The sequence below is a fragment of the Rhizobium indigoferae genome, from assembly GCF_034554815.1.
GTDB lineage: Bacteria > Pseudomonadota > Alphaproteobacteria > Rhizobiales > Rhizobiaceae > Rhizobium > Rhizobium leguminosarum.
The window spans coordinates 286,555-517,240 of the sequence record NZ_CP140637.1 but is presented as its reverse complement, the minus strand read 5'-3'; the positions used below and the strand labels follow the sequence as shown (position 1 = coordinate 517,240).

The window sequence follows — 230,686 nt, the reverse complement described above, 5'->3', positions numbered from 1 at the left end:
CAAGGACGTGGCGGTCGATTTCCTCAAGGAAAACGGCCTGCTGCCGAAATGATTGTCATGCCCCGCGGCCGGATATCGATCCGGCCGCGATCTGGCGTGGCGATCCTTTCACGGTGTCTGTTCGAAAATCCGTCCGCTCAGCAGCCGGACAGGAATGTGGAGAAGCGGGAAATGCAGGAAATCTGGATCGATTATCTCAATGCCCTTGATGCCAAGGCGCTGGCGTTGACGAATGACGAGATTCTCGATGCAGTGTCGAAGGCGCTGGATGCGCAGGGCAGGGGCGAAACCGTCATCGAGCCGCGCGTCCATCTTGTGCCAGAGAGCTCCGACAAAGGCCATTTCAACGTGCTTCGCGGCTATGTCAAAGCGCTGAACTATGCCGGCGTCAAAGTTGTCGGTGACTTCGTCGACAACTATAAGGTCGATCTGCCCTCGGAGCTTGCGGTCCTCAACCTGTTCGACCCGAACACCGGCGTGCCGAAGGCCATCATCGACGCAACTGCTATCACCGACATGCGCACCGGGGCCGTCACCGCTCTTGGCGCAAAATATCTCGCCCGCAAGGACAGCAAGATTCTCGGTCATATCGGTGCGCGCGGAACCTCTTACTGGAATGTCCGGCTTCTCGACCATCTCTTCGACTTCGAGGAAATCCGCGTGCATTCGCGCCGGCCGGAAAGTCGCGATGCCTTCGCAAAGCGTCTTGAGGCGGATCTCGGCAAGAAGATCGTTGTCACCGACAATTGGCAGGATTGCCTCAAGGGCGCCGACATCATGGTCGAGGCCAGCCGCCTGCCGGAACCAGCGCCGCTGTTCAAGACCGAATGGGTGAAGAAGGGGGCCTTCGTCGTGCCCTATGGCACGATGAGCGCGCTTGAATTCGATCTCACCGATATCATGGACAAGGTCGTCGTCGACGATTGGGGACAATGCGGCCCCGGCAAACCTTTCGGGGCGCTTCGCCGTCACGTCGACGAGGGCAAGGTGACGGCCGAGAACTTGCATGCCGAAATCGGCCAGATCGTCTGCGGCATGAAGCCCGGTCGCGAAAGTGACGAGGAGACGATCCTGTTTTGGCATCGGGGCCTCAGCACGACCGACGTGGCGCTCGGGGCCGCCATGGTCGACAAGGCAAGAGAGATGAACATCGGCCAGCGGCTGCGGTTCGCATAGTCGCCATGGTGATGTCCAAGCCGATCGCCTGTTCGAGAATGTATAATCTCAGCCCGCGCATTCGCGGCCTGTGGGACGCGCTGTTTGCGCTGGTCAGCTCGCAGTCCGGCATAGAACTCGAGATCATCGCTCATGCAGCACCAGCCCCCCTGTCGGAATTATGGGCGAGGCCGGACATGGGCGCGGTCTTCATGTGCGGCTATCCGTTTTCGCGCATGCGCGTGGCTGTGCGACCGACGATGCTTGCCGCACCCGTCTCGAGCGAGGTATGGTCTTTGGACCAGCCGCTCTATGCCAGCCACATTCTCATCGCCTCCACCGGGCCAGTCAACGCGGTGGCCGATCTCGCTGCGGCACGCTGGGGCTGGACCGTGCGCGATTCTCAATCGGGCTACCACGCGGCGCGCTCCTTCCTTGCCGGACAGTTTGCCGGGAAAATGAAGCAGAGCATGACGGTCGGACCGCTGCTCAACCCTTCAGGCATCGTCGCTGCCCTCAAGGATGGCAGGATCGATGCGGGCGCGATCGACGCTTACGCCTTCCAATTGTTGTCGATGCACGAACCCGACGCGATCGATGGTCTTCGTATTCTGTCGACGACCGAGCCGCTTCCCGCGCCGCTGTTGGTTGCCGCGCAGACATTGCCTGTGGACATCACCACAGCGTTAAAGCAAAGCCTCGTGGCATTGCATGAAACGCCTGAGGGAGCGGCGGTTTTGGAACGGCTCGGCCTCAGGCGATTTTCGGCGGTCACTCCGTCGGCCTACGATATTCTGCCGCAGAGAGCCGACGATGCCGATCGCAGATTGGGGATCCCATGGTAGACAGGCGAACGAGCGCCCCGATGCGGAGGTCTCGGCGATGAAATGGGTCCCTAAACATCTCGACCGGCTATTCGAAGCGCTGTTGGAGCACCTGTATCTCGTTTTTTCATCGGTCGGCATTGCCCTGGTGATCTCGCTGATCGTCGGGATATGGGCGGCAAGGCGACCGCGGAGTTTTGCGGCCATCGTCATCTTCACCGGTATCCTGTTCGCCGTGCCCAGCCTGGCGCTGTTTGCGCTTCTCATTCCCATCATGGGTATCGGGGCGGCACCCGCTATAACAGGTCTTGCCGCCTATTCGCTGATGATCCTGATCCGCAATATCGGCATGGGGTTCCAGTCTATTCCGCGTGACATACTCGAAGCAGCCGATGGCATGGGTTACGGCACGGCGCGGCGGATCTGGGAAGTCGAGCTGCCGCTGGCGATGCCCTATATTGTCGGCGGCATCCGCATTGCCATGGTAACAGTGATCGGCATCGCGACCGTTGCCGCCTATATCAATGCTGGCGGGCTCGGCGTCATCATTTTCGAAGGTATCGACCAGCGGTTTCCTGAAAAGATCATCGCAGGCGGGCTGTTGACGTCATTTCTGGCGCTCTTTGCCGACTACTGTTTTGCATCGTTCGAAAAGCTGCTGCGCCGGCGCAGTGGAGGTAAAGCGGCATGATCGTGATCGATGCATTCAGCTGGATCTTCAACAACTCCGGCACCTTCTTCAACGCTTTCAATCGCCATCTTCTGATGTGCATCCTGTCGCTCGGCATCGCTTTTGTCATTGCCGTGCCGCTCGGATTTGCCGTCGCACGGGCACCTCGCGCTGCCTTTGCAGTGGTCAATATCGCCGGCGCCATGCGCTCCATACCGAGCCTTGCGATCTTGTCGGCGACGATGCCTTTCCTCGGCATCGGATTGTTGCCGTCGGTGGTGGCCCTGATCGTCCTTGCCGTGCCGCCACTGTTGTTGAACACGATCATCGGCATCCGCGAGATCGACGCCTCGGTGATCGACGCGGCCGACGGAATGGGGATGAGCGCCAGACAGATGCTGTGGGAGATAGAACTTCCCCTGGCCGTTCCGTCGATTCTGTCAGGCGTCAGGACGAGTGCCATCCAGGTCATCGGCGGGGCGGCGCTGGCCTCCTTCATCGGCGGCGGCGGGCTTGGCGATTTCATCAATGCCGGCATTGCGATCATGAACATGCCGCGCCTTCTCGTCGGAGCGGTTCCGATAGCCCTGCTCGCGATCTTTGCGGAATTGGCGTTCGGCGCCCTGGAGCGCGTCTTCACTCAACGGCGCTAAGCGGCCGAAAGCGGATATCAGGATGATTCATCTCGACCATGTTACGAAGAACTACGACGGAAGCGGCTCGCATGCGGTCGACAATCTCGATCTTCTGATCGAGACTGGTACGACGGTTGCCCTGATCGGTCCTTCGGGCTGCGGCAAGACCACGACCATGCGCATGATCAATCAGTTGGAGACGCCCACGGCGGGACGGGTGCTGGTCGATGGCAGGGATATCGCCTTGGTCGATCAGAAAGAGCTGCGCCGCAGCATCGGTTATGTCATCCAGCAAGTCGGTCTGTTTCCACATATGTCGATCGCGCGCAATGTCGCGACCGTGCCGCGGCTTCTCGGTTGGGAAAAGGCGCGCAGCGATCGCCGGGTCGACGAGCTGCTGGATCTCGTGGGACTTGATCCGGCCATCATGCGGCAGCGCCTGCCACACGAATTGTCGGGCGGGCAGCGTCAGCGCGTCGGTTTCGCGCGCGCGCTCGCCGCCGACCCTGCCATCATGCTGATGGACGAACCGTTCGGCGCGATTGATCCGATCACCCGCGTCCGGCTTCAGGACGAATTCCGCGATATTCTCAGGAAGGTGAAGAAGACCGTCGTCATCGTCACGCATGACCTCGATGAGGCAATCAAGATGGGCGATCGCATCGCGATCATGCGGGATGGCCGCCTCCTTCAATATGATAGCCCGCAGGAGATCCTTGTGCGTCCCGTCAATGAATTCGTCGAGAGTTTCCTCGGCCCTGACCGAGCCATAAAAAGGCTGAGCTTGATTGCCGTATCGACGATCATGACCACGCCGGAACCGTCCAACGGCGATGCCGAGATCGCCGCTGACGCCACGGTTCACGACGCCTTGGCGCTCATCCTCTCCGGTGAGATGCCGGGCCTGCATGTCCGAGCTGCCGATGGCACGCTTGCGGGATATCTGTCGCGGGACACTTTGTTGCGCGCCAATCGGCTGTAGGGCAATTCCGGTAAAAGTGCGCCGCGGTTTTGCTCGACGCGGAACAAGACCACCGGCCCTTGCCGAAGAGATCACCATGCCAATGCTACCCACGCGTGCTGAAAGGGATTGCCGATCGCCTGTCTCAGGCTGTAGATGAGTTTCGCACAATGGGATTGTGCAAGCGGCCGGAATGACGTCAACTCCGCTCGTTCGTTATCGGTCACTGTCTGAAGCTTTCCCAGCGCACTGCGCTGCCACATGAGGGGACCTACGCCATTGTCTTCGCTTGTTCTTCCTAGTCGCCCGCTCTCGTTGGCGCGCAACGTCATCTCCACCCCGAATGCTTACTTCTGGTCAACGCCCATCATCCTGGCACTGGCTGTCTTTCTATTCGTCTCGGAAGCACCAGGCGTAATCCGCGATTTCCAGATCAGCCAGAACCCTTTGACGCTGGAAAATGGCGACGTGCAAAACGGGCGATGCACGACACGCAAGGCAGTCTTTACCGATTGCGAGGCACGCCTTGTCTACAGCTACGGCGGACGAGACTACGACACCGAAGTCGAGGTCATGTTCGTCGATTTCCATACTGGCGACTACGAAACCGGTCTTGTGATATCAGCCGATCATCCGGAACTTGCGACGATGAGCTTGGGTCTGGACATGCTCTGGAACCGGATCATCACGCTCACCGTGTTCGCGCTACTGTTTGGCGGCATGGGCCTGGGGATGATTTTTCTCGCTATCCGCATCTGGTGGGTCAAGGGCCAATTGCTTCGGCCTGCCATGCTGACCCCCGTTCCGGTCGAGGTCACCGCATTCGACCGCAGACGCGGCGTCCTCTCCATCACCTACAATGACAAGATTGCCAACGACAAAACGGGGCGATCGGCTTACACGCGCATGAAGAATGGAGAAGAGCCTCTGATCGTCGGGGAAGCCAATGGCAAAGCGATCGGACTGGCTGTCAGGCATGGCAATACTGCCCTGCCAGTGCTTCTGGACGATCGTCTGCAGCGCGTGAAGCTTACGGATGATGAGCGCAACGCGGCTCTTGCACCTTTCGCGCACCAGCAAGAAAGCGATCGGAGTGTGCCGGTTTTGATCGAAGACCCCAAGCAGTCGGGGGTATCGATCTGGAGGCGGTTGCAGGTTTTCTTCGGTATGTTGCTTCTGATCGTCGTCGGTGTGGTCGGCTTCTGGCTTTGGTACGTCACGACCTCCACGACACCATTCCAATCGCCTGGCATGGACATCAACAATCTCATGCCAGCGCCGTTAAACGAGTGGGGATGCGAGCAGCTCAAGAAGCGGTTTGGTCAGGATCGCGCGCCGCTTGGTTGCGTCGCCGACGATTACACGAGCTGGAAATAGCAAGACGGTCCGCGCTGTTTGACCGAGCCTTCACGATCGGCGGTAGACCAGGGCGGGCCGTTTTGCGGTGAAAATGCTTTTGGCGTTTCTGCGTCCAAATCAGTCCTGAACACATGTGAGGCCGTTAAAGCGACCGCTCGCACAACGGCCGGTCGCTCTGGCGTCGTCTCCACGAAGCGCTTCGCGGCGCTAAATTCCTTCAGTCCTGGTCTGCGACGACGTAGGCAGGCAGCCGAAGCCGTACCGGTCGCCGAAAACGCAAGCGTCTCGGACCAATTTCGCAGTCAAAGATTAGATAACACCTTTGCTGAAAATGAAGCACCCATAGGGCCCTGGGTCGGAGGTTCTGACGATCGCGAAGGATTTTTTCGCTGCTTCGTAAAATGCGAAACGCTCCAATGCCTCCATCCGAACAGGCCGATCTTCAGCGCGATCGATGACTTTTTGTATCGTCGCGAAAATCGGCATTTGCCCGCTGGCGTCGCCAACAACTTGCATCCTTTTCACCGGCGCATCGATGAACGTGTCCAGTGGGAAGAGCGTCAGAATAGCTTCAGCGACACGCTCCAAGCCGCAGCCGGAAACGTCGATGAGATGGCCATAGGTTGTATGCCGGGCTATGGTCTGGGCAGGGTGGTTGACGTCGCACAAGACCAGTTGGTCCCCGTGCCCCATCAGCATCAAAGCATGCATCAGCTCGGCGTTTAAGACTGGATCGATTCCCCTCAGCATGTTGTGCCTCCCTGTCCAAAGGTCTAATCTTTACAGATTATGCAAATTCCGTAATGTTTGGAAATGGGTTCAGCCTCAAATGCTTCGTTTATATTTTTGGACAAAAGCACTGCACATATCCGATGATGCTTATGGTTAGTCAAGTCGTCGCGAGAACGAAAACGAGAAATATCTGAGAATTCTGCAATGGATTACTTTACAATGGTAATTCAATGTGTGAAGTTATCGGTGCGGATGACGTCCTCCCAAGATAGGGGCGGCGGGTGCAGCTGAGCGATCTACCTGCCGCCGCTTTGCAGGAAGGTCGATCAAACGTCGCGAGGAGTGCGCGACGCCGTTGGAGGAGGATCATATTTGGCATCGATGAATATCGTCAATGTCGGTAAGGCCTATGGAAGCCTGACGGTGATCCATGGCGTTTCCGTCGAAATTCCCGACGGCGAGTTCGTCGTTCTGGTGGGGCCGTCGGGTTGCGGAAAATCGACGCTGCTGCGCATGGTCGCCGGCCTCGAACCGATAACCTTCGGTGACATCCGGATCGACGGCAAGGTGGTCAACGACCTGCCGCCGAAGGACCGCGATATCGCCATGGTATTTCAGAGCTATGCGCTCTATCCGCACAAGACGGTGGCGCAGAATATGGGCTTCGCGCTGAAGATGCGCGGTGAGACCAAGGCCGATATCGAGGGGCGGGTGCGCAAGGCGGCCGAGATCCTTGATCTGGTGCCGTATCTTGCCCGCTATCCCCGCCAGCTTTCTGGAGGCCAGCGTCAGCGCGTGGCGATGGGAAGGGCGATCGTGCGCGATCCCAAGGTATTCCTGTTTGACGAACCGCTCTCTAACCTTGATGCCAAGCTGCGCGTGCAGATGCGCGCCGAGATCAAGGAGTTGCAGCGCCGGCTGGCAACGACGATGATCTACGTGACGCATGATCAGGTGGAGGCCATGACCATGGCCGACCGGATCGTGGTGCTGCGCGACGGACGTGTCGAGCAAATCGGTTCGCCGCTGACGCTTTACGATACGCCTGCCAACACCTTCGTCGCCGGTTTCATCGGTTCGCCGTCGATGAACCTGATCAAGGGCCACATCCGCGCTGCCGCCGAGCCGTTCTTCGAGACGGATGAGGGTATTCGGCTGCCGCTCCACCGCGCGCCTGCGGGCTCGGACGGGCGGCCAGCCTTTTACGGCATTCGGCCCGAGCACTTCACGCTTGGCGGCTCGGTCAGCGCGCATGTGACGGTCGTTGAATCGACCGGATCGGAAACGCAGGTCTTTGCAAAGCTTGGGCAACAGAAGATCATCGGCGTCTTTCGCGACCGCGTCGAGGAGCCCTCGGACCACGTGATCGCGATGACGCCGAACGCAGCCCTCGTCCATCTGTTTGACGGAGAGAGCGGACTGAGGCTTATCTGAGAGTTCTTGCTGCCGCTTCGAGGAGGGAGCGCCGGCAGCCACAACCGTGGCGGTTTATCAACGGGAGGAGACCCATATGAAAGTCAGTGATTTCGAGAGAATGATGGCGATCGGCCTGAGCCGGCGCGCCATCCTGAAGACCAGTGCAAGCCTCGGTGCGGTCGCAGCAGGAAGCGCCATGCTCGGTCCATTCGGAACGGCCTTTGCGCAGGATGGATCCTTGCGCAGCCAGATCTTGCAGGTGCCGGGTGTCGGCAAAGGCTCGCCGACGGATGCCGACTGGCAGAAGGTTGGCGAGATGTGCCTGGAAGCGACGAAGAAGAGCGTCAAGCAGGGCGAGTTCGCCGGCGTCGAGCTGTCCTTCATGGGCCTGAATAACCAGAACCTGCATAACGTTCTGTTCCGCGGCTTCCTCAAGCCTTGGGAAGATTATACCGGCGCCAAGATCACCTGGATCGACCTCGCGCAAGCTGACTACAATCCACGCCTGCAGCAGGCGATCGCAACGGGTACGGTCGATTTCGACCTGCTCGAGATGGGTGCGCCGTTCGAGGGGGATGTCTGCGGCAAGGGGCTGGCGTCGGAGATGCCGGACTGGGTCAAGACCCAGATCGATATGGACGACTATGTCGACTACCTCAAGGCGCCGGTTGGCACCTGGGACGGCAAGACCTACCGCGTCTCGGTCGATGGCGATTGCCACAACTTCAACTACCGTACCGACTACTTCGCCGATGCCGACCTGGCGAAGGCCTGGAAGGACGAAGGCCACGAGGGCGAGTGGGGCGTTCCGAAGACCTGGCAGAAGGTTCAGGAGGTCACCAAATTCCTCAAGGGCAAGACCATCGGCGGCATGGAAGCGGTCGGCTATCTCGACGCACCCAAGGCTTGGGGCGGTTTCGGCTTCTACTTCCTCGGCAGCCGCGCCACGGCCTATGCCAAGCATCCAGATGACAAGGCCTGGTTGTTCGACACCGACACGATGAAGCCGCGCATCAACAACCCGGCATGGGTCCGGGCGATTCAGGACGTCATCGACGCCCTGCCATCGGAAGCGGGCGATCAGCTCAATGCCGATCCGGGCACGACAGCTTTCCAGCAATTTCTGGCCGGCACCGGTTCCATGGTCTCCTGGTGGGGAGACGTGGGTGCAAGCGCGCGCACCAGCGACAGCTCGGTCGTTGGCGACACCATCGGCTTCGACATCCTTCCGGGATCGGACGATGTCTATAATTCGAAGACCGGCCAGTGGGAAAAGCTTGCCAGCGGCCCGAACCACGCGCCAAACATGGCCTATCTGGGCTGGGGCGTCTATGTGATGGCCCGGGTCGACAGCGACGAGAAAAAGAAGAAAGCGGCCTGGAGTGCTGCAGCCCATCTCGGCGGCAAGGATCTGGCACTCTGGACGGCGGCCTATCCGTCCGGCTTCCAGTGCTATCGCAAGAGCCAGTTCGACATCAAGGAATGGGTGTCGGCAGGTTATGACGAAGCCTTTATCTCAGGCTATCTCGCTTCGCAGTCGAATTCCTACAACCATCCGAACGCCGCTATCGAGCCGCGTATTCCGGGCATCTTCCAATATTACAGCGTCGCGGAAGACGAACTGGCCAAGGTTTTCGCCGGACAGGTAACCGCACAGGCCGGCGCCGATGCGATCGCTGCCGCCTGGGAGAAGATCACCGATCAGCTCGGCCGCGACAAGCAGCTTGCGCTCTACAAGGCCTCGCTCGGGGCCTGATATACGACGGACATCTTCGGATGTCTCGTCCATGATCTCAGGCGGCACAAAGTCGTGCCGCCTGAACCGTTGCCCGGTTCCGCACGCCTTTCTGCCTCAAGGGTCTTGCCTATGTCGCATACGATTACCCCAGCCGTCAGCCCTGTGGAGGGCGCGACGGTCCAGCGCGCCGCCGCCAGGCGCGGTCGGCTGCTGCTCTTCGCTGCGACCATCTTGTTGTTCGCCGTCCTCATTCTCCAGATCCTCGATGCGAGCGGGGTCACGGCGCTCGGCCTCGTCAGCTGGCGACCGCTGCTGTTTGCCTATATCGTCTGGGCGGTGGCACTGTGTGCGAGCCAGGTGATGATCCGCGGTGAGGCGGGGCAGCGCGCGGTTTTCGTGCTTCCTGCCGTGCTCTTCACCGTCGCCATGGTGGTTTTCCCGACCGTCTTCGGGCTTTATATCGCTTTCACGGATTGGAACCTGAGCGCGGCGGCCGGCCGACGCTTCAACGGGCTCGACAATCTACGCACTTTGTTCGCGGACCGGTATTTCTGGAACGCGCTGCTGAACATGGTCTATTATGTTCTTTCGGTCCTCGTTCAATATGTCATTGCCTTCGGGCTGGCGCTGCTGCTCAACGCCGAGATCAAGGCGCGCAAATTCTTCCGTGTTGCCTTTCTCCTGCCGCTGATGCTGAGCCCGGTAGCTGTCAGCTGGATGATTGGAAAATCACTCATGGAATACCGGTTCGGCCCGGCGGCGACCCTTGCGCGCCATCTTGGCTGGGACAATCCGGCATTCTTCTCGACGCCGTGGCTCGCGCGAACCTCGATCATGGCCATGGATGCCTGGGTGTCGATCCCGTTCATGATGATCCTGCTGCTCGCCGGCCTTCAGGCGCTTCCTTCCGAAATCAAGGAGGCGGCGAAAGTGGATGGAGCGTCAGGCTGGCAGAGTTTCAAGGAGATCACCTTTCCGCTGATGCTTCCGGTCAGCATGACGGTGATCATCCTGCGCATCATCTTCCAGCTGAAGCTCGCCGATATCGTCATCAACGTCACCGCTGGCGGACCGGGCGGGGCGACGGATACCGTGTCGAGCTTCATCTTCCGCGAATATCGTGACCGTTCCAATGTCGGCTACGGCACCATGCTTGCGGAATTCTATCTCGTCATCATCATCATCTTCGTCGCGCTCATCCTGAAAGGGGCGAGCCGATGGATGCAACGTGAAAATTGAGGCGAAGCCCATGGCGATCATCGCTGAAACATCCGATAGGCCGGGGAGCCTCTGGTCGCGGCGCCCGCAATTCCTGACCAACAGCCTGCTGATCTATGCGGCTCTGGTCTTCTGGGCCTTCATCTCGCTCTTTCCGATCTACTGGACGATCACGACCTCGTTCAAGACAGCGGTCAACGTGACGCAGGGGCATCTGATCCCGTTCGTGGACTTTACGCCGGACTGGAAGGGCTGGCGCTCGCTCGGCCTCTCGCCGGATACGATCTTGGCGCCATCGACTGTGCGCGACGAGTTCATCCGTCGCTTTCTCAACAGCATCGTGGCGTCAGCGGGGGCGTCGTTCCTGGCGGTGCTCATCGGATCGCTGGCGGCCTATGGGCTCAGCCGGTTCTCCTATAAATTCCTTTGGATGGCGAACAAGGACATTTCCTTCTTCTTCCTGTCGCAGTTGATCCTGCCGCCGGTCGTGCTCGCTATGCCGTTCCTGGTTCTCTACAAACACCTGATGCTGCTCGATACGCTGATCGGCCTCATTCTTATCTACACGCTGATGGTGCTGCCGATCGTGATATGGATTATGCGCGACCAGTTCGACACCATCCCGGTCGAGCTGGAACAGGCGGCACTGGTTGACGGCTGCTCGATCTGGGGCGCTTTCCTACGGATCGTCCTGCCGATCGCACTGCCCGGCATGGTGGCAGCTTTCATCCTTTCGGTCATTCTTTGCTGGAACGAATATTTCTTTGCGGCACTGCTGACGAGTTCGAATGCAAAAACGCTGCCGGTGATGGTGGCAAGCCAGACGGGGTCGCAGGGGATTAACTGGTGGTCAATGGCCGCCATCGCCACGGCGGCGATCATGCCGCTGGTGCTCGTCGGCATTTTCCTGGAGCGCTACATTGTGAAGGGCCTGACGGCAGGCGCCGTTAAATAGAGGCACGAGGAGGACATTTCTAATGCTCAAAAATCTTGACCCGGCGCTCAATGCAGACGTGCTGCACGCCTTGCGCTCCATGGGGCATGGGGACACGCTTGTTGTGTCCGATACCAATTTCCCGAGCGACAGTGTGGCCCGCCAGACGGTGATCGGTAGGCCGCTCAGCATGGCCAATCTCTCGGCACCGCAGGCGATCCGTGCGATCCTCTCTGTGCTGCCACTCGACACACCGCTCCAGAATTCCGCCGGCCGCATGGAAGTCATGGGTGCGCCGGGGGAGATGCCGGCGGTGCAAAGCGAGGTGCAGGCGGAGATCGACCGGGCGGAAGGCAAACCTTCGCCCATGTACGGCATCGAGCGCTTCGCCTTCTACGATCTCGCCAAGAAGGCCTATTGTGTAATCTCGACCGGCGAGACGCGGTTCTATGGCTGCTTCCTGTTCACCAAGGGCGTCATCCCACCTGCAGGCGTGTGAGGTGTCAGCCATGAGAACCGGAATTTCCATTCTCGGCATTTTTGTCGCCGACACCGCCTATCTCGCGCCGCGCATGCCGGCCCTGGGCGAAACCATCGCCGGCAGCGGCTTTTCTGTTGGCCCTGGCGGCAAGGGATCCAATCAGGCGGTGGCTGCCGCGCGTGCCGGAGCTGACGTGTCCTTCATTTCGAAGATTGGTCGCGACACATTCGGCGATCTGGCGCTCAAGACCTATGAGCAGGCCGGCGTGACGGCGAAGCTGATCGTCATGGACGACAAGCCGACAGGGGCCGCTTTCATCTATGTCAACGACCGCACCGGCGACAACGCTATCATCGTCTATGCCGGGGCAGCCGGCACGATCGGCATCGAGGATGTCGAGGGAGCGCGCGAGACGATCGAGCAATCCGCAGTGTTCATCACCCAACTGGAACAGCCTGCACCCGCGGCCCATCGGGCGCTTGATATTGCAAGGAAGGCCGGTGTCACCACGATTTTCAACCCCGCACCCGCGGGCGCCTTTCCAGCGGAGATCTACCGGCTCTGCGACTATATCATCCCGAACGAGACAGAAGCCGCGGCCCTGGTCGGCTTTCCGATCGAAACGCTGGACGATGCGAAACGCGCAGCTGACGTGTTTTTGGCGCAGGGAGTGGGTGCGGCGGTCATCACGCTCGGCGCCCGCGGCGTGTTGTTTCACAATGCCGGGCAGTCGGCTCATGTGCCAGCCGTCTCCTGCGGCCCGGTCATCGATACGACCGGCGCCGGCGATGCCTTCGTCGGCGGCTTTGCAGCAGCACTTGCGCGAGGCGCGCCGCCGCTCGATGCTGTCCGCTTCGGCTGCGCCACTGCCGGCATCGCCGTGACGAGACGCGGGACGGCCCCTGCCATGCCCTCGCTTGCCGAGATCGAGGCCGCAATGGCCGGCTGACGCCGACATCCTGCCGTACAGGCGACCCATTTGGGGCCCTTTCGAATTCCATCCAGCCAAGGCTGTCAATACCGGCGGCGGGTTTCCGCACGCCGGTGCTTTGGCGAGGGAGGCAAGGGCGGAAGCAGATATCTCCGATGCGGCCCACAACGAATTGACGCATTGCACAACACTTATAACTTTACAAATCTAAATTATCCTGTGAAGTAGTGTGCATAGCGACTGAAGTGAGCCAAAGCCGTGACCCAATTGAAATTCGCCACCCGCCTTAATTCTTTTGCCTCGAAGCCAACGGCCGAATGGCCGGAGCTTTCCGGCAAGCCGACCGTCCTGCAAATGGCGACGCGCGCTGCCAAGGTCGATGGTCTAACCGATCTCGATCTCAATTATCCTGACCATGTGGCCGACGATCCGGCCGTCCTGGCGCGTCAGATCGGTGATCTCGGCCTAGCCATCAACGGCTTCGCCATGCGCTATTATACCAATCCGGCCTTCAAAATCGGCGCTTTCACCAACCCCGATCCGGCAGTTCGCCGCGAAGCGATCGATCTCACGAAGAAGGGCATCGACTCGGCCCGCGCCGCCGGCAGCAAGCTGATGACGATCTGGCTTGGACAGGATGGTTTCGATTATGCCTTCCAGGCGGACTACCATACGCTTTGGCAACACGAAATAGACGGAATTCGTGAAGTTTGCATGCATGATCCCGACTGCGAGATCAGCATCGAATACAAGCCGAACGAGCCACGCTCCTACAGCCTGATGCCCGACTGCGCGACCACGCTCCTGGCGATCAAGGATGTCGATATGCCCAATCTCGGCGTCACGCTGGACTTTGCCCATGTGCTCTATGCCGACGAGCAGCCGGCATTTGCCGCAGCTCTCATTGCCCGCTACAGCCGCGTTCTGGGTGTTCATCTCAATGACGGCTATGCCAAACGCGACGACGGTCTGATGGTCGGCGCGGTGCATACCCAGCAGACGATCGAGCTGCTACGCCAGATCCGCAAGGACGGTTATGACGGCGCGATCTATTTCGACACGTTCCCCGATATGACCGGTCTCGATCCGGTCCACGAATGCGAGGTGAACATCCAGACCGTCAAGCGGATGCTGACGGTGGTGGATCGCCTCGAGCAGGACAATCGTCTCTCCGGGGCGATTGACCGACAGGATGCAGTCTCTGCGCAGGCGGTTGTCCAGGAACTCATGCTCGGCTGAACTGCCTGACCGTCAACATACCCTGAATTTCTACGACCCTTGAACCCAAGGCATGCCGGAGGCGTGCCGATCGACCCTATCCGGGAGGAACCGATGACGACCTTTTTGAAGACGACCCTTGCTGCCGGCATTGCCGCCAGCCTCCTGTTCGGCGCGGCCGTCGCGCAGGAACTCGCGCCCCTCAATTCCGATACCGAAAAGGACCGTATGGACTGGTCGCAGCTCGAGACAAAGCTTGGCGCGCTGCCCAAGCTGCCCGAAGGCACGAAGGCCGGTGCCGTTTCCAAGACACTGACGAACGAATACTGGCGCTCGCTGGGCGAAGGCTACGCGGCCCTCGGCAAGAAGGTCAACGTTCCCGTCATTTATCAGGCTGCCCAGAGCGAGGGTGACCAGCTCGGCCAGCTGACCATCGCCGAGGGCATGATCACGCAGGGCTATAACGTCTTGCTCGTCTCTCCGCAGACGGACGCCAACCTGCAGCCGGTCATCGAGCAGGCCAAGGCGGCCAATATTCCGGTCGTCAACGTCAACGATGCCGTCATTCCGCAGGCCGAGCATTATGTCGGCAACGTCCAGCGCGACAACGGCGTGCGCGTGGCCAAATGGTTCATCGAGCATCGTCCCGAGGGCGGTAAGGTCGCCATCATTGAAGGTCAAGCCGGCGTCTATGCGGCGGTGCAACGCACCGACGGTTTCAAATCGACAATCAGCGAAGGCGGCAAGTTCGAAGTCGTCGCCAGCGTTCCGGGAAATTGGGATCGTCAGACGTCCTACGATGCTGCGACCAACATCCTTAACCAACATCCCGACCTGGTCGGCTTCTATGCCAACAATGACGGCATGGCGCTCGGCATCGTCGAGGCCGTGAAAGCCGCAGGCCTCCAGGGCAAGGTCGCTGTTTTCGGCACCGACGGCATCTCTGACGCCTACGCTTCGATCAAGGCCGGCGAACTGACCGGCACGGTCGACAGCTTCCCGGTCCTGACCGGCGAAGTGGCGCTCGAGGCCGCGCTGCGCCTGGTTGCCGGCCAGAGGCTGCCACGCGTGTTGGCGACCCCGCAGGCCCTCATCACCGCCGACAATCTCAGCCGCTACCAGGGTGCGGGCGTCGATGTCCGGGCGGTGCTGATGGAAGATGCCAAGGCAGCCAAGTAACGAAGGTCAAAGATGCCGGCCGTCAAGGCCGGCATCCCGATGTGTTGAAGGAGGTGGAGTGATGGTGCCGCGACTGAGATTCGAGACGATCTCCAAGAGCTTCCCCGGGGTGAACGCCCTGGCCGACGTGTCGTTCGATGTTGCTGCCGGCGAGATCCACGGACTTCTAGGCGAAAACGGCGCCGGCAAATCCACACTTCTGCGAATCCTCTCCGGCGTGTTCCGCCCGACCTCCGGAACGGTCTTTGTCGATGGTCAGGCCCTGATCCTCAAAAGGCCGATAGATGCCCGCAGTGTGGGCGTCGCCATGATTCACCAGGAATTGCAGCAGGTGCCGCATTTGAGCGTCGCCCAGAACATGTTTCTCGGTCATCCGCTGACCCGCCTGGGTGGTCTTTTCGTCTCCCGCCGTGAGCAGGAGAGCCGCGCGGCGCAAGCCCTCTCGCTGATCGACAGGACTATTGATCCTTCAGCGCCGATCTCCTCCCTCAAGGTCGCGCAACGCCAGATCGTCGAGATCGGTCGCGCGCTGCTCGACAAGGCGAAGGTCATCGCCATGGACGAGCCGACGTCGAGCCTGACGCCGAGCGAGTTCGACCGTCTGGCAGAGGTGATCGCCAGCCTTTCGGCGAGTGGGGTCTCGATCATCTATGTCTCCCACAAGATGGACGAGGTCTTCCGCATCTGCCAGCGCGCCAGCGTCATGCGCGATGGCAAGCTCGTCGGCATGGTCGATCTCAAGAGTGCCTCGGAAAAGGACGTGATCGCGATGATGGTCGGTCGCGAGCTGATGCAGGAGGAACACAATTCCTTCGTCACCGATACGGTCAAGCTCGAGGCCAAGAACCTGTCATCCGCAACCAAGATCCGCGATGTGTCGTTCACGCTGCACAAGGGTGAAGTGCTTGGCATTGCCGGGCTCGTGGGCTCCGGTCGCACGGAGCTGCTGCGGCTTCTGGCCGGCGCTGACCGCCTGAGCGACGGGTCGATCGCCATCGACGGCAACGCCGTGCGCTTCGCCTCCCCGCGCGATGCGATCGCCGCCGGCATCGGTCTCGTGCCGGAAGAACGCAAGCGGGAAGGGATCATTCCCCTACGTCCAGTCAGTACCAACATGGCGCTCGCTTCGCTTTCCAGCTTTTCGTCGGGCGGCATGATCAACACGGGCAAGCTCCGTGCGGCCGCACAAGATTTGTTGAAGCGCGTCAATCTGCGGCCGTTTCAACTGGATCGCCCCATTCGCCTTTTCAGCGGCGGCAATCAGCAGAAGGCGATCATTGCCCGTTGGCTAGCGGCCAAGTCGCAGATCTTGCTGTTCGACGAGCCCACCCGAGGTATCGATGTCGGCGCCAAGTCCGAGATCTATCATCTGATCGAGGATCTTGCCCGCGAAGGCCATTCGATCATCGTCGTCTCCTCTGAACTGCCGGAGGTTATCCGGCTCTCGGACCGCGTGCTGGTCATGCGGGAAGGTTCGATCGCTGCGGACATTCCACGCGACCAGCTGAGCGAAAGCGCGATCGTCGCGCATGCCATTCCCGGGGCCAACCCCGGCGCCACCGTCGCCCGCACTGCGAGCTCCGCGTGAACCAGACAGGACACCCAATGACCAGTTCTTCGACTGCATCCGTTAAGCCCGCACCGGTCTTTCGCCGCTTCTCGTTTTCGCTCCGCGATGCCGGAACCCTGATCGGGCTCATTATCATCATGGCCGTGTTTGCCGCGCTCGTTCCTGGCTTCGTCTCCGAACGAAACCTCATCAATATCCTCCAGCAGTCGAGCATCAATGCGTGCCTTGCGCTCGGCATGACGCTGGTGATCATCTCGGGCGGCATCGATTTATCCGTTGGTCCGACGGCCGCAATCTCCGCCGTCATCACCGCGACCCTTCTTCTGACCGGCACGCCGATACCGCTGGCGATCTTCACCGGTCTCGGCGTCGGCGTCGTCTGCGGCTTCATCAACGGCGCGCTTGTCGCCTATGTCGGCCTGCAGCCGTTCATCGTCACGCTCGGGACGCTCAGCACTTACCGGGCCATCGCGCTCATTTATACCGGCGGCAATCCTGTTCTCGGCATTCCCACGGGCTTCCGCTCACTCTTCAACGGCAATCTCTTCGGCATTCCGACGCCAGTCATTATCGTCGCTGCCGTTGCGATTGCCGCCTGGATCCTGCTCAAGAAGACACCGATCGGCGAATATCTGATGGCGGTCGGTGGCAATGAAGAGGCAGCCTATGTGGCCGGCGTTCCGATTGCGCGCACCAAGATCACGGCCTATGTCATTTCCGGGGGGCTGGCAGCACTCGCTTCGCTGATCTTGATCGGGCGTCTCGGGGCCGAGCCTATCCTCGGCAACCTATGGGAACTGGACGCGATTGCGGCTGCGGCCATCGGCGGCGCTTCGCTGATGGGTGGCAAGGGAAGCATTCTCGGCACGATCCTCGGCGCCATCATCCTTGGTGCGATGCGTAACGGTTTGACGCTGATGAACGTTCAAGCCTTCTATCAACTGCTCGCCACCGGCCTTATAATCCTCGTCGCCATGATGATCGATCGCGCGACAAGGGGACGGGGATGAACGCTGAAAGCTTCGACATGAAGGCCGTCGGGCCACGCATCCGCATGATGATGCCGCTCTTGACGCCGCTCGAAGCAAAGGTCGTCGATACCGTTTTCGCCATGCGCGATTTCAGTGACGAGACGTCGCTCAAGCAGATCGCGGAGAACGCCGGCGTTTCCGAAGCCATGGTGGTCAAGATCACCAAGAAGCTCGGCTTCTCCGGTTTCCGTGACTTCCGCTCCGCCGTCAGCCAGTATAACCGCCAGCCAACGGCAGAGATGCATCAGGAACTGTCCGTCGAGGATACGTCGCTTGAAATCGTCCAGAAAGTGTTTCGCACCTCGATCCACGCCCTTGAGGAAACGCTTGCCATTCTCGATATGGAAGCATTCGACAGGGCAGCGGATCTGATCCACCAGGCGAGAAACCGCGACTTTTACGGTGTCGGCGGCTCGGCGCAGATCGCACGGGATGTGGCGCACAAGTTTCTTCGCATCGGCGTGCGCGCCAGCGTCTTCGACGATTCCCACATGATGCTGATGTCGGCCTCGTTGCTGGTGGATGGCGATATCGCCATTGGCTTTTCCCATTCGGGCAACACGATCGCTGTGATCGAGGCAATCCAGCTCGCGCGCAGGAACGGCGCGCGCACCATTGCAATCACCAACTACGATTCCTCGGCTCTCGCCCAGTCCGCAGACGTGGTTCTGTGTTCCACCGCACAAGGTTCACCGCTGATGGGGGAAAATGCCGCAGCGCGCATCGCCCAACTCAACATCCTTGATGCCATCTTCGTGGCCGTCGCCCAGCGTGACTATCAGGCAGCCGAACGCAATCTTGAACGCACCATGTCCGCCGTCACGTCCAAACGAAAAGATCGCCTCCCATGACATTTTCGCCTGTTGTCACCGTCTTCGGCAGCCTTCACTACGATATCGCCGTCTTCGGACCGGCCCGGCCCCGAAAGGGCGAGACAGTGACGGGGACATCCTGGCATCCGAAAAGCGGCGGCAAGGGCGGCAATCAGGCGGTTTCGGCTGCCCGTACCGGGGGCGCCACCTTCATGATCGGGGCGGTTGCTGGTGATGACTTCGGGGATTTTCTGATCGCAAATCTCGCTCGCAAAAATGTCGATCATACATTCGTCCGACGTGATGCATCGCAGTCAACCGGCATGAGTGTCGCGATTTTCGATGCCGAAGGCGACTATGGTGCGGTTATCGTGTCGGGAAGCAACCTGACGCTTGGCGACCACGATGTCTCGGCAGCTCGAGATCTGCTCAGCAGAACAACAATTCTCGTCCTGCAAAACGAGATTCCCGATGCCGCCAACGTTGCGGCGGCAAAGGCCGTGAAGCAGGCAGGCGGGCGCGTGCTGATCAATGCAGCCCCGGCACGCATTCTGTCGAACGATCTGCAACACCTGATCGACATCATCGTCGTCAATGCCATCGAAGCCGAAATGCTGGCAGGCGTTCCCGTTGTTGAAACACTTGACGGCGCTCTGGAGGCCGCCAGGAAGCTTGTGAAGATCTTCCCCGAAGTGGTGGTGACCGCCGGGGGATCGGGTGTCGCCTACGCAAATCGCAGCGGAGAAGAGATCGCCGTTGCAGCAGTCAAGGTTGAGGTTGAGAGCACACACGGGGCCGGAGACGAGTTCATCGGCGTCCTTGCTGCGGAAATCGCATCCGGGAAGACGATGAACGCCGCGCTTCAGAAGGCAAATATCGAGGCTGCACGACTGGTTAGTACACCCGAAAAGAATCGCCTGAGATGAAGTCCGGCAGGCACCTTCGTTGATGGCGCAACAATCATCGTTACAGCCTGTCGGGCCCCGCATAGCGCACGGTACGAAATCGCGTCACTCTGGTCTCCGAGCGTAAAACGTGTGCCACCCATCGCCGTCACGGTTCACCCTGTATGCGTCCCATTCAAGAGCCAGGCCCGCCCCCTGGATGCACAGCGCGAAATCGTCCCGGCACCAGTAGGACATATGGTAGGCGCCGCTCGTCTCTCCGTCCCCATCCCGCATCGACACCAGGAAGACGCCTCCCGGGCGTAGCGCAGCGACGATCTTTTCGAGGACTGGGCCGGTCTGGTCACGCGGCACATGTATGAGGACACAGAGAGCGACCACGGCGTCATAGGGGCCGCCGAGGTCGTCGGTGATGACATTGAGGAGCTCGCCCTCCTTGCCGCGCGCCGCCTGCAGTTCCAAAAACCGCCGCGTGGCATCGGTTCGCCTTACCGAAACGCCCTGTGTCTCCAGGAAATCCGCATCCCATCCGGCCCCAGACCCGATCTCAAGGATCTGGCCGCCCTTGCCGGCGGCGGTAGCGACCTGGCGCAGTGGCGCCTCGAGGCTTGGCGAGGGAAACGGATCAACGATGCGACTATATTCATCGGCGCAACCTTCATAAGAATCGATCGTGCGCTGGGTGTTGGCCAAGGTGGCGGAAGAGATGTGCATTTGACCTCCGAATGGTTTGCATCCTGGACGCCGCTCGGGGCGTCTCAAACCATCATCGGCCTAAGGTGGCGCTGGTCTCCTCGGGTCGATAGGTGACGATCAGCATGATCCGAATTTTCTTCAGCCGCGTCGCGAGGAAGCGAAGCAGATCGCATGTCGCCTGGTCGGCCCAGTGAATATCCTCGATGACCACGACGAGCGGCATCTCTCGTGCCAGCTCCTCGAACAACTTTCGCAGCACCTCGAACAGCCGCGCTCTTGCGATGCCAGCATCGAACCTTTGAGAGGTCTCGCCGAATTCGGGAAGAAGCCAGGCCAGCTCGCGCGCACCCTCGGCGCCGACAAGCGACTTGGCCGCAGGCCCGCCGCGAAGCTGAACAAGCTCATGCAGCACTGCCGTTACAGGTGCATAGGGCAACGCAGATTCCCGCTGCTCAATGCACCCGCCTTTCAGAATCAGGGCACGGCCGGACAATCGGTTGGCAAACTCTTCAACCAGCCGGGTTTTGCCCCCGCCTGCTTCTGCCCCGAGAAGAAAGGAACGTTGCCGCCCGCCAGAAACATCTCGGAAAGCGGATTCCATCGAATCGAGTTCTACTGCACGGCCTGAAAACCGAGACCTTCTGAGGGATGTCCACACAAGATGCTCCGATACCTGAATTTCGAGATTAGCAGAGATGAAGACATAGTCATCCCGACGTAACAGAGTGGCGATGTGGAGATCCCAAGCACCGGTGATGTTCAGTCCCCGGAACCCTGACCTGGATCTGACTGGATCACCTTATGCAGCCAAAATGGTTTTTGGGGCCCGCCATACTCAAAATGCCCGATGCGGCACCACCCACCTTAGCCACAGGTTGGGGAATATGCGGACGTCGAGTGACCTTCGCGTGGAAGCCTGCAGATACGAAGACTTTCGCTGCTTCATCCAACCCAATAAAGGATGCCCCCAAGTGACTGAACGTATGATCAAGTTTGATAACGTCGAGATTGCCACTCAGGCTTTCGGCAATCCGGCGCATGAGCCGATCCTGCTCATCATGGGCGCCATGGCTTCAATGTTGTGGTGGCCGGACGACTTCTGCCAAAAACTTGCTGATCACGGGTTTTATGTCATCCGCCACGACAATCGAGACACCGGCCGCTCGACGATCTACCCGCCGGGCGAACCGCCCTATGCAATGGACGACATGGCTGAGGACGCCATCAGGGTACTCGATGGCTACGGCATCGACGGCGCCAATCTGATTGGAATGTCGTTGGGTGGCACGATCGCCCAGATCGCCGCACTCTCAAATCCGAAGCGCGTCAAGACGCTAACGCTGATCTCCACCACGCCGGTGGGCGTTGATACCAGTGCTCTGCCCCATACCACCGACGCCTACATGGAGCACGCATCGACGGGTGAGAACGTCGATTGGACAGACAATGCCCAGGTGATCGAATTCCTCGTCAAGGATACCCAGATGATCGCCGGTTCGGCGCATCCTTACGACGAAGGGCGGGCGCGCGCCTTTGTTGAACGTGACGTCAAACGGGCCAAGAACTTCGTCAGCGCCACCAATCATTTCATGCTCAAGGGCGGCCAGACCTTGAGGGGAAAACTGGGTGAGCTGATCGCGCCCCTCCTTGTCATACACGGAACGGCCGATCCGATTTACCCTGTTGAGCACGGCGAATTGTTGGCACGAACCGTCAAGGGAGCGAAGCTCGTTCGGCTCGAAGGTGGCGGCCACGAAATGCATCCCGAAGATTGGCAAGAAATCATTTCTGCTATCGACGCACATTGCGGTCGGTAGCTTGATGGCGTCAAAAAGCAGGCAGGGCCCCGTGCCGAGCCACGGCTACGCCCTTCCGTACATCCTGCTCGCGCGCAGCAGGCGTTGCGAATAGGGGTGTTCAACCGCACCTTTTCGCAAGGCGCCGACATCGACCTGTTCGACGATCTCGCCCGCTTCCATGATGGCGACTCGGCTGCACATGTGCGAGACGACGGCGAGATCATGGCTGACGAGCAGATAGGTCAGACCGCGATTGGTGCGCAGATCCTGGAGGAGATTGAGGATTTCGGCCTGAACGGACACGTCGAGCGCCGATGTCGGTTCGTCGAGAAGCAGTACATCCGGATCCAGCATCAGCGCACGGGCGATCGCCACGCGCTGCCGCTGGCCTCCAGACAGCTGGTGCGGAAATCTGTAGCTCAGCGCCGGGTCGAGGCCAACCGATCTCAGGACCGCGTTCATGTCGACCGAATTCGTATCCTGCCCCTGGTTGCGCAGCGGTTCTTTCAGCTGCGAGCGGATGGTCTTGCGGGGATGGAGGGATCCGTAGGGATCCTGGAACACCATCTGCACCCGGCGGAAGAAAGGCCGGCTGCGCTGCTGATTTAACGTCTCGCCGTGGAGCTCGATCCGGCCGTCATAGTTGGCGTTGAGGCCGGAAAGCGCCCTCAGGACAGTGGACTTCCCGCAGCCGGACTCGCCGACCAGGCCGAAAGCAGTTCCCTTTTCGATGGCGAAGCTTACGTCTCGGACGACAGGCCGCTGCCCAGGCCCGAAACGGACCGTAAGATTGTCGATTTTAATCACCGCGACGGCTCCAATACGAATTCTTCAAGCCAGGCCGGATCTCGTTTCAGGATCGGCAGCCGGGCAGGCGGATCTTCGATCGTCGGCAAGGATGCCAGCAACCCTTGCGTATAGGGGTGTCGGGCCTTGTCGAGATCGCGCGCCTCGAGCACTTCCACGACCCGCCCTGCATACATGATGAGAACGCGATCGCAGAAATTCCTGATGAGATTGAGATCGTGACTGATGAAGATCAGCCCGAGATTGCGGCGCAAGACGAGCTCGTCGAGCAGGGCGAGAATTTCGAGCCTCACCGTCACATCGAGCGCTGACGTCGGTTCGTCGGCGATCAGCACTTCGGGTTCGGCAATCAGCATCATGGCGATCATCGCCCGCTGGCCCATCCCGCCCGAGATTTCGTGCGGATAAAGGCGGGCCACACGCTCCGGATCGCGGATCTGAACGGCCTCGAGCATATCGAGCGCCTGCTGCCAGGTCTTTGCCCTGCTCGTCCTCGGATGATGGAAGCGGTAGGTCTCGGCAATCTGTTCGCCAATCCGCATGACGGGATTGAGCGAATATTTCGGGTCCTGCAGGATCAGGCCGATCCGCCGGCCCCTGATCGTCATCATCGTTTTTTCGGTCGCCTTGAGCAGATCGACGTCGCGAAAGCGCATCCGCTCGGCATTGACGATCGCGGTCGGTGGCAGCAGCTTCATGATCGCGCGGCCGACAGTCGACTTCCCCGAGCCGGATTCACCGACGATCCCGAGCTTTTCCTGTCCAAGCGAAAAGCTGACGCCGCGCACGGCCCGCACCTGTCCGCCGCCGAAGGCGATTTCGAGGTTCTGGATATCGATCAAGTCCGTCATTCTGAACCTCGGGGATCGAGAACATCGCGAAGCGCATCGCCGACGAGGTTGAAGGCGAGGCTGACGAGCGCGATGGCAATGCCGGGTGCTGCGATGACCCAGGGGCTGTCGAGCATGAATTCACGTCCGCTGGCGGCCATCGAACCCCATTCCGGCCACGGCGGCTGAGCGCCGAGGCCGAGAAAACCGAGGCCGGCGGCAGTGATGATGATGCCGGCCATGTTGAGGGTGACGCGGACGATCACTGAGGGAATGCACATCGGCAGGATGTGGCGCGTGATGATTGCGATCGATGTTGCGCCCTGCAGGCGCACGGCGGCGATGTAGTCCGCCTTGCGCAGGCTGAGCGTCTCGGCCCGCGCCAGGCGCGCGATCGGCGGCCAGGCCGTCAGTGAAATCGCGATGATCGCATTGGTGATGCCCGGACCGAGCGCTGCGGCAAAACCCAGCGCCAGCACGAGGCCGGGGAAGGAGAGAAAAATATCGGTGACGCGCATCAGAATTTCATCGACGATGCCGCCGAAATAACCTGAGACAGTACCGATCAGCAGGCCGAGCGGGGCGACGATGACCGTGACGAGCATGATGATGTAGAGCGTGGTGCGGGCGCCATAGATCACGCGGGAAAAGACGTCGCGGCCGAAATTGTCGGTGCCGAGCCAATGGCTCGCCGATGGCGGGGCAAGCCGTCCAGCCATGTCCTGAACGATCGGATCGTAGCTCGTCAACAGAGGGGCGGCCAGCGCCACGACGATCAGCAGTAGGATGATGGCTAATCCGGCCAGTCCAAGCGGGTGCAGGCTGAATTTCCGCCAGCCCTGATGAATTTGCTGCGCCGATGACTGGAACCAGCCTCGAGGCTCCGGTGCCAGCAGCCAGTTGCGAAGGCCGCCGGTGTTAACGCTGTCTGCGTGCTCAGAGGAGATCGTCATGGCGTCACCGTGTCCTCGGATCAAGAATGCGATAAAGGAAGTCCGACAGTATGTTGATTGTCAGGAAGACGGCGCCGATCGTCAGCACGGACCCCATGACCACGTTCATGTCGTTCATCTGCAGCCCCCGGGTCAGGTACTGGCCGAGCCCCGGCCACCCGAAGACGGTTTCGATCAGCACCGCCCCCTCGAGCAGCCCGCCGAAGGTCAGCGCCATGATCGTCAGGAGCTGTACGCGGATGTTCTTGAATGCATGGCGCCAGACCACCTTGCGGGTGCCAAGCCCCTTGGCCCGGGCGGTGGTGATGTATTCCTGGCTCAGTTGCTCCAGCATGAAGCTCCGCGACATGCGGCTGATATAGGCGACGGAATAATAGCCGAGGATCGCCGCCGGCAGGATGATGTGGCCAAGGGCGTTGTGAAACACGTCCCATTGCTGCTCTATCGCCGCGTCGATCAGAAGAAAGCCGGTCACCGGCGTGACGAGACCCTCGTAGAAGACATCGATCCGGCCCGATGCGCCGACGAGCTTGAGCTTTGCATAGAAGATGAAGAGCGCCATCAACCCAGTCCAGAAGATCGGGATGGAATGGCCGGCAAGGGCGATGATGCGGGCAACGTGATCGATGATCGTTCCGCGCCTGACGGCAGCCGTGATCCCCAGGGGAACACCGATGATCGCCCCGATGATCATGGCGATGACCGCCAATTCGATGGTGGCGGGAAAAATCGTCAGGAGATCGGTGAGGATCGGCTGGCCGGTCGTCGCCGATGTGCCGAGATCGCCTGTCGCAATCTTCCCGACATAGGCGAGGAACTGCATCCAGACAGGTTGCCCGAGCCCCAGCTCATTATAGACGCGATCATAAACCTCCTTGCTCACCTCCGCCCCGGTGATGGCAAGCACCGGGTCGGCAGGCAGCAGGCGCCCCATCGAAAAGGTCAGGAAGAGCAGGCCGAGCAGCGTCGTCACGACCGCGACGGCGCGCCCTGCCAGGCGCCGCAACAGGCTCATTAGAGGGTGCGGGGCGGCATCGGCGAACCCGCCCTCCGTAGAACGACGGCTGCTTTCTCGCTTCGATGTCAGATCGGCGCTCGCCACGGCGTTCTACTCCTTGGTCACGTCATGCCAGCGCGTCGACCATGTCGTGTGCCCATGATAGCCCTTGACGTTGGCGCGCATGACATAAGGGTCGGTTCGCTGGAAGAAGATGACGAGCGGGGAGGCCATGCCGCTGTAAATGCCGTCCATCTTCTTGAAGATATCCGTGCGCTTGCCGGTATCGCGCTCCTTCATCGATTGGTCGACGAGTGTGTTGAGCTCGTCCACCTTCATGCTTGTGCGCCAAAGATAATAGCTGCCGAGACGCGCCTCGTCGCTATTGTCGGGATTGTAGGCATATTGCGTGGCGACCGCGAAAGGATCAGGCAGTCGGGCGCCGGAATTGCCAAGCAGCACTTCGTATTTTCGCTCGCGGAAGGCCGGCGTGAATTCGCCTGGCACGAGATCGAGATCGAGGCCGGCGGCGCGGGCGCTCGCCTGCAGCGCTTCGGCGAAGGGCAGTGTCGGCGCACCTGACGGATTGAGCACCTTCTTCAGCCCATTGGGGTAGCCGGCTTCCGCCAGCAGTTGCTTGGCCTTGGCAGGATCGTAATCGTAACGTGAGGCCGCTTCCTCAGGGGCACCGATCATGCCGCGCGGGATCATCGACTGCCAGGGAAAGCCGGTATAGCGCATGATGTTGCCGGAGATCGCCTTCCAGTCAAAGGCATGCTGGAAGGCCTCGCGAACCTTCGGCTTCTGCAGATCCGGGTCTTTCTGGTTGAGCGCGATATAATAGAAACCGAGGCCCGGAACGCTTTCGATCACCATGTCCTTTTTGGTGGACAGGGCGTCGAGGTCGCCGCTTGCGAGGTATTGGCCGACATCGACGTCTCCGGCTTCGAGCTGCAGTCTGAGGTTGCCGGATTCTGGGATGTGCCGGGCGACGACGCGAGCCATGGCCGGCGCCCCGCCCCAATAGTCCTTCCGTGCGTTGAAGATCGCAACGTCGTTCGGCCGCCATTGCGTCAGCGCGAACGGGCCGCTGCCGGCCGAATTGGCAGAAAGCCATGCACCGCCGAAGTCGCCATTTGCCTCATGCGACAGTGCCGTCTTCTTGTCGATGATGCCGATCGATGAGCCGGCAAGCGAATAGAGCACCAGATCGGTGTTCACAGCCTGCGGCAGCTCGATTTCGAGGGTATGCTCGTCCTTTGCCCGAACAAGCTTTTCGACGTTGTCGGGTGTAAAGCCCCAGAGGGCGACGTCGGTGGAGCCGACCTGGCCCATCTTGATGACGCGCTGAATCGACCAGGCGGCATCGTCGGCGGTTACCTTGTTGCCGCTCTGGAAGACCGCATCATCGCGCAATGTCAGCGTGATAATCTTGCCATCCGCCGAGACGCTCCATTGCGTCGCGAGCATCGGCTTCAACGTTTTGAGGTCGTCCGGCGACAGCTGCACGAGGTTGTCGTAAATGTTCGAAATCAGTTCGGAAACCGTACGGGCATTGTTCTGCGCCGGATCGAGCGTCCTTATGCCCGTGAGATTGGTGCCGATCACCAGCATATTGGGCGGCGACGCCGCGAAGCTGGGCTGCGCCGTCATCATGGCGCCGGTAATTGCGATCGTCGTCAGTACCTGTCTCAACATCTCAAGACCTCCCAATCCTGTTGTTTGTGGAAAATAGTGTCGAACTCAGCCGGCCGCCTTTGCGGAATCCTGCTGGTGTGGATGGATCTGGTTGTTGCCGGCGGCATCCCAGCGCTGAAGCAGCCGATGGAGTTCCTCGCGGTCGTGCCGATCGAGCAGCGGCAATCCCGGCACGCGCACGGGGCCGACATCGAGGCCGGAATAGGTGACGGCCTCCTTGACGACAGTCACGTTCGCACCATTGCGGAATTTGGTCCGCATCCGCTCGAACGGTTCAAGCTGGTTGACGATAGCCCTTGCCGCGCCGAAGTCTCCTCTTTCGAGTGCATCGTGAACGGCAAGCGACAAGTGCGGCGCGACATTGACGAGACCGGATGTGAAGCCGCGCGCGCCCGCAGCGGTAAATGTCGGCGCCCAGCTCTCCGCCAGGCCGCAGACGAACAGCGCGCCGGCCGGATCGGCTGCAGCGATCGCTCTGGACAGCAGCATCAGATCGGTGGTGGCAAATTTGATGCCGGCAATATTGCCGTGGTTTGCGAGACGGGTGATATCTTCGACACTGAAACCCTCGGCCCTGACATAGGCGATGAGCGGCAGGGTGGAAGCATCCGCAAGATTGCAGAAATAGTCGATCTGGGACGAAGGTGCTGCGAAAGGATCGACGGGCTGATGCGACATGACGGCGGATGCGCCGATCGTGGCCGCATCTTTCGCCATGCCGATCGCCTCGCGCAGCGATCGGCCGATTGCCGCCGTCACCGGCGCTTTGCCGTTGACGCCTGAAACCGCCGCCTCATGGACGATCCTGATTTCCTGCGGCGTGAGCGCATAGAATTCGCCGGTATTGCCGGCAGCGACAATGTTGTGAATGCCGGCTACCGCCACTCGCTCATAGACTTTCGCCGTGATCCGAGGTTCGACTTCACCTTTGCCGTCATAGGCGGTGACGGGAACACCCGATACGCCTGTAAGCGCCTTGCGCATGGTTGCGATGCTCATCTTTCTTCCCCGTTATCTTTCCATCTATTCGCTGTCATTTCGAAGGGAGGCTCGCTGTCATCCCGGAGGGTGACCTGCCCCGAAGCGGAAGGGCGGGAGGCCCTCTGCATCCACGTCAAAAGCGATGACCGTCCCCGCCTCGAAACGTCCGGTGCGGTCCGTCGACAGGCTCGTGACAAAGAGGGTGCGCAGATCCGGCCCTCCGAAACACGGCATTGTCGGTGCCGCGACCGGCAGAATGTAGATCTCGACGATTTTGCCTTCGGGCGATATTCGGTTGAGGCGACCGGCGGATACGCCGGCGCTCCAGTAGAACCCATCACGATCGGTTGTCGCGCCGTCGGGCCGACCCTCGTCTTCCGTAAAGCTGCGAAGCCGGCGCCCATCGCCGAGGTCGCCCGTATCAGCATCGAAGTCGAATGCCTGCAGGAAGCATTGCCGGCTGTCGGAGTGATACATCCGCCGGCCGTCCGGCGACCAGGCAAGGCCGTTGGAGCTCGTCAGTCCGGTTGCAACGGTCCGCGTGCGGCCATCGGCGCTTACGCGGTAAAGTGCGGCCTCATCGGTCTGCGGCTTGGCTTCGCTGATCGAGCCGATCCAGAAGTGCCCGTCGGGCCCGACCTTTCCGTCATTGAGGCGGCAGTTGATGTGGCGCCCGACTGGATCGGACACGAGCTCAAAATCTCCGGAGACGGGATCGAAGAGATGGACGCCCGTCTGGAGCGCCACGACGATTTTGTGATCGCGGCAAAGCCCGAGGGCGCCGATTGCGGCGGGCATGTCGAAGCGGTCGATCTTTCCTGAACCCGAGAGCCGGACGAGTGCTGGCGCCTGAATATCGACGAACCACAAAGTGCCGGTCTCCTCGTCCCATACCGGCGATTCACCAACCGTCAGCGGCTGCTGGATCACGGAACGGACGTCCGGGCGGATGACTAGCGGGGCCGTCATTCAACCGTCTCCAGGCTCTTGGCCAGACCCTCGGCGTCGCGCATGCGGATGGTGCCGTCGTGATTGATTTCACAGAACCCGCCACCCTGGAACGCAAGCGCGACCGGCCCTTCGGATCCCTCCTCGATGCGGGCGTGATCGCGCGGCCGATCCTGTGGCTGGTAGCCCAATCGTGCCGCCAGACCGTTGTCCCACCAGATCTCCTCGGCATCAGAAACGCCATAAACCACCGTTGCTGCGATCGACGGGTGCGACAGGCCGATCCTGACCAATTGCGCCAGGTCTCGGGCGCTGATCCAGATCGCAACGGATCGCTCGCTGTTGGGATAGGTGCCCGCATTGCCGATGCGGATGGAAAGAGAGCGAATGCCTGATGTGTCGTAATACAGCCCCGCCACAAGTTCGCCCCAGCATTTGGAAAGTCCATAAGGGCTGTCGGGGCGCATCGGGTCGAGCGGCGACACGAGCTGGCCGCGCGGATAAAAGCCCGTGGCATGGTTGCTCGATGCATAGACGACCCGCTGGACCTTGTTGGTCCGCGCCGCTTCGTAAAGATTGTATGTTCCAAGCACGTTCGCGTGCAGAATGGCGTTCATGTCGATGCCGCTTGCAATGCCGGCGAGATGAACCACACCGTCGACATCCTTCAGTGCAGCCGTCGCCTCGTCGAGCTTTGCAAGATCGGCCTTGACGAAGTTCTCGTTTTCGCCGAGCCCGGCAGGCTCCTGGAGATCGATCAGGCGCAGCTCTTCGACATGCGATCGAAGGAGCGGGCGCAGCAGAGTTCCTACACGTCCGGCAGCACCCGTCATGGCGACCCGTTTCATCATTTCTCCTCCCATTGTGCTCAAACGCCCTGGAACATGCGGGCGCGAGCATTCAGTATGTGTTTTTTCATCGCATCATGCGCTTCGGTTTCCCGGTGCGCGAAGATCGCCTCGACAATCACCGCATGCTCATCCTGGACGCTGCGGATCTGTTCCGGCGTCCGCTTCAAGCTCAAGCTTCGCGTGACGGAATGCCCGATGGCGAAATGCGGCTTGAACCACTCGCGCAGGGTGATGTGGAACTGGTTACCGGTCGCCATGGCAATTGCGTCATGCAGAGCCTGGTCTTCCTCGGCACCAAGCTCTCCGTTGCGCAGGCATTGTTCGATCGAAAGAAGCGCTGCCGTTATCCGCTCCTTGTCGGCCGGCTGCCAGTTCCGTGCGGCAAGCTCCGCCGCCTCGGCTTCGAGACCGGCGCGGAATTCGAAGAACCGCTGGACATCGGCCAAGGACCCGACCGGCACCATTTTCAGCATCGACGAATCCGGCCTCTGCCTGACATAGGAACCGGAACCCTTGCGCGAAACGACCAAGCCGTCGGCTCTCAAGCGTTCAAGCGCTTCGCGCACGACGGGTCTCGATGCGCCGAAATCTGCGGCAAGCTTCGTCTCCGGCGGCAGTCGTTCGTTCACCGGAAAGTTGCCGTCGGCGATCATCCCCACGATCTTCTCGTAGATGATGTCGCTGAAGCGCGTTGCGCCCCTGTTCGAAACGGCATCGACCGTAAATGTCATTCTGGTCCTTTTCTCTCGTCTCTCGACGCCAGGTCGCACCCTGGCTGTCGCCGACCATGATGTTCAGGGCGGCGCACAGCATCTGACAGATCGAACGTTTTTGATCCTGCTGGCCGTATTTCAGCGGCACAACATCGTATTTCGATGCTGCATCGCTACAAAATTTGTAATTATCTGTCAACTCTTGTAATCATTTGCGAACGTGTCTATGGTTCAGGTCGTAGCGCCGAGGAGGGCGCAGCGGCGGGTCGGGAGCCCGCCGCATCGGCCGGGGCAAAGGCTGCGCCGGCACAAAAGGGAGGAATTCGATGGCCAATGAAATACTGTCGCGTGGTGTCACCCGCCGCGCCGTGCTTGGCGGCATGGCTGGTGTCGCGGCGCTGTCTATCGCCGGTCGCGTCTCTGCCGCAGGTGGCGAAGCGCCAGCACTTGCGCAGCTCGCCAAGGATGGAAAGCTGCCGCCGCTCGCCGAGCGCCTGCCGAAAAAGCCGATGGTCGTGACGCCGTTCGAGAAAGTCGGCACCTACGGCGGTTCGCTGCGCCGAGGCCTTCGCGGTTCATCCGACCATAACGGCATCCTGCGCATGGTCGGCAACCAGAGCCTCGTGCGCTGGAACCTCGATTTTACCGCCGTGCAGCCGAACCTTGCCGAACGCTGGGAAGTCAGCGATGACGCAACGCAATTCACGTTCCATCTCATCGAAGGCGTGCGCTGGTCGGACGGTCATCCCTTTACGGCCGATGACGTCGTCTTCGCGATCGAAGATTGCGTCAAGAACACCGAGCTTTACAGCTCGACACCGGCGCAGCTTGCGGTCGCCGGCAAGCCGGTCACCGTCGAGAAGATCGACGATTATACGGTGAAGTTCACCTTTGCGGCCGCCAACGCGCTTTATCTGGAAAACCTTGCCACGCCACTTGGTCAGCATCCGACGCTGTTCCCGAAGCATTACTGCAGCCAGTTCCTGCCGAAATATAATCCGAATATCGAGGCCGATGCGAAGAAGGCCGGCGTCACCAGCTGGACAGAGCTGTTCCGCAGCCGTTGCGGCGACATAGAGATCCCGTCGCGATGGGGCAATGTCGACAAGCCGACACTCGATCCATGGGTGATCAAGGAGCCCTACGCCGGTGGCGCGACGCGCGTCGTCATGACCCGCAACCCTTATTTCTGGCAGGTCGATACCGAGGGCAACCAGCTTCCCTACATCGATGAAATCAACTTCGGCATCTCGCAGGACGTCGAATCGCTGATGCTGAATGTCATCTCGGGAAAGATCGACATCCAGGAACGTCATATCAGCGTTCTGGCCAACAAGCCCACACTGTCCAAGAACATGGAGAAAGGCGATTATCGGCTGCTGACGCTCGTGCCTTCGGCCTCGCAACAGTGCCAGATCTACTTCAACATCACCCACAAAGATCCTGCCATGCGCAAGATGTTTGCGGACAAGGCGTTCCGGCAAGCGCTTTCGATCGGCATCAATCGCCCGGAGCTCATCGACATCGTCTATTTCGGACAGAGCGAGCCCTACCAGGCTGGGCCGCGTCCGACCCATCCCTGGTATAACGAGAAATACGCGCGCCAGTTCACCGAATATGACGCCGACAAGGCAGGCGCGATGCTCGATGAGGCCGGATACAAGAAAGGCGGCGACGGTTTCCGGCTCCGGCCCGACGGCCAGAAGGTATTCTTCTCGATCGACGTCATTCCGACGCTCTATCCCGACCTCGTCGATGCCCTGGAACTGGTCAAGACGCATTGGGCCCAGATCGGTATCGACATGAAGGTCAACACGATCGAGCGGGCGCTCTATTACACCCGCGGCGACGACAATGCCCATGATGCGGCGGTATGGCCAGGCCCCGGCGGTCTCGATCCGATGCTCGATCCGCGCGATTTCTTCGCTTTCCATCCGCAGGGCTCGCGTTATGCCATTCCATGGACGCTTTGGTACACCTCCAATGGTGCACGTGGCGAAGAACCGCCGGAAAGCCAGAAGAAGCGCATGAAGCTCTTCGACGAAGCACGTTCGACGGCTGATCTCGACAAGCGCGGCGCGATCATGAAGCAGATCTTCGACATCGCGGCTGAGGAGTTCGAGACCGTCGGCCTTTGCCTTGCTGTCGGCGGTTTCGGCATCATCCGCAACAATCTGCGCAATGTTCCCGAGAAGGAGCCGGATAGCTGGTCCTGGCCCAATCCCGGCCCTGCAATGCCGCAGCAATTCACCTTCACGAGCTGATTTTCGTCTTAAGCGCCGTGCCCGACGGTACGGCGCTTTCTTTCAGTTCGCCCTCCGAGATGCCTTGCCGGTCCTGACGGCCGACAAGGCCAGGTGGGCGGCGTTCAATGCAAGAGGCGCCTCATGCTGGTCTTTATCGCCAAACGCTTCCTATGGATGATTCCATCGCTGTTTGCCGTCAGCTTCCTCGCTTTCGTGCTGATCCAGCTGCCGCCGGGCGATTACGTCACGACCTATATTGCGACGCTGGCAGCCTCCAACGAGATCGTCGATCAGAACACAGCGGCGCAGTTGCGCGAGCGCTTTGGCCTCGGCGACCCTATGCTCATCCAATATTTCAAATGGATATGGGGCATTCTTACACGCGGCGATTTCGGCATTTCCTTCGAATGGCAGCAGCCGGTCTCTGACCTGATCTGGGAGCGTATGGCGCTGACGCTCGTTCTGGCTCTGTCGACATTGATCGCCACCTGGGCGATCGCACTGCCGATCGGCGTCTATTCCGCGGTGCGCAAATATTCGATCGGCGACTATTTCTTCACTGCCTTCACCTTTTTCGGCCTGGCCGTTCCGTCCTTCCTGCTGGCGCTGGTACTGATGTATGTCGCGGCGGTCGAATTCGGACAGGATGTCGGCGGGCTCTTTTCGCCGGAATATGAGAACGCGTCCTGGAGCTTCGCCAAGATGGTCGACCTCTTCTCGCATCTCTGGCTTCCCGTCATTATCCTTGCCGTCTCCTCGACGGCGAGCCTCATCCGCGTCATGCGCGCGAACATGCTCGATGAGCTGCCGAAGCCTTACGTCACAACGGCACGGGCAAAAGGTCTCTCTGAGTTCCGGCTGCTGATGAAATATCCTCTGATGATCGCGCTCAATCCGTTCATCTCGACGATTGCCTGGCTGCTGCCCAACCTCATTTCCGGCTCGGTCGTCGTCGCCATCGTCCTCAATCTGCCAACGGCAGCACCTTTGCTGCTGCAGGCGCTGATGGCCCAGGACATGTATCTCGCCGGCGCCTTCGTTCTGCTGATCTGCGCGCTGACGCTGATAGGCTCTTTGATCAGCGACATCCTGCTTGCGCTGGTCGATCCCCGCATCCGGTTGGAATAGGAGCCTTATTATGGCCGACATCACCGTCACGAACATTCCGCCGGATCGCGCCGCCGTCGCGTCGCAGTGGCAGCTCATCTGGTGGGCTTTTCGCCGGCATCGGCTGGCCATGGTGGCGCTCGTCGTCACCGTGCTGATGTATATCGTCGCCCTGCTTCCCGGCTTCTTCGCCATCAACGATCCGAACCTGCAAAATGCGCGGGCGACTTTTCACCCGCCGCAGAGATTGCATCTGATCGATACGCAGAACGGGTTCTCCTTCGGCCCGCATTATTATCCGATGAAGCTGACCCGCGATCCTGAGACGCTGGCCGCCATCTTCAAGGAAGACACGACAAAACGTGTCGACGTCCAGTTCTTCGGGCGCGGCTACGAATATTCCGTGTTCGGCTTGTTCAGGACCAACATCCATCTGATCGCTTCACCCGACAAGACGACGCCATTGCTTCTCTTCGGCGCCGACAGGCTTGGGCGCGATGTCTTCAGCCGAACGGTCCAAGGCTCGCAGATCTCGTTGTCGATCGGCCTCGTCGGTGTCTTCTTCTCGCTCATGCTCGGCATCGTGCTCGGCGGTATCTCGGGATATTACGGCGGCCGCATCGATTTCTTCCTGCAGCGGGTGATCGATTTTGTGCTGTCGCTGCCGACGATCCCGATCTGGTTGGCAATGGCCGCGGCGCTGCCACAGGACTGGCCTGCGACGCTGCAATATATGATGATCACGATCATCCTGTCGCTGACCGGTTGGGCACAGCTCGCCCGCGTCGTTCGCGGCCGCTTCCTGTCTTTGCGCACCGAGGAATTCGTCGCCGCCGCCAGGCTCGACGGTGTTCGCGAAAGGCGCATCATCTTTCGCCACATGCTGCCGAGCTTTGCCAGCCATATCATCGCGTCGATCACGCTTGCGGTGCCGGCGATGATCCTTGCCGAAACCTCTCTCTCCTTCCTCGGGCTCGGTCTGCAGCCGCCGACCATCTCCTGGGGCGTGCTTCTGCGCGAGGCCCAGAACATTCGCTCGATCGCCACCGCGCCATGGCTCTTCATGCCGGGCTGTGCCGTCGTGGTCGCCGTGATGGCGCTCAACCTTCTCGGCGACGGCCTGCGCGATGCGGCCGATCCCTACAACAAATGAGGCCGGCATGACCGATATCGTTCCCATTGCCGGCAGGCCGCTGCTCCAGGTGAAAAATCTGACGGTCGAGTTTCCTCTGCGCACCGGCGTCTTTCGCGCCGTTAGCGATCTGTCTTTCTCGATCGAGCCGGGCAAGACGCTCTGTGTCGTCGGCGAAAGCGGATCCGGCAAGTCGGTGACGGCGCGATCGATCCTGCAGATCGTCGATGCGCCCGGCCGCATATCCGGCGGATCGATCATACTGAACGATCAGGACGGCGGCTCGATCGATCTGACCAGCCTCAACCCGCGCGGGCGTCAGATCCGAGCGATCCGCGGCCGCGACATCGCCATGATCTTCCAGGAGCCGATGTCGTCGCTGTCACCGATCCACACGGTCGGCAACCAGATCGTCGAGGCGCTTCGCCTTCACACCAGGATGAGCAAGGCAGAGGCGCGCGCTGAAGCCATATCGCTGCTCAAGCAGGTCGAAATTCCCTCGCCTGATAAAGCGCTGGATCGATATGCCTTTCAATATTCCGGCGGGATGCGTCAGCGCGCGATGATTGCCATGGCGCTCGCCTGCAAACCGCAGCTGCTGATCGCCGACGAGCCGACCACGGCCCTCGACGTGACGACCCAGGCCGAAATTCTAGACCTGATCGCCCGGCTGCAGAAGGCCAAGGGCATGGCCGTTCTGTTCATTACGCATGACATGGGCGTCGTGGCGCAGATCGCCGACGATGTGCTCGTCATGCATAACGGCGTCGCCAAGGAATATGCGCCGGTCGAGCAGATTTTTCATGCGCCGCAAGACGACTATACCCGCATGCTGATCGGCTCGGTGCTGAAGCTGGAAGCAAAGGCCGAAATCCGACAGGCGCGCCCGCCGCTCGATACGACTGCGCCTCCGATCCTCGAACTCCGCAACGTATCGATGGATTTCGGCGAGGTGAAAGCGCTGGACGATGTTTCCATTTCGCTTCTGCCGGGCGAAACGCTGGGCATCGTCGGCGAGAGCGGCTCCGGCAAGACGACGATGGGCCGATCTATTATGCGGCTGATCGATCCGACTGCAGGTGAAATCCTCTATCGCCGCGCCGACGGCGACATCATCGATCTGGCAACGGCAAAAGGTCACACGCTTGCCGCCGCACGGCGGGAATTGCGAATGGTGTTTCAGGATCCTTTCGGCTCCCTCAACCCGCGCATGACCGTCTCCCAGATCATCGGCGAGCCGCTGCTCGTCAATGGCGTCGCAAAGGGGCGGGCGCTGGAGGAGCGCGTTTGCCATCTGATGGAACAGGTTGGCCTCGATCCGAGGGCGCGCGAACGCTACCCGCACGCATTCTCCGGCGGCCAGCGCCAGCGCATCGGCATTGCCCGAGCCATCACCCTCAATCCGCGTGTCATCGTTGCCGATGAGGCAACCTCGGCGCTCGACGTCTCCGTGCGCTCGCAGGTGCTCGATCTGTTGATGCGCCTGCAGGACGAACTCGGTCTCGCCTATATCTTCATCAGCCATGACATCGGCGTTATCCGCTACATGTGCGACCGTGTCGGCGTCATGTACAAAGGCCAGCTCGTCGAAATTGGCGATGCGGAGAAGGTCTGCCGCACGCCCGAGCACGCCTATACGCAGGCGCTCATATCAGCGATCCCGCGCCCCGATCCGCGCGATCGCGATCATTCGCGGCGTTTCCGCTACGTCGCGCCGGACATTCTGAAAAATGGAACTTTTCAGCGATGAAAATTACCGGGATCCGCACTTTTCTCATGCATGTCGGTCAGCCCGACCCCGCGAACTGGGCTTCCGACCAACGTTCTGGCGGTGGCGCCTCCAAGCAGTTTGGCGGCACCAGAAACTGGCTCTTTCTGAAGATCGATACCGACGAGGGCATCACCGGCATCGGTGAATGCTCAGGCTGGCCGCGCGTCGTCGAGACGGCGATCCATGATCTCGCCCCACTCCTCGTGGGCGAAGATCCGGCTCATATCGAACGGCTGTGGCAGAAGATGCATATCGCCATGATGGGCCATGGCATGCTCGGGACGGTCGGCGGCGGTGCGATGACCGGCATCGACATGGCGCTTTGGGACATCAAGGGCAAGGCGCTCGGCGTGCCTGTCTGGATGCTGCTCGGCGGCAAGGTGCGTGACCGGATTCCGATCTATTCGCATGCGAATACGCCCGAGCGAGCGCTTGCCCTCAAAGAGCGCGGCATAAGGGCGATCAAATGCGGCGGTGTCGCCGATCCGGTCCGCAAGGTCGCCGCGTTGCGTGACGCCGTCGGCGACGACATGGACATCGCCATCGATCTGCATGGGCCGCCGTGGCTGACGCCTGCGGATGCCTGCCGGCTGGTTCGGGCGCTCGAACCCTATGAATTGATGTGGGTGGAAGATCCGATCGCGCCGGAGAATTTCGACGGCTACCGGCGCATCCGCGACGCAGCGCATGTGCCGCTTGCGGCCGGCGAACGTTCGGCGACTATCTTCGGCGAGCGCGAGCTCATCGAAAAGGAGCTGGTGGACGTGATCCAGCCGGACACGGGCCGGGCCGGCGGCATCACCCAGATGAAGAAGATCGCTGCCATGGCCGAGGCGCATCATATCCAGATGGCGCCGCATTCGGGCTCGCTCGGGCCGGTGGCGGAATATGCGGCTCTGCATCTGCTTGCGGCGATCCCGAACGCCCTCATCCTCGAGCGCCTCGACGATGACTGGGACGGCCGCCGCCAGACGATCGTGCCGCATCCGCAACAGGTCGGCGGCTTGATCGCCGTTCCTGATGGGCCAGGACTTGGCTGCGATATCGACGAGGCTTTCGTGGCGCGCTTCCCCAGCGAAGGCAATGTCTCGGTGCCGCAAAGTGCCGGCGCCTACAATCCCGGAACCGACAACGAGCATCTCTACGTGCAGACGCGCCTGTCACGCCGCACCTATTTCAATCGCTAGAAGGACAGAAAGATGAAGATCGACCGCATGCGGGTTTTCATGACCCGCGACAAGGACCGTCCCCGCGTGATCGTCGCGCTCGACACCGATGACGGGCTAACAGGCTGGGGCGAATGCTACAATCACGGGCCCGACAAGGCGCTTCCGCCGCTCCTGGATTATCTTTACGAATTTCTGTCCGGCCAGGATCCGACACGCGTCGACTATCTCGTCAATCTGTTGATCCAGCAAAGCCGGTTCCCGCCGGGCGCGCTCGGCCTTGCCGCGATCTCCGCGCTCGATCACTGCCTGTGGGACCTCGCCGCCAAGGCGGCAAACGTTCCGGTCTACAAGCTGCTGGGCGGCGAGGTGCGCGACCGCATCAAGGTCTATGCCGGCGTCTATACCGCACCGGATGCACCGGCGGCCCGCGACGAGTTCGATCGTCTGAAGGAAGGGTGGGGTTTCACCGCCTTCAAGCTCAGCCCCTGGCGTATCGACATGCACTCCAATCGCTGGGGCAATGTCGTCAAAGCCTCGGCGGATTATTTCCGCTCGCTGCGCGAAACGGTCAATGACGAATATGAGATCGCCTTCGACGCCCATGCGAAGATTTTCGAGCCGATCGCCGCAAGGCAACTCGGCAATGCCTTGGCGCCCTACGACCCTCTGTTTTTCGAGGAGCCGCTGCGTCCTGAAAATATCGAGGCTTGGGGCGATCTGAAACAGGGGCTCAACTGCGTGCTGGCGACCGGCGAGTCGCTCTATAACAGAAACGAGTTCCTGCGCCTGTTGCAGGTCAAGGGCGCCGACCTCATCCAGCCCGACATCTGCGTCGTCGGCGGCATCAGCGAAATGCGCCGTATTGCCACCCTCGCCGAAGCCTTCTTCGTCGGCGTGGCGCCGCACAACCCGATGGGTCCGCTGGCGACGGCGGTCAACGTTCATTTTTCGGCGACGGCACAGAATTTCCGTATCCTCGAATACCGGCTGCCAAAGGGACAGGCCTACGTCTATGGCGGCCTCGATATCGAGAAGCGGGAGGGGGAAACCCGTTACGTCGTTGATCCCTATCTGCCGAAGGACGGCTATCTGGAGCTGCGTCCCGACCGGCCGGGCTGGGGCGTCGAAATGGACGAGAAGGCGATGGAAGAGGAAGGCTACATCCATTGGCAGCGGCGCGTGCCGAAGCGGCCCGACGGCTCCTACGCCTTCGCCTGAGGGCATTGCCCCTTTAAAAACAGGAGCTGGCCGCCCGGATGGACGCGGCCAGCTCCCGCAGGGCTCTAGGCATCTTTCGGCAGCACTGAGCGAACCCTTGCGATGAAGACATGGAAGTCCTGCATGAAAGTGCGAAGGAAATCGGCGGTGGTGTCTTTCGTGACCTCGCCGTCATCGGTGATCAAACCCGGCGTGAACTGGATGTAGGCTTCCGGGGCATTCATCTGGGGAGAGTTGCAGAAACTGAGCACGCTGCGCAAATTCTGCTGGGCGACTGCTGTGCCTATCGCGCCCGGCGATGTGCCGATCACCGCTGACGGCTACGTGTGAACGAGTTGGTGCCGTAGGGGCGGCTCGCCCAGTCGATTGCGTTTTTCAGCCCACCGGGTATGGATCGATTGTATTCAGGCGTGACGAACAGCACGGCGTCGACGGCTGCGATTGCCGCCTTGAATGTCTTGCCAGCCGGAGGGTAGTCGGCGTCATAGTCGTAGCTGTAGAGCGGCAGGTCCTTGAAGGATATCTCCGACATTTCAAGTTCCGGCGGGGCGAACCGCACCAACGCCTTGGCGAGCTTGCGGTTGATCGAGCCCTTGGCCAGGCTGCCGATGAGATAACCTACTTTATGCGTGGTCATGGCGTTCTCCAATATCTCGCATGATGATGGCAAGTCACTATTCGCCGAGGAACGTGACCGTCTCGCCGAGCGGGGCGCGGCCTGTACGGGCATAACTGACCGTGGGGTCCTCGTACCCGATCGACATGCCGCAGAAGAGGATGAGCCCGTCCGGGGGTGACAGGACCTCCGCGACCGTCTCGCGAACCTGCGACCACGCCATCTGCGGGCAACTGTGAAGACCTTCGGCGCGGAGCAGCAGCATGACCGTCTGCAGATACATGCCGACGTCGGCCCATTGGGGCAGGCCCAGGTCACTATCGATATAGCAGAACAGGGCGGCGGGCGCGCCGAAACAGTTCCAGTTGGCGATTGCTGCCCGCTGGCGCGCCTCCCAATCTTCTCGCGCAATACCGAGCGCGCTGTAGCGCTCCTTGCCGAAGGCGGACCGGCGCTCCCCATAGGGGGGCTTCAGTGCGGGCGGGTACATCTCGTACTGCCGCTTGTCCCAGGCGTCGCCATGGGCCACGCGCTCGACGGCGGACGTCTTGAGCTCAGCCAGCGGCGCGCCGGTCATCACGTAGGTGTTCCACGGCTGGATGTTCGATCCTGACGGCGACCAAGCTGCGGCGGACAGCACACGCTCAAGCACCTCCCTCTCCACAGGCTTGTCTTTGAACCCGCGCACCGATCGTCGACTTTTGACTGCCTCATATACGTCCATGACCGCCTCCGTCCGCCCGGACGGCCGGGCCAGCGTTGTGGCCCAACATCGCGCCTGGCAGCGCTCGCATCCCATCGCTGACCGCCGTTACGTCAACCTCGCCGATATCAAGCGCATAGCGCAACGGGACCAGCTCGCCGGGTTTCAGTCTGCCGGGGTATGAGGTGTTGTCCATACTCATGGTCGTCTCGTCCTGACTGTTCCGTTCCTGATGTGGTTCATTATCTCCATTCGCAATGGAGGCGTAATCACACCGTGGTCTAGGAGGGGTACATCAAACGTACATCAGGGATCGATGTGTTCGAGGGGCATGTCGGCGAAGCATCGCGGGATTTGGCGCTTACACTCAAGCCGCAGTCATCTCCTCGAAACCGCGTTCTTCGCCATTGCGCTGCTCTTCGCTGCCGCGGCGCCAATCATCAGCTGTAGGATCGACGTTTCGTGATTTTTATTGGGTGCCCAGGGCTCGGACACATTCTACTTCGGTGCGACGGTACGATCCGAAGATGTCAGCGAGCGTATCGAGCATTGCCCTGGCCGCGCCGGATTGAAGTGAATAGTAGATCGTCTGAGCAGCTCTTCGCGTCTGCACGAGTTCCTGTTCTCGAAGAATTGCCAAATGCTGGGACGTCGAAGATTGGCTCAATCCCACCTCGTCGGCCAGGAGGCTCACGGACATTTCTCCCTCGGCCAGCAGATGCAGAATGTGAAGCCGTTTGGCATTCCCCATAGCCGACAAGAAGTTTGCTTCGTTTTCGAAGGCGTTGGTTTCAGGGGAAGGCGCGGTTGACGATTGATTGTTCACGGCGAGATCTCCTTTAGGGAACCAAAGCTGGGCACCAGGTCATATCCCCGAGCTTTAATTTAGGATTACCGCATGAGAGCGAGACCGAAACCCATTGCCGGCGCGGCATCGCTTTTTTTGGCGCAAATCGGATACGACTCGCCTCAAATGGACAGCGGCCGCAGATGATGGTCGAGGCCGGCATCTTCCACCATTGGAAGACACGCGGCTAAAAGCATAAATCAAAGACTTGAAGCGCGCGTCGATGATCCGGATTGACGCGACGCGTTTTAGCGTGCGCCAGCCTGGCGCATCTGCATGGGCAGTGTTTCCCACGCTCGGATCAATTCGCCGATGGAGGCGGCCTCCATCTTGTGCATGACATTGCTGCGATGCAGCTTGACCGTCACCTCGCTGATGCCGAGATCGAAGGCGATCTGCTTGTTGAGGCGTCCGCGCGCCACTTCATGCAGAACCTCGCGCTCGCGCTGCGTCAGCGTCTCCAAGCGCTTGATATTGCGCTCGGCGACCGCGGCTTCCGCTCTTCGTTCGGCATCCATCGCAATGGCCGCTGTGATGGCGTCGAGCAGCGTCTGGTCCCGCACCGGTTTGGTGAGAAAATCCACGGCGCCGGCCTTCATCGCCTGGACGGTCATCGGAATATCGCCATGCCCAGTCAGGAAGATGATCGGTTTGGATATGCCGTTTTCAGCCAGATGGCGCTGCAGGTGGAGGCCGCTTGCTCCCGGCATGCGCACATCGAGGATCAGGCAGCCGGGGCAATCCAGGATATCGGCGTCAAGCAATTCGCGGGTCGAAGCAAAACTGGTCGACTGGAAACCCGCCGACAGGATCAGCTCCGACAGCGCCTCGCGAACAGAGGCGTCGTCATCGACGATAATGACGAGCGGCTGGTTCTCTTCACAACTGCACTGTAACGATAACGGCGCCGATCTCCGCAGCAACGGCTGGTCAACTCTCATGTCACCCTCCATCTGTCGATTTATGCAAAGCGTTGGCAATAGCCGCCAGCAGGGCCTGGGCATCGAAGGGCTTGCGGAAAAATCCGCCCACGCCTTGAGCGCGGCCCTGATCTGCTATCTCGTGGCGGCCCGTGATCAGGAACACCGGCAGCTCCGGCCGTGATTTCCTCACCAGGTCACGAAGTTCGAATCCGTCGATGCCAGGCATTCCGATATCGGTGATGAGCAGGTCGAGGTCCGATAGCCCGTTGACGAGCAGCGAGCCCGCCGACGAGAAGCTGCGAGCTACATAACCCGCGGATTCCAGAAGGTCGCCCATCGATTCAAGCAGCCTTGGATCGTCATCGACAATTGCCACGACGTGTCTTGTCTTGTTCATGTTCAATTCCCTCCCACTCGGCGCGAGTGGGTTATCGGTATTTCCAATCTCTCCGCGATCCGCACGAGATCGGCCAGCGATGCCGCCGCCATTTTCTGCATCACATTTCTTCTGTGGATCTGCAGCGTCACTTCGCTGATCCCCAATTCGGCTGCTGCTTGCTTGTTGAGAAGGCCGCTGACCACGAGAGGCAGCACCTCGCGCTCTCGCGGTGTCAGGTCGAGATAGTGTTGCCTCAGCATGTCGAGTTCGGCGCGTTGCGATCTCTTCTCCCGATCCTCAGCGATCGCCGCGTGAATTGCCGCCATCAGGTCCGCGTCGCTGAAGGGTTTGGTCAGGAAATCCACCGCGCCATGCTTGATCGCACGCACGGAGGAGGGGATGTCGCCGTGTCCTGTGATGAACACGATCGGCGGATGGTCCCTGTCGGCGATCTGTTTCTGCAGATCGAGGCCGTTGATGTCAGGCAGCTCGATATCGAGGATGAGGCAGGCGGGGACATCCGGCTTGTCCGCTCTGACGTAATCGCAGGCGGATTCGAAGGCGATGGCGCGCATGCCATGCGATTCCAGCAGCTCGCCGAGCGCTTCCCGAATGCGTCCATCGTCATCAACGATGAAGACAATATGGTCATCGGCTGTCATGGCGCCGCCTTCGTTTCTATGGGCAAGGTGAAGATCAACGTCGCTCCGCGCGGATTGTTCTTCTCGGCCCACAATCGTCCGCCATGCAGCTCGACAATCGAGCGGCAGATTGCCAGTCCCATGCCCATGCCATTTTCTTTCGTCGTGAAGAACGGCTCGAACATCCTCTCGGGAAACTCGATGCCCGGGCCGTGGTCGCTGATTTCGGTCCGGACGGCATTCCCCATATGCTGCACACGGATCTCGATCACCCTGTCGTCTGCAACGGCGTCCATCGCCTCGATGCCGTTGCGGATGAGATTGATCAGCACCTGCTGGATCTGGACGCGGTCGATTGCGACCAGCGGAAGGTTGCCGTCGATGCCCATGTCGATCCGAACGCGGCGGCGCGCTGCTTCGTCGGCCATGAGGTTGCGCGCTTCGTCGACGACGCCGGAGAGCGTCGTGTGGACCCTGCGGTCTGCGGATTGCTTGAACAATGCGCGGATACGGCTGACGACATCTGCCGCTGAGTTAGCGTCCCGGATGATGCGCTCCACCGTCCTCTGCGCCCGCTCCATATTCGGCGGTTCGGCCATGAGCCAGCGCTGACAGGCATGTGAGTTGGCCACGACGGCCGCGAGCGGCTGGTTCACCTCGTGCGCGATCGAGGCCGAAAGCTCGGCGAGGCTCGCCACCTGGCTCGCCCGTGCAAGGCCTTCTCGCGCCTGACGCAAATCTTCCTCCGCTCGAACCTCACCGTCGATGTCAAGGCAGATGACATTCCACTGGACGATGATGCCGTCGGCATCGCGCATCGGCGCCGCACGCGTCTCAACCCAGCGATATTCACCATCGTGGCGCCGCAGACGATGCCTGCGCGCATAGGGCTCGCCGGTGGACAATGAATGGGCATAGTTCTCTTTGACCCCCGCCACGTCGTCGGGATGAACACCGGCATCGAGTGTGCCGTCCAGCCGGGTTTTCCCCGTTCCGTCCAGCTCTTCGAGATTATATCCGAGGAAGTCGCGGAGCTGAGGGTTGCGGTATACCGGTTCTCCATCAGGCGCCGCGCAATCGATCATTGCCGGCAGCGTTTCGACGATCTGCCAGAGCGAGCGTTCTCTCTCTCGCAGCGCCTCCTCGACGCGCAGCTGGTCGTCGATGTCATGTGTCAGACCGTACCACTGGACGATCCGGCCGCTCTCGTCCCGCAGAGGCTCCGCGCTGCCTTTCATCCAGCGGTAGACGCCGTCGGCGCGCCGCAGGCGATATTGCTTGGAGAAGCGCTCGCCGGTGACGAAGGAATGGTCGAGCGCCTCGGCGAGGCTCTCCGCATCGTCAGGGTGGACGGCGGCTTCCATGATGGCGGAAAGACGGTTCATGCCGGGCTTGTCGGCATCGGCAACGTCCAGTCCCAGAAAATTGATCAGCCGTTTGTTGAAGAAAGTCGGCTCCCCCTGCGAATCCAACCGCCAGAGAAGGCTCGGAACGATGTCGACGAGCTGTGACAGCTCGCGTTCCCGCTCTCGTAGGGCCTGTTGCGCGCGCACCTCGTCGTCAATGTCGAGTGCAGCAGCGTACCATTGTAGAATAATTCCGTTTTCATCCCGCAATGGTTCTGCGCGACCCTCCATCCAGCGATATTCGCCGTCCGCACGGCGCCGACGATACCTTATGGTGTAGGGTTCGCCGGTGGCGAGGGCATGGCTGAGCACCTCTCTCATGCGGGGTGCATCCTCGGGATGGACTGTCGCCCCGATGATGGCCGCTGAGCGGCTGACGTCCGGCTTGTCCCAAGCCGCGACGTCGTCCACCCCGATGGATTCCAGGGTGCGCTTGCTGAAGAAGGTCGGCTCGCCGCTGGGCGCCATGCGGGCAATATGAACGGGGACCATATCGACGAGCAATGACAGCTCCCGCTCACGTTCGCGTAACGCCTCCAGCGCACGCACCTCATCGTCGATGTCGAGAGAAACGCCATACCATTCCGCGACCGTTCCGTTTTCGTCGCGCCGCGGCTCCACCCGGCACTCTGCCCAGCGGTAGACATCATCCTTTTCGCGCCAGCGAAATCGCATCGCGCAGCCGCCGCCGGTTTCGAAGCAGTTCCTGAGCGTACGCTGAACGTCGGGAGCGTCTTCGGGATGAACCAGCTGCTGCAGCAGATCGTCGATGCGCGGCTCGCCGAGAGCGTCGAAATTGGCGATAACGGAGCGGAAATGGTCCTGATATCGCTTGTTGAAATAGAACGACCCGCCGGTAGGCTCCACGCTCCAGATGCGGACAGGCACGGCGTCTATGATCTGCTGAAGCTGTTGTTGGCTCCGACGCACAGCCTCTTCGGCATGAACCTGATCGTCGATGTCGTGACAAAGACCGTACCACTGAACGATGCGCCCCGACTGATCCCGCATTGGTTCGGCACGGCTCGACATCCAGCGATAGAGGCCGTCGGCGCGGCGCAGTCGATACCGCATGGCGAAGCTCTCGCCGGTAACGAGGCTATGGCGAAGGGCATCTCCGAACCCCGCCGCGTCCTCGGGATGAACGGTGGCCTCCAGGACGGCCTCCAGCCGGCTCATGCCGGGCTTGTCGAAATCCGCCACATCGAGGCCGAGAAAATCGACCATCCGTTTGTTGAAGAAGGTCGGCTCACCGTCGGGGGTCAGACGCCAGACGTGGCTCGGAACCATGTCTACGAGCTGCGAGAGTTCCCGCTCGCGGTCGCGCAGTGTCTCCAGGCTTTGGCGTAATGTGAGCACTGCCAATTGGTGCTGCCGGGATATGGCGGCCACGATGAGCGCCGAAAATGCCGAGATCGCCAGAAAAAGCTGCAGCATGACCTGCTTGTGCTTCTGGGATTCGGGATCGCCGGCAAACTGGCTGGTGCCTGTTATCGTGAACAGCGCCGTGATCAGGGCGAGGAGAGCCAAGGATACGGCAGCGCCTTTGAACTCGAAGCGAACCGCGGCCCAAAGAAGAGGCGGCATGATGATGTATGCGAAGGGGAGGTAGCCGCTCAGAGAAAGAGCGGCAACGCCGAGAAAGATCAGTCCCAGGACGCAAGCTTCCACCCATTGCGTGGCTGAGAGCCGGGTCTTGCCACGCCAGCTGTGAAACACGACCAGTGCCAGCGGCGCTACGATCAGGACGCCGGTGGCGTCTCCGATCCACCATAGAGGCCAAGCCGTTACGAAGGATTGCGATTGTATGCCAAACCACGCCAGGGTCGCACTTCCCACGGTCGCGCTGACGATGGGCGCAATCCCAGCCCCCAGTACGACGAATGCGAGAACTTCCTGCAAGGTTTCCAACCGAACCGGCCGCGTCAAGATCCGGTTGACGAGCCATGCCCCGGCAACCGCTTCAAGGGCGTTGCCGATGTAGATCAGGAAAGCCGCAGGCAGGGGGCTGTGGAACCACAGGAAATTGCTGAACAATTCAGCCAGGCAGCCTCCCAGCACCCACCAAGGCCAGCTGTAGCCGGATGCGACGACAAGTGTCGCGATGAAAAGCCCCGCCGCTGGCCAGATGGAAATACCTGTTCCAGGGACAATCGCGAGCGACTGTGCGAATCCGCAGGCCAGCACATAGGCCGCAATAAAAAGCCCCAGGTGCAGGAGTTGGGGGCGGTGCGACCAGACGCTGATCATCAGCTGTTCCTGCAGGACAGACAAAGTCAGGGGATCGTCAGCGTTTCGTACTGTCGTTGTTCTCAATTTCGGGTCTGGCGGGCTCATATTCGAACCGTAACCCCGCCACATTGCAACCGCAACTCATGGAAACCCATGCATTGCGCGGGATGTAGCCGCCGCGCCGGGTCGGAATTTTCCGCGCGACCGAAGACCGGCATGTCGTTCCGTCTTGCCGATTGGTCTTCCTAACCTTCGGGATGGCTCCGCTATATCCCAAGGATAAACCGCTAGACCTCTTACATAGTGGAAGGGGTCTGGCTTTCCGGTCATTGTGTCGCCGTTCGCGCCGCGCAACTCGGCGCTATAATGCATGTCGCCCGAAAGGGTGCCGCGGTTTTGGGAAGACGGCATGCGATGGAGGATGCTGATATGAAAATCACGGTGGTTGGAGCAAGCGGCCTTATCGGAACGCGGCTCAGCGAAAACTTGCGCCGCTCAGGTCACGAGGTAATGGCCGCATCATTGTCGCTGGGTGTCGATACGGTTTCGGGCAAGGGTCTCGAAGCGGCCGTGGCGGGAACAGACGTCATTGTCGATGTGACCAATGCCGCATCATTCGGCGACCGTGCTGCACTGGATTTTTTCAAGGCTTCGACGAAGAATTTGCTCGCGGCCGCGACCGAGGCTGGCGTCAGGCACTATCTTGCACTCTCTGTTGTCGGCACGCCTCGTCTCGTGGAAAGCGATTATTTTCGCGCGAAAATGGTGCAGGAAAATCTCATCAGGGCTTCAGGCCGACCCTATACTATTCTCCGCTCCACACAGTTTTACGAGTTCATCAGCGGATTGATCGATACCGGTGCTGATGGCGATGTGTTTCGATTGCCCCCGGCGTTCATGAGGCCGGTCGCAGCGAGCGACGTCGCCGCATTGCTGGCGGAATTGGCAGTCGGAGCGCCGTTGGACGATATCGCCGAAATCAGCGGCCCGGAACAATTCGGTATCGACGAAATCGCCCGGATCTATCTCACCGCGAATGAGGATGAGCGGCAGGTGGTGACGGATCCATCCGCATCGTATTTCGGTGTTGAATTGACTGAAGACGCGCTGCTTCCTGAGGCAGGTGCGCGGGTGGCGACCGAAAAGCTATCCGACTGGCTCTACCAATCGATGGGGGAGTAGGCTGTGCGGCTTCTCTCCCGCCCGGCAGGGGATTAACGGATCTGCCACTGAACTTTCGCCTGGCTGCAATTAGAGCCCTGGCGCCTTTGAATACGACAAGTGGCCAGGCCCGGCGGAATCGCAAGAGTTTTGTCGAGTTCGAGCCGGATGTGGCAATAGGCCGGCATAGTTGTCGGGCCTGGTCTAAGCAATGAGCGCGACCTCAAAGGCTCATCGCAATCTTCAAATCGAGGTGAACGGGATTCCAAGACTTGCTTTCTAAAAGATTGTGCATTAAATAATCGTACGCGATACAAAAGGAGTTAAGCTATGTTGAAGATGTTTGTCGCCGCCGCCGCAATCACTGCGGGAAGCTTTTTGAATGCCTACGCGGCTGAGAAGCCGACGGTCGTCCTTGTGCATGGCGCATTCGCCGACGCCTCCAGCTGGAATGGCGTAATTACACGTTTGGAAAAGGATGGATATCCGGTGGTGGCGGTTGCTAATCCGCTTCGAAGCGTGACGTCGGATGGCGATTACGTGCGCAAAGTGGTGGCGGGACTGAAGACGGACGTTGTTCTCGTCGGTCACTCCTACGGTGGCTCAGTCATCAATGAGGCAGCAGCAGACAGCGCCAACGTCAAATCGCTCGTCTTCGTCGCGGCCTTCGCGCCTGATGTCGGAGAAACCGCCGTTGCGCTTTCAGGTAAGTTTCCGGGAAGCACGCTCGCACAGACCCTTGGCGAGCCGGTCCCGTTGGATGGTGGAGTAAAGGATCTGTACATCAAGCAGAGCGCGTTTCACGATCAATTCGCTGCAGATGTATCCAAGGCGGAGGGCAAGCTGATGGCCGCAACACAGCGCCCCATCACTGATAAGGCTCTTGGCGAGGCCTCGACTGCGGCGAGCTGGAGGAAGATCCCGTCTTGGTTCGTCTATGGTGACGCGGATAAGAACATACCGCCGGCAGCGCTCGCATGGATGGCGGAGCGGGCGGGCTCGAAAGAGACGGTTGTGGTTAAAGGCGCGTCTCACGTCGTGATGGTCTCTCATCCCGATAAAGTCGCGAAGGTCATTGAAGACGCTGCATCCAGGAAATAGACCGCACTGTGATTCTGCGACCGGATCAACATTGATCCGGTCGTGGTGCGACGATGGTAAGGCATTCCACAGCGCGGGATACGAGGCCGCTGCCTAGGCGCTTAACCTAGCCTATGCTTCGCGCTTTATCCGTGCGGCGGCACCGTCATCGAGTGCGGCGTTCGTCCCGTTGTTGTTAGCGTCTTTCACCTCCGCGGCTGCTATGCATGCAAGCCGTCAGCCAGAAAACAGGTCATCCGTTAATCGGTTGCAAACGAAGACTTGGCAATGTGACCTCCGGTAGCAGGGCCGGTAAATTGACGAACCACATTGCGTTTCTGGACGAACTTCGAGGGGTAGCTGCGCTATCCGTTGTCCTCTTGCATGCGAGCCAGATCTTCGGTTTCAGCCTTGGCTCTTACGCCTATCTCGCCGTGGATTTCTTTTTTTGCCTTAGCGGTTTTGTTCTCGCAAACGGGTATGACCAAAAACTAAGGTCCGGTGGTTTGCGGAGCAGTGCATTTTTCCTGAAGCGCCTGGCGCGCCTCTATCCCATGATCGTGGTCGGTGTTGCCGTAGGCGTTCTTGCGGCGGTATTTGCTTCAGAACCGCATATTTCTCTCCACGACATCCCAATTCTTACCGTGGGTGCATTACTTCTCCTGCCCTTGGGACTACTGGCGGGGCAAGAAGCGTTCTCGATTAACAGCCCACTCTGGTCACTCTGCTTTGAAATGGTCGCCAGCGTCGTTTACGGATCGGCCGCTCGCCGTAAAATTCGTTTATGGGGCGATGTCGCGTTTCTCGCATTCTTCGCGGTCGCGCTTTTCCAAATTGTCGGCATCGAGGGGACAATTGGTCCAGTTGGATTTTCGAACTGGCGAACATTCCTTGAAGGTTTTGTCAGAGTCGGTTTTTCATTTTTTGCCGGTGTTCTGATTTTTCGCTGGAACATCAATCATCGCGTCGGGAGGGTCCCGCCTCAGATTCCGCTTTTTATCCTGATCGTGGTTCTATTCCTTCCCTTTTCCGTCCCCAGGGGGTTATACGATTTTTTCTGTATCACTATTATAATTCCAGTCGTTGTCGCTCTGGCAGCTGCAGTTCCGCCCAACGAGGAGCGGCCACTCGCGGCATACTTCGGATTGTTGTCTTATCCGCTCTACGCTATTCACCAGCCTATTATTCGACTTGGCGCTCAGTTCCAAAGCGCTAGCGATGGTGTCATACCATTGGCAATCACGGTGAGCGGCACGCTCTTAGCTGCTATTGCTGCAGCACATTTTCTATTCACCCACTTCGATAAACCTGTCCGTGCTTACATGGGCAGGAAGTTTTTCGCTAAATTAGTTTAAGCGCGCTTTCCCAAAGATCGTCAGCGGTGAACAACCCAGAGCGTGTCCGACGGATTAGGGCGAGTTCATGCGGCCAATAGTCTGTGTGGCGGACGACCGGCGCGATTTGGCGGTTCCTTTTCCGAGGGAAGGCAAGGCCCACGGCCCCAGCCTGTCGCGGCTCTCATGGGCGGGTGATCCTGTAGATCAGTAAATCAGCCGAATCCACAAGCTTGGTTGCGGTCTTGTCGAGATAGTCGACAACCCCATCATGATGCTCGACGAACAGCAGGTCCTGCTTGTCGGTGGCGTTCTTGGCCACGCCGAACAGGTCCGCGCCCTGCGCGCGCAGTTCCTCGAGCTGCGCGATCGCAGTGGCGTCATCCGCGACGAATTTCGACCATTCCGCATCGCCTCCGCCAGGCGGGAATACCCAGCCGCGCGCCCTGCTGTAGTAGACTGCGACGGGATCGCCGACCTCGGGGGCGATGGCGACGACGAGATCGCCCGGTTGCGCCAACCGCGCCAGTTCCTCGCCAAGCAGCTTGCCATTCATGGCGATCGGCTTCTTCATTGTCCTGACGAGCGGCAAGGTCGACCAGGCAAGCGTGAGAGCCACGATGCAGATCGAGCGAAGCACCACCGCCGGCGTTAGAATGGTTCTCGATGCAAGCGTTGCCAGAAGAAGCGCGCCGCGACCGCAGAACATCGCGACCGGCACATGGAAGATGTGGAGATTCCACACATTGCTGGTGATTTCGCCCGCCGCTGCCAGATAGATGATTAGGGCGGCAGCCAGCCACACATAGGGAATGGCCGAAAGGGTGCGTTGCTTCGGGTCTTCGGCGAGGCTGGCCGGCATCCACAAGCCGACCGCGAGCAGCACCATGAACGGATAGCCGTAGAACCACAAGACCGAGGTGTTCCACACGGATTTGAAGTAGAACCTGTCCCTGACATATGTCCAGAAGCCGTAATCCCAGATATAGCCGCCGCTGCCGGCGACATGAAACGGCGGATAGCTGCGGCCGAGATAAATCGCCCAGCTGAAATAAGCGCCGATGATGGCCAGGCTCAAAAGCCCCGACAGGAAGACCCAGGTCGCCTGCTTTCGCTTCTTCTCCAGAATCCAGCAGACCATCAGATAGAAGATGACGGCACCGGCAGCGATGCCTGGTGGCTTTGACAGCACACCGAGCGAGAAGCTGACCGTGGCGAGCGGCAAGAGCCAGCCGCTGCCGCCGGCCCAGTATTTGGCGAACAGCCAGACGCCAAGGGTCACTAAGGCCAGCATCGCGGGATCGGGAAGAAACGAGCTGTCGATCATGATTGCCGCCGGCATCAGCGCGTAGGCAAGTGCCGCCGCGTGGGCACGCATCTCGTCCCAGCAGAGGGCCGTTAGCCTGTGCAACGAAAACACCGTCACGAGACCGAAGGAGGCCGCAACCATGCGGCCGAACCAGTCGTGCCAACCGAAGAGTTGGTAGAGCAGGGCTGTGAGATAGCTGACGATCTGGAACTCGCGGCCCTGATAGCTTGGCCCGGGCCCGGTCCAACTGAGTTCCGGAAAGAAGATGTTCCAGCTGCGCTGCTGGAAATTGTCGGCCATCATTGCAGTGCTTATCTCGCGCCAGCTGAACCCGTCGACCAGCGGCAAGGTGATCTTGTGGAACCTGAAGACGATTGCAATAAACAGGATCCCCAGCAAGATCGCCGTATTGAGGTAGTTGCCAGCAGCCATGTCCCGGTCGGTCGTCTCCTGCGGGTATTGCTGACCTTCGGCCTGCTTCAATTCCAGGTCGTCTGTCATCTGAAACCCTGTCTTCCGTGACGGCCGAGGCGGTGCGATACGCGCCGGCATAGGATCGTGAGGAAGATTAGGCTGAGCGGGATCTCGCCGCCGACGCGGTCGGCTGCGGAGCTGCTCGTAGGCTTCACCGAGCAGCGGCTCGGACGGCTTGCGGGGCGGCTTTGTCATGATGGCAGTTCATCAGCAAAGCCTTAAAAAGCAATTCACCCAGATTGATTATTGAATTATGAGAACATAATAAGAACATCGGCGGGGCGGCTGCCAATCTGAAAACTCAGATATGGAGTGCGGAAGTGCGCGAGCCGCCGATCAGCGAAGCCGTGGGAGGACGATGAGCGTAAGCAGGTGATCGGCCTATTCAAGGGCGATATGCACGCCGCTATCGGCGCGCTGCTTGAGGACAGCCGATTGGTGATCTAGCGGGGGACGATAATGAGCGAGCATGTTTACATGGCGGCCGAACAGCGTTCAACTCCAGCAGCCTAGATCAATGCTTCGGGGATGCCCCAAGCTTGACAAAAAGACATCCGTTGCCGATCTCGATTTGCGTCAGAAGGTCCGCCCTTACCTCTTCGCCAACGACTGCTTTTATGTGCCGCCACTTTTGGCTTTTCGGATGTGCGGGCACCGGTACGCCTTCTCGTAAGAACAGCGTTACTTCAGGAACTTCATCTGATTTGTAGATGCAAATTCTCAACGGCTCACGTCCCTGTTAGCAGCAAATATTGTGCACTGCAAAACAAGAAATGGCAAACATTCATTTGCCGGGTAAGTCACGTTAGGCCGGTGCAAACCCGTGATGCTGAGGCGCACCCTACTGCCCGATGCTGAGGACGGCGTCCGTCGGACGGTCGAGGAGCGCGACGCCGGAGGTTTGGATTTTTTCATATAAGTCGCCGGGCTTCACCGCATCGAGGCGTTCAAGAAACTTTTATGAAGCTCAGGGTTGAACTAATCGTCGTCTGCTCCGGCCCGACCACCGCGATCGAGTCCGAGGACGCAGCGATTGCAGGCGTCAGCCTTGCCAGGATGCGAAAGATCCTCTGGATCTCTTATTTCAATTCGATGCCCTAGCGTTTCAGGTCGTAGGCCTGGTGCGATGCGCGAAGCTCTGACAAGGTTTTGCCGACGCAACTGCCTCCGCCTTCAGCGCCTATTGCCTTTGCCTTGCCGTCGATCGTGATGGTGCCGGCGATCCGGTCGGATGCAGAATAGGTTGCAGTTCCATCTTTAGACACACGCGACAGATAAAAGGCGTGAAAGGTTTCGTGGTATTTGCACTGGATAACCACGGGGAACTGATCAAACGGATTGTCTTGCGCCACAACTGCCGTCATGGGAAAGGCCAACGATATCAAGCCCGCATAGAGCATTTTGCCCGATGTGCCTGATTTCCGGCGAGATGTATGCGTCATCGTCAAAGTCCTTCTTTCTGAGATCGAACCTGCGAATGCTTTGCCGTTAGATCGTGAGGCTGATCAGCGCATCGCGATCGAGAAGGCGAACGATGCGTTGCAGTTTGCCGTTCAGGCAAAGGATACGTTTTTCGCGGAGCTTCGTGAAACAGCGGGCAACGGTTTCGACTGTCAGTCCAAGATAGTCGGCGATATCGCTGCGGGAAATCATCATGTCAAATTCGCAATCGCCCGGATGACGGTCGGCCATTTCGCAGACAAAGGCCGCGACGCGCTTCAGTGCGCTCTGCTCGGTGATGACGAGTTGTTTGTGTTGCGCCTTGGCAAGATTAGTCAAGGCAATGTGCAGAAGATCGATGGGAGCGACGGCGTCATGATTGGCGCGAAAGGGCGTGACGCAGGTTTCGCAGACGGCTTCGGCAAAATCGGTGCGTATATCGCCCGTTTCAAGCCCGAACCATTCGCCCTTTCCGTAAAACGACAGAATGTATCTCTGTCCGGCGGCCGTCAGTCTGTAGATCCGCACAGCGCCCGCTTCTACGTGGTAGATCGTAAGCGCGTGTTCGCCTTCGCTGTAGATCGTCTCATCGGCCTTGAGCCTAATCGACTGATCCTTGGTTGTAGCGGCTGCGCCCCCATACCGGTGGCCTCGAGCAGTCGTGTAATTTATTGCGTGATTTTGAAGCATCGGCGTCGCCCCTATCCGCATCGGAGCATAAGCAATTGCCGCGCGACCCGATATTCGAGATACCCCTTACGTATTGCTACGGAAGCCCCGGATTACTCTGCGGTGTATAAGACTTTCGCCCTTTGGGGAGAGCGACACGAAAATGTCGTGGGAGGTCTTATGGCATCGGAAGAGGGAGGGGAAAGCGACTTATCTCAAGATCCGGCAAGTGTGCGCGAGCAGCTAGAACGTATACTCGCCAGCCCGCAATTCCATGCTCCCGAGCGCGGGCGTCGCTTTCTACAGTATATTGTTGAAGAGACGCTTGAAGGGCACAGCGAACGGCTCAAGGCCTATATGATCGCGCAGGTCGTTTTCGGACGCGACGCGTCCTTCGATGCCCAGAATGATCCGGTCGTGCGCATAGAGGCCGGCCGTATCCGCCGCGCACTCGAGCGATATTACCTCGTGTGTGGAAGCAACGACCCGATAAGGATCACAATTCCCAAAGGAGGCTACGCAACGCAGTTTTCGAGCGGCGAAAACACGTCGATTGCTAGCCAAGTGGCCGCTTCGCAAGATCACGAAAATCTACAAAGCCAGACTGGGCAGCAGGGGCCGACGACCTATCGCCATCTTCTGCTGCCGATTGGTGTCCCTGCGCTATTCGGGGCAATGGCGATCTTAGCCCTCATTCGTCCACTCGAATCCTACCTATCACCACCGCAAGCGACCCGGACCCCTGTTGCCTCAACGCCGACGAACAGGATCAGGATTACTGTCGACCCCCTCGTCGCCCTCGACGGCACGGTGCAGACAGCTAATTTTGCAAAGGGACTGGGCGATCAGCTGATTGCAAAACTCATGGAGGTGCAAAACCTGGTCGTGCTTACTCCAGGCCGCTCCGGCGCGGTAACGAGCGGACCGCATTTCAACCTGCAAGGAAGTGCGCTTGTCGAAAGCACGATCGTGCATCTGCATATCCGCCTGATCGACGGCGCCGACGGGGTAGTCGTCTGGGCAAATCAATATGATCGCGATCTGAGTGGCCAGACCATTCTCGATGTCGAGGACGACATCGCCGTGCAAATCGCGATGGAGATTTCAAAATTTGGCAAGCTTGGCGACGCAGGGCCCTGACCCGTAACTATCTTGGCGTGTTGACAGGAGGAATGACCATTCCCGCGGCGCGCAGGCCGTTGAGGAACAGCTCCTGGTCTTCCGGTCTTTGCAAACGCAGAGAGACCTCCGCACGGACATTGCCCATCATTTCGGGCGCGTGGGTGTTGAGCCATTCCCGTTCCAGTCTGGCTTCATTCGTCTTTCCGGCGGTCCCGAGAATGGACAGCAGCAAGAGATGGTGCATGGGGTTGCCATCGAGATCGGACCGTCGCGACCACTGCTCCGCCGCTTCGATATCGCCTCTCATGAAGGCGCATAATGCCATGCCGACCTCATAAAAGCCTTTAGGTCCGGCGTTCCTGCTGAGAGCGATCGACAGCAATTCGCAACCTGATTGCCATTTTCCTGACATCGCAAGGCGGGAGCCGTATTCGCCTGCTACTTCGACATCGTCTGGATTTGCGGCATAGGCAGAGGTCCCGGCCGTCAGCGCCTTCCCGATATCCCCTCTGAAGAAGCTCACCAGCATCTGGGCCCGAAGCACGCGCGGATTGCCGGGCGCCAGCGATATTGCCCGTTCCGCCGCAGCAATCGCCAGTTCGAGGGGCTGGGCTGAAGCTGGCGTGCCGAGTTTGTAGCGAAAACGTATCTCGTCAAGATAGACCATGGACAGGAGGGCCCAAGAGGATGCGTTATCGGGAAAGCGCTGGATTGTCTGTTGCAGGCATTCGCGTGTTTTCCGATGGCTTTGTTCAGTCATGGTCTGCCGGTAGCTGTAATAGATCAAGGTGCAGGCATAGGCGTCCGAGCCGCCATTCTCCGCAGGCCTGGCGATCGTTTCCTTATCGGCTTGGAAGATAGCGCCATAGGGCTGTGCAATCGCGCTGGCGATTTTCCCGGCGACATCGGCTTGAATCACAAGCTTGTTTTGAACATCGAGATTAGCATCATAATTGTCGGCCCATATGACGGCACCATCGGATTGACGCACCAACCTCGCAGCGGCGCGCATCCTGCTGCCATCGAGCTGGACATTGCCCTGGAGCGCATAGGCGGCGCCGTCAGCAGCTTCGCCGCGTATCGAGCCAGTAACCACGACGATGTCATCAAACTGAGCGAGTTGGCCGATGACGTCGTCCCTCAGGCCACGCGCGATGTCCGAACCGGCGCCAATGAGGCCGCTCTCGGCAAAAAAATCGACAACCACTTTTGGTTGCGCGGATCCCGGCGGCGGTGCCCGGGTTGAGACATTCCGCGAAACCGAAAGTGCGCCAGCAAGAGCGAGGAGCAGAAGCGCAAGAACGGTGACGAGAGTGGCTCCAAGGCCAAGAGCGACTGGCCTCGCTCTGCGACCTATGTCCGGACGCGGATCGTCTTGATCATCCAGTCCCCCGGCCGGCGATTTTTCCAGCGCTTTCTCAGATACGGGCTCAGATACGGGGTCGAGCGCATCCTGAGCATATTCGAAACGGGGAACATATCCGCCTTTCGGCAGGGTAATGATGACCTCGTCCGCTTGGCCCGCGACAAGGTAGTAGCGCTCGAGGGCTTTTCTTATTCGGCCGGCCTCGATCCGGACGACCGGATCGTTTTGCGGATCGAATGATGCTTCCCGGCCGAAAACCATATTTGCTATCGTAAAGGCCTTCAAAAACCCCGATCGACCCGCAAGTGTCTCGTTGACGACAAATTCCAGGAAATTTCGCCCCCGTTTCGGGGTGTGAAATTCCTCGCTCATGAGGATGCGCTCGACTTGCAGGCAGATTTCGTCTGCTGTCGGCTCAAAACTGCGGAAAGTGTTGACCTTTGCGCTTCCCATGACCCGCCCCCACGACAAGATCGCGCTATTATTTAAGCATCTTCTAACGCATCATATCCTACATGTCTTTGCTTGCAAGGATTGCTTTCCGATCAGCGAAGGTGGGGCATTATGTGGCCGGCGGGCACGCCCCTCTCGATTTCAGATCGCTGTCTGGTCGCGTCAATAGTAATGGCCATCCACATGAGCTCCGTCAGGTTGCGCGCGCCCATTTTTGCCATCACATTGGCACGGTGGACTTCCACCGTCCGCGAACTGATGCCTAGATGATAGGCGATCATCTTGTTCTGCAGGCCGTCAAGCACGCCGATGAGGACTTGGTGTTCGCGGTCCGTGAGTTGACGAAGTCGTGCCGCCACACTTTCGGGATCGGCAATCGCCCTGCCGGGACGTCTTTGTCCCATCGCTCCGTTGATGGCTGCCATCAACGCTTCTTCTTTGAGAGGTTTTTCCAGGAAGTCTGATGCTCCGGCCTTCATCGCCAGAACGGCTGTGGCAACGTCGCCCTGGCCGGTGATAACGATCGTCGGAACGTCCGTGTTGAAATCGTGCAAGCGGTGGAGCAGTTCGATGCCGTCGATATGCGGCATGCGGAGGTCGGTAACAAGGCAGTTCCTCCCGGAAAGGGGCAGAAGTTCGAGAAACGCCTTTGCGCAGCTATGCGCGCGAACGGCAAAACCTGCCGATACCAATAGGAATGTCACCGACCGTCTGAGCGACTCCTCGTCGTCAACGAGATGGATCGTGAGGTCGTTTGCCATCGGTTTAGATCTCCGCCAGCGGAAGCGAGAAACAGAGCATCGAACCGCAATCCATCCCCTTGCGCGCTGTTATGCGGCCTCCATGGGCTTCGACAATGCGCTTGGACAAGGCCAGCCCCATGCCGAGGCCGCGCGGTTTACTGGTCACGAAGGGACGGAACAATGCCTCCTCGATCTCGGCTGCAATACCGCAGCCGTTGTCAGACACTTCGACAACGAGATGAGAAGATGTGTCGGATTTGGTTCGGATCGCAATATGGGGCTGATCGACATCGTCAGTTGCCTCCAGGGCATTGCGAACAAGGTTTGTCAACACCTGCACGATCTGGACACGGTCGACAATGACCGTGTCCCACGCCGCTTCGAGGCGGAGATCCGCATGGAGCCCCTTGCGCTGTGATCCGACGAACGCGAGTGTGGTCGCCTCATGGATCAACTCGTGCATCGCTTCCCGTTTTCTTGCGCCAGCGCCGGGCTTTACCAAGTCTCTTATGTTCTGGACGATCGTTCCTGCCCACAGAGCATCTTGCGTAATGTCCGATAGGGCTTCGCGAAGCTTCTCGCCGCATCGACGGTGATCATTCATGACAAGGCGTCTGCATCCCTGCGAATAAGCAGCGATTGACGAGAGCGGTTGTGAAAGCTCATGGGCAAGGGTCGATGCCATTTCGCCTAGTGCAGTTATTCTTGCGAGGCGTGCAATCTCGCATTGAAGCTCCTGAACCTGCAGCAATGTCTCGCGCTCGGCGCGGAAGTCCTCAAAAATCGCTGCAGTGAAGCCCTCCTTTGCATCCTGCCCCCTGATGATTGTAAGGGCAGTCGGGAATTGAGCGCCGCCTTTGGTGATGGCAAGACCGGCGCGCACTGCGCCTTGGTCTGCCCAGCGTCCTCTTAGTTCAACATCTGGTGTCGAGTGCCAGACGAAGTCGATCTTGTGGCCGACCAATTCGCTTTCGTCATAGCCAAACAGGGCGACTGCCGTTTTGTTGCAGGCCGAAATATGATGGCTGTCGGTGATAAAAAACACCGCATCCGGCATGTGTTCGTAGAGCTTCCGGATCCAGTCCATCCTGGGCGCTTCATCTTCCTCGCGGAGCACGCGTGAAGGTTGGCTGCGCCCTAGTATGAACGAGTCCCCTTCGACCATAGTTGAAACGTCAGGACCGTACTCTGCAACATGCGGCGTTTCCATCTTGATGGACATGATGGTCTCCTGCGCTCATCCGAGAAGTTATGCAGTCGCTGGACCGTTTTGCTCGTCGATAATGATGCAAGATTACCACCTTTGAACGGATGAGCGGTGTAGCATCGCGTAGGCTCTATTGTCGTCTTGCGCCCCCCAGCGAGAAGCTCGCGATATTTCGGGCTTCCTCATCTCCATTGATCCGGCGCAATGCCCGGGCGTGATTGTTCCGCTACTATGGCAGGCAAATGGGCGGCCGCCCGTTCCAACAAGTGGCTGGTTCAAACTGAAAGCCAAAGAAACTGGCGTCTGAAGTCATCGAATGGGTGACACAGACCCGTAATGGCAATCTGACTTTCTATATAGGATGAGCGATTGTCGCACTGACAGGATGTTTTTCCCCACGTGAAATCGCCATTGATCGCCTCATCGCCGAGTTGGGACAGGCAAGCGTAGTCGCGACAAGTGCGAAGCGCTTGAGGAGTAAGCACGTCGGCCGAGTGCTGGCAAGCCGAGAGGATGTTCTATCCAATTGATGCTGGTGCATCGTCGTGGAGGATTCGGTGATGTGGCGGTTGATTGTCGAAGCTCCATTCGAAGAGGATATAGAACTCGCCGTCATCGGCGATCAAGGCGTTGATGCCCTGATTTTTCCATGTCGGCGCCTGCCTGATGGTTGGGCGAATGCCATGACCGGTGAACGACTGGAAGTCCACCCCACCCATTGGCGCATATGGCAGATCCATCGAGGCGAAGTTTCACGCCTCCATTGAATGTGCCCAATCGCAGGATGCTGCAGCGCACCTTGTCTGCGATCAATGACATGACCGGCCAAAATCGTTTGATTGTGTTCAAAGAGCCGGCGGCGCGGCCGCTATACGAAGACCGGGGAGGACCGCATGCGTGGTTTTGGTGTTCATTCCGAGGTTGGAAAGCTGAGAACCGTCATGGTGTGCAGACCGTCTCTGGCACATCAGCGGCTGACGCCTGCAAACTGCCATGATCTGCTTTTTGACGACGTCCTATGGGTCCATGAGGCACAGAAGGATCATTATGATTTTGTCCTGAAAATGCAGGAGAGAGGTGTCGAGGTTCTAGAACTCCACGATATGCTCGGTCAGGCGCTCGCTAACAAGCAGGCGCGAGACTTCATATTGGATCGGCGCATCACCCCGAATGTGCTCGGCTCGCAGATCGCCGAGGCGATGCGGCCATGGCTTGACGAAATGCCGGCCACGCAGCTTGCCGCATTTATGATCGGCGGGATCGCGATTTCCGACCTGCCGGATGTCAAGGCAAAGTCGCTGATGCTCAGCGCCTTGCAGGAAACGGAGTTTGTCATCCCGCCGATTCCCAATACCTTGTTCCAGCGTGACCCGTCCTGCTGGATTTACGGCGGTGTGACCTGCAACCCGATGTTCTGGCCAGCAAGACGCGCCGAGACGCTGATCCAGCGCGCGATCTACAAGTTTCACCCGATCTTTCTCGGGAGCGATTTCCGGATCTGGTGGGGTGATTCAGACGGCCAGTTTGCCAATGCCTCCATGGAGGGTGGCGACGTCATGCCGATTGGGAACGGCACTGTCCTAATCGGCATGGGCGAGCGCACCACCTATCAGGCAGTCGGTCAGGTGGCGCAGGCCCTGTTCAGGGGCAATGCCGTAAAGCGGGTGATCGCCTGTCTGATGCCGAAGAGCCGCGCGGCAATGCATCTCGATACCGTTTTCAGTTTCTGCGATCGCGATGTCGTTACGCTGTTTGCCGAGGTTGTCGATCAGATCCGCTGCTACAGCATGTATCCCAAGGATGACGAGGGCACATTCGAGATCCATCCCGAAAATCGCCCCATGCTCGATGTCGTCAGCGAAGCGCTAGATTTGCCGAAACTGCGCATTGTCGAGACCGGCGGCAATTCCTATCAGGCCGAACGAGAACAATGGGACGACGGCAACAATGTCGTTGCGCTCGAGCCCGGCGTGGTCGTCGCTTACGACCGCAACACGTACACGAATACGCTTCTGCGCAAAGCAGGCGTTGAGGTCATCACCATTCGCGGCTCCGAACTCGGCCGCGGCCGCGGCGGCGGGCACTGCATGACATGCCCGATATGGCGCGACCCCGCATACTAACACATCGCATCCACGAAACAGCCTCGACGGAGCAAGACAATGAGCTTCAATCTGCGCAATCGTTCACTTCTGACCGTGCAGGACTACACCCCGCGGGAATTCCGATACCTTCTCGATCTCGCCCGCGACCTCAAGCGCGCCAAATATGCACGCACTGAGCAAGAGCACCTGAAAGGCAAGGAAATTTGCCTGATCTTCGAGAAAACCTCCACGCGCACCAGATGCGCCTTCGAAGTTGCCTGTTCGGATCAGGGCGCCAACGTGACCTATCTTGATCCGTCCGGTTCGCAGATCGGGCACAAGGAATCCTTCAAGGACACTGCCCGCGTTCTCGGCCGCATGTTTGATGCCATCGAATATCGCGGAGCTGCGCAGCAGGGCGTGGAGACACTCGCCCGTTTTGCAGGCGTGCCGGTCTATAACGGTCTGACGGATGAATACCATCCAACGCAGATGCTGGCCGACGTGATGACCATGCGCGAGCACAGCGACAAGCCGATTGCGGACATCAAGTATGCCTATGTGGGCGACACGCGCTCGAACATGGGGCACTCGCTGCTGATCGTCGGGTGCCTGGTGGGAATGGATGTGCGCATCTGCGGCCCGAAATCGCTCTGGCCGTCCCGGGAGTACATGAAAATCGCCGAGGACCTGAAGGAGAAATCCGGTGCGCGCCTGCTCGTTACCGACGACCCCAAGGAGGCCGTGCAAGGTGTCGATTTCATTCACACGGATGTCTGGGTCTCGATGGGCGAGCCAAAGGACGTCTGGCGCGAACGCATCAAATTGTTGACGCCTTACCAGGTCAACGACGCTTTGATGAAGGCAACGGGCAACTTTCAGACGAAGTTCATGCATTGCCTGCCGGCATACCACGATACCGAGACGACATTGGGCAAGCAGATTGCCGAGGATTACGGCATGAGCAACGGCCTCGAAGTGACCAATGACGTCTTCGAGTCCGAAGCCAATATCGCCTTCGAGCAGGCCGAAAACCGCCTGCACACCATCAAGGCGCTGCTTGTCGCCACTCTGGGAGACTAAAATGCGTGTGGTTATTGCGCTTGGCGGCAATGCTCTTCTCCGGCGTGGAGAGGCCATGACCGCGGATGTTCAGCGGCGGAATGCGCGCATCGCTGCGGAAGCGATCGCGCCGTTGGCGGCCGAACATGAGTTGATCATAACCCACGGCAACGGGCCTCAGGTCGGGCTGCTCGCGCTTCAGGGCGCGGCCTACAAGCCCGACGAGGCCTATCCGCTCGATGTGCTGGGGGCGGAAACCGAGGGCATGATCGGCTACATGCTGGAGCAGGAACTCGGCAATTTGCTGCCGTTCGAGCAGCCACTGGCAACGCTTCTGACGATGGTCGAGGTCGATGCCGACGATCCGGGCTTCAGCAACCCGACCAAGTTCGTCGGCCCGATCTATGAGAAGGCGGATGCCGAGCGCATCCGCACGGAGAAGGGCTGGGTGTTCAAGCAGGATGGTGAAAAGTGGCGGCGTGTCGTCGCATCACCGCTGCCGAAGCGCATCTTTGAGGTCCGTCCGGTGCGGTGGCTGCTGGAGCAGCGGACGATCGTCATTTGTGCCGGCGGCGGTGGTATCCCGACGATGTACGAAAAAGGCAGCGACCGGAAGCTCATCGGCGTCGAAGCCGTGATCGACAAGGATTTGTGCTCAGAACTTCTGGCGCGCGAACTTGATGCCGACCTCCTCATCCTGGCAACAGACGCCCAGGCCGTCTGCACGGACTGGGGCAAGCCGTCTCAGAAGTCCATCCATAAAGCCCGGCCTGACGATCTCAGGCAATTTTCCTTCCCGGCCGGTTCGATGGGCCCGAAGGTCGATGCCGCCTGCCATTTTGCTCAGGCCAGCGGAAAGAGCACGGCAATTGGCGCCCTGGTGGATATAGCTGCCATGGTGCGCGGCGAGCGCGGAACGATCATCAGCAGTGGTTTCACCGGCCTGAGCTGGTACGCTTGAGGGCGGCGCACGTTTCAATGTGAAATTGTCAGGATACGGCCGGGTGTGTTGCAGCACCCGCTGCCGTTTCTTCACTGTCCACCTGCATGGCGGACGTGTTTCTTCTTTGCCAGACGTAAACCGGTATCCCAAGCATGAGCAGGACGAGACCATAGAGGACCGGCTCGGCGCCGGACCCATAGAGCGTGAATATCGCGAAAATGAAGGCGATGAGCTCGATTGCGGTGACGCGCGGCATTCGCCGCTCCTTGGTCACACCGGCAGCTACAAGGCTTCCGGCCAGCGAGCAGAAGGCATAGGGGACGACGGCAGTCATGGTGCTCAGCCCGACCATGAGCCGATAGACCGCAGCAAAACCCTCCGACCCGAAAGCTTGAACGAGCACCAGCATGGTCGCAAATGATGCCGAGACAATCATGCCAACCGCCGGGACGCCCCGGCTCGAGAGCCGTGCGAACAGGGGAGGGAAGAGCCCGTCCCGGGCAGCAGCCATCGGAACCTGGCCCATCAGCAGCGTCCAGCCGTTCAGGGCGCCGATCGATGACAGCAAGACTGCGACCGATATTGCGAGTTCTCCGCCGCGCCCCCACATGATCCCCGCAGCTTCGGAAAACGGCGCGACGGAATGCACGAGCTGTTCGTGGGGCACGACACCAAGGACGACGATGGTGCCCAGCACATAAAGAGCCGCAGCGATGGAAATTCCGAGAACGGTCGAACGGGGAATGGTTCGTCTAGCGTCCCGAACATCGCCAGCGGGAACTGTTGCTGATTCCAGCCCGAGATAAGCAAACATGGTCAGCGGCGCCAAGGCCGCGACCGACTTTAGCAGCGGCTGCCCGCTGGGGTTGAACTCCGCGAAATGGGAGGTGTCGATGAAGAGAAGACCGATGATAGCGACAGCGCCAAAGGGCATGAGCTTTGCATAGGTGGTAACCTGCGCAAACAGGGCCGCCGCATGAACGCCGCGAAGATTGACCAGCACGATCGTCCATATCACCCCAAGCGTCAGCAATGTCGCTGCGAGGCGGTTGGCAAAAGCGGGAACGAGATCGATCATCACGCCGGCGAAGGCGATGGCGATAACGGGAAGCGATGTCCAAATGGAAATCCAGTAGCCCCAGGCAATGAGGAAGCCGGCAAAATCGCCGTAGGCCAGCCGTGTGTAGGCGTAGGGGCCACCGACAGCCGGCACGAGACTGGCAAGCCGCGCGAATGTGAGGCCGAGACAGATCGCGCCGGCTCCCATGACGATCCAGACGACGATAGCGAGATTGCCATAGGGCGCTACTGCGGCCGGCGAGAGATAGAAACCCGAACCCACCATGTTTCCGACCACGATGGCAGTACAGGCGGCCAGTCCGAGGCTCTTGCCATTCGGAGTTGTCATGAAGTCTCCTCCCGCGAAGGCCGGTGCTCATGGCTCCATTGGACCGCCATTGCCCAGCGCGATCTTCCCTCCAAAGACTTGGCGCCGCAATCCGGTTCAATGCGTAGTCGACGAGCGTTGCGCACGTTCCGGATCAGGATCACCCCGGTCGACGATCTGGCGCAGCCCGTCTCCCTTACATACCTCGCTGAAACTGGATTGTCAGTCGGCCACCTTGCCTCATTGTAAGAGGAAGGTGTCCGTAATCACATAACTATTCAGGGTGTTTGTTCGAACACTATTGATCACACTCAATGCGAGGCTCTTGGGCATAAGATATCTTGCGACTGAGGATCATTTTGTTCTTGGGAGTTAGAACGATGAAAATGGCCATGATCATTGGGATTGTCGCATTGACTGCTGCCGGCATCGTTCCGGTTCAAGCCCAGCAGGATCGACGCGAATACCGAAGAATGAACTGGAGTGAGAATTTGCCTGAGGCGGTGCGCACCTATCATAGCAAAAGGTTCACGATTGTAAGCTACAGAATCGCAGATTTTTCAGAGACTGGCGCACACCCTCGAGCAGGGAGTGCGGAGCATGTCGCAGCCATCAGAGCCGCAATTCGGTCGAACAAATGGCTTGTGGCGCAGCTCAAGGCCAAAAAGCTCACGCCAAATGATATTGAGTGGGTGACGCGAGCACGCAATGGCAACATGACTTTCTATGTGGAATAACCGAAATCTGCGCCCGGCCATGCCTCTAAATGTCGAGCCGGGGCAGATCGCCCCGGTTCTCATGATGTTCAGGCAATGATCGCGAGATTGCCGCAGGGCGCGATCGCGGCCTGCCATTCGACGAGGTTGTCAGGAAGCCCCCGGGGCTTCCTCCCCAGTGTCTGTAGCTCCTTCGGACAGTCCTTCCAGGGCGCGAACCTCCATCCAAAGAATAGAAAATCCGGTTCACTCCGTAGTCGGCGATTGTCTCGAATGCCTTCACGATTGGCGCGGACACGCTAGAGTGAGCGCGAGGCGTGTGGGCTGTGCGGGAGGTGGCGATGTGGAACGAACAAGGGTTTCTACGCATTTCGATTGCGGCCACCATCGTGATTGCCGCGCTCGGCATCATCTTCGGCATCCTTTCAGGCTCGTTCTCCATCGCCTTTGATGGGGTCTATTCGCTGGCTGACGCTGCAATGACCGGGCTTGCGCTGTCGGTTTCGAGCCTGATCGTGAAATCGGCGCAGCGCGATGCGCTGTCGCGCAGAGTTCACAACCGCTTCACCATGGGTTTCTGGCACCTTGAGCCGATCGTCCTCATGCTCAACGGCTGCGTGCTGATGACGGTCGCGGTCTACGCGCTGATCAATGCGATTATCAGCATCCTCAATGGCGGACACGAACTCCGTTTCGGCATTGCCATCGCATATTCCGCCACGACGATGCTCATCTGTGTCGTCATGGCCATCATCGGCATCAGGCTGAACCGCAAACTGAAATCCGATTTCATCTCCCTCGATATCAAGGCCTGGATCATGTCGGGCGGTATCTCGTTCGCCCTGCTCATAGCATTTCTGATTGGCTTCGCCGTGCAGCCGACGCCCGTCGCTTGGGTTGCCAACTACATGGATCCCATCGTGCTGGCCCTGGTCTGCCTTGTAATGATCCCGCTGCCGATCGGCACGGTCTGGAAGGCACTGACCGAAGTCCTGTTGATTGCACCTGTCGAGCTCAAGGATCATGTCGATCATGTCGCCTCAGAAACGGTTCGCCGTCTCGGCTTCCTTTCCTACCGCGCCTATGTCGCCCGCGTCGGTCGAGCGACGCAGATAGAGCTCTACTTCATCGTGCCCGAGGGACTTCCTGCGAAGACGGTCGAGGAATGGGATGCGCTTCGCGACGAAATCGGTGCCGCAATCGGGGATGAAAGCGCAAACCGCTGGCTCACCATCGCCTTTACCGCCGATGCGGAATGGGCCGAATAGTTCGTTGTTTTGCTCTGTCCAATGGCATTTTGCTCCCCACGTTGATTGCAATCAACGACGCCTATGCGCCTGGTGTGTACGATCTTTTCACCCAAGATGACGGTGGCTGCGCGGCGGCTGCTGCATTGAACATCGGGTCTGGAGGGGCGCATGGAGTTCCAAAAGGCATTTCCCATTGCCGTCATCGACGAGGATTTTGAGGGCAAGAGTGCTGCAGGGCGCGGGATGCGCGATCTGGCAGCGGCGATCGAAAACGAGGGGTTCCGTGTTGTTTCCGGCGTCTCCTACGAGGATGCGCGTCGCCTGGTACATATTTTCAATACGGAATCTTGCTGGCTGATTTCCGTCGACGGCACTGAGGACAAAGCCTCGCGTTGGAAGGTGCTGGAAGAGGTTCTATGCGACAAGCGCCAGAAGAACGACCGGATGCCGATCTTCCTTTTCGGGGACGACACGACGGCGGAGGATGTTCCGGCCACCGTGTTGCGCCACGCTAACGCTTTCATGCGGCTATTCGAGGATTCGGCAGAGTTCATGGCGCGGGCCATCGTGCAGGCTGCCCGCAACTACCTCGATCGGCTGCCGCCACCGATGTTCAAGGCTCTGATGAAGTATACGCTCGAGGGAGCATATTCCTGGCACACGCCCGGTCATGGCGGAGGAATCGCCTTCCGCAAAAGCCCGGTTGGTCAGCTCTTCTACACGTTCTTCGGTGAAAACACGCTCCGCTCCGATATCTCCGTATCGGTCGGCAGCGTCGGTTCGTTGCTGGATCACGTCGGGCCGATCGCCGAGGGCGAGCGCAACGCGGCGCGCATTTTCGGTACCGACGAAACGCTGTTCGTCGTCGGCGGCACGTCGACCGCGAACAAGATCGTCTGGCACGGCATGGTCGGACGCGGCGATCTCGTGCTTTGCGACCGCAATTGCCACAAGTCCATCCTGCATTCGCTGATCATGACGGGCGCAACGCCGATCTACCTGACGCCGTCCCGCAACGGGCTCGGCATTATCGGCCCGATTTCGAAGGACCAGTTTACGCCGGAGGCTATCGCCCAGAAAATCGCTGCGAGCCGGTACGCCGGCGAAACCAGCGGCAAGGTCCGATTGATGGTCATCACCAATTCGACCTATGACGGGCTCTGCTACAACGTCGATGCCATCAAAGCATCGCTTGGCGATGCGGTCGAGGTGCTGCACTTCGACGAGGCCTGGTACGCCTACGCGAATTTCCATGAGTTCTACGACGGCTTTCACGGAATCTCATCCACCCAGCCTGCGCGCTCGCAGAACGCCATTACCTTTGCGACGCAGTCAACGCACAAGCTGCTGGCGGCTCTTTCGCAGGCATCGATGATCCACATCCAGCATGCAGAGAACAAGCGCCTGGATGTCACGCGCTTCAACGAAGCCTTCATGATGCACACCTCGACCTCGCCGCAGTACGGCATCATTGCCTCCTGCGATGTCGCGGCGGCCATGATGGAGCAGCCGGCCGGGCGCTCCCTGGTACAAGAGACGATCGACGAAGCAATCAGCTTCCGCCGTGCGATGAACGCGGTCAGGAAGCAGATGAACGGAAGCTGGTGGTTCGATGTGTGGGAACCGACCGTCGCAGAGCAGACGCCGAGCGATACTCATGCCGAATGGGTTCTGAAGCCTGGTGATGCCTGGCATGGTTTTGAAGGCCTTGCCGAAAATCATGTGATGGTCGATCCCATCAAGGTCACGATCCTTTCACCGGGATTATCGGCGAACGGCACCATGCAGGAACACGGGATCCCGGCCGGCGTCATCACGAAGTTCCTTTCCTCCCGCCGCATCGAAATCGAGAAGACCGGCCTCTATTCCTTCCTTGTCCTTTTCTCGATGGGGATTACGCGTGGCAAGTGGAGCACGCTTGTCACCGAACTGATCAATTTCAAGGATCTCTACGACGCCAACGCTCCGCTGACGCGGGCATTGCCGGCTCTCGCCGCAGCACATCCCGAGGCCTATGGCGGCATGGGATTGCGAGATCTATGCGAAAGCATCCACGCGATCTACCGCAAGGATGACGTGCCGAAGGCGCAGCGCGAGATGTACACCGTGCTGCCCGACATGGCGCTGCGGCCCGCAGACGCCTACGATCACCTCGTCAAAGGGCGGATCGAGAGCGTCGAGATCGACAACCTCATGAACCGCGTCCTTGCCGTGATGATCGTTCCCTATCCGCCGGGCATTCCATTGATCATGCCAGGTGAACGGATCACGGTATCGACGAAGTCGATCCAGGACTACCTGCTCTATGCCCGTGAATTCGACCGGAAGTTTCCCGGTTTCGAAACCGATATCCACGGCCTACGATTCACAGCCGGCGACAATGGGCGTCGGTACCTCGTCGATTGTGTTGCAGAGGGACGGCCACAATGATCCCGCGTGATGTGAAGTCTCCGACCGTTGCCATCCCGTTTCACAAGATGCTGAAGGTGGTGGCGGTCGTCGATCGCGACGACCCGCAGGTGCAGGAGTTGTTGACGCAGATCGCTTCGGAAAATTTCGAGGTGGAACTGAGGTATGATTATTCCGCCGACGTGTCCGAGGATGCCTCCGTCGGAGCCTATATCGGTTCGGTCGAAGGCGGGCGCCTGGCGGGTGCGCGTTCCTTCCTTCGCTCCGTCCGGGACATTGGATTTCGCACTCCCGTCTGGGCGATGGCCGATACCTTGACCATCGCGGACCTGGACGTTGTGGAAATGGCTGGCGAGGTGGACGGTTTCATCTATCTCGGGCAGCAGACACCGGCCTTCTACGCCAAGCAGATCATCTCCAGCCTGGTCAATTACGGCAAGTCGCTGCTGCCACCGTTCTTCGGAGGCATGATGGCCTATGACGGCGAGGCCAATATCGCCTTCGATTGCCCCGGTCACCAGGGCGGGCAGTTCTATCGGAAGTCGCCCGCGGGGCAGCTCTTCTTCAAGTATTTCGGGGAGGGCATTTTCCGCAATGATCTTTGCAATGCAGATGTGGATCTTGGAGATCTGCTGATCCATGAAGGGCCCGCGGCCGAGGCCCAGAAGCAGGCGGCGCGCATCTTCGGCGCGGATCGCACCTATTTCATCCTGAACGGAACCAGCACCTCCAACAAGGTTGTTGCTAACGCGGTGCTGCGGAGCGGCGATCTCGTGCTCTTCGACCGCAACAATCACAAGTCCCTTCACCAGGGTGCGCTTGTGCAGGCTGGTGCTATTCCCATCTACCTGCCAACGGCCCGCAACTCCTTCGGCATGATAGGCGCGGTCGATTGGGAGGCTTGGGATGAAGGCTGGTTGCGGCAGAAGATTGCGGCGCATCCGCTCGTTGCCGACAAAGGCCGCGCCAATGCCGAGAGACCCTTCCGTCTCGCCTGCATCCAGCTCGCCACCTATGACGGCACCATCTACAATGTGCGCCAGGTGATGGAGAAGATCGGTCATCTCTGCGACTACGTTCTCTGGGACGAAGCCTGGATCGGCTACAATGCCTTTCATCCGCTCTTTGAGGGGCACAGTCCCATGCGCCTCGAGGACCTGCGGCCTGACATGCCGGGATTGTTCTCGACGCAGTCGGTACATAAGCAGGGCGCCGGCTTTTCACAGGCCTCGCAGATCCACAAACGCGACGAACATATCCGCGGCCAACGCAGGTTCGTTGAGCACAAGCGCTTCAATGAATCGCTGCTGATGCATGTGTCAACCTCTCCCTTCTATCCGCTCTTCGCCTCGCTTGACGTCAACGCCAAGGTGCATGAGGGCAAGGCGGGCGAAATGCTCTGGGATCGTTGTATCGAACTCGGGATTGAGGTTCGCAAGAAGCTGCGCGGCTTCGTGAAACATTATGAAACCAGGGGTGGAAGTCCCGAAGAGCAGTGGTTCTTCGATCCCTTCGTGCCGGACAAGATCTCGGTGTCCGGTTCAAAGCATACGAGCGACCTCGCTGAGACACGCTGGGAAGATATCCCCACCGATGTGCTCAAGCGCGAGCAGCAGTGCTGGCGGTTCGACCCGGAGGCAAAATGGCATGGCTACGCCGGCTATGCGTCCGGCTACACTATGGTTGATCCCAACAAGCTCACGCTGCTGACGCCGGGCATCGACCGGGAGACCGGCGAATATCGCGAGTTCGGAATTCCGGCGACCGTGGTCGCCAACTATCTGCGCGAGCAGCGGGTCGTGCCGGAGAAGTGCGATCTCAACAGCCTGCTTTTCCTGCTCACGCCGGCAGAAGATGAGAGCAAGCTGAATACGCTGGTTGCCAAGCTGGTGAAGTTCAAGAACCTCTGGGATCGCGACGCGCCACTGCAGGAGGTTCTGCCGACGGTGTTTGCAGCCAATCGCGAGCGTTATGCGGGCTACACGGTGCGGCAGGTCTGCAGGGAGATGCATTCGTTCTATCGCGATGCCGGCGTTAGGGGCCTGCAGCGCCTGTGCTTTCGTTCAGAGAGTTTTCCGGAACCGGCAATTGCGCCGAAACAGGCCTATGAAGCGCTGGTGGCCAACAATGTCGACTATGTGCCCCTCGTTGAAGCCGCTGGCCGGATCTCGGCGACGCTGGCACTGATCTATCCGCCAGGCATCGGAGTGATCGTGCCGGGAGAGCGGTGGGACGAAAGGGCGCGGCCGATGCGCGATTATTTCCTGGCTTTCGAAGAGTCCTTCAATCGCTTCCCGGGCTTCAACTACGAAGTCCAGGGCGTATTCCAGGAACGGATCGATGGGCGGATCAAGTTCTATACGTACGTCGTGCGCGAGCAGGGGGACGGGAGGATCTCATCATGACCGACAACACAATGCATCTTGCCAGTGAGGCCACGGCCAAGAAAAAGATGAACCTGGTGCAACTCACCTTCATTGTCGCGGTCAATATGATGGGTTCAGGCATCATCATGCTGCCTGCCAACATGGCGCAGGTGGGTGCGATCTCGCTGCTCTCCTGGCTTGTGACCGCCATCGGCTCGATGGCGATAGCCTACGGGTTCGCTCAGGCCGGGATCTTCAACCAGCGGCCGGGGGGCATGTCGGCCTATGCGGAGGACGCCTATGGGAAGGACGGCTTTTTCCTGGTGTTCTTTCTGTATTTTCTGTCGCTTGCCATCGGCAATGTCGCGATCGGCATCTCTGCGGTGGGCTACCTTGCGGGCTTCTTTCCTGTCTTGACCTCGACGCCGATCATGACATGTCTGGCGCTGATCGTTCTTCTCTGGCTGACGACTGCGGCAAATTTCGGCGGGCCTCGCATCACCGGGCGCATCGGCTCAATAACGGTTTGGGGTGTGATCATTCCAGTGGGTTTGCTCTCGATCATCGGGTGGCTGTGGTTCAGTTCAAGCACCTTCGCTGCCGCCTGGAATCCGAAGGGATTGACGCTCGGCCAAGGAATGGGATCGAGTATTTCCCTGACGCTCTGGGCCTTCCTCGGGATGGAGTCGGCGGCGCAGAATTCGGATGCCGTTGAGAACCCGAAGCGCGACGTGCCGCTTGCCTGCATGTTCGGCACACTTGGCGCCGCCGTCATCTACATCCTGTCGACGACGGTCATTCAGGGCATCGTGCCGAACGCAGAACTTGCGGCCTCGACCGGGCCGTTCGCGCTGGCCTATGCCAACATGTTCAACCCGACGATCGGCTCGATCATCATGGCGCTCGCAGTCCTTGCCTGTCTCGGCTCGCTCCTGGGCTGGCAGTTCACGATCGCGCAGACCGCGCGCACAGCCGCTGAGGGGCGAATGTTCCCCGCCGTATTCTCACGTGTGAACGAGATGGGCGCACCGGTAAAGGGGATGATCATTCTCGGCGTCGTGCAGACATGTCTTGCCCTGATGACCATTTCTCCGACGCTCAGCGAGCAGTTTTCCGCTCTGGTCAATCTCGCGGTGGTAACCAATGTGCTGCCCTATATCATCGCACTCTCGGCCCTGTTCGTCATCATGAAGGCGGCGGGCGTGCCGCAGGCGAAGTACAGGCTGAACGCCGCCGTCTGCATCCTCGGTATGCTCTACAGCGTGTTCGCTATCTACGCTTCCGGCAAGGATGCGGTGATGGGTGGAATGCTGGTAACAGGTATCAGCTTCATAATTTATGGCCTGATCGCACCGCGCTTCGCCGTGAACCGTGCGCCGGCCGAGTAGCAAAGGAGGAAAACCATGCCAATCAGCAAAGGTCGGTGGATCGCAACAGGCGCCTCCATATTCGCCATCGTAGTCTCAGCAGTGGGTTTTTCGCCCGCTCATGCACAGACACTGGACCGCGTCCGCGCAAGCAGTTCGTTGAAATTCGGCTATGAGGCCGATGCGAGGCCCTTCTCATTCAAGACGGACAACGGCGCGCCCGACGGTTATGCGGTTGCTCTTTGCAACAAGGTTGCCGACAGCGTGAAAGCCGAACTGAAGCTGTCGCAGCTCGCTGTGGAATGGGTGCCTCTCACCGGCGAGGCGCGGGCGCGTGCGATACAGGATGGCGTGGTGGATCTCGTTTGCGGGGCGGAGCCCGTCACACTCAGCCGCAGACAGGAGGTTTCGTTCTCGATCCCCATTTTTCCGAGCGGCACCGGGGCTGTCGTCAGTACGAGCGCACCCCTGGCTTTGCGCGAGGTGCTGGAATATGGCGAACCGTCGAGCCGGCCTGTCTGGCGAGGCTCGCCGGCGCGCACGATACTTGAGAACAAGACATTCTCATCGATCACAGGGACGACGAGCGAGCACTGGCTGTCGGACAAAATCAAGACCTTTCAGCTCGCCGCGACGACGGCATCAGTTGACAGCTTCCAGCAAGGGATCGAGCGGGTCCTTGACGGTCGTTCAGCTGTCCTTTTCGGAGACATGCCGCTCCTGATGGACGTTGCGGCGCGCAGCGACAATTCTGGCAATCTTGTCGTCCTGAAGCGGCATTTCACCTACGAGCCACTCGGTCTTGAACTGGCGCGCGCAGACGAGGACTTCCGGCTCATCGTCGACCGCGCGCTTAGCCAGGCCTATGCGGCGCAGAATTTCCGCACATTCTTTACGACGTGGTTCGGCCCCCCGGATGAAGCGACTGTCACTTTCTTCCAGCAGACGGCCTTGCCTGAATAGCATCACGCGAACAGGAGCGTCCGTTGAGCCTCCTTTTGAAAGAGATACGCGACAGCCCTATGCTGTGGTTGCTGATCGCCGTGCCGGTGGTGTTCGTTGCTGCGATATTCATCCCCGAGGCCCACACGACACTCTTTGTTCTGTCGGTGCTTGCTATCGTGCCGCTGGCCGGGTTGCTCAGTCACGCTACGGAATCAGTTGCCGCCAAAACGGGTGACGCCGCAGGCGGGCTGCTCAATGCCACCCTGGGAAATCTCACCGAGTTGGTGATCGCGCTGGCTGCCCTGCGCGCTGGCGAATACACGCTGGTGAAATCGTCCATCGCCGGCGCGATCGTCACCAACACGCTGTTCATGCTGGGCGCTTCGTTTTTGCTTGGCGGGCTTAAGTACCACTTCCAGGAGTTCAACCGAGCCAGCGCGCGTCTTCAAGCCGGCCTGCTCTTTCTCGCCACAGTCGGGTTGCTGATGCCTTCGGCTGTTGCTGAAATGGACTCCACCTCCGCAGCCGCCGTCACCCAACAGCTCAGTCTTGGCCTAGCCCTCCTGCTCATCGTCGGATACGGACTTGGGCTGCTGTTCAGCCTCAGGACGCATCGCGAGATTTTCGCCGCCGCAGAACACGCACAGACAGACGAAATGCCGTGGCCGATCGGCCTGGCCCTGGTCACGCTCGCCGGAGTCACCGTCCTCGTGGCGCTGGTAAGCGAGATCTTCGTCGAATCCGTGCAAAAGGCAGCGGAAGCTTTCGGAATGACACCTGCCTTTGTCGGTTTCATTGTCGTCGCACTGGTTGGTGGCGCTGCCGAAATGGCCTCGGCGTTTTCCGGTGCCCGCAAGAACCGGCTTGACCTCAGCGTGGGCATTGCGCTGGGAAGCGCTTCGCAGATCGCTTTGTTCGTAGCGCCCGTCCTGGTCTTGCTCAGTTACGTGATCGGTCCGTCACCGATGGACCTGCAGTTTCCGCCAGGCGTCGTGGTGATGGTGCTGCTTGCGACCATTACGGCGATGTTCGTAACCAATAGCGGACGGTCTGCATGGTTCGTCGGCGTGTTGGTGCTGATGGTTTATTTGATCTTCGCCATAACGCTTTATGTCTTGCCGCCACGAATGCCGTGAAGTGGATTGCCGCTCACGAGAGACAGCGGCAATCGTCCGGAGGCAAATAGACTGTGGTTGGATGCGACTGATGCGGTCTGGTGGATCTCGGGCTTGGGTTCCCCACGCTTCATCGCTCTCTCCTGACGCTGACCGCAGAAAGGTCGAAGTCGTGCCGTCAAAAGTAGGCAATGAGCCGAGCAATAGGCAAATAAGACGTCTGTTCTTCATCGCGCTTGCTAAGCAGCTGCGGGTAATCTGGCCGATTCTATCCGGCATTGTGTCGATTATGATCATCTCCGGCCTTGCAATATGGCGCATAGAGGATTGGCGAATCGACGAAGCTCTCTACTTCACCTTCGTTACAGGGCTTACTATCGGCTATGGCGATTTTACGCCCAAGCACGTGTCGGCGCGGGTGTTGGCAGTGGTGATCGGCTTTGCGGGAATTATACTGACCGGCGTCGTAGCTGCGGTCACTGTGAAGGCCTTGAACGCGACTGATCGCGGCAGCGCGGAGTAGTACATGTCAACGAGACGTCTTCCCCCGTCCGGCGGCGTGCCATCGATATGCTAGGTCACATAAAGCTAGGTTTTCGCGCTGGCATGTCCACGTTCGCCGCAAACGGCTTCCTAACAGCCATTGCATCCCAGCCGAACTCTCATTCCGAAAACACATCAATGCAGATCTCCTATGGTACGATCTGATACTCGAGCGAATTCGTATGATTTGCGGGGGTGCTTAACGCGGAGCTAATCAATGGGCAGAGAGCGTGGACGGAGGAAATTGATGCTTAGACTCCCTGATTTCCGTCGTGTTTTGGCCGACCAGGCCAGTGAGACACTGGACGAGATCTTTGAGGCTTATGATCTTGCCGCCGATGCGCTGGACCGGTTTCGAAGACAGAGCCCCAGGGAGGAAATGCTGATCAAGGAGTACGAGCAACTCTGCCGCGAGATAGAGCAAGAAGTCATCATGTATTGCACCGATCGGTGAGGAGGGGATGCACACTTTAAAACCGGAACGTAGTCCGTCGGCGGATGGAGAGTTTTCGACTTGTGACAAGTCCTGACACGAGTTCGGCGTGTTCTCATGCCTCCCGGCCTGCCGGTCACGCTTTGTTTCAAGCATTTTTCGATTCGCCTGGTGCCTCTGACGGCCAGGCCCAGGCTCTCAGCAATTCATAAAAGACACTGAGGACGATCGGTCCCAAAAACAGCCCCAGCAGACCGTATGACAGGGTGCCCCCTATCACGCCAATCAGTATGACCGGCATCGGCGTCGAGAGACCTCTCGCCATCAGGATCGGCTTCAGGACGTTGTCGACAACCATGATCGGGACAGCGACGATTGTGAAGATGAGCGCGGTCGAAGTCGGCCAGGAGAACCACGCCCAAATGATGGCAGGCACGAGTACCAGCGCAGGCCCGAGCTGCATTACGCAAAGGACAAACACCAGTAACGTCAGGGCCCCGCGGGCCGGAATGCCAAAGAGGGCAAAGCACAATCCGCATAAGAGTGCCTGCAGGAAGGCGACGCCTATCACGCCCCTCGAGACGTTTCGCACGGTCATTCCGGCCAAGCGCGCAAAGCCGACGCCCTTGTCGCCAGCGATCCTGCTTGCCAGTACCTGTATTGCCACAGCCAGTCGCGGCGACATGGTGAGTAGGATACCCGAGAGAATAATCGAGGCGACGAAGCTCAAGACACCGCCACTGAGCGAGGCCAATTTTGCGACGATGACACCCATGACTTCGAGAATTGGCGCTTGAAGCTTGACGATGGTCGATGCCAGATTGGTAGCGAGCTGGTTCCATGCGACATAAATTTGCTCACCGACAATGGGCCATTCGCGAATGGTTGCCGGCGCAGCGGGCAGCGCCAAGTTCTCAGCCCGCAATTTGGCGAGAAGCGGCTGTATCGCATCGGCAAAGTTGACCGCAACGAGCGCAAGGGGCACGATGATCAGGACGAGACAGGCCACGACAATGATAGTCGCGGCAATGACGGGCCTGTTTCCGATCAGTCTCGAAAGCGCCTCGAACATCGGAAAGAGCGCCACCGCAAGGATGGCCGACCAGGCGACGATCAGCGCGAAGGGCGCGATGAGAAGCAGGGTCCAATAGGCAAAGAGCCCGATAATACCCAATCTGACGAGGTCGCTTACCTTTGCCTCTATCGAAATCTGCCCCGTGTCGGCTCTCTGCGCCGTCGTATCTCCGGTTGTTTGTTCCATCGTCGCATCCCGTCCCGCGCCGTTCCGGCCGAGGTGATCTATGACGTCGTGTCGGGCACGACGTGCCGAATACTGCTATCTTCGACAAAATCCGACGGGCGTTTCTGGCGTTTGCCGAGATCAGGTGCCGCAAACTTCACACGCTCATAGGGAATGGATTGCAGGATGTGCGAGATGCAGTTGACCCGCGCATGCTTCTTGTCATCCGATGGCACGATCCACCACGGCGCATGGTTGCTGTCGGTCATTCGCAGCATTTCGTCATAGGCGCGTGTGTAGTCCCACCAGCGTTGATAGGATTCGACATCCATGGGGCTGAGCTTCCATTGTCTCAACGGGTCGTCGATTCTGCGCTTGAAACGGCGATCCTGTTCATCTTCACTGACCGTCAGGAAGTATTTCAACAAAATGATGCCGCTTTCGACGATTGCCGCTTCGAAGCGAGGCGCCAGTTCAAGAAATCGCTGTGCCTTCTTCTCGCTGCAGAAGCCCATGACGCGATCGACGCCTGCACGGTTGTACCAGCTGCGATCGAAGATCACGATTTCCCCAGCCGCCGGCAGATAGCCGATATAGCGCTGCATATAGATCTGGGACTTCTCGCGATCGGTCGGAGCGGGCAGGGCGATCACGCGAAAGACGCGTGGGCTTACCTTTTCCATGATTCGCTTGATCATGCCACCTTTCCCGGCGGCATCTCGCCCCTCGAAGACGATGACCACTCGTGCGCCGGATTTTTTTATCCAAGCCTGCAGATGGGCCAGTTCCACCTGCAGGCGGCTGATTTCCTTGTCATAATCCCATGACTTCTTCTTCTTCTTTTTGTCTTTGCCATTGCGGCCTGCCTCTGCATCGACCTGCTGGGGTTCATATTTCTCGTCCATGGTTCTCCTCCTTCGCGTCTAAAGCTCAGTGCTTGCCGAACCGGCATCGCTCGCTTGGCTATTCTTGCTCGTGAGCGCCGTCAGGGCTTCTTCCCTGCCATTGAAAAGGTTGTGAGCGCCGATCGCCTTGATCACTCCAGCGCGCTCGAGAATGTCGCGGCTTTCTTCGCTGAGGTCGGCGATTGCGAAGATGATATCTCGCTTCGCAAGGATCTCGGCCACAGCGGCGAGCGCGGTCGCGCCAGTGCTATCAATATGTGTGATAGCACTGGCATCCAGCACAAAGCACCTCGTTCCGGCCGCGAGCCCCTTCGCAATCGTCGTCAGCCGCATACGCAGGTAATCGGCATTGTAGAATAGGATGTTGCCCTGGATCGCGAAGACTGCCGCACCCTCGACGGGGCGCGCTTCCGGAAAGCGGGCCAGGTCGAAGAAACCATGCCGTCCCTCGATGCGGCCAAGAAGGCCGTCGCGCGGGAACATCGTCTTGCGCACCAGATAGACAAGGGTTGCGGCAACGGCGACGATTACGCCATTGAGAACGCCGAAGCTGATTGCGCCCCACATTGCGATCAGCGCAAAGACGAATTCCATGCGACTGATGCGCCAGATCTTTTTGAGCTCGTGAACATCGATAAGGCTGATGGCTGCCGTTGCAAGAATTGCCGCGAGCGCAGGGATTGGAAGTATCCGCAAGGCACTATGAAGGAAAACAAGTGCCGCAACCAGCGTGGCAGCCGAAACCAAACCTGAAGCTTGAGAGACGCCGCCGGTCGACAGGTTTATGGCGGTTCTCGAATCCGATACGCTGATCGGAAACGAACCGAAGAGGCCAGGCGCGATATTGGCGGCGCCAAGGCCGATCAGCTCCTGATTTGCATCGACCTCTTCGCCGGTCCGAGATCCGAAGCTGCGCGCGGCTACGATGCCGGCGCCGAAGCTCACGAGAAAGATCGCAGCGGAGCCGAGCACGATCTTGTCGAGTGGCATCTGATGGAGTGCTGGAAAGGAGAGCATCGGCAGCCCGCTCGGAATGTCGCCGACGACGGCGATGCCTCGTCCATGAAAATCAAAGATTGCGGAAAGAACGACCGACAGGACGACGACCAGAACGGGGCCGGGGACCTTGACCGGGAAGGCCCGGACCGCCCATAGCAATGCGAACATGAGCAGGCCGAAAAGGAGCGACGGCCAATGGATCGAAGCGCTCTTGCGGAGAATCTCGAGGAGCGGCGGGATCAATCCCTCCGACTCGATCTTCACTCCGGTAAAACGACCGATCTGGCCGACCAGGATCGAGAGGGACACGCCTGCGAAGAAACCGACAAGGATGGGGCGGGAGAGAAAGCTTGCCAGGACGCCGAGCTTCAGCAGCTTTGCAGCGATGCAAAAGAAACCGACCCCGAGGGCAAGGGTCGAGGCGATGGCGACCCGATCGATACCGGCGGCGGCGGGCTCTGCCGCAATGATCGCCGCCATCGCAGCCGCAAGTACCGTCATTGTGGCGGCGTCGGGGCCGATGACCAACAGCCGGGAAGGACCGAAGATCGCGTAGGCAATCGGACCAACGATGCTGGCGTAGATGCCGGTTTCAGGCGGCAGACCGGCGATCGCCGGATAGGCGATGGCGCTCGGCAAGCCCACGGCCGCGATCGAAAGTCCCGCCGGAATGTCACTGCGGAGCCAGTCTCGATTGAAACCGGCCAGGCCACGCAGGATCGGAAGATTGGCTATCACCGCGGCCTCCTGACATGTTTCTCTGCACCTTGCCGGCATCGCGTTTGCATCGCTGATGCCGAAAGGATCGGTCTCATTTCAGTGTTCCAGGAACACGAAGTTCATCCAGCTGCTCATGCGCAGAAGCACTTTTCTCAGAACTGCCACGTGGTGCCAGTGGTGGGTATAGACCACGACCTCCGCGACGACGACGCCCGGCAGTTGGTAACCTTCAGTGCTTTCGAGCAACTCGATGCGTGCCAGCGTTTGTCCGGGAGCAATGCGTTCGGGCGATTGCGGATCGATCAATGCGCCGCCTGGCCGCAACTGGCCTTGGGCCATCACACGTCGATGACCTCCTGGACCCGTGCTTTCGCGCCTTGGCCATCAGATGAGGGACGTCGTGGATCGCAATCACCGCGTAAAACAAGGTGATCACGACAAAGACCAGCACACCTAAAGCGAAATAGTCGAGAAACACAACGCCTCCCTTTCAGGTTTCTGATCATGATCTGAATTCACACCGTTCCGTCACTGTCGACCATGAAATTCTAGACCCGCTTTGGCGCAAAGACCCGTAGCATCACGTAAGCTACACCGGGGCCCTGGAAGTCGGTCCGTGCGACAAGAACGTCTCTGCGGAAACTAAAGAGGTGGGGTCCGCGAGATGATGCCATCCGAGTTTCCGTGTGCGGAATTTCCCGAGTTTTCGGAAGCCGGCTAACGTAGGATCGCGTATTTTACGTCTCTCGACGATCCGCCTGTTATATAGTCCCTTGCATCTGCTTAGCGTAGTTCGACGGCGGAGGCGGGGATGGTGTCGGGAGAAAGTGGTTCGACATACTTGTCCGCCCTCGAGACGGCAGAAACTTCTTTCCCCGAACAGAAGCGGCTGGTGCAGCGGCTTTTCTATGTCAACGAGCCCTTTCACAGCATGTGTGAGGATCTCGCTGCTGCGGCGCAGGCTCTGGCACATATCGAGCGGCTCCCGGAGGCGGTTCGAGAGGCGCGGCGGCAGGAATATACAGATCTCGTCGACGCCCTGTTGAAAGAAATGGGGGAGGCGATCGCCCAATCGAAAATTGTGGTGCTCAGGCGGTCGCCGCCGACCGGCCCGAAATCTCCGTAAGCGCTTCTGTCATTCAATGATCCTAGGGAGGTACGTGCGTTATGAAAGCAATATCTCGCAAACTGCTTGGTGGATTGTCGGCTCTCGCAATCATTGCGTTCCAGCCGGCCCTCCCGGCGCGAGCCCAGACCCCTGCGCCGGCAACGGCACCCGCACAGACGAGTGCCGACCAACCCGAAACCGCGCTTCTGTCGGATGATGAGCTAGAAGTACTGGTGGCACGGATCGCGCTCTATCCGGACGAGTTGGTCGCGGCAATTTCAGCTGCCTCGCTCTTTCCTCTGCAGATCATCGAGGCGCAGCGGTTCCTGGAGGCGAAGAAGAAAAATTCCGATCTCAAGCCCAAGAGTGATTGGGACGGCAGTGTCGTCTCGCTTCTCAACTATCCAGACATCGTCAAGATGATGAGCGAGGATCTCGACTGGACCCAATCGCTCGCCGATGCGCTCGCCAACCAGCAGAAGGATGTCCTGATTGCCATCCAGCAGCTTCGCGACGAAGCGGTGGCAAAGAACATCATCAAGACGGATGACAAGGTGACGGTTGTTACCGAAAACGACAACATCATCATCCGGCCAACCGATCCGGAAAAGATCTATATCCCGCAATATCCGCCGGAAATGCTCTATGAGCCGGACTATGCGTCAGCGCCGGTCTCCTATTACCCCGATTATTACGACAACTATTATTATCCCGGGGCGACGTTCTTTGCCGGCGCGGTGACCGGCCTTGCCTGGGCAGCCGTCGTCAACTGGGATGACTGGGGTGTATGGGGTGGCCGCTGGGATGGCGATATCGATATCGACTGCAACAATTGCCTGAACGACCGTAACTTCAACGGAAAGCTGAAATGGAACGACGTCGATTGGAGCAATGTCGATCGCAGCAAGCTGAGTATCGGCAAGGACCAGATTTCGAAGCTGGACCGATCGGCGATCAAGTCCGGGCTGCAGGCCGACAATCGCAACCAGTTGCGCAACAGGGCTAACGATATCCAGGCGAGCCAGAGACCTGCGAATCGCGCCAATTCGGCGCGAGCGGAAGATATTCGCAAAAGCACGGCGCAGGGACTGAAGGAGCGGCCGCAGGGAAATAGGCCTACGGCCGCCAATCGCCCGGCTGCATCCCGGCCCGAGGCGCGTCCTCAGAAGGCAGCCAATCGTCCGTCAAAGCCTGCGCAGAAATCCGTCAAGAAGCCCAGCAAGCCGCAGATGGCCGCCAGACCCGACAATCGCGGACGGCAACCAAGCGCGCTTGGCAACGTCCAGTCCGGTCGTCGCGAGGCTGTCTCCTCAAAGCGGGGAGCGCAGAGCATGGGCGCCCATCGCCAGTCAGCGCGTCCCCCCCAGCAGCGGTCGCGCCCAATGCCGAGTCGCGGCGGTGGCGGTCGTGGCGGCGGTGGCGGACGCGGCGGTGGCGGCGGACGGCGGTAAAACCTCTTTCTAGCTCAAGGAGTTACATCATGAGACGTCAATCGATCGCAATTCCGTTTATGCTTGCGACGGTGCTTTGCGCAATGCCGGCGGCACCGGCGCTCTCCCAAGTGCAGACAGATCTCGCCGAATACAAGGCGGCAACGCCGTCGCCGAAATTCGACAATCCATCGCTTGCTCTAGACAAACTGAAATCTGCCCTGAGTTCCGACAGTATCGACGATCTTGCCGCTTTGCTCGGCTTGAAGCCAGACAAGCTGCGCTCGAGCAATGAGGCGATGATCGCCTACGGATTGATCCGCGAAGGCGCCGAGCGTCAAGTGGTCCTGCGGGATTCTGCAGGCATGAAGATCGTTGCGATCGGCGATCGGCTCTGGCCGCTGCCGTTTCCGCTGACCGAAGGCAAGGACGGCAAATGGTCCTTTGACACCCAGCGCGGTTTCGAAGAGATCATCAACCGCCGCATCGGAGAAAATGAACTCGCCACCCTTGATACGATGCACGAATATGTCGCGGCGCAGTATCAATACGCATCCGAGGATCGTGACGGCGATGGCATTTATGAGTTCGCGAAGAAATTGATCAGCAGTCCGGGCAAACTTGATGGCCTGTACTGGGATCCGAACGTCTATCCCGAGGAAAGCCCGGCAAGCGCGCTGGTCGAGACGGCGGCCTTCGGCGCCGCCAAACGCGGGGAAGGTTACTTTGGCTATCGCTATCGCATCCTGACTGCACAGGGAGACCAAGTCCTTGAGGGCAAGAAAAGCTATATCGTCAACGGCTACATGACGGGCGGCTTTGCCCTTATCGCTTGGCCGGTCAAATATCGGGTGACCGGCGTGCAGACATTTGTTGTCAACGGGAGGAGTGCCATCTACCAGCGCGATCTCGGCCCGCAAACCGAAGCGCGGGCCGCGGCGATAAAAGATTTCAATCCGGATGCCGATTGGACCATCGTAGGCGAGTAGGATCCCGCCCAGTGGCCCCCTGCGCTATGGCCGACACACGCGAGGCAGCGGCCATGGCGCGGTTGGAGTACCGGTTGTTGCCCGTTACCTCGCGTCCAAGCCATTGCGGCAGCGTGAAGCGGTCATCCTCGCTCGCCATTTCGATCTCGGCGAGCGTCAATCCTTCGTACGGTTCTGCAAAGACGTCCACCTGCCAATGTCTATCGTCATGAAGAACGCGGTAGCGGGTTTTCTCGAGAATGTGACCGGCGGCGAGCAGAAGATCACGTGCCTCGCCGACGGGAATTTCGTACTCATATTCCTCTTTAGCGAGGCGTGACATGGGGAACTTAATTGTGAGGTATCCACAATGTCCGTCAATCAGGCGAACGCGCACGCAGCTCTGATTACGTTGGGACAGATAAGCCTGCTGTAGGACCTGCCCATTGTCGGCGCAATGACGCCAACTGTCGTCGCGGACCAGAAACTTGCGCTCGATTTCAGTCGCTTTCAATTGTGGTTCCTTCGCTTGGATCGCTCCGTCGGTCACTCGACAGGCGGTTCCCAGGTCAGGAAGAAGCCTACGTCGCCCGGCATGCCGTCGGGGAAGTTGATGATCATCGCCTTGAGCCCGTAGCCCTGTGGCTTGGCAACCTCCTCGAACAGTTCCAGAAGCTCCTTTGCCCTTCCCTGCAGCGTCTTCTGCCATCCGGGAAGATTATTATTGATAGCTCGACCGCTATCGGTGCAGAAAGTCGAGGGGAAGCTGTAGATCAGGGCCTCGTACTTGCCGTCCGCAGCTGCCTTCATCACGAGCCGCTTGATAACGGCGCGTTCCGCTTCACCGATTTGCTTGCGAAAAAAATCCTCCACGAATTCGGCATGTTTCTTTGCCTCCCGCGATTTGATCTTTTCGTTGCGCTCCATTTCGAGAAGCTGAAGCTCCAGAGCACGCTTGCGCAGATCCTCTGCGCTTGTCATCGAATGGGATGTTGGCGTCTCAGGTGATGTCATCGTCGCTTCCTCCATAATGCGCGGAAATGATAAGGCGCGCGGGGAGGCTAGGGCAGTAAAATACACGTCCGCTTCGGTAGTATACTGTATCTTACGCTGGCATGCGGCGCTCGCTGCCCCCTCCCTGAACGTCGGTGGCCGTCAAAGTTAGTTTGTCCCTGTCAGCTTGTTCGGTCGAATGGCGTTGCCGTTCTGACAAGTCGGGACTATGGTCTGCAGCATTATACTGCAGGTTGTTTGCAATCGGAAACTGGCGGGGAACCGATGACAAGTGCAGGTGTTGGTGCAACTAGCAGCGGCTTGGCTTCACACGAAGAAGTGCAGCAGCAACTCGAGCGCGTTCTTTCCAGTCCGGAATTTCGCCTTCCCGAGCGGGCGAGACGATTCCTGGAATTTGTCGTGACTGAAACGCTTGCCGGTCGTCGCGACTATTTAAAGGCCTTTACCATCGCGCAAGCCGTTTTTGGCAGAGATGCGAATTTCGACGCCCAGCAGGATCCGTGCGTACGCATCGAAGCAGGGCGGCTGCGCAGAGAGCTGGAGCACTATTATCTGACTGCCGGCAGCGCCGACCGGGTCATCATCACAATTCCGAGGGGCGGCTACGCTCCGGTCTTCGACGTGAGGCCGGGCGTTGAAACGGTAGCGATGCCGCAATCCGAATGGCCGATATCTTCGGAGGAGGGCTTACAACGGATTGATGCCCCCAGGGATGGAATCAAGCAAATTACGGCAAATCCCCAATTGTCACGATCCCGAAATTGGCTCCTTGCCGGAGGTGTGGTGATAAGTCTTCTCTCGGCCGCCGCGCTGCTTCAGCATGACAGGCCGCTTGACGCGGGAACTGAGTTAGCATCCGGAGTCGGCAGTCGCCCGATCATTGTCGTCGAGCGCTTCGAAAGCAGTTCCGACGGGAGACTTGCGTTGGACATTTCGCAGGGCATCACCGACGACATTATTGAAAAGCTGGTTCCCTTTAACGACATTGTCGTCGTTACCGACTTGCCGCGGTCCAGAGAGGGGCAGATTTCGCCAGAGCCGCTTTATGCCCTTCAGGGAGGCGTGCGATTGGAAAGCAGCATGCTGCGTTCAACCGCGCGGCTTGTACGGCGGACGGATGGGGCCGTTATCTGGGCGAGCAATTACGATGCCGACATGAAAGTGCAGGGCATCTTGAAAACGCAGGCAAGTCTTGCCGAGCAAATTGCAACGGCAGTCGCGCGTCCATTTGGCGCCATGTTCCAGACCGATACCGCCAATATCGCTAATGGCGCGGACGCCTTTTCATGTGTCTTGTCCTATTACAGCTACCGCAGCGACATGACTGCCCGTGCACACGAAAAGGCAAAAACCTGTCTGCAACTGGCAGTTGAGGAAGAATCGGCCGATTCCAACGCCACGGCCTTGTTGTCCCTGACCTATCTTGATGAGTTTCGCTTTCCGTATCAGTTGAATACAAGGCCGACCGTCGCCACGCTTGGCGTCGCAAAGAAATTTGCAGAGCGCGCCGTGCAACTCGACCCAAAGAATGCGCGCGCACTTCAGGCCCTCATGCTTGCCAATTTTTTCGGTGGTGATTTGGCCGGGGCCATGCGCGCCGGCGAGGCGGCCTATGCCAGCAATCCGAACGACACTGAAGTGGCCGGTGAATACGGCTTGCGCTTGTCGATGTCGGGCCAATGGGGCAGAGGATGCGAGCTGATTTCGGCGGTCGTGAGCAAAAATGCTGGCCCCCGCGGGTATTACGAGGTGGGAATGGCGCTTTGCGCCTTCATGCGAGGGGACACACAGGCTGCGGAACTATGGTCCCGCATGTCGGACCTCAATTACAATCCGATGCATCGTCTCGTGCTGGTCGCTATCCTCGGCTCCATGGGAAAGAAGGCCGAGGCGAAGGAGCAACTCGACTGGATCGAGCTCCACTCACCGGCGTTGATCCCGAATATTAAACAGGAGGTCGCCAGTCGGCTGGTGCGGATCGAAGACCAGGAGCGGTTTTTTGTAGGACTGCAGGCAGCCGGCTTGCCGCTGCAATACGACGAGAAGCCTGGGAACTGAGTGTAACGACTGCAACGTCGGTTTTATTGGTGAAAGCAGGGTCGTCGCGTGCAGCATGAAGGTCGAGGTGACGGGTCGCCATGACAATGAGCTGATCCAAATCAGATCGCTATTCTCTTCACGACAAAAGGTTAATCGGCCCATCTATCCTGGGCATCGGAGCCGAACAGGATGATCGTCAAGATCCTGGCGCGCTTATTGAACTCGACCGCGTTCTCGTTGCTTGCAAAGCGGCATCGGGATGGTTTCATGAGAAATCGACAGGCGAAAGTTTCGCACCGCCTACTCTCAGCTTTGCGATCAGACCTCAAGAAACCTTCATGAAAGGTCGGGGTTGAAATGGCCGCACCCGGCTCCAAATCCGTCGGCGGTAGTCGAAACGCAAGGGCAGGGGCGCATGGGCAACGGGCATATCGATCGGATCGGCCGGGTCAAATCAGCCTTGGGTTTCGTTCTCGTGCTTTTCGGCGTCTTCTCCTGCCACCAGGCATTTGCGGCGCCCGCCGATATCGACGGCCTGATTATGACTCTGCCCGACCCTGCCTCCGGTTGGAGGAAGGCGGGCAAGGGCAATCTCTTCATGCTGCAGAAGGATTTTCCGGAGACGGAGGACGACAAGCGCGGCAGCGCTCTGATCCAGATCACCAAGCCGCTCACGGCAGCACGCAGTTCCCTGCAGGCCGGCATGAAGACCTTCGTCGCGACGCTGCCCGACATGGCGAAGGAAGATATCCTGATCAAGCATTACGGGGTCACGGTGAACGGCCACGATATTCGCGTTGAAGAACGCTGCTGCGTCCATCAGAAGAACGTGAGCATCAGCCAGATCGTCGTCGGCATCGCCGGCGACAAGCAGCAGGTCTATCTGCAGCTCGTGCTGCTGAATGTGAACGGTGACAGAAGCAGTGGCGCCGAGGCCGATTTCGCGACCCTCGTGCGTTCGGTGAAGCTTGATTCTTCAGACAAAGATTTCGACCTCGTGGCGACGAGCGCTGACGGCGGGCTGGACGGCGTCTTCACCCATCTCGATACCGGTGTCCGGCCGAATGTCTTTGGCGGCATGGATTTTTATTCGGACAGCACGATCACCATGTTCGACCCGCAGGGGCTGTTCAGCACGGAACTGCCGAAGGGCGGCCGAAGCATCACCGAACATTGCAAGGAGACCCCGACCGATTGCGGCCTCTACAAGCTTACCGGCGGTGGTTTTTTCTCCTCCGCCGGATCGATCGAAATGCGTAGTGTCACCTCTGCCTACGGGACGATCGAGATCGAGACGAAGACATTCTCGAAAAAAGGTGAGGACCTGGTGATTGCCGACGCAGACTATCGCGTCGTGCCGCCCTTTAAGGAGGGCACGACGCTCGACGGCGAATGGGTATCCACCTTCGCCTCGAGCGGCATGACCGCGACCTCATCGGGATCGGTGGCCTCCAGCCATACGCTGACGCTTCATCGAAACGGTACTTTCGAACGCACAGGCTGGTCCGGCGCCTCGATGACGAACGAAATCGGCGGATCGCAATCGGGCGTTACCACGTCAGGCAAACAGCCGAAAGCGAGCGGACGCTACAAGCTTTCCGGCTATCGCCTCGATCTGACCGACGCGAGCGGCAAGACGGAAACCATGAGCATATTCGAGCCAGACAAAGGCTCCGATGGGCTTCTGGTGATCAACGGCAGCAATTACCTGAAGGACGATGGGAAATAACCAGACAGCGCCCAAGCTATTGATAAATTGGATTTATATGGCGACGCATTGACCTCCCCGTCGGATGGAAAGCCACCGTGGGTATCGGTCACTTCGAGCCGTCGGCAATGCGCGAATCACTTGAAATCTGTGTCATGTCGCCATCCGTCTCGATCGGCTGAAACGGGAGGTTTGGTTAAGCATTTGTAAATTGGTAACGAATCGAGGCATATAGTAACTGCGCAGCTGAAGCGCTTTCGTTCAAAATTGCGCAGTTACTTGGGGAAAAGATCATGCAGCCGAGTCTTGCTCTTCAAGACGATCAAGAGCACCTCCCATCGCTTCTGGCAACAGATGCGAAGGAGTTATCCTATCAACTTCAGCAGCATCAGGCAAAAATCTTCCCCCCGCTCTCGCAGAAAACCATCAGAACATTTTCGCCGGCGGAAGCTGCGGCTTTCATCGGCATCGGCGAAGGTTATCTCCGCCAGGTGGCGGCCGACGGCCATGGGCCCGATCCGCTCGCAAACGGACGGCGGCTCTATAGCGCAACGGATATGGATCGCATTCGCCGGGTCCTCGACGAGCGAAACGGAACGCCGAAATATGTGCCGGCGCGCAGGCCGGGTGAGAAGCTCCAGATCATCTCCGTCATGAATTTCAAGGGTGGCTCGGGCAAGACCACCACTGCGGCCCATCTTGCGCAGTTCATGGCGCTGCGAGGCTACCGCGTGCTCGCCGTCGACCTCGATCCGCAGGCCTCCTTGTCCGCCTTGTTCGGTCATCAGCCGGAGTTCGACGTCGGAGAGGGCGAAACGATCTACGGTGCGATCCGATATGATGATCCGCGCCCCATCGCCGACATCGTGCGCGCCACCTACACGCCCAATCTCCATCTCATTCCGGGCAATCTCGAGCTGATGGAATTCGAGCACGAGACGCCGAAGGCGATGGCGTCGGGGACGGCGGAGACGATGTTCTTTGCCCGCATCGGCGAGGTCCTGACGGAGATCGAAAGCCTTTATGACGTCGTCGTCATCGACTGCCCGCCACAGCTGGGTTTCCTCACGATGTCGGCGCTCTGCGCGGCAACCTCGGTCTTGATCACGGTCCACCCGCAGATGCTGGATGTCATGTCGATGTCGCAGTTTCTGACGATGACGAGTGAGCTGATGTCGGTCGTCGAAAAGGCCGGCGGGCGTACCAGCTATGACTGGATGCGCTATCTCGTGACCCGGTTCGAGCCGAACGACGGACCGCAAAGCCAGATGACCGGCTTCATGCGGGCGATCTTCGGCAATCGAATGCTGCACAATGCCATGGTGAAATCGACGGCGGTCGCCGATGCTGGCGTCACCAAGCAGACTCTCTACGAGGTCGAGCGGTCGCAGTTCACACGCGGAACCTACGATCGGGCACTGGAATCCCTCAACCTCGTGAATGGCGAGATCGAAGCGCATATTCGCTCGACCTGGGGAAGGAAATAGATAGATGGCGCGCAAGAACCTCATCGAAATTTCCGCTCCGAACCCGGAAAGGATGGACGCGGTCGCACCACGCGACAATCGTCCGATCGCCGGATTCGTGCCGCAGGAGCGCAGCGCTGCGCCTGTCGGCGGCATTACGAAAACGCTCGGCAACATTACCGAGAAAATGGAGCGGGCGAGTGAACTGGAAAGGCAGCTTGCCACCGGCCAGACCATCATCGAGCTCGATCCCGGCCTGATCGACGCTTCCTTCGTCAGCGACCGATTGGCGATCGATGCGGCCGAACTCGCACAGCTCGTCGAGCAAATCCGTGAGCACGGGCAGCAGGTTCCGATCCTAGTCCGCCCACATCCCGAAACCAGGGGACGCTACCAAGTCGCCTATGGCCATCGTCGCCTGGCTGCTGCCCGAGAAATCGGCATCAGGGTGCGCGCGGTCGTTCGCGATCTTACCGACGGTCAGCTGGTCGTCAGCCAGGGACAGGAAAACAGCGCTCGAACCAATCTCTCCTACATCGAGCGCGCGCTCTTTGCATCGCGGCTCGAGGAACGCAGCTTTGGCCGCGATGTCATTATGGCCGCTCTCGGCGTGGACAAGGCGGCGCTGTCGAGAATGCTGATCGTCATACGACAGGTCCCCCTCAGGCTCGTCAACGCCATAGGTGCAGCACCTGATATCGGCCGCCGGCGATGGTTGGAATTGGGCGAGCGGCTTGAGAAAGCTGACGTCGAGAAGATCATCGCGGAGTTGTCCGCGGACGACGCGCGCAAAATTTCGAGTGACGAGCGGTTTCAGCGGGCACTCGTTCTGGCAACGAAGAAGACGGCTGCGCCGAAGCCGGCGGTGGCCAAAACCCAGGTTACTGGCGTGCCTGTCATGATCAAGAAGACAGTATCCGGTGCGACCTTCGTCTTCGACGGCAAGACGGCACCCGGTTTCGATCAATTCGTCCAGGAACGGCTGAAAGGCCTGTTCCAGGAGTTCAACAAGGACAGAGGAGCGTAGAGCGCAAAAGAAAAAGGCCCCCAACGACGCCGTCGTGGAAGCCCTTCTCAGATCTTAAGCACATCGAGAATCGCATTTCCACGAATCACAGTCAAGCGTCTTAGGCACCAAATTGGTGGATGGTTTTCTTTTGCCTGAACGAAGGTGAAGGCAAATGGAGAGTGGATATGTGACGACGCCCTTTGGGCGGCGGCCGATGTCGCTTGGCATGCTGGCAAGTCAGCAATTGGCCGAGACCATCGAGCCGGGAATGAAGCGCAGCAAGTGGAAGCTGTTCAGGGCGATCTGTGAGGCGCGGCCGGCGCTCGGCGTGACCGATCGAGCGCTGACGGTGCTCGATGCGCTTTTGACCTTCTACCCAGACGACGAGATTTCCGAGGAGAAGGGCCTGATTGTCTTCCCGTCGAATGCGCAGCTGTCGCTGCGTGCTCGCGGCATGACGGCAGCCACCCTCAGGCGGCATCTTGCCGTCCTGGTCGACGCCGGCCTGATCCTGCGCAAGGACAGTCCGAACGGAAAGCGCTATGCGCGCCGCGACAGGGCAGGGGCCATCGGCGAGGCCTTCGGCTTCAGCGTTGCGCCGCTTCTGGCGCGTGCTGTCGAGATCGAAAGCCTGGCCGCCCAGGCGGTTGCCGACCGGGAACTGTTACGGGTGACCAGGGAACGCCTGACGGTGTGCCGGCGCGATGTCTCCAAGCTGATCGCGACGGCTATCGAAGAAGGGGTTTCCGGTGATTGGGAAGGCATTTCGGTGATGTTTCGAACGCTTCTTGGCCGGATTCCGCGCGTGGCGACCGCAGAAGAACTGGCACCGTTGCTTGACGAGATGGGGCTGCTGCGTACCGAGATCGTCAACATGCTGGAAAGATGGATAAAAATGAAAAAACTAGACGCCAATGAGTCTCAAATTGAGCATCACAAACAGAATTCAAATCCCAACTCCAATTATGAAATTGAACCGAGCTTCGAAACGAAGCAGGGCGAAAGGGCAGCAGCCGATGATGAACCGAACGCCGGGCCGCCGGACGAGCGAAGATTGAAACAGCCGAAGCGGTCCGGCGGGATGAGCAACAGGGCGGGAGGCGCGGTCGATCCAGGGGCCGGGCCAAGCCTGAAATCCTTCCCGCTCGGCCTCGTCCTCCAGGCCTGCCCCAGTATTCTCGACTACGGGCCCGGCGGAACCATCGGTAACTGGCGAGACCTGATGTCGGCCGCCGTCGTTGTGCGCTCGATGCTCGGCGTCAGTCCCTCGGCCTATGAGGAAGCCTGCTCCGGTATGGGGCCGGAAAACGCCGCAACCGTGATCGCCTGCATCCTGGAAAGGGGAGGGCACATTAACTCGCCCGGCGGTTACCTCAGGGATCTGACCCGAAGGACCGAAAGGGGCGAGTTTGCGATCGGACCGATGCTGATGGCGCTCGTTCGGGCGAACGGACCGGCAGCAAGGCATGCCAGTTGATCGTAAGGAAGCTACGGCCGCGACAATCGCGTAACGAGGGGCATGTAATCACCTCTTTACAGCTAACATGTTAGTCTGCTACGTCTGACGCGGTAATTGGGAGGAAGCATAGTTGACACAGAAATTCGGGCTCTCGGTCGCGCTTGCGACACCGTTCGACAGCAATGGCGATCTCGCGATCGAGGCCATGATCGAGCAGGCGCGGCGCAGCCTCGCGGCCGGATGCTCGAGCGTTACGCTGTTCGGGACGACGGGTGAAGGCTCTTCCATCGGAACGCAGGAACGTGAACGTGTCCTCGCTTCGATGCTTGATAGCGGGATAGCAGCAAAGCAAATCATCGTCGGCGTGCTGGTCGACGCGGCCGAGGATGCCGCGATGCTGGCAAGTCACGCGCTTTCCAAAGGCGCCCGAAATATCCTTCTTGCTCCCCCTTCCTACTTCAAGAACGTGAGTGATGACGGCGTCTTCCAGTGGTTTTCGGCTGTATTCGCCATCCTCGGCGACAAGGCGCGAGACATTATCGTCTACAACATTCCCTCGCTCACCATGGTTCCGCTGACCGTATCGTTGATCGGTCGGCTGCGGACCGCCTTTCCCAACATCGTTATCGGCGTCAAGGATTCCTCCGGCGACTGGCCTTTCACGGAAGCACTATTGAAGGCGCATGGCGATCTCGTCATCCTGGTGGGGGACGAACGTCACCTGGCGAAGGGCGTGCGGCTTGGCGGCCAGGGTGCGATCTCCGGCATGGCGAATTTCGTGCCACGCGAGGTCAAGCTGATGGCGGAGGAAGGCATAGATGATTCCCGCATCGAGGGTTTCGTGGAGGAACTGCTGAAATTTCCGGTGACTGCGGCCGTGAAAACCATGGTCACTCACGTGACGTCGGATGAAATCTGGCTTGCGGTTCGTCCGCCACTCGTCTCAATATCCGCAGAAGGGCAGGCGCAACTCTTTCGTGCCTTCGATACACTTTTCCGCTCGAAAGCGGCATAGGGCGGACATGTTTCTGGGAGAGGCGATGGAGGGAACCGACGAGCAGCCGACACTGCGGGAAAAGGCGTATGAAAGCTTCACACGCCACCTTCTTGCGCGTGATGTGCGCCCCGGCCAGTTCGTTTCGCAGCGACGCCTCGTCGAGCTGACGGGGCTGACGCTTGGCGCCATCCGCGAACTTATCCCGAGGCTCGAAGCCGAAGGGCTGATCAAGACAGTGCCCCAGCGGGGTTTGCAGATCGCTCATATCGACCTTAACCTCATTCGCGAGGCGTTTCAGCTGCGCGTCTTCCTGGAGAAGGAAGCAGTTGCGCTTTTCACCCGCTCTGCGTCTGACGAGACGATCGCCAAGCTTTTGAAACAGCATCGGGATATTGCCGATGCCATTCGAAACGGCGATGGATCGCACGAATTGGAAGTGCACGCGCAAGCTGTCGATTGGGGCATGCACGACGCCTTTATCGATGCTTTAGGAAATACCATCATCTCGAACGCCTACCGGGTGAACTCGATCAAGATGCGCCTGATCAGTCAGGATCGTTTTCGCATCGATGGTCACGTCGGACCTGTCATGGGCGAGCACCTCAAGGTGCTCGAGGCAATCGAACGACGATCGGCGGAGGACGCCGTCAACAGCCTTGTCGCACACATCAATCATGCAAGAGATCGTGCGCTCAGGATATAATCGGAAATAAACAGCCGGGGGTGAGGAGATCGCCGGCAAAAGGAGGAGGAATCACATGTCATCGTTTTTGAATCCGACGAGACGCGGCTTTCTGGCGGGAACTGCCGCTTTTGGGGCCAGCAGCATGCTCGGCGTGCGGCTGGCATCGGCTGCGGTCGATTGGAAGCGCTTTGCCGGCACGACGCTCGAAGTCAACCTGGTCAAGAGCCCTCGCAGCGAAATACTTCTGAAGTACCTGCCTGAATTCGAGGAGCTCACCGGCATCAAGGTCAATGCCGAGGCGACGCCCGAACAACAGCAGCGCCAGAAGACGACCATCGAGCTGAGCTCCGGCAAGCCGAGCTTCGACGTCGTGCACATGAGCTATCATGTCCAGAAGCGGCAGTTCGAAAAGGGCGGCTGGCTTGCCGATATCAGCGGTTTTCTCAAGGACCCCTCTCTGACCGACCCGTCTCTGGTTGAAAGCGACTTCGCCGAAGCCGGCCTGACTTTTGCCAAAGATCCGGACGGCGTTCTGCGTTCGCTTCCATTCTCGGTCGATTACTGGATCATCTATTGGAACAAGGCGCTGTTCGAGAAGAAGGGGCTTGCCTACCCGATGACGTTCGAAGAACTCGCCAGTGCTGCGGAGGCGCTCACCGATCCTTCCACCAACACCTACGGTTTCGTCGCCCGCGGCCTGAAGAACGCCAATACGCCGGTCTGGACGTCGCTGCTGCTCGGTTATGGTTCGAGCCCGCTCGGCCCTGATGGCAAGCTGCGCACAACATCGCAAGAAGCGATCGATGCGGCCAAGCTTTACCAAAGGCTGATGACCAAGACCGCCCCTCCCGGCGTCTCCGGCTTCAACTGGGCCGAGGCGCAGTCGGCCTTCCTGCAGGGCAAGATCGGGATGTGGCTGGACGGCGTCGGTTTTGCGCCGCCGATCGAGAATCCGGAAAAGTCACGCGTCGTCGGCCAGGTCGGTTACGGCATCATGCCGAAAGGTCCGAAGGCACAGGCCGCGGGCACCTTCGGCGACGGGCTTGGCGTCGTCGCGGCAAGCCAGAAAAAAGAAGCCGGGTACCTCTTCTGCCAATGGGCGATTTCGCATGAAATGGGCGCACGTCTGCTGCAGGCCGGCGCCGGCGTTCCTTTCCGCCAGTCTGTCCTCGAGGATGCGAGAGTCCGTGAAGGCGTCAAGATGCCGGGCGCATGGCTTGATGCCGTCGTCGGTTCCGGCAAGATCTCGCGGCTCGCGCTGCCGGTCATCATTCCGGTTACCGAGTTCCGCGACGTTTATGGTGTCGGTCTTACCAACATGATCGGCGGCGCCGATCCCGAAACCGAACTGAAGGCAGCGACGGCACAGTTCGAACCCGTCCTGGCGAAAAGCGAGGGATAATGGTCTCGACAAGCATCGAAACGGCCCCAGTGGCAAAGACGTCGAAAGGAAGGAGCAAACCGGATCGGTTTGCTCCCAACTACTGGCCCTTCGTCATCCCGGCGCTCATTGTCATAGCCGCGGTCATCGTCTTCCCGTGGGTGTTTACCGTGTGGATGAGCGTCAACAGCTGGACGCTCGGTCAATCCCAGGTCTTTGCGGGGCTGGACAATTACGCGCGCCTCGCCACCGACATGCGCTTTTGGGAGTCGCTGTGGCATACGGTGCTCTATACGACGCTCTCGGTGGTGGTTCCCCTTTTTCTGGGGACGCTCGCGGCGTTGATCTTCGATGCTCAATTTCCACTGCGCGGTCTTATACGCGGCATATTCGTGATGCCGATGATGGCGACACCGGTCGCCATCGCACTCGTCTGGACGATGATGTTCCATCCGCAGCTCGGCGTCCTCAACTATCTCCTCTCCTTCATCGGCATCGGCCCGCAGGAGTGGATCTATAATCAGAGCAGCGTCATCCCGTCGCTGGTGCTGGTCGAGACCTGGCAGTGGACACCGCTTATCATGCTGATCGTGCTCGGCGGTCTGGCGGCGGTTCCGCGCGAGCCCTATGAAAGTGCTGAAATCGACGGAGCCAATGTCTGGCAGAAATTCCGCTATCTGACGCTGCCGATGATCGCGCCGTTCCTGATGATTGCCGTGATTATCCGCAGCATCGATGCGGTGAAGAGTTTCGACATCATCTATGCCATGACCCAAGGCGGCCCCGGCACGGCGTCGGAGACGATCAACATCTATCTCTACAACACCGCTTTCGCCTACTACGACATCGGCTATGGCTCGGCCATGGCGGTTGTCTTCTTCATCCTCATCGTCCTGCTCTCCTTCGTCCTTATGATGCTCCGGCAGCGCGTGAACTGGTCCGACGGGGAGGCACGCTGATGAAGCGCAAGACACTCGATCGCATCGGACTGCTGTTTGTTGCTTTGGTGATGATCTCGCCGGTCGTCCTGTTCTTCCTCTGGATGATCTCGCTGTCGCTGAAATATGAGATCGACAACGGCGCCTATCCGCCGATCTTCATCCCGGAGCGCTTGGCCTGGTCGAACTATCTGAAGGTCTTCGAAGAGAACAACTTCTTCCTCTATCTCTGGAATTCGGTGCTGGTGACGGGTGCGGCCACGCTTCTGGCGCTGTTGATCGGTGTGCCCGCCGGATATGGCATCGCGCGGCTGAAGGCGGAGAAGTCCGCCATGGTCATCATGATCGCGCGCATGACGCCCGGCCTTTCTTTCCTGATCCCGCTCTTCCTGCTGTTCCAGTGGCTGAACCTGCTCGGTACGCTCATGCCACAGATCATTATCCATCTCGTGGTCACCGTACCGATCGTCGTGTGGATCATGATCGGTTATTTCGAGACGACGCCGATGGAGCTGGAAGAGGCTGCAAGCATCGACGGGGCAACACCCTGGCAGGTATTCCGGCTGGTCGCCTTGCCGATCGCAAGGCCGGGCATCGTGGTCGCCTTCATCCTGTCAGTCATCTTCTCGTGGAACAACTTCGTCTTCGGCATCGTGCTCGCCAGTCGCGAGACACGCACGCTTCCGGTCGCGGTCTACAACATGCTCTCGTTCGAGCAGGTCAGTTGGGGTCCGCTGGCGGCGGCGGCCTTGATTGTCACCTTGCCCGTGCTGATATTGACGGTGTTTGCGCAACGGCAGATCGTGGCGGGCCTGACGGCCGGAGCCGTCAAGTGAGTGGGTGAGACAACGGTTTTGACGACTTCTGCCTTCGACCCGCCTCCCGGTCAGGCGCGCCGCGTTTTGTGTGTCGGCGCGGCGGTTATGGACACGTTGTTTCGCGTGCGCTCGTTACCGACCGGTCAGGGCAAAATTCTACCTTACGATATGCTGCAGATTGCCGAGGGCATGGCATCGAGCGCCGCCTTTGCGGTCGCCCGGCTGGGCGGCCATGCCAGCCTCTGGGGTGCGGTCGGCGGTGACGCCATCGGCGAACGCATCATTGCCGACCTCAGCGACAGCGGCATAGACACGAGCGGCATGGTGCGTGTGGCAGGCGCCCGCTCGGCCGTCTCGACGATCCTTGTCGATGATCAGGGCGAGCGCTTGATCGTGCCTTTCTACGATGCCGGCCTGCACGAGACGGTTAAGCCGGTCACAAAACAGGATGTTTCTGTTTTCGATGCGGTGCTGGTCGACGTCCGGTGGCCGAAGCTTGCACTGCGGACGCTGTTGGCAGCGAGAGAAGCGGGCAAGCCGGCCATTCTCGATGGCGACGTTGCAGGCGATGGCGTGATCGAGATGCTGGCACCAGCCGCCAGCCATATCGTGTTCTCGCAGCCAGCCGCCGAACGGCTTGCCGGAACAGCGGAGCTGTTGAAGGTCGTCGGCGTTCTGAAGCGAAAGTTCGAGCATGCCTTCATCAGCGTCACGGCTGGCGAAAATGGCTGCTTCTGGTTCGACGACCGAACCGGCGAAATTGTCCATCTTGCCGCTCCGAAGGTGAGGACGGTCGACACGCTCGCGGCCGGCGATATCTTCCATGGCGCTTTTGCGCTGGCTATGGCGGAAGGCTTGCCGCTCGAAGAGACGATGCGGTTGTCATCCATGGCGGCAGCACTCAAATGCCAAGTATTCGGTGGACGTATCGGTGCGCCCACCAGAGCCGAGGTCCACGATGCCCTGCGGGATTGGGGCGCTGGGCGGTAGTCTTGGCGGGCAGGCAGAGCGGAGAAGTGATCTGCCTGCAGTATGCGTTTTCAAAGCCAGTTTAGCATCAGCGCTCCATCAGCTTTTGACCGAGCCGGCGGTCATGCCTGCCAGGAAGTAGCGCTGAGCAACCAGGTAAAGGACCAGAAGGGGAAGCGAACCGAGCACGCTCATCGCCATCATCTCGTTCCATTCGAAGGCGTGCTGGCCCATCAGAAGCTGGATGCCGATCGGAACGGTTCTAAGATCCATCGATTTCGTCAGCGTCAGCGCGAAGAGGAATTCGTTCCAGGCCAGCAGAAATGTGTAGACCGCCGTGGCGACGATCCCCGGGATCGAGACCGGAACGATGACGCGCCAGAGCGCCGTCCAACTCGAGCCGCCGTCGACAAGGACGGCCTCGTCCAGCTCTTTCGGCAAGGTGTTGAGATAGCCTGTCATCAGCAGGATGGCATAAGGCAGTGTGAAGACCATGTAGGTCAGGATCAGCGCCAGATAGGTATCGAAGATCCTGAAGGCGACCACCATTCCGAAATAGGGGATGAGAAGGGTGATCGGCGGAACGGTCTGGGTGCTGATGATGAAGATGTTCAAGGTGTTCTTGAACCGGAACTGATAGCGGCTGAAGCCGTAGGCGGTCACGATAGCGACGACGAGGGTCAGGCACGTAACGACGCCGGCAACGAAGTAGCTGTTGATGAAGAACCGCACTTTCACTGGATCGTTGAAGATCGTCAGATAGGCGGCCACCGTAAAATCGTGCGGAAAAAGTCGCGGCGGAAGGGCGAAGATTTCGGTATTCGATTTCAGCGAACTGAAAAACATCCACACGATCGGAAAGGCCGAAAAGACCAGGCCGATCGTCAGGCCGAGATAGGTCAGGATGGTCGGGAATACCGAGCTCTTGAAGGAACGCTTTGCCATTGCGATCACCTGCGCTGCTGGTGTTTGATGTAGAAGTAGGTGACGCTCATCGAGATGATGAGGATGATCATCGCGCTCGCCGAAGCCAACGAGAATTCGTACTGGGAGAAGGCGAGCTTGTAGGTGAAGGTGGAGAGCACTTCCGTCGAATAGATCGGCCCGCCGCCCGTCGTCATCCAAACGAGTGGAAAAACCTGCATCGTCCAGATGAAGTCGAGAAGCGCGATGCTGATGATGATCGGCATCAACTGCGGAATGGTGATGTACCAGAATTTTTCGAGTTCGTTGGCGCCGTCGATACCGGCTGCCTCGTAAAGCTCCTTCGAAATGCCCTGGAGGCCGGCGAGCAGGCTGACCATGTAGAGCGGATAACCCGCCCAGATATTTGCGAAGGTCAAAGCGTGGATGGCGGTGCGCGTGGACGAAAACCACTCGACCTTGAAGTTGATGATATGGAGCGCCATAAGCACGCTGTTGACGACGCCGTTCGGGTCGAGCAGCAGGCGCCAGATGATGGCGATGATGACGGCCGTGAACAGCCAGGGCAGGATGAAGAGCACACGCAGGATGCTGCGAATGAGCGGATCGACGCGGTTGGTGTTCAACAGCAGCGCGAAGGCCAGGCCGATGATGAAGTGGAAGACGACGCTCATGATCGTGAAATAAAGCGTCTGCACCACCGACTGCCAGAAGACCGGATTCTCGAAGATGGTCATATAATTCTGGACGCCTGCGAATGCCGAGTCCTTCTTCATGATGGCGCCGTCCATCAATGAATATTTGAAGACCATCACCATCGGGAATAGCATCAGCAGAACAAGCAGGAGGGTCGCCGGCGAAACGTAGAAATACGGCACCAGCTTCCTCAAGGTGCTGTAGCGAAGCCACCCTTTTCTTCGCGCTTTAGCGTGCGCAGCGACCAGAGCTGTAGCCGAATGATTCATGATGTGACTTTCCGTTCTGCCGAGATTTGACGACTGCACCGGCAGCGCCAGGGTGCGCTGCCGGTGATCCGTGAAAGCGACGTGCTTAGAACTTTGCGAGCCACGCCTTCTGGGTATTGGCAGCCGCGTCCTTGGCTGACTGCCCCCCGTCGAACATCTTCTGAACTTCGACGTTCATGTCGCGCATCAGCTCTTCGGCGACCGGAAGGCCGACGAATTCGTTGGCAGGATAACCGCTCTGGAAGATTTTGAAAGCTTCCGCGAAGATCGGGTCCGAGGCCACGAAATCCGGCTTGGCATGGACGTTGCCGGGGAAGGCGTTGGCAATCGAGACCAGACGGCCATTGACGTCAGGGCTCATCAGATACTCGACGAGCTTCCAGGCCTCTTCCTTGTGCTGGCTGCCTTCGCTGATGCCGATGCCCCAGGACGCATAGGGCATGCCGCGCTTGCCGGTGTAGCCGTCAGTGGCCGGCAAGGCTGATATGCCGAAATTGAGCTTCGGATTGCGCTCGCGGATGAGGGTCACATGGGCGAGGGAATCCACCATCATGCCGACGCGGCCGTTGACGAATTCCTCGACCTTGTCCTGTTCCTTCTTGGCGAAAATGCCGGGAGAAATAACGCCTTCCTTGTTGAGGGAAGCGATATAGTCGAGCGTGCCGACGACAGCGTCATTTTCGAGGTCAGGCTTGCCGTCCTTTAGCATCGAGGCGCCGGAGGCCCAGACCCAGGACATCACGTCGTTCTGGATTCCGCTCGGGGACTGCAGCGAGAGCGGCAGAACCCAGCCATACTGGTTCTTCGCGGCGTCGGTCATCTTCTTCGCGGCGTCTGCAAATTCCGTGCGGGTCGTCGGCAGCTTGTCGACGCCGGATGCCTTGGCGATATCGAGGTTCACGAAGACGGGATAGACGAAGGATGCGAGCGGGAACATCACGCTCTTGCCATCGACCTTGACGATATCGGTGATCTGGCTCTTGTCGTACTTGGCCTTCTCCATCAATTCGTCCATCGAGGCGATTGCGCCCTGCTTGGCGAGCCCGTTTACCCAGGCACCATCCAGCCCCACCACGTCGCTCAGCGTTCCCGAGGCGGCGCCGACGACGATCTGGTCACGCGTCGTGGCATAGGGACCGCTGACCAGCGTCACCTTGATGCCGGGATTTTTGGCTTCGAAATCGTTCATAATGACGCGCAAGGCGCCGGACGGCATTTCGGGTTCCCACCATTGAATGAATTCGATGGTGGTGTCGGCAAACGCGGATGTGGCGCAGAGCGCCCATACCGCTACGGCAGCCCGCATGGTCACGCCGAATTTTCTGATATTCATCTGTGCCTCCCAAAGATTGTCAGTTAATCGATCCTCCTCAAGATCGTAGGCAAAGTAGGTTCCCTGAAGCCCCCATCTGTCAATGAAGAACTGTGATCGGGAAAGGATGGGAGGCCGGCATTCACGAAGTCGGTTGAGTTAAATCATTGATAGAAAATAATAAAATTGATTGACATCGTCAGCATTTTTCTGCAGCATTTGTGTTGCTTGTGACGCATTTTTTCTTTACTTTCGTAAACAAATGAAAGTTTACCCAACAAAGTGAAAAGAGTGGCGCCCGGCAGTCTTCACTGTAAATTTTCGAATTTAGGCGCTGAAACAAGCGCCTTTGCAACCACGCGGCGCAGACTGCGCAAGTCGCAGATGAAGGGAATATTTCGATTTTCGAAAGGGAAGGGATGGCCCGCACCAAAAATGACGGATCACACCGGCTAAGGTGTTGATTTTCGACGATTCCGGAAAACGAAGATCACCCTGTACAAATTGCCGAATGCGTGATTTGGCGCGTCAGTGGATCTGCCGTTGAGTGCGAAATCATTCCTGACCAGTTGTCGTCCCGCCAATAAGGAATTGAATGGCCAAGAAAAGCTATAAATCGATGGATGACTTCGCGAGCGCCGCCGGCGTATCGCGTCCGACATTGTCGAAATATTTCGATGATCCCTCGCAGATCAAGGAGGTCACCCGCAAGCGTATTGAGGCGGCTCTCAAGAAGTCGAATTTCGAGCCGAACCTTTTTGCGCGGCATCTCAATCGCAAGCGGACCAGGAATATCGGGATTCTGGTCCCGACCATGTCGGATCCCTTTTATGTGCAGGTGGTGTCGCTGATCGAGCTGGAGTTGCGCGAAAAGGGTTTCTGGCCCGTCCAGATCTCTTCGCACACACGGCCAGAGCTGGAGGCGGAGGCCGTGCGGACCCTGCTTTCGCTAAAGGTTGCAGGTGCGATCGTGGCGCCGCTCGGGGCCGGTTCTCGCCGTTCTGCGCTGGAAAGACTAAGCGACGCAATCCCCGTCGTCTGCTTCGACAACCCTGCCAGCGCTGACCTTCCTTATGTCGGCAACGACAACGCGCAAAGCATGGCAGCCATTGTGCAATATCTCTGCCGATCCGGTGAGCCACCGATATTCCTGGAAATTCCGCATTTGACAGAAAATGCCGGCGAGCGGCAGGCGAGCTACCGCGCGACCATGGCGAGGGAAGGGCATTCCCCGCTCGTCATTGATTGCGACGCACCACCTTCCTGGGAATTCGAGCGTCTCGGATACGAGCAGATGCAGAGAATTCTTGCGAATGGCGGTCTTCCCGGCAAAACGCTGCTATGCGCCAACGACCGCTTCGCTTTCGGCGCGATGGCAGCCGCATTCGCTTCGGGACTGAAAATCGGCCGGAACGACGCTTGTGACGTACGCATCGCCGGGCACGACGATCACCCGCTAAGCCGATATACCTGTCCGTCGCTGACGACCATGGCCCAGAACGCGCCCGAGATCGCGGCGAAATCCGTGGAGCTTTTGCTGGCGCACATCGAGAGTGAGGATGATGGGACGACCCCTGTGACCAACAGGGTGATCCTCGAGGCGACGCTTGTTATGCGCGACTCGGCTTGAGACCGGGCGGGTTCCCGCTTCAACGGGCAAGCGCAGGGTCCATGGCGCGCCATGCCATTGCAATGGCTTCGAGGGCCTCTTGCCCCTCCGGAATGGCCCGTCTCTTCGATACGAAGCCATGGATCTGTCCGGGCCAGGTCCGGCTTGTGGCCTGCGCTTCCAAGCTCAGCCGCTCGGCATAGGCGGCCCCTTCGTCAAATAGTACGTCGTATCCGGCAAGGATCACGAAGGCCGGCGCCACCCCCGCCAGCGACGCTGCTCTGAGCGGCGAGGCGCGCCAATCCGGCCCGCTCGCGGCTTCCGGCAGATAGTGGTCTCGGAACCATTTCATCGCCGCGGCCGTCAGACCGAAACCCTCCGCATAACGCAAGTAGCTGTCGCTTGCCTGCAACTGGTCGGTCACTGGATAGATTAACACCTGTCCGATGACAGCCGGCACCTGTCCGTCCCGCGCCAGGAGGGCGACGACGGCGGCCAGATTGCCGCCGGCGCTATCGCCGGCGACGATAATCCGCAAGGGATCGATGCCGAGGGCATCAGCTTGATCCGTCATCCAGACGAGTGTTGCGGCGCAATCATCGATCGCGGCCGGAAATGGGTGTTCCGGGGCCAGGCGATAGTCGGGTGAAACCACGACGGCGCCTGCCATATTGGCAAGCGTCCGGCAGATATCCTCATGGGTTTCGGGCGCGCCGATCACAAAGCCGCCGCCATGGAGATAAAGCAAGGCCGGTGCCCCCTGGCGTGGCGCGGCCCGGCCGCGCCATATCTTCAACCTGATGGCGCCCACATGGCTTTCCAACATCTCGGCCACGTCCTCGAGTGGCCACTGGATGTCTGCAAAACTGTCCCGATACTGCAGCCGCGCCTGCGCCGGGGTGCAACTTTCCACCGGCGTTTCCGGATCGCCCGGCCACGCAAGGGCGCGTTTGGCGGATTCGTCCAGTTGCGTCATGCCAGCAAGCTCCTTGCTTCGTCTTCCCGCAATTCTTTTGGCTGTGCGACGATACCCGAAATAGTCTGCGCGATACCGGTTTCACCTGCACGCAGGATCGCTTCCATGACTTCGAGCACATGCAGGGCGAGATCGCCCGAAGCGCGTGGCGCACGGCCTCCGATGATTGCGCGCGCGAGATCGGCAAGGCCAAGCATGCGGTAGTTGGCACGATCCGGCGCTGCGATCGGCCAGTTGACGGCACCGAAGAGTTCGCCTGATGTATCCGTTTCCTGCCAGGGAGCGCCACGGCTGGAGAGACCGACGGAGCCGCCGAAATTGTCGGGGTCGGGCAGGCGCAGCGAGCCTTCGGTACCGTGGAGCTCGATGGGGTGGTTGGAGTGGCGGAAGACGTCCCAGGAGCTGCCGAAGGTGACCGTGGCGCCGCAATCGAATTCAAGCAGCGAAAGCACGCTTGTCGGCGTGCCCACCCTGAATGTGGTGCCCCGTTTCGGCCCCTCGGCGGTGATGAGCCGCTCTTCCTGCCCGCTTGTGGCGACGGCCTGCACACGGCGGATCGGCCCCATCAGATTGACCATCATCGTGAGATAGTAGGGTCCCATATCCATGACCGGGCCGGCGCCGGCCTGGTAGTAGAAGCTGGGATCCGGATGCCAGTGCTCCATGCCGCGCCCCATCATGAAGGCTGTTCCGGTCACCAGCTTGCCGATAGCGCCGCCTTCCATCTGCCGCCGGGCATGGCGTCCGGCCGCTCCCAGGAACGTGTCTGGCGCCGAGCCGAGCATGAGGCCCTTGCCGGCGGCGGCATCCACCAGCCGGCGTCCTTCCGCGGCCGTGACGCCGAGCGGCTTCTCCGTGAAGACATGCTTGCCTGCCGACAGCGCCCGCATCGAAACGTCAAAATGCGCAGCCGGGATTGTCAGATTGAGGATCAGGTCGATGTTCTTGTCGTCAATAAGGCTATCGACGTCAGCCGCCCGCAAATCGAATTCCCCCGCGCGGCGCTTGGCGGCGTCCGCGTTGAGGTCTGCACAGGCGATGATTTCGACGTCGCGGAACAGCGGCGCGTTGCGCATATAGGCGAGCGAAATATTGCCGCATCCCACAACGCCTATCCTGAGTTTCATACCATTGGTCTGTGTCATCGAAGAAACCTGATTTTGCCGTTGCGGTGCGAAGCGTTGAGGTGCGTTACATTTTAATCGCAAGGAATAAAATATATTGACGCACGGTAACATTTGACCGTAGGTAATGGCAAGACGCTGGCGTCGCAATCCCCGCTGAAGAGCCCGCCGTCCCGGTCTTCGACCGCCTCTCCAGGCGGAGGGGTTGGCAAGGCCGGCGAAGCCACGAGGATTGCTCGCGCAGGGAAGCCGCCGGCTTCGGTACCGGCTGTCATCAACGAATAGGTCAGGACCGAGATATGAAAAATGCTGAGCTGCAGATCGGCTGCCAAACATTCACCTGGGAGATGCTGGGTACCGGCTGGAGCGGCGGTCCGGACGATCTGGTGCGCGCCATTGCCGATGGCGGATATGCCGGTATCGAAATCACCGACACGATGATCGGTCACTACGCGTCCAAGCCTGCCGACTTTGCCCGCACACTGACGGATGCCGGCTTGGCGCTGGTTTCCTTTGCCTTCGGCTCCGCCAGCGGCTTCACCATGGCGGAAAAGATTGCCTCCGATCTCGACACGGCGCGGCGATGGGTCGATTTCGCGGCGAACTTTCCCGGTGCGATGGTATCGATGGGATCGGCGACGGTCGTCTCGGATGGTCCACTCGATGAGAAATTCGCCATTGCGGCCGAGTGCTATAATCGTGCGAGCGAGATCGGACAGTCGGCTGGCGTCGCCGTTGCGGTCCATCCTTCCTCGCACCACAACACGCTCCTCTTCACCCGCAACGACTATAATCGCCTCTTTGCTCTCTTGGATCCAGGCGTGGGTTGGGTGCCGGATACCGGCCATATCCTGCGTGGCGGCCAGCAGATCGGCGATACGCTGGCGGCCCACCGGGACCGGATCCGCTACGTGCATCTGAAGGATGTTGACGCCGGCGGGACCTGGGCGATGCTGGGGGAAGGCGTCTGCGACGTGCCTGCCGTGATTTCGGCCGTTCGGGATGCGCCGAACTTTATCGGCTGGATCGTGGTCGAGGAAGAATCGGACCATGCCGGAACCGATCCTGCCGCGGCCGTTCGCGCGAACCGCGAGACCCTTCGACGTCTGGGATTTTAGCCCTTCTCGTATTCCATGGCGTCGGCCAAAGCCATCCGTCGACGCCAAAGCCTCTCCTGTCTCTCTTGTAAATTGGAGAGGTGGACTGCAGGTCACGCGTAGCGAACCTCCACGCCCAGCTTGTCCAGCCGGTGGCGAATGCTGTGCGGCATGTTGCTGTCCGTGATGATCAGGTCGACGCGCGATAGCGAGAAGGCTTTGGAGGAGGCGCCGATGTCAAATTTGCTCGAATCCGCCACGAGGACGACACGCCGGGCCATGCGAACCAGGTTGCGCTTGGTTCGCGCAATATCCTCGGAGACATCGACGACGTCGAGGGCCTGATCGATCGCGTGGGCGCTGACAAAGGCCTGGTGGGCGACGAGGCCGCCGACCGCCTTGTCGGAGTCCGACACAATCGTGCTCACGGTGCTGGGAAATACGCGGCCGCCGATCATGTGCACGTCGAGCCCTGGACGGTACATCAGATGCTGCGCGATGTTCATCGCCGTCGTCGCAACCACGACGTTGTTGACCGGGGGCATCTGCATGGCCACTTGCATCAGCGTCGAACCGCTGTCGAAGACGATTGACTGATTGTCGATGATCTGCCGCGCAGCCATCTGGGCGATGCGTCGCTTCGCATCGAAATTGCGCTGCATGCGTTCCTCAAAGGCCGCCGCTGGCGAGTCGGACGGCAGGGCGATTGCCCCGCCATGTGTTTTGATCAGTTGCTTCTTCGCGTCCATGATTTCGAGGTCGGAGCGGATCGTCACTTCCGAGACCTCGAAGAATTCCGCGAGCTGGCGGGTGCGTGCCTGACCGACCCGTTGAAGTTCCAGCATGATCTGCTGCCGCCTCTGCTCTGCAAGCATTTGTGATCCCGACCTGTCGCCTTTTGCGACCATATGACTTTTGAAAAACGAAAGTTCGCCGCCTTATCCTCCGGCTCTTGCTGCAAAAATAGCCGCATGATGACGAAAATGCACGTCAAAAATTCATCATCCATGTAAAAACGAAAGAAATCGAAATATTGAATATTTGTTTGTTTTCGAGTTAGGGTTTCTTCAGCATCGGCGCCAGCAATCGCAAAGCCGGCAATCACGAAGGAAGTATCGCCATGGGTCTCGGAACCAAAGTCCGCCTCGCACGCCTGTTCTCGAACCCATCGGGTCATCTGTTCGGAGGCGCCGTCGATCATTTTGTCGGTTATGGCAATGTGCGTGAGGGCGGGCTTGCCGACCTGCCGGGTGCGCTCAGACGCGTCATGGCGGGGGGACCCGACTACATCAGCATCCAGCCCGGCGCGGCGCGCCACCTCTGGTCGGAATATGCCGGGAAGGCAGCGCTCGTCATTCAGGGTGGTTGCTTCACCGCTGACGACCGCATTCGCCAGCTCATTGCGACCCCGGAAGACGCGGTGCGCTATGGTGCGGACGCTCTGGCTGTCGCCATTCCCGTGCGCGGCGCCACCGAAGGAGAATATATCCGCTGGCTCACCGATACGGTCAACGCCGCCGCCCGCTTCGAGATGCCGGTCGTTGCCCATGTCTATCCCCGTGATTTCTCCGACGGCGGCAAGATCGTGTTCACCCCGGATGAGATTGCCTATGCGGTGCGCATCGGATTCGAGGCCGGAGTCGACGTGATCAAGGTCGGCTATACCGGCGATTTCGAATCCTTCCGCGAGACCGTTGCGACCTGCCCGATTCCGGTCGTGATCGCCGGCGGCCCCAAGACCGAAACGCTGCTCGGAGCGCTCGTCCAGACCTCGGAGGCATTGCGCGCTGGAGCCAAAGGCGCGGTCGTCGGTCGCAACCTTTGGGGCCACGGCGATACGACCATGGCCGCGCGCGCCTTCAAGTTCGTCATTCATAACGGGATGGCGCCGGAGGATGCGCTGGCGGCGGCCGGTGCTTGAGACGTGTCGCGCCCTTTCCAGGTTCTGGGCTTCGGCGCCCTGGCAATCGATGACATCATCTATGTCGATCGGGGGCTGACGGCCGGCAAGGGAAAAGTGATTAAGCGTGCCACGGACCATGGCGGCAACGTGGCGACGGCCCTGGTTGCCGTCGCCCGGCTTGGTGGGCGGGCCGGCTTCATAGGCTGGCTCGGCGATGAGCCAATGGCCGATGTGGCGGGTAGCGAACTCGAGCGTAACGGCGTCGACATATCGCTGGCTCCCCGCCACGCTGATGCCGCGCCGATCCGCTCCGTGATCACGGTCGGTCCCGACGGCGACCGGTTCATCGCTTATGACGACGATGTGCTGCACGGCACGTCGGATGCGCTGCCCGACGATGTTCTGATGCAGGCCCCGGTCCTGCTGATCGATGGCTATGCCACGCACGCGGAAAGTGTCGTGGCGCGCGCACGCGCCCTGGGTCTGGCCGTGATTGCCGACATCGAATGGACGGTCGGTGCCGCGACCGACCGGATCCTGGCTTTTGCCGATCATCTGGTGCTGCCGCTCGCCTTTGCGCAGGAATACACCGGCGAAGGTGATCCCACGATGATCCTGGAGAAGCTCTGGTCCGGGGATCGGTCCGCGGTTGTCCTTACTGATGGCGAACGAGGAACCTATCTCCGCCAGAAGGGCGATACCGTCAGGTGGCATGTGCCGGCCTATCAGGTTCAGGCGGTCGATACGACCGGCGCCGGTGATTGCTTTCACGGTGCCTACGCCCTTGCCCTCGCTAGGGGTAAGCGCCCGCTTGATTGCGCTGCCTATGCCACGGCGGCGGCCGCCATTTCCGTGACCGCACGGGGAGGGCGCCGAGGCCTGCCGGATCACCGGACGTGTCTGGCATGGATGGCGGCGGAGAATGCACCTGCGCCGCTCCCGATGTCGGGATGCCAAAAGTGAGCGCAGGTGTGACCGGTGTCGACACTGGTCGACCGACCGAGCGGTGCGTCGCTGATCTGCAATTGAAGCGCCTTGCGAGATCTATTGACAGTCATGGCGTTGGCCATAAAAGTTACGCGCGATAAAAAATATAATTCCGCAAATGAATATTCGTTTCATATGGAATGATGATATTTTTCAACTAGATACGATTTGTTTCCGATAGATTGTGATGAATTCCCCTCGATTCTTTTGTTGACTTTGACGCTCAGGCCTGAGCTTTCTTGTCAAAAGGATCGGAGACGGCGGGGAGCGCCGTTCAAGATGTGATCCGGACTGGTACGGGAGGACGAGACGTGGCTGTGGTTGTACTCGACAAAATCTGCAAGACCTATGGAAACAGCTACCATGCGATCAAGGATCTGAGCCTGACAATCCATGATGGGGAGTTTCTGATTCTGGTCGGGCCGTCCGGATGCGGAAAATCGACCGCTCTGCGCATGATTGCCGGGCTCGAGGAAATCAGCAGCGGAACATTGAGCATCGGCGGTCAGGACGTCGTGGATCTCGCGCCCAAGGACCGGGACATTGCCATGGTCTTTCAAAGCTATGCGCTTTATCCGCACATGACCGTGTTCGACAACATCGCCTTTTCGATGAAGCTGGCCGGAAAGAACAAGGCCGAACGCACCAAACGCGTGCATGAGATCGCCAAGATCCTGCAGCTGGAATCCTTGCTGGGCAACAAGCCCGCACAGCTTTCCGGCGGCCAGCGCCAGCGTGTTGCGATGGGCCGCGCCATGGTCCGTGAGCCCGCGGCATTCCTCATGGACGAACCGCTCTCGAACCTTGATGCGAAGCTGCGTGTTCAGATGCGGGCGGAGATCGCCAGCCTGCAGAGACAGCTTGGCGTGACGACGATCTACGTGACGCACGACCAGACCGAAGCGCTGACCATGGGCGATCGGGTCGCGGTGCTGAAGGGCGGCGTGCTTCAGCAAGTGGATACGCCCAAGGCTCTGTATCACCGCCCGGTCAATGCGTTTGTCGCCGGCTTCATCGGTTCGCCGTCGATGAACCTTTTCGAAGGGCGTCTGGAGGGCGGGCGGATCCATCTGCCGGGCTTCTCCATTCCGTTGTCCGACGGCGCCTTCGAACGCGCTCCCGGTCTTTCCGCCTTCGAGGGAAAGGCCCTGATCTTTGGGGTCAGGCCCGAGGACCTCTACGACAGCCGGTTGCCGTCGGGTGCCTCCCATCCGACGATCCCGGTTGTCGTGAAGTCGATCGAGGAGCTAGGCTCCGAGTTGATCGTGCATTTGAAGATCGACGCGGTCCGGATCGACTCAGGCGACCCCGATGCTGTCGAGGACTTGAGCGGGGCCGCCAACGCCGTTGCGCGGTTCGAGGCTGTCAGTGCGGTCGAGACAGGCCAATCGATCAATGTGGCGATCGACCCGGCGAAACTGCACTTTTTCCATCCTCAAACGCATATGGCGCTCTGAATTGACGAGGGAGCAGCGGGCGGCGCTGGTGGCGGCCCGGCCAGAAGACGTCGTTGACGTTTGAAAGCATTCCATCCGACGCCGAAACCGGCGTTCACTTCAATATCCGACCCGAAGGGCTTTTCGATGCCAGCAAAACAGGAACGACGTCTCCGCATCGGCGTATTGGGAGCGGGCCAGATTGCCCAGGCCGCGCACTTCGAGAGCTGCACGAAGGCAGCCAATGCCGACCTCTATGCGATTTGCGACGTTGCCGAGGATCTCCGTGAGCGTATGGCAATCACCCACGGGGTGGAAAAAACCTATGACGATTACGATAAGATGCTGGCCGATCCCGACCTCGATGCCGTGGTGATCGCGACCGCCGATGCCTTTCACGTCCCGGCTTCCATTCGCGCCCTTCAGGCAGGTAAACATGTCCTGTGCGAGAAACCCGTCGGTGTCACCGTCGAGGAATGCCTTGAACTGAAAGCTGTAGTCGACAGGGCGGGAAAGGTGTTTCAGGTCGGGCATATGAAGCGTTTCGACGCGGGGCTCCAGGCTGCCAAGTCCTTCATCCGCGATGAAATGGGCGAAATGGTTGCTCTGAAAGCATGGTATTGCGACAGCACGCACCGCTATCCAATGACCGATGCGGTCCAACCCCTGATCGTCACCAGCGCCAATGCGCGGAAGCCCACCGCCAATCCGAAAGCCGACCTGCGGCGCTACTACATGCTTGCCCACGGTTGCCATCTGATCGACACCGCACGTTATTTCGCCGGCGACATCGTTTCCGTCAACGCTCGCCTGTCGGAGCGCGCCGGTATCTGGTGCTGGTTCGTGGACGTGGAATTTGCCTCCGGCACGCTCGGCCATCTCGATCTCACCGTTCAGGTGCGCATGGACTGGCACGAAGGCTTTCAGATCTATGGCAAGAATGGCAGCATTTTGGGCAAGACCTATAACCCGTGGTACTACAAGACCAGCGAGGTGGACATTTTCCGAGAGGCGGACGGCGCGACCCATCGAGTTCTCGGTGCCGACGGCCATTTCTATCGCCGTCAGGTCGAAGGCTTCGCCCGCACCATTCTGGATGGCGCCGTGATGGAAGGCGCCGACATCGATGATGGTCTGGCATCCGTCCGGGCCATGGTCGCCGTCGCGCGTTCGGCCGAAAGCGGCAAGGCGGTTGCGCTGTCCGACGTCACGGGTGGCGTGTGATGAAGCTCGGCATCTTCGCAAAGACCTTCGAGGGAACTGAACCCGCAACCGTTCTCAACTCGGTCGCCGCGGCCGGATTCACCTGCGCCCAATATAATATGGCCTGCTCGGGCCTTGCGCCGATGCCGGAGATCATCACGGAAGCCCAGGCCCGCTCGGTCGCCGAAGCCGCGCGCGAGAGCGGCGTCGAAATCGTTGCCGTTTCCGGCACCTTCAACATGATCCACCCGGATACTGCCGTTCGCGCGGCCGGCCTTCGTAACCTCGCGACGCTGGCCGAGCGCAGCACCGGCATGTCGACCGCCCTGATCACGCTCTGCACCGGCACACGCGATCCCATCGACCAGTGGAAGGCCCACGCCGACAACAATACGCCGGAGGCCTGGCGGGACCTCCTCGAAGCGATGGGAACGGCCATCGAGATCGCCGAACGCTACGATGTCGATCTCGGCATCGAGCCCGAGCTTGCCAATGTCGTCAACTCGGCTGAGAAAGCCCATCGGCTGATCACGGCACTAAAGAGCCCCCGCATCAAGATCGTGCTCGATCCGGCCAATCTCTTCGAGCTCGCGACGCTGGATGAGCAGCGGAGCATCGTGTCTTCCGCCATCGACCTTCTGGCCGATCGGATCGTCATGGCGCATGCGAAAGACCGCAATCGCGACGGTAGTTTCGCGACCGCCGGCAAGGGCGTCCTCGACTACGCGCATTATCTCGGCCGTCTCAAGGCGATCGGCTTCGAGGGCAGTCTCGTCACGCATGGTCTTTCGGCTTCGGAGGCGGCCGGTGTGGCGGCCTTCCTGAAGAATAGCCTCGACGGTCATTCTGCGGGGGCAGGAAGATGAGACGGGCTCGACCGTTCGAAACCAGCGACGGGACCATTCTCAATGTGGATATGGCGGGCGAGGGCGCGTCCGCCATATTCCAGCATGGCTTATGCGGAGACGCGGCGCAGACCGACGAAGTCTTTCCGCTCGAAGCGGGTTTTCGCCGGGTAACGATCGAAGCGCGTGGCCACGGCCACTCCCAAGCCGGCAATCTGGAGCGGTTGTCGATCGCGACCTTCTGCGATGATATCGCCGCCTATATCGAGAAAAACCTTACGCCGCCGATCGTGATCGGCGGCATCTCGATGGGTGCTGCGATCGCCTTACGTCTCGCGGTCAAGCGGCCCGATCTTGTCAAGGCTCTGATCATCGCAAGGCCGGCCTGGCTGACGGCACCCGAGCCGGAGAATATGGCGCCCAATGCCGAAGTCGGGCGGCTTTTGAAAACTCTGCCGCCGGATGAGGCAAAGACCACGTTCCTGGCAGGGCCGGTGGGCGTGCGGCTCGCCGCCGAGGCTCCGGACAATCTGGCGTCACTCGCCGGCTTTTTCTCCCGCACGCCTTTGGATGTGACCGCCGAACTGCTCACCAGGATCTCAAATGACGGTCCTGATGTGACCGACGAGGAGGTCGGCAATATCGCCGTACCGACGCTCATCATCGGCCATGATCGGGACAGCATTCATCCTCTTGGCCACGCATGTGCTCTTGCCGAGCGCATTGCCGGCGCGCGTTTCGTGCAGATCACATCGAAGACTGTGAGCCGTCCGCAATACCTTGCCGACTTCCGGCTTGCCATGGGCCATTTTCTGAAGGAGCTCTGAAACAATGACGACCCCCTCCAAGACCTGGATCGCGGATCTTCCGAAGGATCGCTTGATTGCTGAATTCTCCGTCTGGTCTGCCGATCTTGTGCGTCTCGCCGATGATCTGATGCGTGTCGATACGCACGTCGACATCCTCCATATCGATGTCGCCGATGGTCATTTCGCGCCGGCAATGTTGTTTTTTCCCGATCTCGTCGCCGGGGTGCGCAAAATTTCCGCACGCCCGATCCATGTTCACCTGATGGTCGCCGACAGCATCATCCTGTCGCAGATCGAGCAGTTCGCCGATGCGGGCAGCGACCTGATTAGCCTGCATGTTGAAAACGAAAGCGTCGCAGACCAGGCGCTCGATCTCCTCGATCGCCGCGGCGTCGCCGCCGGCATGGTCCTCAAAGTCGATACTCCCGTCGAGCGGGTCGAAAGATACGTTTCCCGGCTGAGTTTCGTGACGCTGCTCGGCACGGCGATCGGTGTGAAGGGCCAGGGCCTCGACGAAAAGGCCGGCGCTCGGCTTCAGCAGGCCAAGCAGATCATCGCCGGCTGCGGCGCGGCGCATCGGATCGTGCTTGCGGCCGACGGCGGTATTCGCGAGCACACCGTGCCTCTCCTGCGCCAGTCGGGTGCGGAGACGGTCGTTCTCGGTTCCCTGGCTTTCAATGCGCCGTCGCTCGACGAGCGGATGGCATGGGTCCGCGCACTCTAACTGATGGTCTTCACATGCAGCAGGTTGCCATTGGAATCGACCTCGGTGGGACGCAGGTACGCGCTGCCCTTGTCGACGAGCAAGGCCGGATTCTGGCGCGCGCAGCCGAACCGACGGATGCGCTGGCGGGTCCCGACCGCGTGCTCGCCCAGATTTGCGGCCTGGCCGATGGACTGCTTGCAGCATCAAACCCTGCTTCGGTGGTGGGCGTCGGCGTATCCGCTCCGGGCCCACTCGATACGGTTGCCGGTGTCGCGACTGATATCCCGACTCTCTCCGGCTTCGTCGATTTTCCGCTGAAGGCGGAGTTGCAGAAGCGGTTTCCGTTTCCGGTCGACCTTGAGAATGATGCTATTGCCGCTGCCATTGGTGAGTGGCAGTTCGGAGTTGGCAAGGGACTTGATAACCTGGTCTATGTCACCGTGAGCACCGGCATTGGCGGTGGCGTGGTCGCGGACGGTCGCGTGGTGCGCGGTCGCAAGGGCATGGCCGCCCATGTCGGGCACATGTCGGTCGTGCCGAACGGAGAGCCTTGCCCTTGCGGCAATAGGGGCTGTTTCGAGGCCTACGGCTCCGGACCGGCTTTTGCACGACGCGCCCGCATAAGGGCCATGGAATCTAGCGGGACGACGATAGGCAGCGATGGCGGTGCCATCGACAGCCGCAGCATCTTCGCGGCCGCGAGAAATGGCGATCGTCTGGCAAATCAACTGGTTGACGAGGAAGCAGAAATTCTCGGCCGCGGCTTCACCAGCCTGATCCATATCTTCAGTCCCGATATCATTGTGATGGGAGGCGGGCTTTCCCACGAGTTCGATCGGCTGCAACCGGGCATTCAAGCCTACATCACGCAATGGGCCATGCCGGCATTCAAGGATGTCAAGGTGATGCTGGCAGCATTGGATCAGAACTCTGGCCTCGTCGGCGCGGCGGCCCTGGCGTTTCTGACGAGAAAGGGCGCTCGGACGTGATCCAGACCGGCGAAGCGATCGGCTTCGTCAGATGTGCCGATTCAGCTCGTCTTCGCTAATCCCAAAGTGGTCGAGGATGATACCGACGTTTCGGCGATGAGACTTGAAATAGACGTCGAAGAGATCGCCGATCAAGGGAACCGTTCCGCCGGCGGCGTCGATCCCGAGATTGACGGCCATACGGGCGAGCTTATGGGTGGGAACACCGAGGCGTCTTGCCTCATCGATGATGAAAAGACCGATCAGAGATCCGGCAATGTCGCCGACGGCCGGGATAAGGCCGAGAATTGAGTCCGCACCGATCCGCACGCCGATGACAGGCAATCTGACCGCAGTATCCATCATGCGCGCTATGCCGACAGCGCGCCGAATTTTTCCAATTTCCACGGACGTCAGGTGTTTCATGCTGGCGGAAGCTGGCATCAGCGACCTTTTGGCGTGAACGACCGTTCCGCCTCCTCGAGTGAGGGCGCGGGAAGGATGTCATCGCATTGCTGCGAAATAGTCCGACGCAGCGAAAGCCCTGTGCCATCATGATTTTCCATGGCCGTGAAACGCTGCAAACCCGATAAGGTTCGCCGCGAAAGCAAGGATCATCTCGCGTCGGGAACCACGACCAGTTTGCCGACAAAATTCTTCGCCATGAAATCGGTCTGCGCGCGATGGAATTCCGACAGTGGATAGACGCCGCCGATGAGAGGCCGGATCTTCCGACTTTCGATATAGCCGACGATCCGACGGAAGTCGGCGCGGCTTCCCTGGCTCGAGCCGTGCAGTTCCAGCTGCTTCAGATACATGGTCCGCAAATCGAGCTGGACGACCGGGCCGGCGATGGCGCCAGCCGTCGTGTAGCGGCCTTCGGGACGCAGGATCTTCAGGAGGTCGTTGAACAGCGGTCCGCCGACGAGATCGGCGACGACATCGATCGGTTGGCCACGGCTGGCGGAATGGACGGCTTCGACCAGGTCGCCCCTGCCGCGGGTCACCACCGCTTCGGCGCCGATATCGAGCATCGCCGCTTCCTTGCCGGGACCTGCGACCGCGATCGGGATGGCGCCGCGGGCCCGCGCGAGCTGGATAATCGCCGAGCCGACGCCACCCGAGGCGCCGGTCACGAGAACGCGTTCGCCGGCCGACAGCCTTGCCCGTTCCAGCATGCGCTCGCCGGTCAGATAGGCGCAGCAGAAGGTGGCGAGTTCGACGTCGGTCAGATCGGTTGCGACGACATGGGCGTTCTCGGCTGGCAACGCCATGTATTCGGCATAACCGCCGTCGCGGCCATGGCCCATGTAATCAATGTCGGCGAGGCTGTCGTCGTCCCGGTTGTAGATCGAGAAGTCGACCATGACGCGTTCACCGATGCGTGCCGGATTAACGGCGGCGCCGACGGCGACGATATGACCGACTGTATCGGTGCCCTGAATGCGCGGGAATGTCAGCGTGTTGCCTTGCCTGCGCCATGTGGAGACGGCCGACGGATCGTCCTCGGTGCCGTAGGCGCCCTGGCGTACCCAGACGTCGGTATTGTTCATGCCGCAGGCCGTGACACGGATCAGAACCTCGCCATCGGCGGGCGTCGGGACGGGCACGTCCCTGTCATAGATGAGCTTTTCCAGACCGCCATGGCCGGTGAGCAATACGGCCGCCATCTTTTCCGGGATCGTCATGCTGATCTTCTCCCTCAGATGTTCTTGAAGACGGTTTCGATCGCACCCGCCGCGGCCCTGACCACGATGTCGGACTCCTCGCGTGTCAGGCAAAGCGGCGGAGCGAAGCCGAGGATGTCGCCCTGCGGCATGGCGCGGCCGATGACGCCGCGTTCGAGGAGTGCGGATGCGACTTGCGGACCGATCTTGCGGCCGGCATCGAAGAACATGCGGTCGTCCCTGTCCTCGACGAATTCGATGGCCGCCATCAGCCCGTCACCGCGGACTTCGCCGACATTGCGGTGGCCGCCGACCGCTTTTTCCAGTTCCGAACGGAAATAGGCGCCGGTGGTGCCGGCATTCTCGATAATGCCCAGTTCGTCGATCAGTTCGAGATTGGCAATGCCTGCGGCGGCACAGATCGGATGGGCGGAATAGGTCCAGCCGTGACCGATCGCCCCCAACTGATCGGAACCCTGTACCAGGACTTGCCACATCTTGTTCGAAACGATCGTGCCGGAAAGGGGAGCGTAAGCCGAGGTCAGCCCCTTGGCGATGGTGATCAGGTCCGGCTTCATGCCGTAGTGATCCGAGCCGAACATCGTGCCGAGACGGCCGAAGCCGGTGACGACTTCATCGGCGACGAGCAGGATGTCATATTTTTCGAGCACGGCCTGGATCTTCTGCCAGTAGGTTTTCGGCGGCGGCACGATGCCGCCGGTGCCGAGGATGGGTTCGCCGATGAAGGCGGCGATCGTTTCCGGGCCTTCGGCGATGATCATCTCCTCGAGCTTGTCGGCGCAATATTGCGAGAACTGCTCCTCGCTCATCGACCGGTCGGAGCGGCGGAAAAAATAGGGTGCTTCGGTGTGCAACACCGGTGCCCGCGGCAGATCGAAGGCATTATGGAAGAGCACCAGGCCGGTGAGGCTGCCGGTCATGACGCCGGAGCCGTGATAACCACGCCAGCGCGAGATGATCTTCTTCTTTTCCGGACGGCCGAGAATGTTGTTGTAGTACCAGATGAGCTTGATGTTGGTCTCGTTGGCATCCGAGCCCGAGAGACCGAAATAGACGCGGCCCATGCCGGTGGGCGCGCGGTCGATGATCATCTTCGAAAGCGTAATCGAGGCTTCCGTGCCGTGGCCGACATAGGCATGGTAATAGGCGAGGTTCTTTGCCTGTTCGGCGATCGCGTCGGCGATCTTCCGGCGGCCGTAGCCGACATTGACGCAATAGAGGCCGGCAAAGGCGTCGAGGCTTTTGCGTCCTGTCGTGTCGGTGATGTAGACGCCTTCGCCGCCGGCAACAACACGGGTCGGCGTCTCGCCGCGGGCATGCCCGCCCATATGGGTCGATGGGTGGAAGAAGTGATCGCGGTCCCAGGCGGTGAGTTCGTTGCTTTTCTCGAGCATGTCGTAGCCTCTTTCTTGAAATGGGGCGGCTCAGGCGGCCGTATCGATGCAGAGATATTTGAGCTCGGTGAAGGCCTCGAGCCCGTGGCGTGACCCTTCGCGGCCAAGGCCGGACTGCTTCCAGCCGCCGAAGGGAATGGGCCCGCCGGTGATCTTGACGCGGTTGACCGCCACCATGCCGTATTCCAGTGCGCGGCCGAGCCGCATCTGGCGGGCGCCGTTTTCTGTGACGATATAGGCGACGAGGCCGTATTCGGTATCGTTGGCGTGGGCGACGACCTCTTCTTCCGTGTCGAAGGTGGTAACCGCCGCCACCGGCCCGAAAGTCTCCTCGCGCATGATCAGCGCATTCGCCGGCACATCGGTCAGCAGCGTCGGCTCGTAGAAAAACCGGCCGGCCTTGTGACGCTTGCCGCCGGTGACGAGCCGCGCGCCGCGCCCCAGCGCGTCGGAGACCTGCTCCTCGACCTTGGCGACGGCGCGTTCATGCATCAGCGGTCCGATCTCGGCGCCATCCTCAAGCCCCGCACCAACCTTTAGTTCGGCAATGCGGTGGGCGAAGGCCTTGACGAAGCCATCGGCGATCCGCCGCTGGACGAAGATCCGGTTGGCAGCAAGGCAATCCTGGCCGGATGTGGCAAACTTGGCGTTGACGGCGATCTCGACTGCCTTTGATATATCGGCGTCATCGAAGATGATCAGCGGGGCGTGGCCGCCGAGTTCCATCACCAATTGCTTCAGGGTCGGTGCGCACTGGCCGGCGATCAGCCGTCCGATTCCGGTGGAGCCGGTAAAGCTCATGGCACGCACGCGGACGTCGGTGCACATCCGTCCGACGATCGTTGCGGCATTGCCGGTGACCACGTTGAAGACGCCGGCCGGAATGCCCGCCCGTTCCCCGAGCTCGGCAAGCGCAAGCGCAGACAACGGGGTCTCGGACGAGGGGTGGGCAACGACCGTACAGCCGGCGGCCAGCGCTGCAGCAGCCTTTCGGGTGAGCATGGCGGAGGGGAAGTTCCAGGGCGTCACGATGCCGACGACGCCGAGCGCCTCGCGCCGGACGATCATTTCCGCGCCGGGAAGATGGCTGGTGACGCTCTCGGCGTTCAGCCGCTTGCCTTCCTCGGCATACCATTCGACGAAGGAGGCAGCATAATCGATCTCGCCGCGCGATTCCGCAAGCGGCTTGCCCTGTTCGAGCGTCATGATCAGCGCCAGATCCTCCTTGGCCGCCAGCATTAGCTCAAACCATTTGCGCAGGATCGCTGCACGGCTCTGCGGCAGCATCGCGCGCCAGGCGGCGAAAGCCTCTGACGCCGCATCGATCGCCACCGCCGTTTCGTCGGCGCCAAGGCTTGCAACCCAGGCCAGTGTTGCCGACGAGGCGGGATCCGTGACCTCGAAACTTTCCCCTGATTTGCTGGGGATCCACCGGCCGCCGACATAGGCCAGATCGCGCAGGAGATGACGGCCGCCAAGCCGCGACAGCGCGTCATGATAGGCGGGGCGGGCAAAAACGGCGGTCATATCAAGTCTCCTCGTGGCGGTTGACGCAAGTCTTCCACGGGAGCGGGCGAGAGATTGTCTGTTGGCGGATGCAAAAAGCGAGAGATGGTCTAAAGGACGGCGGCCTCGCAGAGAGATTGTCTACGACGCGGTCTGGTCTTCGCCGGCGGCAGTGAAGGAAGAGACCGGAAGGACTGTTTCCTCTTTCACCGTCTTGGTGACGATGTAGGTGAAGTAGCGGTCGATGCCGAGTTCGCGGTCGAGAAGCCCGTCGACCAGCCGCTGATAGGCGTCGATATCGGGCGCGATGATCTTCAGGATGTAGTCGACGCCGCCGCCGACCGACCAGCAGGCGACGATTTCTGGGATTGCGGTCACGGTGCGCTCGAAGCGCTCGAAATCCGCCTGGCGATGATTGGCGAGCGTCACTTCCATCATCACGCTGGCGACCGGCGCGATGCGCCGTGGCGCGACGCGCGCGTGGTAACCGGTGATGATCCCGGCCTTTTCGAGTTTGCGCAGCCGCATCCAGCACGGTGTCGGCGACAGTCCGGCCTTTTCGGCCAGCGCCAGCTTGGTGATGCGGCCGTCGCGCTGGACGGCGTCGAGAATGCGCAGGTCGATGGCGTCGAGCTTCATGGTGCTTTCTTTAGAAAGAAATCATTTCAAACGCAGGGAAAAGACAATGGGAGCGCATTTTTGCATTGTCAATTGAACTGATTTTCAGCAGTGTTGAAATCATGACAAAGTGGCGCCCCGATCCCTTGCAACTCCGCCGTCCGGCCTATCTCTCGCTTGCCGAGCAAATCGCAAACGCGATCACGGACGGCAAGCTCACCGATGGCACACAATTGCCGCCGCACCGCAAGATGGCGGATGATCTGCATCTCTCGGTGCAGACGGTCAGCCGCGCCTATGACGAGTTAATCCGCCGGGGGCTGATATCAGGCGAGATTGGACGCGGCAGCTTCGTCCAGACCAGGCCGCGCGAGCCGGAGCCGCCTTATCTGCCGGAACGGCTGGGCGAGGTGATCGATCTGTCGATCCTGAAGCCGGTCTGCGAGCAGATCCATTTGGAAAGGCTGCGGCAGGCCTTCGGCTGGCTTTCGGAAAACCTGCCCTCCAGTTCCGCCCTTTCCTTCAGGCCGAACATGGTGTTTCCGCGCCACCGCGCCGTCGCCACGGAATGGTTGGCGCGCTGCGGGCTGGAGGTATCGCCGCTGAACATCAGCGTGACGAACGGCGCGACTTCGGGCATGACGGTGGCGCTGATGAGCGTTGCCCCGCCCGGCTCGACGGTTGCGACCGAAGCGATCAGCCATCATACGCTGGTGCCGCTCTCAACCTATCTCGGTCTGCATCTGGAAGGGCTGGCGATCGACGAAGAGGGCATGATCCCCGAGGCGCTGGACGAAGCCTGCCGGAAGGGACCGATCCGGGCAATCTTCCTGCAACCCTCGGTGATCAACCCGATGGCGGCGCTGATGAGCGCGGAGCGCAGGCAGGCGCTCGCCACCGTCGCCGCCAAGCATGATATCGCGATCATCGAAAACGACATTCTCGGGCCACTGGTCGAGAACCGTGCGCCGCCGATGGCTGCGTTTGCGCCGGAGCGCACGCTCTACGTCACGAGCTTCACCAAGATCACCGTTCCGGGCCTGCGGATCGGCTATCTCACCGCGCCCGACCGTTATGTGGCTGCCGTCGCCAACCGGCATCTCGTCTCCAACTGGATGGCGACGCCTGCCATGGCCGAAATCGCCACCCGCTGGGTCAGCGACGGCACGGCGATGGAACTCGTCAACTGGCAGCGCCGCGCCCTTTTGAGCCGACACGCGATCGCGACGGAGATGCTGGCCGGCCTACCGTACCGGGCGCATCCGCAAAGCCTGCACGTCTGGCTGCCGCTCTCCGGCAACCATACGGAGGACGGTTTTGTATCGCAGGCAAGGCTGCGTGGTGTGGCGATCGCGCCTGGCAAATCCTTCCACACCGCCGATCAGGGCTGGACGCCGGCCGTGCGCATCTCGCTTGGTTCGACGACGGAAAGCGAGTTGCGGACCGGACTCGGCATCGTCGCCTCGTTGGCGCTAGGAAATCCGGAAGAGCTCCTGCTTGCGATCTGATGCCGCTGCCTTGTATTTGAGCGTGCGCAGAATAATTGTCATGATATTATTTTACGAATTGACATGATTTTGATGGGCCGTCATCGTTAGGGCATTGCTTGTCTCAACAGGGAGAGACATGAATGCTTCCGCCCATCATCCGCATCGACAACATCGTCAAGAAATACGGCCCGCTGACCGTGCTCGACGGCCTGTCGATGAATGTCATGCCGGGCGAGAAGCTGGCGCTGATCGGGCCGTCCGGCTCCGGCAAGACGACGATCCTGCGCATTCTGATGACGCTGGAGACGATCAGCGGCGGCCATATCGAGGTTGACGGCGAACAGCTCTACCATATGCCAAATGGCGGCGGGCTAGTGCCGGCCGATGAGCGGCATCTGCATCGCATGCGCGAAAAGATCGGCATGGTCTTTCAGCATTTCAATCTGTTCCCGCACAAATGCGTGCTCGACAACGTGACGCTGGCGCCGATGCTGACCAAGGGCATCAAGCGGGCCGCGGCAGAAAAGCGGGCGATGGAGCTTCTCGACATGGTCGGCTTGGCCGACAAGGCAAAGAGCGTTCCGGCGCAGCTTTCCGGCGGGCAGAAGCAGCGCGTCGCCATTGCCCGGGCGCTGGCGCTGTCGCCGAAGATCATGCTGTTCGACGAGGTGACGTCGGCGCTCGACCCGGAGCTGGTCGAGGAGGTGCTGAACGTCATGCGGCGGCTGGCATCCGAAACCGACATGACCATGCTTCTCGTCACCCATGAAATGGGCTTTGCCCATGATTTCGCCGACCGTGTCCTGTTCTTCGATCGCGGCAAGATCGTCGAGGAAGGTAAACCGGGCGACATCTTTCGCAATCCGACGCAGGAGAGGACGCAGACCTTCCTGCGCAAGATCATTGCGGCGGGGCACCGCGTCTGAGCTCAGACATTGCCCGCAAGAACAAGACTCAAGGAAAGTCAGAGGAGTTGGGAACGATGAAAGCAGGATATCTTTTGAGCGCCGCCAGCCTGTCGGTGCTTCTGATCACGGCGACCGCTCCGGCCTCCGCCGCCGATGACAAGCTCGAGCAGCTGAAGGAGCAGGGCTTTGCGCGTATCGCCATCGCCAACGAGCCGCCGTTCACCGCCGTCGGCGCCGATGGCAAGGTGTCCGGTGCTGCCCCCGACGTGGCGCGCGCAATCTTCGAAAAGCTGGGCGTCAAGGAAGTGGTCGCCTCGATCTCGGAATATGGTGCGATGATTCCCGGCCTGCAGGCCGGCCGCCACGACGCGATCACCGCAGGCCTCTTCATGAAGCCCGAGCGTTGCGCTGCCGTCGCCTATTCCGAGCCGATCCTCTGCGATGCCGAAGCTTTCGCTCTCAAGAAGGGCAATCCGCTGAAACTGACGAGCTACAAGGACGTCGCCGACAATCCGGACGCCAAGATCGGCGCGCCGGGCGGCGGGACCGAAGAGAAGCTTGCGCTCGAAGCCGGCGTGCCGCGTGATCGCGTCATCGTCGTTCCGGATGGCCAGAGCGGCATCAAGATGCTGCAGGATGGCCGCATCGACGTCTATTCGCTGCCGGTTCTGTCAATCCATGACCTGATGGCCAAGGCGAATGATCCGACCCTTGAAACCGTCGCGCCCGTCGTCAATGCGCCGGTCTATTGCGATGGCGCTGCCTTCCGCAAGCAGGACGTTGCGCTCCGCGACGCCTTCGATGTCGAGCTGAAGAAGCTGAAGGAATCGGGCGAATTCGCCAAGATCATCGAGCCCTACGGCTTCTCGGCGAAGGCCGCGATGTCGACAAGCCGTGAAAAGCTCTGCGCCGCGGCGAAGTAACAAGGGGTCGGCAGCCCGGCCATGCCATGGGCATGGCCGGATTGTCCCCGAACGATCTCCTAAAGCGCGTCGCGATCTTTCAGGTTCGCTCCTCGCGCTTTAGGTCCTTGTTTTTACGCATGTCGTTATCGCAAAACCGCTGCACAGTTTTGCGCGACATGCTCTAGGAAGTGAGTTGCCGATGTCGGTATGGTCCGGCTATCTGACACTGATCCTTGAGGGCGCCCTGGTGACGCTCGAACTGACGGTGATGGGGTCTGCGCTGGCGCTGATGATGGCCTTCCTGGCGGGCCTCGGCCGCCTGTCGCGCTTCTTTGTCGTGCGGGCTCTGGCGACGGCCTATATCGAATTCTTCCGCGGCACCTCGATCTTCGTCCAGCTTTTCTGGGTCTATTTCGTGCTGCCCTTTGCGGGCTTGACCCTGACGCCGCTGCAGGCGGGCGTGCTGGCGCTCGGGCTGAATGTCGGCGCCTATGCGGCGGAAGTGGTGCGCGGGGCCGTCAAGGCCGTCGGGCGCGAACAGTCGGAAGCCTGCATCGCGCTCAACCTTTCGCGATACCAGCGCATGCGCCAGGTCATCTTGCCGCAGGCGCTGCCGCTGATGCTGCCGACCTTCTGCAACAATGCGATCGAACTGCTGAAGGGCACGGCCGTCGTGTCGCTGATCTCGCTGACGGACATGACGTTCCAGGCACAGGTGGTGCGCGCACAGACCGGCAATACGCTGGTGCCCTTCGCGACGATCCTCATCCTCTATTTCCTCATGGCCTCGGCGATCTCCGCGACGATGCGCTGGCTGGAGCGGCGGATGGCGCGCAGCCTCGACGGCATAAGGACCTGATCAGATGGAATGGGATTGGGATTTCGTCTGGCAGATCATGCCGACCCTTCTCGAAGGGTTCAAGATCACTCTTCTCGCGACCATTCTCGGCGCAGCCGTCGCCATGATTGTCGGCCTGGCTCTTGCCATTGCGCGGCGGTCACCGGTCGCCGGCATTTCCAGGACGGTCGGCTTCGTCTCTGAATTCATCCGCGGCACGCCGCTGCTGGTGCAGCTCTACTTCATCTTCTACGTGCTGCCGGATATCGGCATCCGGCTGGCGCCGCTGGTCGCAGGCGTCATCGGTATGGGCATTCACTATGCGACCTATACCGCCGAGGTCTATCGCGCCGGCATCGAGAACGTGCCGCGTGGACAATGGGAGGCGGCCAAGGCCACCAATCTGTCGACGCGCCAGGCCTGGATCCACGTGATCCTGCCGCAGGCGATCCCGCCGATGATCCCGGCGCTCGCCAATTATTTCATCGCCATGTTCAAGGAAACGCCGCTGCTTTCGGCGATCACCGTGCTCGAACTCATGAACCAGGCAAAGAGCATCGCCAACAGCAACTACCGCTACATCGAGCCGATGACGCTGGTCGGCGTCTTCTTCCTCGTCATAAGCCTGATCTCGGTCGTGGGATTACGCTGGCTGGAGGAACGCTACGCCAGGATGGATGACTGACCATGACCGTGGAGATTGAGATCATTCCCACCGGCCGACCGCCGCGGCTGGAGGATCGGCCGCTGGAAAAGCGCATCGGCCTGGTCATCCTCGCGACCGACCACACGACGGAAGTCGACTTCCAGCGCATGGTCGCCAGCGATCGACTCGGCGTCTATGTCAGCCGCATCCACTATGCCAATCCGGTGACGCCGGAAAATCTCCTGAAGATGCAGCCGGCGCTGACGGAAGGTGCGGCACTGATCCTGCCGGACGAGGCGCTCGATGCCATCGTCTATTCCTGCACCTCTGCCTCGGTGGTGATCGGCGACCGGAACATCGAGGCGGCGATCCATGCGGCCAAGCCTGGGGTTCCCGTCGTGACGCCGATGGCGGCCGCCGTGAAAGCTCTGAAGGCGCTTGGTGCCAGACGGATCTCGGTACTGACACCCTATACGATCGAGACCAGCCGGCCGATGGCGGATTATTTCGCGGAGCTCGGCTTTGCGATCGACCGCTTCACCTGTCTCGGCCTGACCGATGATCGCGAGATGGCGCGGATCGCACCGGACGAGATCCGTGCCTTCGCGCGCGAGGCGCTGGCGCCGCAGTCCGATGCGCTGTTTATCTCCTGTACGGCGGTGCGCGCCGCCCAGGTCGCTGCCCGCTTTGAAGCGGAGACCGGCAAGCCGGTGATCACCAGCAATCTGGCGACCGCCTGGGCCTGCCTGAGGCTTTGCGGCGATGATCGGGCGCGGCCCGAACTCGGTCAATTGATGACCAAGCCCTATCGGGAAGGCTGAGATCATGGTGAGCACCTTGCCCGTTTCGCTGGAAGACATCCGCGCAGCGGCGCGCCGGATTGCCGGTCGCGTGCTTGCCACGCCGATGGTGCAGTCCGCTTCACTTGGCGAATTGGCCGGCGTGCCGGTCCATCTCAAGCTCGAACATCATCAGACGACCGGCAGCTTCAAGCTGCGCGGGGCAACCAATGCGGTGCTCTCCTTGTCACGGGCCGACCGCGCGCGTGGCATCGTCGCAGCCTCGACCGGAAATCACGGCCGGGCGCTTGCCTATGCGGCAAAGGTGGAGGGTGCTGTCGCGACCATCTGCATGTCCCGGTTGGTGCCGGAAAACAAGGTTTCGGAAATCCGCCGCCTCGGTGCCGATACCCGCGTCGTCGGCGTATCGCAGGACGAGGCGCAACAGGAGGTCGACCGGCTGGTGCGCAAGCAGGGGCTGGTGATGGTGCCGCCCTTCGATCATCCTGATGTCGTGGCCGGGCAGGGAACACTGGGGCTCGAAATCATCGACGCCTTGCCGGAGGCGGCAATCGTGCTGGTGCCGCTCTCGGGAGGCGGCCTTGCGGCGGGAGTTGCGGCCGCAGTCAAAGGCATCAGTCCGAAGACCAAGGTGATCGGCCTGACGATGGAGAAGGGTGCTGCAATGAAGGCAAGCCTCGATGCGGGGCAGCCGGTGCAGGTCGAGGAAGTGGCGAGCCTTGCCGACTCGCTCGGCGGCGGCATTGGTCTCGACAATCGCGTCACCTTTGCCATGTGCCGCGACCTTCTCGACGACGTCATCCTGCTGACCGAGGCGGAAATCGCCGCCGGCATGCGTCATGCCTATGCCTGCGAACGCCAGATCGTCGAGGGCGCGGGCGCGGTCGGTATCGCCGCGCTGCTTGCCGGAAAAATCAGAGGCGGCGGTCCCATCGTCGCGATCCTGTCAGGGGCGAATGTCGACATGGAGCAGCACCTTCGGGTGATCAACGGGACGCAGCCGCTCTACGGCGAGGAGGGACCATGAGCCGGATGATCATTCTGACGGAAGCGGAACTGCGGAAAGTCATCGGGCTCGACCGAAATACGGTCGGCTGTGTCGAGGAGGCTTTCGCAGCGCTTGCGACCAAGGCTGTCGCCATGCCGCCGATCCTGCGGCTCGACATTCCGGAATATCGGGGCGAAGTCGATGTGAAGACGGCCTATGTGCCTGGCATCGAGGGCTTCGCGATCAAGATCAGCCCCGGCTTCTTCGACAACCCCAAGATCGGCCTGCCGAGCACCAACGGCATGATGGTGCTGCTGTCGAGCCGAACCGGACTGGTGCAGGCGCTGCTCTTGGACAACGGCTATCTCACCGACATGCGCACCGCAGCAGCCGGCGCCGTCGCGGCAAAACATCTGTCGCGAGAAAATGCATCAGTGGCCGCGATCTTCGGCGCCGGCATGCAAGCGCAGCTGCAGCTCGAAGCGCTGACGCTGGTCCGGCCGATCCGCGAAGCGAGGATATGGGCGCGCGATGCCGACAAGGCGCAAAGCGTGGCCGCTGACCTGGCCGGAAAGCTCGGGTTTCCCGTCACCGCGATATTGGACGCCAGAGGCGCAATGACCGGCGCCGACCTCATCGTCACCACCACGCCTTCCGAAACCCCGATCATCGAGGCCGGATGGTTGGAGCCGGGACAGCATCTGACGGCCATGGGCTCGGATGCGGAGCACAAGAACGAGATCGATCCGGCCGCCATCGCGAGTGCCGACGTCTATATCGCCGATAGCTTGAAGCAGACGCGGCGTCTCGGCGAGTTGCATCACGCAATCGACGCCGGCCTGGTCGCGGCCGATGCGGTCTTTGCCGAGCTCGGCCAGATCGTCGCCGGCCGGGCGCCTGGGCGGACGCGCAACGACCAGATCACCATCGCGGACCTGACCGGAACCGGCATCCAGGACACCGCCATCGCCACCCTCGCCTTTGCCCGCGCCGGTGCGGCAAATGCCGGGACCACGTTCGAAAGCTGACCGGCGCGGCGCCGGAAAAGAAGGGAAGAAACATGACCCAGCCCAATCTCAAATTCTCGCTCGGCGAATATGCCGCGCGGTTGGAAAAGACGCGGCGTGCTATGGAGGCGAAGGGCGTCGACCTGCTGATCGTCAGCGACCCGTCGAACATGGCCTGGCTGACCGGCTATGACGGCTGGTCCTTCTACGTGCACCAGGCGGTGATCGTGCCGCCGCAGGGCGAACCGGTCTGGTTCGGCCGCGGCCAGGATGCCAATGGCGCCAAGTTCACCGCTTATCTGAAACACGACAACATCGTCGGTTATCCCGATCACTATGTGCAATCGACCGAGCGCCACCCCATGGACTACCTCTCGGGCATCCTGACCGAGCGCGGCTTCGGCAAGCTGACGATCGGCGTCGAGATGGACAATTACTGGTTTTCGGCAGCCGCCTTTGCGGCGCTGCAGAAGCACCTGCCGAATGCGCGCTTCGTCGACGCGACCGCGCTCGTCAATTGGCAGCGAGCGATCAAGAGCGACACCGAGATCGGCTATATGCGCAATGCCGCCCGCATTGTCGAAGCGATGCATGCCCGTATCTTCGACAAGATCGAGGTCGGTATGCGCAAATGCGATCTGGTTGCGGAAATCTATGATGCCGGCACCCGTGGCGTCGACGGCATCGGCGGCGATTATCCGGCGATCGTGCCGTTGCTGCCGTCCGGCGTCGAAGCGTCCGCACCACATCTGACCTGGGACGACCGGCCGATGAAGAAGGGCGAGGGCACCTTCTTCGAGATCGCCGGCTGCTACAACCGTTATCACCTGCCGCTGTCGCGTACCGTCTTCCTCGGCAAGCCGACGCAGGCCTTTCTCGATGCCGAAAAGGCGACACTGGAGGGCATGGAAGCCGGTCTTGCGGTCGCCAGGCCGGGCAATACCTGCGAGGATATCGCCAATGCCTTCTTCGCAGTGCTGAAGAAATACGGGATCGTCAAGGACAACCGCACGGGCTATCCGATCGGTCTTTCCTATCCGCCGGACTGGGGCGAGCGCACCATGAGCCTGCGTCCCGGCGACAGGACGGAGCTGAAGCCTGGCATGACCTTCCATTTCATGACCGGGCTGTGGCTCGACGACATGGGCTTCGAGACGACCGAGAGCATCCTTATCACCGAGAGCGGTGTCGAGTGCTTCGCGAACGTGCCGCGCAGACTGATGGTCAAGGATTGAGGCGGCGATGAAAGAGATTGGCTTGCGGCCGTCGCCGATCAGCGCGACGGTCAATTTCGCCGCCGAGGGCGTCCAGCACGGCTTCCTGCGCCTGCCTTACAGTCGCGACGATTCCGCCTGGGGATCGGTGATGGTGCCGATAGCCGTCATCCGGAACGGCAAGGGTCCAACGGCTCTTCTGACCGGCGGCAATCACGGCGACGAGTATGAAGGACCGATCGCGCTCTTCGATCTTGCCCGCTCGCTGAAGGCCGAAGAGGTGAACGGCACGGTTATCATCGTGCCGGCCATGAATTATCCGGCATTCCAAGCGGGAACCAGAACCTCGCCGATCGACAGGGGCAACATGAACCGCAGCTTCCCGGGCCGGCCGGACGGCACGGTGACCGAGAAGATCGCCGACTATTTCCAACGTGTGCTTCTGCCGATGGCGGACGTCGTTCTCGACTTCCATTCCGGCGGCAAGACGCTCGATTTTCTGCCATTCTGCGCGGCCCACATCCTGCCGAACAAACAACAGGAGAAAAAAGCCTTCGAATTTGTGACGGCCTTTGCCGCTCCCTATTCGATGAAAATGCTGGAGATCGATGCGGTCGGTATGTACGACACCGCGGCCGAGGAGATGGGCAAGGTCTTCATCACGACGGAACTCGGCGGCGGTGGCACCGCCACGGCCAAAAGTGCTGCGATTGCCAAGCACGGCACCATGAACGTGCTACGCCACGCAGGGATTGTCGCAGGCGCCGTCAATCCTGGTCCGACGACCTGGCTCGACATGCCGGACGGCAGCTGCTTCTCCTTCGCAGAGGAGGGCGGGCTGATCGAACCTGTCATCGATCTTGGTGAGGCCGTCACTGACGATGCCGTCATCGCACGCATCTATCCGACCGGGCGGACCGGGGTCGCGCCCCGCGAGATCCGCGCCGGCATGAACGGCATTCTTTGTGCCCGGCATTTCCCTGGGCTGGTCAAATCAGGCGACTGCGTTGCCGTCGTGGCGATCGTTACGGGCTGAGGCGATCGGACAGGCAGAGGCGCGATCAGCTTCGACTGCTGATCACACCTCAGGCAGCTTTTTGCGGTCTTGACGTGCTGGCTCTCGCATCGACCTGAAAGCGGTTGACGACCCCCTCCAGCGCCTGCGTTTGGCTACCGAGGGCGCGGCAGGCCGAGGCGGTTTCGACGGCCATGGCTGCGTTGCGTTGGGTTACCTGATCCAGGGCGTTGACGGAGGTGTTGATCTCGCCAATCGCTACCGCCTGTTCGGAGGATACCGAAACGATGCGGGCGATCAGGCCGGCAACCTGCTCGACCTGGCCCTCGATTTCCAGGAGCGCCTTGCCGGTGCGGTTGACGAGTTCCACACCGGTGGAGACCTGGGCCGAGGAGGTAGAGATCAGAGCTCTGATCTCCTTGGCGGCGTTGGCCGAGCGCATGGCAAGTTCACGCACTTCCTGGGCGACGACGGCAAAACCCTTGCCTGCTTCGCCGGCGCGCGCTGCTTCAACCCCGGCATTGAGCGCCAGAAGATTGGTCTGGAAGGCGATTTCATCGATGACATTGACGATGGCGCCAATCTGGGAGGACGAGCCTTCGATCCTTTCCATGGCGGCGATTGCTTCGCGAACGACGGCTGCCGAATGTTCGGCGCTGGTGCGGGTCTGCGCCATCATGCCGGTTGCCTTGCCGGCATGGTCGGAGGCGTCTTTCGCTTTGATATTCATTTCATCGAGCGCGGCTGTGGCCTCTTCGAGCATCGCGGCCTGCTGTTCCGTGCGCGACGCAAGACTGTCGGCTGCATCGGTGATGCCGGCCGAGGAGCTGCCCACTTGCTTGGAGGTCTGGGCGATCTCCGCCATCGAAGCGCAAAGCGCGTCCATACTGTCGTTGAACTTCGCGCGCAAAGTCTCGTAGGCAGTGGCAAAGGGTGTATCGATCCGGCAATCGAGGTTGCCGGTCGATAGCTGTTCCAGTCCGTATGTCAGTTGATCTATCACCGTTTCGCGGATCTGCTCCTCGGCGGCCCTCTCGGCCAGCTGGCTGCGTTCACGCTCGAATTCCGCATCGCGAAGTGCGGTCTCGCGCTTCTGTGCGTCCTGCCGCTCGAGCGCGTTGCGGCGGAATACCGCGACGGCCTTGGACATGGCGCCGATCTCGTCGGAACGGTTGGCATAGGGAACGTCGGTCGAAAAATCGCCTTCGGCGAGGTTGCCCATATAGGCCTTCATACCGTCGAGCGGCACGATCGCCCGGCGGCGCAGGAGATAGAGGCCGACCAGCAGCAGGCCGAACGAGCCGAAACCCGCAGCACCCGCATAGATCGTCCAGGTCACGATCTCCGAGGCTGCATTGCGTTCCTCACCCTTCAGGAAGGCGTCGGAATTGGCAACGAGTTTCTCGACCGCGTCCTGGTGCGAATGAAAGGCGACGCGCAACTGCTCGATTGCACCGTGAGCCTTGTCTTCATCCCTGGCATTCAAGGCCGGGATGATCTCACGGTTCATCACTCCCCAGAATGCATCGCCCTTGGCGATGACATCGTTTTCAAGCTCGTCCTTCAAGGCTTGCGGCAGCCGGGTGGTTTTCCAATAGGCGCGGCGGTCGTCGTAAGCGGCCTTGAGATTTGCGATCTTGGCAAGATTGGTGTCGGTGAGTTCGGGAAATTTGCTCGCCTCGAAGGAGAGCATGTAGGATTCGACCACAAACAGCGGCGGCGGCAGAATATCGGCAATCAAATCCTTGCCGTAGACGACCTGCTCGTAAACCGGCCCGTTGACCTTGAGCCGTTCGAGCGCCGATTGCTGCAATCCGATAGACATGAAAAGACCGACTGAAACGGCGACGCCGAACGCCACCAAACTGCGAGCAATGGTGAATGCCAAGACTGTCTCCAAATAACTTTGGCTTCTCTACTTCGAGAGACCTGATCTACGTATGGCATTATTTCGCGAGAACACTGAAATATGGTTAATTATTCTGACATTGGAGCTTAGCAAGCTCTTGCAGGTCCAGGGCAGCCGTCCATTATTGGGTTGATGATTTACGAGAAGCAATGGTATCAAGCCATCACTTGCCATCTTGATGGCTAACGCTGCCTTTATATCCTATCGCAAAGGAGATCGGCATGGCCGAACCTCAGCTTTCTGTACGGAGCGCAAAAGCGCGTGATCTTGCTCACCGGCTTTCCCGCCGTGAAAACCGCTCGATAGCCGACATTGTCGAAAGGGCCCTCGAATCGTATGAAATACGCGAAGCCGGAAGAGAGCCGGCTGTGTCCTTCTATGCCAGGCTTTCGCAGCAAAGCGGGACGGATATCGACCTCGAAGCCGTTATCAACGAAGGCAGGCAGGTTCATAAGGGCATCGAGCTTTGATTTTTCTCGATACCAACATTGTTTCGGAAACTTTGATAAAATCACCCAATGAAGCTGTGATCTCATGGCTCGTCCGCCATGATGCTGAATTGGCGCTGCCGACAGTAACGATTGCCGAGATCGCTTTCGGTATCCAGAAGATCTGGCCTGATCAGCGAGCCGAACGCCTCGAGCAGGGACTGTCCGACTGGCGTCGTCGCTTTGCAGCCCGGATTTTTGGCCTGACCGAAGAGGCCGCTCTTGCTTATGGTGACATTATGGGTTTGGCCGCTCGTCAGGGGCGCGGGATGTCAGTGCCGGATGGCATGATCGCCGCTATCGCGCGGGTCAATGGTGGGCGACTTGCGACGCGAAATCTGGGCAATTTTGCGACCTCAGGTCTTCAATTGATCTCGCCATGGGAGTTTTGACGTCTCGGAAATGCGTGGGCGCTGGTACTTGGGTATCGACACCTTTCAGGCCAATCGCATGAGCATTTCATTCAGGTTGCCGATCTGGCGGAGCAGTTCGACCAACTTATCCGTGTCGTCTTGACTGAGCCGGCCCGTTCCGCCGCTGCTTTTCCAAAGATGTTGAAATTCTTGGCTCGTCTGTAGCGCGATGCCCATGATTTCGATGATTTGCGTACGGTTTTCCCAGGTTGCAACGACCGTCGGTTGGTCCATTCCCATCGACATGTCCGGTTCGCGTTCCAGCAAAAGCAATTCCTGATTCCTCTTGGCGATGGTGGGTTGGTTCGGCAGTCAGCAGCGATTGAAAATCAAACGATTGTCTGTCGGGTGTGGGGCGGACCCGATAGACAATCGGCAAGTCCTTCTTGGGAATCCAAATCAGGAATCGCAGGAACAATAAATGGGAAATTTTCCCATATGTCAATGTGCTCGACTGGGCCTTTCAGCGGGGACCTGGAAAATCTGGAGGCGGCGGGCCGCGAGGCGCCGTATCCCCCGGTGGCGGACCTCGCCTGTTCGGGTCGGGATAATCTCCACCAGGCCCGCCTCTGCCGAAGGAGGGGCGATCATGCGGCGGCCCGTCCGGAGGGCCATCCGGCGGGCGAGGACCAAAGCCGTCTGGACCCTGCCTGTCCGCAAAGCCCGTCATTCTGCTTGAATCGCGTACGGTGACGTCGACAAACCCATGGCCGTCAGGGGACATTCGCATCGAGCCGTAAGGCGTTGAGCCCCCGGGTCCCGAGCCAGCCCCGCCTTTGTCCGCGGACCTGAAGGTCTCGACGTTGACGATGCCGCGTTTCAGACCCGGCACCACAGGCTCGGCCTGAATGCGTGTAATCATCAATCGGTCGGCGACTGTCTTAAGACGTACGAGCGTTTGCTTGCCGACCAGATATCCATGCGTGTTGCCAAGCGAAAGGCCGCCGATCCGGACGCGATGACCGCTCTTCGATGGCACGCCTCGGACATGGGCGCCATCGGAAACGGAACGAGGCTCGATACGCCGAGCAATGATGGTGCCATCCGGTTTACGGATGCCGAACACGGCAACGCGATTGCCTTTTCGCAAGCCCTTCGTCACCAAACCTGTCGTGTCGACGGTTTGCGACAATATGGTGATACCGGTCTTGTCAATCCGGTCGATGCGGCCCTGGACCTCGCTGACGATCGCGATGCGGGCAGCACGCTTTCCCGTCAGCAGCACCCGGGCCACATGACCGACCTTCATCGCGCTTGCAGGAGCGCGCCGTCCATCGATCTCGATCGGGGTCGTCGCGCTGAAAGGTATGTGGACGTTGTTGACGATGATGCTTCCAAAGCCCTGGATGGTCCCGACGATGCCGGTTCCGCCGATCCCGTGATCTTCGTTCTCCCCACCTCCCTGAATGGAAAGACCGGACCCGCCGATTCCATGATCGCTGGTCCCCGTCGGTTGCGCGGCTACGGTCTCCGGTCGCACGATCTGAAGTGCGATGCCGCCCAGCAGAAATTGCCTCCTGGAGATCATTGACGGGCTCATTCGTCTGTCTCCGTCCTGGAAGCGGCGTCTGGCTGAAGATCGGCCTCAGCCGCCTCGGGCATGACATAGACCCCCGCAATCCAGCGGCTATTGCCGCCGGGATCATCCGTGATGGCCCGATGGGCGATCTTGTTGAGCTTCAGGAGCAGCGCCATCCCTTCCTCACGCGCAATCTCGTCGAGTTGGGCCGCCAGCTCAGGAGATATCCCGTCGTAGTGAACCGCGCGTTCGAAGTAGGGGGGAGGGTCGTTCATCAGATTCATGACCGCTGCCTGCACATGGTCACGAAGATTGCGTGTAAAATAGTGCCGACGGGCTTCGTCACCGGCATTCGGAACAATTGATGAGAGGTTGAGCTGGACCTGGCCGTCCTGATCGAGAACGACAACGCCTTTATCCAGCCAGTCGTCCAGGATGGAGCGGGGATGAACGTCCTTGGTGATGTCGCTCACCAGGCTCTCGAATGACGGACCGCCGTCGCTGGAGGTCCGGGGCAGGGCGCTTGGCCTATCCTCCGCATCGCAATAAAGCGGATCGGCAAGCCATCTTGCAAGGATGCGGCTTGTCTGTGAAACGCCGACGGTCAGAAACGATGCCGTGAGTGCCTGTCCACGCAACCGGTTGACGTCCTTGCGGTGGATGCCGGTCAGAAGCGAGATGCGGCTATCCGTCTGCTGCTTGTTCGGTAGCGCGAACTCCTTCTCCGCAACCTCGATATAGAGGCGGCGAAGAACGGTCGAAAAGGAGATGAAGTTGAAGCCGGAGGCGAGTGCGAGCTTGACCAGCGGGCGAAGCACGCGGATCAGCATGGCCTGCAAAGTCTCTTCGGAGAATGGAAGCTTCGCGCGCGGCTTTGACATTAACAACACACTCGGTCTCTGAAAGACCATTGCCAGCAGACTTCGGCAGTCGCCCTCAGCCTCCCTATGGTAAAGTCCAGACTGCCGCAACGGACAAGCCACATGCAAGCCCAGCCTATGCCATGCTCCCGAGCGGCGCGGCCGTATAGCGCCGCCTTTGAGAAGAGATTTTAGCGTGTTCCGTTAATGAGTTACCGGATGCGGCTCGGGCGACAGCACTGCGCCATGGCGCCAGTCGATCAGCCGGTCGATGCGCGCAATCTTGTGGAAAACCTCGAAAACGTCGAATGACGTGCCTTTCTCGATATGGGCTGCCAGCAACTCGCAAAGCTCGAATATTTCAGGGGGCGTACCCGTCATCTCGACGCCGTCATCCGTGAAGACACCCGATCGCGGCCATGCCCGCGTCTGTTGTTCGTCGAGTTTGCTGCCGACGAAAGGGATCGTATCGATGATGCCAGAGGCGAGCGCGAAGGCCGCCTCCGCCACGATTTCGGAACACGTCGTGTTGGGTTCCCTCGTTAGGGCCGGTATTTGCATCCGCTTGAATTCCCGCATGTTCAACCCGTCAGAGATAGTTGACCAGACTCAGACCCTGGAGTTTCGAGACGAGCGTGTAAGCTGTCTCCAGTTGCGTCTGCAGCTGGTTGACGAGCGTCGAAGCCTCGTAGGCATCCACGCCCTGGAGATCGACAAGGTTTCCCTGAAGCAGAGTGGATTGAGCGTCGAGGGCGTCATTTGCCTTTTCGAGCCGCTCCTGTGAAAGACCGAGCTCACTTTGCTGCGTCACGATGCCGGCGGTCGCCTGCGCCGCATAGGCGATCGCTTTGGATGCGACGGTGCTCTGCGCGTCGGAGCTGAGATCCTGGCCGAAGAGGGCGGAGACGACGACGGAGGCCAGTGCGAGATAGCGCATACCTTCGGAATTGGCGTTGGTCGACGAGGTGATGGTTTCCGATCCGCTGATCCGGCTCGTCATGTCGGTGCTGGAAGCGGTGGACCAGCCTTCGGAAGCGTCCGTCCACGCGCTCTCGGAGAACATCGGCTCGACCGTGTCGGTGATGAAGCTGCCGATTTCCTCGCCTGTCAACTCGTTGACGTCTTTTCCGAGACCGGTTGCATAATCGTTCAGAGCCGAAACGATCGTATCCGAGACCGCCGAGGATTGGTCGGTCAGAGGCTGGCTGTCGAGGTTCGTTCCGCCGAACAGGAACTCGCCATTGACCGACGTGTTTGCCGTCGAGACCAGCTGCGAAATCGTGGCGCTCGCCGTCTGCAGGGCAACGGCGATGCTCGTCGTATCCTGGCTCGCCTGGAGCGCGGTCAGGTTCGAGACCAGGCTGTCGCCGGCATCCTTGAGGCTCGAAAGGGCGGTTTGCGATGCGTTCATGCGCAATTCGACGACGGCATTGCTCGTCTTGAACGAGGCGGCCTGCGCGATGGCGCTGGTGAGATTGATCGACTTTGCAGCGCCGGCGCCGAGGGATACGCCGATATCGGCGTAGGTTCCTGTGGTCGCTTCCGTCGAGGCCTGCTGCAGCTTGTTTTGGGACTGGCTGATGGTGAGCCGCAAAACATTCTGCATCGCCGATGATGAGACAAAAGATGCTTTCATGACTAGCTCGCTATGTCGAGGAGCGACTGGAACATCTCGTCGATGACGTTCAGGATCTTCGTCGCTGCTTTGTAGGATTGTTCGATGTCGAGAAGTAGCGTCAGTTCCTCGTCGAGGTTGACGCCGGTTTCGTTGGAATAGGCCTCGTCGGAGCGTGACAAGGCCGCAGCCGTGGTTTCGGAAGCTGCCGTTGCATCGCTTCGATATTGTTCGAGCCAGCCGATGGAGGCGCTGGCGTAGTCCGTCAGGCTTTGCGACGTCGAGAGACCTGCGTCGGAAGAGAACGAACGCTGTTCCGTCAGCGCCTGATACAGGGCGTCGAGATTGTCCGAGAAGCCACTGTCTCCCGAAGTGTTGAGATCGGTGATGCTGCTGATCGTTCCGTTACGCAGCTTCGTCGCATCGCCGCCCTCGCTTGTGACGACGGCTAGATTGACGGAGATAGTGGAGGCGATCCCTGTCGTATCGTCGGAAGCAGCAGGTGTTCCCCCGGTTGTGCCCGACGCCGTCGTCCACACGAAAAGTCCCGGTGCGCTCGTGCTGCCGTCGGTTTCCGAGAAGATCTGGACCAGTGATTTGGCGATCTCGTCGAGCTGGTCCTGGAATGTCGGGGCGATTTCGTCGCGAAGCTGCAGCAGCGCCTGCAGGCTGCCCGATGCACTCGTCGTCGATCCTTCGCCGGCGTCGAGTGCAACGCCGTCGATATAGATGGAATTGCCTTCCGTTCCGGCAACGTAGGTTGCCGTCGACGCGAACGTGACGGTGCGGGGAATGGTCTCGAACAGCACGGTGCCATCAGAGGTATAGAGCGCCATGTCGTTATTGGTGCGCACGGTGGAGGTGACGCCAACGATCGAGGAGATCTGCTTCAGGAGCTTTTCACGCTCGTCGAGCGCCGAGGATGTATCGGTGCCGGTCGATGTCGCCAGCTTGACCGCATTATTGGCCGCCTCGAACTGCGACAGCAGCGTGTTCAGGGTGGAGACCTGTGTGGCGATCTCCGCATCCGCCTCGGCTCTGATCGACTGGACGCCGTCGCTTGCGGTATTCAACGAATTGGCAAGATCCTGCGCGGCGGTCACGGCCGATTGCGCTGATGTCGTGCTGCTCGGGGATGTGGCGAATGTCTGGAGCGCCTGCTGGAATGCCGTGAGATAGGTACTCGGCGAGGTCTCGTAGTCATTGCCGCCCACCAGCGACTTCAGGCTTTCGAGGCCGGTCACCAGCGTCTGCTGGGCGCTGTCCTTGGCATTCGTTTGCAGATACTGGGCAAGCAGCGCCGTTTCCTGCGCCCGGCTGATGCTGACAACTTGGGCGCCGGAAAGAGACGTCGTAACCGACGCCTCCCGTCTCACATAGTCGGAATTTCCGACATTGGCGATATTCGTCGAGATGACGCTGCTTTGCTGGCCGGTCGTGTTGAAAATACTTTGCACGCTGTTCAAGGCGGAGGTGAGCGACATGCCGGCGTCCTCCCTATCGTTTCAGATTGACGAGGACATCCATGATATCGGAGCCGGTCTGGAACACCTTCGAATTGGCGGTATAGCTGCGCTGCGCCTCGATCATCTCCGTCAGTTCACCGGCGAGATCGACATTCGAGCTTTCGAGAGCACCGGACTGGATGGAACCAAGCCCGTTCGTCTGCGGGAAGCCGGTGACCGTTACCCCGGACAATCCGTTGGCACTGTAGACGTTGCCGCTGAGCAGCGTCAGATTGTCGGGGCTGGCGACTGTCGCCAGAGGGATCTGATAGAGAGCCTTCGTCGCGCCGTTTGCATAGGAGACCGACACCACGCCGTCCGCACCGATAGACACCGAGCTCACGGCACTTGCGGCCTGGCCGTCTGCGGAGCCCGTCGCCGAGAAGTCGGAGGCGAGCTGGGTGAAATCGGAATAGTCCATGGTGATCGTCTTTACCGTCACCGGATCGACGATATCAGTGTCGGTCGCGGAGGTGAGCTGCCCGTCGGCGTCGAAGGAGAGCGTCGCGACGCTGACGGCATCGGAAGAGTAGGGAAAGGACGTCGTGCTGCCGGTGGATGCATCGGCATTGCGGTAAACCGCGACCTCCCAGGTGCTGCCGGTGACTGCGCCGCCCGCGTCCGTCGTGACGCCGGTCTTGGTGAAGTAATAGTCGTACTGGACGGTGCCGCCGAGGCTGTCATAGGCAACCAGCGACATCTTCTGCGTGTCGTCGGTGACGCTCGCCGTGTTGGCGCTCGGCAGCGTCGTGGTATCGGTGACGACGGTTGCCTCGGAATTCAGGTTGCCGCTGAAATAGGCGCTGCTCGAAGCGACAGCGCTCAAGCCCGATTGGGATACGTTGACCGGCACCAGGCCGTCGAAGCCATTGACCACCACCGCCGGTACGCCGGAATCATAGGAGTATCCCATGAGCGTGAAACCGGCGCCGTTGACGAGATTGCCGTCGCTGTCGACCGAGAAGTCGCCGGCCCGGGTGAGCACCGGCGTGCCGTCGGCGCTTTCCACGATGAAGAAGCCGTCTCCTGATATCGCCAGGTCGTAATCGGAGGTCGTATAGGAGATGTCGCCCTGTTGAGAAATCGCCTGGCGCACGGATGTCTGGACGCCGCCGGAATTATAATTGCCCGAGGAAGAGGGCAAAACCAGCGACGAGAAGGACGTGGAAACGGCTTTGTAGCCGGTGGTGTTCGCATTGGCGATATTGTCGGAAACCGTGCTCAGCCGGTTTGCCTGGGCGCTCATGCCGGAGACGGCGGTTTTCATGCTTCCAAAAATGCTCATGGCTCGATCCTTTAAGGTTTGGGAACATGCCATGTGACGAGGGGCTTCCAGAGCCCGGATGGCGGGCGCACGACATCGCGGGCGCCGGGCAAAGGCCGACACCGGTCGATGATCTGATTGTCTGGACTAACCCCGTGATGGCGATAGGCGCTTCGGCTCATCCGCGCGCTAGTTATCCGTGCGCCTGTGACGGCGCACCATTCGAGTGGTTCCACATGTCAGTAGCGACCCGACTGAAGGCTCTGCCGGCTCGACTGCCGGGTTGCGTTCAAACCGTCTCAGTGCAGATCCTCCAGCGACCGCAATGGCGACGGCTTAACGACCGTCAGCTCGCGGACTGTGCAGACAATGAACCGGTGCGTGACGTGTCGAGCAGACTAAAGAGCTGGCTTGCCTGGCTTTCGGTGACGTCGTCCGGCTTACCCGCCATGAATTCATCCAATGTCACGAGCCCGTCTCCGTCCGTATCGAGATCGGAGAGCAGAGATGCAACCTGGTCGTCGTCAGCGGACGGCGGCGGTCCTTCGGGACGTTCCGACTGCTGAGCTGACATGGCCTCGGTCAGCGCATCGACCGATAGCGAACCGAAACCTTCGCTGTCGAAGCTGTCGAACAGCGTGCCGGCCTGCTCCTCGCTCACATCGGACGGCCGACTTGCAACGAACTCGGCTTTGCTCACAAGCCCGTCGCCGTCGGTATCGAGATCGGAGAGCAGGGATGCAAGGTCGTCATCGTCGGAGGGTGGCGGGGGCGGCGGCCCCTCGGCACGTTCCGACTGCTGGCCGGACATGGCCTCGGTCAGCGCATCGACCGATAGCGAGCCGGAACCTTCGCCATCGAAGCTGTCGAACAGCGTGCCGGCTTGATCCTCCGACACATCGGACGGCCGGGCTGCGACGAACTCGGCCTTGCTCACGTAGCCGTCGCCATCGCTGTCCAGCTGCGCAACGTCCATGTCTGCGCCACCGTCCTGCTGCTCGCCGGAGCCGGACTGACCGGCGAGGCCGTTCATCGTCAGCGACATCAACTGCGACATGAGTTTCTCGGCGCTGTTGGTCGCGTCTTCGTCGAGCTGCTGGGTTGTGGTTGATTTTTTTGCCGAAATCGTATTACAGGATAGGGCGTCCTGGGATGCTGACGTCGAATTCTTGCTATAGGAATAGGAAGAAATTGATGTTGCGGCGGAAATGGTCGTCATAAGCGCTCCATCGCTAGAGGGTGGGGATGCAACGCATTACAGAACTGATGAGTTCTCTAAATCGAAATTGCTAATGCCACAACCGAAAAAATCGTCCCTCAGAAATCGTAGTTTCCTTTCTGCGGCCGTCGGCTTGTGCTTTAACGGGGCGGTCTAGACCATCATGGATGTTGCCGACGAGCCTGTAGATGAGCCGCGCAGACGGGGCCGGCCGAAAGTCTCGAGCGACGATGACAAGCGAGTGCATATCGTCGAGATTGCCCGCCGCGTTTTTGTAAAATACGGGTATGCCGGAAGCACGACCGCGGTCGTCGCCACCGAGGCGGGAGTTTCAAAACAGACGCTTTACAAGCTCTTTCAGAGCAAGGAAGAGCTGTTTGCCGCTGTGGTCGGTGCTCATCGACGCATGATGCTCGATCTGCCTCGGCCTCCGGAAGATCTCTCGATCGCCGAGAGCCTCGAACGCATCTTCATGATCGATATGGAAGAGGACAAGGATGCGGATCGTGCCGGTTTCCTGCAGCTCGTCTTTCGCGAAGCCGGGCAGTTTCCCGAACTCGTGGACATTCTGCAGCGCGAAGGCATGCTTGCCAGCCGGCAGCAACTTGCCAACTGGCTGAGCGACCGTAGGGCGGAAGGCCGTTTGTCGCTCGACGATCCGGCCAGCGGAGCCCGCATGCTGATGGATATGATCTTTGGTGGCATGGGACCGCCGGAAGGACGCGCTCAGGCCTGGCCCGACCGGGCGGCGCTGCTTGCCCATCTCCGGCGCTGCATTGCCATCTTTGCCGCGGGCGTCGGCGCCGCCTGACCCGATAAAGCCGCGATCCCTCGACTTTTGACGTCCTGTTGCATTTTGGACGAATTATAGTACCATATAGTTCTATTAAATTGATTCGGCCGCATGAGTGCGGTCCGTATGCGCCATGAGCGGCGGCAAGATCTCAGCAAATATGAAAAGTTTCAACCGTGGCTGCCGGCAGGCTTTCGCGCGCGCGTGCTTATGAAAGGGACAGAAGTTGGTTTCCACCTATGTGAGCTATCTCTCGGTCGCGCGAAATCTGGGCGCCAGTCTCTCGAGTGTAGCTTCTCAGGCAACGGTTGCCCGCGACAGCAGCTATTACAAGGAAAACATTGGCAAGGTCACGACAGTCGATGAATTCATGGGCGATTATAAGCTCTACTCCTATGCCATGAAGGCCTACGGCCTTGAAGACATGACATATGCCAAGGCGTTCATGAAGAAGGTGCTGGAAAGCGATCTCAGCGATTCATCCAGCTTTGCCAACAGTCTGAGTGATGGCCGCTATGCCGAGTTTGCGGCCGCTTTCAAATTTTCCGGCGAGACGGAGACAGCCCAGTCGGATGCGCAGCGGGACAGCCTGCTCGACGCCTATGAGGAATCTTTCGACACCGAGGCTGACGATATCGCAGACCAGACGGATTATTTCGAAGAGAATATCTCGTCGATCACCTCGGTCGACGATCTCCTGTCGAGCTCGAAGCTGAAGAACTATGTGCTGACGGCTTTCGGCCTCAACACCGAATACACCTCAACCAGCTTCCTGAAGAGTGTTCTGACGAGCGATCTCGACGATGCCGATAGTTTCGTCAACCAGCTCGACGACGATGTCTATGTCAACCTGGCGAAGGCCTTCAACTTCAACGAGGATGGCTCGACCGACGGCGACGTGATGTCGGAAGATCAGCTCTCGTTGGTCACAAGCGCTTATGCGGTGGCCTCGGCGACGATCGCTTCCTCGGAAACCGGGGAGGCCTATGACACCTATTTCGCTGCACAACTTGGAAACATCACCTCCGTCGATGAGTTGATGAGCGACGACAAGCTGGTTTCCTATCTGAGAACTGCCTACGGGCTTACCGATAGCGAGACCGATAACTTCATTTCCGCGGCGCTGAAAAGCGCCGACGTCGCCGACGCGATCGGCTTATCCGAACTGCACGATGCCTTTAATTTCGATGAGGACGGCGCGCTTGCCGATGGCGACACGGCCCAGACATCGGAACAGACGGCCGCGACCACGGCGGCCTTCGATGAAAATTATCAGCTGCTGATCGCCAATACCGACACCGAAGACGCCGTCGACAACTATACGACGCGCATCGCCAGCGTCACTTCGATCGATGATTTCCTGGTCTCGAACGATGACGACGACGATGACGACAACGACGATCTCCCGGAACTGTGGGAAATGGCGTTGCGAGCCTATGACATAGACCCGGACAGCGTTTCGAGAAGCGAGGTCCGGAAAATTCTCGAAAGCGATCCCTCGGACTCGAAAAGCTATGTCAACAGCCTCGACGACGATCGATTCGTAGCCTTTCGCAAGGCCTTCAACTTCGACAGCAATGGCGACGTTACCGTTCCGCTGCAGGCCATGTCGGAATCCGTCGTCGACGACTATGCTGCCTATTACAAGCAGAACAAGATCCGATACCTCGAAGGCGACGAGCTGACGGAAGCAACCGACGCGGCGGACGAGGAGATTACCTATTTTCGCGAGCAGATGGCGACGATCACCACGGCCAGCGAATTTCTGGCCGACGATCGCCTGGTTTCCTTCGCGCTCGAGGCGAAGGGGCTCGATCCCGATGATGTCACGTCGGACGAGTTGGAGAAGATGTTTTCTTCAGACCTCGACGACGAAGATAGCTATGTCAACAAGCTGGACGACAATCGTTTCGCCGAACTCGTCGGTGCGTTCAATTTCGATCAGGACGGCAATATTTCCGCCGAGCCCACCGGCACGGTGCAGCAGCGCGGCGATGTGCTGGAGACGATCGACGCCTATGTCAGGCTGACGCTCGAGGATGATCAGGGCGACAGCAACACCGGCGTGCGCCTCGCCCTCTACTTCGAGCGCAAGGCGCCCGAGATCTCGAACGCCTATGACATTCTGGGCGATAGCGCGCTCTTCGAATTTTTTACGACGACATTCAACCTGTCCAGTTATGTCTCGAACATGGACGTCGACAAGCAAGCCGAGATGATCAGCAATTTTATCGACATCAAGGATCTGTCGGATCCGGAAAAAGTCGACGATCTGATCAAACGCTTCACTGCCATGTATGACATGGCCAATGGCACGGGCACCACGTCGACAGCCCTTTCGATCCTGACCGGATCATCGACGATAAGCGCTGACACGCTACTTGCGATGGCGCAGTTGAAAAGCGGGTGAGTGGCAGGCAGGCCGCTGGTCCCGGAGAACCTGACGGAAATTCTATATCGCCCAACGCAGGATAGGGATTGGCCCTTTGCGCCGACGCGCGTCGTCACGACGCACCTTACCGATGCAGCGCTCATTCAAAACGAAACATACCTGCAACGTTTATTCATAATTAAATATCCATTAATGATCATAAGCGAATATTCGGGGCATGGCTGGATACACAGCAGTGAAATCTAGGGGGATTGCGTGTGAATATTCTTGATCGTGGTGCAAATGCTGTCGCGGTTCTTGCCGCTTTGTCGAATTCGCAAGCCATGATTGAGTTTGACTTGTCTGGCAAGATCCTCACTGCGAACGAAAACTTCTGCAGGGCGCTTGGCTACGAGTTGAGGGAGATCGTCGGAAAGCATCACAGCATGTTTGTCGAACCTGCCTATGCATCCTCGGCAGAATACAAGGCTTTCTGGACGAAGCTGTCAGCCGGGAAATTCGATCAACAACAATACAAACGCGTCGGAAAAGGCGGGCGCGAGGTCTGGATCGAGGCATCCTACAATCCCGTATTCCGACGTGGGAAGCCGGTGAAGGTCATCAAGATTGCAACCGATATCACCGCGCAGAAGCTGAAATCTGCCGAGGATGCGGGCAAGATCGACGCGTTGTCCCGGGCTCAGGCGATCATCGAATTCACGCCGACCGGCGAAATCCTGACCGCGAACGACAATTTCCTGACCGCCCTCGGTTATTCGCCTGCCGAAATCCAGGGCAAACATCATTCGATGTTCTGTGAAGCCGATTACTCGAGGTCGGAGGCTTACAAGGAGTTCTGGCGGAAACTTGCGAGCGGCCAGCTGGTTGCCGACGAATTCATGCGTGTGGGTAAGGGCGGACGGAAGGTTTACATCCAGGCTTCCTACAATCCGATCTTTGACCTGAACGGCAAAGTGTTCAAAGTCGTGAAGTTCGCAACCGATGTCACGGCGCGCGTCGAGAATGTCGAACAACTTGCCCGTTGCCTGACGAACCTTGCGGATGGCGACCTGGCGCAGACGATCCAGAAGCCTTTTATTCCTTCACTGGAAAGGCTGCGTGCCGACTTCAACAGCGCCTCGGAGAAGTTGAAGGGCGCAATGGCAACGGTTGCCGAAAATGCCAAGGCGATATCAGCCGGTTCCAACGAAATCCGCACGGCGGCCGACGACCTGGCAAAGCGTACCGAGCAGCAGGCGGCATCCGTCGAAGAGACGGCGGCTGCCCTTGAGGAAATCACGACGACGGTCAAGGATTCGAGCCGCCGCGCCGAGGAGGCCGGTCAACTCGTGGCGCGCACCAAAGATCATGCGGAGCATTCCGGTGAGGTGGTTCGTGACGCGATCGGTGCGATGGACCAGATCGAAACCTCGTCGCGCGAAATTTCCAATATCATTGGTGTCATTGATGAGATTGCTTTCCAGACCAACCTTTTGGCGCTCAATGCCGGCGTAGAGGCGGCACGAGCAGGGGAGGCCGGTAAGGGTTTTGCGGTCGTTGCCCAGGAGGTTCGCGAACTGGCTCAGCGGTCGGCGAAAGCTGCGAAGGAGATAAAGAGCCTGATTACCGCGTCCGGCTCTCATGTCGCAAACGGCGTCGCCCTCGTCACGAATGCCGGATCCGCGCTCCAGGAAATCGCCAGTCAGGTTCACGAAATCAATACCAACGTCACGGCGATCGTGGAGGCAGCACGCGAGCAATCGACTGCACTCGGCGAGATCAACCAGGCCATCAACACCGTCGACCAGGGAACGCAGCAGAATGCCGCAATGGTCGAGGAGCAGACCGCGGCAAGCCACGGGCTCGCACGAGAGGCCGCCGCGCTTTTCAAGCTTCTTGAACAGTTCCGTTTCGACGATGCACCGAGATCGAGGTCGTCGTTCGCGCAGGCCGATCGTCACCCCGTCGCACCGACGGCTTTGAAAGTCGTTCGTACTTCGCCCCTCGCATCCATCCAGCGCGGGTCAGCCTCCGTCGCGCTGAAGTCCGATTGGGAAGAGTTCTGATTACTCTGACTGAGCCATTCTCAGCAGTATTGGCGACAATCAATCGAGCGACCACGAGCCGGGATAGTTCGGCTTGCGACGCTCGATCCACGCGTCGAGCCCTTCGCGCAAATCGTCGGTTGGCGCCATGCGGGCGAATTGTTCGCCTTCGATCAGCAGCCCCTCCGCAATGCTCTGGTTGATGCCGCGCGTCACCGCCGTCAGAATGCTCGCCGCCGCCAGCGCTGAATGACGCAGAATGCGCCGCGCGAGGTCGTGGGCGGCCGGCATGAGAGCGTCATGCGGGACAAGCTGGTTGACAAGGCCGAGTTCGAGGGCGCGCTGCGGGGAGAATGCGTCGCCCGTCAACAGCAATTCGAGGGCGCGCTTGCGCCCGGCCAGCCTTGGCAAACGCTGCGTTCCGCCAAAGATCGGCGGCATTGCGAGATTGATCTCGGGCTTGGCGAACAGGGCGCGTTCGCTGGCGATGGCGAGGGGCACAGCCTCGGTGATTTCGCAGCCTCCGCCAAAGGCAAGGCCGTTGACGGCGGCGATGACGGGTTTGCGGAAGGCTTCCAGCCGCGCAGTTAATCGCTGCCCGCGCGCGACGAAATCGCGCATGGCGACATCGGCGCCCTGCGCCACGCTTTCCGAGAATTCGTAGATATCGCCACCCGCCGAGAATGCCCGCTCGCCTGCGCCGGTGAGGATGATCACCCGAATTGAACTGTCGGTTTCGATGGCGTCGAGGATCGCGAGCAAGCGGTCTATCAAGGCATAATTCAGCGCATTGAGCTTTTCCGGGCGATTGAGAGTGAGCGTGGCGATTCCGTCGTGGCTGTCGATCAAAACAGTGTCGGCCATTCGGTTTTCCTTTCGGCTATGCTGCGTCAGGAGAAGTATGCCGCCAGTCGATGCTTGTGTATATTCACTAGTCGGTATACATAGCGACATGATCTCACAGCCAATCCCGACGCGCGAACGCATCATCTCGGCGGCCGCCAAGCTGTTTTACAACGAGGGCATCAGGAGCGTCAGCGTCGATGCGGTGGCTGAAGAGGCCGGTGTCACGAAACGCACCCTTTACTACCATTTCGCCAGCAAGGACGATCTCATCGGGGCCTATCTGGAGGCGCGCGACCAGCCTAACCTCTCTCTGTTCAAGCGCTGGTACGCGGAAACGACGGGCGAACCGGCGGATAAGGTGCAAGGCATCTTTCGCAATCTCGCCCGCGCGGCCCGCCATCCGAAATGGAAGGGCTGCGGCTTCCTGCGCACCTCTGCGGAACTCGCCAATATGCCGGGCCATCCTGCCATGAAAGTAGGGATTGAACACAAGAAGAGGGTCGAGGCCTGGTTGCAGGTTACGTTCGAGGCGGCCGGAATCAAGACGGAAGCGCCGCAGCTCGCTCGGCAGATCGTCCTGCTGCTCGATGGCTCGTTCGCCGTCGTTCTGTTGCATCGCGACCCGACCTATATGGAAGCCGCAGGCGAGGCGGCTGGTTCGCTGATCCGCGCTGCGACCGCAAACGCCTAAGGCGGGCGGTTCCTGAGGCGCTCGCTCTGAAGGCCACATCTTCCGCCCTCGGCTTGGCTGTCAGGTCGCCGTACGAGAAGGCATGATGTTGAGCCTCTGAAACAAGAGAACAATGCTGCACTGCCGAAAAAATCACCACGCGCACCACTGCGCGTTTTTTCGGCATGACCCATTGACAATTCATCCTTGATGGCACTTCATAACATTGTTCCAGTAAAACAGACATGCGTCCATTATACTGGAACAATAGGAACCATCCATAAGGGGAACGCCATGACCATTTCCTTTCGCACCGGCGTGATGTCGCTGGCCGTCGCCGCTCTGTTGTCCACGCCTGCGCTGGCCGACGGCAGCAAGCTCGATGAAGTGCTGGCCCGCGGCCATCTCGTCCTCGGCACGGGCAGCACCAATGCGCCTTGGCACTTCAAGAGTGCCGACGACAAGCTTCAGGGATTCGACGTCGACATGGGCCACATCATCGCCAAGGCGCTCTTCGGCGATCCTGAGAAGATCGAGTATGTGAACCAGTCCTCCGACGCCCGCATCCCGAACATCACCACCGACAAAGTCGACATCACCTGCCAGTTCATGACCGTTACCGGCGAGCGCGCCCAGCAGGTTGCCTTCACCATTCCTTATTATCGCGAGGGTGTCGGCCTGATGCTCAAGGCGGATGGCAAATATGCCGACTACGCAGCCCTCAAGGCGGCCGGTTCCTCCGTTACCATCTCGGTTCTCCAGAACGTCTACGCCGAGGCGATGGTGCATGCCGCATTGCCCGAAGCGACCGTCGACCAATACGATTCCGTCGACCTGATCTATCAGGCGCTGGAATCGGGACGCGCCGATGCAGTCGCCACCGACCAGTCGTCGCTCGCCTGGTACATGACGCAGAATCCGGGCCGCTATAAAGATGCCGGCTACGGCTGGAACCCGCAGACCTATGCCTGCGCCGTCAAGCGCGGCGATCAGGATTGGCTGAACTTCGTCAACACCGCCCTGCATGAGGCCATGACCGGCGTTGAATTCGACTTTTACGCCAAGTCTTTCAAGACCTGGTTCGGCAAAGATCTGACGCCGCCGCAGATCGGCTTTCCCGTCGAGTTCAAGTAACATCCATGCGGAGCGGGACTTTTCTCCCGCTCCGCTAGCAGGATGATTTCAGGCCGGGTCGGCCTAAAATCTGAATCCTGTTCTCAATTGAGGAGTGAGAGCATGATGTTGTCCGAAAAGAGCTCACACTTTTCGGCATCATGCTCTGGTCTGAAAGGGCGGCCCGTATGGGTTATACGTTGAATTTCGCCGCCGTCTGGCGCAATTTCGATTTTCTTTTGAGCGGGCTTGCACTCAGCCTCGGTCTTGCAGTGATCTCGATCATGATCGGGGCCGCGATCGGCCTCGTCATGGCCTTCGCACTGACATCCAAAAGCCGTTTTGCGATCGTGCCGGCGCGGGTCTATGTCACTGTCATTCGCAACCTGCCGATTCTCGTCTTGGTGCTTTTTGCCTTTTTCGCGCTGCCGCAGATGGGTTTGCGCCTCGACAAGATAAAAAGCTTCGTCCTGGTTCTATCCCTTTATTCCGGGGCCTATCTCGCCGAGGTGTTCCGTGCCGGGCTGTTGTCAATTCCGAGAGGATTGACGGAAGCGGGTCTTGCCATCGGCCTGACGGGGATGCAGATCCGCAGTTCCATCATCGCTCCACTGATGCTGCGCAACGTGCTGCCATCTCTGTCCTCGACGATCATCTCGCTCTTCAAGGACACCTCGCTCGCCGCCGCCATCGCCGTGCCGGAACTGACCTTTGCTGCCCGCAAGATCAATGTCGAGAGTTTCCGCGTCATAGAGACCTGGATGGTCACCTCAGCCCTTTATGTCGCGACCTGTTTCCTCATCGCCGCCGTGATGCGCTTCGTCGAGCGCCGTCTGGCCCTGCCGAGATAAACCCGGATGTCCCACACTTTTCTCGAACAACTCTGGATCGCCCGCTACGTCATCATGAACGGCATCGGCGTGACCGTGTCGATCTCCCTGTTGGCCATCCTCGCGGGTTCCATACTCGGCGTTTTCGTCGGTCTGGCGCTCGTCTATGGCGGCGTTGTTTTGCGTCTGGCCGTGCGCGCCTATACGGATATCATCCGCGGCACGCCGGTGCTCGTGCTGGTGCTGGCAAGCTACTATGTCTCTGCCGCCGTCGGCCTCGATCTCGGGCCGTTCTCGGCCGGCGTGCTTGCCCTTGCCATCTTCTGCTCCTCCCATGTCGGCGAAATCGTGCGCGGAGCGCTTCAGGCGATCCCTAAGGGGCAGACCGAAGCCGCCAAGGCGATCGGCCTGACCTTTACCCAGACCTTCACCTCGGTGCTGTGGCCGCAGGCCATGCGCCAGTGTTTGCCGGCCTGGGTGAATACGGCGGCCGAGATGGTGAAAGCCTCAACGCTGCTCTCCGTTATCGGCGTCGCCGAGCTTCTCCTGCGCACGCAGGAGATCATCTCCCGCAATTTCATGAGCCTCCAGTTCTATTTCCTGGCCGGTGGTCTCTATTTCATCATCAACTACGGCATCGAGCACTTCGGCAAATATGTCGAGCGCAAGACCGCCCTGCCGTCCTGAGGAGACACCCCGATGGCCAAGACCATTCTCGACATCCAGGGCCTGCGCAAGACTTACGGCATCCACGAAGTCCTCAAGGGCGTCGATTGCGCCGTGCAGGAAGGCGAAGTCATTTCCATCATCGGCTCGTCCGGCTCCGGAAAGACCACCTTGCTGCGTTGCATCAACATGCTCGAAGAATTCCAGGGCGGCACGATCAGCCTCGACGGCGAAGAGATCGGCTATCGCGCCGAAGGCGCAACGCGGCGCCGCAAGAGCGAGAAGGAGATTGCACGCCAACGCGCGCTGACCGGCATGGCGTTTCAGCAGTTCAATCTTTTCCCGCATATGAGCGCCGCTGAAAACGTCATGCTCGGCCTCGTCAAGGTGAAGAAAATGACGAAGCCGGATGCGCGCGCAATCGCGGAAAAATGGCTCGATCGTGTCGGCCTTTCCGCCCGCGCGAACCACTATCCCGGACAGCTTTCCGGCGGCCAGCAGCAGCGCGTCGCAATTGCTCGCGCCATCGCCATGTCGCCGAGGCTGATGCTGTTCGATGAAGTGACCTCCGCGCTCGACCCGGAACTGGTGGGCGAAGTGCTCCAGGTGATCAAGGGGCTTGCCGCCGACGGTATGACCATGCTGCTCGTCACGCACGAGATGCGCTTTGCCTACGACGTTTCGTCACGGGTCATCTTCATGAACCAGGGCGTTATCTGCGAGGAGGGCGATCCGAAGGACATGTTCGTGCATCCAAAGACCGAACGGCTGGCCGAATTCCTCAAAACCTCGAGTTTCAACTAATGCATGTCGCCCAAAAGTGCGCAGCGATTTTGGGATAACGATTTGCATCAACAAATCTTAAAGAAAGATCCCGTGACGGTCCGCTCTGCGGATCGTCACGGGCGCTCGGTCCAAGGGTCGACAAGCTCGATCCCAAAGCCCTCGAAATCCTTTATATTACGGGTGGCGAGGGTGAGATCGTGAGCAATCGCGGTGGCGGCAATCAGGCCGTCTATTGACGAAATGCCGCGTCGGCTTCGCTTTGCGAGCCCCATCAGGTCGCCCCAGGCTATCGCAACCGGCTGGTCCACAGGGATGACACGCTGCTCGAAGCGCTGCGGCAGGTCCTGGACAAGCCATTCTGCCAGCGCGTCGCGCTTCCGGCCGCTTTCCATCAATGCAACGCCACGCCGGATCTCCGCGATCGATACGACGCTGATGAATGAGCGATCCTCGTCGAGACCGTCCAGCCATTGTAGGACATGTGCATCGGGACGCGGCCTTGTCACCTCGGAAAGCACATTAGTGTCCAGCAGAAGTCTCACAGCTGGAGATCACGCGGTTCGTCGCGCTGCCGTTCGAGGTCCAGATCGGCGCCACGCAGCGGCGATTGCATCAGAAAATCTGCAAGGGTGCCCTTGCGCGCGGTCTTCCGCTGCCATTCCTCGGCCGAAACGACGACGACGCTTGGTTTGCCATTGCGCATGATCGTTTGCGGCGTTGCTTGCGCGCGTTCGATAACCTCAGACAGCTTGGCCTTCGCACTGGCGACGGTCCAACTTTTATCCTCTGGTCGTGATGGCTGCATTCGCTATATCCTGACTATAGTGACTATCATGACTATATAAGCCGAACCGGTCTAGCCGCAAGCAACTTTTCGATAGGGGAGGGCTTTGTCGGCTTGGGCGGCCAACGCTGATCGGGGTTCGCAAGAAATTGTGGGGTCTCGCTCAATTTGCGCTCAGTTTGCATTCCCAGCGTGCAAATTCCAGGGGGAGGGATCCGAGACATCTTGGAAATCCTGAACGCAGAATTTTGGCACGAGCTTTGCTTTCCTGTCTTGTATGCAAGATAGCCAGACATCTGAGACCACACAGAAGACCATCGAGGAGACGATCGTCTCTGGGATTCTTTCAGCCAAAATTCGGCCTGGGACGCGTCTCAGCGAAAACCAGCTGGCAACGCTCTTCAGCGTGTCTCGAACCCGCGTTCGTGAAGCCATGATGCGCCTGGAAACACGCGGCATTGTGCATGTAAGTCCAAGACGAGGCTGGTTTGTCGTCGAGCCGTCCGCTGAAGAGGCGATCGCGGTCTATGAGGCACGGCGTGTCATCGAGGCCGGGTTGCTGCGCAGCATGCGCGTATTGACGGACGAGGGATGCAAAGCTCTCGACGCGCATTTGAACGAGGAAAAGACCGCAATGGCTGCGGGCGACCGCCAGCGCCTGACCTATTTGATGGGTGATTTCCACATCCGCATCGCAGAATTGAGCGGGAACGCCATCATCGTCGATATCCTCCGCGATCTCACCGCGCGGACGATCCTTATTTCGATGCTCTATCAGTCTGAATTTCACGCAGCACAGTCCCATGACGGACACTGCCGCATCTTCGAGGCCATGCAAGCGGGCGATTTCGTCAGAGCTGCGGAGCTCTCCGTCGAGCATCTGGACGAAGTGGAAATGGGCCTCGACCTGACCACGCGCCCGGATCCGCTCTCGGAACTGCGCAGTTCCCTGTCACTCCCTCCCAAGGCCGTGTCCTCCGGCCCAACTGTCACACCCAAAAAACCGCAACTTCAAAGGAGCAATTAAAACATGCTGACAAGACGAGTATTTTTCGCAATCGCGACCCTGGCTGCAACCTTTGGCTTCGGCTCCGCGTCTCACGCCGATGCTCTCGCCGACATCACGGCGCGCGGTACGCTGCGTGTCGCCGTCCCGCAGGATTTTCCGCCCTTCGGCAGTGTCGGCACCGATATGGCGCCGATGGGCTATGATATCGATGTCGCCAATCTCATTGCCGCAAAGCTGGGCGTCAAGACCGAACTCGTGCCGGTCACCAGCGCCAACCGCGTCCCCTATCTGCAGACGAATAAGGTCGATCTGGTCATATCAAGCCTCGGCAAGAATGCCGAGCGCGAAAAGGTGATCGATTTCTCTGTAGCTTACGCACCCTTCTTCAATGGCGTGTTCGCGCCTGCCGATGTTTCGATCGCCAAGGTGGAAGATCTCGCGGGCAAGAGCATCGGCGTCACGCGCGGCGCTGTCGAAGATCTCGAACTGACGAAGATCGCGCCAGCCGACGCGACGATCAAGCGCTACGAGGACAACAACGGCACCATCTCGGCCTTCCTGTCTGGCCAGGTCGACACCATTGCGACCGGCAACGTCGTGGCTGCTGCGATCCTCGCCAAAAATCCCCCCAAGCGCCCCGAGATGAAGTTCCTCATCAAGAACTCACCCTGCTACATCGGTCTTAACAAGGAACAGGCAGCTCTTCTGGAGAAGGTGAACGGCATTATCGCTGCGGCCAAAACCGATGGCGCGCTGAACGCCATATCGCAGAAGTGGCTCGGCGCCGATCTCCCGTCGGATCTGTAAGGAACCCGGTCTCACGGATGCCATCCCGCGCCGCGCGCGGGATGGCATGACGCTCCGTCACCGCAAGAGGGGACAATTCCTTGAGTTACCATTTCGAATTCGGCTGGCTGCTTGAATATTATCCTGACATCATCAAGGGCATACTGATCACCCTGGAGCTCATCGCGATCGGCGGAGTGCTCGGCATTTCGCTCGGCATTTTCTGTGCCTGGGTGCGCGCACTCGGCCCGGCCTGGCTGAAGCCTGTCGTTGCGACCTATGTCGAACTGATCCGCAACACACCGTTCCTCATCCAACTCTTTTTCATCTTTTTCGGTCTGCCGTCGCTCGGCCTCAAGCTTTCCGAACTGACGGCTGCCAACCTCGCGATGGTCGTCAACCTCGGCGCCTATAGCTGCGAGATTATCCGCGCCGGCATTCAGGCAACCCCGAAAGGCCAGTTCGAGGCAGGCGAGAGCCTTGCCATGACGCGCTTCGAAACCTTCCGGCATGTCGTTCTCGTGCCGTCCCTGCAGCGCATCTGGCCGGCGTTGTCGTCGCAAGTCGTCATCGTCATGCTCGGCTCATCGGTTGTGTCGCAGATCGCCGCCGAGGATCTGACCTTTGCCGCGAACTTCATACAATCGCGAACCTTCCGCGCCTTCGAGGCCTACATCGTCTCGACAGCCATCTATCTTGTGCTGGCGATCCTGCTCCGGCAGGTGCTGGCGGTGGTCGGCGGGTTCATTTTCCCGAGGAGGGCGGCGCGATGATCGAGTTCACACTCTGGGACATCCTGCGCAACCTGCTGCTCGCCACCCGCTGGACGATCCTGCTTTCGCTCGTCTCGTTCATTGGCGGCGGTGCGGTCGGACTGGGGCTGCTCTTCCTGCGCATCAGCAAGCGCAAGGCATTCAGGGCGCTTGCGAAATATTATATCGAGCTCTTCCAGGGCACGCCGCTGCTGATGCAACTCTTCATCGCTTTTTTCGGTCTCGGCCTTTTCGGGATAGATGTGCCGGCCTGGCTTGCTGCGGGATTGGCGCTCACTCTGTGGAGTGCCGCCTTCCTCGCCGAAATCTGGCGAGGCTGCGTCGAAGCGGTGGCGAGGGGTCAATGGGAAGCCTCCGCCAGCCTCGGCATGGGCCGGTTGCAGCAGATGCGCTACGTCATCCTCCCGCAGGCGCTGAGGGTCGCCATACCGCCAACGGTCGGTTTCTCCGTTCAAATCGTCAAGGGAACGGCGCTGACCTCGATCATCGGTTTTGTCGAATTGTCGAAGGCCGGCACGGTGGTCACCAATGCCACCTTCCAGCCCTTCACCGTCTACGGGCTCGTCGCCCTCATCTACTTCGCCCTTTGCTGGCCTTTGTCAAAAAGCAGCCAGATCCTGGAAAGGAAGCTCAATGTCGCTCATCGAAATCACTGAAGTCCGCAAGAGCTTTGGCACCACCGAGGTGCTGAAAGGCATCAATCTCGATGTGGAGGCTGGCGAAGTCATCGCCATTATCGGCAAGAGCGGTTCGGGCAAATCGACCCTGCTTCGCTGCATCAACGGCCTGGAGACGATCACCGACGGCTCGATCTCCGTGGCCGGCGCGCAGCTCCTCGATGACGAAGTGCATCTGAAGGCACTGCGCCTCAAGGTCGGCATGATCTTTCAGCAGTTCAACCTCTTCCCGCACCTGACCGTCGGCGGCAACGTCATGCTGTCGCAGACCGTGGTCAAGAAGACCCCGAAAGCCGAAGCCGAGGCGACCGCCCGCAAGATGCTGGAGCGGGTAGGGCTGGGCCACAGGTTCGACGCCTATCCCGACGAGCTCTCGGGCGGCCAGCAGCAGCGCGTCGCCATCGCCCGCGCGCTCGCCATGCAGCCGACCGCACTTCTCTGCGACGAGATTACCTCCGCACTCGATCCGGAACTTGTCGCCGAAGTTCTGGCCGTGGTGCGCGAGCTTGCCGCCGAGGGAATGACGCTTCTGATGGTGACGCACGAGATGAAGTTCGCCCGCGACGTCTGCAGTCGCGTCGTCTTCATGCATCAGGGCCGTGTCCACGAAATAGGCCTGCCGGAGGACGTTTTCGCCAATCCGCAGACGCCAGAGCTGAAGCAGTTTCTCGGCGTCAGCTAGAGTATCCGTGCGCTTTCCATGTGAACGATAAATCGTTGTTATCAATCCCATCCGCAATCTCCCACGCCATCAAAACGCGGGGAGTGTGACATTCCAACTTTGCAGAAACAGGACACTTCAACTTTGCGGCTACACACATTGTCAAAGCTGATTAGAGATGCGCCTGCGCCAGCCAGTTAGAGATGCGACACTTAGGTCGTCCTGGCTCTGACGGTCAGCCGCCGATCCGACCGGCTGGGCCGGGTTGAGAGGGAGGAGCGGGGGCGGGTGAGGGAGACCCCTTCGGCTTTAGCTTTGAGATTATGAGTGCCCCATTTATTCTGCTGCCTCCATTCGTGCCAGCGCCTTCTGCCTTTTTGCGATGACCTTTGGATCATTCATGAAGTCCGTCCGCCGGCCAGGCTTGCGGCCACGCTTCTGATAACCATTGCCCTGGCTGCCATCGGGAATACCGAACATATGATCCGTCTGGCCAGTGCGGCGAGGGCCGCTCTTGCTACGCTGCTGTTCCCGCCCGGCCTGCAGCTCGGCGACGATCGACAGCACGTCGTCCAAACGCTTGTTCTCAACGACCTCGGCTCGATGGACCGATCGCAACTTGTCGAAGGTTCTGTAGGGGAGGGTGAAGCTCTCGTGCATGATCTCGAGGCGGCCATCCGGGTAGTCGCAGACAACGACCTTCTTTCCCGCCAGCAGCCTAGAAAGGTCCGTCGGATCAAGAATGAACAGCACCTTGTCGTAGCGTAGCGTCAGGGATTGCGACAGCGTGCGCACTTCCTTCCGGCACATGGCACCATCGAGGTTCTCATGGTCGGCCAGCGACCGGTGCATGTCCTTCGGATTGCGCGGTTGCTTGCCGAAACGAGAATTGAAATCCGCAATGAACTCAGGCGCATAGGCATTGGCAGCTTCGATCGTATCGATGCCGCGAAGCCGCATCTCCTTGACCAGCCGATCCTGCAGTGTCTGGTTGGCACGCTCCACCCGGCCCTTGGCCTGCGGGGTGTTGGCGCAGATGATATCGATGTTCAGCTCATAGAGCGCCCGACCGAACTGCGTCAGGCCGCTCGTGCGGTCTTTCTCCGACGCATGGGTGGAGCGAAAAACGCCGTGCTTGTCGCTGTAGAAGGCCAGCGGCTTGCCCCATTGCTGCAGATAGGCCTTCGTCGCATGCAGATAGTCGAACGTGTTCTCCGATCCGGCAAAGCGCAAATGCAAAAGCTTGCCGGTGGCGTCATCGATATAGACGAGCAGGGCGCATTTGGGGCCGCGACTCTCGAACCACCAGTGATGCGAACCATCGATCTGCACGAGTTCGCCAAAGCAGTCGCGTCGGCCGCGCGGTTGGAAAACCCGCTTCTTTCGCTCACGCCGCGAGATCCAGATGCCGGCCTCTGTCATCCATTGCCGTAGCGTCTCCTTGGCGACCGAGATGCGATGCAGTTCGATCAGCTTCTCGCGCGCCAGCGTCGGACCGAAATCCAGATAACGTTCGCGGATCAGGTCGAGCGCCGCATTGCGAAACTCCTCGCTATGGCGCCGATTGCTCGGCTGTGATCGCTTCTTGGAAACAAGTCCGGCTGGACCATCTCGGTCATAGGCCTGCAGCAGCCGATGGACCTGACTTCGGCTAAGCCCAAGCAGTTCGCCGGCCTGGACGACGCTCAGGCGTTGGTCACGGATCTTCTGGATGACTTCGAGGCGATGCAACTCTTTCTGCGACATGGTGATCATAAAGGACATGACGACTCCGACCGCTCATGGTCTCGACCAGGCTGAAGGTCGTCATCCTTGCTCCCAACGTTGACATTGACCAGCGCGTCGAGAGGCGAGACTGTCGCATCTCTAACTGGCCCAACTGTCGCATTACTAAATAGCCCTTACATGCATGCATCGCATAACGTAGTTTATGGAACTAATTCGAGAGAGGTAGAACATGGCTGTTTGCAAGCGTGCCCCAAAGGTGTAGCGGGACGAAAACTTCGGCGATCATAGATGTGGCTCCGTGAGTGCGGCCCTGATTTTTCCCTTGCTTTCTCCTTGAAGCATCTGCTTCGGGCTTTGTATTTCTATCAGGCGGGGGCCAAGCAGATGTGAGCGCTGCCGTCTTTGGTCCTTGCGTGACAGGCCCCTCAGACAGCAAGTAGAGCCAAATGCCGACGCAGGAGCTGTTGGAAACGCTCGGCGGAGTCATCTGAGCGCTGCCAGCGGTACCCGCCACGCCGAGACTTTGGGCAAGTCCTCGAAGATTTGCTTTGATACCACCGGATCGATCATGTCGGTCGCGGGTGTTGAACCGCCACAGTCGGTTTTAAAGTGCCGCGCCTAGCGCGCAATCGTGGTCGCAGCCAATATTGCTGCGGGCAACGCGCCACTCATCTCAGTTGATTGGCAAAAGCGCATCGATATGACCGGACGGCAAACTTGGCTGACCGATCCCGAAGAACTCGCGCGCGGTCAAGCAAGCGCCATCCCCTGGGACGCAGGCGCGGCAGACGTCAGGCCGAAGATCGTACACCTGACAGGAAGTCTCCGAACCGACGCGACCGACCAGTGCGGAGCAACGCGCACCGTCGCAACGCATTCCCTGCTCGTTCGCGGCTACGAACTGCGCCGGCAGCAAATCGAGAGCAGCTTCTGTTTCGGTGGAAAATCTGGGCCAAGTCGACGAATAGGAACAGCAGGCTCCGCAGCTTCGGCAATCAAAATCGATCAGTGATGTCATGACCCGCTCCTAACACACAGCCCGCCAATGATAAAGCTGCCGGCTAACCGCTTCTCTTGGAGCGAGCGCATCCATCTTCGTCAGGCTCCTCGTCCTGACGTTGGGCCTCAAGCCGATCTTGCCGCTGGTGTCGCGCGCTGCCGATCGCTCGACGATTGAGGCTTACCGGAGCGGCGGTTCGTGCGTCAGGACCATGTCAATCGGCTTTCGGGCCGATACCGGCACGCGGAATTCATCGCGCATGTGGCCGAAACCGATGAGCGTGATGATGATTTCGTTGTCGGGGATGCCGACGCAGGTCCGCATCTTGATATCCTGCTCGCGCGCCGCACTCCAGTTCAGCATGCAGGCGCCCAGTCCCTCCGCGTGGAGGCCAAGCGCCAGCGTCATGGCGAACATGCCGCCGTCCACCCATCCCTGGTTTCGTTCGCCGATCGTATTCCAGTGCGACAGGTCAACCGTCACGACGAATACGCCGCCGAGTTGCTCGCCGAAGCCGCGATTGCCGTCGTGATGGACGAGAACGCGGGCGATCGACGGCTTCTCGGTGAAGGCGTAGACACGGCATGTCTGTCGGTTGCAGCTCGAAGGCGATTGCTGGGCTGCGCGAATGGCCCTTTCGATCTTCTCGAACGCGACTGTCCTGTTGCTGTCATATTGGCGCACGCTGTGGCGCGCCTCCATGAAGGAGACAAAATCCATCCGCGCATGCCTGACGATCTCGGCAGCAATCACCGTCTCGCTGCCGCCGAGCCGGATATTGTGCCCGGCGCCGGCAACGACGAGCAAATCGTCCAGCAGTGCCTGTGCCTCGCTGATATCGCCCTGCTCCGCGTTGAAGTCGACATAGGCCGAGAGCACGGAAAGGCTGATATCGGCCGAAGCGTCGCGGCCATGCTGCTCGATATAGCGACGCGTCTCCACCGCCAGCAGCCGCACCTTGTCCACGCCGAAGCCGTTGCGTGGATTGGAAAGCGACATTCCGTATTCCAACATATGCGCCAGGAGATGGATATGTGCCCGCCGGTTTTCGCGCGACTCTGCGCCATCGATGAAGGAGGCGCGGCGGAAACGGCGATAGTCATAGGCGAAATTCGCAAACAGGCGCCACGCCGTTCTGGCGCGGTGGAAGGATGATGCGGAAGGCGCGGCTTTGGCCGAAGGCATGGCACGATTCCCCGGTGATGAGCAGGCGGTCTTGAACTGCTGTCGTCGATGCAGGGTTATTCGTCTGCTCGGCCTCGTCAAACTCCCTGATGGCGGCAGATTTTCGCGTTGGAATGCAATGCTTCTGGAATCGGTCATCGAGAAGTATTTGTTTTAAAAACGCTTTTTCTAGTGCACCCTATCCATTCGAATAGGTTCTCCACCATCCATACCGGCCGATGACCCATCCGAATCACATCCGCACCTACTCATTTCAGAACTTCCAAGCCGGGGCGGACTGCGGCACCGTAAGTCCATGAATTGCCCAGAGCGAATTGCGCATCAAGGAGGCCGGCCGTGCAGGATAGCGTCGTAGAAATTCGCGTGGTGTCACCGATCGTCACCAAAGGATTTCGCAAAGTCGCCGATCTCCGGGCGTTGGAATATCCCGGCATCAAGGTTAGCCACTCGCAGATTACGGCGGGACCGGGATCGATCGAAAGCGAATTCGAAGCTGCCCTTTCGGTGCCGGGAACGATTGCCGAAGTGATCAAGGCGCAGAATGACGGCGTCCATGCCGTCATTATCGACTGCATGGGCGATCCGGGCCTCAGGCCGTCGCGGGAAGCCGTGACGATCCCGGTGCTCGGCCCCTGCGAGACCGGCATGCACCTTGCGGCGATGCTCGGCCACCGGTTTTCCGTCCTCACAGTGATGCGTCGGCTGCGCGCGTCCTTCGAAAACACCGCGGCCGTCGCCGGCCTTTCGACCAAGTTGGCTTCGGTGCGCAGCGTCGATATTCCCGTTCTGGAACTCGAGGAAGACCTCGACCGGACGAAGGCGATGCTGATCAAGGAAGGTATCCGGGCGGTTGAGGAAGATGGCGCCGAGGCGCTCGTCTTCGGCTGCACCGGCCTGATGGGCTGCGCCTTCGCTTTGCGCGAGGGACTTCTGACGCACGGGATCGACGTGCCTGTCATCGATCCCATTCCTGCCGCTGTTTCCGTTGCTGCCGCGCTGGTGCGTTCGAACCTTGCCCACAGCAAGCTGACCTTCCCACAGCCGCCCGAAAAACAGTTGCTCGGCTACGACTACATTCATCTGCCCATGCCGCTTGCGGCCGAATGAGAGAACGCTGGACGTTCCATTGAGGGGACAGAGATGGCGATTGCGCAAACGGACACCATGACACGAACGGAAAAGCGGAAAGGATCGACCACCGCCCTTCAGGATTTCCGCCTGTGGTGGCTGGTCATCCCGGCATTCCTCGTCTTCCTTGTCTTCTTCGTGATCCCGACCGCATCACTGTTCGGGCTCGCCTTCAACAAGTCCGCCGCCGGCGTCATCGCCCTCAACAGCCAGATCACCTTCGACAATTTCGTCCGCATCTTCACACGGGCGAGCTATTATGAATCGATCCTGCGCTCGATCTGGATCTCCGCCATCGTCGGCGCCACTTGCCTGTTCTTCGGCTATCCCCTCGCCTACGTCATCGCAAAGACGGTGAAGCCGAGCTGCGCCACGCTGTTAATGATCCTCGTCCTGTCCTCCATGCAGCTCGACATGGTCATCCGCATGTATGGGCTGATGGTGTTGCTCGGCGATAACGGCCTCATCAACGGATTTCTCCTCAGGGTCGGAGCGATAACAGCGCCGCTGCCGCTGATGTACAATGTCTTCGGCGTCATCGTCGGGCTAGTGCAGATCACCCTGCCCTTCATGGTGCTGTCGCTGATCGGCATCATCAAGGCGATCCATCCCTCGCTGGAAGAGGCGGCCCGCAGTCTCGGCGCCTCGCGCTGGCACGCCTTCGTCACCATCGTGCTGCCGCTCTCGATGCCCGGAATCCTGGCCGGCACGCTTCTGGTCTTTGCGCTTTCGATCAGCTCCTATGTCGTTCCCGCTCTGATGGGCGGCTGGAAGGTGATGGTGCTGCCCATCCATATCTATCAGCAGATCGCCGAGGTCGGGCGCTGGCAGTTCGGTGCCGCCATCGCCGTGGTGCTCTTCGTGACAAGCATAGCAGCCGTTGCGGTCTACCACCAGGCGGCGGTCAGAACCTCGGGGGGGCGCACCTGATGCGTGAAGAATCCGCCATCCCCCTTGCCTTCAAGGCCATCTCGCTGCTGTCGCTGGCGATCCTCCTGGTGCCGGTCTTCATCGTGGTGCTTGCCGGCCTGAACTCGGGCGATTACCTGACTTTTCCGCCGGAGGGCCTGTCGCTGCGCTGGATAGAGGCGTTCCTGACTTCGCCCGTCTTCCTCTCGGCCTACGGCGTCAGCTTCATGATCGCACTGGTCTCGACGCTGATCTCGACGGTGATCGGCACGATGGCGGCGATCTATCTGACTCGCTCGCAGAGCCGTACCTCCAGCATCTTGCGCGGCTTCTTCATGCTGCCGATCGTGCTGCCCGGCGTGGTGCTAGGACTTGCCCTCTATGTCTTCTACGTGACCACGGGCATTGGCCTTGCCCGCACCATGCCGGGGCTGATTATCGGCCACGTGATCGTCACCTGCCCCTTCGTCGTCGCGACGGTGACGGCGGCACTGGTCGGTTTCGACCGCTCGCTGGAAGAGGCCGCCCGCAGCCTTGGCGCCTCGCCTTTCACCGCTTTCCGGTTGGTGACGCTGAAGATCATCGGGCCGGCAATTTCGGCGGGCACGATCTTCGCTTTCATCGTCTCGTTCGGCCAGTTCGAAGTCACGCTGTTTCTGTCGACGCCGAACCTGCAGACGCTGCCGATCGCGATGTATGTCTCGATGCGCTACCAGTTCGAGCCGACGGCCGCCGCCGCGGGCATCTTCGCCATCGCACTCGTCATTCTCTCCACCGTGCTGACCTCCAGACTCGTCAACCTGAAACGCACCTTCGGGGGATGAATACCGCCACGCCTTCACATCAACGATAGAGCAAAAAAGGGGAACTTCATGACTGAGAAAACGACAGGGCATACCCGCCGCACGATCCTGAAGATGGGCGTCGCTGCCACAACACTGCCCCTGTTCAACATCAATCACGCCTGGTCGCAGGATGTTGTCTTCGACGGCAAGGTCTTCGATGCCGGCGGCGCCGTGCTGCGCGTCGGCGAATGGGGCGGCCCCTGGGGTGAACTGGTCAACAAATACCTGCTGACCGACTTCCAGAAGGAGTTCAACTGCAAGATCGAATACGACTCGACCTGGCCCTGGTTCCCAAAATTCGTCGCCGGCGGCGCCGAGAAGCCGCCGCTCGACATTACCAACTGGAACTTGCCGGAGATGTTCAAGACGGCAAAGGCCGGCGATTTCTTCCTAAAACTCGACGAACTGCTGCCGAACGTGCCGAACGCCAAGAACCTGTGGCCCTTCGCCACCGCCAATGGCGTCGGCGTCACCTGGGCCTTCAACCAGTATGGTTATGCCTACCGCACCGATCTGGTTTCGCCGCCGCCCTCGTCGTTCAAGGATCTCTGGAAGCCGGAATTCGCGGGCAAGCGCGGCACCTACATCACGTCAAACACCTTGCAGATGGACTTCTTCCTCGTCGCCTGCGGTATCTTCGGCAAGGATCAGTACGATCTTGATGCCGGCTACGAGGCGATGAAGGCGCTGATGCCGGCCAAGATCTCCGATTTCACCGGCAACATGCAAACGCTGATGGACCGCGGCGAAGTGGTGGTCGCCGTGCTCGACGATGCCGAGCCGATGCAGGCCCGCGACAAGGGCGCGCCTTTCGCCTTCTGGTACTGGACCGAACAGCAGCCGATCCTGACGCAGACCTATACGATCAGCCGTTATGCCGAGCCGGTGCAAAAGAAGCTCGCTTTTGCGCTTCTTGACCGCGCCCTCGATCCGACCTTCATCGGCAATATGGGCAAGGAATTCTACCTGCGCCCGACGGTCAGCAACGCCGTCCTGCCCGACAATCTCGCCAAGGCCGGCGTCGTCAACAGCGCCGACGCCATCAAGGGCTTCTGGGTGCCGGACTGGAATTCCTACCTCGAAAACGAAGACGACATCGTCGAAACGGTCAACGGCATTTTCGCCAGTTGATGCCGCCGCGACGGGCGGTTCCGCGCCGCCCGTCGCACATCTTCATAACAGGAGAGCCTTCGCCGCATGTCCGATATCCATCTGAAAAAGCTCGCTAAATCCTACGGCGATAGCGTCGCGGTCGCCGGCATCGACCTGCACATCGCCGAAGGAGAGTTCTTTTCCCTTCTCGGCCCATCGGGATGCGGAAAATCGACGACGCTCCGGATGATTGCCGGCTTCGTGCCGCCGAGCGGCGGCGAGATTCTCATCGGCCGCGACGACGTGACGAGATTGCCGCCGGAGAAACGCGACATCGGCATCGTGTTCCAGAACTACGCGATCTTCCCCCACATGAACGTTGCCGACAATATCGCCTTCGGCCTGAAGCTCCGGAAGCTGCCGAAGGAGGAGATCCGCAAGCGCGTCACCGCCGCGCTGCGCCAGGTCGGGCTTTCCGGATATGAGGAGCGTTTCCAGCGCCAGCTTTCGGGTGGCGAGCAGCAGCGTGTCGCCCTTGCCCGCGTGCTGGTGACGGAGCCCCGCATCCTCCTTCTCGACGAGCCGCTGTCGGCACTCGACAAGAGCCTCAGGGAGGAAATGAAATACTGGATCAAGGATCTACAGAAGAAGCTCGGCATCACCACCGTCTATGTGACCCACGACCAGGACGAGGCCTTGACGATGTCCGACCGCATCGGCGTCATGCAGAAGGCGCACATCGTCCAGGTCGGGACGCCCGAGGAAATCTACGAACGGCCGAAGACGCTGTTTGTCACCACCTTCATTGGTCATTCGAACGTGATCGACGTCACCGTCGGCGCCAATGACGGGCAAGGCATGACCGTGCTGCTGGAGGGAACCGTGTTGCCGACGCGGGGTCCCGAAGGCCTGGCCGCCGGGCAGGCGGCAAAGCTAGTAGTTCGCCCCGAGAACGTCATCATCGGTCCCGACAACTCATCCTGCGTCAGCCTTCCCGCGACGGTCGTCAGCGAAACCTATCAAGGCGCGCTGGTGCGCTACCGGCTGGCAGTCGGCTCGCAGGAGATCGTCGCCGAGCGCCAGAACCAGTCCCGCACCGAACGATTTTCCCCCGGCGCCGCAGTCACGGTCGGCTGGGACCCCGACCGATCCGAGGCACTCGTCGCCTGAAGCAACACGGAAACAGCGATCATTGCCAGCGCCGGAGCCATCCGCTCCGGTGCCAACGGCCAGGCATATTCTCACGGAGGTCATGATGCGTATTGGAATAGATGTGGGCGGCACGAATACCGATGCTGCTATGATGGACGGCCCGCTGGTACTCGGCGCGTGCAAGAGCCCGACGACCAGCGATGTCGGCTCCGGCATTGTCGCCGTGTTGAAGCAGGTGCTGTCGATGACCGGCGTCTCGGTCTCGGAAATCCAGGCGGTGATGATCGGCACGACGCATTTCACCAATGCTGTCGTCGAGCGCAAGCGGCTGCTCGAAGTCGCCGCTATCCGGCTCGGCCTGCCGGCGACCAAGGCGCTGCCGCCGATGACCGATTGGCCGAAGGATTTGGCCGACACACTCGGCCGCCACACTTTCATGGTGCGTGGCGGCAACGAATTCGACGGCCGCAAGATCGCGCCGCTCGATGAGCCCGAGATCCTGCGCATCGCCGGTGAGATCCGCAGCCGCGGGCTCAAGGCAGCCTCGATCACCTCGGTGTTTTCGCCGGTGACACCTGATATGGAACTGCGGGCCGCCGAGATTCTCGGCAACGAGATCCCCGGCCTGTCGATATCGCTCAGCCACGAAGTCGGCCGGGTCGGTTTCCTCGAACGCGAAAACGCGTCGGTGATGAATGCGTCGCTCGCCGACCTGTCGCGCAAAGTCGTCAACTCCTTCCGTAACGCCCTGAAGGAACTGGCGATCAATGCGCCCTTCTATATCAGCCAGAACGACGGGACACTGATGGTGCCTGATTACGTCGAGCGTTATCCGGTGCTGACATTCGCCTCCGGCCCGACCAATTCCATGCGGGGCGCCGCGATGCTTGCCGGCGAGAAGGAGGCGATGGTCGTCGATATCGGCGGGACCACGTCGGATGTCGGCATGCTGATGCAGGGCTTCCCGCGCGAATCCGCTGTCGCCGTCGATATCGGCGGGGTCAGAACCAATTTCCGCATGCCCGACGTGCTCGCGATCGGTCTCGGCGGCGGCTCGATCGTGCGCGACGACGGTGCCCGCATTGGCCCGGATTCGGTCGGCTACGAAATCACCTCCCGCGCCCTGATCTTCGGCGGCGATACCCTGACCACGACGGACATCATCGTCGCGGCCGGCCTCGAGGATATCGGCGACCGTTCTCGCGTCGCTCATATCCCGGCAAGGACGATTAAGACGGCGCTCGATACCATCCACCGCATGGCCGACGAGGCGGTCGACCGGATGAAGACGAGCGCCGAGCCCCTGCCCGTCATCCTGGTCGGTGGTGGTTCGATCCTGATCTCGCGCGACCTGCCCTCCGCATCCCGCGTCATCCGTCCTGAGAACGCCTCCGTTGCCAACGCCATCGGCGCTGCGATCGCGCAGGTCGGCGGCGAGGTCGACCGCATCTTCTCGCTCGAAGGTACCTCTCGCGACATCGTGCTCGGTGGCGCCAAGAAGGAAGCCGAGGAGCGCGCCGTGAAGGCGGGTGCAGAGGCCGGAACGGTCAAGATCATGGATATCGAGGAGGTGCCGCTCGCCTATCTGCCGGGCAGCGCGACGCGCATCCGCGTCAAAGCTATCGGCGATCTCGTGATCGGATGAGGACCCTATGAAACTCAACTGTCAACAACTCTGCGACCTTGCCGTCGGCGCGGCATTCCTCGGGACCGGAGGTGGCGGCGATCCCTATGTCGGCCGGCTGATGGTGCAGCAATGCCTTGACGAAGGGCTGGAGGTGAACATCATCGATCCCAGCGAATTGGCGGACGACATGCTGGTCATTCCGACCGCCATGATGGGTGCGCCGACCGTGCTGGTCGAGAAGATCCCGAGCGGCGAGGAGGCGATGTTTTCGCTACAGCGGCTCGAACGCCATCTCGGCCGCAAGGCGCAGGCGACCATGCCGATCGAGATCGGCGGCATCAACTCGACAATCCCGCTTGTCGTCGGCGCCCGCCTCGGCCTGCCCGTGGTCGACGGTGACGGCATGGGCCGCGCCTTTCCCTTTCTCGAAATGGAAACCTTCGGCGTCTACGGCGTCTCCGGCAGCCCGATGGCCGTCAGCGACGAATATGGTGATTGTGCCATCATCGAGGCGGTCGATAACCGCCAGATGGAATGGCTTTCGCGCGCCGTCGCCATCCGGATGGGCGGCTGCGCCTATATCGCCGAATATGCAATGTCGGGCGCCGACGTCAAACGCACCGCCATTCCGAACACGCTGAGCCTCGCCATCCGCATCGGCGAAGTCCTGCGCAACGCCAAAAGCTCGCACGAGAATCCGATCGAGGCGCTGCTCGGATTTCTGCCTTCGACGCTCTACCGCTACGGGCGCATCATCTTCGGCGGCAAAATTACCGATGTCATGCGCGAGACCAAGGCCGGATTTTCGATCGGCCGCGTTACGATCGGCGGGCTGCCGCCCTTCGGTTCGACGATGGAGATCGAGATCCAGAACGAGAACCTGATCGCCCGCGTTGACGGCAAGGTGAAGGCGATCGTGCCCGATCTCATCTGCATCATGAACACCGAAACGGCCGAACCCATCACCAGCGAAAACCTTCGCTACGGACAGCGCGTCACCGTGCTTGCCGTCTCCGTTCCCGAAATCATGCGGACACCGGAGGCGCTCGATGTCTTTGGCCCTGCCTGCTTCGGACTGAAGGAACCCTTCACTTCCATCGAAGAGATCGGCTGAACACATGGCAATCATCACCAACGAGGATATCGACGATCTGGCGGTCGGCGCAGCCCTTCTCGGCACCGGCGGCGGCGGCGATCCCTATATCGGCAAACTCATGGCAAAGGCGGCGATCGAACGCCACGGCCCGGTCGATCTCCTGGCGCTCGATGACGTGCCTGACGGCATCGAGGTCGCCGCCTGCGGCGCGATGGGAGCGCCGACGATCCTGATCGAGAAGATGCCGAGTGGCGAAGAGATTGGACTTGCACTCAGGGCTTACGAGAAACGTGTCGGCAAGGCGATGGGGGCGATCATCCCCTTTGAGGCCGGCGGCATCAACTCGATGGTGCCGATCATGCTGGCGGCGGAATGCCGGCTCCCGGTCATCGACGCGGACGGCATGGGCCGCGCCTTTCCGCAGCTCGAAATGGAGACCTTCAACGTCTATGGCGTGCCTGCCGCACCGCTGACCGTCGCCGACGAGCAGGGAAACGTCGTCATCATCGAGACGGAAAGTGCGGCCAAGGCCGAATGGCTCGCTCGCGGCGTTACGATCCGAATGGGCGGCCAGTCCTATCTCGTCAATTACGGCATGGATGGCCGCACGACCCGTCGCGTATCCGTTCCCGGAACGATGTCGCTTGCCATCGGCATCGGACGTACCATCCGGCTGGCGCTTGCCGCGCATCGCGATCCGCTCGCCGACCTGATCGAATTCTTCTCCGGAACGCATTACGAGACCGCGCGCCTTCTGGCCTCGGGAAAGGTGGTCGACGTCTCGCGGCGCGAGCAGAACGGCTGGTCCGTCGGCGTCGTGACGATCGAACCTTTCGACACAAGCCGCAGGCCGGTGCGCATCCAGATCCAGAACGAGAATCTGGTGGCCGAGGAAGATGGCAGGGTGCTGGCGATCGTGCCGGATCTTATCTGCATCCTCGAAGCCGATACTGCCGAACCGATAACCACCGAACGCCTGCGTTATGGCCAGCGGGTCAACGTGCTTGGCGTCAAGGTGCCGCCGATCATGCGCACACCGGAGGCATTGGACGTCTTCGGTCCCGCTGCCTTCGGCCTGGCGCAGAATTACGCACCGCTCGAGGCTGGTTAGATCTGCGCTGGCACGGGATATGCTTCTTAAAGCTCGCAAGTCAGGATGATCGAATGAGCGAGGCGTTTTTGGATGCATCACAGTCGTTCCGAAGGCAAAACTGCAACCCGCCCCGGCGGGCGTGAACCGAAGACGCTAGGTTCCCGGTTTCGCCCACCGCGCATGTTGTTCACGGCCATCGACCGTCCCTTTCCCCTTTCTAAGATCCGCGACGGTCTGGCGCGCCAGATCGTCGTCGTCCATGCACCGTCTGGCTTCGGCAAGACGGCGCTGCTCAAGGCAGGATATGAGGCGGTTACTTCCGGCTCCGATTATTTTCAGTCGCTATTCGATGGCGGCGTCGGTCATTGCGGCTGGATCACGCTCGGTCCCTCGCATGGCCGACCTGCCGAACTGCTAGCTGATCTTTGCCTGGCGCTCGGCATCCACACCCCACGGCCTCCCGCCTCTCTGAGGGACCTGTTCGACATCGTCGCCGACCGGGAAAGCGGCGCGATCCTGTTCATCGACGAGCTCGATATTGCTTCCTCACCCGACGTGCAGGCTTTCCTCGACGGATTTTTCTTAGGTGCCCCCGACAATCTGAGGATTGTCTGCGCATCGCAGCAGAAACTGCCGCTGCCGCTCGCCCGCCTCAGGGTGCGCGGTCTTGTCACGGAGATCAACGCCGTCGACCTCGCCTTCAGCCGCAACGAGATCCGCAGCCTGTTTCCCCGCACCATCAATACTGGCGATGTCGCAAACTTCGTACGCGCCACCCGTGGATGGCCGGCCTTGACGCAGATCGCGCTCGGCGTGATGGAGAGCGGCGGTATAGACGAGCGCAACAGGCTGCTGGCCGGCGAACATCCCGATCTCTTCCGCCATATCGACGAAGCGATCCTGCGTCCGCTGTCGCCGGCGCTTCGCCGAACGCTATGCGTCACGTCGATCCTGGAGGAATTCCCGCTGGAGCTGGCAAGCCATCTCTCCGGCACCGATCTGCAGGCAGATGACCTTCGGCTGCTCGAGGATATGAGCCCGCTGATCGAAAAGAGTCAGATGGGTGCGGCCTGGTACAGGCTTCATCCGATCGTGCGGAAGTGCCTGACGACCGAGCTTGCCGGTGATCCCCAGACCGACGAGGCAACGCTTCACTCCATCGCGGCGATCTGGTTTGCCGAGCGCGGGTTCCTGGAAAGGGCGGTTTCGCATGCGGCGCGCGCCGGCAACTTTTCGCTCGCCGCACAGACGATCCGGCAGGCCGGCGGCGTCAATCTCTTCATCCGCGCCGGCCACACAGTGCTCGAACATCTGATCGACGACCTGCCTGCCGGCGTCATTCACGAATCTCCGAGCCTGTCATTGTGCTACGTGCTGGTCCTCGCGAAAAAGGGGCACATCAAGGCGGCGCGCGAGCGGATGGAAGCGATCAAGCAAGGCCGGGCCTTGCATGGCGATGAGTTCCTGACGATCGAGGCATCGACACTCGATCACATCGACGGGCTGGTCGATATCTATGAGGATCTTCATCTCGACGATGCGCAGATCTTGCATCTCGAACGAATGGCGTCAGGTTTCTCGCCGCAATCGACCTGGGAGCTCGGCTGGATCTACAACCATCTGTGCATCGCCTATACCAGGCGCGGCAATCTCGACCTTGCCCGGCTGAGTGCCTTGAAGGCATTGGCCTATTATCGCGAGGAAAAGACGGCCTATGCCCAGATCTTCATGCTCATCCATCTGGGGCTGGTCAATACCCTGGCCGGCAACTTCTCGGCGGCGCTGACTTTCTGCCGGGAGGCGCAGGACCTGATCCAAAGCGCGCAGTGGACCGACATCAATCTCGAAGCGATCTGCCGTGTCGCGACGGCGGATGTTCTCTACCTCCAGGGCGAGATGGCTCTGGTCGAGAAGAGCCTTGGCGAGGCGGTCAATGCCGTCGTCCAGGGCGAAGGTTGGGTCGATATCTATTCCCGGATGTTTTCGCTGCTGGCCCGCAGTCGGCTGCGGTTGAGCGGTCTCGATCTGGCAATGGCAGCGATCGACAAGGCGGAAGAGGTCGCCGTCGAACGCGCGCTGCCGCGCCTGAAGATTGCGGCCGACATCATGCGAGTCGATATCTTCTCGAAGACCGGCCTGATTGAATCGGCGGTGCTTCTCGTCGAGCGGCTGGTTTCATCGTTGCGCGATCCTGAACTCGGGCACTTCTGGACCTGGCGCGAGGAAAACGATTTCCTCGTCGCGCAAGCGCGCCTTCTCAAAGCTCAGGGACGTCCAGGCGAAGGGCTCGCCAATCTGGAGATCGTGATGGCGCGAAGCCGCGCGAACGGCAGCGGTTATCACCTGCTGGCGGCGGAAATTCTGGCAACAGTTGCCGCCTGGAACGACGGCCGGCATGCCCAGGCACTCGAATATTTCCAGTTTGCGATCGCGCGTGCTCGCTCGCACGAGGTAACCCAGCTTTTCGAGGACGAGGGGCTAGAATTCTCCACGGTCGTGCGGGCGATCGTGCGGCGTTTCGGCCTGAAGGTCTTCAGTGCCGATGCCGTCGACTTCATCGGTCGTATAATTGGCCAGGGTGAAAGAAGCGTCTTCGGCAAACCGGCCGATAACGGCCGCCGGATCAAGGGTCCTCTTGGCGGCAAAAGTCTTCTCAGCCAACGCGAGCAACAGGTCCTGCTCTGCCTACATGAAGGCAAGAGCAACAAGGAAATCGCACGCGCGCTCGGGCTTTCCGAGCCTACGGTGAAATTCCACCTCAAGAACGTGTTTTCCAAACTGGGGGTCAGTCGCCGGGCAATGGCCCTGGCAGTTTCGGCTAAATTGAACCTTAAATAGCACGACGAAATGCCGGCACTGTCAGCATAAACGATCTATAATTCACATAAGACAATCCGAACCGGGCAATCGTGAAATTCTGCCAGCTGGTAATGGTCGGCCAGGGGTATCGGTGCGTTGAGGGTCATAAGATGCACCCTGCTTTATAATGAGCGTGTTAGAACAGCCGCAGCCTGGTCGGCGGCCCGCAACCCGCTTTCCCATGCGCCATGCGCGGTCGAAAAGTCGGACTGGTGCGTCGCCTCGCCGGCGAAAAACAGCCGGTCGCCGACCGGGCGCGCCAGGACTGCGCGTGCGCCCGCATGGCCGGGCAGTGCATGACTGTAGGAGCCGCCTATCCAATCGGTACGACACCAGGAAGAGGCCGTGAGGGGCCGCAGATGGCGGCGAATGTTACTGCCGAGCAGCGATGACAGCTGGTCGAGTGCGAAGGCAAATGCGTCCACCAAACCCGCGCGTTCGATGACGACAGCGCCGTTTCCGCCAAAGAAGCCTTCGATGATTGGCCGGCCGAGCGGCCGGATATAATAGCTGCCGGTCTCGGCATTTTGCGGGTCGCCGAGCAGATGGGTTTCCGGCGCCAGACCATGATTGCCATGGAGTTCCAAAAACAGCTTGTCTGCGAGGCCAAGCGGTAGCTGACTTGCGGCATGGAGGTGATCGTCGGCCTCCGGGTCGAAGATAATGGCTCCGCGGGCCAGAACGGTGGTCGATGACGTGATGATCGCGGCACCTGATGTGGCCGGACCGCGGTCGGTCTCCAGCAGGACGCCACTCGCGGTCAATGTCACGCGTCGAACAGGGGCCGAAAGGCGCAAGGCTACGTTCGGAACGGCCGCGCTGATCAGACTCCCATAGCCTTCACGCACCCGCCAATTGGCATCGGTCGCCGCGTTGTCATAGGCAAGAAAGTCAGCGCCTGACAGCCGATCGAGCGGTGCGCCGTTCATATATCCGCTGAGGGACTGGCAGTAGGCGTTCCATTTGCCGCCGGGCTCCAGTGCGTCCGACGCCCTGTCGCTGGCGGGTGGATTTGCCCGCATCCGCTCTTCAAGCGCGTTCCATGCGGCCGCCGCAGCCGCGCGCTCATCCTGCGTGAAGCCGAGATCGCGCCACTGGCTTTGCCACGCCGTCGGTCCGCGCTCGATATTGAACCCGGCCTCACGGCCGATGGCGACGAGAGGATTGCGCTCGGCAGAGTGCAGCCAGCCGCAACCCATATCCAGTGGCATTCCCGCCAGTTCGATTGTCCAGGCTCGTCCGCCCACGCGGTTGCTGGCCTCCAGCATGATGACCGAGCGCCCGGCATCGGCCAGCCTCTTTGCTGCTGCAATGCCGGCTGCGCCAGCCCCGACAATCGCAACCTCGTAGTCCATCGTCGCCCTCCGCCGCTGCGTCATCAGCTTGACACGACACAAGCTTTACATCGGGGTTGCACCCGCTTCAATGTGCCCGAAAGCCTGCTAGTATGCTGACATGACGTTCTTCGAAACACTTGTTGCATTGCTGGCGGTTGCCATCCTGCTGCTGCAGGTCACGCGTCGCATGCGCCTGCCCTACCCCGGCATTCTGGCTGCCGCCGGCGTCGCCGTGGCGATGTTGCCAGGCGCGCCGACGATTCCGATCGATCCTCCGACGGCGCTTGCCCTGTTCATTGCGCCCGTCCTTGTCGATTCGGCCTATGACTTCCCGGTGGGGGCGGCGCGGCGCATGCTGCTGCCGCTGTTCTTCTATGCGGTCGTCGCCGTTCTCGTCACGACAGGCGTGGTCGTGTCGATCAGCATGCTGACCGTCGGGCTTCCGATTGCGGTTGCGGTCACACTTGGCGCAATTGTTTCGCCGCCCGATGCCGCAGCCGCCACGGCAGTCCTTTCCAATTTGCCCGTCGCCCGGCGTGTAGATGCCCTGCTCAAGGGAGAAAGCCTGTTCAACGACGCGACCGCACTTCTGCTTTTCGGCGCCGCGCTGACTGTCCAGGCGCGTGGTGGGCTGGATGCCGGAACGGCACTTCAGGTGGGGATCGCCGCACCTGGAGGGATCCTGTTCGGCATCGTCTTCGGCTTTTTTGTCTCGCGGCTTCGGCCGATAACCGAGAACACGGTCGGCGGGACCCTGCTTCAATTCGTCTACGCTTTTTCAACATGGCTGATCGCCGAACATCTGCATCTGTCGGCTGTCCTTGCCACAGTGGCGAGCGCGATGACGCTCGCCACGCTCTCTTCGGTCAGGGATTCACCGCGGATGCGGGTACATTCCTTCGCCGTCTGGACGACCGTCGTCTTCCTGCTGAACGTGGTGGCTTTCCTGCTGATGGGCCTGCAGGCGCGCCGCATCCTTGAGGCGATGTCGGCTGAAGAGCTTCAGCGCGCGATGGGATTTGCCGTCATCGTGGTTGTAGGCGTCATCCTGGCGCGCATGGCGATGGCTTTCCTGCTTCACGCCGTCGTTGGGTCTCGTCACCGAAGCGGCCATGAATTGGCGCCTTTCACATCCGGGGAGACCTTCCTGGTGGGTTGGGCCGGTATGCGTGGCCTCGTTACGCTGGCGACGGCCTTTGCGCTCCCCGCCGACTTTCCCGAGCGAGACCTGGTCGTGCTCACAGCCTTCGCGGTGGTGCTCGCAACCCTGGTTATTCAAGGGGCGACCTTGGCTCCGATGATCCATCTCCTGAAACTCGGTCGGCAGGCAGAAGTCCGTGATGAACTCAAGGTGGCCCGAAGATCGCTCGCCGAAGCGGCCTTTCAGCGGCTTGAGAAGGAAGTCGGCACTGAGGCCGAAGCGATCCGGACGATCTGCAGGGACCATTGGACCGCGTCAACCGAGGCAAACAAGGCTTCGGCGCTCGATCGGCGCCGCGACCTGACGATCGCCGCCGTTCTCGCCCAGCGCCAGCGCCTGGAGGAATTGCGCGACACAGATCAGATCGGCGCGACGCAATATCTCGAGCTGCAGGAGGACCTGGACTGGAAGCAGCTCTCCGTCGGCTCGGATGAGGATCGCCGCATCACAGAAAGCTAGAGCCGATAAGGCATCACACAGATTGCTGCTCCGTCAGCCCAGCCTCTCAAACGAGGCGGGACGCATCACTCGATATCCTTCAGCGCATCGAGTGGGCCGGTCAGCGCCGTGCGTGGTGGGACGAGTGTCGGCCGCACCAGATGCGTGATTGGCGGGCCGCGGTCCGCATCGAGGATCGCAAACCCCTGGGTGATCATCGCCTCGCTGTCCTGCCGGATCATGAAGACGGGGAACGGCAGGAAGGAGCCAAAGGGATCGTAGTCGTAGCAGCCGACGATGATGTCGGCGAAGGTTTCATGCGGGTGCAGTGCGAGGAAGCGCATCAGCCCTTCGAGATTGATCGAGGAATTGACGAAAAATGTGCGCGGCAGCTTTCCGTGGCCTTCGTAGAAGGCTTCAAAGGCACGCGCCGTCATGGCTGGGGAATAACCGGTCGGCTGGATGCAGACATCCGGATCCGCGCCCAGAAGTGCGCGCTTTACGTCGCGGAAACCGCGAATTCGCTCGTGGCTGGCATGGTCGTTGCGACCGCCGAACAGGTACAGATCGTCAGGTGAAAGCGGGCCATCCTCCTGCGCGCGCTGGATGATCGCCTGCGTCAGCATGCGCGCACCTTCATAATTGTCGCTGATGATCGACGGCGCCAGCGTACCGGGCAGATCGATGTTGACGTGCTTCAGCCCTGCCTTTTCGCAGACCTTGTGTACACCATCCGGATCGGTTGCGCCGGCGATGAAAAGTTCGTCGATCGAATAGGAGATCAGTGTCTCGACGACCTGGCACTCCTCGTCCGGATCGCGACAGGCGCTGACGACGAGGGGGCACTGGCCGCGGCTTCTGACCTGTGCCTCGAATGATTGCGCCATGGAGGAGAAATAGCGGTTGTCGTGCACCGGCAGCAGAAGACCGACGAGGCCGGAGCGGGACGAACGCAGGCCGCGGGCCTGCAGATTTGCCGTATATCCGTGCTCGTTCGCCAGGTTCTGAATGAGTTGGGCCGTCGCCTCCTTGATACGCCTCTTCCGCCAGCTTCCGTTCAGCACGGCGCTTACGGTAGAAGCCGACGCACCCGATAGGATCGAGAGATCGTAGATTGTCGCCTTCTTCTTGCTGATGTCTGCCATATCTCGCCTTTTCCGCTGTCGTTCCCTTAGAAACAAACCCCTCTTGACGAAAGCCCTACCTTGATCGATAGTCATTGCACCATCGATTGTGCAAAAAAGAAAGATCGATTGCGCAAAAATGGTTCGCCGGAGGAGGCGGGATGGGAGGCAAGGGTGTTCCCTCGCCAAGAAGCAACCAGGAACAACCTGCCGCAAAGCGGCCGGTGGTCGTCGTTCGCCATGAGCGACCTTGAGGAGGAGTGAAGATGAGGAGACTTATCGTAGCGGCATTTGCCGCATCGCTGTCGCTTGCCGGGGCGGTGGTCGCGTTTGCGCAGGACGCACCGAAGGTCGGCGTTGTCGTCAAGATCGGCGGCATTCCATGGTTCAATGCGATGGAAGCCGGCATCAAGGAACAGGGCAAGAAATTAGGCGTCGATGCCTTCATGATCGGCCCGACCAGCGCCGACCCGGCGCTGCAGGTGCGCGCCATCGAAGACCTGATCGCCCAGGGTGTCAAGGTCATCGGTGTGGTGCCGAACGATGCCAAGGTGCTCGAGCCCGTGCTCACCAAGGCGCAAGCCGCCGGCATCAAGGTCATTACGCATGAATCGCCCTCGCAGAAGGGCGCCGACTGGAATTTCGAACTCGCGTCGTCGACCGGTTTTGGTGAGGCGCATGGCAAGCTGCTCGCCGAAAAGATGGGTGGCAAGGGCGAATATGCCGTCTTCGTCGGCTCGCTGACCGTTCCGCTGCACAATGCCTGGGCGGACGCCGCAATCGCCTATATCAAGGCGAATTATCCGGACATGAAACTCGTCGGCGACCGTTATGGCGTCGCAGAAGATGTCGACAAAAGCCGCTCGACGGCGCTTGATCTCATCGCTGCCCATCCGGATCTGAAAGGCTTCCTCGCCTTCGGCAGCCAGGGCCCGATCGGTGCCGGGCGCGCTGTCGAAGAACGCCGCAAGACGGGCAAAATCTTCGTGCTCGGCCCGTTCTCGCCCGGCCAGGGCCAGAAGCTGATCAAGTCCGACGCGATATCGGGCGGCTTCATGTGGAATCCGAAGCAGGCCGGCGAAGTCTTCGTCACGCTCGCCGATCGCCTGATCAAGGGCGAGAGCATCAAGGAAGGTGATGACATTCCGGGTCTCGGCGTGATCAAGCCTGTTGGTAACGACATCATCGTCGATCAGCTGCTGCCGATCAACAAGGATACGGTCGACGACCTGGCCGCAATGGGCCTCTGAAGAGGCCCCCTCCCCGGGTGTCGGGCCGGTCGATACGGACCGGCCCGGCGTTCGGGAAAAGAGCGATACCCGGCCATGGCTGGACCATTGACCTTTCATGGCATTCGACTGGACAGGCAACCGGCATGAGCATGGCAACGGATGATGGTGTGGAGGCCCAGCCGCTTCTTTCACTTCGCGGCATCAACATGACATTCGGCGGTGTGAAGGCGCTGAAAAACGTCTCCTTCGAAGTCCTGCCCGGCGAGGTGCATTGCTTGGCCGGCGAGAATGGTTCCGGCAAGAGCACCCTTATCAAGGTGATATCAGGCGTCTATCGGCCTGCAGACGGCGCCGAGTTCGTCTTCGACGGTGAGACGATATCCCACATGACGCCTGGCATGGCCCAGTCCCGCGGCATCCAGATCATCTGGCAGGACCTCGCGCTCTTTCCGGAAATGAGCGTGGCCGAAAACATCGCCTTCCAGACCCTTTCCGGTTCGCGCCCGCGCTTCGTCAATTATGCCGCGATCCGCGGAACAGCCGAGGAGGCACTCGCCCGGCTCGGCATCACCCTCGACGTCGACAGGCCTCTCAAGGACTTCGCCATCGCGCAGCGTCAGATCGTCGCCATCGCCCGCGCGCTGGTTGGAGAGGCCCGCATCGTCTTCATGGACGAGCCGACCGCCTCGCTCACCCAGTCTGAGACCGATCATCTGCTGGCGATCGTGCGCACGCTGTCGGCTTCGGGCGTTGCCGTGGTCTTCGTCAGCCATCGCCTTGCGGAAGTGCTGGAAATTTCCTCGCGCATCACGGTGCTGCGCGATGGTGCGCTGGTCGGTGTCTATCCGGTGGAAGGCATGACCCAGTCTAAGATCACCGAGCTGATGACCGGGCGCACCTTCGACCAGAATGTTCGCGCCCGCGACCTATCGCATAACCCGGTCCTGCTTTCTGTCAGCAAGCTTTCCCGGCCTGGCGAGTTCGAGGACATCTCCTTCGATCTGCGCCGCGGCGAGACCCTCGGGATCACCGGCCTGCTCGGCTCCGGGCGCACCGAACTCGCGCTCACGCTGTTCGGCATGCGCCGGCCCGCCGCCGGAACGATCGTGTTGGAGGGAAAGCCGGTGCGCTTTGCCTCCAACCGCGAGGCGATCACATCAGGCGTCGCCTATCTCTCCGAAGACCGCCTTTCGCTCGGTCTCAACCAGCCGCAATCCATCGCCGACAATCTGGTCATGGCCTCCCTCAACCGTATCCTGGGCCGCGGGCTCATCTCGCCGGAAAAGAAGCGCTCGCTGGTCGCGCGCTGGATCGCCGATCTCGGCGTCAGGATCGGCAAGCAGGACGATGCGATCTCGACGCTTTCGGGCGGCAACCAGCAGCGCGTCGCGATCGCCAAATGGCTCGCCACCGATCCCAAGGTGCTGATCCTCGATGCGCCCACGGTCGGCGTCGATGTCGGCGCCCGCGCCGGCATCTTCGAAATCGTTGCACGCCTCGCCGAGGCGGGGCTGGCGATCATCCTGATTTCGGACGAGGTGCCGGAGGTCTATTTTAACGCCGATCGGATCATCCATATGGAAAAGGGCCGCATCGCCGGCTGGCATGATCCGCGCGCGACTACGCTGAAAGACCTGGAGGCGGCGGTCTATGCGTAAGCTGTTCTTGTCCCATACAACTGAATTCGTGCTGTTTGCCGTCATCCTCGCGATGAGCATTGTCCTGGCTTTCATGACCGACCGTTTCTTCACGCTCGGCAATGTCTTCGACCTGCTCAATATCAGCGCGGTCAATATTATCTTTGCCGTTGGCCTGCTCGTGGTGCTGATATCAGGCGGGATCGACATCTCCTTCGCGGTCGCAGCCTCGATCGTGCAATATGTCACTGCACTTGCGCTCGAGAGGATCGGCGGGGGTGGATGGGTATCCGGCTTCCTGATTGCGGCCGGCATCGGCATCGTGCTCGGCGTGATCAACGCCTTCCTGATCCACCGCTTCCGCATCATCTCGATCGTCGCGACGATCGCGACCTTCAACGTCTATTTCGGCTTGCTGATGTTTTTCACCAAGGGGGTGTCGATCTACAATCTGCCCGACTGGCTGACGAGCCGCGTCATCATCTACGAGCGCGAAATGGCCGATGGGAGCTGGGCTGAGATCACCTTGCCGGTTGTGGTCATGGCCGTCTGCACGCTCGCCACATGGTTCTTCATTACCCGCACGACGACCGGCCGACAGCTCTATGCCTTCGGCGACAATCCGGAAGGCGCGCGTCGCTTCGGCATCAATATCGGCGCCGTGCAGTTCATCGCCTTCGGCTGGCTTGGGTTGATGGCAGGCATCGCCGGGCTCATGCAGGCGCATTATGCGCAGGAGGTCGTGCCGAACGCCCTTTATGGCCGCGAACTCGATGTGCTCGCAGCCGTGGTGCTCGGTGGGGCGCGGCTGGGCGGCGGCAAGGGCTCGGTGCTCGGTTGCGTGCTGGGCGTACTGCTCGTCTCGATCACCCAGAACGGCCTCAACCTGATGGGCGTCTCGCCCTTCGCCTTCAAGATGATCGTCGGCGCGATCATCCTCGTTGCGATCACCTTGTCGAGCGCCCGCATCGGCAATCTGGTGCCGGTGTTTGCGACCCGGAAATCGACCGGTGACAGGCCTGCAGACAGGGGAGAGAACTGATGAACGCGCTCGCCGCCCGCTTCAACGCCATCTTCGGGGCCGACATGGCCGGTCCCCTCGCCGCGCTGGCGGCCGTGCTTGTCGTCTTCAGTTTCGCCTCGCCGCATTTCCTGACGGGCGCGACCTTCGGATCGGTCGCCTTTCAGCTTCCCGAGCTGGGCGTTCTGACGCTTGCCATGCTGATGCCGATCCTCACCGGCGGCCTCAACCTTGCGATCACCTTCACCGCCAACATCGCCGGCCTGACGCTCGCCTGGACGCTGCAGGCCAATGGCGGGATCGATGCCGGCCCGGGCGCCTTCCTGATCGGCTCGGCTCAGGCGGTTGCCGTCGGCGCCGCCAGCGGCCTGGTCATGGGCCTGGTCATCGCCTTTACCCGCGCCCATCCGATCCTCGTTTCGCTGTCGATGATGATCTTCCTACGCGGCCTCGGCGAGTTCCTGACGCGCGGCGGCGATATCTCGGGCTTCCCTACCTTCATCGCTCCGATCGGCCACGGCAGCATCCTCGGCATCCCGGTACCTTTGTTGATCCTGATCGCCTGCGTGATCGCCAGCCACATTCTGCTCTCGCGCTCCAAGCTCGGCTTTTCCACCTACATGATCGGCTCCAATATCGAGTCTGCCCGCTATTCCGGCATCAACACCCGCAAGGTTCTGGTGCTGGTCTACATGCTCTCCGGCGTGATGGCTGCGGTTGCCGGCATCATCATGCTTGCGCGCTTCAATTCGGTGCGCGTCGGCCACGGCGAGTCCTATCTGCTGATCACCGTGCTTGCCTGCTTTCTCGGCGGCATCAATCCTTTCGGCGGCTTCGGCCGCGTCCTGCCCGTCTTCGTGGCGCTCATCGTGCTGCAGCTTCTCTCTTCGGGGCTCAACCTGCTCGGCGCCAACCAGCACCTCACCACTGCCGTCTGGGGCATCCTGCTCATCGTCGTGATGGTGCTGCGGTGGTTCTCGGCCAAGTTCATCAGAATCGTGAAATAGGAGATACGATCATGGAAGGTTTCGGCGTTCACACCAGCATGTGGACCATGAACTGGGATCGCGCAGGCGCCGAGAAGGCGATTGCCGGAGCCGTGCACTATAAGATGGATTTCATCGAGATCGCGCTGCTGAACGCGCCTGCCGTCGATGCCAAACATACCCGCGCCCTGCTTGAAAAGAACAAGCTGCGCGCCGTCTGCTCGCTCGGCCTGCCGGAACATGCCTGGGCCTCGGTCCGCCCGGATGCCGCAATCGAGCACCTGAAGGTTGCGATCGAAAAGACCGCAGAAATGGACGCCGAGGCCCTGTCCGGCGTCATCTTCGGCGGCATTGGCGAGCGCACCGGCGTGCCACCGACGCAGGGCGAATACGACAACATCGCCAAGGTGCTCGACGCCGCGGCAAAGCATGCTAGGAAGCACGGCATCCAACTCGGCGTCGAGGCGGTGAACCGCTATGAGAACCACCTGATCAACTCGGCGCAGCAGGCCGTCGACATGGTGGAGCGCGTCGGCGCGGATAACATCTTCGTTCACCTCGACACCTACCACATGAATATTGAGGAAAAGGGTGCGGCAAACGGCATCCTGATCGCCCGCGATCACCTGAAGTACATCCATCTTTCGGAAAGCGACCGCGGCACACCGGGCTACGGCAACATCCCGTGGGATGCGATCTATGCCGCGCTCGCCGCAATCGGCTTCAAGGGCGGACTCGCGATGGAAAGCTTCATCAACATGCCGCCTGAGGTCGCCTATGGCCTGGCCGTCTGGCGCCCCGTTGCACGCGATATGGAAGAGGTCATGGACAAGGGCCTGCCGTTCCTGCGCAATAAGGCGGAACAATACGGTCTCATCTGACCCGGTTTGCCGGATATTCCGAATTCCACTGGTGGCCGACTGCCATCAACGACAAGCCATAACCGCAGCGGCCGCACGGGTGTCTGGCTGAAGAGTTCTTGCCATCGCCGGCAAGGGGCGTGACGCCCGTCTCTTCAGCACAGGCACCGAATTTCATTCGGCTCGTGCATGCGAAATGACTCTTGAGAAATATCATACTGTTTGTGATATTGTTATTGATGCTTGTTACTTTCCTCCCCCTATGCCATTTTGCCTGTTAAAATAAGGCGCTTGAACGGCCCGCGCCCGGGCTCTAGTTTCAAAGAGATGGCGGCGTTTCGATCGACCATCGATATGAGGCAACTGCTCGACCATGCTGCGGAGGAAGGCTACGGCGTTCCCGCTTTCAACATCAACAACATGGAGCAGGCGCTCGCCATCATGGAGGCCGCGGATGCGTGCCAGGCGCCGGTTATCATGCAGGCGTCGCGCGGAGCCCGCGCCTATGCCAATGACATCATGCTGAAGCACATGATGGATGCCGTCGTTGAAATCTATCCGCATATTCCAGTCTGCGTGCATCTCGATCACGGCAACGATCCCTCCAACTGCATGACGGCGATCCAGGCGGGCTTCACCTCGGTAATGATGGATGGTTCACTGAAGGCGGACGCCAAGACGCCCGCCGACTGGGCCTATAATGTCGGCGTCACCAAGATGGTGACTGACATGGCGCATTTCGGCGGCATCTCAGTGGAAGGCGAACTCGGTGTTCTCGGTTCTCTCGAGACCGGCATGGGCGAGGCCGAGGACGGCCACGGCGCCGAGGGCAAGCTTTCGCATGACCAGCTGCTGACCGACCCGGACGAAGCGGTGAAGTTCGTGCGCGAAACCAAGGTCGATGCGCTCGCCATCGCGATGGGCACATCGCATGGCGCCTACAAGTTCACCCGCAAGCCGGACGGTTCGGTACTGGCGATGAACGTCATCGAAGAAATTCACCGCAAGCTTCCGAACACACATCTCGTCATGCATGGCTCGTCCTCGGTCCCGATCGAACTGCAGGAGATCATCAACAAGTATGGCGGCCAGATGAAACCGACATGGGGAGTGCCGGTCGAGGAAATCCAGCGCGGCATCAAGAACGGCGTGCGCAAGGTCAACATCGACACCGACGGCAGAATGGCGATGACCGGCCAGATCCGCCGCGTGCTGCAGGAAGATCCAAGCGAGTTCGATCCGCGCAAATATCTGAAGCCGGCAATGACGGCGCTGACCAAGCTCTGCAAGGAACGCTTCGAACAGTTCGGCACCGCCGGCATGGCCGGCCGCATCACGCCCCTTCCCGTTTCGGAAATGGCGAAGCGTTACAAGTCCGGTTCCCTCGATCCGGCTTTCTCTTGAAACTGGGTTAGCCCGAGGCCGGGCGCGGTGTCTTTTCCGGCTCGGCGGCAACCTTGCCTGTCAGTGCTTGGCCGTGGAAGCGGCCCAGCTGGCTGACAACGTCCTGGATTTCGCTTGCCGTTCGTTCGGCATTCCAATCGAGCGCTGCCCCGGCAACGCCGGCGATTTCCCGCAGGCCTTCCAGCGTCAACCGGCCCTCGATCGCAAGCGTCGTACGACGCATCACGATGTCCGACAGGTGGACGACGATTTCGTTCCGGGCGATCCAGTCGATCTCGCGGAGACTGTAACGCGGCGCACCCGCCAGGCGCTGCTCGTCGGTATAGCCTGAAGGAGAAGAAAGCAGGGCTGCGCCCGTCGTGCCGTAGCGGGCGAGCAGTTCGTCGGCACGCTCGGCGGCAACGCCGCTGCGTGATGCGGTATCCCTGATCCAGGCGCTACGTTGCTGGGCATCAGCCGGAAAGGCCTTGCCGCCGCCGATCGCCAGATAGCGTGTCGACTGGCTGCGGCTGCGCTGCAGCCGGGAGAGAACGGTGTCGGCGACCTCTTCCGCAAAGCCACGGAACGTCGTCCACTTGCCTCCGACCAGCGAAATGATCGGAAACGGTCTGCCGCTCTCTGGCTCCTTCACCGGCGCGGAGTGATCACGGCTGATTAGCCCCGGTGCTGCCGCATCTGACGCCGGCAGCGGGCGGATACCGCTATAGCTGTAAACGATCTGGTCGCGATCGAAGCGGAGCGTCGGCAGCAGCGAACGGACGCTTTCGAGGAAATACTCGGTTTCCGGCTCCTCGCAGCGGACATTGTCCGGATCGTTGGCCGGAATGTCGGTCGAACCGATAAGTGCCAGCCCGAGATAGTCGTAGACCAGGCAGATTCGACCGTCGTCGGCCTCGAAATAGATCATGTGGCCGTTGAGGCTTCGCACCAACTCGGGATGGTCAAGCAGGATATGGGAACCCTTGGTGCCGCCGATCAGGTGCGATGGGGCGCCGAGTAAATTGTTGACGTGATCGATCCAGGGACCTGCCGCATTGACGACCAGTTTGGGAGCAACGGTGACATCGCGACCATCGGGCTGCCGGAAGGTCAAATGCCCCTCTGAAACGGCAGCCAGTGTCGCGAAATTTGCCGCGAGGCTCCGCGCATTCGCATCGAGACCATCGCTCACGAGCTCATAGACGAGTCGCTCCGGCCTGCTGATCTTGGCATCGTAATAGATGCCGCCGGCGACGATGGCGGGGGTGACATGCGGCATTTCCTTGCGCGCCTGTTTCTTCAAGATCAGCCGGTGGCGCGGCATGACCTGGTCGCGTGAACCGAAAAAGTCATAGAGCCGAAGCCCGATCTTGATGAGAACCGCACCACGGCTGCGTGGCGCCGTCTTCGACCCGAAGAGCGTTCTGATCGCTGCCCAGATACCGCGGGTCCAGGAAAAGACCGGAATGAAGGTCGGCAGTGGCTCGACGCAATGCGGCGCGTTCTTGAGCAGGAGGTTGCGCTCAAGCGTCGATTGCGCAACCAGTCCGAACTCACCCGTTTCCAGATATTTCAGGCCGCCGTGAATGAGCCGCGATGGTGCGGCGCTCGTGCCGGAACCAAAGTCGGCCTTGTCGACGATCAGGCAATTGACACCCTGTAGCGAGAGGTCGCGGAACAGGCCGGCGCCGTTGATGCCCGCCCCGATGATCAAAACGTCGATATCGTTCTCGCCGGGATTCGAGAAGCGCTGCTGCAAATCGGGGGTCATGCTCGTCGTCCTAAATTGCCCGCCGCAGCAGGCATTTGTCTTTTCAGTTTGCCGATTGTTCCGGCGCAAGCGCGGCAATCCTAGGCCAAAGGGGGATCATCGCGTCGGCAATGTCGCGGAACACCTGGTAACGCTTTTCATAATCCGCGCTGCGCGCCGCATCGGGCAGGCAAGTCTTTGCGATGGCGGCCGTGTCGCGCGGATCGCTCTGCGGATCGGCGAAGACACCAGCACCCGACCCGGCACAAAGCGCAGCACCCCAGGCGGCCGCCTCATCCGTCTCGGTTACCGTGACCGGCATGCCAAGCACATCGGCAAACATCTGCACGACGGCAGGGTTGCGCGAGATGCCCCCGGCGAGCCGCGCCTGATCGAAGGCAAAGCCGTCGCGAAGCGCGTCGACATGAATGCGATGATTGAAAGCGATGCCCTCAAGCACGGCGCGCAGCATGTCGCCGCGATCGTGCCATCCGCCGAGCCCGAAGAAACCGGCGCTGGCCGCCGCGCCATAGGGCGAGCCGAACAGATAGGGATGGAAGAGCGCCGTCGAGGGGCGCTCGAAAGCGGCATCGATCTCAGGCGCCAGCAGGGCGTGGATGGAGTTGCCTTGCGCCTCGCCATTCTTCCGTTCGGCAGCGCAGAGCGTGTTGAGAAACCAGTCGTAATTCGCTGTCGATGCCGGGGAGATCGACATGCTGTTCCAGATGCCGGGCGCAATCCCGTTGCGGCAGAACCAGCGCCGGTCGACACGCGGTTCCGACGAAAGCGTCTCGTTGATCGAATAGGTCCCGGCAATGACCGCGACAACGCCCTTGGCATAGCCCCCTGCCCCGAGCGCCGAGGCCGTGACGTCGTGCAGACCGGCAACGACAGGCGTTCCCTCGGCAAGGCCGGTCACCTGCGCGGCTTCACGGGTCACGCGTCCGACGATCTGGTCGGAGCGCGAGGCTGGTGGCAGGGCGTGGACGAGATCCTGCAAGCCAAACAGCCGCAGGGCGTCCTCACTGTAGTTCTGCGTCTTGACATTGGTGAAGGAGGTGCTGGCTTCGGTGCGGTCCGTACCGATGATCCCGGTCAGGCAGAACCGCAGCCAGTCCTTGCAGCTGATAAAATGGCCGATGCGCTTATAGCGCTCAGGCTCGATTTCGCGGATCCAGGCAAGCAATGCCGATGGCGCGGAGACGTGCGGGATCTGCCCCGTCAGTTCGATTGCCAGATCGGCGACGTCGCTTTTCGTCCACCGGTCGACGATCGCCCCTGCCCGGCTGTCCAGCGAGAGAATGGCCCGGCCGAGCGGCTTCCGGGCGTGATCGAGCAGGTATATGCCGTCTCCATGCGCGGTAGCGGCAATGCCCTCTATGTCGCTTGCCGGCCGCCCGCTGAGTGCAATCGCTTCGCGGATGGCATCGGCCGTCGCCTTCCACAATTCATCCATGTCGCGCTCGATATGGTGGGCCTTCGGAATGAACTGCGTCACCCGGCGCCGTGCGGCTGCAAGCGGCGTGCCGTCGATATCGAAGATGACCGCCTTGGTGACTGTCAAACCACTATCGATCCCGAGCAGTGTCGGCATTCACGTTTACCTCACGAGGGACAACCGGCCCGTGCCGTCAGGAGCGCCCTCCGGCGCCCTTGGCAATGACCACGTTGATATCTCTGGACCGCATGCGGTCGATGTGCACGGGCTGGGTCTTGTCGTCGACGATAACGACGTCGAACTCATCCAGTGCTGCGAAACTGTGGAGTGCACGCCGTTCGAACTTGGTATGATCGGCAAGCAGGATGCGTTTTACGGAACAGTCGAACATGGCGCGCTTGGTATCGACTGTTTCAGGGGACTGGTGCAGCACCGTGCCATCGCTGATCGCCGACATCGAGATGAACGCGACATCTGCCCTGAGTGCCTTGATCTCATTGATGGTGATGCGACCCATGAAGGCATTGCACCAATTGTAATATTGGCCGCCGAGGGCGAGCAGCGTCACGTCGTGCAGGCCCGTCAGCGCATTCATCAACGTCAGGGAATTGGTAATTGCGGTGACCGGCACCTTCGAAGGCAGATGCGCCGCCATCTGAAGTACCGTGGTCGAGTCATCGAAAAAGATCGCCTGTCCCGGTTCGACGAATTGCATTGCCGCCTCGGCGATCAGCTTCTTTTCCACCGACTGGCGGTTCGAGCGATAGACGTCGCTGGACTCGATGAGATTGGTCGCCGCCGCAGTGACAATGCCGCGCGTCTTCCTGAAGAGGCCGCGGCTTACGAGTTCATCGACATCGCGGTGAGCCGTCATCAGGCTGATCCCAAAGCGGTCGGTCAGGTCTTCAATCCGCATCGAGCCTTCACCCATCACGGCCTCTGCAATCATGCGGCGGCGCGCGATCTGGCGCGTCTGCCGGCTGTCGCTGGTGAGCTGGTCCAACAGATCGTCGTCCCGGCTGGTCTTCTGTGTCACGGGTCACCCCTGTCGCTGAATTATGGATCCCAGCTTCGTACAGTGATTGCCGCGCCAAGGCAAAAAGGCGAAACGCAACCGGCGGTTGGACCGCGGCCATCGCTTCCAGCATGAAAATGAGGGCGCTCTTGCGAGCGCCCTTTACCGTTTACTGCGCCAGGACGAACGGGCCGGTGTACTTGTCGATGTTGTCCTTGGTGATCAACAGGCAATCGAAGAGCTGCTTCTCGCTCTTGGCACCCGTGTTACCCGTCTTGATCAGGTTGTCTGCCTGCTTGACGGCTTCTTCGGAGAAGACGGCAACCGGTTGGAGGACGGTGTATTGGAGTTCGCCCGCCTTGATGGCAGCAACGGCATCCGGCGAACCGTCGAAGCCGCCGACCTTCACATTGGCGAGCTTGCCGGCTTCCTTGAGTGCGGCAATCGCACCGAGAGCCATTTCGTCATTGCCCGAGATGACGCCGACGATATCCGGGTTGGCCTGCAGCATGGACTGCATCTTGTTGTGGCCCTGGGTGCGGTCCCAGTTGGCAACTTCCTTGGCGACCTTCTTCAGATCCGGATACTGCGAAAGGACAGTCTCGTAGCCATTCGAACGCGTTGCCGCGTTGTTGTCGGACGGCGCGCCGAAGAGTTCGGCATAGTTGCCCTTATCGCCGATCGCTTCGACCCATTGCTGCGCGCCGAGGGCGGCACCCTGTGCGTTGTTGGAAACAAGCTGCGCCTTGGCTAGGCCTTCCTGGTTGATCTCGGCGTTGACGAGGATGACCGGGATGCCGGCAGCAACGGCCTTCTTGACCGCACCGACGGAACCGTCGGCGTTTGCCGGGTCGAGGATGATCGCCACCGACTTGTTGGTGATCGCAGTATCGATCAGGTTGCTTTCGGTATTGGTGTCACCCTTGTGGGCGTTGACCGAGGCCGTGTAGCCCAGCTTTTCGGCGGTTGCCTTGGCGACATTGCCTTCCGTCAGCCAATAGGGATTCGACGGATCGTTGACGATGATCGTCATCATGCCCGCTGCCCAAGCGGAGCTTGCAAGAAGCGGTGCTACTGCCGCGGCGGCCAGAAGTATGCGCATGCCTTTCTTAAACATAGTCTCTCTCCCATTTGTGAGTTCAGTTATTGCCGGGGATCCGGCAGTGCTTTCCCCAATCGGCTTCGTGGACTCCAGCCTGCCGTCGTGGATAAGTTTCGGTCTCAGCCGTCAGGACGATTTGACCCGGCGGCCGTATTGGATGCTGTTCATGAGGACGGCGAGAACGATCACCGCGCCGGTGAATACCGTCTGCCAGTAGGCCGAGACGCCGATGATCACGAGGCCGTCCGAAAGGAAGCCGATAACGAAGGCGCCGAGCATGGTGCCGCGAACCGTACCGCGGCCGCCGGTCAGCGCCGCGCCGCCGATGACCACGGCTGCGATCGCCGTCAGTTCGTAGGTTGTGCCTGCCGTCGGACCGGCGGAGGTCAGCTGCGAGGAGAGGACCAGGCCGGCGATCGCTGCACAGACGCCCGAAAGCACATAGACGATGATCTTCACGCGCTTGACCGGGACGCCGGAGAGGTCGGCGGCACGCTCGTTACCACCTGAGGCGTAGAGCCAGCGGCCGAAGGCAGTGCGGCTCAGCACGATGCCGCAAACGATGGCGAGAACCGCAAGCACGATGACCCCGATCGGAATGCCTGCGAGCCGGTTGAAGCCCAGCCAGTCGAAGCCGGTATTGCCGAGTTCCGGACGGCCGCCGAGATTGTTGTAGGTCAGGCCGTTGGTCATCAGGAGCGCGATACCGCGGGCCACGTAGAGCACGCCCAGCGAGGCGACGAAGGCCGGCACCTTGAGATAAGCGATCAGCACGCCGTTGACCGCACCGACCAGCGCACCGAGCGCACATGTGATGACGACGACGGCCCAGACCGGCGGATAGAGGATGACGCCGAGATAGGTGAGCGTGACCCCCTGCATCAGGAAACCGGCGATGCAGCCTGCAAGCCCGAGTGTCGAGCCGACCGACAGATCGATGCCGCCATTCAGGATGACGAGCAGCATGCCGATCGCCAGAATGCCGAAGATCGCGACATGCGACGCCATGATCAGGAAGTTGTTCAGCGTGAAGTAATAGGGCGACAGGAACGAAAAGACCGCGATGATGACGATCAGCGCGAAGAAGGCCCGGCCTTCCAGGATGAGACGCACGATATTGGTATTGCGCTTCTGCCCGCTGGAAACTGATTTCTTTTCGGTGACGTTCGTGACTGACATAATCAGTGCTCCATAATCCAGGCTAGTGCGCGACCACGGCTTCGCCGGAGGCGGCCATGATCTTTTCCTTGGTGACATCCGAGCCGAACTCGGCCGATATCCTGCCGCGATGCATGACGATGATGCGGTGCGCGATACTCAGGCATTCATTGACTTCGGACGTCGAATAGATGACCGCCAATCCCTGCTTGGCGCGCTCCGCGAGCAACTTGAAAACTTCCGCCTTGGCGCCGATGTCGATGCCGCGGCTTGGCTCATCGAGCAGGATGACCTTTGGCTGGGTTGCCAGCATCTTGCCGATGACGACCTTCTGCTGGTTGCCGCCGGAGAGCGAGCCGATCGAAGCTGCACCGCCATCGGTTTTCACATGCACCCGCCGGATCGCGTCATTGACGAGATCGCGCTCCCGATGGCCGGAGGTGAAAAGCCCTTTGGTGAAGGCGCGGATACTCGCAAGCGACAGATTGGAGCCGACCGTCATCGTCTGGACGAGGCCGTCGCGCTGGCGATCTTCCGGCACAAGCACGAGACCGCTGGCAATGCGCCCGGCGATGCTGAGCCCACTGACGTCCTGTCCTTCGAGCAGAACCTGTCCGCCACTTGCGCGCAGACGTCCGGCAATGCATTCGAGCAGTTCCGTGCGCCCGGCGCCCATCAGCCCGTAGATGCAGACGATCTCACCGGCACGCACCTTGAGAGACAGACGATCGACCGCATTATAGGCAGCGCCGGAGGGGCCGGGGACACTGAGGTTTTCGATGGAAAGCGAGACGTTTCCGAACGGGTGACCTTGCGGCGGGCTGCCAAGGTCGAAATTCTCGCCGACCATGTTGCGGACGATCCATTCGAGATCGATATCCTTGCGCTCGGCATAGGCGGTCATGTTTCCGTCGCGCAGAACGACGGCGTGATTGGTGATCTGTAGCGCCTCTTCCAGATGATGCGAGATGTAGACGATCGACACGCCGCGGCTCGTCAGGTCGTGGATGACTTTGAAGAGCACTTCCACTTCCGTCGCGCTCAGCGCCGAGGTCGGCTCGTCCATGATCAGGATGCGCGAATTGATGGAGAGTGCCCGCGCAATTTCGACGATCTGCTGCTGGCCGAGGCGAAGATCCTCGACGCGCGTCTGCGGATCGATGTCTTCCTCGAGCTCTTCCATGAGCGCCCGGGTCTGACGCTCCTCTTCAGCGAAGTCGACGACACCACCCTTGATGATCTCCCGGCCCATGAAAATATTGTCACGGACACTGAGATTGGGGGCGAGGCTGAGCTCCTGATGGATGATGGAGATCCCGCACTCGCGCGCATGGGTCGACGAGCTAAAGCTGATCGGCGAGCCGTCGAGAATGATCTCGCCGGAGCTTGGCTGCGCGACACCCGAAAGGATCTTCATCAAGGTCGACTTGCCCGCGCCGTTCTCTCCGAACAGCGTTGTGACCTGGCCGCGATGAATGTCGAAGTTCACTCCCTTGAGGGCGTGAACGCTGCCGTAGGATTTTGCGATGTTGCGCGCTGCGAGGACGACCTCGCCTTTCGCCCCGTTGCTACGTTGCGGCTGGCTCATTTGAGCTCGACCTTCACCGGCGTGACGAGCCAGTTCTTCGGGTTGATGAGCTTGAAGACGCCGACGACGGTCGCCTGCTTTCCGTCCAGGGCGTCAGGATCCAGGCCCGCAAAAACCGCCTTCTTCATCTCGTTATTGATGGCCGATCCGGCATCCTGATACTGGATCTGGTTGGTAAACTGGCCGAATTCGATGGTGCCGGTTGCGTCGCGGAGGTCCGTGCCGTTGACCGCAGGGCCGGTCTGGACACGGACCACCGTCTCGGGAGGCAACCCATCGATCTTCATTTCGTTGGTGTTCGACTTGCGGGCGCCGAAAACGCCGGTCAGCGTGACGGGAATGACCGGTCCGGTGCTCGTCGCAGTGCCGTATTTCTCGGCCGCCGCCTTCTTGTCGGCGGCAATGGCGGCCGCGAGATCGGCGGCCGCAGCGGCCCGCTCCTCGACATTTGCCTTGATTTTCGGGAACTGCTCAGCGCCGAAGGTTTCCGGAGAGAACGCCTGCTGGCGGACATCGTTTTCGGAACCGATCTTGACGACCGTCGTATCGAACGCGATCGCTGCAACGACGATGACCGCCAACGCCGCGCTGACAAGGAGCCCGCGATTGCCGCTGCTCGGCTTTGATGCTGCATGATCGGGCGAGGTACTCATGTCGGACGGCCTTTGGCTTGGAATAGCGAGATGGAGGGGCTAGCGCGATGATGATGATCGCAGGCGCGCTGAAGCACTGCGTCGCACCGGAACAGAAACCGGCGGGCCACCCGCAAGAGCGCAACTCTGGACGAAAATTCGCATTGGAAGCCTCCTCAACAAGACCGGCAGATGTCTCCTCCAACCGCCTGGGCCTGCAAATTCTCCATCAGGAAGCGCACTTCCGTGATAGAAGTATGTTACTTATGCCGTAAATGATGTTATATATTTTATAAACTGTCAACGGCACTTTCACGCCAACTCGACTGAAATGCACGAGCTCACATCTTGTTCATCGCGCTGCGGTGCAGCAAAAAATGACACGCCTTCACACTTGTCATTCTACCGAATTATGGCGACATCTCTCTGTTTTGCATGCATAATTGTACAGATCAGGCATTGCGCGCATTACCGTTTTCGATGCTGCATGCCAACAGCCCGGCGGCGCGGAAGCAAGCTCCTTGCTCTTCTATTTTAGTTGAAAAAAATTACATCGCTAGAAAAATCTTACTGGCATTATGGTATCTTTATGTTATCTTTTCGAGTGAAGCTAGGGAGGTTTCGGCTGCGCGCCAGATCTGGGATCTGCCAAAGGCGGCGCGCTTGCCGTTGCCCGTGGAAGGGCCGACGTTGGCAGCCGGATGCATCATCCCAGATGAGTTTAGGGTCGGGAGGACTTCAGATGAATTTGATGCGCGTATTTCCTGCGGCGGTGCTTGCGATGGTGGCGAGATAGGCCTGCGATGACATCGACCCAGACGATCATCATTGGCATAGATGCCGGCACCTCGGTCATCAAGGCTGTCGCCTTCGATCTGTCCGGGCGCCAGATTGCGACAGCCTCCGTTCGCAACAGATACACCACCGGAGACAATGGCTCGGCAACGCAGTCGCTGGATCAGACCTGGCTCGATTGCGCCAGCGCGTTGCGGGGCCTAGGCGAAAAAGTCGCTGATCTTGCATCGTGCACCGCAGCCATCGCCGTCACCGGACAGGGCGACGGCACCTGGCTCGTCGGCCACGGCAATATGCCGGTCGCCGATGCCTGGCTGTGGCTCGACGCGCGCGCCGCGCCGACGGTCACGTCGCTTGCCGGCGGAACGCAGAACCGTGCCCGCTTCGAAGCGACAGGCACCGGTCTCAACACTTGCCAACAGGGCGCGCAACTTGCCCATATGGACCGCTTCACGCCGGATCTTCTCGATCGGGCGGAGGCGGCGCTGCACTGCAAGGACTGGCTCTATCTCAACCTCACGGGCGTGCGGGCGACCGATCCATCGGAGGCGAGTTTCACCTTCGGCAATTTCAGAACGCGCCAGTATGATGCCGTGGTGATCGATGCGCTCGGCCTTGACCACAGGCGCGGGCTCCTGCCCGAAATCATCGACGGCAGCGAGATCAGCCACCCGCTGACATCGGAAGCGGCAAAGGCCTGCGGGCTTCTTGCTGGAACGCCGGTCTGCCTCGGCTATGTCGACATGGTGATGACGGCGCTCGGTGCAGGCGTGCGCAGCGACGCTCGCAACGCCGCCTGCTCGACGATCGGCTCGACCGGTGTGCACTTGCGCGCCAAGTCCGTTGCCGACGTTCAGCTCAATCGTGAGGGTACCGGCTATGTGATCGCCCTTCCCATCCCCGGCATCGTCACTCAGGTCCAGACGAATATGGGCGCCACGATCAACATCGACTGGATCCTTGAGGTCGCCGCCTATCTCATGGCCGAGGCAGGTAAGCCTGCTTCGCATGCAGACCTTATTGCGCGCATCGACGGCTGGTTTGCAGAAAGCCGACCGGGGGCGGTGCTTTACCATCCCTATATTTCCGAAGCGGGCGAACGTGGGCCTTTCGTCAACGCCAATGCGCGCGCGGGCTTCACCGGGCTTTCGATGCGTCACGGCTTCCCCGATCTGCTGCGCAGCGTGGTCGAAGGGTTGGGGCTTGCCACCCGCGACTGCTACGCCGCGATGGGCACGATGCCCGAAGAGCTGCGGCTCACGGGCGGGGCCACACGCTCCCTCGCCCTTCGCCGTTCACTCTCGGCCGCCGTTAACGCACCGATCCGCCAGTCGCGCCGCGAGGAGACGGGGGCGGCCGGCGTGGCGATGATGGCCGCGGTGGCTGTCGGCGTCTATTCCAGCATGGACGATTGCATAGCCGACTGGGTGACGCCGCTGCTCGGCGATCCGGAGACACCGGATGCCAACGAGGCCCACCGGTTCGACCGGCTCTTTTCCGCCTATACCGATGTGCGCCAGGCAATGGCGCCCGCCTGGGACAAGCTTGCCGAAGCCGCAACGACGTCGCCGGTGGGCGCGTAATTCTGATGCAGCAGGCATCGAAGGAGCATGACATGACCGAACCCGAACTCCTGGATCTCTTCGTCATCGGCGGCGGCATCAACGGCGCGGGGATAGCACGCGATGCTGCGGGCCGCGGCCTGAAGGTCGTGCTGTGCGAAAAGGACGACCTGGCACAGGGAACTTCGTCGCGTTCGGGCAAGCTGGTGCATGGCGGTCTGCGTTACCTCGAATATTACGAATTCCGTCTGGTGCGTGAGGCGTTGATCGAGCGTGAAGTGCTGCTCAATGCCGCGCCGCATATCATCTGGCCGATGCGCTTCGTCCTGCCGCACAGCCCAGAGGATCGCCCCGCATGGCTCGTGCGGCTCGGCCTCTTCCTCTATGATCATCTCGGCGGCCGCAAGAAGCTGCCCGGGACCCGCACGCTCAACCTGCTCCGCGACCCGGAAGGCACGCCGATCCTCGATCAATACACGCGCGGCTTTGAATATTCCGATTGCTGGGTCGACGACGCCCGCCTCGTGACCTTGAATGCGTTGAGCGCAGCAGAAAACGGCGCTCTGGTGCTGACCCGCTCGCCGGCCGTGTCGGCCCGTCGCGAGAATGGCGGTTGGACCGTGGTCACGAAAAGCAACTCCACGGGAGAGACGCGAACCTTCCGTGCCAAATGTCTGGTGAACTGCGCCGGCCCCTGGGTGATGGACATCATCAATCGCGTCGCCGGCTCGAACTCCGGCCGCAACGTCCGCCTCGTCAAGGGCAGCCACATCATCGTGCCGAAGTTCTGGGCAGGTGCCAATGCCTATCTGGTGCAGAACCACGACAAACGCGTCATTTTCATCAATCCCTACGAGGGCGACAAGGCGCTGATCGGGACGACCGATATCGCTTACGAAGGCCGGGCCGAGGATGTTTCCGCCGACGAGACGGAGATCGAGTATCTGCTCAAGGCGGTCAATCGCTACTTCAAGGAAAAGCTGCGTCGCCACGATGTGCTGCACAGCTTCTCCGGCGTGCGCCCGCTGTTTGACGACGGCAAGGGCAACCCGTCGGCCGTTACCCGCGACTATGTCTTCGATCTCGACGAGACCGGCGGCGCTCCGCTGCTCAACGTCTTCGGCGGCAAGATCACCACATTCCGCGAACTCGCCGAGCGCGGCATGCAGCGGCTGAAGCACATCTTCCCGAACATGGGAGGCGACTGGACGGAGAAAGCGCCGCTGCCGGGCGGCGAAATTCCGAATGCCGACTACGAGAGCTTTGCCAACAGCCTGCGCGATATCTATCCCTGGATGCCGCGCAAGCTCGTGCATCACTACGGCCGTCTCTATGGCGCCCGCGCCAGGAATGTGGTTGCCGGCGCGACAGGCATGGAAGGGCTCGGGCGGCATTTCGGTGGACAGCTCTATGAGGCCGAGGCCCGCTATCTCGTCGCCACGGAATGGGCCGAAACGGCCGAGGACATCCTCTATCGCCGCACCAAACACTATCTCCATCTGAACGAAGCGGAGCGCGTGGCCTTTGGCGAGTGGTTTGCGTCAACCCGCCTTGCTGCCGCCTGAAGGATGCCGCCATGCCGCTGACCCTTTCGCTCAATACCAATCCGCTGGTGAACCGCTTCGCCGACCCAGATGATCTCATCGACACGGTTGCGCATGATTTGCGGATCCGCGACCTCCAACTGACCCACGAGTTCATCAATCCGAGCTGGCAGGCGCCGGTGATCCGCCGCCTGACGCGCACGATGAGCGCTGCGCTGAAGCGCACCGGCGTACGGGTCACCTCGGGCATGACGGGCCCCTATGGGCGCCTCAACCATTTCGGACATCCGGATGCCGATGTGCGCCGCTACTACATCGAATGGTTCAAGACCTTTGCCGACATCACCGCCGATCTCGGCGGCCACTCGGTCGGCACGCAATTTGCGATCTTCACCTATAAGGACTTCGACGATTCGGCCAGACGCGAGGAACTGATCAAGATCGCGATCGATTGTTGGGCCGATGTCGCCGAGCATGCGCGCGTCGCAGGCCTCGCCTATATGTTCTGGGAGCCGATGAGCATCGGCCGCGAGTTCGGCGAGACGATCGGCGCCTGCCTGTCACTGCAGGAGCGGTTGACATCCGCCGGAATGGCCATCCCGATGTGGATGATGGCAGATATCGATCATGGCGACATCACCTCCGCCAATCCCGACGACTATGACCCTTATGCCTGGGCGCGGGCCGTCCCGCCGGTATCGCCGATCATCCACATCAAACAGAGCTTGATGGACAAGGGCGGGCACCGACCCTTCACCGCCGAATTCAACGCCAAGGGCCGCATACAGCCGGCACCTCTGCTGCAGGCGCTGGCCGAAGGTGGGGCGAAGGACAATGAAATCTGCCTGGAACTCTCCTTCAAGGAACGCGAACCGAACGATCGCCAGGTCATCCCGCAGATCGCCGAAAGTGTCGCCTTCTGGGCGCCGCACATCGACACCGGCGTCGCTGACTTGAACATCTGAGGCGGAGATCTTTAAAAGGCAGCACTGCGATACGGCGGAATCGCCGCATGACCTTCGAAAAGGAGCCGTGATGACGGACGCCGATGATACGCTTGCCGTGCGTGCTGCCTGGCTTCATTATGCCGGTGGCCTGACGCAGTCCGACGTCGCTCGCCGCCTCGGCGTGCCGTCGGTAAAGGCCCATCGCCTGATCGCCAGAGCGGTTGCCGATGGCGTCGTCAAAGTTACCATCGACGGGGATATTGTCGAATGCGTCGAGCTGGAAATGCGGCTTTCGGAACGCTTCGGGCTTCAATATTGCGAGGTCGCACCCGATCTCGGCGAGGAAGGCTTGCCGCTCCGCGCACTTGGCCATGCCGGCGCCGGCTATCTCAAGCGCGAGATCGAGCGCGGCGACAATACGGTGATCGGCCTTGGGCATGGCCGCACGCTTTCCGCCGCCGTCCAATATATGCCGAGGGTGAGCGCGAAGAACCTGCGTTTCGTCTCGTTGCTTGGCGGCCTGACACGAAACTACGGCGCCAATCCCTATGACGTGATGCATCGCATCGCCGAAAAGACCGGCGCCCATGCCTATGTCATGCCGGTTCCCTTTTTCGCCAATACCGGCGAGGACCGTGAAGTGCTGAAGGCGCAGCGTGCCGTCAAGGAGGTCTTCGACCTTGCCAATAACGCCGACCTGAAGCTCGTCGGCCTGGGAACTGTCGATGCCGAGGCGCAGCTTGTTTTGTCCGGCATGGTTGAACCCGGTGAAATTGACGACATTGCCGCGGCAGGCGGCGTCGGCGAAATCCTCGGACATTTTTTCGACGCCGACGGCCACATCCTCGACACCGCGCTGACGGCGCGCACGCTCTCTGCGTCTTTCCCCAAGACCAAGAAAGAGCGGCTTGTGGCGCTGGCGGGCGGACAGTCGAAAGTGCCGGCCATCCGGGCAATTCTGAATAGCCGCCGTCTTTTCGGGTTGATCACAGATGAGCGAACGGCGCAGGCATTGTTGAAGTAGCGATCGAAGGCAACAACATCTGATCGCAAAATCACATGATTAATGTTGATTATCACGTATGTTCTGTTATCTTAACATCAAACGAGGGTGGAGAGCAGGATGAGGCGGGAAGAGCGGCAGCAGTTGATCGTCAACCTGCTCGTCGAGAACAAGACCGTCGATCTCGACGACCTTGCCGATCGCTTCACTGTGTCAAAAATGACGATCCATCGCGATCTCGACGATCTCGAGCAGGCGGGCGTCCTGCGCAAGGTTCGCGGCGGCGCGACCATTGATGCCGGAACGCAGTTCGAAAGCGACTTCCGCATTCGCGAGCGCCAGGGCAACGAGGCCAAGCTGGCAATGGCTGAGACCGCGCTGGAGCTGGTCGAGCCGGGGATGACGGTGATGGTAAACGACGGCTCGATGGCGGCCGTTCTCGGCGAAATGCTGCTTCAGAAGCGGCCGCTGACGTTGATCACCAACAATGCTGCGATCATGGAGCGGCTGAAAGGCGAAACCGGCATCACCCTGATCGCACTTGGCGGCATCTATTCGGCGAAATTCAACGCCTATCTCGGCGTCGTCACCGAGGAGGCACTGTCGCGGCTGAGGGCCGACATTGCCTTCATTTCAACGCCTGCCGTCAGTGGCAGGCTCGCCTATCACATGGACGACAACGTCGTGCGCGCCAAGCGGGCGATGATCGCGTCATCGACCAGGACCTGTCTTCTGGTCAATCATCAGCGCATCGGCCACACCGCCCTGCATGTCATGGCAGATCTGGCCGATTTCGACGCGATTATCACCGACAGCGCACCGGATGCTGCTGTCCTGGAGGAATTCGGCAAGGCGGGCATTACGCTCACCATTGCATCAACGCAGGATCCGACATGACCGAAAAGCCGCGCTTCTGGATTGGCACCAGCTGGAAGATGAACAAGACGCTTGCTGAAGCCGAGCATTTCGCCCGCGGTCTAGAAGCCGCCGATGCCGCGCGCGACCCGCGTATCCAGCGCTTCGTCATTCCGTCTTTCACGGCGGTGCGCGAGGTCAAGGCGATGCTTGCCAAGACTTCGGTGAAGGTCGGCGCTCAGAACATGCATTGGGCCGACCAGGGCGCCTGGACCGGCGAAGTCTCGCCGGTGATGCTGAAGGACTGCAATCTCGATCTCGTCGAGCTCGGCCATTCCGAGCGGCGCGAGCATTTTGGAGAGACCGACGAGACTGTGGGTCTGAAGACCGAAGCGGCCGTTCGCCACGGTCTCATCCCGCTGATCTGCATTGGCGAGACGCTTTCCGACCGCGAAAGCGGAAAGGCCGCCGATATCCTCGCGGCCCAGGTGCGCGGCGCGCTTTCGAAACTTTCGGGCGCCCAAAAGGGTGCCGAAATCCTGCTGGCCTACGAGCCGGTCTGGGCGATCGGCGAGAAGGGCATCCCGGCGAGCGCAGATTATGCGGATGCCCGCCAGTCTGAAATCATCGCCGTTGCCGAAGCTGTGCTCGGCCGGAAGATCCCCTGCCTTTATGGCGGGTCGGTCAACCCGCAGAACTGCGAAGAACTGATCTCGAGCCCGCATATCGACGGGCTCTTCATCGGCCGTTCGGCCTGGAATGTCGAAGGCTACCTCGACATTCTGGCCAGATGCGCCGCCAAACTCTGAGGAGAAAGACAATGAAGCTTGCCATTGCAGGAGACAGCGCCGGCGAAGGCCTCGCCAAGGTTCTGGCCGACCATCTGAAGGACCGTTTCGACGTGTACGAAGTCTCGCGCACGAGCGCCGGTGCCGATCCTTTCTACGCCAACCTCTCGGACCGTGTCGCCTCAGGCGTCATCGACGGCACCTACGACAAGGCGATCCTCGTTTGCGGCACCGGCATCGGCGTCTGCATCTCGGCCAACAAGGTTCCGGGTATCCGCGCCGCCCTGACGCACGACACCTATTCTGCCGAGCGTGCAGCACTTTCCAACAATGCGCAGATCATCACCATGGGAGCCCGCGTCATCGGAACCGAGCTGGCAAAGTCGATCGCCGATGCGTTTCTTGCCCAGACCTTCGACGAGAACGGCCGCTCTGCCGGTAACGTCAAGGCCATGGATGATCTCGACGCGAAGTACAGCGCCCGTTGAAGAATGCTGAGGGTGATTGCCGGGCCGGAGCGCGTTCGATGTCACTGAGGCCTTACCGGGACGACCAACGCGACGATTGCTCGGCCAATCCAGATCCGGCAGCGATTTCGGGACTTGGAATACGGGAGGCATCGACGCGTTAAGTCCTTGAATCGAGATTCGTTTCGACTCGGAACAATCAGCCGCGTGATTTGGTTGAGTCGCGTTGTTGCCATCGACGCGAAGAAGAAGCAGATGAAAAAGCCGAGCAGGGCACCCGGGGAGGTGTTAGACCTGATCATGAAGCACCCGCGCCGCCCAATACTGCCCTTGCTTGGCGAGTCACAGTCGAAGCTGCACTCTCGTCCGATCCGCAAGCGCGATCCTGACCAACCCAGTCTGCCGTTCGATCCAATGCCGCTGCGCGTCGAGCCTTGCCTCGCGCTGCTGAAGCCGACCGTGCCTGTGGGGCCGGACTGGCTCTACGAGGTGAAGTGGGACGGCTACCGCTTGGCAATCCACATCGAGCCGAAGGGCGTCCGGGTGATCACCCGCGGCGGGCATGACTGGACCCACCGTTTCCCCATTATTGTCGCGGCAGCAAAAGAGCTTGGGGTAACCACTGCCATCCTCGATGGCGAAGCGGTTGTGCTCGATGATCGGGGCCGGTCGGATTTTGGCGCCCTGCAGCGATCGCTCGGCGGGCGGGGCGGCAAGCGGGTGTCAACCGAGTCGATCCTCGTCGCCTTCGACCTTCTCTATCTCGACGGGCACGATCTCACTAGCACCGAGCTTGACGTACGCCGGCACCTGCTTGAAGACCTGATACCGGAAGGCGGCGATCAGGCGATCCGCATTTCCGAAGAGCTAGAACTGCCAGCCGAAGACCTTCTCGAGCACGCCTGCCATCGTCATCTGGAAGGCATCGTTGCCAAGCATCGCGACCGCCCCTACCGCAGTGGCCGCACGGGCGACTGGCTGAAAATAAAATGCGTCCAAAGCGAGAGCTTCATGATCGTCGGCTATGAGCAGTCGGCATCCGCCCGTGGTGGCATCGGCAGTCTGCTGCTGGCCGGCAGACAAGGCTTCGACTGGGTTTACCTGGGGTCGGTCGGGACAGGTTTCAGTGCCAGGGATGCTGAAGAGCTGAAGAAGACGCTCGACCGATTGAAGACGAGCCGGCCGGTCATTCCCCTGAAGGGCAAACGCCTCGTCTTCGTGCAGCCAACGCTGATCGCTGAAATCGAGTTTCGCGGCTGGACGGATGATGGCAATCTCCGCCATGCCTCCTACAAGGGGCTGCGCGAGGTTCAGGACAATGCCGCTGTTTTCGACATGAAAGGCATCTTGGGCCGTTGAGGACAAACGATTATCAGCTTTCCCCTTTGAGCGGGAATTCGACCCTAACCGCTGCCTATCATCGCCGACGGATCCGGTCGTCTCTGCGAAGTCGCCGACCGGTCTCTGCCGCCGGCACGCTGGCGATCGAGCCGGTCGGCTAAATCGCCGTTTCGTAAAACAAGATAAATAGTCGACGAAGCAGCCGACATCACGTATGCCGCTCATATGTCGCTCCGACAGGCAATAGAAAGTGACAACGATGACAAATCCGCCCCGCCGACCTGTCAATCCAATGGATGCCGCCGAAGCGCTGTTCAAACCCGCGAAGAAGAAGCTGGAACAAGCTGTCGAGCGGCCGGCGTTGCCGAATACCAAGGAGCTGGTTTCGCTGAAGATCGACAGCGATGTGCTGGCCTTTTTCCAGGAAAATGGCCCTGGCTGGCAGGATCGGATCAATGATGTATTGCGGGCCGCGATGAAGAACAGGGTCTGACCCTGTTGCACCCGAGCCGCGCCGCCGGCCGATGCATGGCCGGCTTCATCTATCCTAATGTATTGCTTTAAGGCAATTCGCCGCCAATCCTAGGCAACTGTTCGAGCCGCGGATAGGCACTCCGCATGCCAGGCATTAGAGCGCTCGCAAGGTGATCGTGTTGATCGACAGGCTGGATTTCCTCGTCTTCTCGGCGCCCATCCATCGCTACGGGTGGTCGCTGTGATGCCGAATGGACTGCACCGGCTTCTCCGCAGCGGCGTTGTCCATGTTCTCTTCGCCTTTTTGGCAATGGGCAGCTGGGCGGTTTTGGCCAATCTTGGACACGCCATGCCATTGCCGCTCTATGCTGGCCTTGTGCAGGGTGCGATATCCGCCTGCCTGACGCTTTTCCTGAAATCTGTGATCGACTGGCTTTCAAAGCGCTTCGTCGGATCGGTACGATTTTGGGCGCCGCCTCTCATTGCTTGTCTCGGCTCAGCCAGCATTCTGGTGGCGATCCATGCGGCGACCGGTACACCGGAAATACTCAAGACCATCGCATTTCCGCTGCTCGTATCGACGAGTTACGCGGCAATTTACAATTATTCGATCTCGGCAAGACGAGGTTTCGATACATGATGGGAACGCCACTGATCCCATTTAAGCTGCGGACACGCCTATCGTTCCTACCGGGCGTGCCCGCGCTAGGCTCTCACTCTTTCACCGCCCCGGTCATCGATGAGACGTAGTAGTCCACGAAGAACGAGTAGAGGATGACCACCGGGAGCGAGCCGAACAGCGCACCTGCCATCAGTGCTCCCCATTCGAAGACATCGCCGCGCACCAATTCGGTCAGCACCCCGACCGGAATGGTTTTGTTTTCCGACGACTGGATGAAAGTCAGCGCATAGATGAATTCGTTCCAGGACAGCGTGAAGGCGAAGATGCCGGCTGAGATCAGCCCTGGCACCGCGAGCGGCAGGATAATCTTGGTGAGAATCTGCCATCTATTGGCGCCATCCACCAGCGCGCTTTCCTCCAGCTCGAATGGGATCGACCGAAAATAGCCCATCAGCAGCCAGGTGCAGAAGGGAATGAGGAAGGTCGGGTAGGTGAAGATCAGCGCCAGCCGCGAGTCGTAGATCCCGAGCTTGAATACGATGAAGGCAAGCGGGATGAAGAGGATCGACGGCGGCACGAGATAGGCAAGGAAGATCACCAGGCCGACTGAACGCGAGCCGGTGAAGCGGACACGCTCGATGGCATAGGCGCCGAAGACCGAGGCTACCAGCGAGAGAAAGGTGGAGCAGACCGCCACCAGCATCGTGTTCCACAGCCAGCCCGGATAGGACGTCTCGAAGAACAGATATTTGATATGATCGAGCGTTGGCCCGACCACCCAGAAGGGGCTGTAATTGCTATAGTCGGTCAGCTGCTCGTTCGGCTTCACTGCGGTGATCGCCATCCAGTAGAACGGGAAGAGCAGCACGAAGACGAAGACGGCCATCGGCAGGTAGAGCATCACGATCCGCCGCGGCAGCCGGTTCAGATAGCTCATGCCTTCGGCATTGTCGGTCACGACCTGATCGGCGGCGTTTGAATTTATCGACATCATCACTCTCCCTAACCCCAATTTGGCCCTAGCCGTGGCCCTAATCCTGGCCGCCCTGCTGCCATTTGCGCCGTTGCAGGCCGAAGAAGCTGAACATGATTGCGCCGAGCAGGAAGGGCACCATGGCGACGGCGATGGCCGCACCCTCGCCGAGTTGGCCGCCCGGAATGCCGCGCTGGAACGAGAGCGTCGCCATCAGATGCGTCGCGTTGACGGGTCCCCCCTTGGTCAGCACGTAGATCAGCTGGAAATCCGTAAAGGTGAAGAGTACCGAGAAGGTCATCACCACGGCGATGATCGGCGTCAGCATCGGCAATGTTACATAGCGAAAACGCTGCCAGCTCGTGGCGCCGTCGAGCGAAGCAGCCTCCTGCAGCGACGCCGGAATCGTCTGCAGGCCGGCAAGCAGCGAGATCGCCACGAACGGAATGCCGCGCCAGACATTGGCGACGATGACGGATGTGCGCGCATTGATGGGATCGCCGAGGAAGTTGATTGGTCCGCTGATCATCCCCAGCTGCATCAGCGACCAGGAGATGATCGAAAATTGGGAATCATAGATCCACCAGAAGGCCAGTGCCGAAAGCACCGTCGGCACCACCCAGGGAAGCAGCACGATTGCCCGGAAGAAGGATTTGAACGGCAGGTGCTGGTTGAGCAGCATCGCCAGCCAAAGGCCGAGCGCGAATTTCAGCACCGAGGCGACGGAGGTATAGAGAATGGTGTTGAAGACCGACAGCCAGAAGACGCTGTCGTCCATCAGGAACTGGTAGTTCTCCAGCCCGATGAAGACGCCGTCGCGGCCGATTCTCGTATCGGTGAAGCCGAGCCAGACGCCGAGCCCCAGCGGATAGGTGAGAAAGCAGACGAGGAACACGGCCGCCGGCAGCATGAACAGGAAGCCGAGCACATTGTTGTTCTGTAGGAGCGAAGAGATCGGCCCACGCCTGTCCTCCGAATTCACCATCGACATTGCCTATCTCCCAGATTGCGTTTGAACTCGCAGAGGACTTGCGGCATGCCGACGGCCGGCACACCGCTTGCTTTGAAGCGTGGCTCAGACGCGATAGTAGCGGTTTGCCCGGCGTTCAGCTTCCTTCATCGCATCTTCGGGCGACATCTGGCCGGTGACGGCCGCCGCATACATGTCGACCAGAACGTAATCGGCCATGGTCGCTGCCGAGGCATAACCTAGTGGTCCCGCATAGCCGTTCGGACGCAACTTTTCCGAGGCACGCGCATAAGGCGCGTGGATCGGGTCGGATGTCCAGATCGGGTTCTTGGCGAAAGCCTTGAGCGGCTGGCAGCAATAGGCGCTGGAGCCCTGGATCCAGGCATTCATCTGGTCGGCTTCCATCATGAACTTGATGTAGGCCTTCGCGGCTTCCGGATATTTGGTGTGCTTGAAGAGAAGCAGCGAGCTCGTCTGGCAAAGCTCGACGCTCTTGCCGACAGGACCGATCGGGAAGTTCGTCGTGCGGATGTCCTTGGCGATCTCGGCGAGCTTCGGGTCGTTCTTGGCGGTGTAATAGACCGAGACGCCGTTGGCGATCAGCGAGACCTGGCCAGCGAGGAAGGCGCGGTTGTTGTTGACGTCCTGCCAGCTTTCCGTGCCCGGAATGAAGGTCGCGTAGAGCTCCTTGGCATAGTTGATTGATGCCAGCGTTTCCGGGCTGTTGATCGTCACCTTGCCGCCTTCGTCGACCATCATGCCGTTGTGGCTCCAAAGCAGCCAATGGGCGTAGTTGTTGCCGTCGCCGACGGCCTTACCGTGCGGGAAGCCGGCCGGCGTGCCCTTGGCTTTCATCGCCTTGCAAAGCTCGAGGAAGCCTGCGGTGTCTTTCGGGAACTCGCTGAAACCGGCCGCCTTGACGTGCGTGTCGCGATAGACCACAGCATTGCCGATTGCGGTCAGCGGCATGGCGATGAAGGTGTCGCCGCGTGCGGCATAGCCCTTCACACCGTCATACCAGCCGCCATACTTGTTGCCGAGATAGTTGGCGAGCTCGGTCAGGTCGACCAGCTTGTCGGGATATTGGTGGGCGTCATCGAACCAGCACATGATGAGGTCCGGGCCGGAGCCGACATTGGCCGCAACGGCCGCCTTCGGGCGGATATCTTCCCAGCTTTCCTTGTCGATACGTACCTCGACGCCGGTCGCTTCGGTGAATTTCTTGGTGTTGGCAAGCCAGGCCTCCTCGTCGCCCTTGACGAAGGGTGTCCAGCGCAGCAGGCGAAGGCTGGCGCCGCTTTCCGGTGTATAGGTCGGTTCGGCCTGCGCTAGGGATGGCCGAATGCCCAGGCCGGCGGCGCCGGCGACGGCAGCCGAGGCGGCAAGAAAGTCACGTCTCTTAATCCTCATGATATTCCTCCTCTTCAAACAGCGGGGGCGAACTCTCCGCCATTCACCTCCCGCTTGGTGAACGACGGTCCTTGCATCCCTGGACCAGGGTGCAGCCGACCGGCGGGTGACGGGGGTTCCTCCGCCCCCGCGCAGCCGCCGGACGGCGTCAGTCGGTCAATCTCCGGCCGCTCTCGGCATCGAAGAGGTGAACATGTGCGGCGTCGATCGCAACGCGCAGGGTCTCGCCTTGTCGCGCGCTGACGCGTTCGCGGAAGACACAGCTGAGATCGCTGCCGCCGAGCCTGAGGATGAGATGCGTCTCATAGCCGGTCGGCTCGATCACCACGATTTCACCGGGCAGGCCATTGGCATCGAGCAGGATGTATTCCGGGCGAAGCCCGTAGACGAGGTCGCGGCCCATGGCGTCGGCCGGCGGATTGGAAACCGGGAGCGCCGTGCCGTCAGGCGCCTTGAAACTTGTAGGGTTTTCGGGGTCGAGCCTGCCCTTGATCATGTTCATCGCCGGTGAGCCGATGAAACCGCCAACGAAGAGATTGGCGGGTTTGTCGTAGAGCTCGAGCGGCGTGCCGATCTGCTCGACGACGCCGTCATGCATGACGACGATCTTGTCGGCCATGGTCATGGCCTCAATCTGGTCGTGGGTGACGTAGACCGTCGTCGTTTTCAGCCGCTGGTGCAGTTCCTTGATCTCGGCGCGCATGGCGACGCGCAGCTTCGCATCGAGGTTGGATAGCGGTTCGTCGAACAGGAAGACTTCCGGATCACGCACGATCGCCCGCCCCATGGCGACACGCTGGCGCTGGCCGCCGGAAAGCTGGCGCGGATAACGGTCGAGCAATTTGTCGAGACCCAGGATGCCGGCCGCATATTTCACCCGCTTTTCGGCTTCCGCCTTCGGCGCCTTGTTCAGCATCAGCGAGAAGCCCATGTTCTGCTGCACCGTCATATGCGGATAGAGCGCATAGTTCTGGAACACCATGGCGATGTCGCGGTCCTTGGGCGGCAGCGTGTTGACGACACGCCCGCCGATCTTGATCTCACCGCCGGAAATGTTTTCAAGTCCCGCCAGCATCCGCAGAAGAGTGGATTTGCCACAACCCGACGGGCCGACCAGGATCACGAACTCCCCGTCGGCAATGTCGATGTCCACGCCTTTGATGACCGGAAATGCCCCGAATGATTTCCGCACATCCGCGAATTGAACGCCTGCCATACTCACTCCTCCCAGAAATCGAGCGCTACATGCTATGTATTCGTATTTTCGTATATCTTGGCCGCGGCCGTCATCTCCTCTAGGCCCTCGGCCGCTTCAATCCCGCATCTGTGGGCCTGCCCGGTCGGGATTTTCCTCCCATGCGACGGCGTTAGCCCAGTTTGATCTCATCCGGACGCACCCGGAGCGTCTTCGTCGAGGTAGACCTCAATCAACTCGTCGACGGTGGTTTCCGCGACGAAACCCAGTTGCGTCGCGCGTTCCGGCGCAAAGGACTTCGGCCATCCGTCGACGATCTTTTCAATGACCTCGTCGCGGCGACGATCAATCAAGTCCGCCGCCTGGGGACCAGCAGCGCGGCTCAAGGCGGCAATCTGGTCGGCAACGGTGGCGGCAACGCCCGGCATGGTGAGCGTGCGCCGAACACCCAGCGCCGATGTGTCGAGGGTCGCAGCATGGATCAGGAATTTGACGGCGGAACGCGGGCTCGCCAGCCAGTGTTTGACGGTCTCTTCGACCGGAAGTACAGCCCGCTGGCCCGCGAGCGGTTCACGAAGGATTCCAGAAAAGAAGCCCGATGCGGCAGCATTCGGTGCGCCAGGCCGGATGACGATGGTCGGCAACCGAATTCCGACGCCGTCAATGAAGCCGCGCCGCGAATAGTCGGCAAGCAGAAGCTCGGATATCGCCTTCTGGACTCCGTAGCTGGTGAGAGGTGCGAGCACGTAATCGTCGGGAATGGGATCGGGAAACGGCGAGCCATAGACCGCGATCGATGAGGAGAATACGAACCGGGGAACATAGGCTTGGCGGGTTCCTTCCCGACGGATCGCTTCCAACAGCGCTCGCGTACCATCGAGATTGACCCGATAGCCGAGGTCGAAATTGCGCTCGGCTTCGCCGGAAACAATCGCGGCGAGATGGAAAATCACATCGGCCCGGCGAGCCGCGAGGGCTTCCGCCGCACCGCTTTCGGAAATGTCGGCAGCCAGTGCTTCCACCGACCCGGAGACGCCGGCGGGTACCGGCGGCGCCGTGACATCGGCGAGCGTCATGCGTGTGATCGCATGGCCGCCGAGTGAGCCGCTGCGCCCCAGTGTGGCAGCAAGCTTCCGGCCGATCATTCCTCCCGCCCCGATAATGAGAATATGCATCGTGTTTCGCCTCCCTGCGAGCTACGAAAAGAGCAGCTTGGTCGTCGTATAAATACGGGTTTCGTGGACCGCGAAGGCAGCGGCAGCGGCATCCGGATCCCGCGTCTCCAAGCCGGCGAGGATCATCCGGTGATCGGCGATGCTGGTGGCGATACTGCCAGGCTGCGATACAACGCGCCTTCGGTGGCTCAGAAGATAGGAATAAAGATCGGCGGCCATATCAGCCAGCACCGCGTTGCCGCTGGAGCGGTAGATAGCGGTGTGAAATTCCCGGTCACATATCAAAAAACGAACAGGATCGTCACAGGCGGCTTCCTGTGCTGCGATCGACTTGTGGAGATAATCAAGGGTTGAAGGCTCCATCTTGAGCGTGGCAGCCCTGACGACCTGTGCTTCGATAAGAAGCCGCGCCTCATGAACATTGTCGAGACTGTAGGCCGCGATGTCGCGATACCGCGCAGCCTGGACAGCCAGTTCGCCGACGTCTTCTGATGCCACCACCGTGCGCGTTCCGTGCACAACCGAGAGAATGCCGTGGGTGGAAAGGATAAGGATCGCGCCACGGACGGTCTCGCGGCTGACCGAGAGTGCGGAGGCGAGTTCACGTTCGCTGGGCAGCGGATCGCCCACTTTAAGGATGCCGGTGGCAATGAAGGTCGCAATCTTCTGGACGACGAAGTCTTTCATCGACTTCTTCGGCGCTCCACCAAGCGCTGCAACGTCGTCTTCGAGCATTGCTCGAACATCCATTGCCTTTGCCCTCCCCCGCGCTCAGGTCTACTGGTCCGGTTAGTGGACCAGTAGACCTGAGCTGACCAGGGTTGTCAACGCTTCATGGGCATGCGGCGACGTCGGGAATAGGCAAGCCGAGAATTTCGGCATGTTTACAAAGCTTCTGCCAAGGTGCATCGCCGACCGGCACGCCCTCTTCCAAGGCCGCGCGGCGCCTTCGCGCTGCGCTGTCACCTGGCATGCGAACGGGGCCATTGTTCCAGGGCGCGGGAGGATTGCTGCGGCATGCAGAGGCGAGAAAATCAGACTGCGCCGTGAAGGCATCCAGCCCGGCGAAAAAGGCGGGGTCAATGACCTGAAGGAAGGCGCTTTGCGAAAAGACACCGGCCGGCGCGTTCGCCCGTCCCTTGCCGGAAAGCCCCTGCCCCAGCAATTCGACGATCAGCCCGAGCCCAAAGCCCTTGTGGCCCTTCAGCTGACCGCCGAGAGGCATCATCGTCCCACCACGTTCGGTCACCTCGCGCGGATCATCGGTCGGCTCGCCTGCGGCGGTGAAAGCCCAGGCCTCCGGAAATTTCTTGCCGGCCTTGGCCAGGTTTTGCGTCATGGTCGTGGTGGTGATCGAGGCCGAGACGTCGATCAGGATCGGATCCGCAGATGTCGGGAAACCGGCAGCCATCGGGTTGGGCGTCAGGAGCGGCTTCGTGCCGCCATAGGGCGCAACGCGGCTTGCAGCGGGATGCGACACCGACAGCTGCACTATGAGGCCCCGTTCGGTCACCTGCCGCATGAAGGCGGAAAGAGCGCAGGTATGGTGACAGTTGCGGATCGCGGCGGTGACGACGCCATAATCGCCGACGCGTTCGCAGGCCTGGTCGATCGCCTTGGTCAGCAGCCATGCGCCGGGCAAGGATTTGCCGTCCCAAACAAAGGCCGCGCCGCGGTCATTGACCACCTCATAGCTGCCAGACTTCGCCAGCGAGCCGTCTTCCAACGCCTCGACATACCAGTTCAGAAGGCTGACACCATGCGTTTCGTGGCCGATCATGTCGCCCTCCACCAGGACGGCGGCAGTTGTTTCGGCCTTGTCGGGCTCCATGCCCGCACGGGTCAATATCTGCTCGGCGAATTGGGTCAGGGCAATGCGGTCAATCAGGGGCATAGCTATCCCTCCGTCAGGTCATGGAAAGCACGGGGCGCTATTTGCGAGCGACCCGTGCCTAAGTTCGGCTTGCCGGCTTACTTGAAGCGGATTTGCGAGAGCTGCAGTTCGGAATTCGTCGCGATCGTCGGCTTGAAGTCGAGACGCGGCGAGACGCGGGTGAACCCCACCATGTGAAACATCGGGATGTCCGCGATGATCTCGGTGTTCACTTTGGCGAACAGCTCCTTCCAGAGCTTTGTGCGTTCGTCGCCGGTGGCAGACGTCGCCTTGGCGATCAGCGCGTCGACAGCGGGATCCCGGACCATGGAGTGGGAGCCGTCGGTCGCGTATTTCACGAATGCGGTGAAAACGGGATCGCCGGTCGCATTATCGTGTTGCGACTGGGTCAGCGTCGGACCGGAATCGGCGACAAAGGGTGCAACGAAATAGCCGTTCCACACGGAAACGTCATACATGTCGAGCTTCACGTTCAAGCCGACTTCCTGAAGCATTGCCATCATCGCTTCCATCGCTTCGGTGGCGTTTGGATATTGCCCGTTGCGACCGATGATGCGGATCTCGCGATCGACCGGAACGCCGTCAGCTTTCGCCGCTTCGACCAGTGCTTTCGCTTTTTCGGGATCATAGGGCCAGGCGGGGATATCGGGATTGTAGCCGATCGTTGTGGGTACGACGAGCTGCGTCGCTATCTTCGCCTGTTCGGGAAACAGCGTTCCGAGCATCGCCTGCCGATCGATGGCGAGGTTCATCGCTTCGCGGATGCGCCGATCGTTGAGGGGTGCTGCACGCGTATCGATGCGCAGCGATGTCGTTTCGGAATTCGGATAGGCGAAATCGGTTTCCTTGTTGGTGGCATCCTGTACGGATACGGCCGGAACGATATCGGCTTCGCCGGCATCGACCATGGCCGCAGCAACGGCGCTGTCGGAGCGGAACAGATAGGTCGCCTGTTCAACCTGCGGCTTCTCGCCCCAATATTCCGGATTGCGCTTCAGCACGATCGACTGGCCGATATCCCATTTGTCGAAGGTATAGGGTCCGGTGCCAATCGGCTTGCGGGTGAATTCGTCGGCTGGTGTCGCCTCGGCCGATTCCACAGCCATCACCGTCATCAGAAGCGGAAGAATTGGCTGCGCCGGCTTTGTCGTAATACGGATCGTGTTGGCATCCGGCGTCTCGAAGTTGAACTCCGTGCCGCCGAAATATTTGCCGCCGGTCTCACAGCTGAGCTTCTTGTTCTTGTTGCGCTCGATGGTGAACTGGACATCTTTGGCGGTGAACGGCTTGCCATCGTGCCATTTGACATTCGGGCGCAGCTTGAACTCCCAGGTGTCGTCGTCGATCTTCGACCATTCCGTCGCCAGGCGGGGTTTGAGGCCGCCATTGACGTAGTCGAATTCCACCAGCATCTCGTTGACGTTTTCAGAAATGACCCGGCCGACGTCCTGGCGCGCTGCCATGCAGGGCTCGACGACATCGACGGTTTCGGCAAGCACAACAGTGACGTTGCTCTTGGCATCCTCAGCGTGAGCCGAGCCGTCGCTCAGCGCGAGCACCGTTGTTGAAAAGCAGGCAGCTAACAAATGCAATTTCATATCGTTCTCCTCCCATGCGCCTTTGGCGCTCCTCACAGTGAACTGCGTCCCGTTTCCGGTGCCCCGGCATCTATCTCCTCAGTAGTTTCGCAAAAGCACAAGTGCACTAATATACTAGTTAATGACGGCCTTCAACCCTGACGCTCCGAAGCGCGGAGCCTTCAACCGTGGCTGGGATGCGAAATTTTACCTTGCCGAAGCAATCAGTTCGCGCATCATCTCGACTTCCTCATCGGTAAGATCCGTCAGCGGCGCCCGCACCGGTCCCGCCTCGAAGCCGCGCAAACGCACGCCTGCCTTGACCGCGGAAACCGCATAACCGGCCTTGCGATCGCGGATACGGGCAAAGGGATAATAGAAATCGCGCAGCATCTGCTCACAGGCCGCGTCGTCACCGGCAAGGAATGCCTTGTGAAATTTCAGTGCCGTTTCAGGCACGAAATTGAAGACCGCCGAGGAATAGGTCGGCATGCCGGCTCCGCGATAGGCCTGGGCAAACAGTTCATGTGTCGGCATGCCGCCAATATAGGAAAGCCGGTCCCCGAGCGCGATCGTGACACGGCGCACCGTATCGATGTCGCCGGTACCGTCCTTGAAGCCGATCAGATTTGGGCATTCGTCGGCAAGCTGAGCAAGCTGCTCGGCTGAAACCCGCGCCTGGCCACGATTATAGACGATAACGCCCATATTGGTGGCCTTGCAAACGGCTCGTACACGCGCGGCAATGCCATCTGCCGGCGCCTCGGTCAGGTAATGCGGCAGCAGAAGAATGCCGTCGCCACCTGCTGCCTCGATCTCGCGAGCCATGTCGCAGGCAATGCGCGTGCCGTAGCCGCATCCGGCAATAACAGGCGCATCGCCGGACACGGCGCGGGCGGCCTTTACCACCTCAACCACTTCGCCTGGCGTCAGCGAGAACAGCTCACCGGTGCCGCCGGCAACGATCAGGCCGGCAACGGGGTAGGATGACAACCATTCCAGATGCGCTGAAAACGGCCTGGGGGCAAACCGGTCCTCGGCATCGAAAGGGGTGACGGGAAAGGACAGCAGGCCGTTGCGAATGATCTCGCGAAGTTCTGTCGGGGCGATCAATTTTATACTCCTCGGTTTCAGTTGCGCAGGTCTTGCGGCAATAGGTCGGCGGGGAAATTCTGATAGGCGACGGGGCGCAAAAACCTGCGGATCGACATGGTCCCGACGCTGGTCGCGCCGAAATTGGTCGAGGCCGGATAGGGTCCGCCATGCACCATGGAATCGACAACCTCGACGCCGGTTGGGAAGCCATTGACCAGCAATCTGCCCGCCTTTCTTTCAAGGATCGGCAGCAGGTCGCGGGCAAGGTCAAGATCGGCGTCGTCCATGTGGATCGTCGCGGTCAGCTGTCCCTGAAAGCTTTCGGCAAGGGCGACCATCTCTTCAGGCGAGCCGACGCGCACGACAAGGCCGAGAGGGCCGAACACCTCATCGCTGAGCGAGTGATCGGCAAGCCAGGCCGAGCCGTTGGTCTCGAACAGGTTCGGCGCTGCGTCGCGGCCAGCATTCTCTGCGGTGAGAACCGGCGCGACCGCATTGCTTGCCCGCATCCGGTCGACACCTTCGTGATAGGCGGTGGCGATGCCTTTGGTCAGCATCGTCTGCGGTGCCACCTTTTCAAGAGCCGACTTGGCAGCACTGGTGAACTTGTCCGCCTCCGGCCCGTCGACGACGACGGCGATACCAGGGTTGGTGCAGAACTGGCCGGCACCAAGCGTCAGTGAACCGGCCCAGCCGGAACCGATTGCCTCCGCCCGGGCAGCGGTAGCGGCCGGTAGCAGGAACATCGGATTAACGCTGCCGAGTTCCCCGAAAAAGGGGATCGGCTCAGGGCGTTGGGCGCAAAGGTCGAAGAGCGCGCGACCGCCGGCAAGCGAGCCGGTAAAGCCAACGGCTTTGATGGCCGGATGAGTCACCAGAGCCGTTCCGACATCACGGCGGCCCCCCTGGATCAGGCTGAAGACGCCGGCCGCCATTCCAGTGCGCTCGATAGCAGCGGCAATCGCTTCGGCAATGATCTCACCTGTGCCGGGATGGGCTGAATGTCCCTTCACCACGACCGGGCAGCCCGCCGCAAGCGCGGCCGCCGTATCACCGCCGGCCGTCGAGAATGCAAGCGGAAAATTCGAGGCGCCGAATACGGCGACCGGCCCGATCGGCCGTTGTACCAGACGGATCTCGGGCCGCGGCGCCGGTTGCCGATCGGGTTGGGCCGCATCGACGCGGGCGTCAAGATGCGCGCCCTTGCGGATATGGTCGGCAAACAGTCTGAGTTGGCCGGTGGTGCGAGCGCGTTCGCCGTTGAGCCGGCCCTCTGGAAGCCCGGTTTCCTGCGTTCCGATGAGGGTGACGGCCTCGCCGCGCTTGTCGATCTCCTCGGCGATTGCCTCGAGGAAGATGGCGCGTTCCTCGCGTGTCGTTGCCGAAAATGCTGCAAAAGCAGCTTCGGCAGCGCGGCAGGCGCGGTCGACCAGTTCCGTTGTGCCAACAGCAAAGTCATGTGCCTGCCCATGCGCCGGCTCGGAGCGAAATGTCGTCGTTCCGGCGATCCACTCGCCGGCGATGAAATGCCTGCCTGAAGGGGTCCAGCTCATTGTTATTCTCCTCGGCGGAGCCTCGCTCCGTCCTGATGCTTGAAGTGTTGTTCAAGATGCGCCGCCTTAGAACAGGATGATTTTCGGCGAAGTCGGCCTAAAATCTGAATCCTGTTATTAAATAGTTAGAGCATGATGTCGTCCGAAAACCGCTCACACCTTTCGGCATCATGCTCTAGCGGCCATTCAATTTCCGCCATTCGGCAAAGAGCGTCAGATTGCTTTCGTCGGTGGCAGGGTAGAGGCCTATGATCGTGTGGCCTTGCTTGACGCGTTCCGTCACGAAATCCTCGTAAGCGGTCATCTCGACCGCTTCATCGGCGATCTCGTCGGCGATCTCGGCAGGGATGACGATCACGCTGTCGTCGTCGCCAACCATGATGTCGCCCGGGAAGACCGCAACATCCCCACAGCCTATCGGCACATTGATGTCGATTGCCTCGTGGAGCGTGAGGTTCGTCGGGCTGGAGGGACGATTGTGATAGGCGGGAATATCAAGGCCGCCGATCGTCATGGCGTCCCGGAAGCCGCCATCGGTGACGACGCCGCCGCCGCCGCGCATCATCAGGCGGGTAATCAGTATGTCGCCGGCAGAGGCTGCGCGCGGATCCTTGCGGCTGTCCATCACCAGAACAGAGCCTTCCGGGCAAGTCTCGATGGCAAGCCGTTGCGGATGTTTCGGGTTCCGAAAGACGTTCATCGCGTTGCGGTCTTCGCGCGCCGGCATGTAACGCAGCGTGAAGGCCGGTCCGACCATATTGCGGCCCTTCGGCTGCACCGGCCGAACATCCTGGACCGTCTGGTTTCTCAGGCCGCGCTTGAACAGTGCCGAACAGAGCGTCGCGACGGAGACGCCCATCAGCTTTTCACGGGTTGCGGGGTTCATATTTCCTTCTCCTCGTTCTCGTTCAGACGCCGAAGCTGCGGGTTTCCACGGTCCAGTCACGGGTTTTGCCCGTCAGGCTGCAACCAAGCCCCGGACGGGCCGGCACGATCATCCGACCGTCCCTGATATCGAGTTGTTCGTTGAACAGTGGCGCAAGCCAATCGAAATGCTCTACCCACGGCTCATGCGCATAGGCGGCGGCCAGGTGCAGATGGATTTCCATGGCGAAATGCGGCGCCAGGCGCATACGTTTCGCCTCGGCGTGTGTGCAGATGCGCAAAAAGGGCGTGATGCCACCCACCCGCGGCGCATCGGGCTGAATGAAGTCGACGGCATCGGCCCGGATCAGCGCCATGTGCTCGTCGGCGCTTGCCAGCATTTCGCCGGTGGCGATCGGCGTGGCGAGTTCGCGTGCCAGTGCCGCATGGCCCTCGGCATCATAGGCGTCCAGCGGCTCTTCGATCCATTCAAGATTGAGCGGCTCGACCATCCGGCCGAAGCGCAAGGCCGTCGTGCGGTCCCATTGCTGATTTGCATCGACCATCAGCGGAACACGGCCATCGATATGGCTGGTCACGGCATCAAGCCGGCGAAGGTCGATCATCGGGTCCGGCTGTCCGACCTTGATCTTGATGCCGCCGATACCGGCGGCGATCGAATGGTCGATGGCATCGCGGATTTCCTCGACGCTTGATGACAGGAAGCCACCGGAGGTGTTGTAGCAGGCAACACTGTCGCGATGGGCGCCAAGCAGTTTTGCAAGCGGCAGGCCGGCGCGTTTGGCCTTCAGGTCCCAGAGGCAGATGTCGATGGCGGCGATTGCCTGGGTTGCAATGCCGGAGCGGCCGACCGAGGCCCCGGCCCAGCAGAGCTTGTCCCAGATGCGCGCGGTATCGTTGGGGTCTTCGCCAATCAGGTTGTCGGCAAGCTCGCAGGCATGTGCATAAAGGGCAGGTCCGCCTGCCCGCTTCGAGTAACTGAAACCAAGCCCACTATGGCCATCCTCGGAGACGATCTCGCAAAACAGAAAAGCCACCTGGGTCAGCGGCTTCTGCCGGCCCGTCAACACCTTGGCATCGCTGATCGGCCGCGCCAACGGCAGGTAAACGAGCGACAGGGTGACCGATCGGATAGCGTCCAGCTTGGACGGACCGGCAGCGAAGCCAGCCTTGGGCGGCTGTGCGGGGATCGTGCGTCGATTGGGATCAAACATCGTGGTGCCTCAGTTGATAGCCGGTTCCGGCGTCTTGCCACCGAATTCCGTCGTCAGGAAATCAAAGTCGCAGCCTTTGTCTGCCTGCTCGATATGGCTGGAGAACATAAAGCCGTAACCGCGCTCGTAATGCCGCGTCGGCGCCACCCAGGCGACCCGCCGCGCTGTCATTTCTTCTTCGGAAACCAGCATATTCAGACTGCGTGCCGGAATATCGAGCTCGACCATGTCCCCCGTTTTCAGCAGTGCCAGAGGCCCGCCAACATAAGATTCCGGTGCGACATGCAGCACGCAGGCGCCAAAACTGGTTCCGGACATGCGGGCGTCCGAGATGCGTACCATGTCGCGCAGGCCGAGCTTCAACAGCGCCTTCGGCATCGGGATCATGCCCCATTCCGGCATGCCCGGTCCACCCTGCGGGCCGGCATTGCGTAAAACGAGAACCGTGTCCGGCGTCAGCGGATATTCGGGATCATCGATGATCTTCTTCATCTCCGCATAACTGTCGGCGACCAGCGCCGGGCCGCAATGGCGATGGAATTTCGGGTCGCAGGCCGCTGGTTTGATAACTGCGCCGTCGGGACAGAGGTTCCCCTTGAGCACGGCCAGCGAACCTTCGTGATAGACCGGGTTCGACAATGGCCGGATAACGTCGTCATTGTAGATCTTCACCTGGTCGAGACCATCCACCAAGGGTTTTCCCGTCACGGTAATCGCGGTTGGATCCAGCCTGTCGCCGAGCTGCTTCATCAGGGCGCGCAGGCCACCCGCATAAAAGAAATCCTCCATCAGGTAGGTCGAACCGGAAGGCCGGATGTTGGCGAGAACCGGCGTCGTGCGACCGATGCGATCGAGATCGTCGAGCTCCAACGGGACGCCGGCGCGCCGCGCCATGGCGATCAGGTGAATGATGGCATTGGTGGAGCAGCCGGTCGCCATAGCAACCGTGACGGCATTGTCGACGGCCGCCGGAGTGATGATCTGTTCCGGCGTCAGATCCTCCCACACCATATCGACGATACGGCGGCCACAGGCCGCCGACATGCGCTGGTGGTTGGCGTCGGCTGCCGGGATCGAGGATGCGCCCGGCAGCGTCAACCCCATAGCCTCTGCGATGGCCGTCATCGTCGACGCCGTGCCCATGGTCATGCAATGGCCGTAGCTGCGGGCGATTCCGCCTTCGATGCCCTGCCACTCCTCCTGGGTGATCGTGCCGGCGCGCCGCTCGTCCCAGTATTTGAAGCCGTCGGTACCGGAGCCTAGCGTCTTGCCGGCATAGTTGCCGCGAAGCATCGGGCCGGCGGGGAGATAAATGAAGGGAATGCCCATGCTAGTTGCGCCCATGACAAGGCCGGGTGTCGTCTTGTCGCAGCCGCCCATCAGAACGGCGCCATCGACAGGATGGCTGCGCAGCAGCTCCTCGGTCTCCATCGCCAGCATGTTGCGGTAGAGCATCGTCGTCGGCTTGACGAAGTTTTCGGAAAGGGAAAGAGCAGGCAGTTCCATGGGGAACCCACCCGACTGAAGAATTCCGCGCTTCACCCATTCGGCGCGTTCACGGAAATGCATGTGGCACGGCTGGGCATCGGACCAGGTGTTGATCACGGCAATGATCGGCTTTCCCTGCCAGTCCTCCGGTGCGTAACCCATCTGCATGGTCCGGGACCGGTGGCCGAACGAGCGCTGATCATCCGGCAGCATCCATCGGGCCGACCGCAATTGCTCGTAGGTTTTCCTTGCGGTCACGGCTCTCTCCCACCTTTTCGCTTGTTTATCTCAGCGTTTGCACCAACTGATATTTTAGTTTGACATATATATCAATGGAAAGTTTGCGTTCTTGTGCATTAGGTCGTGCAAAGCTATGAATGGACTGAAAAGGATGCCTCACCATGAATTCCCAGTTCGCCTCCACATTCGGCCTGACTGCACCCGGTTTTCCGGTCGTGGCCGGCAGCACGGTCCAGCGGGTCTATGATGATCTGCGAAAGCGCATCATCACCATTCAGCTACCGCCAGACACCACGTTGTCGCGCACCGAGCTTACGGAGACTTATGAAGTCAGCCAGACTCCCATCAGGGACGCATTGCAGCTTCTCAAACAGGAGGGTCTGGTTCGCATTTACCCGCAATCCCGCACTGTGGTGACCAGGATCGACGTCCTGCAAATTTACGAGGCACATTTCCTTCGCGTGGCGCTGGAAACGGAGGTTTGCCGCCGCCTCGCAACCGATCCGGATCCAGATCCGAGCGTCATCACGCGCGCCCGGTCGATCATCAAGATGCAGTCGGCAGTCGCTGACGACGCCGATCAGATCGCGATCTTCCAGGAGCTCGACGAACTCTTTCACCAGACGTTGTTCGCAGGCGCCAAGCGCAGCAGCCTCCACCAATTGATACGTGAGCGGTCCGGTCATCTCGAGCGCATTCGTCGTCTGCATCTGCCCGAAAAGGGCAAGATCGCGAGCATTCTCGATGGGCACCACGCCATCATCGATGCGATCGCGGCTCGCGACGAACAGGGCGCGGTCGATGCGATCCGCGAGCATCTCAGCCGCACCGTCGCAAAAGTGGAAGACATGCGGAAGGAGTTCCCGGACTATTTCGTGTGATCTGCCGCGCCGCGGGTTTTGCCGGCGTCAATTGACCGGCGTCAGCAGCGGCCTGCCTGCGAAGAAGGCGGCAAGGTTGTCGACCGTCAATTGCGCCATCCCGTTGCGCGTTTCCTCGGTACCGCTGGCATGGTGGGGATAGAGCACAACGTTGTCGAGCGCTGCAAAGCGCGGATCGGGATTAGGTTCGTTGAGGTAGACATCGATGCCGGCCGACGCGATCCGCCTTTCCTGCAAGGCCTTGATCAAGGCCGGCTCATCGACCACGGTGCCCCGGGCAATGTTGATGAAGCTGCCAGTCGGCCCGAGCGCATTCAGCACGTCCGCTGATATCAGTCCTTCGGTCGAGGGGCCGCCAGGGGTTGCGACGATCAGGATATCGGCCCAGTCGGCCAGTTTCACCGGTGCGTCGAAATAGGCAAAATCGTTGCCGGCTTTCTTCGTCCTCCCATAATAGCCGACCGTCAGCCCGACAGCTTCGCATCGCTTGGCAATCGCCATTCCTATGCGACCGAGACCGACGATCCCGGCCTTCTTGCCAGAGGTCGATGTCGTCAGCGGCATCATGCCCTTTTGCCCCCAGTCGCCGGAGCGCACATAGCGATCGCCTTCCGGCAGGCGCCGGCGTGCCGCCAGCATCAGAAGCAATGCCATGTCGGCAACGTCGTCGCACAGCACCTCGGATGTGTTGGTGAGCTTGATGCCGCGCCGCGTCATCGCCTCGACATCCATCTGGTCGTAGCCAGCCGAGGAACAGGCGGCGAGCTTTAATGCCGGCAATTTCGAAAGCAGGGCTTCGTCGATCGTCACATGGCCGTTGCAGACCAGCGCGGAAGAGATCGGGCCGGCTTTCCGCAGGAGAGCATCCCGCTCTTCGCCTTTGACAAGATCCAGCCGGTGCAGTGTGTAGGTCTCTTCCAGCATCGCCATCTGATGGGGCCGGAGCGGATAGGCGACGATGACATCGGGCTTCATGCGGAAACGAGTCCTTCCTGTATGTGGCGGGCGGCGCGTCGGCTGGCCTGAACCTCCGGATCGGGATCGAGGCTCGCGGCAAGAAGCGCCTGCGTGTAGGGGTGGGAGGGCGCGTTGAAGATCTGTTCCACCGGACCCTCCTCGACAATCTCGCCGGCCTTCATGACGATGACACGATCGGCGAAATCACGAACCACCGGCAGGTCGTGTGCGATGAAGAGGTAGGACAGGCCGAATTCGCGACGCAGGCCCTCAAGCAAGGCAATCACCTGCGCCTGGATCGACACGTCGAGCGCCGAAACCGCCTCGTCGCAGATGATCAGCTTCGGCTCCATCGCCAGCGCCCGGGCAATCGCGATGCGCTGGCGCTGGCCGCCGGAAAACTGGTGTGGATACCTGTCGGCCATATCCGGTTTCAGGCCAACCTTGACCAGCAACTCGGCCACCCTCTCCTTCCATCTCGCTTTCGGCAGGATATCCGGGTGAATGACCCAGGCCTCCGAAATCAACCGGAACACGCTCATCCGCGGGTTCAGTGACTGGGTCGGGTCCTGAAAAACCATCTGCAAATCGCGACGCAGCCCGAATATTTCCCGCGGGGTCATCGCAAGCAGATCGTTGCCGCGGTAGAGGACCTGGCCCTCCTGCGGATCGTCGAGGCGAACGATTGCCCGGGCAAGGGTTGACTTACCGGAACCGCTCTCACCGACAACGGCAACCGTCTCGCCGGGCATGATGACGAAGTCCACGCCCTTCAGCGCCTGGAATGCGCCAAAACTCTTCTTCAAGCCAATGGCGCGCAGCAGCGGTTCGCCCTGCCGGTCACGCTCTTGCGCCATCGCACCCTTCCCGGGTGCGGCGGCTATCAGCTTCTTCGTATAAGCGTTCTGAGGATTGCGATAGACTTCGGCCGCATTGCCGGTTTCGACGACGCAGCCGGAATTCATCACCACGACCCGGTCGGCGATCTCGGCAACGACGCCCAAATCGTGGGTGATCAGCAACAGGCCCATGCCGGTTTCCTGCTGCAATTCCTGCAGAAGTTCGAGCACCTGCGCCTGCACCGTAACATCAAGCGCGGTGGTGGGTTCATCCGCGATCAGGATATCGGGCTTGCACGCGATTGCCATGGCGATCATCAGGCGCTGCCGCTGTCCGCCGGAGAACTGGAACGGATATTTTCGCATCGCCGCCTGCGGATCGGTTATGCCGACGCGCCCGATCAATTCGAGCGCCCTTGCACCGGCGCGCTCCGCCGACTGACCATGCGTCGTCATCATTTCGGTGATTTGCCAGCCGACCGGATAGACCGGATTGAGATGGGCGAGCGGGTCCTGAAAGATCATGGCGATCTTGGCGCCGTTGATCGAGCGCCGCTCCTCGGGCGTCATTTCCAGCATGTCGCGCCCGTTGAGGAGGATAGTGCCGCTGGTGATCTTGCCGGGTGGCATGTCGATCAGGTTCATGATCGCCGAGGCCGACACGGACTTGCCCGAACCGCTTTCCCCGAGGATCGCCAGCGTCTCACCGCGATCGAGATGCCAGCTGACATCCTGCACCGCCTTGACGGTCCCGCTGACGGTGTGGAACTCGACCGAGAGGTCACGCACTTCCAAAAGATGTTCAGCCATTTTTCCTGCCCCTCATTTCAAGGCGCCAGCGTTGCGTCGGATCGAGTGCGATGCGCAGCCAATTCGACAGAAGGTTCAGCGACAGCGTCGTCAGGATGATTGCAAGACCCGGCCAGAAGGAAAGCCACCAGGCATTGGTGAGATAGGGTCGGCCTTGGGCAACCATCAGACCCCAGGTGATCTCCGGCGCCTGAATGCCGATCCCCAGGAATGACAGGGAGGATTCCGCGAGCATGACGAAGGCGAAATCCAGCGTCGCGATAGTCACCAGCGTGGGGAAGATCACTGGCAGGATGTGATGGAAGACAATGCGCCAATACGATGCTCCCATGACCTTCGCCGCCTGCACGAACATCCGCTCGCGCACTTCCAGCACCTCGGCACGCGTGGTGCGCAGATAGATGGGAATGCGGGTGATCGCCAGGACGAGGACGATATTGGTGACCGAGGGCTCGAGCATGTAGAGCACGATCACCGCCAGAAGCAGTGACGGAAAGGACATGATGACGTCGCCGAGGCGCATGATCCATTGAGCCGCGGAAGAGCGGCTGTAACCTGCGACCAGACCGAGCGCCGTACCGACGACAGATGAGGCAAGCACGGCTGCGGCGGCAACCAGGATGGTGTTTTGCGCCGCCACGATGACACGGGCAAGAAGCGGCCTGCCCAGCGCATCGGCGCCGAGGACATAAAGCAATCCGCGGGTGATATCGAACGGCGGCGCATTTCGGCCCCGCAGGTTCTGCTTGGTGGCGATGGCCTCCAGCAGCAACGGGCCAAACAGCGCACAGAGCAGAACGATCAAAAGGAACAGGGCCGCGAAGAAAGCGAGCTTGTCCGCCCACAGCATCGTCAGCCAACGCCCGATTGGGCCGCTTGTTTTTTTCTCGGCGAGGATTTGTGTGTCGGTCATTGTCATCGCTCAATACCGGATACGCGGATCGAGCAGCGCATAGGCGATATCGATCAACAGGTTCATGACGAAGATCGCCAGCGCCGAGACCATGATGACGGCCAGCACGACGGCGAAATCGCGAAGCAGGATGGAATCGATCATCAGCTTGCCGATGCCGGGAAAGCCAAACACCGTCTCGACGACAACCGCACCGTTCAAGATGGCGGCCGCCTGGTCGCCGATGACTGTGATCACCGGCAGCATGGCGTTGCGCAGTCCGTGAATGAAGATGATTGAGTTCGAGCGGACCCCCTTGGCGCGGGCCGTCTTCACATAGGCGGAAGACAGAACACTGATCATCGAGCCGCGGACCACCTGCAGGATCAGGCCGAAGGGCCGGATGAACAGGACGCTGACCGGCAGGATCCAGTGCCAGATAGTTCCCGTTCCTGATGTCGGCAGGACATGCAGTTTGACGGCGAAAATGACGATCGCGACGATGGCCAGCCAGAAATCCGGCGCCGCAGCGCCGATCAACGAGAAGAAGGTGGCAAGACGGTCGAAGATGCCGCCGACGCGAAACGCCGCAAGCGACCCAATGACGATCGCGGCGATCGTGACCAGCACCATGGTGATGACAGCCAGCCAGAAGGTCCAGACGAAGGCCTCCAGCACGACATCCATGGCAGGACGGGCCTGTCGCAGCGACTGACCGAAATTACCTTGTGCAAGATCCGAGACATAACGACCGAACTGCATGATCAACGGATCGTTGAAACCGTTCATCTCACGGAATTGCTGGCGCATTTCCGTGGTCGCGTCGATCGGCAGATAGAGGTCGGTGGGATCGCCCGTCAGCCGGGAGAGGAAGAACACGATGACGATAAGCACCACGAGCGATACGCCACTGGCGATCGCGCGTTTGCCGATGAAACTCTTCATACCACTCCTCCCGAGTGAACCCATAGGGGCCGTGATGTCTCGTCTTCGTCTGTGCCGAAGCCACCTGTCATACCCTCCGGCAACAGGCACGACTTCAAAATCAGTCGCTACAACTGAAATATTAGTGCATCTAGAATTTTTGTGAACCCCAAAAATGAACAGGGCTAATCAACCGGCGGCTTGCGTCGCCATGTAATACCGCGGGTTCCGATAATGGCCGCGCCGATGATCACCGCCGCGCCGATCCACGTCTGTGCGGCCGGAACTTCCGAGAAAAATGAGAAGGCCATCAGGGCGACGACGGGCAGTCGGAGAAAGTCGAGCGGTGCCAGAACGCTTGCTGGCGCCATGCCGAAGGCACGCGTGATCAGCGTCATGTTCAGTGCTCCGAGGGCTCCTTGCATAGCAAGCAGCCCGAGTTGGCTCCAGGTCGGCATTGACCAGACCGGCAGCATGAGGATTACGCCAAGCGGCACCGTCGCTATCAGATTCCATGCAACCAGCCGGTCCGCACTATCCCTCAATGCCATCCGCCGCAGCATCAATTGGCTGGCCGCCGTCAAGACCGCTCCTGCCAGTGCAAAAAGCAGCCATTGGTCGAAACCGGACGCTCCAGGGCGAATGATGATCATGACGCCGACAAAACCTGCGACAATGCCGGCCACGCTGGAGATGCCGACATGTTCCTTGAGCACCAGCCACGCACCGAGAACGAGAAACATGGGCATGGTGAAATTGATCGCCGTGGCATCGGCGAGTGGTGCGTGCGCAAAGGCGACAAACAATGCGACCAGTGAGGCAAGCTTCAAACCCGCACGCACGACATGCAGAACACGATAGGGTGAGGCTTTCAGGTCGACCCGTGACACGATCCAGGGCGTGACGACAAGAAGTCCGAAAAACGACCGGAAAAAGCCGATCATCAATGGATGCACGTCGCCGGCCAGCAAGCGTACGATGACTGCGTCGAGACTATTTAAGAAAGCGGCGGCCACCATCATGCATACGGCAAGGCCCGTGCGACCAGGCTGCATCACGCTTCCCCTGATCGAAGAAAGGCGAACCCCGCCATATCGACCATTCGATACGGCTGCGCGTTGAACCGGCAATCCATGAGAAATAAAGCCTTCCTGGCGTGTCTGCTAATCTCCGGGCTCCCAACGGTGCCGCGGCGGAGACCGCTCGTTCTCCTAGGGTCCGGCAGCATCCGTTATCCCCAGCGCGGATTAACGGCTTTATCTCAATCCATCAACCGCCGTCCACACTGACAGAGCGCATTGCTGACAGGGCCGCCCTCGCCCTCGGCTAGTGGACCACTCGGTTCGGTTTCGCGCGGTTCGAGAATTGGTGGACGAGCATGATGCCCTGCTCAAGCAGCAACTCGGCCGCCTGCAGATCGCGCGGCGTGAGATCGCCGGATAGTCCGCGAATCGTATTCGCGACGCAGATGGAGTTGGCGACAAAGCGGGCGTCGCCCTCACCTTCTGCCTCCTCGGCCGTTGCTTCCAAGGCGTCGGCGACGGTGTCGAGCAGGCTCGAGCGTTCGACAAGCGTCATGTCGTTCAGGGTTTTGGAAATGCCGTTCATGATTGTCTCCTCGCGCGTGCCCAAGGCGGATCGCAGCTCCAATTTCTCGATTTCAGTCACATGGCGTGACTGTCAGATAGGATTGCTGTCTTCAGAAGCAACTCATGGCTGCCGCGCACCTCACGCATGAGTGCAGTGAGATGACGGCTCGATCAATAACTTCGGGCCGCTCGTTCCAGATGCGTCAGGAGGTCGGGAAGCATTGGTCGCTGCCCTTTCAAGAGCTTTATGGTTGCGTCGGGCAGGGAAAACCATCCCGCACGATCAACCTCTGGAAAGCTCTTTACCCGCCCTGACCGTGGCGGCCATTCCATTTGAAATTCGGAACTCTGTATCGCATTCACGTCCAGTACCGGATCGGCTTCTATCGACCAAGCGATAACTATCTTTCCGCCAGGTTGTCGGTATTCGCCCAACGGTGTGAACTTGCCATTGACCGCTATATCAAGCTCTTCGGCAGTCTCCCTTATTGCCGCCGCGAGCTCGTCTTCTCCAGCCTCGACCAGCCCTTTCGGGATCGACCACGCAGCCTCGTCTTTCCTAGCCCAGAAAGGGCCGCCCGGATGGACGAGAAGGACTTCGATGTCCCCGGAAACACGCCGGTGTATCAAAAGTCCGGCGCTACGGATGACCATCGCCTTGTGCCCCTCTTGTGTCGATCACGAGGCCAGGCATTCCTCACAGATGCCGCAGCCGTCATCATCCATCCACCGACGCCGGCGCTTGCAGCAAAGGCAAGCAGCACCGTCTGGTTGTTCTTTTATGTCTTCCGGAGGAATGATCTCGATCGTCGTGTCGAATAGAGTGTCAGCCACAAGTTCCGCCATCTCATTGCTCCATTAGTCTGTTCTAAATAAGATAGGAGCGGCGATCGATACCGGCAAGCTCTCGACGACGTCAGGCGGTTCAATGAAAGGGTCAGCTTCGACGACGGTCGGAGCGGCAAATGCCATGCCGAACCACATTCGGCGATCTCAACATCGAACACTGGGCCTTCTTGCGACACAAGTGGTATAGTCAAATTTCGGTCGTCCACCTGGACGATACGACAAAGGAATTATTCCATGGGAGACCAGAAACGCCCGCTGCAACCAGGAGAAACCGCCCCCGCCTTCGCACTTGCCACGGCCAACTTCGACGGAACCGTCTCTTTCGCCGACTTGAGCGGTCGCCCGTTCGTCATCGGGTTCTTTCGCGGGCTGCACTGCCCGTTCTGCCGGCGCCAGTTAGAACAGCTTGCCAGCGTACAGCCGACCTTGCGCGCCGCCGGTGTGGAGACCGTGGCCGTTATCAACACGCCGGTGGAACGTGCCCGCCTGTATTTCCGCCACCGGCCGACGCCAATAACGCTTCTGTGTGACCCCGACTGCCGCACGCATCGAGCCTACGGTGTGCCGCATGGCGAGTTCCTGCCCGAAGGGAGTTGCGAGCAGCCCGAATGGCCCTATGGTGCAACGATGGCGCAGTTCCTGGCGGCCCGCATCAACCCCACGGGCGAGCTGCCGGAACCGCTGCACCCGATGGAAGCCAACACGATACTCAACGCCAAGGACGGCTTTGAGCTTGACGAAGCCGATAATGCGATCTTCGCGAACCATGCTACCCAGCTCGTCGGGCACTTCCTGGTCAATGCGAACGGCACCATCGGCTGGGTACAAATCGAGGCGCTCGACGGACCGAACAGCCTCTCCATCTTCCCGACCGCGGCGGAGATCATCGCCGCCGCTGGCAACCCTGGACACTGACCCGCACCGAATCGTCCGCCATCGTTGCTGCACGTTGTCGAATGAGGGCGACTCTTCGACCTGTCATCAGCTTGAACTCCATGTCACGTTCTGCCGGAAAATCATCAGGTTAGACGGACCTCAACCGCCTTTCGGTTCTCGCGTCGAACAGATGCAGTTTGCTGAGATCTGGGGCAATGACGATCTGGTCGCCGGCGCGCAGATCAAGGCGCTCTCTTACCGTCGCAACGAGGTGATCGGCGCCAAACTTCGTGGTTATCTGGATCTCAGCACCAGTAGGTTCAACGAGGACGACCTCAGCGGTAGCAGGACCTTGTCCGATTGTGAGATGCTCAGGGCGAATGCCGTAGATAATCTGCGCGCCGCGTTCCAATGACGCTGCTTCGGGCAGTGGTAACCTACCTCCGCCGTCCGCGATCAACTCCAGCGGCCCCGAAGTGCTGACCTGCCCTCGAATAAGGTTCATCGCCGGCGAACCGATAAAGCCGGCCACGAAAAGGTTTGCCGGTCGGTCGTAGAGATCCAACGGCGAGCCTATCTGCTCGACGAAGCCGTCCCGCATCACAACAATCCGATCGGCCATCGTCATCGCCTCGATCTGATCGTGGGTGACATAAATGGTCGTTGTCTTCAGCCGCTGATGCAGTTGCTTGATTTCTGAACGCATCTGCACACGCAGCTTCGCGTCCAGGTTCGACAATGGTTCGTCAAACAGGAAGACCTGCGGATTTCTAACGATGGCACGGCCCATCGCCACGCGTTGGCGTTGGCCACCCGACAGATTTCTCGGATATCTGTCGAGCAGATGCTCGAGCCCCAGAATTTCAGCGGCCTCTCGAACACGCTGCCTGGTCTGTTCCTTGGGTGCTTTCGCCAGCTTCAGCGAAAAACCCATATTCGCCTCGACTGTCAGATGGGGGTAGAGCGCATAGGACTGGAAAACCATCGCGATATCGCGTTCTTTTGGCGCGACATTGTTCACGACCTTGCTGCCGATCGAAATCCGACCAGCTGAAATCTCTTCGAGGCCGGCGATCATCCGCAACAATGTCGACTTCCCGCACCCGGACGGGCCGACCAGGATAACGAACTCGCCGTCTTGGATATCAATATCCACCCCATGCAGAACTTCGAAGTGACCGTAGCTCTTGCGGGCATTCGCCACACTTACTGACGCCATAACTTTCTCCGGCTGAATATTGATATCTTCGGGACGCAGCCGCTCGTCTGACACGGCTGTCGATTGCTCATTGGCTTGCCGTGGCGGCTGAATAAGGCGCCAATACCGCGTCGACCGCAGCAAGGCAGAGCTCGCGGGCCTTCGGAGCGACCCGCTTTGACACCACGTCAGAATATAGTCGGCCGAGATATTGGCTGATCAGAGTTTCGGGAATTTCATCAGGAAGCCGGCTGAACAATTCACCGACCGCGGCGGATGCTCGAGGATCCGGCCAGTAATAGCGAATTCGATCACTATAGCTGAAATGCCGTTGCAGTCGCTGCTCATCGGGACTGCCGCCATAGTGGCCCGCCCAGCTTGCCGGTTGCTCAACCATGATTTTTTCCATGGTCGTCATCAGTCCGGTTCGTGGCGTCTTCCCTGCAAGCACATCAGCGATCGCATCGAGACCGTAGAGCGCTTCGCGCAGCGCGAAAGTCAGCCCTGGTCCGACCTTGAGGATTGCAAAGCCGCCGTCAACGAGAGCAGACAAGGCTTCGGCCGGTTGGTAGTCGGTGGAATGTGCTTCGAAAACCAAGCCCGGCATGTCGTCGAGCGAACGAATGAGGCTCTTGGCCCGTTCAGGCTTGTAGAGCGCCACGTCCGTGTTGCCGAATTCCACACCCGGCTGAACCACTATCCCAATGACCCGCTCCATCGCAGACGCCAAACCTGCTTCGGCAAACGACGCCCGGTGAACCGCCAGGGTTTTCATCGCCGCATCGGCCCGCGTGATTTCGATTTCTTCGAGTGCGTGCGTTGCACCACCCGGAGGCGGCACCTCGGTTCCGATGATATAGACCGGCGCACGGCGGCCTGAACGAAGAGCGGCCTCTTCGGCGGCCTTTGCCAATCGAGCGGCCCGCGCCGCAGTCAATTCGTCATCGAGCGCCATTGGTTCACCGGCACAGCCCATCGACGTGTCCAGGTGAATCTTTTCAAACCCTGCCTCGACATAGGTCGTCACCATAGCCGCGGCGCGCAGCATTGCCTCCTCGGCCGCTAACGTCCTCCACGGGTTGGGGCCGAGGTGATCGCCTCCCAGGATGATGCGTTCGGCTGGAAAATCAGTCGCTGCGGCGATGTTCTCGATGAACCGGCGATAGTCCGCCGGCGTCATCGCGGTATAGCCGCCCTCCTGATTAACCTGATTGCAGGTGGCTTCGATGAGGACCGCCCGGTGCTCAATGCGGGCACGTCGAAGGGCTGCCTCGATGACCAGCGGATGAGCCGAGCAGACCGAAGTGACGCCACGGGGAAAAGGCAGGTTCCTGGCACCGAAAAGCTTTCGCAGCGCGATCTGCCGGTTCTCTTCGATCATCGTCATGCGAGCGTCACGACTTTCGTCAGGTGACGGGGAGAGACCGTATCGATTTGCCGAGCCTGAGCGGCCCGTTCGCCGAGGACCTGCAGCGCCGGAAGGACAACGAGACCCGCAAGCGAAAGATCGACATCAACGGCGAGTTCCAGATCGCCTGGACCACCCACACCGATGACGACCGCGCCTTTTTCTCTCAGTTCTCCCACCAGTTTCGTCTCTGCTTCCCTCTGGTCGGAGCTGTACAGCATGACCGCAACCGTCTTCCCATCAACGAGGCTGATCGGCCCATGCCGGTATTCAAGCGGGTGGAAGGCTTGGGTCATGATCTGGCTCATTTCCATGAGCTTGAGCGCCCCTTCCAGGGCGACGCCGAAGAGAGGTCCCCCACCGAGAAAGACGAAGTGCGACCGATCGGCGATAATTCCAGGCAGCGCGGCATCGAGAGCGCTCGCGAGCTGGCGGGCGGAATTCACGACAGAGGCAGGAACCTTCTGCCCGATCATCTGCAAACCGAGAAGGACCATGAGGCTCGCCGATACCGTCATGACGATACCTTCGTCCGGATGGGTTTCGGCCGCGACCATCCGATCGCAATTTTTCGCGAGAGAGCTTTCCGGTTCGACCGTTATCGCCGTGACGAAGGCGCCGGCGGCCCGGCTTGCCTTTGCTGCGGCGACGGTCTCTGTCGTCTCGCCGCTCCGGGACAGCGCGACGACGTGCGTGTTGCGCCACTCCGGCCAGAACGCCGAGGGACGGTTTTGCCATTCGGCGCCGGGGACCGCGATTGCCTTTCGCCCCGCCATATTGGCATAAGCTGCCAGCGAAAGTGCAAGATTGAAAGACGTGCCGCAGCCGACGAAGACGAGCAGCTCCGCGCGGTCGTCGGCTGAATTCAATTCAATGGCCTTCTCCCAGTAAGGAAATTGCTCGAAAATAACCTTTTCGGTCGTGCTCATGAAGTCTCCGATTATTTGACAGAACCAGCCAACAGGCCGCTGACGAGGTAACGGTTGAGGAAAATGACGACGAGGGCGGGAATGACGATCGCGATCGAACCACTCGCGGTGATGAGGCCGTAGTCGATGAAGTTCTTCGTTACGAATTCTGGAATCAGAACCGTTAGGGGCTTCGTTGCCTGCGGCGAGAAAATGAGCGGTACGAGATACTGCCCCCAGGCACCAAGGAAGGTGAGGATCGCCGCTGCCGTCAGACCCGGTCCGGCCAGCGGCAGGACGATGTTGAAGAAGATGTAGAGCCGGCCCGCTCCGTCGAGTTGCGCGGCCTCTTCCAGTGCGATCGGAAGAGCTTCGAACACGCTCCGCAGAAGCCATAACGACAGGGGCAGGAAGGCGGAGACATAGATCAGCGAGACGCCCACATAGGTATCGACGAGATGCAGCTTGATCATGATCTGATAGAGCGGGATCAAGACCGCGTAGGCAGGAATGGCCAGAGTCGCGACGACGGCGACAAAAAGCACTTTCCGGCCAGGAAACTGAAGCCTGGTGAACGCGTACGCTCCAAGAGAGGATATAGCGACGCAAAGCAGCGTGGCGGCGATTGATGTCACCATGCTATTGAGCAACGCGGCACGGAACTGTTTGAATACCTCCACACCCCCGATCCGCGCAATATTGATGCCGAGCAGCCGGGAGTAGTGATCGAGCGTAAAGTGCTGCGGGAAGAAGTTGATCGGTCGGGTCGAAAAGTCGTCGCTGGGCGTAACCGAACTCGCGATGGTCCAGTAGATCGGCCCTAGAGACCAGATCAACAGGACGACGACACCGGTCCAAATCATCATTCGATAGGCAATAGTAGATCTCATCAGTCGAACCGTGTGTTGCGATAGACACGAAGGACGTAGAGGAGCGAAATCAGCAGAGACACGAGAGTGATCACGACCGATAGCGCCATGCCATACGAGAAGCGGAGATTCTGGAAGGTTTCGAGGTAGATCTGGACGAGCACCGGTCGGGTCTCGAGGCTGGCACCGGCCAGAACCCAGGCCTCGTCGAAGAGATTGAAAGCGTTCACGGTTGCGTTCGTCATGGCGACAGCGA

Annotated in this window: 213 protein-coding genes and 4 pseudogenes (2 of these 217 running past the window's edge); 122 read left to right on the top strand and 95 right to left on the bottom strand. The window is 60.1% G+C overall.

Going from position 1 to position 230,686, the window contains the following annotated elements; translation table 11 throughout:
* The 7 genes from U5G49_RS28945 to U5G49_RS28915 form a co-directional block, all read left to right on the top strand.
* Positions 1-52, top strand: the 3' portion of a protein-coding gene (locus U5G49_RS28945; RefSeq protein WP_193442833.1) for a glycine betaine ABC transporter substrate-binding protein. Its footprint begins 881 nt before the window's first position; the window shows 52 of its 933 coding nt (coding positions 882-933); the start codon falls outside the window, past its left edge; the stop codon is at positions 50-52.
* Between the two features lie 119 nt (positions 53-171).
* Entirely contained in the window at positions 172-1,176 is a 1,005-nt protein-coding gene (locus tag U5G49_RS28940) for an ornithine cyclodeaminase family protein (RefSeq protein ID WP_113543108.1), read from the top strand.
* Between the two features lie 5 nt (positions 1,177-1,181).
* Positions 1,182-2,000, top strand: coding sequence for a phosphate/phosphite/phosphonate ABC transporter substrate-binding protein (locus tag U5G49_RS28935; protein ID WP_193442836.1), 819 nt, complete (start codon positions 1,182-1,184; stop codon positions 1,998-2,000).
* Between the two features lie 37 nt (positions 2,001-2,037).
* Positions 2,038-2,670, top strand: coding sequence for an ABC transporter permease (locus tag U5G49_RS28930; RefSeq protein WP_113543098.1), 633 nt, complete (start codon positions 2,038-2,040; stop codon positions 2,668-2,670).
* A complete protein-coding gene (locus U5G49_RS28925; protein ID WP_193442838.1) occupies positions 2,667-3,302 on the top strand; it encodes an ABC transporter permease in 636 nt (211 codons plus the stop codon). Before U5G49_RS28930 ends, U5G49_RS28925 begins: the two co-directional genes overlap by 4 nt.
* Before the next feature lie 22 nt (positions 3,303-3,324).
* The gene (locus tag U5G49_RS28920) at positions 3,325-4,266 is read left to right on the top strand and encodes an ABC transporter ATP-binding protein (RefSeq protein WP_193442840.1); all 942 of its coding nucleotides are present in this window, start codon (positions 3,325-3,327) and stop codon (positions 4,264-4,266) included.
* A 240-nt stretch (positions 4,267-4,506) separates the two neighbouring features.
* On the top strand, positions 4,507-5,622 hold the full coding sequence (locus tag U5G49_RS28915; RefSeq protein ID WP_193442843.1) for a hypothetical protein: 1,116 nt from the start codon (positions 4,507-4,509) through the stop codon (positions 5,620-5,622).
* Between the two features lie 291 nt (positions 5,623-5,913).
* On the opposite strand, the gene U5G49_RS28910 is transcribed toward U5G49_RS28915, so the two are convergent.
* Positions 5,914-6,354, bottom strand: a complete 441-nt coding sequence (locus tag U5G49_RS28910; RefSeq protein WP_018245829.1) for an RbsD/FucU family protein — start codon at positions 6,352-6,354, stop codon at positions 5,914-5,916.
* Positions 6,355-6,708: 354 nt separating this feature from the next.
* Here U5G49_RS28910 and U5G49_RS28905 point away from each other — a divergent pair, with 354 nt between their 5' ends.
* From U5G49_RS28905 to U5G49_RS28850, 12 genes are all read left to right on the top strand, one after another.
* On the top strand, positions 6,709-7,770 hold the full coding sequence (locus U5G49_RS28905; RefSeq protein WP_193442845.1) for an ABC transporter ATP-binding protein: 1,062 nt from the start codon (positions 6,709-6,711) through the stop codon (positions 7,768-7,770).
* 76 nt (positions 7,771-7,846) lie between these two features.
* Entirely contained in the window at positions 7,847-9,508 is a 1,662-nt protein-coding gene (locus tag U5G49_RS28900) for an ABC transporter substrate-binding protein (protein ID WP_112907078.1), read from the top strand.
* A gap of 111 nt (positions 9,509-9,619) precedes the next feature.
* Positions 9,620-10,729: a carbohydrate ABC transporter permease gene (locus U5G49_RS28895; RefSeq protein ID WP_018516602.1), complete on the top strand. Its 1,110-nt coding sequence runs from the start codon at positions 9,620-9,622 to the stop codon at positions 10,727-10,729.
* A 10-nt stretch (positions 10,730-10,739) separates the two neighbouring features.
* Entirely contained in the window at positions 10,740-11,663 is a 924-nt protein-coding gene (locus U5G49_RS28890) for a carbohydrate ABC transporter permease (RefSeq protein WP_018245825.1), read from the top strand.
* Between the two features lie 22 nt (positions 11,664-11,685).
* On the top strand, positions 11,686-12,141 hold the full coding sequence (locus tag U5G49_RS28885) for an RbsD/FucU family protein (RefSeq protein ID WP_047620625.1): 456 nt from the start codon (positions 11,686-11,688) through the stop codon (positions 12,139-12,141).
* A gap of 10 nt (positions 12,142-12,151) precedes the next feature.
* Complete coding sequence (gene rbsK, locus U5G49_RS28880; RefSeq protein WP_193442847.1) at positions 12,152-13,072, top strand: ribokinase; 921 nt, start codon at positions 12,152-12,154, stop codon at positions 13,070-13,072.
* A 249-nt stretch (positions 13,073-13,321) separates the two neighbouring features.
* Complete coding sequence (locus tag U5G49_RS28875; RefSeq protein WP_018245822.1) at positions 13,322-14,293, top strand: sugar phosphate isomerase/epimerase family protein; 972 nt, start codon at positions 13,322-13,324, stop codon at positions 14,291-14,293.
* 93 nt (positions 14,294-14,386) lie between these two features.
* A complete protein-coding gene (locus U5G49_RS28870) occupies positions 14,387-15,451 on the top strand; it encodes a sugar ABC transporter substrate-binding protein (protein WP_193442849.1) in 1,065 nt (354 codons plus the stop codon).
* 61 nt (positions 15,452-15,512) lie between these two features.
* A complete protein-coding gene (locus U5G49_RS28865) occupies positions 15,513-17,039 on the top strand; it encodes a sugar ABC transporter ATP-binding protein (protein WP_193442852.1) in 1,527 nt (508 codons plus the stop codon).
* A gap of 17 nt (positions 17,040-17,056) precedes the next feature.
* Positions 17,057-18,031, top strand: coding sequence for an ABC transporter permease (locus U5G49_RS28860; protein ID WP_193442854.1), 975 nt, complete (start codon positions 17,057-17,059; stop codon positions 18,029-18,031).
* Positions 18,028-18,903 (top strand): MurR/RpiR family transcriptional regulator, encoded by an 876-nt coding sequence (locus U5G49_RS28855; RefSeq protein ID WP_018245818.1) that lies wholly within the window; start codon positions 18,028-18,030, stop codon positions 18,901-18,903. The genes U5G49_RS28860 and U5G49_RS28855 overlap by 4 nt, the downstream gene beginning before the upstream one ends.
* Entirely contained in the window at positions 18,900-19,790 is an 891-nt protein-coding gene (locus tag U5G49_RS28850; protein ID WP_193442857.1) for a ribokinase, read from the top strand. Before U5G49_RS28855 ends, U5G49_RS28850 begins: the two co-directional genes overlap by 4 nt.
* A gap of 84 nt (positions 19,791-19,874) precedes the next feature.
* Here U5G49_RS28850 and U5G49_RS28845 read toward each other — a convergent pair whose 3' ends face one another.
* Both U5G49_RS28845 and U5G49_RS28840 read right to left on the bottom strand, forming a co-directional pair.
* The gene (locus tag U5G49_RS28845; protein WP_193442859.1) at positions 19,875-20,483 is read right to left on the bottom strand and encodes a class I SAM-dependent methyltransferase; all 609 of its coding nucleotides are present in this window, start codon (positions 20,481-20,483) and stop codon (positions 19,875-19,877) included.
* Positions 20,484-20,547: 64 nt separating this feature from the next.
* Positions 20,548-21,123 (bottom strand): annotated as a pseudogene (locus U5G49_RS28840) (AAA family ATPase); the annotation flags it as partial.
* Positions 21,124-21,436: 313 nt separating this feature from the next.
* On the opposite strand from U5G49_RS28840, the gene U5G49_RS28835 reads away from it, so the two are divergent.
* A complete protein-coding gene (locus tag U5G49_RS28835) occupies positions 21,437-22,282 on the top strand; it encodes an alpha/beta fold hydrolase (protein WP_193442861.1) in 846 nt (281 codons plus the stop codon).
* Between the two features lie 45 nt (positions 22,283-22,327).
* On the opposite strand, the gene U5G49_RS28830 is transcribed toward U5G49_RS28835, so the two are convergent.
* The 9 genes from U5G49_RS28830 to U5G49_RS28790 are packed head-to-tail and all read right to left on the bottom strand — an operon-like array spanning position 22,328 to position 31,060.
* On the bottom strand, positions 22,328-23,071 hold the full coding sequence (locus U5G49_RS28830) for an ABC transporter ATP-binding protein (RefSeq protein ID WP_193442863.1): 744 nt from the start codon (positions 23,069-23,071) through the stop codon (positions 22,328-22,330).
* Positions 23,068-23,922 (bottom strand): ABC transporter ATP-binding protein, encoded by an 855-nt coding sequence (locus tag U5G49_RS28825; protein ID WP_193442865.1) that lies wholly within the window; start codon positions 23,920-23,922, stop codon positions 23,068-23,070. The genes U5G49_RS28830 and U5G49_RS28825 overlap by 4 nt, the downstream gene beginning before the upstream one ends.
* Positions 23,919-24,854, bottom strand: a complete 936-nt coding sequence (locus U5G49_RS28820) for an ABC transporter permease (protein ID WP_131605062.1) — start codon at positions 24,852-24,854, stop codon at positions 23,919-23,921. Before U5G49_RS28820 ends, U5G49_RS28825 begins: the two co-directional genes overlap by 4 nt.
* A 4-nt stretch (positions 24,855-24,858) precedes the next feature.
* Entirely contained in the window at positions 24,859-25,956 is a 1,098-nt protein-coding gene (locus U5G49_RS28815) for an ABC transporter permease (protein WP_193442867.1), read from the bottom strand.
* 6 nt (positions 25,957-25,962) lie between these two features.
* Positions 25,963-27,549, bottom strand: a complete 1,587-nt coding sequence (locus U5G49_RS28810) for an ABC transporter substrate-binding protein (RefSeq protein WP_018444929.1) — start codon at positions 27,547-27,549, stop codon at positions 25,963-25,965.
* Positions 27,550-27,594: 45 nt separating this feature from the next.
* Positions 27,595-28,548 (bottom strand): dihydrodipicolinate synthase family protein, encoded by a 954-nt coding sequence (locus U5G49_RS28805; RefSeq protein WP_018444928.1) that lies wholly within the window; start codon positions 28,546-28,548, stop codon positions 27,595-27,597.
* Between the two features lie 57 nt (positions 28,549-28,605).
* Entirely contained in the window at positions 28,606-29,499 is an 894-nt protein-coding gene (locus U5G49_RS28800; RefSeq protein WP_131598498.1) for an SMP-30/gluconolactonase/LRE family protein, read from the bottom strand.
* Positions 29,496-30,326 carry an NAD-dependent epimerase/dehydratase family protein gene (locus U5G49_RS28795; protein WP_193443048.1) on the bottom strand — a complete coding sequence of 277 codons (831 nt, stop codon included), beginning with the start codon at positions 30,324-30,326 and terminating at the stop codon, positions 29,496-29,498. The genes U5G49_RS28800 and U5G49_RS28795 overlap by 4 nt, the downstream gene beginning before the upstream one ends.
* 20 nt (positions 30,327-30,346) lie before the next feature.
* Positions 30,347-31,060 carry a FadR/GntR family transcriptional regulator gene (locus tag U5G49_RS28790; protein WP_020493434.1) on the bottom strand — a complete coding sequence of 238 codons (714 nt, stop codon included), beginning with the start codon at positions 31,058-31,060 and terminating at the stop codon, positions 30,347-30,349.
* Between the two features lie 308 nt (positions 31,061-31,368).
* Between U5G49_RS28790 and U5G49_RS28785 the strand changes: the two genes are divergently transcribed.
* From U5G49_RS28785 to U5G49_RS28760, 6 genes are all read left to right on the top strand, one after another.
* Positions 31,369-33,306 (top strand): ABC transporter substrate-binding protein, encoded by a 1,938-nt coding sequence (locus U5G49_RS28785; protein WP_018245807.1) that lies wholly within the window; start codon positions 31,369-31,371, stop codon positions 33,304-33,306.
* A gap of 123 nt (positions 33,307-33,429) precedes the next feature.
* A complete protein-coding gene (locus tag U5G49_RS28780) occupies positions 33,430-34,416 on the top strand; it encodes an ABC transporter permease (RefSeq protein ID WP_018245806.1) in 987 nt (328 codons plus the stop codon).
* A gap of 10 nt (positions 34,417-34,426) precedes the next feature.
* The gene (locus tag U5G49_RS28775) at positions 34,427-35,548 is read left to right on the top strand and encodes an ABC transporter permease (RefSeq protein WP_017967395.1); all 1,122 of its coding nucleotides are present in this window, start codon (positions 34,427-34,429) and stop codon (positions 35,546-35,548) included.
* Positions 35,549-35,555: 7 nt separating this feature from the next.
* The gene (locus U5G49_RS28770; protein WP_018444923.1) at positions 35,556-37,277 is read left to right on the top strand and encodes an ABC transporter ATP-binding protein; all 1,722 of its coding nucleotides are present in this window, start codon (positions 35,556-35,558) and stop codon (positions 37,275-37,277) included.
* Entirely contained in the window at positions 37,274-38,485 is a 1,212-nt protein-coding gene (locus U5G49_RS28765; protein ID WP_193442869.1) for a mandelate racemase/muconate lactonizing enzyme family protein, read from the top strand. The genes U5G49_RS28770 and U5G49_RS28765 overlap by 4 nt, the downstream gene beginning before the upstream one ends.
* A 12-nt stretch (positions 38,486-38,497) precedes the next feature.
* Positions 38,498-39,685, top strand: coding sequence for a galactarate dehydratase (locus tag U5G49_RS28760; RefSeq protein ID WP_193442871.1), 1,188 nt, complete (start codon positions 38,498-38,500; stop codon positions 39,683-39,685).
* Positions 39,686-39,750: 65 nt separating this feature from the next.
* Here U5G49_RS28760 and U5G49_RS28755 read toward each other — a convergent pair.
* The 7 genes and pseudogenes from U5G49_RS28755 to U5G49_RS28725 form a co-directional block, all read right to left on the bottom strand.
* Positions 39,751-40,322, bottom strand: a pseudogene (locus U5G49_RS28755) (NADPH-dependent FMN reductase).
* 37 nt (positions 40,323-40,359) lie between these two features.
* The gene (locus tag U5G49_RS28750) at positions 40,360-41,025 is read right to left on the bottom strand and encodes a nitroreductase (RefSeq protein ID WP_193442874.1); all 666 of its coding nucleotides are present in this window, start codon (positions 41,023-41,025) and stop codon (positions 40,360-40,362) included.
* Between the two features lie 448 nt (positions 41,026-41,473).
* A complete protein-coding gene (locus U5G49_RS28745; RefSeq protein WP_018245798.1) occupies positions 41,474-41,830 on the bottom strand; it encodes an ArsR/SmtB family transcription factor in 357 nt (118 codons plus the stop codon).
* A gap of 269 nt (positions 41,831-42,099) precedes the next feature.
* A complete protein-coding gene (locus tag U5G49_RS28740) occupies positions 42,100-42,792 on the bottom strand; it encodes a response regulator transcription factor (protein WP_193442876.1) in 693 nt (230 codons plus the stop codon).
* Position 42,793: 1 nt separating this feature from the next.
* Entirely contained in the window at positions 42,794-43,171 is a 378-nt protein-coding gene (locus U5G49_RS28735) for a response regulator (protein WP_018516604.1), read from the bottom strand.
* Between the two features lie 2 nt (positions 43,172-43,173).
* Entirely contained in the window at positions 43,174-43,815 is a 642-nt protein-coding gene (locus U5G49_RS28730; protein ID WP_018245795.1) for a response regulator transcription factor, read from the bottom strand.
* Positions 43,812-47,450 (bottom strand): PAS domain-containing protein, encoded by a 3,639-nt coding sequence (locus U5G49_RS28725; protein WP_193442878.1) that lies wholly within the window; start codon positions 47,448-47,450, stop codon positions 43,812-43,814. Before U5G49_RS28725 ends, U5G49_RS28730 begins: the two co-directional genes overlap by 4 nt.
* Positions 47,451-47,861: 411 nt before the next feature.
* Between U5G49_RS28725 and U5G49_RS28720 the strand changes: the two genes are divergently transcribed.
* From U5G49_RS28720 to U5G49_RS28710, 3 genes are all read left to right on the top strand, one after another.
* Complete coding sequence (locus U5G49_RS28720) at positions 47,862-48,614, top strand: SDR family oxidoreductase (protein WP_193443050.1); 753 nt, start codon at positions 47,862-47,864, stop codon at positions 48,612-48,614.
* Positions 48,615-48,923: 309 nt separating this feature from the next.
* Entirely contained in the window at positions 48,924-49,694 is a 771-nt protein-coding gene (locus U5G49_RS28715; protein ID WP_193442881.1) for an alpha/beta fold hydrolase, read from the top strand.
* A gap of 269 nt (positions 49,695-49,963) precedes the next feature.
* Entirely contained in the window at positions 49,964-51,028 is a 1,065-nt protein-coding gene (locus U5G49_RS28710) for an acyltransferase family protein (protein ID WP_193443052.1), read from the top strand.
* A gap of 163 nt (positions 51,029-51,191) precedes the next feature.
* Here the strand turns inward: U5G49_RS28710 and U5G49_RS28705 are convergent, their stop codons facing one another.
* Entirely contained in the window at positions 51,192-52,817 is a 1,626-nt protein-coding gene (locus U5G49_RS28705) for an ArnT family glycosyltransferase (protein ID WP_193442884.1), read from the bottom strand.
* 933 nt (positions 52,818-53,750) lie between these two features.
* Between U5G49_RS28705 and U5G49_RS28700 the strand changes: the two genes are divergently transcribed.
* Positions 53,751-53,891, top strand: a complete 141-nt coding sequence (locus U5G49_RS28700) for a hypothetical protein (protein ID WP_193442887.1) — start codon at positions 53,751-53,753, stop codon at positions 53,889-53,891.
* On the opposite strand, the gene U5G49_RS28695 is transcribed toward U5G49_RS28700, so the two are convergent.
* Together U5G49_RS28695 and U5G49_RS28690 are read right to left on the bottom strand one after the other, a co-directional pair.
* Entirely contained in the window at positions 53,888-54,190 is a 303-nt protein-coding gene (locus U5G49_RS28695; protein ID WP_018444912.1) for a hypothetical protein, read from the bottom strand. The two genes, U5G49_RS28700 and U5G49_RS28695, sit on opposite strands and share 4 nt — an antisense overlap.
* A gap of 88 nt (positions 54,191-54,278) precedes the next feature.
* Positions 54,279-54,920, bottom strand: a complete 642-nt coding sequence (locus tag U5G49_RS28690) for a helix-turn-helix domain-containing protein (RefSeq protein WP_193442889.1) — start codon at positions 54,918-54,920, stop codon at positions 54,279-54,281.
* A gap of 159 nt (positions 54,921-55,079) precedes the next feature.
* On the opposite strand from U5G49_RS28690, the gene U5G49_RS28685 reads away from it, so the two are divergent.
* Entirely contained in the window at positions 55,080-56,039 is a 960-nt protein-coding gene (locus U5G49_RS28685) for a hypothetical protein (RefSeq protein WP_193442891.1), read from the top strand.
* 7 nt (positions 56,040-56,046) lie between these two features.
* On the opposite strand, the gene U5G49_RS28680 is transcribed toward U5G49_RS28685, so the two are convergent.
* The 4 genes from U5G49_RS28680 to U5G49_RS28665 form a co-directional block, all read right to left on the bottom strand.
* Entirely contained in the window at positions 56,047-57,840 is a 1,794-nt protein-coding gene (locus tag U5G49_RS28680) for a hypothetical protein (protein WP_193442894.1), read from the bottom strand.
* A 92-nt stretch (positions 57,841-57,932) separates the two neighbouring features.
* Complete coding sequence (locus U5G49_RS28675; RefSeq protein WP_193442896.1) at positions 57,933-58,601, bottom strand: response regulator transcription factor; 669 nt, start codon at positions 58,599-58,601, stop codon at positions 57,933-57,935.
* Between the two features lie 4 nt (positions 58,602-58,605).
* Entirely contained in the window at positions 58,606-59,805 is a 1,200-nt protein-coding gene (locus U5G49_RS28670; protein ID WP_193442898.1) for a sensor histidine kinase, read from the bottom strand.
* A gap of 503 nt (positions 59,806-60,308) precedes the next feature.
* Positions 60,309-60,530, bottom strand: a complete 222-nt coding sequence (locus U5G49_RS28665; protein WP_193442900.1) for a hypothetical protein — start codon at positions 60,528-60,530, stop codon at positions 60,309-60,311.
* A 153-nt stretch (positions 60,531-60,683) separates the two neighbouring features.
* Here U5G49_RS28665 and arcA point away from each other — a divergent pair, with 153 nt between their 5' ends.
* The 3 genes from arcA to arcC are packed head-to-tail and all read left to right on the top strand — an operon-like array spanning position 60,684 to position 63,897.
* Positions 60,684-61,913 (top strand): arginine deiminase, encoded by a 1,230-nt coding sequence (gene arcA / locus U5G49_RS28660; RefSeq protein ID WP_193442902.1) that lies wholly within the window; start codon positions 60,684-60,686, stop codon positions 61,911-61,913.
* A gap of 39 nt (positions 61,914-61,952) precedes the next feature.
* The gene (locus tag U5G49_RS28655; protein ID WP_018245781.1) at positions 61,953-62,957 is read left to right on the top strand and encodes an ornithine carbamoyltransferase; all 1,005 of its coding nucleotides are present in this window, start codon (positions 61,953-61,955) and stop codon (positions 62,955-62,957) included.
* Between the two features lies 1 nt (position 62,958).
* A complete protein-coding gene (arcC, locus tag U5G49_RS28650) occupies positions 62,959-63,897 on the top strand; it encodes a carbamate kinase (protein WP_018444905.1) in 939 nt (312 codons plus the stop codon).
* Between the two features lie 28 nt (positions 63,898-63,925).
* Here the strand turns inward: arcC and U5G49_RS28645 are convergent, their stop codons facing one another.
* On the bottom strand, positions 63,926-65,287 hold the full coding sequence (locus tag U5G49_RS28645) for an amino acid permease (RefSeq protein ID WP_193442904.1): 1,362 nt from the start codon (positions 65,285-65,287) through the stop codon (positions 63,926-63,928).
* Positions 65,288-65,646: 359 nt separating this feature from the next.
* On the opposite strand from U5G49_RS28645, the gene U5G49_RS28640 reads away from it, so the two are divergent.
* The 9 genes from U5G49_RS28640 (at position 65,647) to U5G49_RS28600 (ending at position 76,431) form a co-directional block, all read left to right on the top strand.
* Complete coding sequence (locus tag U5G49_RS28640) at positions 65,647-66,003, top strand: hypothetical protein (RefSeq protein WP_376770316.1); 357 nt, start codon at positions 65,647-65,649, stop codon at positions 66,001-66,003.
* A 320-nt stretch (positions 66,004-66,323) separates the two neighbouring features.
* Entirely contained in the window at positions 66,324-67,250 is a 927-nt protein-coding gene (locus U5G49_RS28635; RefSeq protein ID WP_193442906.1) for a cation diffusion facilitator family transporter, read from the top strand.
* Between the two features lie 150 nt (positions 67,251-67,400).
* Positions 67,401-69,662 carry an arginine/lysine/ornithine decarboxylase gene (locus U5G49_RS28630; protein WP_193442908.1) on the top strand — a complete coding sequence of 754 codons (2,262 nt, stop codon included), beginning with the start codon at positions 67,401-67,403 and terminating at the stop codon, positions 69,660-69,662.
* Entirely contained in the window at positions 69,659-72,046 is a 2,388-nt protein-coding gene (speC, locus tag U5G49_RS28625; protein WP_193442910.1) for an ornithine decarboxylase, read from the top strand. Before U5G49_RS28630 ends, speC begins: the two co-directional genes overlap by 4 nt.
* Complete coding sequence (potE, locus tag U5G49_RS28620) at positions 72,043-73,395, top strand: putrescine-ornithine antiporter (protein WP_193442912.1); 1,353 nt, start codon at positions 72,043-72,045, stop codon at positions 73,393-73,395. Before speC ends, potE begins: the two co-directional genes overlap by 4 nt.
* A 15-nt stretch (positions 73,396-73,410) precedes the next feature.
* Positions 73,411-74,337 (top strand): amino acid ABC transporter substrate-binding protein, encoded by a 927-nt coding sequence (locus U5G49_RS28615; RefSeq protein ID WP_193442914.1) that lies wholly within the window; start codon positions 73,411-73,413, stop codon positions 74,335-74,337.
* Positions 74,338-74,360: 23 nt separating this feature from the next.
* Positions 74,361-75,455 (top strand): calcium/proton exchanger, encoded by a 1,095-nt coding sequence (cax, locus tag U5G49_RS28610; protein ID WP_112907030.1) that lies wholly within the window; start codon positions 74,361-74,363, stop codon positions 75,453-75,455.
* Between the two features lie 151 nt (positions 75,456-75,606).
* Positions 75,607-75,957: a potassium channel family protein gene (locus tag U5G49_RS28605; RefSeq protein WP_018245771.1), complete on the top strand. Its 351-nt coding sequence runs from the start codon at positions 75,607-75,609 to the stop codon at positions 75,955-75,957.
* A gap of 237 nt (positions 75,958-76,194) precedes the next feature.
* Entirely contained in the window at positions 76,195-76,431 is a 237-nt protein-coding gene (locus tag U5G49_RS28600) for a hypothetical protein (RefSeq protein WP_193442917.1), read from the top strand.
* 127 nt (positions 76,432-76,558) lie between these two features.
* Here the strand turns inward: U5G49_RS28600 and U5G49_RS28595 are convergent, their stop codons facing one another.
* The 5 genes and pseudogenes from U5G49_RS28595 to U5G49_RS28575 all read right to left on the bottom strand — a co-directional run.
* Positions 76,559-77,671 (bottom strand): AI-2E family transporter, encoded by a 1,113-nt coding sequence (locus tag U5G49_RS28595; RefSeq protein ID WP_193442919.1) that lies wholly within the window; start codon positions 77,669-77,671, stop codon positions 76,559-76,561.
* Between the two features lie 38 nt (positions 77,672-77,709).
* Positions 77,710-78,555 (bottom strand): polyphosphate kinase 2, encoded by an 846-nt coding sequence (ppk2, locus tag U5G49_RS28590; RefSeq protein WP_018245768.1) that lies wholly within the window; start codon positions 78,553-78,555, stop codon positions 77,710-77,712.
* Between the two features lie 18 nt (positions 78,556-78,573).
* Positions 78,574-80,292, bottom strand: a complete 1,719-nt coding sequence (locus U5G49_RS28585; protein ID WP_193442921.1) for a SulP family inorganic anion transporter — start codon at positions 80,290-80,292, stop codon at positions 78,574-78,576.
* A 78-nt stretch (positions 80,293-80,370) separates the two neighbouring features.
* Positions 80,371-80,657, bottom strand: a pseudogene (locus U5G49_RS28580) (HlyD family secretion protein); the annotation flags it as partial.
* A pseudogene (locus U5G49_RS28575) lies at positions 80,639-80,752 on the bottom strand (DUF3302 domain-containing protein); the annotation flags it as partial. The pseudogenes U5G49_RS28575 and U5G49_RS28580, both read right to left, overlap by 19 nt.
* A gap of 333 nt (positions 80,753-81,085) precedes the next feature.
* Between U5G49_RS28575 and U5G49_RS28570 the strand changes: the two are divergent.
* From U5G49_RS28570 to U5G49_RS28560, 3 genes are read left to right on the top strand one after another with little or no spacing between them, the layout of a single operon-like run.
* Positions 81,086-81,400: a hypothetical protein gene (locus U5G49_RS28570; RefSeq protein ID WP_193442923.1), complete on the top strand. Its 315-nt coding sequence runs from the start codon at positions 81,086-81,088 to the stop codon at positions 81,398-81,400.
* Between the two features lie 41 nt (positions 81,401-81,441).
* Positions 81,442-82,833, top strand: a complete 1,392-nt coding sequence (locus U5G49_RS28565; RefSeq protein WP_193442925.1) for a DUF3300 domain-containing protein — start codon at positions 81,442-81,444, stop codon at positions 82,831-82,833.
* 29 nt (positions 82,834-82,862) lie between these two features.
* The gene (locus tag U5G49_RS28560; protein WP_018245763.1) at positions 82,863-83,801 is read left to right on the top strand and encodes a DUF2950 family protein; all 939 of its coding nucleotides are present in this window, start codon (positions 82,863-82,865) and stop codon (positions 83,799-83,801) included.
* On the opposite strand, the gene U5G49_RS28555 is transcribed toward U5G49_RS28560, so the two are convergent.
* Together U5G49_RS28555 and U5G49_RS28550 are read right to left on the bottom strand one after the other, a co-directional pair.
* Complete coding sequence (locus U5G49_RS28555) at positions 83,764-84,294, bottom strand: CYTH domain-containing protein (protein WP_193442928.1); 531 nt, start codon at positions 84,292-84,294, stop codon at positions 83,764-83,766. The genes U5G49_RS28560 and U5G49_RS28555 overlap by 38 nt on opposite strands.
* Before the next feature lie 32 nt (positions 84,295-84,326).
* On the bottom strand, positions 84,327-84,794 hold the full coding sequence (locus U5G49_RS28550) for a hypothetical protein (protein ID WP_112907020.1): 468 nt from the start codon (positions 84,792-84,794) through the stop codon (positions 84,327-84,329).
* Positions 84,795-85,058: 264 nt separating this feature from the next.
* Here U5G49_RS28550 and U5G49_RS28545 point away from each other — a divergent pair, with 264 nt between their 5' ends.
* The 11 genes from U5G49_RS28545 (at position 85,059) to U5G49_RS28495 (ending at position 98,285) form a co-directional block, all read left to right on the top strand.
* Positions 85,059-86,852 carry a hypothetical protein gene (locus tag U5G49_RS28545; protein WP_193442930.1) on the top strand — a complete coding sequence of 598 codons (1,794 nt, stop codon included), beginning with the start codon at positions 85,059-85,061 and terminating at the stop codon, positions 86,850-86,852.
* Positions 86,853-87,249: 397 nt separating this feature from the next.
* Positions 87,250-88,563: a hypothetical protein gene (locus tag U5G49_RS28540; protein ID WP_193442932.1), complete on the top strand. Its 1,314-nt coding sequence runs from the start codon at positions 87,250-87,252 to the stop codon at positions 88,561-88,563.
* A 272-nt stretch (positions 88,564-88,835) separates the two neighbouring features.
* Positions 88,836-90,029: a plasmid partitioning protein RepA gene (gene repA, locus U5G49_RS28535; protein ID WP_105008296.1), complete on the top strand. Its 1,194-nt coding sequence runs from the start codon at positions 88,836-88,838 to the stop codon at positions 90,027-90,029.
* A 4-nt stretch (positions 90,030-90,033) separates the two neighbouring features.
* Positions 90,034-91,035 carry a plasmid partitioning protein RepB gene (gene repB, locus U5G49_RS28530; RefSeq protein ID WP_193442934.1) on the top strand — a complete coding sequence of 334 codons (1,002 nt, stop codon included), beginning with the start codon at positions 90,034-90,036 and terminating at the stop codon, positions 91,033-91,035.
* A 154-nt stretch (positions 91,036-91,189) separates the two neighbouring features.
* Positions 91,190-92,494 (top strand): plasmid replication protein RepC, encoded by a 1,305-nt coding sequence (gene repC / locus U5G49_RS28525; RefSeq protein WP_193442936.1) that lies wholly within the window; start codon positions 91,190-91,192, stop codon positions 92,492-92,494.
* Positions 92,495-92,606: 112 nt separating this feature from the next.
* A complete protein-coding gene (locus U5G49_RS28520; protein ID WP_193442938.1) occupies positions 92,607-93,491 on the top strand; it encodes a dihydrodipicolinate synthase family protein in 885 nt (294 codons plus the stop codon).
* Positions 93,492-93,498: 7 nt separating this feature from the next.
* Positions 93,499-94,176: a GntR family transcriptional regulator gene (locus tag U5G49_RS28515; RefSeq protein WP_193442940.1), complete on the top strand. Its 678-nt coding sequence runs from the start codon at positions 93,499-93,501 to the stop codon at positions 94,174-94,176.
* 55 nt (positions 94,177-94,231) lie between these two features.
* Positions 94,232-95,560, top strand: a complete 1,329-nt coding sequence (locus U5G49_RS28510; protein ID WP_193442942.1) for an ABC transporter substrate-binding protein — start codon at positions 94,232-94,234, stop codon at positions 95,558-95,560.
* On the top strand, positions 95,560-96,498 hold the full coding sequence (locus U5G49_RS28505) for a carbohydrate ABC transporter permease (RefSeq protein WP_193442944.1): 939 nt from the start codon (positions 95,560-95,562) through the stop codon (positions 96,496-96,498). Before U5G49_RS28510 ends, U5G49_RS28505 begins: the two co-directional genes overlap by 1 nt.
* The gene (locus U5G49_RS28500) at positions 96,498-97,313 is read left to right on the top strand and encodes a carbohydrate ABC transporter permease (protein ID WP_003550140.1); all 816 of its coding nucleotides are present in this window, start codon (positions 96,498-96,500) and stop codon (positions 97,311-97,313) included. Before U5G49_RS28505 ends, U5G49_RS28500 begins: the two co-directional genes overlap by 1 nt.
* Before the next feature lie 18 nt (positions 97,314-97,331).
* Complete coding sequence (locus U5G49_RS28495) at positions 97,332-98,285, top strand: sugar kinase (RefSeq protein WP_193443055.1); 954 nt, start codon at positions 97,332-97,334, stop codon at positions 98,283-98,285.
* 78 nt (positions 98,286-98,363) lie between these two features.
* Here the strand turns inward: U5G49_RS28495 and U5G49_RS28490 are convergent, their stop codons facing one another.
* The 3 genes from U5G49_RS28490 to U5G49_RS28480 all read right to left on the bottom strand — a co-directional run bounded on the left by U5G49_RS28490 (position 98,364) and on the right by U5G49_RS28480 (position 101,486).
* A complete protein-coding gene (locus U5G49_RS28490; protein ID WP_193442946.1) occupies positions 98,364-99,209 on the bottom strand; it encodes a carbohydrate ABC transporter permease in 846 nt (281 codons plus the stop codon).
* A gap of 5 nt (positions 99,210-99,214) precedes the next feature.
* Positions 99,215-100,153 (bottom strand): carbohydrate ABC transporter permease, encoded by a 939-nt coding sequence (locus U5G49_RS28485; RefSeq protein WP_193442948.1) that lies wholly within the window; start codon positions 100,151-100,153, stop codon positions 99,215-99,217.
* An 85-nt stretch (positions 100,154-100,238) separates the two neighbouring features.
* On the bottom strand, positions 100,239-101,486 hold the full coding sequence (locus U5G49_RS28480; RefSeq protein WP_193442950.1) for an ABC transporter substrate-binding protein: 1,248 nt from the start codon (positions 101,484-101,486) through the stop codon (positions 100,239-100,241).
* Between the two features lie 574 nt (positions 101,487-102,060).
* On the opposite strand from U5G49_RS28480, the gene U5G49_RS28475 reads away from it, so the two are divergent.
* Positions 102,061-103,095 carry a LacI family DNA-binding transcriptional regulator gene (locus U5G49_RS28475; protein WP_193442953.1) on the top strand — a complete coding sequence of 345 codons (1,035 nt, stop codon included), beginning with the start codon at positions 102,061-102,063 and terminating at the stop codon, positions 103,093-103,095.
* A gap of 19 nt (positions 103,096-103,114) precedes the next feature.
* Here the strand turns inward: U5G49_RS28475 and U5G49_RS28470 are convergent, their stop codons facing one another.
* On the bottom strand, positions 103,115-104,050 hold the full coding sequence (locus tag U5G49_RS28470) for an alpha/beta hydrolase (protein ID WP_193442955.1): 936 nt from the start codon (positions 104,048-104,050) through the stop codon (positions 103,115-103,117).
* Positions 104,047-105,195 (bottom strand): Gfo/Idh/MocA family protein, encoded by a 1,149-nt coding sequence (locus U5G49_RS28465; RefSeq protein ID WP_193442957.1) that lies wholly within the window; start codon positions 105,193-105,195, stop codon positions 104,047-104,049. Before U5G49_RS28465 ends, U5G49_RS28470 begins: the two co-directional genes overlap by 4 nt.
* A 278-nt stretch (positions 105,196-105,473) precedes the next feature.
* On the opposite strand from U5G49_RS28465, the gene U5G49_RS28460 reads away from it, so the two are divergent.
* The gene (locus tag U5G49_RS28460; RefSeq protein WP_193442959.1) at positions 105,474-106,292 is read left to right on the top strand and encodes a sugar phosphate isomerase/epimerase family protein; all 819 of its coding nucleotides are present in this window, start codon (positions 105,474-105,476) and stop codon (positions 106,290-106,292) included.
* 92 nt (positions 106,293-106,384) lie between these two features.
* On the opposite strand, the gene U5G49_RS28455 is transcribed toward U5G49_RS28460, so the two are convergent.
* Positions 106,385-107,146, bottom strand: a complete 762-nt coding sequence (locus U5G49_RS28455) for a DeoR/GlpR family DNA-binding transcription regulator (protein WP_193442962.1) — start codon at positions 107,144-107,146, stop codon at positions 106,385-106,387.
* A gap of 245 nt (positions 107,147-107,391) precedes the next feature.
* On the opposite strand from U5G49_RS28455, the gene U5G49_RS28450 reads away from it, so the two are divergent.
* The 8 genes from U5G49_RS28450 (at position 107,392) to U5G49_RS28415 (ending at position 115,149) form a co-directional block, all read left to right on the top strand.
* On the top strand, positions 107,392-108,192 hold the full coding sequence (locus tag U5G49_RS28450) for a beta/alpha barrel domain-containing protein (RefSeq protein WP_018444870.1): 801 nt from the start codon (positions 107,392-107,394) through the stop codon (positions 108,190-108,192).
* Between the two features lie 3 nt (positions 108,193-108,195).
* Complete coding sequence (locus U5G49_RS28445) at positions 108,196-109,137, top strand: PfkB family carbohydrate kinase (protein WP_193442964.1); 942 nt, start codon at positions 108,196-108,198, stop codon at positions 109,135-109,137.
* A 335-nt stretch (positions 109,138-109,472) separates the two neighbouring features.
* Complete coding sequence (locus U5G49_RS28440; RefSeq protein WP_020572891.1) at positions 109,473-110,618, top strand: ABC transporter ATP-binding protein; 1,146 nt, start codon at positions 109,473-109,475, stop codon at positions 110,616-110,618.
* A gap of 126 nt (positions 110,619-110,744) precedes the next feature.
* Entirely contained in the window at positions 110,745-111,821 is a 1,077-nt protein-coding gene (locus U5G49_RS28435; protein WP_193442966.1) for a Gfo/Idh/MocA family protein, read from the top strand.
* Positions 111,821-112,666, top strand: coding sequence for a sugar phosphate isomerase/epimerase family protein (locus U5G49_RS28430; RefSeq protein WP_193442968.1), 846 nt, complete (start codon positions 111,821-111,823; stop codon positions 112,664-112,666). The genes U5G49_RS28435 and U5G49_RS28430 overlap by 1 nt, the downstream gene beginning before the upstream one ends.
* Positions 112,663-113,472, top strand: coding sequence for an alpha/beta fold hydrolase (locus U5G49_RS28425; RefSeq protein ID WP_193442970.1), 810 nt, complete (start codon positions 112,663-112,665; stop codon positions 113,470-113,472). Before U5G49_RS28430 ends, U5G49_RS28425 begins: the two co-directional genes overlap by 4 nt.
* A 4-nt stretch (positions 113,473-113,476) precedes the next feature.
* Positions 113,477-114,178, top strand: a complete 702-nt coding sequence (locus U5G49_RS28420) for a ribulose-phosphate 3-epimerase (protein WP_018444865.1) — start codon at positions 113,477-113,479, stop codon at positions 114,176-114,178.
* Positions 114,179-114,192: 14 nt separating this feature from the next.
* A complete protein-coding gene (locus U5G49_RS28415) occupies positions 114,193-115,149 on the top strand; it encodes an ROK family protein (protein WP_193442972.1) in 957 nt (318 codons plus the stop codon).
* Between the two features lie 27 nt (positions 115,150-115,176).
* Here U5G49_RS28415 and U5G49_RS28410 read toward each other — a convergent pair whose 3' ends face one another.
* The 5 genes from U5G49_RS28410 to U5G49_RS28390 all read right to left on the bottom strand — a co-directional run bounded on the left by U5G49_RS28410 (position 115,177) and on the right by U5G49_RS28390 (position 120,355).
* Complete coding sequence (locus U5G49_RS28410; protein ID WP_131598569.1) at positions 115,177-115,572, bottom strand: DUF4112 domain-containing protein; 396 nt, start codon at positions 115,570-115,572, stop codon at positions 115,177-115,179.
* Between the two features lie 170 nt (positions 115,573-115,742).
* Positions 115,743-116,816, bottom strand: a complete 1,074-nt coding sequence (locus U5G49_RS28405) for an alcohol dehydrogenase family protein (protein WP_193442974.1) — start codon at positions 116,814-116,816, stop codon at positions 115,743-115,745.
* Positions 116,817-116,830: 14 nt separating this feature from the next.
* Positions 116,831-118,210, bottom strand: coding sequence for an aspartate aminotransferase family protein (locus U5G49_RS28400; protein WP_193442977.1), 1,380 nt, complete (start codon positions 118,208-118,210; stop codon positions 116,831-116,833).
* Between the two features lie 30 nt (positions 118,211-118,240).
* Positions 118,241-119,737 (bottom strand): NAD-dependent succinate-semialdehyde dehydrogenase, encoded by a 1,497-nt coding sequence (locus U5G49_RS28395; RefSeq protein WP_193442979.1) that lies wholly within the window; start codon positions 119,735-119,737, stop codon positions 118,241-118,243.
* A 120-nt stretch (positions 119,738-119,857) separates the two neighbouring features.
* Positions 119,858-120,355, bottom strand: coding sequence for an Lrp/AsnC family transcriptional regulator (locus tag U5G49_RS28390; protein ID WP_018444853.1), 498 nt, complete (start codon positions 120,353-120,355; stop codon positions 119,858-119,860).
* 101 nt (positions 120,356-120,456) lie between these two features.
* Between U5G49_RS28390 and ehuR the strand changes: the two genes are divergently transcribed.
* From ehuR to doeB, 10 genes are all read left to right on the top strand, one after another.
* Positions 120,457-121,842 (top strand): MocR-like ectoine utilization transcription factor EhuR, encoded by a 1,386-nt coding sequence (ehuR, locus tag U5G49_RS28385; protein WP_193442981.1) that lies wholly within the window; start codon positions 120,457-120,459, stop codon positions 121,840-121,842.
* A 122-nt stretch (positions 121,843-121,964) separates the two neighbouring features.
* Complete coding sequence (gene ehuA, locus U5G49_RS28380) at positions 121,965-122,750, top strand: ectoine/hydroxyectoine ABC transporter ATP-binding protein EhuA (protein ID WP_193442983.1); 786 nt, start codon at positions 121,965-121,967, stop codon at positions 122,748-122,750.
* A gap of 56 nt (positions 122,751-122,806) precedes the next feature.
* Positions 122,807-123,655 carry an ectoine/hydroxyectoine ABC transporter substrate-binding protein EhuB gene (gene ehuB, locus U5G49_RS28375; protein WP_193442985.1) on the top strand — a complete coding sequence of 283 codons (849 nt, stop codon included), beginning with the start codon at positions 122,807-122,809 and terminating at the stop codon, positions 123,653-123,655.
* A 181-nt stretch (positions 123,656-123,836) separates the two neighbouring features.
* Positions 123,837-124,496, top strand: coding sequence for an ectoine/hydroxyectoine ABC transporter permease subunit EhuC (gene ehuC, locus U5G49_RS28370; protein ID WP_193442987.1), 660 nt, complete (start codon positions 123,837-123,839; stop codon positions 124,494-124,496).
* A gap of 4 nt (positions 124,497-124,500) precedes the next feature.
* Positions 124,501-125,160 (top strand): ectoine/hydroxyectoine ABC transporter permease subunit EhuD, encoded by a 660-nt coding sequence (gene ehuD / locus U5G49_RS28365; protein ID WP_018480607.1) that lies wholly within the window; start codon positions 124,501-124,503, stop codon positions 125,158-125,160.
* Positions 125,161-125,162: 2 nt separating this feature from the next.
* Complete coding sequence (eutA, locus tag U5G49_RS28360) at positions 125,163-125,942, top strand: ectoine utilization protein EutA (RefSeq protein WP_193442989.1); 780 nt, start codon at positions 125,163-125,165, stop codon at positions 125,940-125,942.
* A 4-nt stretch (positions 125,943-125,946) separates the two neighbouring features.
* A complete protein-coding gene (eutB, locus tag U5G49_RS28355) occupies positions 125,947-126,948 on the top strand; it encodes a hydroxyectoine utilization dehydratase EutB (protein WP_193442991.1) in 1,002 nt (333 codons plus the stop codon).
* Positions 126,945-127,937 (top strand): ectoine utilization protein EutC, encoded by a 993-nt coding sequence (eutC, locus tag U5G49_RS28350; RefSeq protein ID WP_193442994.1) that lies wholly within the window; start codon positions 126,945-126,947, stop codon positions 127,935-127,937. The genes eutB and eutC overlap by 4 nt, the downstream gene beginning before the upstream one ends.
* Positions 127,938-127,969: 32 nt before the next feature.
* Entirely contained in the window at positions 127,970-129,151 is a 1,182-nt protein-coding gene (doeA, locus tag U5G49_RS28345; protein WP_193442996.1) for an ectoine hydrolase DoeA, read from the top strand.
* Between the two features lie 7 nt (positions 129,152-129,158).
* Positions 129,159-130,166: a N(2)-acetyl-L-2,4-diaminobutanoate deacetylase DoeB gene (gene doeB / locus U5G49_RS28340; RefSeq protein ID WP_193442999.1), complete on the top strand. Its 1,008-nt coding sequence runs from the start codon at positions 129,159-129,161 to the stop codon at positions 130,164-130,166.
* Between the two features lie 49 nt (positions 130,167-130,215).
* On the opposite strand, the gene U5G49_RS28335 is transcribed toward doeB, so the two are convergent.
* Positions 130,216-132,033, bottom strand: coding sequence for a methyl-accepting chemotaxis protein (locus U5G49_RS28335; RefSeq protein WP_193443001.1), 1,818 nt, complete (start codon positions 132,031-132,033; stop codon positions 130,216-130,218).
* 242 nt (positions 132,034-132,275) lie between these two features.
* Here U5G49_RS28335 and U5G49_RS28330 point away from each other — a divergent pair, with 242 nt between their 5' ends.
* Entirely contained in the window at positions 132,276-132,524 is a 249-nt protein-coding gene (locus U5G49_RS28330; protein WP_112906978.1) for a plasmid stabilization protein, read from the top strand.
* The gene (locus U5G49_RS28325; protein WP_193443003.1) at positions 132,521-132,934 is read left to right on the top strand and encodes a type II toxin-antitoxin system VapC family toxin; all 414 of its coding nucleotides are present in this window, start codon (positions 132,521-132,523) and stop codon (positions 132,932-132,934) included. Before U5G49_RS28330 ends, U5G49_RS28325 begins: the two co-directional genes overlap by 4 nt.
* Before the next feature lie 45 nt (positions 132,935-132,979).
* Here the strand turns inward: U5G49_RS28325 and U5G49_RS28320 are convergent, their stop codons facing one another.
* From U5G49_RS28320 to U5G49_RS28285, 8 genes are all read right to left on the bottom strand, one after another.
* A complete protein-coding gene (locus U5G49_RS28320) occupies positions 132,980-133,228 on the bottom strand; it encodes a hypothetical protein (RefSeq protein WP_018245728.1) in 249 nt (82 codons plus the stop codon).
* Between the two features lie 190 nt (positions 133,229-133,418).
* On the bottom strand, positions 133,419-134,495 hold the full coding sequence (locus U5G49_RS28315) for a DUF5666 domain-containing protein (RefSeq protein ID WP_193443005.1): 1,077 nt from the start codon (positions 134,493-134,495) through the stop codon (positions 133,419-133,421).
* Positions 134,492-135,385 carry a DUF6502 family protein gene (locus tag U5G49_RS28310; RefSeq protein ID WP_193443007.1) on the bottom strand — a complete coding sequence of 298 codons (894 nt, stop codon included), beginning with the start codon at positions 135,383-135,385 and terminating at the stop codon, positions 134,492-134,494. Before U5G49_RS28310 ends, U5G49_RS28315 begins: the two co-directional genes overlap by 4 nt.
* A gap of 153 nt (positions 135,386-135,538) precedes the next feature.
* Positions 135,539-135,913 carry a hypothetical protein gene (locus U5G49_RS28305; RefSeq protein WP_018245725.1) on the bottom strand — a complete coding sequence of 125 codons (375 nt, stop codon included), beginning with the start codon at positions 135,911-135,913 and terminating at the stop codon, positions 135,539-135,541.
* Between the two features lie 10 nt (positions 135,914-135,923).
* Positions 135,924-136,970: a flagellar hook-associated family protein gene (locus U5G49_RS28300; protein ID WP_018245724.1), complete on the bottom strand. Its 1,047-nt coding sequence runs from the start codon at positions 136,968-136,970 to the stop codon at positions 135,924-135,926.
* A 2-nt stretch (positions 136,971-136,972) separates the two neighbouring features.
* Positions 136,973-138,433, bottom strand: a complete 1,461-nt coding sequence (gene flgK, locus U5G49_RS28295; protein ID WP_193443009.1) for a flagellar hook-associated protein FlgK — start codon at positions 138,431-138,433, stop codon at positions 136,973-136,975.
* A gap of 13 nt (positions 138,434-138,446) precedes the next feature.
* Positions 138,447-139,739: a flagellar hook protein FlgE gene (locus tag U5G49_RS28290; protein ID WP_193443011.1), complete on the bottom strand. Its 1,293-nt coding sequence runs from the start codon at positions 139,737-139,739 to the stop codon at positions 138,447-138,449.
* A 325-nt stretch (positions 139,740-140,064) separates the two neighbouring features.
* Entirely contained in the window at positions 140,065-140,937 is an 873-nt protein-coding gene (locus U5G49_RS28285; protein WP_193443013.1) for an EF-hand domain-containing protein, read from the bottom strand.
* 163 nt (positions 140,938-141,100) lie between these two features.
* On the opposite strand from U5G49_RS28285, the gene U5G49_RS28280 reads away from it, so the two are divergent.
* The 3 genes from U5G49_RS28280 (at position 141,101) to U5G49_RS28270 (ending at position 146,167) form a co-directional block, all read left to right on the top strand.
* Complete coding sequence (locus tag U5G49_RS28280; protein WP_193443015.1) at positions 141,101-141,748, top strand: TetR/AcrR family transcriptional regulator; 648 nt, start codon at positions 141,101-141,103, stop codon at positions 141,746-141,748.
* Between the two features lie 208 nt (positions 141,749-141,956).
* A complete protein-coding gene (locus U5G49_RS28275; RefSeq protein ID WP_193443017.1) occupies positions 141,957-144,140 on the top strand; it encodes a DUF1217 domain-containing protein in 2,184 nt (727 codons plus the stop codon).
* A gap of 239 nt (positions 144,141-144,379) precedes the next feature.
* Positions 144,380-146,167, top strand: a complete 1,788-nt coding sequence (locus tag U5G49_RS28270; protein ID WP_026230429.1) for a methyl-accepting chemotaxis protein — start codon at positions 144,380-144,382, stop codon at positions 146,165-146,167.
* Between the two features lie 39 nt (positions 146,168-146,206).
* Here U5G49_RS28270 and U5G49_RS28265 read toward each other — a convergent pair whose 3' ends face one another.
* A complete protein-coding gene (locus U5G49_RS28265; RefSeq protein WP_193443020.1) occupies positions 146,207-147,010 on the bottom strand; it encodes a crotonase/enoyl-CoA hydratase family protein in 804 nt (267 codons plus the stop codon).
* 88 nt (positions 147,011-147,098) lie between these two features.
* Between U5G49_RS28265 and U5G49_RS28260 the strand changes: the two genes are divergently transcribed.
* The 5 genes from U5G49_RS28260 (at position 147,099) to U5G49_RS28240 (ending at position 151,075) form a co-directional block, all read left to right on the top strand.
* Complete coding sequence (locus tag U5G49_RS28260; protein WP_165504628.1) at positions 147,099-147,683, top strand: TetR/AcrR family transcriptional regulator; 585 nt, start codon at positions 147,099-147,101, stop codon at positions 147,681-147,683.
* Positions 147,684-147,956: 273 nt separating this feature from the next.
* On the top strand, positions 147,957-148,796 hold the full coding sequence (locus U5G49_RS28255; RefSeq protein WP_012755573.1) for a transporter substrate-binding domain-containing protein: 840 nt from the start codon (positions 147,957-147,959) through the stop codon (positions 148,794-148,796).
* A 167-nt stretch (positions 148,797-148,963) separates the two neighbouring features.
* Positions 148,964-149,626 carry an amino acid ABC transporter permease gene (locus U5G49_RS28250; protein ID WP_193443023.1) on the top strand — a complete coding sequence of 221 codons (663 nt, stop codon included), beginning with the start codon at positions 148,964-148,966 and terminating at the stop codon, positions 149,624-149,626.
* A gap of 6 nt (positions 149,627-149,632) precedes the next feature.
* On the top strand, positions 149,633-150,292 hold the full coding sequence (locus tag U5G49_RS28245; protein ID WP_011648868.1) for an amino acid ABC transporter permease: 660 nt from the start codon (positions 149,633-149,635) through the stop codon (positions 150,290-150,292).
* Between the two features lie 12 nt (positions 150,293-150,304).
* Positions 150,305-151,075: an amino acid ABC transporter ATP-binding protein gene (locus U5G49_RS28240; protein WP_018245713.1), complete on the top strand. Its 771-nt coding sequence runs from the start codon at positions 150,305-150,307 to the stop codon at positions 151,073-151,075.
* Between the two features lie 95 nt (positions 151,076-151,170).
* On the opposite strand, the gene U5G49_RS28235 is transcribed toward U5G49_RS28240, so the two are convergent.
* Together U5G49_RS28235 and U5G49_RS28230 are read right to left on the bottom strand one after the other, a co-directional pair.
* On the bottom strand, positions 151,171-151,599 hold the full coding sequence (locus U5G49_RS28235) for a type II toxin-antitoxin system VapC family toxin (protein ID WP_193443026.1): 429 nt from the start codon (positions 151,597-151,599) through the stop codon (positions 151,171-151,173).
* Entirely contained in the window at positions 151,596-151,862 is a 267-nt protein-coding gene (locus U5G49_RS28230; RefSeq protein WP_168319226.1) for a type II toxin-antitoxin system Phd/YefM family antitoxin, read from the bottom strand. The genes U5G49_RS28235 and U5G49_RS28230 overlap by 4 nt, the downstream gene beginning before the upstream one ends.
* 256 nt (positions 151,863-152,118) lie before the next feature.
* Between U5G49_RS28230 and U5G49_RS28225 the strand changes: the two genes are divergently transcribed.
* From U5G49_RS28225 to U5G49_RS28205, 5 genes are all read left to right on the top strand, one after another.
* On the top strand, positions 152,119-152,868 hold the full coding sequence (locus tag U5G49_RS28225; protein ID WP_193443028.1) for a GntR family transcriptional regulator: 750 nt from the start codon (positions 152,119-152,121) through the stop codon (positions 152,866-152,868).
* Positions 152,869-152,871: 3 nt separating this feature from the next.
* Positions 152,872-153,657 (top strand): transporter substrate-binding domain-containing protein, encoded by a 786-nt coding sequence (locus U5G49_RS28220; RefSeq protein WP_168298235.1) that lies wholly within the window; start codon positions 152,872-152,874, stop codon positions 153,655-153,657.
* 80 nt (positions 153,658-153,737) lie between these two features.
* Positions 153,738-154,409: an amino acid ABC transporter permease gene (locus U5G49_RS28215; RefSeq protein WP_018245709.1), complete on the top strand. Its 672-nt coding sequence runs from the start codon at positions 153,738-153,740 to the stop codon at positions 154,407-154,409.
* Positions 154,406-155,065: an amino acid ABC transporter permease gene (locus U5G49_RS28210; RefSeq protein ID WP_047623001.1), complete on the top strand. Its 660-nt coding sequence runs from the start codon at positions 154,406-154,408 to the stop codon at positions 155,063-155,065. Before U5G49_RS28215 ends, U5G49_RS28210 begins: the two co-directional genes overlap by 4 nt.
* Positions 155,043-155,768, top strand: a complete 726-nt coding sequence (locus U5G49_RS28205) for an amino acid ABC transporter ATP-binding protein (RefSeq protein ID WP_018444818.1) — start codon at positions 155,043-155,045, stop codon at positions 155,766-155,768. The genes U5G49_RS28210 and U5G49_RS28205 overlap by 23 nt, the downstream gene beginning before the upstream one ends.
* Positions 155,769-156,083: 315 nt before the next feature.
* Here the strand turns inward: U5G49_RS28205 and U5G49_RS28200 are convergent, their stop codons facing one another.
* The 3 genes from U5G49_RS28200 to U5G49_RS28190 all read right to left on the bottom strand — a co-directional run bounded on the left by U5G49_RS28200 (position 156,084) and on the right by U5G49_RS28190 (position 159,660).
* On the bottom strand, positions 156,084-157,511 hold the full coding sequence (locus tag U5G49_RS28200) for an ISNCY family transposase (RefSeq protein ID WP_322790957.1): 1,428 nt from the start codon (positions 157,509-157,511) through the stop codon (positions 156,084-156,086).
* Between the two features lie 637 nt (positions 157,512-158,148).
* Positions 158,149-158,493: a YkgJ family cysteine cluster protein gene (locus U5G49_RS28195; protein ID WP_193444432.1), complete on the bottom strand. Its 345-nt coding sequence runs from the start codon at positions 158,491-158,493 to the stop codon at positions 158,149-158,151.
* A 162-nt stretch (positions 158,494-158,655) separates the two neighbouring features.
* Complete coding sequence (locus U5G49_RS28190; protein WP_193444433.1) at positions 158,656-159,660, bottom strand: nitroreductase family protein; 1,005 nt, start codon at positions 159,658-159,660, stop codon at positions 158,656-158,658.
* Positions 159,661-159,996: 336 nt separating this feature from the next.
* Here U5G49_RS28190 and U5G49_RS28185 point away from each other — a divergent pair, with 336 nt between their 5' ends.
* The 9 genes from U5G49_RS28185 (at position 159,997) to U5G49_RS28145 (ending at position 171,440) form a co-directional block, all read left to right on the top strand.
* Positions 159,997-160,767, top strand: coding sequence for an aspartate/glutamate racemase family protein (locus U5G49_RS28185; protein ID WP_193444434.1), 771 nt, complete (start codon positions 159,997-159,999; stop codon positions 160,765-160,767).
* Between the two features lie 33 nt (positions 160,768-160,800).
* A complete protein-coding gene (locus U5G49_RS28180; RefSeq protein ID WP_193444435.1) occupies positions 160,801-161,718 on the top strand; it encodes an ABC transporter permease in 918 nt (305 codons plus the stop codon).
* Entirely contained in the window at positions 161,718-162,521 is an 804-nt protein-coding gene (locus tag U5G49_RS28175) for an ABC transporter permease (RefSeq protein WP_193444436.1), read from the top strand. Before U5G49_RS28180 ends, U5G49_RS28175 begins: the two co-directional genes overlap by 1 nt.
* Before the next feature lie 48 nt (positions 162,522-162,569).
* Positions 162,570-163,673, top strand: a complete 1,104-nt coding sequence (locus tag U5G49_RS28170) for an ABC transporter substrate-binding protein (protein ID WP_018444811.1) — start codon at positions 162,570-162,572, stop codon at positions 163,671-163,673.
* Between the two features lie 66 nt (positions 163,674-163,739).
* Positions 163,740-164,804 carry an ABC transporter ATP-binding protein gene (locus U5G49_RS28165; RefSeq protein WP_193444437.1) on the top strand — a complete coding sequence of 355 codons (1,065 nt, stop codon included), beginning with the start codon at positions 163,740-163,742 and terminating at the stop codon, positions 164,802-164,804.
* Positions 164,805-164,889: 85 nt separating this feature from the next.
* On the top strand, positions 164,890-166,431 hold the full coding sequence (locus U5G49_RS28160; protein WP_193444499.1) for a hydantoinase/oxoprolinase N-terminal domain-containing protein: 1,542 nt from the start codon (positions 164,890-164,892) through the stop codon (positions 166,429-166,431).
* A gap of 7 nt (positions 166,432-166,438) precedes the next feature.
* Positions 166,439-167,527, top strand: coding sequence for a DUF917 domain-containing protein (locus U5G49_RS28155; protein ID WP_193444438.1), 1,089 nt, complete (start codon positions 166,439-166,441; stop codon positions 167,525-167,527).
* Positions 167,528-167,531: 4 nt separating this feature from the next.
* Positions 167,532-168,620 (top strand): DUF917 domain-containing protein, encoded by a 1,089-nt coding sequence (locus U5G49_RS28150; protein ID WP_193444439.1) that lies wholly within the window; start codon positions 167,532-167,534, stop codon positions 168,618-168,620.
* A 72-nt stretch (positions 168,621-168,692) separates the two neighbouring features.
* The gene (locus tag U5G49_RS28145) at positions 168,693-171,440 is read left to right on the top strand and encodes a LuxR C-terminal-related transcriptional regulator (protein ID WP_193444440.1); all 2,748 of its coding nucleotides are present in this window, start codon (positions 168,693-168,695) and stop codon (positions 171,438-171,440) included.
* 143 nt (positions 171,441-171,583) lie between these two features.
* On the opposite strand, the gene U5G49_RS28140 is transcribed toward U5G49_RS28145, so the two are convergent.
* The gene (locus tag U5G49_RS28140; RefSeq protein WP_193444441.1) at positions 171,584-172,816 is read right to left on the bottom strand and encodes a flavin monoamine oxidase family protein; all 1,233 of its coding nucleotides are present in this window, start codon (positions 172,814-172,816) and stop codon (positions 171,584-171,586) included.
* Between the two features lie 100 nt (positions 172,817-172,916).
* On the opposite strand from U5G49_RS28140, the gene U5G49_RS28135 reads away from it, so the two are divergent.
* On the top strand, positions 172,917-174,458 hold the full coding sequence (locus tag U5G49_RS28135; protein WP_193444442.1) for a cation:proton antiporter: 1,542 nt from the start codon (positions 172,917-172,919) through the stop codon (positions 174,456-174,458).
* Between the two features lie 65 nt (positions 174,459-174,523).
* On the opposite strand, the gene U5G49_RS28130 is transcribed toward U5G49_RS28135, so the two are convergent.
* Positions 174,524-175,582, bottom strand: a complete 1,059-nt coding sequence (locus U5G49_RS28130; RefSeq protein WP_193444443.1) for a LacI family DNA-binding transcriptional regulator — start codon at positions 175,580-175,582, stop codon at positions 174,524-174,526.
* 245 nt (positions 175,583-175,827) lie between these two features.
* On the opposite strand from U5G49_RS28130, the gene U5G49_RS28125 reads away from it, so the two are divergent.
* The 6 genes from U5G49_RS28125 to fba all read left to right on the top strand — a co-directional run bounded on the left by U5G49_RS28125 (position 175,828) and on the right by fba (position 182,701).
* On the top strand, positions 175,828-176,811 hold the full coding sequence (locus U5G49_RS28125) for an autoinducer 2 ABC transporter substrate-binding protein (protein ID WP_018516620.1): 984 nt from the start codon (positions 175,828-175,830) through the stop codon (positions 176,809-176,811).
* 125 nt (positions 176,812-176,936) lie between these two features.
* Complete coding sequence (locus U5G49_RS28120) at positions 176,937-178,451, top strand: sugar ABC transporter ATP-binding protein (RefSeq protein ID WP_193444444.1); 1,515 nt, start codon at positions 176,937-176,939, stop codon at positions 178,449-178,451.
* Positions 178,444-179,472, top strand: coding sequence for an ABC transporter permease (locus U5G49_RS28115; RefSeq protein ID WP_193444445.1), 1,029 nt, complete (start codon positions 178,444-178,446; stop codon positions 179,470-179,472). The genes U5G49_RS28120 and U5G49_RS28115 overlap by 8 nt, the downstream gene beginning before the upstream one ends.
* Entirely contained in the window at positions 179,472-180,458 is a 987-nt protein-coding gene (locus U5G49_RS28110) for an ABC transporter permease (protein WP_193444446.1), read from the top strand. The genes U5G49_RS28115 and U5G49_RS28110 overlap by 1 nt, the downstream gene beginning before the upstream one ends.
* 11 nt (positions 180,459-180,469) lie before the next feature.
* Positions 180,470-181,318, top strand: a complete 849-nt coding sequence (locus U5G49_RS28105) for a sugar phosphate isomerase/epimerase family protein (RefSeq protein ID WP_193444447.1) — start codon at positions 180,470-180,472, stop codon at positions 181,316-181,318.
* Positions 181,319-181,624: 306 nt separating this feature from the next.
* The gene (gene fba / locus U5G49_RS28100) at positions 181,625-182,701 is read left to right on the top strand and encodes a class II fructose-bisphosphate aldolase (protein WP_193444448.1); all 1,077 of its coding nucleotides are present in this window, start codon (positions 181,625-181,627) and stop codon (positions 182,699-182,701) included.
* A 7-nt stretch (positions 182,702-182,708) separates the two neighbouring features.
* On the opposite strand, the gene U5G49_RS28095 is transcribed toward fba, so the two are convergent.
* The 7 genes from U5G49_RS28095 to U5G49_RS28065 all read right to left on the bottom strand — a co-directional run bounded on the left by U5G49_RS28095 (position 182,709) and on the right by U5G49_RS28065 (position 191,384).
* Complete coding sequence (locus U5G49_RS28095; RefSeq protein ID WP_193444449.1) at positions 182,709-184,451, bottom strand: glycerol-3-phosphate dehydrogenase/oxidase; 1,743 nt, start codon at positions 184,449-184,451, stop codon at positions 182,709-182,711.
* Between the two features lie 43 nt (positions 184,452-184,494).
* Complete coding sequence (locus tag U5G49_RS28090) at positions 184,495-186,024, bottom strand: FGGY-family carbohydrate kinase (protein WP_193444450.1); 1,530 nt, start codon at positions 186,022-186,024, stop codon at positions 184,495-184,497.
* A gap of 37 nt (positions 186,025-186,061) precedes the next feature.
* A complete protein-coding gene (locus U5G49_RS28085) occupies positions 186,062-186,904 on the bottom strand; it encodes a DeoR/GlpR family DNA-binding transcription regulator (RefSeq protein WP_018444795.1) in 843 nt (280 codons plus the stop codon).
* 148 nt (positions 186,905-187,052) lie between these two features.
* Positions 187,053-188,000 carry a D-ribose ABC transporter substrate-binding protein gene (locus U5G49_RS28080; protein WP_003550839.1) on the bottom strand — a complete coding sequence of 316 codons (948 nt, stop codon included), beginning with the start codon at positions 187,998-188,000 and terminating at the stop codon, positions 187,053-187,055.
* A 111-nt stretch (positions 188,001-188,111) separates the two neighbouring features.
* On the bottom strand, positions 188,112-189,164 hold the full coding sequence (locus tag U5G49_RS28075) for an ABC transporter permease (RefSeq protein WP_018245678.1): 1,053 nt from the start codon (positions 189,162-189,164) through the stop codon (positions 188,112-188,114).
* Between the two features lie 22 nt (positions 189,165-189,186).
* Complete coding sequence (locus U5G49_RS28070; RefSeq protein ID WP_130718956.1) at positions 189,187-190,731, bottom strand: sugar ABC transporter ATP-binding protein; 1,545 nt, start codon at positions 190,729-190,731, stop codon at positions 189,187-189,189.
* Positions 190,728-191,384, bottom strand: coding sequence for a DUF2291 domain-containing protein (locus U5G49_RS28065; RefSeq protein ID WP_018444792.1), 657 nt, complete (start codon positions 191,382-191,384; stop codon positions 190,728-190,730). Before U5G49_RS28065 ends, U5G49_RS28070 begins: the two co-directional genes overlap by 4 nt.
* 47 nt (positions 191,385-191,431) lie before the next feature.
* On the opposite strand from U5G49_RS28065, the gene U5G49_RS28060 reads away from it, so the two are divergent.
* The 12 genes from U5G49_RS28060 (at position 191,432) to U5G49_RS28005 (ending at position 201,779) form a co-directional block, all read left to right on the top strand.
* On the top strand, positions 191,432-191,638 hold the full coding sequence (locus tag U5G49_RS28060) for a hypothetical protein (protein ID WP_080764035.1): 207 nt from the start codon (positions 191,432-191,434) through the stop codon (positions 191,636-191,638).
* A gap of 184 nt (positions 191,639-191,822) precedes the next feature.
* Positions 191,823-192,170, top strand: a complete 348-nt coding sequence (locus tag U5G49_RS28055; protein ID WP_196251408.1) for a hypothetical protein — start codon at positions 191,823-191,825, stop codon at positions 192,168-192,170.
* A complete protein-coding gene (locus U5G49_RS28050) occupies positions 192,167-193,741 on the top strand; it encodes an FGGY-family carbohydrate kinase (protein WP_246288958.1) in 1,575 nt (524 codons plus the stop codon). Before U5G49_RS28055 ends, U5G49_RS28050 begins: the two co-directional genes overlap by 4 nt.
* 32 nt (positions 193,742-193,773) lie before the next feature.
* Entirely contained in the window at positions 193,774-195,285 is a 1,512-nt protein-coding gene (locus tag U5G49_RS28045) for a glycerol-3-phosphate dehydrogenase (RefSeq protein ID WP_026188698.1), read from the top strand.
* An 11-nt stretch (positions 195,286-195,296) separates the two neighbouring features.
* Positions 195,297-196,229: a sugar phosphate isomerase/epimerase family protein gene (locus U5G49_RS28040; protein ID WP_193444453.1), complete on the top strand. Its 933-nt coding sequence runs from the start codon at positions 195,297-195,299 to the stop codon at positions 196,227-196,229.
* 70 nt (positions 196,230-196,299) lie between these two features.
* A complete protein-coding gene (locus tag U5G49_RS28035) occupies positions 196,300-197,235 on the top strand; it encodes a sugar-binding transcriptional regulator (protein WP_027686361.1) in 936 nt (311 codons plus the stop codon).
* A 99-nt stretch (positions 197,236-197,334) separates the two neighbouring features.
* Positions 197,335-198,111 carry a DeoR/GlpR family DNA-binding transcription regulator gene (locus U5G49_RS28030; protein WP_193444454.1) on the top strand — a complete coding sequence of 259 codons (777 nt, stop codon included), beginning with the start codon at positions 197,335-197,337 and terminating at the stop codon, positions 198,109-198,111.
* Complete coding sequence (locus tag U5G49_RS28025) at positions 198,108-198,878, top strand: triose-phosphate isomerase (RefSeq protein ID WP_193444455.1); 771 nt, start codon at positions 198,108-198,110, stop codon at positions 198,876-198,878. The genes U5G49_RS28030 and U5G49_RS28025 overlap by 4 nt, the downstream gene beginning before the upstream one ends.
* A gap of 11 nt (positions 198,879-198,889) precedes the next feature.
* Positions 198,890-199,345, top strand: coding sequence for a D-erythrulose-4-phosphate isomerase (gene derI, locus U5G49_RS28020; RefSeq protein ID WP_003562478.1), 456 nt, complete (start codon positions 198,890-198,892; stop codon positions 199,343-199,345).
* Between the two features lie 279 nt (positions 199,346-199,624).
* A complete protein-coding gene (ligD, locus tag U5G49_RS28015) occupies positions 199,625-200,683 on the top strand; it encodes a non-homologous end-joining DNA ligase (RefSeq protein WP_193444500.1) in 1,059 nt (352 codons plus the stop codon).
* A gap of 241 nt (positions 200,684-200,924) precedes the next feature.
* Positions 200,925-201,158: a BrnA antitoxin family protein gene (locus tag U5G49_RS28010; protein ID WP_018245667.1), complete on the top strand. Its 234-nt coding sequence runs from the start codon at positions 200,925-200,927 to the stop codon at positions 201,156-201,158.
* 225 nt (positions 201,159-201,383) lie between these two features.
* Positions 201,384-201,779: a hypothetical protein gene (locus tag U5G49_RS28005; RefSeq protein ID WP_193444456.1), complete on the top strand. Its 396-nt coding sequence runs from the start codon at positions 201,384-201,386 to the stop codon at positions 201,777-201,779.
* A gap of 73 nt (positions 201,780-201,852) precedes the next feature.
* Here the strand turns inward: U5G49_RS28005 and U5G49_RS28000 are convergent, their stop codons facing one another.
* From U5G49_RS28000 to araD, 13 genes are all read right to left on the bottom strand, one after another.
* Positions 201,853-202,752 (bottom strand): carbohydrate ABC transporter permease, encoded by a 900-nt coding sequence (locus tag U5G49_RS28000; RefSeq protein ID WP_018444785.1) that lies wholly within the window; start codon positions 202,750-202,752, stop codon positions 201,853-201,855.
* Between the two features lie 40 nt (positions 202,753-202,792).
* Positions 202,793-203,725, bottom strand: a complete 933-nt coding sequence (locus U5G49_RS27995; protein WP_193444457.1) for a carbohydrate ABC transporter permease — start codon at positions 203,723-203,725, stop codon at positions 202,793-202,795.
* 84 nt (positions 203,726-203,809) lie between these two features.
* Complete coding sequence (locus U5G49_RS27990; protein ID WP_018444783.1) at positions 203,810-205,114, bottom strand: ABC transporter substrate-binding protein; 1,305 nt, start codon at positions 205,112-205,114, stop codon at positions 203,810-203,812.
* 148 nt (positions 205,115-205,262) lie between these two features.
* Positions 205,263-206,330 carry an ABC transporter ATP-binding protein gene (locus U5G49_RS27985; RefSeq protein ID WP_193444458.1) on the bottom strand — a complete coding sequence of 356 codons (1,068 nt, stop codon included), beginning with the start codon at positions 206,328-206,330 and terminating at the stop codon, positions 205,263-205,265.
* A gap of 167 nt (positions 206,331-206,497) precedes the next feature.
* Positions 206,498-207,484, bottom strand: coding sequence for a D-erythronate dehydrogenase (gene denD, locus U5G49_RS27980; protein WP_182565120.1), 987 nt, complete (start codon positions 207,482-207,484; stop codon positions 206,498-206,500).
* A 21-nt stretch (positions 207,485-207,505) separates the two neighbouring features.
* The gene (locus U5G49_RS27975) at positions 207,506-208,234 is read right to left on the bottom strand and encodes a FadR/GntR family transcriptional regulator (protein ID WP_018516763.1); all 729 of its coding nucleotides are present in this window, start codon (positions 208,232-208,234) and stop codon (positions 207,506-207,508) included.
* Positions 208,235-208,316: 82 nt separating this feature from the next.
* Positions 208,317-209,378, bottom strand: coding sequence for an Ldh family oxidoreductase (locus U5G49_RS27970; RefSeq protein ID WP_193444459.1), 1,062 nt, complete (start codon positions 209,376-209,378; stop codon positions 208,317-208,319).
* A gap of 77 nt (positions 209,379-209,455) precedes the next feature.
* Complete coding sequence (locus tag U5G49_RS27965) at positions 209,456-210,976, bottom strand: ABC transporter substrate-binding protein (protein ID WP_193444460.1); 1,521 nt, start codon at positions 210,974-210,976, stop codon at positions 209,456-209,458.
* A 186-nt stretch (positions 210,977-211,162) separates the two neighbouring features.
* A complete protein-coding gene (locus tag U5G49_RS27960; RefSeq protein ID WP_018245658.1) occupies positions 211,163-212,068 on the bottom strand; it encodes a 5-dehydro-4-deoxyglucarate dehydratase in 906 nt (301 codons plus the stop codon).
* A gap of 17 nt (positions 212,069-212,085) precedes the next feature.
* Entirely contained in the window at positions 212,086-213,603 is a 1,518-nt protein-coding gene (locus U5G49_RS27955; RefSeq protein ID WP_193444461.1) for an aldehyde dehydrogenase (NADP(+)), read from the bottom strand.
* 175 nt (positions 213,604-213,778) lie between these two features.
* Entirely contained in the window at positions 213,779-214,489 is a 711-nt protein-coding gene (locus U5G49_RS27950; RefSeq protein WP_193444462.1) for a ribonuclease activity regulator RraA, read from the bottom strand.
* Positions 214,490-214,511: 22 nt separating this feature from the next.
* Entirely contained in the window at positions 214,512-215,702 is a 1,191-nt protein-coding gene (locus U5G49_RS27945; RefSeq protein ID WP_193444463.1) for an L-talarate/galactarate dehydratase, read from the bottom strand.
* 9 nt (positions 215,703-215,711) lie between these two features.
* Entirely contained in the window at positions 215,712-217,448 is a 1,737-nt protein-coding gene (araD, locus tag U5G49_RS27940) for an L-arabinonate dehydratase (protein WP_193444464.1), read from the bottom strand.
* 143 nt (positions 217,449-217,591) lie between these two features.
* On the opposite strand from araD, the gene U5G49_RS27935 reads away from it, so the two are divergent.
* The gene (locus U5G49_RS27935; protein ID WP_018245653.1) at positions 217,592-218,311 is read left to right on the top strand and encodes a GntR family transcriptional regulator; all 720 of its coding nucleotides are present in this window, start codon (positions 217,592-217,594) and stop codon (positions 218,309-218,311) included.
* Positions 218,312-218,338: 27 nt separating this feature from the next.
* Here the strand turns inward: U5G49_RS27935 and U5G49_RS27930 are convergent, their stop codons facing one another.
* The 8 genes from U5G49_RS27930 to U5G49_RS27895 form a co-directional block, all read right to left on the bottom strand.
* Positions 218,339-219,286 carry a 2-hydroxyacid dehydrogenase gene (locus tag U5G49_RS27930; RefSeq protein ID WP_193444465.1) on the bottom strand — a complete coding sequence of 316 codons (948 nt, stop codon included), beginning with the start codon at positions 219,284-219,286 and terminating at the stop codon, positions 218,339-218,341.
* Positions 219,283-220,917 carry an ABC transporter ATP-binding protein gene (locus U5G49_RS27925; RefSeq protein WP_112906886.1) on the bottom strand — a complete coding sequence of 545 codons (1,635 nt, stop codon included), beginning with the start codon at positions 220,915-220,917 and terminating at the stop codon, positions 219,283-219,285. The genes U5G49_RS27930 and U5G49_RS27925 overlap by 4 nt, the downstream gene beginning before the upstream one ends.
* The gene (locus U5G49_RS27920) at positions 220,910-221,836 is read right to left on the bottom strand and encodes an ABC transporter permease (RefSeq protein WP_018245650.1); all 927 of its coding nucleotides are present in this window, start codon (positions 221,834-221,836) and stop codon (positions 220,910-220,912) included. The genes U5G49_RS27925 and U5G49_RS27920 overlap by 8 nt, the downstream gene beginning before the upstream one ends.
* A 3-nt stretch (positions 221,837-221,839) precedes the next feature.
* Positions 221,840-222,754, bottom strand: coding sequence for an ABC transporter permease (locus U5G49_RS27915; protein ID WP_193444466.1), 915 nt, complete (start codon positions 222,752-222,754; stop codon positions 221,840-221,842).
* A 164-nt stretch (positions 222,755-222,918) separates the two neighbouring features.
* On the bottom strand, positions 222,919-223,788 hold the full coding sequence (locus U5G49_RS27910) for a DMT family transporter (protein ID WP_182565129.1): 870 nt from the start codon (positions 223,786-223,788) through the stop codon (positions 222,919-222,921).
* Between the two features lie 271 nt (positions 223,789-224,059).
* The gene (locus U5G49_RS27905; protein WP_018245646.1) at positions 224,060-224,341 is read right to left on the bottom strand and encodes a hypothetical protein; all 282 of its coding nucleotides are present in this window, start codon (positions 224,339-224,341) and stop codon (positions 224,060-224,062) included.
* A 152-nt stretch (positions 224,342-224,493) separates the two neighbouring features.
* Positions 224,494-224,976, bottom strand: a complete 483-nt coding sequence (locus tag U5G49_RS27900) for an NUDIX domain-containing protein (protein ID WP_193444467.1) — start codon at positions 224,974-224,976, stop codon at positions 224,494-224,496.
* 24 nt (positions 224,977-225,000) lie between these two features.
* Positions 225,001-225,168 carry a hypothetical protein gene (locus tag U5G49_RS27895; protein WP_018245644.1) on the bottom strand — a complete coding sequence of 56 codons (168 nt, stop codon included), beginning with the start codon at positions 225,166-225,168 and terminating at the stop codon, positions 225,001-225,003.
* A gap of 237 nt (positions 225,169-225,405) precedes the next feature.
* On the opposite strand from U5G49_RS27895, the gene U5G49_RS27890 reads away from it, so the two are divergent.
* Entirely contained in the window at positions 225,406-226,086 is a 681-nt protein-coding gene (locus U5G49_RS27890) for a redoxin domain-containing protein (protein WP_168331481.1), read from the top strand.
* A 109-nt stretch (positions 226,087-226,195) separates the two neighbouring features.
* On the opposite strand, the gene U5G49_RS27885 is transcribed toward U5G49_RS27890, so the two are convergent.
* The 5 genes from U5G49_RS27885 to U5G49_RS27865 form a co-directional block, all read right to left on the bottom strand.
* Positions 226,196-227,266: an ABC transporter ATP-binding protein gene (locus U5G49_RS27885; protein ID WP_018516774.1), complete on the bottom strand. Its 1,071-nt coding sequence runs from the start codon at positions 227,264-227,266 to the stop codon at positions 226,196-226,198.
* A gap of 67 nt (positions 227,267-227,333) precedes the next feature.
* Entirely contained in the window at positions 227,334-228,632 is a 1,299-nt protein-coding gene (locus tag U5G49_RS27880; protein ID WP_193444468.1) for a D-tagatose-bisphosphate aldolase, class II, non-catalytic subunit, read from the bottom strand.
* Positions 228,629-229,582, bottom strand: coding sequence for an SIS domain-containing protein (locus U5G49_RS27875; protein WP_128403308.1), 954 nt, complete (start codon positions 229,580-229,582; stop codon positions 228,629-228,631). The genes U5G49_RS27880 and U5G49_RS27875 overlap by 4 nt, the downstream gene beginning before the upstream one ends.
* Before the next feature lie 11 nt (positions 229,583-229,593).
* Positions 229,594-230,427, bottom strand: coding sequence for a carbohydrate ABC transporter permease (locus U5G49_RS27870; protein ID WP_193444501.1), 834 nt, complete (start codon positions 230,425-230,427; stop codon positions 229,594-229,596).
* Positions 230,428-230,450: 23 nt separating this feature from the next.
* On the bottom strand, positions 230,451-230,686 hold the final stretch of the coding sequence (locus U5G49_RS27865; RefSeq protein ID WP_193444469.1) for a carbohydrate ABC transporter permease. It continues 682 nt past the right edge of the window; only the last 236 of its 918 coding nucleotides appear in the window; its start codon lies beyond the right edge, outside the window — the gene reads right to left on this strand; its stop codon occupies positions 230,451-230,453.

Bases quoted from the DNA above. Each gene is read 5' to 3' on its own strand.
- U5G49_RS28940 (WP_113543108.1), top strand. From the start codon at position 172: ATGCAGGAAATCTGGATCGATTATCTCAATGCCCTTGATGCCAAGGCG.
- U5G49_RS28935 (WP_193442836.1), top strand. From the start codon at position 1,182: ATGGTGATGTCCAAGCCGATCGCCTGTTCGAGAATGTATAATCTCAGC.
- U5G49_RS28930 (WP_113543098.1), top strand. From the start codon at position 2,038: ATGAAATGGGTCCCTAAACATCTCGACCGGCTATTCGAAGCGCTGTTG.
- U5G49_RS28925 (WP_193442838.1), top strand. From the start codon at position 2,667: ATGATCGTGATCGATGCATTCAGCTGGATCTTCAACAACTCCGGCACC.
- U5G49_RS28920 (WP_193442840.1), top strand. From the start codon at position 3,325: ATGATTCATCTCGACCATGTTACGAAGAACTACGACGGAAGCGGCTCG.
- U5G49_RS28915 (WP_193442843.1), top strand. From the start codon at position 4,507: ATGAGGGGACCTACGCCATTGTCTTCGCTTGTTCTTCCTAGTCGCCCG.
- U5G49_RS28910 (WP_018245829.1), bottom strand. From the start codon at position 6,354: ATGCTGAGGGGAATCGATCCAGTCTTAAACGCCGAGCTGATGCATGCT.
- U5G49_RS28900 (WP_112907078.1), top strand. From the start codon at position 7,847: ATGAAAGTCAGTGATTTCGAGAGAATGATGGCGATCGGCCTGAGCCGG.
- U5G49_RS28895 (WP_018516602.1), top strand. From the start codon at position 9,620: ATGTCGCATACGATTACCCCAGCCGTCAGCCCTGTGGAGGGCGCGACG.
- U5G49_RS28890 (WP_018245825.1), top strand. From the start codon at position 10,740: ATGGCGATCATCGCTGAAACATCCGATAGGCCGGGGAGCCTCTGGTCG.
- U5G49_RS28885 (WP_047620625.1), top strand. From the start codon at position 11,686: ATGCTCAAAAATCTTGACCCGGCGCTCAATGCAGACGTGCTGCACGCC.
- rbsK (WP_193442847.1), top strand. From the start codon at position 12,152: ATGAGAACCGGAATTTCCATTCTCGGCATTTTTGTCGCCGACACCGCC.
- U5G49_RS28870 (WP_193442849.1), top strand. From the start codon at position 14,387: ATGACGACCTTTTTGAAGACGACCCTTGCTGCCGGCATTGCCGCCAGC.
- U5G49_RS28865 (WP_193442852.1), top strand. From the start codon at position 15,513: ATGGTGCCGCGACTGAGATTCGAGACGATCTCCAAGAGCTTCCCCGGG.
- U5G49_RS28860 (WP_193442854.1), top strand. From the start codon at position 17,057: ATGACCAGTTCTTCGACTGCATCCGTTAAGCCCGCACCGGTCTTTCGC.
- U5G49_RS28855 (WP_018245818.1), top strand. From the start codon at position 18,028: ATGAACGCTGAAAGCTTCGACATGAAGGCCGTCGGGCCACGCATCCGC.
- U5G49_RS28850 (WP_193442857.1), top strand. From the start codon at position 18,900: ATGACATTTTCGCCTGTTGTCACCGTCTTCGGCAGCCTTCACTACGAT.
- U5G49_RS28845 (WP_193442859.1), bottom strand. From the start codon at position 20,483: ATGCACATCTCTTCCGCCACCTTGGCCAACACCCAGCGCACGATCGAT.
- U5G49_RS28825 (WP_193442865.1), bottom strand. From the start codon at position 23,922: ATGACGGACTTGATCGATATCCAGAACCTCGAAATCGCCTTCGGCGGC.
- U5G49_RS28820 (WP_131605062.1), bottom strand. From the start codon at position 24,854: ATGACGATCTCCTCTGAGCACGCAGACAGCGTTAACACCGGCGGCCTT.
- U5G49_RS28810 (WP_018444929.1), bottom strand. From the start codon at position 27,549: ATGTTGAGACAGGTACTGACGACGATCGCAATTACCGGCGCCATGATG.
- U5G49_RS28805 (WP_018444928.1), bottom strand. From the start codon at position 28,548: ATGAGCATCGCAACCATGCGCAAGGCGCTTACAGGCGTATCGGGTGTT.
- U5G49_RS28800 (WP_131598498.1), bottom strand. From the start codon at position 29,499: ATGACGGCCCCGCTAGTCATCCGCCCGGACGTCCGTTCCGTGATCCAG.
- U5G49_RS28795 (WP_193443048.1), bottom strand. From the start codon at position 30,326: ATGAAACGGGTCGCCATGACGGGTGCTGCCGGACGTGTAGGAACTCTG.
- U5G49_RS28790 (WP_020493434.1), bottom strand. From the start codon at position 31,060: ATGACATTTACGGTCGATGCCGTTTCGAACAGGGGCGCAACGCGCTTC.
- U5G49_RS28785 (WP_018245807.1), top strand. From the start codon at position 31,369: ATGGCCAATGAAATACTGTCGCGTGGTGTCACCCGCCGCGCCGTGCTT.
- U5G49_RS28780 (WP_018245806.1), top strand. From the start codon at position 33,430: ATGCTGGTCTTTATCGCCAAACGCTTCCTATGGATGATTCCATCGCTG.
- U5G49_RS28775 (WP_017967395.1), top strand. From the start codon at position 34,427: ATGGCCGACATCACCGTCACGAACATTCCGCCGGATCGCGCCGCCGTC.
- U5G49_RS28770 (WP_018444923.1), top strand. From the start codon at position 35,556: ATGACCGATATCGTTCCCATTGCCGGCAGGCCGCTGCTCCAGGTGAAA.
- U5G49_RS28765 (WP_193442869.1), top strand. From the start codon at position 37,274: ATGAAAATTACCGGGATCCGCACTTTTCTCATGCATGTCGGTCAGCCC.
- U5G49_RS28760 (WP_193442871.1), top strand. From the start codon at position 38,498: ATGAAGATCGACCGCATGCGGGTTTTCATGACCCGCGACAAGGACCGT.
- U5G49_RS28750 (WP_193442874.1), bottom strand. From the start codon at position 41,025: ATGGACGTATATGAGGCAGTCAAAAGTCGACGATCGGTGCGCGGGTTC.
- U5G49_RS28740 (WP_193442876.1), bottom strand. From the start codon at position 42,792: ATGAGAGTTGACCAGCCGTTGCTGCGGAGATCGGCGCCGTTATCGTTA.
- U5G49_RS28735 (WP_018516604.1), bottom strand. From the start codon at position 43,171: ATGAACAAGACAAGACACGTCGTGGCAATTGTCGATGACGATCCAAGG.
- U5G49_RS28730 (WP_018245795.1), bottom strand. From the start codon at position 43,815: ATGACAGCCGATGACCATATTGTCTTCATCGTTGATGACGATGGACGC.
- U5G49_RS28725 (WP_193442878.1), bottom strand. From the start codon at position 47,450: ATGATCAGCGTCTGGTCGCACCGCCCCCAACTCCTGCACCTGGGGCTT.
- U5G49_RS28720 (WP_193443050.1), top strand. From the start codon at position 47,862: ATGAAAATCACGGTGGTTGGAGCAAGCGGCCTTATCGGAACGCGGCTC.
- U5G49_RS28715 (WP_193442881.1), top strand. From the start codon at position 48,924: ATGTTGAAGATGTTTGTCGCCGCCGCCGCAATCACTGCGGGAAGCTTT.
- U5G49_RS28705 (WP_193442884.1), bottom strand. From the start codon at position 52,817: ATGACAGACGACCTGGAATTGAAGCAGGCCGAAGGTCAGCAATACCCG.
- U5G49_RS28700 (WP_193442887.1), top strand. From the start codon at position 53,751: ATGAAGCTCAGGGTTGAACTAATCGTCGTCTGCTCCGGCCCGACCACC.
- U5G49_RS28695 (WP_018444912.1), bottom strand. From the start codon at position 54,190: ATGCTCTATGCGGGCTTGATATCGTTGGCCTTTCCCATGACGGCAGTT.
- U5G49_RS28690 (WP_193442889.1), bottom strand. From the start codon at position 54,920: ATGCTTCAAAATCACGCAATAAATTACACGACTGCTCGAGGCCACCGG.
- U5G49_RS28685 (WP_193442891.1), top strand. From the start codon at position 55,080: ATGGCATCGGAAGAGGGAGGGGAAAGCGACTTATCTCAAGATCCGGCA.
- U5G49_RS28680 (WP_193442894.1), bottom strand. From the start codon at position 57,840: ATGGGAAGCGCAAAGGTCAACACTTTCCGCAGTTTTGAGCCGACAGCA.
- U5G49_RS28675 (WP_193442896.1), bottom strand. From the start codon at position 58,601: ATGGCAAACGACCTCACGATCCATCTCGTTGACGACGAGGAGTCGCTC.
- U5G49_RS28670 (WP_193442898.1), bottom strand. From the start codon at position 59,805: ATGTCCATCAAGATGGAAACGCCGCATGTTGCAGAGTACGGTCCTGAC.
- U5G49_RS28665 (WP_193442900.1), bottom strand. From the start codon at position 60,530: ATGGATCTGCCATATGCGCCAATGGGTGGGGTGGACTTCCAGTCGTTC.
- arcA (WP_193442902.1), top strand. From the start codon at position 60,684: ATGCGTGGTTTTGGTGTTCATTCCGAGGTTGGAAAGCTGAGAACCGTC.
- U5G49_RS28655 (WP_018245781.1), top strand. From the start codon at position 61,953: ATGAGCTTCAATCTGCGCAATCGTTCACTTCTGACCGTGCAGGACTAC.
- arcC (WP_018444905.1), top strand. From the start codon at position 62,959: ATGCGTGTGGTTATTGCGCTTGGCGGCAATGCTCTTCTCCGGCGTGGA.
- U5G49_RS28645 (WP_193442904.1), bottom strand. From the start codon at position 65,287: ATGACAACTCCGAATGGCAAGAGCCTCGGACTGGCCGCCTGTACTGCC.
- U5G49_RS28640 (WP_376770316.1), top strand. From the start codon at position 65,647: ATGAAAATGGCCATGATCATTGGGATTGTCGCATTGACTGCTGCCGGC.
- U5G49_RS28635 (WP_193442906.1), top strand. From the start codon at position 66,324: ATGTGGAACGAACAAGGGTTTCTACGCATTTCGATTGCGGCCACCATC.
- U5G49_RS28630 (WP_193442908.1), top strand. From the start codon at position 67,401: ATGGAGTTCCAAAAGGCATTTCCCATTGCCGTCATCGACGAGGATTTT.
- speC (WP_193442910.1), top strand. From the start codon at position 69,659: ATGATCCCGCGTGATGTGAAGTCTCCGACCGTTGCCATCCCGTTTCAC.
- potE (WP_193442912.1), top strand. From the start codon at position 72,043: ATGACCGACAACACAATGCATCTTGCCAGTGAGGCCACGGCCAAGAAA.
- U5G49_RS28615 (WP_193442914.1), top strand. From the start codon at position 73,411: ATGCCAATCAGCAAAGGTCGGTGGATCGCAACAGGCGCCTCCATATTC.
- U5G49_RS28600 (WP_193442917.1), top strand. From the start codon at position 76,195: ATGGGCAGAGAGCGTGGACGGAGGAAATTGATGCTTAGACTCCCTGAT.
- U5G49_RS28595 (WP_193442919.1), bottom strand. From the start codon at position 77,671: ATGGAACAAACAACCGGAGATACGACGGCGCAGAGAGCCGACACGGGG.
- ppk2 (WP_018245768.1), bottom strand. From the start codon at position 78,555: ATGGACGAGAAATATGAACCCCAGCAGGTCGATGCAGAGGCAGGCCGC.
- U5G49_RS28570 (WP_193442923.1), top strand. From the start codon at position 81,086: ATGGTGTCGGGAGAAAGTGGTTCGACATACTTGTCCGCCCTCGAGACG.
- U5G49_RS28565 (WP_193442925.1), top strand. From the start codon at position 81,442: ATGAAAGCAATATCTCGCAAACTGCTTGGTGGATTGTCGGCTCTCGCA.
- U5G49_RS28560 (WP_018245763.1), top strand. From the start codon at position 82,863: ATGAGACGTCAATCGATCGCAATTCCGTTTATGCTTGCGACGGTGCTT.
- U5G49_RS28550 (WP_112907020.1), bottom strand. From the start codon at position 84,794: ATGACATCACCTGAGACGCCAACATCCCATTCGATGACAAGCGCAGAG.
- U5G49_RS28545 (WP_193442930.1), top strand. From the start codon at position 85,059: ATGACAAGTGCAGGTGTTGGTGCAACTAGCAGCGGCTTGGCTTCACAC.
- U5G49_RS28540 (WP_193442932.1), top strand. From the start codon at position 87,250: ATGGGCAACGGGCATATCGATCGGATCGGCCGGGTCAAATCAGCCTTG.
- repA (WP_105008296.1), top strand. From the start codon at position 88,836: ATGCAGCCGAGTCTTGCTCTTCAAGACGATCAAGAGCACCTCCCATCG.
- repB (WP_193442934.1), top strand. From the start codon at position 90,034: ATGGCGCGCAAGAACCTCATCGAAATTTCCGCTCCGAACCCGGAAAGG.
- repC (WP_193442936.1), top strand. From the start codon at position 91,190: ATGGAGAGTGGATATGTGACGACGCCCTTTGGGCGGCGGCCGATGTCG.
- U5G49_RS28515 (WP_193442940.1), top strand. From the start codon at position 93,499: ATGTTTCTGGGAGAGGCGATGGAGGGAACCGACGAGCAGCCGACACTG.
- U5G49_RS28510 (WP_193442942.1), top strand. From the start codon at position 94,232: ATGTCATCGTTTTTGAATCCGACGAGACGCGGCTTTCTGGCGGGAACT.
- U5G49_RS28505 (WP_193442944.1), top strand. From the start codon at position 95,560: ATGGTCTCGACAAGCATCGAAACGGCCCCAGTGGCAAAGACGTCGAAA.
- U5G49_RS28500 (WP_003550140.1), top strand. From the start codon at position 96,498: ATGAAGCGCAAGACACTCGATCGCATCGGACTGCTGTTTGTTGCTTTG.
- U5G49_RS28490 (WP_193442946.1), bottom strand. From the start codon at position 99,209: ATGGCAAAGCGTTCCTTCAAGAGCTCGGTATTCCCGACCATCCTGACC.
- U5G49_RS28485 (WP_193442948.1), bottom strand. From the start codon at position 100,153: ATGAATCATTCGGCTACAGCTCTGGTCGCTGCGCACGCTAAAGCGCGA.
- U5G49_RS28480 (WP_193442950.1), bottom strand. From the start codon at position 101,486: ATGAATATCAGAAAATTCGGCGTGACCATGCGGGCTGCCGTAGCGGTA.
- U5G49_RS28475 (WP_193442953.1), top strand. From the start codon at position 102,061: ATGGCCAAGAAAAGCTATAAATCGATGGATGACTTCGCGAGCGCCGCC.
- U5G49_RS28470 (WP_193442955.1), bottom strand. From the start codon at position 104,050: ATGACGCAACTGGACGAATCCGCCAAACGCGCCCTTGCGTGGCCGGGC.
- U5G49_RS28465 (WP_193442957.1), bottom strand. From the start codon at position 105,195: ATGACACAGACCAATGGTATGAAACTCAGGATAGGCGTTGTGGGATGC.
- U5G49_RS28460 (WP_193442959.1), top strand. From the start codon at position 105,474: ATGAAAAATGCTGAGCTGCAGATCGGCTGCCAAACATTCACCTGGGAG.
- U5G49_RS28455 (WP_193442962.1), bottom strand. From the start codon at position 107,146: ATGCTTGCAGAGCAGAGGCGGCAGCAGATCATGCTGGAACTTCAACGG.
- U5G49_RS28450 (WP_018444870.1), top strand. From the start codon at position 107,392: ATGGGTCTCGGAACCAAAGTCCGCCTCGCACGCCTGTTCTCGAACCCA.
- U5G49_RS28435 (WP_193442966.1), top strand. From the start codon at position 110,745: ATGCCAGCAAAACAGGAACGACGTCTCCGCATCGGCGTATTGGGAGCG.
- U5G49_RS28430 (WP_193442968.1), top strand. From the start codon at position 111,821: ATGAAGCTCGGCATCTTCGCAAAGACCTTCGAGGGAACTGAACCCGCA.
- U5G49_RS28425 (WP_193442970.1), top strand. From the start codon at position 112,663: ATGAGACGGGCTCGACCGTTCGAAACCAGCGACGGGACCATTCTCAAT.
- U5G49_RS28420 (WP_018444865.1), top strand. From the start codon at position 113,477: ATGACGACCCCCTCCAAGACCTGGATCGCGGATCTTCCGAAGGATCGC.
- U5G49_RS28415 (WP_193442972.1), top strand. From the start codon at position 114,193: ATGCAGCAGGTTGCCATTGGAATCGACCTCGGTGGGACGCAGGTACGC.
- U5G49_RS28410 (WP_131598569.1), bottom strand. From the start codon at position 115,572: ATGCCAGCTTCCGCCAGCATGAAACACCTGACGTCCGTGGAAATTGGA.
- U5G49_RS28405 (WP_193442974.1), bottom strand. From the start codon at position 116,816: ATGACGATCCCGGAAAAGATGGCGGCCGTATTGCTCACCGGCCATGGC.
- U5G49_RS28400 (WP_193442977.1), bottom strand. From the start codon at position 118,210: ATGCTCGAGAAAAGCAACGAACTCACCGCCTGGGACCGCGATCACTTC.
- U5G49_RS28395 (WP_193442979.1), bottom strand. From the start codon at position 119,737: ATGACCGCCGTTTTTGCCCGCCCCGCCTATCATGACGCGCTGTCGCGG.
- U5G49_RS28390 (WP_018444853.1), bottom strand. From the start codon at position 120,355: ATGAAGCTCGACGCCATCGACCTGCGCATTCTCGACGCCGTCCAGCGC.
- ehuR (WP_193442981.1), top strand. From the start codon at position 120,457: ATGACAAAGTGGCGCCCCGATCCCTTGCAACTCCGCCGTCCGGCCTAT.
- ehuA (WP_193442983.1), top strand. From the start codon at position 121,965: ATGCTTCCGCCCATCATCCGCATCGACAACATCGTCAAGAAATACGGC.
- ehuB (WP_193442985.1), top strand. From the start codon at position 122,807: ATGAAAGCAGGATATCTTTTGAGCGCCGCCAGCCTGTCGGTGCTTCTG.
- ehuC (WP_193442987.1), top strand. From the start codon at position 123,837: ATGTCGGTATGGTCCGGCTATCTGACACTGATCCTTGAGGGCGCCCTG.
- ehuD (WP_018480607.1), top strand. From the start codon at position 124,501: ATGGAATGGGATTGGGATTTCGTCTGGCAGATCATGCCGACCCTTCTC.
- eutA (WP_193442989.1), top strand. From the start codon at position 125,163: ATGACCGTGGAGATTGAGATCATTCCCACCGGCCGACCGCCGCGGCTG.
- eutB (WP_193442991.1), top strand. From the start codon at position 125,947: ATGGTGAGCACCTTGCCCGTTTCGCTGGAAGACATCCGCGCAGCGGCG.
- eutC (WP_193442994.1), top strand. From the start codon at position 126,945: ATGAGCCGGATGATCATTCTGACGGAAGCGGAACTGCGGAAAGTCATC.
- doeA (WP_193442996.1), top strand. From the start codon at position 127,970: ATGACCCAGCCCAATCTCAAATTCTCGCTCGGCGAATATGCCGCGCGG.
- doeB (WP_193442999.1), top strand. From the start codon at position 129,159: ATGAAAGAGATTGGCTTGCGGCCGTCGCCGATCAGCGCGACGGTCAAT.
- U5G49_RS28330 (WP_112906978.1), top strand. From the start codon at position 132,276: ATGGCCGAACCTCAGCTTTCTGTACGGAGCGCAAAAGCGCGTGATCTT.
- U5G49_RS28315 (WP_193443005.1), bottom strand. From the start codon at position 134,495: ATGAGCCCGTCAATGATCTCCAGGAGGCAATTTCTGCTGGGCGGCATC.
- U5G49_RS28310 (WP_193443007.1), bottom strand. From the start codon at position 135,385: ATGGTCTTTCAGAGACCGAGTGTGTTGTTAATGTCAAAGCCGCGCGCG.
- U5G49_RS28305 (WP_018245725.1), bottom strand. From the start codon at position 135,913: ATGCGGGAATTCAAGCGGATGCAAATACCGGCCCTAACGAGGGAACCC.
- U5G49_RS28300 (WP_018245724.1), bottom strand. From the start codon at position 136,970: ATGAAAGCATCTTTTGTCTCATCATCGGCGATGCAGAATGTTTTGCGG.
- flgK (WP_193443009.1), bottom strand. From the start codon at position 138,433: ATGTCGCTCACCTCCGCCTTGAACAGCGTGCAAAGTATTTTCAACACG.
- U5G49_RS28290 (WP_193443011.1), bottom strand. From the start codon at position 139,739: ATGAGCATTTTTGGAAGCATGAAAACCGCCGTCTCCGGCATGAGCGCC.
- U5G49_RS28285 (WP_193443013.1), bottom strand. From the start codon at position 140,937: ATGACGACCATTTCCGCCGCAACATCAATTTCTTCCTATTCCTATAGC.
- U5G49_RS28280 (WP_193443015.1), top strand. From the start codon at position 141,101: ATGGATGTTGCCGACGAGCCTGTAGATGAGCCGCGCAGACGGGGCCGG.
- U5G49_RS28265 (WP_193443020.1), bottom strand. From the start codon at position 147,010: ATGGCCGACACTGTTTTGATCGACAGCCACGACGGAATCGCCACGCTC.
- U5G49_RS28260 (WP_165504628.1), top strand. From the start codon at position 147,099: ATGATCTCACAGCCAATCCCGACGCGCGAACGCATCATCTCGGCGGCC.
- U5G49_RS28255 (WP_012755573.1), top strand. From the start codon at position 147,957: ATGACCATTTCCTTTCGCACCGGCGTGATGTCGCTGGCCGTCGCCGCT.
- U5G49_RS28250 (WP_193443023.1), top strand. From the start codon at position 148,964: ATGGGTTATACGTTGAATTTCGCCGCCGTCTGGCGCAATTTCGATTTT.
- U5G49_RS28245 (WP_011648868.1), top strand. From the start codon at position 149,633: ATGTCCCACACTTTTCTCGAACAACTCTGGATCGCCCGCTACGTCATC.
- U5G49_RS28240 (WP_018245713.1), top strand. From the start codon at position 150,305: ATGGCCAAGACCATTCTCGACATCCAGGGCCTGCGCAAGACTTACGGC.
- U5G49_RS28230 (WP_168319226.1), bottom strand. From the start codon at position 151,862: ATGCAGCCATCACGACCAGAGGATAAAAGTTGGACCGTCGCCAGTGCG.
- U5G49_RS28225 (WP_193443028.1), top strand. From the start codon at position 152,119: ATGCAAGATAGCCAGACATCTGAGACCACACAGAAGACCATCGAGGAG.
- U5G49_RS28220 (WP_168298235.1), top strand. From the start codon at position 152,872: ATGCTGACAAGACGAGTATTTTTCGCAATCGCGACCCTGGCTGCAACC.
- U5G49_RS28210 (WP_047623001.1), top strand. From the start codon at position 154,406: ATGATCGAGTTCACACTCTGGGACATCCTGCGCAACCTGCTGCTCGCC.
- U5G49_RS28205 (WP_018444818.1), top strand. From the start codon at position 155,043: ATGTCGCTCATCGAAATCACTGAAGTCCGCAAGAGCTTTGGCACCACC.
- U5G49_RS28200 (WP_322790957.1), bottom strand. From the start codon at position 157,511: ATGTCCTTTATGATCACCATGTCGCAGAAAGAGTTGCATCGCCTCGAA.
- U5G49_RS28195 (WP_193444432.1), bottom strand. From the start codon at position 158,493: ATGACATCACTGATCGATTTTGATTGCCGAAGCTGCGGAGCCTGCTGT.
- U5G49_RS28190 (WP_193444433.1), bottom strand. From the start codon at position 159,660: ATGCCTTCGGCCAAAGCCGCGCCTTCCGCATCATCCTTCCACCGCGCC.
- U5G49_RS28180 (WP_193444435.1), top strand. From the start codon at position 160,801: ATGGCGATTGCGCAAACGGACACCATGACACGAACGGAAAAGCGGAAA.
- U5G49_RS28175 (WP_193444436.1), top strand. From the start codon at position 161,718: ATGCGTGAAGAATCCGCCATCCCCCTTGCCTTCAAGGCCATCTCGCTG.
- U5G49_RS28170 (WP_018444811.1), top strand. From the start codon at position 162,570: ATGACTGAGAAAACGACAGGGCATACCCGCCGCACGATCCTGAAGATG.
- U5G49_RS28165 (WP_193444437.1), top strand. From the start codon at position 163,740: ATGTCCGATATCCATCTGAAAAAGCTCGCTAAATCCTACGGCGATAGC.
- U5G49_RS28160 (WP_193444499.1), top strand. From the start codon at position 164,890: ATGCGTATTGGAATAGATGTGGGCGGCACGAATACCGATGCTGCTATG.
- U5G49_RS28155 (WP_193444438.1), top strand. From the start codon at position 166,439: ATGAAACTCAACTGTCAACAACTCTGCGACCTTGCCGTCGGCGCGGCA.
- U5G49_RS28150 (WP_193444439.1), top strand. From the start codon at position 167,532: ATGGCAATCATCACCAACGAGGATATCGACGATCTGGCGGTCGGCGCA.
- U5G49_RS28145 (WP_193444440.1), top strand. From the start codon at position 168,693: ATGCATCACAGTCGTTCCGAAGGCAAAACTGCAACCCGCCCCGGCGGG.
- U5G49_RS28140 (WP_193444441.1), bottom strand. From the start codon at position 172,816: ATGGACTACGAGGTTGCGATTGTCGGGGCTGGCGCAGCCGGCATTGCA.
- U5G49_RS28135 (WP_193444442.1), top strand. From the start codon at position 172,917: ATGACGTTCTTCGAAACACTTGTTGCATTGCTGGCGGTTGCCATCCTG.
- U5G49_RS28130 (WP_193444443.1), bottom strand. From the start codon at position 175,582: ATGGCAGACATCAGCAAGAAGAAGGCGACAATCTACGATCTCTCGATC.
- U5G49_RS28125 (WP_018516620.1), top strand. From the start codon at position 175,828: ATGAGGAGACTTATCGTAGCGGCATTTGCCGCATCGCTGTCGCTTGCC.
- U5G49_RS28120 (WP_193444444.1), top strand. From the start codon at position 176,937: ATGAGCATGGCAACGGATGATGGTGTGGAGGCCCAGCCGCTTCTTTCA.
- U5G49_RS28115 (WP_193444445.1), top strand. From the start codon at position 178,444: ATGCGTAAGCTGTTCTTGTCCCATACAACTGAATTCGTGCTGTTTGCC.
- U5G49_RS28110 (WP_193444446.1), top strand. From the start codon at position 179,472: ATGAACGCGCTCGCCGCCCGCTTCAACGCCATCTTCGGGGCCGACATG.
- U5G49_RS28105 (WP_193444447.1), top strand. From the start codon at position 180,470: ATGGAAGGTTTCGGCGTTCACACCAGCATGTGGACCATGAACTGGGAT.
- fba (WP_193444448.1), top strand. From the start codon at position 181,625: ATGGCGGCGTTTCGATCGACCATCGATATGAGGCAACTGCTCGACCAT.
- U5G49_RS28095 (WP_193444449.1), bottom strand. From the start codon at position 184,451: ATGACCCCCGATTTGCAGCAGCGCTTCTCGAATCCCGGCGAGAACGAT.
- U5G49_RS28090 (WP_193444450.1), bottom strand. From the start codon at position 186,024: ATGCCGACACTGCTCGGGATCGATAGTGGTTTGACAGTCACCAAGGCG.
- U5G49_RS28080 (WP_003550839.1), bottom strand. From the start codon at position 188,000: ATGTTTAAGAAAGGCATGCGCATACTTCTGGCCGCCGCGGCAGTAGCA.
- U5G49_RS28075 (WP_018245678.1), bottom strand. From the start codon at position 189,164: ATGTCAGTCACGAACGTCACCGAAAAGAAATCAGTTTCCAGCGGGCAG.
- U5G49_RS28070 (WP_130718956.1), bottom strand. From the start codon at position 190,731: ATGAGCCAGCCGCAACGTAGCAACGGGGCGAAAGGCGAGGTCGTCCTC.
- U5G49_RS28065 (WP_018444792.1), bottom strand. From the start codon at position 191,384: ATGAGTACCTCGCCCGATCATGCAGCATCAAAGCCGAGCAGCGGCAAT.
- U5G49_RS28060 (WP_080764035.1), top strand. From the start codon at position 191,432: ATGATGATGATCGCAGGCGCGCTGAAGCACTGCGTCGCACCGGAACAG.
- U5G49_RS28050 (WP_246288958.1), top strand. From the start codon at position 192,167: ATGACATCGACCCAGACGATCATCATTGGCATAGATGCCGGCACCTCG.
- U5G49_RS28045 (WP_026188698.1), top strand. From the start codon at position 193,774: ATGACCGAACCCGAACTCCTGGATCTCTTCGTCATCGGCGGCGGCATC.
- U5G49_RS28040 (WP_193444453.1), top strand. From the start codon at position 195,297: ATGCCGCTGACCCTTTCGCTCAATACCAATCCGCTGGTGAACCGCTTC.
- U5G49_RS28035 (WP_027686361.1), top strand. From the start codon at position 196,300: ATGACGGACGCCGATGATACGCTTGCCGTGCGTGCTGCCTGGCTTCAT.
- U5G49_RS28030 (WP_193444454.1), top strand. From the start codon at position 197,335: ATGAGGCGGGAAGAGCGGCAGCAGTTGATCGTCAACCTGCTCGTCGAG.
- U5G49_RS28025 (WP_193444455.1), top strand. From the start codon at position 198,108: ATGACCGAAAAGCCGCGCTTCTGGATTGGCACCAGCTGGAAGATGAAC.
- derI (WP_003562478.1), top strand. From the start codon at position 198,890: ATGAAGCTTGCCATTGCAGGAGACAGCGCCGGCGAAGGCCTCGCCAAG.
- ligD (WP_193444500.1), top strand. From the start codon at position 199,625: ATGAAGCACCCGCGCCGCCCAATACTGCCCTTGCTTGGCGAGTCACAG.
- U5G49_RS28010 (WP_018245667.1), top strand. From the start codon at position 200,925: ATGACAAATCCGCCCCGCCGACCTGTCAATCCAATGGATGCCGCCGAA.
- U5G49_RS28005 (WP_193444456.1), top strand. From the start codon at position 201,384: ATGCCGAATGGACTGCACCGGCTTCTCCGCAGCGGCGTTGTCCATGTT.
- U5G49_RS28000 (WP_018444785.1), bottom strand. From the start codon at position 202,752: ATGTCGATAAATTCAAACGCCGCCGATCAGGTCGTGACCGACAATGCC.
- U5G49_RS27995 (WP_193444457.1), bottom strand. From the start codon at position 203,725: ATGTCGATGGTGAATTCGGAGGACAGGCGTGGGCCGATCTCTTCGCTC.
- U5G49_RS27990 (WP_018444783.1), bottom strand. From the start codon at position 205,114: ATGAGGATTAAGAGACGTGACTTTCTTGCCGCCTCGGCTGCCGTCGCC.
- U5G49_RS27985 (WP_193444458.1), bottom strand. From the start codon at position 206,330: ATGGCAGGCGTTCAATTCGCGGATGTGCGGAAATCATTCGGGGCATTT.
- denD (WP_182565120.1), bottom strand. From the start codon at position 207,484: ATGCATATTCTCATTATCGGGGCGGGAGGAATGATCGGCCGGAAGCTT.
- U5G49_RS27975 (WP_018516763.1), bottom strand. From the start codon at position 208,234: ATGGATGTTCGAGCAATGCTCGAAGACGACGTTGCAGCGCTTGGTGGA.
- U5G49_RS27970 (WP_193444459.1), bottom strand. From the start codon at position 209,378: ATGCCCCTGATTGACCGCATTGCCCTGACCCAATTCGCCGAGCAGATA.
- U5G49_RS27965 (WP_193444460.1), bottom strand. From the start codon at position 210,976: ATGAAATTGCATTTGTTAGCTGCCTGCTTTTCAACAACGGTGCTCGCG.
- U5G49_RS27955 (WP_193444461.1), bottom strand. From the start codon at position 213,603: ATGAGCTGGACCCCTTCAGGCAGGCATTTCATCGCCGGCGAGTGGATC.
- U5G49_RS27950 (WP_193444462.1), bottom strand. From the start codon at position 214,489: ATGAACCCCGCAACCCGTGAAAAGCTGATGGGCGTCTCCGTCGCGACG.
- U5G49_RS27945 (WP_193444463.1), bottom strand. From the start codon at position 215,702: ATGTTTGATCCCAATCGACGCACGATCCCCGCACAGCCGCCCAAGGCT.
- U5G49_RS27935 (WP_018245653.1), top strand. From the start codon at position 217,592: ATGAATTCCCAGTTCGCCTCCACATTCGGCCTGACTGCACCCGGTTTT.
- U5G49_RS27930 (WP_193444465.1), bottom strand. From the start codon at position 219,286: ATGAAGCCCGATGTCATCGTCGCCTATCCGCTCCGGCCCCATCAGATG.
- U5G49_RS27925 (WP_112906886.1), bottom strand. From the start codon at position 220,917: ATGGCTGAACATCTTTTGGAAGTGCGTGACCTCTCGGTCGAGTTCCAC.
- U5G49_RS27920 (WP_018245650.1), bottom strand. From the start codon at position 221,836: ATGACAATGACCGACACACAAATCCTCGCCGAGAAAAAAACAAGCGGC.
- U5G49_RS27915 (WP_193444466.1), bottom strand. From the start codon at position 222,754: ATGAAGAGTTTCATCGGCAAACGCGCGATCGCCAGTGGCGTATCGCTC.
- U5G49_RS27910 (WP_182565129.1), bottom strand. From the start codon at position 223,788: ATGCAGCCTGGTCGCACGGGCCTTGCCGTATGCATGATGGTGGCCGCC.
- U5G49_RS27905 (WP_018245646.1), bottom strand. From the start codon at position 224,341: ATGAACGGCATTTCCAAAACCCTGAACGACATGACGCTTGTCGAACGC.
- U5G49_RS27900 (WP_193444467.1), bottom strand. From the start codon at position 224,976: ATGGTCATCCGTAGCGCCGGACTTTTGATACACCGGCGTGTTTCCGGG.
- U5G49_RS27895 (WP_018245644.1), bottom strand. From the start codon at position 225,168: ATGGCGGAACTTGTGGCTGACACTCTATTCGACACGACGATCGAGATC.
- U5G49_RS27890 (WP_168331481.1), top strand. From the start codon at position 225,406: ATGGGAGACCAGAAACGCCCGCTGCAACCAGGAGAAACCGCCCCCGCC.
- U5G49_RS27885 (WP_018516774.1), bottom strand. From the start codon at position 227,266: ATGGCGTCAGTAAGTGTGGCGAATGCCCGCAAGAGCTACGGTCACTTC.
- U5G49_RS27880 (WP_193444468.1), bottom strand. From the start codon at position 228,632: ATGACGATGATCGAAGAGAACCGGCAGATCGCGCTGCGAAAGCTTTTC.
- U5G49_RS27875 (WP_128403308.1), bottom strand. From the start codon at position 229,582: ATGAGCACGACCGAAAAGGTTATTTTCGAGCAATTTCCTTACTGGGAG.
- U5G49_RS27870 (WP_193444501.1), bottom strand. From the start codon at position 230,427: ATGATGATTTGGACCGGTGTCGTCGTCCTGTTGATCTGGTCTCTAGGG.